212 protein-coding genes, 8 pseudogenes and 2 riboswitches (2 of these 222 running past the window's edge) are annotated in these 228,326 nt (G+C 62.9%); of the genes and pseudogenes, 109 read left to right on the forward strand and 111 right to left on the reverse strand.

Annotated elements, in window-relative coordinates:
- From V1290_RS05860 to V1290_RS05870, 3 genes are all read right to left on the reverse strand, one after another.
- Positions 1-295: the 5' portion of a hypothetical protein gene (locus tag V1290_RS05860; protein WP_334363471.1), read on the reverse strand. It extends 23 nt beyond the left edge of the window; 295 of the gene's 318 nt are visible here — the first part of the coding sequence; its start codon is at positions 293-295; its stop codon lies off the left edge, out of view.
- A gap of 83 nt (positions 296-378) precedes the next feature.
- Positions 379-834: an Hsp20 family protein gene (locus V1290_RS05865; RefSeq protein WP_334363472.1), complete on the reverse strand. Its 456-nt coding sequence runs from the start codon at positions 832-834 to the stop codon at positions 379-381.
- A 361-nt stretch (positions 835-1,195) separates the two neighbouring features.
- Positions 1,196-2,737 carry a phospholipase D-like domain-containing protein gene (locus tag V1290_RS05870; RefSeq protein WP_334363473.1) on the reverse strand — a complete coding sequence of 514 codons (1,542 nt, stop codon included), beginning with the start codon at positions 2,735-2,737 and terminating at the stop codon, positions 1,196-1,198.
- Between the two features lie 444 nt (positions 2,738-3,181).
- Between V1290_RS05870 and V1290_RS05875 the strand changes: the two genes are divergently transcribed.
- Positions 3,182-4,069 carry an alpha/beta hydrolase gene (locus V1290_RS05875; protein WP_334363475.1) on the forward strand — a complete coding sequence of 296 codons (888 nt, stop codon included), beginning with the start codon at positions 3,182-3,184 and terminating at the stop codon, positions 4,067-4,069.
- Between the two features lie 155 nt (positions 4,070-4,224).
- On the forward strand, positions 4,225-4,731 hold the full coding sequence (locus V1290_RS05880) for a hypothetical protein (RefSeq protein WP_334363476.1): 507 nt from the start codon (positions 4,225-4,227) through the stop codon (positions 4,729-4,731).
- Positions 4,732-4,974: 243 nt separating this feature from the next.
- On the opposite strand, the gene V1290_RS05885 is transcribed toward V1290_RS05880, so the two are convergent.
- The 3 genes from V1290_RS05885 to V1290_RS05895 all read right to left on the reverse strand — a co-directional run bounded on the left by V1290_RS05885 (position 4,975) and on the right by V1290_RS05895 (position 12,954).
- Positions 4,975-6,699, reverse strand: coding sequence for a ShlB/FhaC/HecB family hemolysin secretion/activation protein (locus V1290_RS05885; RefSeq protein WP_334363477.1), 1,725 nt, complete (start codon positions 6,697-6,699; stop codon positions 4,975-4,977).
- Positions 6,700-7,033: 334 nt separating this feature from the next.
- Entirely contained in the window at positions 7,034-11,818 is a 4,785-nt protein-coding gene (locus V1290_RS05890; protein ID WP_334363478.1) for a beta strand repeat-containing protein, read from the reverse strand.
- A gap of 716 nt (positions 11,819-12,534) precedes the next feature.
- Positions 12,535-12,954, reverse strand: coding sequence for a hypothetical protein (locus tag V1290_RS05895; protein WP_334363479.1), 420 nt, complete (start codon positions 12,952-12,954; stop codon positions 12,535-12,537).
- A 113-nt stretch (positions 12,955-13,067) separates the two neighbouring features.
- Between V1290_RS05895 and V1290_RS05900 the strand changes: the two genes are divergently transcribed.
- Positions 13,068-13,289 (forward strand): hypothetical protein, encoded by a 222-nt coding sequence (locus V1290_RS05900; protein ID WP_334363480.1) that lies wholly within the window; start codon positions 13,068-13,070, stop codon positions 13,287-13,289.
- The gene (locus V1290_RS05905; protein WP_334363481.1) at positions 13,286-13,456 is read left to right on the forward strand and encodes a hypothetical protein; all 171 of its coding nucleotides are present in this window, start codon (positions 13,286-13,288) and stop codon (positions 13,454-13,456) included. Before V1290_RS05900 ends, V1290_RS05905 begins: the two co-directional genes overlap by 4 nt.
- A gap of 309 nt (positions 13,457-13,765) precedes the next feature.
- Here the strand turns inward: V1290_RS05905 and V1290_RS05910 are convergent, their stop codons facing one another.
- Positions 13,766-14,296 carry a gamma carbonic anhydrase family protein gene (locus V1290_RS05910; RefSeq protein ID WP_334363482.1) on the reverse strand — a complete coding sequence of 177 codons (531 nt, stop codon included), beginning with the start codon at positions 14,294-14,296 and terminating at the stop codon, positions 13,766-13,768.
- A gap of 72 nt (positions 14,297-14,368) precedes the next feature.
- Positions 14,369-14,698, reverse strand: a complete 330-nt coding sequence (locus tag V1290_RS05915) for a DUF6949 family protein (protein ID WP_028349167.1) — start codon at positions 14,696-14,698, stop codon at positions 14,369-14,371.
- 306 nt (positions 14,699-15,004) lie between these two features.
- On the opposite strand from V1290_RS05915, the gene V1290_RS05920 reads away from it, so the two are divergent.
- Positions 15,005-15,652, forward strand: coding sequence for a hypothetical protein (locus tag V1290_RS05920; RefSeq protein ID WP_442894165.1), 648 nt, complete (start codon positions 15,005-15,007; stop codon positions 15,650-15,652).
- A gap of 168 nt (positions 15,653-15,820) precedes the next feature.
- On the opposite strand, the gene V1290_RS05925 is transcribed toward V1290_RS05920, so the two are convergent.
- Together V1290_RS05925 and cysE are read right to left on the reverse strand one after the other, a co-directional pair.
- Entirely contained in the window at positions 15,821-16,039 is a 219-nt protein-coding gene (locus V1290_RS05925) for a DUF3126 family protein (RefSeq protein WP_025590201.1), read from the reverse strand.
- Between the two features lie 107 nt (positions 16,040-16,146).
- Positions 16,147-16,975, reverse strand: a pseudogene (gene cysE / locus V1290_RS05930) (serine O-acetyltransferase).
- A 205-nt stretch (positions 16,976-17,180) separates the two neighbouring features.
- On the opposite strand from cysE, the pseudogene V1290_RS05935 reads away from it, so the two are divergent.
- Positions 17,181-18,548 (forward strand): annotated as a pseudogene (locus V1290_RS05935) (hypothetical protein); the annotation flags it as partial.
- 3 nt (positions 18,549-18,551) lie between these two features.
- Here V1290_RS05935 and V1290_RS05940 read toward each other — a convergent pair.
- Together V1290_RS05940 and V1290_RS05945 are read right to left on the reverse strand one after the other, a co-directional pair.
- The gene (locus V1290_RS05940; protein WP_334363485.1) at positions 18,552-19,304 is read right to left on the reverse strand and encodes an alpha/beta fold hydrolase; all 753 of its coding nucleotides are present in this window, start codon (positions 19,302-19,304) and stop codon (positions 18,552-18,554) included.
- 56 nt (positions 19,305-19,360) lie between these two features.
- A complete protein-coding gene (locus tag V1290_RS05945; RefSeq protein ID WP_334363486.1) occupies positions 19,361-20,521 on the reverse strand; it encodes a hypothetical protein in 1,161 nt (386 codons plus the stop codon).
- A 249-nt stretch (positions 20,522-20,770) separates the two neighbouring features.
- On the opposite strand from V1290_RS05945, the gene V1290_RS05950 reads away from it, so the two are divergent.
- Together V1290_RS05950 and V1290_RS05955 are read left to right on the forward strand one after the other, a co-directional pair.
- Positions 20,771-21,016, forward strand: coding sequence for a zinc-finger domain-containing protein (locus V1290_RS05950; RefSeq protein ID WP_334363487.1), 246 nt, complete (start codon positions 20,771-20,773; stop codon positions 21,014-21,016).
- Between the two features lie 7 nt (positions 21,017-21,023).
- On the forward strand, positions 21,024-22,226 hold the full coding sequence (locus V1290_RS05955; protein WP_334363488.1) for an FAD-dependent monooxygenase: 1,203 nt from the start codon (positions 21,024-21,026) through the stop codon (positions 22,224-22,226).
- A gap of 31 nt (positions 22,227-22,257) precedes the next feature.
- Here the strand turns inward: V1290_RS05955 and V1290_RS05960 are convergent, their stop codons facing one another.
- On the reverse strand, positions 22,258-22,698 hold the full coding sequence (locus tag V1290_RS05960) for a twin-arginine translocation pathway signal (protein WP_334363489.1): 441 nt from the start codon (positions 22,696-22,698) through the stop codon (positions 22,258-22,260).
- Between the two features lie 652 nt (positions 22,699-23,350).
- Here V1290_RS05960 and V1290_RS05965 point away from each other — a divergent pair.
- On the forward strand, positions 23,351-23,938 hold the full coding sequence (locus V1290_RS05965; RefSeq protein ID WP_334368945.1) for a TMEM175 family protein: 588 nt from the start codon (positions 23,351-23,353) through the stop codon (positions 23,936-23,938).
- On the opposite strand, the gene V1290_RS05970 is transcribed toward V1290_RS05965, so the two are convergent.
- A complete protein-coding gene (locus V1290_RS05970; protein WP_334363490.1) occupies positions 23,935-24,669 on the reverse strand; it encodes a lysophospholipid acyltransferase family protein in 735 nt (244 codons plus the stop codon). The genes V1290_RS05965 and V1290_RS05970 overlap by 4 nt on opposite strands.
- Positions 24,670-24,774: 105 nt before the next feature.
- Between V1290_RS05970 and V1290_RS05975 the strand changes: the two genes are divergently transcribed.
- Positions 24,775-25,632: an alpha/beta fold hydrolase gene (locus V1290_RS05975; protein WP_334363491.1), complete on the forward strand. Its 858-nt coding sequence runs from the start codon at positions 24,775-24,777 to the stop codon at positions 25,630-25,632.
- A gap of 270 nt (positions 25,633-25,902) precedes the next feature.
- On the opposite strand, the gene V1290_RS05980 is transcribed toward V1290_RS05975, so the two are convergent.
- A complete protein-coding gene (locus tag V1290_RS05980; protein WP_334363492.1) occupies positions 25,903-27,525 on the reverse strand; it encodes an ABC transporter substrate-binding protein in 1,623 nt (540 codons plus the stop codon).
- A 277-nt stretch (positions 27,526-27,802) separates the two neighbouring features.
- Between V1290_RS05980 and V1290_RS05985 the strand changes: the two genes are divergently transcribed.
- The 10 genes from V1290_RS05985 to V1290_RS06030 all read left to right on the forward strand — a co-directional run bounded on the left by V1290_RS05985 (position 27,803) and on the right by V1290_RS06030 (position 39,456).
- Positions 27,803-28,933: a M20/M25/M40 family metallo-hydrolase gene (locus tag V1290_RS05985; protein ID WP_334363493.1), complete on the forward strand. Its 1,131-nt coding sequence runs from the start codon at positions 27,803-27,805 to the stop codon at positions 28,931-28,933.
- A gap of 248 nt (positions 28,934-29,181) precedes the next feature.
- A complete protein-coding gene (locus V1290_RS05990) occupies positions 29,182-30,123 on the forward strand; it encodes an ABC transporter permease (protein ID WP_065748014.1) in 942 nt (313 codons plus the stop codon).
- A 12-nt stretch (positions 30,124-30,135) separates the two neighbouring features.
- Complete coding sequence (locus V1290_RS05995) at positions 30,136-31,026, forward strand: ABC transporter permease (RefSeq protein WP_334363494.1); 891 nt, start codon at positions 30,136-30,138, stop codon at positions 31,024-31,026.
- Between the two features lie 148 nt (positions 31,027-31,174).
- The gene (locus V1290_RS06000; RefSeq protein WP_334363495.1) at positions 31,175-32,815 is read left to right on the forward strand and encodes an ABC transporter ATP-binding protein; all 1,641 of its coding nucleotides are present in this window, start codon (positions 31,175-31,177) and stop codon (positions 32,813-32,815) included.
- Between the two features lie 226 nt (positions 32,816-33,041).
- Positions 33,042-34,577: a M81 family metallopeptidase gene (locus tag V1290_RS06005; protein WP_334363497.1), complete on the forward strand. Its 1,536-nt coding sequence runs from the start codon at positions 33,042-33,044 to the stop codon at positions 34,575-34,577.
- A gap of 7 nt (positions 34,578-34,584) precedes the next feature.
- A complete protein-coding gene (locus tag V1290_RS06010) occupies positions 34,585-35,748 on the forward strand; it encodes a M20 aminoacylase family protein (protein ID WP_334363498.1) in 1,164 nt (387 codons plus the stop codon).
- A gap of 1 nt (position 35,749) precedes the next feature.
- Positions 35,750-37,174 carry an amidase gene (locus V1290_RS06015; protein WP_334363500.1) on the forward strand — a complete coding sequence of 475 codons (1,425 nt, stop codon included), beginning with the start codon at positions 35,750-35,752 and terminating at the stop codon, positions 37,172-37,174.
- Positions 37,175-37,309: 135 nt separating this feature from the next.
- Positions 37,310-38,200, forward strand: coding sequence for a crotonase/enoyl-CoA hydratase family protein (locus V1290_RS06020; RefSeq protein WP_334363501.1), 891 nt, complete (start codon positions 37,310-37,312; stop codon positions 38,198-38,200).
- The gene (locus V1290_RS06025) at positions 38,197-38,874 is read left to right on the forward strand and encodes an esterase/lipase family protein (RefSeq protein WP_334363502.1); all 678 of its coding nucleotides are present in this window, start codon (positions 38,197-38,199) and stop codon (positions 38,872-38,874) included. Before V1290_RS06020 ends, V1290_RS06025 begins: the two co-directional genes overlap by 4 nt.
- 192 nt (positions 38,875-39,066) lie before the next feature.
- On the forward strand, positions 39,067-39,456 hold the full coding sequence (locus V1290_RS06030; RefSeq protein ID WP_334363503.1) for a hypothetical protein: 390 nt from the start codon (positions 39,067-39,069) through the stop codon (positions 39,454-39,456).
- A gap of 14 nt (positions 39,457-39,470) precedes the next feature.
- Here V1290_RS06030 and V1290_RS06035 read toward each other — a convergent pair whose 3' ends face one another.
- Together V1290_RS06035 and V1290_RS06040 are read right to left on the reverse strand one after the other, a co-directional pair.
- A complete protein-coding gene (locus tag V1290_RS06035; protein WP_334363504.1) occupies positions 39,471-40,445 on the reverse strand; it encodes an NADPH:quinone oxidoreductase family protein in 975 nt (324 codons plus the stop codon).
- On the reverse strand, positions 40,445-41,065 hold the full coding sequence (locus V1290_RS06040; RefSeq protein ID WP_334363505.1) for a 2-hydroxychromene-2-carboxylate isomerase: 621 nt from the start codon (positions 41,063-41,065) through the stop codon (positions 40,445-40,447). The genes V1290_RS06035 and V1290_RS06040 overlap by 1 nt, the downstream gene beginning before the upstream one ends.
- Before the next feature lie 238 nt (positions 41,066-41,303).
- Between V1290_RS06040 and V1290_RS06045 the strand changes: the two genes are divergently transcribed.
- On the forward strand, positions 41,304-42,326 hold the full coding sequence (locus tag V1290_RS06045) for a methionine synthase (RefSeq protein ID WP_334363506.1): 1,023 nt from the start codon (positions 41,304-41,306) through the stop codon (positions 42,324-42,326).
- A 97-nt stretch (positions 42,327-42,423) separates the two neighbouring features.
- On the opposite strand, the gene V1290_RS06050 is transcribed toward V1290_RS06045, so the two are convergent.
- The 3 genes from V1290_RS06050 to V1290_RS06060 all read right to left on the reverse strand — a co-directional run bounded on the left by V1290_RS06050 (position 42,424) and on the right by V1290_RS06060 (position 44,483).
- Complete coding sequence (locus V1290_RS06050; protein WP_334363507.1) at positions 42,424-43,041, reverse strand: hypothetical protein; 618 nt, start codon at positions 43,039-43,041, stop codon at positions 42,424-42,426.
- Between the two features lie 128 nt (positions 43,042-43,169).
- Positions 43,170-43,688, reverse strand: a complete 519-nt coding sequence (gene gpt, locus V1290_RS06055) for a xanthine phosphoribosyltransferase (protein ID WP_334363508.1) — start codon at positions 43,686-43,688, stop codon at positions 43,170-43,172.
- A gap of 54 nt (positions 43,689-43,742) precedes the next feature.
- On the reverse strand, positions 43,743-44,483 hold the full coding sequence (locus tag V1290_RS06060; protein WP_334363509.1) for a competence/damage-inducible protein A: 741 nt from the start codon (positions 44,481-44,483) through the stop codon (positions 43,743-43,745).
- Between the two features lie 219 nt (positions 44,484-44,702).
- Here V1290_RS06060 and V1290_RS06065 point away from each other — a divergent pair, with 219 nt between their 5' ends.
- From V1290_RS06065 to V1290_RS06075, 3 genes are all read left to right on the forward strand, one after another.
- Complete coding sequence (locus V1290_RS06065) at positions 44,703-46,121, forward strand: circularly permuted type 2 ATP-grasp protein (RefSeq protein ID WP_334363510.1); 1,419 nt, start codon at positions 44,703-44,705, stop codon at positions 46,119-46,121.
- A gap of 16 nt (positions 46,122-46,137) precedes the next feature.
- Positions 46,138-47,082 (forward strand): alpha-E domain-containing protein, encoded by a 945-nt coding sequence (locus V1290_RS06070; protein ID WP_028349886.1) that lies wholly within the window; start codon positions 46,138-46,140, stop codon positions 47,080-47,082.
- A gap of 131 nt (positions 47,083-47,213) precedes the next feature.
- Positions 47,214-48,053: a transglutaminase family protein gene (locus V1290_RS06075; protein ID WP_334363513.1), complete on the forward strand. Its 840-nt coding sequence runs from the start codon at positions 47,214-47,216 to the stop codon at positions 48,051-48,053.
- Between the two features lie 115 nt (positions 48,054-48,168).
- Here V1290_RS06075 and V1290_RS06080 read toward each other — a convergent pair whose 3' ends face one another.
- On the reverse strand, positions 48,169-49,779 hold the full coding sequence (locus tag V1290_RS06080) for an ABC transporter substrate-binding protein (protein WP_334363515.1): 1,611 nt from the start codon (positions 49,777-49,779) through the stop codon (positions 48,169-48,171).
- 279 nt (positions 49,780-50,058) lie between these two features.
- On the opposite strand from V1290_RS06080, the gene V1290_RS06085 reads away from it, so the two are divergent.
- The 3 genes from V1290_RS06085 to V1290_RS06095 all read left to right on the forward strand — a co-directional run bounded on the left by V1290_RS06085 (position 50,059) and on the right by V1290_RS06095 (position 52,950).
- Positions 50,059-50,817, forward strand: a complete 759-nt coding sequence (locus V1290_RS06085; RefSeq protein ID WP_028349888.1) for a proteasome-type protease — start codon at positions 50,059-50,061, stop codon at positions 50,815-50,817.
- A 13-nt stretch (positions 50,818-50,830) separates the two neighbouring features.
- Positions 50,831-51,595 carry an SDR family oxidoreductase gene (locus V1290_RS06090; protein ID WP_065747999.1) on the forward strand — a complete coding sequence of 255 codons (765 nt, stop codon included), beginning with the start codon at positions 50,831-50,833 and terminating at the stop codon, positions 51,593-51,595.
- Positions 51,596-51,699: 104 nt separating this feature from the next.
- Positions 51,700-52,950 carry a NupC/NupG family nucleoside CNT transporter gene (locus V1290_RS06095; protein WP_334363516.1) on the forward strand — a complete coding sequence of 417 codons (1,251 nt, stop codon included), beginning with the start codon at positions 51,700-51,702 and terminating at the stop codon, positions 52,948-52,950.
- A gap of 94 nt (positions 52,951-53,044) precedes the next feature.
- Here V1290_RS06095 and V1290_RS06100 read toward each other — a convergent pair whose 3' ends face one another.
- Entirely contained in the window at positions 53,045-53,590 is a 546-nt protein-coding gene (locus V1290_RS06100) for a cupin domain-containing protein (RefSeq protein ID WP_334363517.1), read from the reverse strand.
- Positions 53,591-53,744: 154 nt separating this feature from the next.
- Positions 53,745-54,032 carry an usg protein gene (locus V1290_RS06105; protein WP_212422107.1) on the reverse strand — a complete coding sequence of 96 codons (288 nt, stop codon included), beginning with the start codon at positions 54,030-54,032 and terminating at the stop codon, positions 53,745-53,747.
- A gap of 381 nt (positions 54,033-54,413) precedes the next feature.
- Between V1290_RS06105 and V1290_RS06110 the strand changes: the two genes are divergently transcribed.
- The 5 genes from V1290_RS06110 (at position 54,414) to V1290_RS06130 (ending at position 57,991) form a co-directional block, all read left to right on the forward strand.
- Complete coding sequence (locus V1290_RS06110; protein WP_334363520.1) at positions 54,414-54,728, forward strand: co-chaperone GroES; 315 nt, start codon at positions 54,414-54,416, stop codon at positions 54,726-54,728.
- Positions 54,729-54,818: 90 nt separating this feature from the next.
- Positions 54,819-56,462: a chaperonin GroEL gene (gene groL / locus V1290_RS06115; RefSeq protein WP_334363521.1), complete on the forward strand. Its 1,644-nt coding sequence runs from the start codon at positions 54,819-54,821 to the stop codon at positions 56,460-56,462.
- A 417-nt stretch (positions 56,463-56,879) separates the two neighbouring features.
- A complete protein-coding gene (locus tag V1290_RS06120) occupies positions 56,880-57,332 on the forward strand; it encodes a phasin family protein (RefSeq protein ID WP_334363523.1) in 453 nt (150 codons plus the stop codon).
- Between the two features lie 206 nt (positions 57,333-57,538).
- Positions 57,539-57,751 (forward strand): hypothetical protein, encoded by a 213-nt coding sequence (locus V1290_RS06125; RefSeq protein ID WP_334363524.1) that lies wholly within the window; start codon positions 57,539-57,541, stop codon positions 57,749-57,751.
- Positions 57,752-57,793: 42 nt separating this feature from the next.
- Positions 57,794-57,991 carry a hypothetical protein gene (locus V1290_RS06130; protein ID WP_334363526.1) on the forward strand — a complete coding sequence of 66 codons (198 nt, stop codon included), beginning with the start codon at positions 57,794-57,796 and terminating at the stop codon, positions 57,989-57,991.
- 92 nt (positions 57,992-58,083) lie between these two features.
- Here V1290_RS06130 and V1290_RS06135 read toward each other — a convergent pair whose 3' ends face one another.
- The 4 genes from V1290_RS06135 to V1290_RS06150 all read right to left on the reverse strand — a co-directional run bounded on the left by V1290_RS06135 (position 58,084) and on the right by V1290_RS06150 (position 63,316).
- Positions 58,084-58,845 carry a Crp/Fnr family transcriptional regulator gene (locus V1290_RS06135; RefSeq protein WP_334410925.1) on the reverse strand — a complete coding sequence of 254 codons (762 nt, stop codon included), beginning with the start codon at positions 58,843-58,845 and terminating at the stop codon, positions 58,084-58,086.
- Positions 58,846-59,455: 610 nt separating this feature from the next.
- Positions 59,456-60,613 carry a DUF2778 domain-containing protein gene (locus V1290_RS06140; protein WP_334363528.1) on the reverse strand — a complete coding sequence of 386 codons (1,158 nt, stop codon included), beginning with the start codon at positions 60,611-60,613 and terminating at the stop codon, positions 59,456-59,458.
- Positions 60,614-60,878: 265 nt separating this feature from the next.
- Entirely contained in the window at positions 60,879-62,075 is a 1,197-nt protein-coding gene (locus V1290_RS06145) for an RtcB family protein (RefSeq protein ID WP_334363529.1), read from the reverse strand.
- Positions 62,076-62,620: 545 nt separating this feature from the next.
- Complete coding sequence (locus tag V1290_RS06150; protein WP_334363530.1) at positions 62,621-63,316, reverse strand: DUF899 family protein; 696 nt, start codon at positions 63,314-63,316, stop codon at positions 62,621-62,623.
- A 286-nt stretch (positions 63,317-63,602) separates the two neighbouring features.
- Here V1290_RS06150 and V1290_RS06155 point away from each other — a divergent pair, with 286 nt between their 5' ends.
- Together V1290_RS06155 and V1290_RS06160 are read left to right on the forward strand one after the other, a co-directional pair.
- Positions 63,603-64,124: a FecR domain-containing protein gene (locus V1290_RS06155; RefSeq protein ID WP_334363531.1), complete on the forward strand. Its 522-nt coding sequence runs from the start codon at positions 63,603-63,605 to the stop codon at positions 64,122-64,124.
- A gap of 11 nt (positions 64,125-64,135) precedes the next feature.
- Positions 64,136-66,031, forward strand: coding sequence for a CHASE2 domain-containing protein (locus V1290_RS06160; RefSeq protein ID WP_334363532.1), 1,896 nt, complete (start codon positions 64,136-64,138; stop codon positions 66,029-66,031).
- A gap of 14 nt (positions 66,032-66,045) precedes the next feature.
- On the opposite strand, the gene V1290_RS06165 is transcribed toward V1290_RS06160, so the two are convergent.
- The 3 genes from V1290_RS06165 to V1290_RS06175 all read right to left on the reverse strand — a co-directional run bounded on the left by V1290_RS06165 (position 66,046) and on the right by V1290_RS06175 (position 69,125).
- Positions 66,046-67,545: a glycosyltransferase family 39 protein gene (locus tag V1290_RS06165; RefSeq protein ID WP_334363533.1), complete on the reverse strand. Its 1,500-nt coding sequence runs from the start codon at positions 67,543-67,545 to the stop codon at positions 66,046-66,048.
- Between the two features lie 7 nt (positions 67,546-67,552).
- Positions 67,553-68,683, reverse strand: a complete 1,131-nt coding sequence (locus V1290_RS06170) for a glycosyltransferase family 2 protein (protein ID WP_334363534.1) — start codon at positions 68,681-68,683, stop codon at positions 67,553-67,555.
- 244 nt (positions 68,684-68,927) lie between these two features.
- Positions 68,928-69,125, reverse strand: a complete 198-nt coding sequence (locus V1290_RS06175) for a hypothetical protein (RefSeq protein WP_334363535.1) — start codon at positions 69,123-69,125, stop codon at positions 68,928-68,930.
- 216 nt (positions 69,126-69,341) lie between these two features.
- On the opposite strand from V1290_RS06175, the gene V1290_RS06180 reads away from it, so the two are divergent.
- Positions 69,342-69,965: a phasin family protein gene (locus tag V1290_RS06180; RefSeq protein ID WP_334363536.1), complete on the forward strand. Its 624-nt coding sequence runs from the start codon at positions 69,342-69,344 to the stop codon at positions 69,963-69,965.
- A gap of 204 nt (positions 69,966-70,169) precedes the next feature.
- Positions 70,170-70,994: a DUF72 domain-containing protein gene (locus tag V1290_RS06185; protein ID WP_334363537.1), complete on the forward strand. Its 825-nt coding sequence runs from the start codon at positions 70,170-70,172 to the stop codon at positions 70,992-70,994.
- 8 nt (positions 70,995-71,002) lie between these two features.
- Here the strand turns inward: V1290_RS06185 and V1290_RS06190 are convergent, their stop codons facing one another.
- Positions 71,003-71,968 (reverse strand): Bug family tripartite tricarboxylate transporter substrate binding protein, encoded by a 966-nt coding sequence (locus V1290_RS06190; RefSeq protein ID WP_334363538.1) that lies wholly within the window; start codon positions 71,966-71,968, stop codon positions 71,003-71,005.
- Positions 71,969-72,112: 144 nt separating this feature from the next.
- On the opposite strand from V1290_RS06190, the gene V1290_RS06195 reads away from it, so the two are divergent.
- Positions 72,113-72,577 (forward strand): DUF488 domain-containing protein, encoded by a 465-nt coding sequence (locus tag V1290_RS06195; protein WP_057843701.1) that lies wholly within the window; start codon positions 72,113-72,115, stop codon positions 72,575-72,577.
- A gap of 180 nt (positions 72,578-72,757) precedes the next feature.
- Here V1290_RS06195 and V1290_RS06200 read toward each other — a convergent pair whose 3' ends face one another.
- Genes V1290_RS06200 through V1290_RS06225 form a run of 6 tightly spaced genes read right to left on the reverse strand, consistent with a single transcriptional unit; the run spans position 72,758 to position 78,621 of the window.
- A complete protein-coding gene (locus tag V1290_RS06200; protein WP_334363539.1) occupies positions 72,758-73,672 on the reverse strand; it encodes a PhzF family phenazine biosynthesis protein in 915 nt (304 codons plus the stop codon).
- Positions 73,673-73,683: 11 nt separating this feature from the next.
- The gene (locus V1290_RS06205) at positions 73,684-75,021 is read right to left on the reverse strand and encodes an adenylate/guanylate cyclase domain-containing protein (protein WP_334363541.1); all 1,338 of its coding nucleotides are present in this window, start codon (positions 75,019-75,021) and stop codon (positions 73,684-73,686) included.
- Positions 75,022-75,027: 6 nt separating this feature from the next.
- A complete protein-coding gene (locus V1290_RS06210; RefSeq protein WP_334363543.1) occupies positions 75,028-76,194 on the reverse strand; it encodes an ABC transporter permease in 1,167 nt (388 codons plus the stop codon).
- Complete coding sequence (locus tag V1290_RS06215; protein ID WP_334363544.1) at positions 76,191-77,135, reverse strand: ABC transporter ATP-binding protein; 945 nt, start codon at positions 77,133-77,135, stop codon at positions 76,191-76,193. Before V1290_RS06215 ends, V1290_RS06210 begins: the two co-directional genes overlap by 4 nt.
- A complete protein-coding gene (locus V1290_RS06220) occupies positions 77,132-77,917 on the reverse strand; it encodes an HlyD family secretion protein (RefSeq protein WP_334363545.1) in 786 nt (261 codons plus the stop codon). Before V1290_RS06220 ends, V1290_RS06215 begins: the two co-directional genes overlap by 4 nt.
- Positions 77,914-78,621 (reverse strand): TetR/AcrR family transcriptional regulator, encoded by a 708-nt coding sequence (locus tag V1290_RS06225; RefSeq protein WP_334363547.1) that lies wholly within the window; start codon positions 78,619-78,621, stop codon positions 77,914-77,916. Before V1290_RS06225 ends, V1290_RS06220 begins: the two co-directional genes overlap by 4 nt.
- A gap of 618 nt (positions 78,622-79,239) precedes the next feature.
- Here V1290_RS06225 and V1290_RS06230 point away from each other — a divergent pair.
- The gene (locus V1290_RS06230; RefSeq protein ID WP_334363548.1) at positions 79,240-80,535 is read left to right on the forward strand and encodes a Spy/CpxP family protein refolding chaperone; all 1,296 of its coding nucleotides are present in this window, start codon (positions 79,240-79,242) and stop codon (positions 80,533-80,535) included.
- A 60-nt stretch (positions 80,536-80,595) separates the two neighbouring features.
- On the opposite strand, the gene V1290_RS06235 is transcribed toward V1290_RS06230, so the two are convergent.
- On the reverse strand, positions 80,596-81,684 hold the full coding sequence (locus V1290_RS06235) for a TRAP transporter substrate-binding protein (protein WP_334363549.1): 1,089 nt from the start codon (positions 81,682-81,684) through the stop codon (positions 80,596-80,598).
- A gap of 206 nt (positions 81,685-81,890) precedes the next feature.
- Here V1290_RS06235 and V1290_RS06240 point away from each other — a divergent pair, with 206 nt between their 5' ends.
- The gene (locus V1290_RS06240; RefSeq protein WP_334363550.1) at positions 81,891-82,844 is read left to right on the forward strand and encodes a cyclase family protein; all 954 of its coding nucleotides are present in this window, start codon (positions 81,891-81,893) and stop codon (positions 82,842-82,844) included.
- A 198-nt stretch (positions 82,845-83,042) separates the two neighbouring features.
- Here V1290_RS06240 and V1290_RS06245 read toward each other — a convergent pair whose 3' ends face one another.
- The 3 genes from V1290_RS06245 to V1290_RS06255 form a co-directional block, all read right to left on the reverse strand.
- Positions 83,043-83,255, reverse strand: a complete 213-nt coding sequence (locus V1290_RS06245) for a hypothetical protein (RefSeq protein ID WP_334363551.1) — start codon at positions 83,253-83,255, stop codon at positions 83,043-83,045.
- A 237-nt stretch (positions 83,256-83,492) separates the two neighbouring features.
- Positions 83,493-83,843, reverse strand: a complete 351-nt coding sequence (locus V1290_RS06250; RefSeq protein WP_334363552.1) for a hypothetical protein — start codon at positions 83,841-83,843, stop codon at positions 83,493-83,495.
- A complete protein-coding gene (locus tag V1290_RS06255) occupies positions 83,840-85,156 on the reverse strand; it encodes a sulfite oxidase (protein ID WP_334363553.1) in 1,317 nt (438 codons plus the stop codon). The genes V1290_RS06250 and V1290_RS06255 overlap by 4 nt, the downstream gene beginning before the upstream one ends.
- 387 nt (positions 85,157-85,543) lie before the next feature.
- On the opposite strand from V1290_RS06255, the gene V1290_RS06260 reads away from it, so the two are divergent.
- Positions 85,544-85,861 (forward strand): hypothetical protein, encoded by a 318-nt coding sequence (locus tag V1290_RS06260; RefSeq protein WP_334363554.1) that lies wholly within the window; start codon positions 85,544-85,546, stop codon positions 85,859-85,861.
- Between the two features lie 231 nt (positions 85,862-86,092).
- The gene (locus V1290_RS06265) at positions 86,093-86,281 is read left to right on the forward strand and encodes a hypothetical protein (RefSeq protein WP_334363555.1); all 189 of its coding nucleotides are present in this window, start codon (positions 86,093-86,095) and stop codon (positions 86,279-86,281) included.
- Positions 86,282-86,344: 63 nt separating this feature from the next.
- Here V1290_RS06265 and V1290_RS06270 read toward each other — a convergent pair.
- From V1290_RS06270 to V1290_RS06325, 12 genes and pseudogenes are all read right to left on the reverse strand, one after another.
- Positions 86,345-86,479, reverse strand: a pseudogene (locus V1290_RS06270) (DUF2000 family protein); the annotation flags it as partial.
- A gap of 65 nt (positions 86,480-86,544) precedes the next feature.
- Positions 86,545-87,411 (reverse strand): SMP-30/gluconolactonase/LRE family protein, encoded by an 867-nt coding sequence (locus V1290_RS06275; RefSeq protein ID WP_334363556.1) that lies wholly within the window; start codon positions 87,409-87,411, stop codon positions 86,545-86,547.
- Between the two features lie 221 nt (positions 87,412-87,632).
- Complete coding sequence (locus tag V1290_RS06280; protein WP_334363558.1) at positions 87,633-88,043, reverse strand: DUF2000 family protein; 411 nt, start codon at positions 88,041-88,043, stop codon at positions 87,633-87,635.
- A 114-nt stretch (positions 88,044-88,157) separates the two neighbouring features.
- Entirely contained in the window at positions 88,158-88,547 is a 390-nt protein-coding gene (locus V1290_RS06285) for a DUF4189 domain-containing protein (protein ID WP_334368946.1), read from the reverse strand.
- 238 nt (positions 88,548-88,785) lie between these two features.
- Complete coding sequence (locus V1290_RS06290; protein WP_334363559.1) at positions 88,786-90,390, reverse strand: molybdopterin-binding/glycosyltransferase family 2 protein; 1,605 nt, start codon at positions 90,388-90,390, stop codon at positions 88,786-88,788.
- Positions 90,387-91,091, reverse strand: a complete 705-nt coding sequence (locus V1290_RS06295) for an XdhC family protein (protein ID WP_334363560.1) — start codon at positions 91,089-91,091, stop codon at positions 90,387-90,389. Before V1290_RS06295 ends, V1290_RS06290 begins: the two co-directional genes overlap by 4 nt.
- The gene (locus tag V1290_RS06300; protein ID WP_025589337.1) at positions 91,088-91,417 is read right to left on the reverse strand and encodes an XdhC family protein; all 330 of its coding nucleotides are present in this window, start codon (positions 91,415-91,417) and stop codon (positions 91,088-91,090) included. Before V1290_RS06300 ends, V1290_RS06295 begins: the two co-directional genes overlap by 4 nt.
- 11 nt (positions 91,418-91,428) lie before the next feature.
- Positions 91,429-92,639: pseudogene (locus tag V1290_RS06305) on the reverse strand (vWA domain-containing protein).
- Between the two features lie 62 nt (positions 92,640-92,701).
- Positions 92,702-93,608: pseudogene (locus V1290_RS06310) on the reverse strand (AAA family ATPase).
- A 49-nt stretch (positions 93,609-93,657) separates the two neighbouring features.
- Positions 93,658-94,461 (reverse strand): FAD binding domain-containing protein, encoded by an 804-nt coding sequence (locus V1290_RS06315; RefSeq protein WP_334363561.1) that lies wholly within the window; start codon positions 94,459-94,461, stop codon positions 93,658-93,660.
- A 69-nt stretch (positions 94,462-94,530) separates the two neighbouring features.
- Complete coding sequence (locus tag V1290_RS06320; RefSeq protein WP_028349934.1) at positions 94,531-95,010, reverse strand: (2Fe-2S)-binding protein; 480 nt, start codon at positions 95,008-95,010, stop codon at positions 94,531-94,533.
- Positions 95,011-95,213: 203 nt separating this feature from the next.
- The gene (locus V1290_RS06325) at positions 95,214-95,660 is read right to left on the reverse strand and encodes a CoxG family protein (RefSeq protein ID WP_334363563.1); all 447 of its coding nucleotides are present in this window, start codon (positions 95,658-95,660) and stop codon (positions 95,214-95,216) included.
- A 167-nt stretch (positions 95,661-95,827) separates the two neighbouring features.
- Between V1290_RS06325 and V1290_RS06330 the strand changes: the two genes are divergently transcribed.
- From V1290_RS06330 to V1290_RS06340, 3 genes are all read left to right on the forward strand, one after another.
- A complete protein-coding gene (locus V1290_RS06330) occupies positions 95,828-97,183 on the forward strand; it encodes a 3-carboxy-cis,cis-muconate cycloisomerase (RefSeq protein WP_334363565.1) in 1,356 nt (451 codons plus the stop codon).
- Between the two features lie 17 nt (positions 97,184-97,200).
- On the forward strand, positions 97,201-97,983 hold the full coding sequence (gene pcaD / locus V1290_RS06335; protein ID WP_334363567.1) for a 3-oxoadipate enol-lactonase: 783 nt from the start codon (positions 97,201-97,203) through the stop codon (positions 97,981-97,983).
- Positions 97,984-98,093: 110 nt separating this feature from the next.
- Positions 98,094-98,486, forward strand: coding sequence for a carboxymuconolactone decarboxylase family protein (locus tag V1290_RS06340; RefSeq protein ID WP_334363568.1), 393 nt, complete (start codon positions 98,094-98,096; stop codon positions 98,484-98,486).
- A gap of 202 nt (positions 98,487-98,688) precedes the next feature.
- Here the strand turns inward: V1290_RS06340 and V1290_RS06345 are convergent, their stop codons facing one another.
- A complete protein-coding gene (locus V1290_RS06345; RefSeq protein WP_171578229.1) occupies positions 98,689-98,850 on the reverse strand; it encodes a hypothetical protein in 162 nt (53 codons plus the stop codon).
- A gap of 275 nt (positions 98,851-99,125) precedes the next feature.
- On the opposite strand from V1290_RS06345, the gene V1290_RS06350 reads away from it, so the two are divergent.
- The 7 genes from V1290_RS06350 (at position 99,126) to V1290_RS06380 (ending at position 112,551) form a co-directional block, all read left to right on the forward strand.
- The gene (locus V1290_RS06350; protein WP_028349939.1) at positions 99,126-100,043 is read left to right on the forward strand and encodes an ABC transporter permease subunit; all 918 of its coding nucleotides are present in this window, start codon (positions 99,126-99,128) and stop codon (positions 100,041-100,043) included.
- Positions 100,043-101,374 (forward strand): high-affinity branched-chain amino acid ABC transporter permease LivM, encoded by a 1,332-nt coding sequence (gene livM, locus V1290_RS06355; RefSeq protein ID WP_334363569.1) that lies wholly within the window; start codon positions 100,043-100,045, stop codon positions 101,372-101,374. Before V1290_RS06350 ends, livM begins: the two co-directional genes overlap by 1 nt.
- Complete coding sequence (locus tag V1290_RS06360) at positions 101,371-102,204, forward strand: ABC transporter ATP-binding protein (RefSeq protein WP_334363570.1); 834 nt, start codon at positions 101,371-101,373, stop codon at positions 102,202-102,204. Before livM ends, V1290_RS06360 begins: the two co-directional genes overlap by 4 nt.
- A gap of 148 nt (positions 102,205-102,352) precedes the next feature.
- The gene (locus V1290_RS06365) at positions 102,353-103,087 is read left to right on the forward strand and encodes an ABC transporter ATP-binding protein (RefSeq protein ID WP_334363571.1); all 735 of its coding nucleotides are present in this window, start codon (positions 102,353-102,355) and stop codon (positions 103,085-103,087) included.
- A 281-nt stretch (positions 103,088-103,368) separates the two neighbouring features.
- Positions 103,369-104,487, forward strand: coding sequence for a branched-chain amino acid ABC transporter substrate-binding protein (locus V1290_RS06370; protein WP_334363573.1), 1,119 nt, complete (start codon positions 103,369-103,371; stop codon positions 104,485-104,487).
- Positions 104,488-104,843: 356 nt separating this feature from the next.
- Positions 104,844-111,041, forward strand: coding sequence for a HAMP domain-containing protein (locus V1290_RS06375; protein ID WP_442895048.1), 6,198 nt, complete (start codon positions 104,844-104,846; stop codon positions 111,039-111,041).
- Positions 111,042-111,057: 16 nt separating this feature from the next.
- A complete protein-coding gene (locus tag V1290_RS06380) occupies positions 111,058-112,551 on the forward strand; it encodes an HWE histidine kinase domain-containing protein (RefSeq protein WP_334368947.1) in 1,494 nt (497 codons plus the stop codon).
- 5 nt (positions 112,552-112,556) lie between these two features.
- Here the strand turns inward: V1290_RS06380 and V1290_RS06385 are convergent, their stop codons facing one another.
- The gene (locus V1290_RS06385; protein ID WP_334363575.1) at positions 112,557-112,955 is read right to left on the reverse strand and encodes a response regulator; all 399 of its coding nucleotides are present in this window, start codon (positions 112,953-112,955) and stop codon (positions 112,557-112,559) included.
- Positions 112,956-113,245: 290 nt separating this feature from the next.
- Here V1290_RS06385 and V1290_RS06390 point away from each other — a divergent pair, with 290 nt between their 5' ends.
- Entirely contained in the window at positions 113,246-115,639 is a 2,394-nt protein-coding gene (locus V1290_RS06390) for an MASE4 domain-containing protein (protein WP_334363576.1), read from the forward strand.
- Between the two features lie 69 nt (positions 115,640-115,708).
- Positions 115,709-116,704 carry a P1 family peptidase gene (locus V1290_RS06395; RefSeq protein WP_334363577.1) on the forward strand — a complete coding sequence of 332 codons (996 nt, stop codon included), beginning with the start codon at positions 115,709-115,711 and terminating at the stop codon, positions 116,702-116,704.
- Positions 116,705-116,716: 12 nt separating this feature from the next.
- On the opposite strand, the gene V1290_RS06400 is transcribed toward V1290_RS06395, so the two are convergent.
- Positions 116,717-117,463 carry an EF-hand domain-containing protein gene (locus tag V1290_RS06400; RefSeq protein ID WP_334363578.1) on the reverse strand — a complete coding sequence of 249 codons (747 nt, stop codon included), beginning with the start codon at positions 117,461-117,463 and terminating at the stop codon, positions 116,717-116,719.
- 261 nt (positions 117,464-117,724) lie between these two features.
- Here V1290_RS06400 and rpe point away from each other — a divergent pair, with 261 nt between their 5' ends.
- A complete protein-coding gene (rpe, locus tag V1290_RS06405; protein WP_334363579.1) occupies positions 117,725-118,426 on the forward strand; it encodes a ribulose-phosphate 3-epimerase in 702 nt (233 codons plus the stop codon).
- Between the two features lie 173 nt (positions 118,427-118,599).
- Positions 118,600-118,980: a DNA-directed RNA polymerase subunit N gene (locus V1290_RS06410; RefSeq protein ID WP_334363580.1), complete on the forward strand. Its 381-nt coding sequence runs from the start codon at positions 118,600-118,602 to the stop codon at positions 118,978-118,980.
- 32 nt (positions 118,981-119,012) lie between these two features.
- On the opposite strand, the gene V1290_RS06415 is transcribed toward V1290_RS06410, so the two are convergent.
- A complete protein-coding gene (locus V1290_RS06415; protein ID WP_334363582.1) occupies positions 119,013-120,212 on the reverse strand; it encodes an NAD(P)/FAD-dependent oxidoreductase in 1,200 nt (399 codons plus the stop codon).
- A gap of 230 nt (positions 120,213-120,442) precedes the next feature.
- Here V1290_RS06415 and V1290_RS36440 point away from each other — a divergent pair, with 230 nt between their 5' ends.
- Complete coding sequence (locus V1290_RS36440) at positions 120,443-120,832, forward strand: GFA family protein (protein ID WP_442894104.1); 390 nt, start codon at positions 120,443-120,445, stop codon at positions 120,830-120,832.
- 42 nt (positions 120,833-120,874) lie between these two features.
- Here the strand turns inward: V1290_RS36440 and V1290_RS06420 are convergent, their stop codons facing one another.
- The 5 genes from V1290_RS06420 to V1290_RS06440 all read right to left on the reverse strand — a co-directional run bounded on the left by V1290_RS06420 (position 120,875) and on the right by V1290_RS06440 (position 125,683).
- Positions 120,875-122,545, reverse strand: coding sequence for a LuxR C-terminal-related transcriptional regulator (locus tag V1290_RS06420; protein WP_334363584.1), 1,671 nt, complete (start codon positions 122,543-122,545; stop codon positions 120,875-120,877).
- A 155-nt stretch (positions 122,546-122,700) separates the two neighbouring features.
- Positions 122,701-123,297 (reverse strand): TetR family transcriptional regulator, encoded by a 597-nt coding sequence (locus V1290_RS06425; RefSeq protein WP_334363585.1) that lies wholly within the window; start codon positions 123,295-123,297, stop codon positions 122,701-122,703.
- A gap of 346 nt (positions 123,298-123,643) precedes the next feature.
- A complete protein-coding gene (locus V1290_RS06430; protein ID WP_334363586.1) occupies positions 123,644-124,252 on the reverse strand; it encodes a hypothetical protein in 609 nt (202 codons plus the stop codon).
- Positions 124,245-124,919 carry a hypothetical protein gene (locus V1290_RS06435; protein WP_334363587.1) on the reverse strand — a complete coding sequence of 225 codons (675 nt, stop codon included), beginning with the start codon at positions 124,917-124,919 and terminating at the stop codon, positions 124,245-124,247. The genes V1290_RS06430 and V1290_RS06435 overlap by 8 nt, the downstream gene beginning before the upstream one ends.
- Entirely contained in the window at positions 124,916-125,683 is a 768-nt protein-coding gene (locus tag V1290_RS06440; protein WP_334363588.1) for a MotA/TolQ/ExbB proton channel family protein, read from the reverse strand. The genes V1290_RS06435 and V1290_RS06440 overlap by 4 nt, the downstream gene beginning before the upstream one ends.
- Before the next feature lie 204 nt (positions 125,684-125,887).
- Between V1290_RS06440 and V1290_RS06445 the strand changes: the two genes are divergently transcribed.
- The 3 genes from V1290_RS06445 to purB all read left to right on the forward strand — a co-directional run bounded on the left by V1290_RS06445 (position 125,888) and on the right by purB (position 129,387).
- The gene (locus V1290_RS06445) at positions 125,888-127,258 is read left to right on the forward strand and encodes a histidine kinase (RefSeq protein WP_334363589.1); all 1,371 of its coding nucleotides are present in this window, start codon (positions 125,888-125,890) and stop codon (positions 127,256-127,258) included.
- Positions 127,258-127,911, forward strand: coding sequence for a response regulator transcription factor (locus tag V1290_RS06450; RefSeq protein WP_334363590.1), 654 nt, complete (start codon positions 127,258-127,260; stop codon positions 127,909-127,911). The genes V1290_RS06445 and V1290_RS06450 overlap by 1 nt, the downstream gene beginning before the upstream one ends.
- A gap of 168 nt (positions 127,912-128,079) precedes the next feature.
- Entirely contained in the window at positions 128,080-129,387 is a 1,308-nt protein-coding gene (purB, locus tag V1290_RS06455; RefSeq protein WP_334363591.1) for an adenylosuccinate lyase, read from the forward strand.
- Positions 129,388-129,415: 28 nt separating this feature from the next.
- On the opposite strand, the gene V1290_RS06460 is transcribed toward purB, so the two are convergent.
- On the reverse strand, positions 129,416-130,009 hold the full coding sequence (locus V1290_RS06460; protein ID WP_334363592.1) for a TetR/AcrR family transcriptional regulator: 594 nt from the start codon (positions 130,007-130,009) through the stop codon (positions 129,416-129,418).
- Between the two features lie 152 nt (positions 130,010-130,161).
- Here V1290_RS06460 and V1290_RS06465 point away from each other — a divergent pair, with 152 nt between their 5' ends.
- Positions 130,162-130,560: a RidA family protein gene (locus tag V1290_RS06465; RefSeq protein WP_065728638.1), complete on the forward strand. Its 399-nt coding sequence runs from the start codon at positions 130,162-130,164 to the stop codon at positions 130,558-130,560.
- A gap of 172 nt (positions 130,561-130,732) precedes the next feature.
- Complete coding sequence (murI, locus tag V1290_RS06470; protein ID WP_334363594.1) at positions 130,733-131,521, forward strand: glutamate racemase; 789 nt, start codon at positions 130,733-130,735, stop codon at positions 131,519-131,521.
- A 91-nt stretch (positions 131,522-131,612) separates the two neighbouring features.
- Here murI and V1290_RS06475 read toward each other — a convergent pair whose 3' ends face one another.
- Positions 131,613-134,453, reverse strand: a complete 2,841-nt coding sequence (locus V1290_RS06475) for an ATP-binding protein (protein ID WP_334363596.1) — start codon at positions 134,451-134,453, stop codon at positions 131,613-131,615.
- A gap of 307 nt (positions 134,454-134,760) precedes the next feature.
- Between V1290_RS06475 and V1290_RS06480 the strand changes: the two genes are divergently transcribed.
- From V1290_RS06480 to V1290_RS06490, 3 genes are all read left to right on the forward strand, one after another.
- Positions 134,761-135,180 (forward strand): organic hydroperoxide resistance protein, encoded by a 420-nt coding sequence (locus V1290_RS06480; RefSeq protein ID WP_334363597.1) that lies wholly within the window; start codon positions 134,761-134,763, stop codon positions 135,178-135,180.
- A 70-nt stretch (positions 135,181-135,250) separates the two neighbouring features.
- Complete coding sequence (locus V1290_RS06485) at positions 135,251-136,288, forward strand: alpha/beta fold hydrolase (protein WP_334368949.1); 1,038 nt, start codon at positions 135,251-135,253, stop codon at positions 136,286-136,288.
- 82 nt (positions 136,289-136,370) lie between these two features.
- Positions 136,371-136,931 (forward strand): cytochrome P460 family protein, encoded by a 561-nt coding sequence (locus tag V1290_RS06490; protein WP_334363598.1) that lies wholly within the window; start codon positions 136,371-136,373, stop codon positions 136,929-136,931.
- A 111-nt stretch (positions 136,932-137,042) separates the two neighbouring features.
- On the opposite strand, the gene V1290_RS06495 is transcribed toward V1290_RS06490, so the two are convergent.
- Both V1290_RS06495 and V1290_RS06500 read right to left on the reverse strand, forming a co-directional pair.
- Positions 137,043-137,513, reverse strand: coding sequence for a GlcG/HbpS family heme-binding protein (locus V1290_RS06495; RefSeq protein ID WP_334363599.1), 471 nt, complete (start codon positions 137,511-137,513; stop codon positions 137,043-137,045).
- A 171-nt stretch (positions 137,514-137,684) separates the two neighbouring features.
- Positions 137,685-138,848 (reverse strand): mandelate racemase/muconate lactonizing enzyme family protein, encoded by a 1,164-nt coding sequence (locus tag V1290_RS06500; protein ID WP_334363600.1) that lies wholly within the window; start codon positions 138,846-138,848, stop codon positions 137,685-137,687.
- Positions 138,849-138,947: 99 nt separating this feature from the next.
- Between V1290_RS06500 and V1290_RS06505 the strand changes: the two genes are divergently transcribed.
- On the forward strand, positions 138,948-139,844 hold the full coding sequence (locus V1290_RS06505; RefSeq protein WP_334363602.1) for a LysR family transcriptional regulator: 897 nt from the start codon (positions 138,948-138,950) through the stop codon (positions 139,842-139,844).
- A gap of 35 nt (positions 139,845-139,879) precedes the next feature.
- On the opposite strand, the gene V1290_RS06510 is transcribed toward V1290_RS06505, so the two are convergent.
- Entirely contained in the window at positions 139,880-140,659 is a 780-nt protein-coding gene (locus V1290_RS06510; RefSeq protein ID WP_334363603.1) for a ThuA domain-containing protein, read from the reverse strand.
- Positions 140,660-140,826: 167 nt separating this feature from the next.
- Here V1290_RS06510 and V1290_RS06515 point away from each other — a divergent pair, with 167 nt between their 5' ends.
- From V1290_RS06515 to V1290_RS06535, 5 genes are all read left to right on the forward strand, one after another.
- A complete protein-coding gene (locus V1290_RS06515) occupies positions 140,827-141,606 on the forward strand; it encodes an HpcH/HpaI aldolase family protein (RefSeq protein WP_334363604.1) in 780 nt (259 codons plus the stop codon).
- A 191-nt stretch (positions 141,607-141,797) separates the two neighbouring features.
- A complete protein-coding gene (locus V1290_RS06520; RefSeq protein WP_334363605.1) occupies positions 141,798-142,577 on the forward strand; it encodes an acyltransferase in 780 nt (259 codons plus the stop codon).
- Positions 142,578-142,788: 211 nt separating this feature from the next.
- The gene (gene rpsD, locus V1290_RS06525; RefSeq protein ID WP_334363606.1) at positions 142,789-143,406 is read left to right on the forward strand and encodes a 30S ribosomal protein S4; all 618 of its coding nucleotides are present in this window, start codon (positions 142,789-142,791) and stop codon (positions 143,404-143,406) included.
- A gap of 116 nt (positions 143,407-143,522) precedes the next feature.
- Positions 143,523-144,668, forward strand: a complete 1,146-nt coding sequence (locus V1290_RS06530; protein WP_334363607.1) for an alpha-hydroxy acid oxidase — start codon at positions 143,523-143,525, stop codon at positions 144,666-144,668.
- Positions 144,669-144,709: 41 nt separating this feature from the next.
- Positions 144,710-145,777, forward strand: coding sequence for a threonine aldolase family protein (locus V1290_RS06535; RefSeq protein ID WP_334363608.1), 1,068 nt, complete (start codon positions 144,710-144,712; stop codon positions 145,775-145,777).
- A gap of 25 nt (positions 145,778-145,802) precedes the next feature.
- On the opposite strand, the gene V1290_RS06540 is transcribed toward V1290_RS06535, so the two are convergent.
- Positions 145,803-147,389 carry a glycoside hydrolase family 17 protein gene (locus V1290_RS06540; RefSeq protein ID WP_334363609.1) on the reverse strand — a complete coding sequence of 529 codons (1,587 nt, stop codon included), beginning with the start codon at positions 147,387-147,389 and terminating at the stop codon, positions 145,803-145,805.
- Between the two features lie 268 nt (positions 147,390-147,657).
- Between V1290_RS06540 and V1290_RS06545 the strand changes: the two genes are divergently transcribed.
- Positions 147,658-149,076: a GH1 family beta-glucosidase gene (locus V1290_RS06545; RefSeq protein ID WP_442894969.1), complete on the forward strand. Its 1,419-nt coding sequence runs from the start codon at positions 147,658-147,660 to the stop codon at positions 149,074-149,076.
- Between the two features lie 11 nt (positions 149,077-149,087).
- Here V1290_RS06545 and V1290_RS06550 read toward each other — a convergent pair whose 3' ends face one another.
- From V1290_RS06550 to grxD, 4 genes are read right to left on the reverse strand one after another with little or no spacing between them, the layout of a single operon-like run.
- A complete protein-coding gene (locus tag V1290_RS06550; RefSeq protein ID WP_334363611.1) occupies positions 149,088-150,395 on the reverse strand; it encodes a serine hydrolase domain-containing protein in 1,308 nt (435 codons plus the stop codon).
- On the reverse strand, positions 150,376-151,659 hold the full coding sequence (locus V1290_RS06555; protein WP_334363612.1) for a serine hydrolase domain-containing protein: 1,284 nt from the start codon (positions 151,657-151,659) through the stop codon (positions 150,376-150,378). Before V1290_RS06555 ends, V1290_RS06550 begins: the two co-directional genes overlap by 20 nt.
- 42 nt (positions 151,660-151,701) lie before the next feature.
- Positions 151,702-152,256: an O-acetyl-ADP-ribose deacetylase gene (locus tag V1290_RS06560; protein ID WP_334368950.1), complete on the reverse strand. Its 555-nt coding sequence runs from the start codon at positions 152,254-152,256 to the stop codon at positions 151,702-151,704.
- A complete protein-coding gene (gene grxD, locus V1290_RS06565; protein ID WP_028349976.1) occupies positions 152,253-152,591 on the reverse strand; it encodes a Grx4 family monothiol glutaredoxin in 339 nt (112 codons plus the stop codon). Before grxD ends, V1290_RS06560 begins: the two co-directional genes overlap by 4 nt.
- Before the next feature lie 302 nt (positions 152,592-152,893).
- Between grxD and egtB the strand changes: the two are divergent.
- Positions 152,894-154,161: pseudogene (gene egtB / locus V1290_RS06570) on the forward strand (ergothioneine biosynthesis protein EgtB).
- Between the two features lie 48 nt (positions 154,162-154,209).
- Positions 154,210-155,181, forward strand: coding sequence for an L-histidine N(alpha)-methyltransferase (gene egtD, locus V1290_RS06575; protein ID WP_334363613.1), 972 nt, complete (start codon positions 154,210-154,212; stop codon positions 155,179-155,181).
- 149 nt (positions 155,182-155,330) lie between these two features.
- On the opposite strand, the gene V1290_RS06580 is transcribed toward egtD, so the two are convergent.
- From V1290_RS06580 to V1290_RS06590, 3 genes are all read right to left on the reverse strand, one after another.
- Positions 155,331-155,630 carry a hypothetical protein gene (locus tag V1290_RS06580; protein ID WP_334363614.1) on the reverse strand — a complete coding sequence of 100 codons (300 nt, stop codon included), beginning with the start codon at positions 155,628-155,630 and terminating at the stop codon, positions 155,331-155,333.
- Positions 155,631-156,150: 520 nt separating this feature from the next.
- On the reverse strand, positions 156,151-157,329 hold the full coding sequence (locus V1290_RS06585) for a low temperature requirement protein A (RefSeq protein ID WP_334363615.1): 1,179 nt from the start codon (positions 157,327-157,329) through the stop codon (positions 156,151-156,153).
- Positions 157,330-157,351: 22 nt separating this feature from the next.
- Positions 157,352-157,606 (reverse strand): BolA family protein, encoded by a 255-nt coding sequence (locus V1290_RS06590; RefSeq protein ID WP_025590827.1) that lies wholly within the window; start codon positions 157,604-157,606, stop codon positions 157,352-157,354.
- Positions 157,607-157,791: 185 nt separating this feature from the next.
- On the opposite strand from V1290_RS06590, the gene V1290_RS06595 reads away from it, so the two are divergent.
- Positions 157,792-158,151: a DUF427 domain-containing protein gene (locus V1290_RS06595; protein ID WP_334363616.1), complete on the forward strand. Its 360-nt coding sequence runs from the start codon at positions 157,792-157,794 to the stop codon at positions 158,149-158,151.
- 146 nt (positions 158,152-158,297) lie between these two features.
- Here the strand turns inward: V1290_RS06595 and V1290_RS06600 are convergent, their stop codons facing one another.
- The gene (locus V1290_RS06600; RefSeq protein WP_334363617.1) at positions 158,298-158,471 is read right to left on the reverse strand and encodes a DUF1328 domain-containing protein; all 174 of its coding nucleotides are present in this window, start codon (positions 158,469-158,471) and stop codon (positions 158,298-158,300) included.
- A 186-nt stretch (positions 158,472-158,657) separates the two neighbouring features.
- Here V1290_RS06600 and V1290_RS06605 point away from each other — a divergent pair, with 186 nt between their 5' ends.
- Positions 158,658-159,842: an acyltransferase family protein gene (locus V1290_RS06605; RefSeq protein ID WP_334363618.1), complete on the forward strand. Its 1,185-nt coding sequence runs from the start codon at positions 158,658-158,660 to the stop codon at positions 159,840-159,842.
- Positions 159,843-159,978: 136 nt separating this feature from the next.
- Here V1290_RS06605 and purL read toward each other — a convergent pair whose 3' ends face one another.
- A complete protein-coding gene (gene purL, locus V1290_RS06610; protein WP_334363619.1) occupies positions 159,979-162,186 on the reverse strand; it encodes a phosphoribosylformylglycinamidine synthase subunit PurL in 2,208 nt (735 codons plus the stop codon).
- A 161-nt stretch (positions 162,187-162,347) separates the two neighbouring features.
- Between purL and V1290_RS06615 the strand changes: the two genes are divergently transcribed.
- The 3 genes from V1290_RS06615 (at position 162,348) to V1290_RS06625 (ending at position 164,246) form a co-directional block, all read left to right on the forward strand.
- Entirely contained in the window at positions 162,348-162,836 is a 489-nt protein-coding gene (locus tag V1290_RS06615; protein WP_334363621.1) for a PaaI family thioesterase, read from the forward strand.
- Complete coding sequence (locus tag V1290_RS06620; protein ID WP_334363622.1) at positions 162,826-163,767, forward strand: DMT family transporter; 942 nt, start codon at positions 162,826-162,828, stop codon at positions 163,765-163,767. Before V1290_RS06615 ends, V1290_RS06620 begins: the two co-directional genes overlap by 11 nt.
- A 167-nt stretch (positions 163,768-163,934) precedes the next feature.
- On the forward strand, positions 163,935-164,246 hold the full coding sequence (locus tag V1290_RS06625) for a hypothetical protein (protein WP_334363623.1): 312 nt from the start codon (positions 163,935-163,937) through the stop codon (positions 164,244-164,246).
- A gap of 47 nt (positions 164,247-164,293) precedes the next feature.
- On the opposite strand, the gene V1290_RS06630 is transcribed toward V1290_RS06625, so the two are convergent.
- Together V1290_RS06630 and purQ are read right to left on the reverse strand one after the other, a co-directional pair.
- A complete protein-coding gene (locus V1290_RS06630) occupies positions 164,294-165,247 on the reverse strand; it encodes a tripartite tricarboxylate transporter substrate-binding protein (RefSeq protein WP_334363624.1) in 954 nt (317 codons plus the stop codon).
- 8 nt (positions 165,248-165,255) lie between these two features.
- Positions 165,256-165,957 carry a phosphoribosylformylglycinamidine synthase subunit PurQ gene (gene purQ / locus V1290_RS06635; RefSeq protein ID WP_334363625.1) on the reverse strand — a complete coding sequence of 234 codons (702 nt, stop codon included), beginning with the start codon at positions 165,955-165,957 and terminating at the stop codon, positions 165,256-165,258.
- 150 nt (positions 165,958-166,107) lie between these two features.
- Between purQ and V1290_RS06640 the strand changes: the two genes are divergently transcribed.
- Positions 166,108-167,124: a magnesium and cobalt transport protein CorA gene (locus tag V1290_RS06640; RefSeq protein WP_334363626.1), complete on the forward strand. Its 1,017-nt coding sequence runs from the start codon at positions 166,108-166,110 to the stop codon at positions 167,122-167,124.
- A 24-nt stretch (positions 167,125-167,148) separates the two neighbouring features.
- On the opposite strand, the gene purS is transcribed toward V1290_RS06640, so the two are convergent.
- Positions 167,149-167,391 (reverse strand): phosphoribosylformylglycinamidine synthase subunit PurS, encoded by a 243-nt coding sequence (gene purS, locus V1290_RS06645; protein WP_334363627.1) that lies wholly within the window; start codon positions 167,389-167,391, stop codon positions 167,149-167,151.
- A gap of 21 nt (positions 167,392-167,412) precedes the next feature.
- Positions 167,413-168,180 (reverse strand): phosphoribosylaminoimidazolesuccinocarboxamide synthase, encoded by a 768-nt coding sequence (gene purC / locus V1290_RS06650; protein WP_008974302.1) that lies wholly within the window; start codon positions 168,178-168,180, stop codon positions 167,413-167,415.
- A 318-nt stretch (positions 168,181-168,498) separates the two neighbouring features.
- Here purC and V1290_RS06655 point away from each other — a divergent pair, with 318 nt between their 5' ends.
- A complete protein-coding gene (locus V1290_RS06655; RefSeq protein ID WP_334363628.1) occupies positions 168,499-168,822 on the forward strand; it encodes a DUF1476 domain-containing protein in 324 nt (107 codons plus the stop codon).
- A 41-nt stretch (positions 168,823-168,863) separates the two neighbouring features.
- Here V1290_RS06655 and V1290_RS06660 read toward each other — a convergent pair whose 3' ends face one another.
- On the reverse strand, positions 168,864-169,784 hold the full coding sequence (locus V1290_RS06660; RefSeq protein ID WP_334363629.1) for a LysR family transcriptional regulator: 921 nt from the start codon (positions 169,782-169,784) through the stop codon (positions 168,864-168,866).
- Positions 169,785-169,902: 118 nt separating this feature from the next.
- Here V1290_RS06660 and V1290_RS06665 point away from each other — a divergent pair, with 118 nt between their 5' ends.
- Positions 169,903-170,715, forward strand: coding sequence for an isocitrate lyase/PEP mutase family protein (locus V1290_RS06665; protein WP_334363630.1), 813 nt, complete (start codon positions 169,903-169,905; stop codon positions 170,713-170,715).
- Positions 170,716-170,858: 143 nt separating this feature from the next.
- Here the strand turns inward: V1290_RS06665 and cynS are convergent, their stop codons facing one another.
- From cynS to V1290_RS06685, 4 genes are all read right to left on the reverse strand, one after another.
- Complete coding sequence (gene cynS, locus V1290_RS06670; RefSeq protein ID WP_213285820.1) at positions 170,859-171,347, reverse strand: cyanase; 489 nt, start codon at positions 171,345-171,347, stop codon at positions 170,859-170,861.
- 69 nt (positions 171,348-171,416) lie between these two features.
- Positions 171,417-172,343: an ABC transporter ATP-binding protein gene (locus tag V1290_RS06675; protein WP_334363631.1), complete on the reverse strand. Its 927-nt coding sequence runs from the start codon at positions 172,341-172,343 to the stop codon at positions 171,417-171,419.
- Between the two features lie 5 nt (positions 172,344-172,348).
- Positions 172,349-173,188 (reverse strand): nitrate ABC transporter permease, encoded by an 840-nt coding sequence (ntrB, locus tag V1290_RS06680; protein WP_334363632.1) that lies wholly within the window; start codon positions 173,186-173,188, stop codon positions 172,349-172,351.
- A gap of 166 nt (positions 173,189-173,354) precedes the next feature.
- Positions 173,355-174,737, reverse strand: a complete 1,383-nt coding sequence (locus V1290_RS06685) for a CmpA/NrtA family ABC transporter substrate-binding protein (protein WP_334363634.1) — start codon at positions 174,735-174,737, stop codon at positions 173,355-173,357.
- Positions 174,738-174,904: 167 nt separating this feature from the next.
- On the opposite strand from V1290_RS06685, the gene V1290_RS06690 reads away from it, so the two are divergent.
- Positions 174,905-176,827 carry a sigma 54-interacting transcriptional regulator gene (locus V1290_RS06690; RefSeq protein ID WP_334363635.1) on the forward strand — a complete coding sequence of 641 codons (1,923 nt, stop codon included), beginning with the start codon at positions 174,905-174,907 and terminating at the stop codon, positions 176,825-176,827.
- A gap of 350 nt (positions 176,828-177,177) precedes the next feature.
- The gene (locus V1290_RS06695) at positions 177,178-177,639 is read left to right on the forward strand and encodes a globin family protein (RefSeq protein ID WP_334363636.1); all 462 of its coding nucleotides are present in this window, start codon (positions 177,178-177,180) and stop codon (positions 177,637-177,639) included.
- Between the two features lie 120 nt (positions 177,640-177,759).
- Here V1290_RS06695 and V1290_RS06700 read toward each other — a convergent pair whose 3' ends face one another.
- From V1290_RS06700 to V1290_RS06715, 4 genes and pseudogenes are all read right to left on the reverse strand, one after another.
- A complete protein-coding gene (locus V1290_RS06700; protein WP_334363637.1) occupies positions 177,760-178,371 on the reverse strand; it encodes a hypothetical protein in 612 nt (203 codons plus the stop codon).
- A 141-nt stretch (positions 178,372-178,512) separates the two neighbouring features.
- On the reverse strand, positions 178,513-179,391 hold the full coding sequence (locus V1290_RS06705) for a sulfurtransferase (RefSeq protein ID WP_334363638.1): 879 nt from the start codon (positions 179,389-179,391) through the stop codon (positions 178,513-178,515).
- 50 nt (positions 179,392-179,441) lie between these two features.
- The gene (locus tag V1290_RS06710) at positions 179,442-180,566 is read right to left on the reverse strand and encodes an acyl-CoA dehydrogenase family protein (protein ID WP_334363639.1); all 1,125 of its coding nucleotides are present in this window, start codon (positions 180,564-180,566) and stop codon (positions 179,442-179,444) included.
- Between the two features lie 39 nt (positions 180,567-180,605).
- A pseudogene (locus V1290_RS06715) lies at positions 180,606-181,150 on the reverse strand (OsmC family protein).
- 226 nt (positions 181,151-181,376) lie between these two features.
- Between V1290_RS06715 and V1290_RS06720 the strand changes: the two are divergent.
- Positions 181,377-182,036: a TetR/AcrR family transcriptional regulator gene (locus V1290_RS06720; RefSeq protein WP_334363640.1), complete on the forward strand. Its 660-nt coding sequence runs from the start codon at positions 181,377-181,379 to the stop codon at positions 182,034-182,036.
- A 301-nt stretch (positions 182,037-182,337) separates the two neighbouring features.
- Positions 182,338-182,742 (forward strand): DUF1330 domain-containing protein, encoded by a 405-nt coding sequence (locus V1290_RS06725; protein WP_334363641.1) that lies wholly within the window; start codon positions 182,338-182,340, stop codon positions 182,740-182,742.
- Positions 182,743-182,999: 257 nt separating this feature from the next.
- On the opposite strand, the gene V1290_RS06730 is transcribed toward V1290_RS06725, so the two are convergent.
- The 3 genes from V1290_RS06730 to V1290_RS06740 all read right to left on the reverse strand — a co-directional run bounded on the left by V1290_RS06730 (position 183,000) and on the right by V1290_RS06740 (position 185,909).
- Entirely contained in the window at positions 183,000-183,803 is an 804-nt protein-coding gene (locus V1290_RS06730) for a DUF2182 domain-containing protein (RefSeq protein ID WP_334363642.1), read from the reverse strand.
- A gap of 49 nt (positions 183,804-183,852) precedes the next feature.
- Positions 183,853-184,485, reverse strand: a complete 633-nt coding sequence (locus V1290_RS06735) for a DUF1326 domain-containing protein (protein ID WP_334363644.1) — start codon at positions 184,483-184,485, stop codon at positions 183,853-183,855.
- A gap of 212 nt (positions 184,486-184,697) precedes the next feature.
- Positions 184,698-185,909 (reverse strand): TrmJ/YjtD family RNA methyltransferase, encoded by a 1,212-nt coding sequence (locus V1290_RS06740; RefSeq protein WP_334363645.1) that lies wholly within the window; start codon positions 185,907-185,909, stop codon positions 184,698-184,700.
- A 245-nt stretch (positions 185,910-186,154) separates the two neighbouring features.
- Here V1290_RS06740 and V1290_RS06745 point away from each other — a divergent pair, with 245 nt between their 5' ends.
- From V1290_RS06745 to V1290_RS06755, 3 genes are all read left to right on the forward strand, one after another.
- Complete coding sequence (locus tag V1290_RS06745) at positions 186,155-186,457, forward strand: hypothetical protein (RefSeq protein ID WP_334363646.1); 303 nt, start codon at positions 186,155-186,157, stop codon at positions 186,455-186,457.
- 309 nt (positions 186,458-186,766) lie between these two features.
- Positions 186,767-187,981: an NADP-dependent isocitrate dehydrogenase gene (locus V1290_RS06750; RefSeq protein ID WP_334363647.1), complete on the forward strand. Its 1,215-nt coding sequence runs from the start codon at positions 186,767-186,769 to the stop codon at positions 187,979-187,981.
- A 49-nt stretch (positions 187,982-188,030) separates the two neighbouring features.
- On the forward strand, positions 188,031-188,537 hold the full coding sequence (locus V1290_RS06755) for a DUF3455 domain-containing protein (RefSeq protein WP_334363648.1): 507 nt from the start codon (positions 188,031-188,033) through the stop codon (positions 188,535-188,537).
- A gap of 150 nt (positions 188,538-188,687) precedes the next feature.
- Here the strand turns inward: V1290_RS06755 and V1290_RS06760 are convergent, their stop codons facing one another.
- The 3 genes from V1290_RS06760 to alaS all read right to left on the reverse strand — a co-directional run bounded on the left by V1290_RS06760 (position 188,688) and on the right by alaS (position 193,455).
- Positions 188,688-189,362: a DUF2270 domain-containing protein gene (locus tag V1290_RS06760; RefSeq protein WP_334363649.1), complete on the reverse strand. Its 675-nt coding sequence runs from the start codon at positions 189,360-189,362 to the stop codon at positions 188,688-188,690.
- A gap of 274 nt (positions 189,363-189,636) precedes the next feature.
- On the reverse strand, positions 189,637-189,960 hold the full coding sequence (locus V1290_RS06765) for a septal ring lytic transglycosylase RlpA family protein (RefSeq protein ID WP_334363650.1): 324 nt from the start codon (positions 189,958-189,960) through the stop codon (positions 189,637-189,639).
- Positions 189,961-190,782: 822 nt separating this feature from the next.
- Positions 190,783-193,455: an alanine--tRNA ligase gene (gene alaS / locus V1290_RS06770; RefSeq protein WP_334363651.1), complete on the reverse strand. Its 2,673-nt coding sequence runs from the start codon at positions 193,453-193,455 to the stop codon at positions 190,783-190,785.
- A 212-nt stretch (positions 193,456-193,667) separates the two neighbouring features.
- Positions 193,668-193,758: riboswitch (glycine riboswitch) on the forward strand.
- A 3-nt stretch (positions 193,759-193,761) separates the two neighbouring features.
- Positions 193,762-193,840: riboswitch (glycine riboswitch) on the forward strand.
- 55 nt (positions 193,841-193,895) lie between these two features.
- On the opposite strand from alaS, the gene gcvT reads away from it, so the two are divergent.
- The 3 genes from gcvT to gcvP all read left to right on the forward strand — a co-directional run bounded on the left by gcvT (position 193,896) and on the right by gcvP (position 198,435).
- Entirely contained in the window at positions 193,896-195,041 is a 1,146-nt protein-coding gene (gcvT, locus tag V1290_RS06775; RefSeq protein WP_334368951.1) for a glycine cleavage system aminomethyltransferase GcvT, read from the forward strand.
- A gap of 27 nt (positions 195,042-195,068) precedes the next feature.
- Positions 195,069-195,434, forward strand: a complete 366-nt coding sequence (gcvH, locus tag V1290_RS06780) for a glycine cleavage system protein GcvH (RefSeq protein WP_065728594.1) — start codon at positions 195,069-195,071, stop codon at positions 195,432-195,434.
- A gap of 112 nt (positions 195,435-195,546) precedes the next feature.
- Positions 195,547-198,435 carry an aminomethyl-transferring glycine dehydrogenase gene (gcvP, locus tag V1290_RS06785; protein ID WP_334363652.1) on the forward strand — a complete coding sequence of 963 codons (2,889 nt, stop codon included), beginning with the start codon at positions 195,547-195,549 and terminating at the stop codon, positions 198,433-198,435.
- 239 nt (positions 198,436-198,674) lie between these two features.
- Here the strand turns inward: gcvP and recA are convergent, their stop codons facing one another.
- A complete protein-coding gene (gene recA / locus V1290_RS06790) occupies positions 198,675-199,766 on the reverse strand; it encodes a recombinase RecA (protein WP_334363653.1) in 1,092 nt (363 codons plus the stop codon).
- 225 nt (positions 199,767-199,991) lie between these two features.
- Between recA and V1290_RS06795 the strand changes: the two genes are divergently transcribed.
- Positions 199,992-201,260, forward strand: coding sequence for a hypothetical protein (locus tag V1290_RS06795; protein ID WP_334363654.1), 1,269 nt, complete (start codon positions 199,992-199,994; stop codon positions 201,258-201,260).
- 54 nt (positions 201,261-201,314) lie between these two features.
- Here the strand turns inward: V1290_RS06795 and V1290_RS06800 are convergent, their stop codons facing one another.
- Positions 201,315-202,193 carry an IS1595 family transposase gene (locus tag V1290_RS06800; protein WP_334363655.1) on the reverse strand — a complete coding sequence of 293 codons (879 nt, stop codon included), beginning with the start codon at positions 202,191-202,193 and terminating at the stop codon, positions 201,315-201,317.
- Between the two features lie 1,413 nt (positions 202,194-203,606).
- On the opposite strand from V1290_RS06800, the gene V1290_RS06805 reads away from it, so the two are divergent.
- The 3 genes from V1290_RS06805 to V1290_RS06815 all read left to right on the forward strand — a co-directional run bounded on the left by V1290_RS06805 (position 203,607) and on the right by V1290_RS06815 (position 205,144).
- Positions 203,607-203,786: a hypothetical protein gene (locus V1290_RS06805; RefSeq protein ID WP_156434032.1), complete on the forward strand. Its 180-nt coding sequence runs from the start codon at positions 203,607-203,609 to the stop codon at positions 203,784-203,786.
- Between the two features lie 716 nt (positions 203,787-204,502).
- Entirely contained in the window at positions 204,503-204,682 is a 180-nt protein-coding gene (locus tag V1290_RS06810) for a hypothetical protein (RefSeq protein WP_334363656.1), read from the forward strand.
- Between the two features lie 219 nt (positions 204,683-204,901).
- Complete coding sequence (locus tag V1290_RS06815) at positions 204,902-205,144, forward strand: DUF6894 family protein (RefSeq protein WP_334363657.1); 243 nt, start codon at positions 204,902-204,904, stop codon at positions 205,142-205,144.
- Between the two features lie 11 nt (positions 205,145-205,155).
- Here V1290_RS06815 and V1290_RS06820 read toward each other — a convergent pair whose 3' ends face one another.
- The 3 genes from V1290_RS06820 to V1290_RS06830 form a co-directional block, all read right to left on the reverse strand.
- Positions 205,156-205,491, reverse strand: a complete 336-nt coding sequence (locus V1290_RS06820; RefSeq protein ID WP_334363659.1) for a PilZ domain-containing protein — start codon at positions 205,489-205,491, stop codon at positions 205,156-205,158.
- A 209-nt stretch (positions 205,492-205,700) separates the two neighbouring features.
- Complete coding sequence (locus V1290_RS06825) at positions 205,701-205,931, reverse strand: hypothetical protein (RefSeq protein WP_334363660.1); 231 nt, start codon at positions 205,929-205,931, stop codon at positions 205,701-205,703.
- 82 nt (positions 205,932-206,013) lie between these two features.
- Positions 206,014-206,289 carry a hypothetical protein gene (locus tag V1290_RS06830; RefSeq protein ID WP_334363661.1) on the reverse strand — a complete coding sequence of 92 codons (276 nt, stop codon included), beginning with the start codon at positions 206,287-206,289 and terminating at the stop codon, positions 206,014-206,016.
- A gap of 232 nt (positions 206,290-206,521) precedes the next feature.
- Between V1290_RS06830 and V1290_RS06835 the strand changes: the two genes are divergently transcribed.
- The gene (locus tag V1290_RS06835) at positions 206,522-206,983 is read left to right on the forward strand and encodes a PaaI family thioesterase (RefSeq protein ID WP_334363662.1); all 462 of its coding nucleotides are present in this window, start codon (positions 206,522-206,524) and stop codon (positions 206,981-206,983) included.
- Between the two features lie 358 nt (positions 206,984-207,341).
- Here V1290_RS06835 and V1290_RS06840 read toward each other — a convergent pair.
- A pseudogene (locus V1290_RS06840) lies at positions 207,342-209,380 on the reverse strand (pyrroloquinoline quinone-dependent dehydrogenase).
- Positions 209,381-209,434: 54 nt separating this feature from the next.
- Positions 209,435-210,880 (reverse strand): caspase family protein, encoded by a 1,446-nt coding sequence (locus V1290_RS06845; protein WP_334363663.1) that lies wholly within the window; start codon positions 210,878-210,880, stop codon positions 209,435-209,437.
- Between the two features lie 232 nt (positions 210,881-211,112).
- Between V1290_RS06845 and V1290_RS06850 the strand changes: the two genes are divergently transcribed.
- Entirely contained in the window at positions 211,113-211,508 is a 396-nt protein-coding gene (locus tag V1290_RS06850) for a hypothetical protein (RefSeq protein WP_334363664.1), read from the forward strand.
- A 2-nt stretch (positions 211,509-211,510) separates the two neighbouring features.
- Here V1290_RS06850 and V1290_RS06855 read toward each other — a convergent pair whose 3' ends face one another.
- The gene (locus V1290_RS06855) at positions 211,511-213,214 is read right to left on the reverse strand and encodes a ShlB/FhaC/HecB family hemolysin secretion/activation protein (RefSeq protein WP_334363665.1); all 1,704 of its coding nucleotides are present in this window, start codon (positions 213,212-213,214) and stop codon (positions 211,511-211,513) included.
- A gap of 213 nt (positions 213,215-213,427) precedes the next feature.
- Between V1290_RS06855 and V1290_RS06860 the strand changes: the two genes are divergently transcribed.
- The 4 genes from V1290_RS06860 to V1290_RS06875 all read left to right on the forward strand — a co-directional run bounded on the left by V1290_RS06860 (position 213,428) and on the right by V1290_RS06875 (position 219,629).
- Complete coding sequence (locus V1290_RS06860; protein WP_334363666.1) at positions 213,428-214,528, forward strand: FecR family protein; 1,101 nt, start codon at positions 213,428-213,430, stop codon at positions 214,526-214,528.
- A 65-nt stretch (positions 214,529-214,593) separates the two neighbouring features.
- Positions 214,594-217,320, forward strand: coding sequence for an EAL domain-containing protein (locus V1290_RS06865; RefSeq protein ID WP_334363667.1), 2,727 nt, complete (start codon positions 214,594-214,596; stop codon positions 217,318-217,320).
- 173 nt (positions 217,321-217,493) lie between these two features.
- Positions 217,494-218,684 (forward strand): GNAT family N-acetyltransferase, encoded by a 1,191-nt coding sequence (locus V1290_RS06870; protein ID WP_442894970.1) that lies wholly within the window; start codon positions 217,494-217,496, stop codon positions 218,682-218,684.
- Positions 218,685-219,629 carry a cupin-like domain-containing protein gene (locus tag V1290_RS06875; protein WP_334363668.1) on the forward strand — a complete coding sequence of 315 codons (945 nt, stop codon included), beginning with the start codon at positions 218,685-218,687 and terminating at the stop codon, positions 219,627-219,629.
- Positions 219,630-219,635: 6 nt separating this feature from the next.
- On the opposite strand, the gene V1290_RS06880 is transcribed toward V1290_RS06875, so the two are convergent.
- From V1290_RS06880 to V1290_RS06890, 3 genes are all read right to left on the reverse strand, one after another.
- On the reverse strand, positions 219,636-220,274 hold the full coding sequence (locus V1290_RS06880) for an NIPSNAP family protein (protein ID WP_334363669.1): 639 nt from the start codon (positions 220,272-220,274) through the stop codon (positions 219,636-219,638).
- Between the two features lie 154 nt (positions 220,275-220,428).
- Positions 220,429-221,094: a DsbA family oxidoreductase gene (locus V1290_RS06885; RefSeq protein ID WP_334363670.1), complete on the reverse strand. Its 666-nt coding sequence runs from the start codon at positions 221,092-221,094 to the stop codon at positions 220,429-220,431.
- 256 nt (positions 221,095-221,350) lie between these two features.
- A complete protein-coding gene (locus V1290_RS06890; protein ID WP_334363671.1) occupies positions 221,351-222,172 on the reverse strand; it encodes a helix-turn-helix domain-containing protein in 822 nt (273 codons plus the stop codon).
- 100 nt (positions 222,173-222,272) lie between these two features.
- On the opposite strand from V1290_RS06890, the gene V1290_RS06895 reads away from it, so the two are divergent.
- Together V1290_RS06895 and V1290_RS06900 are read left to right on the forward strand one after the other, a co-directional pair.
- Entirely contained in the window at positions 222,273-222,494 is a 222-nt protein-coding gene (locus tag V1290_RS06895) for a hypothetical protein (protein WP_334363673.1), read from the forward strand.
- 38 nt (positions 222,495-222,532) lie between these two features.
- Complete coding sequence (locus V1290_RS06900; protein WP_334363674.1) at positions 222,533-222,931, forward strand: hypothetical protein; 399 nt, start codon at positions 222,533-222,535, stop codon at positions 222,929-222,931.
- 124 nt (positions 222,932-223,055) lie between these two features.
- Here the strand turns inward: V1290_RS06900 and V1290_RS06905 are convergent, their stop codons facing one another.
- Positions 223,056-223,190, reverse strand: a complete 135-nt coding sequence (locus V1290_RS06905) for a hypothetical protein (protein WP_334363676.1) — start codon at positions 223,188-223,190, stop codon at positions 223,056-223,058.
- Entirely contained in the window at positions 223,190-223,660 is a 471-nt protein-coding gene (locus tag V1290_RS06910) for a group III truncated hemoglobin (protein ID WP_334363677.1), read from the reverse strand. The genes V1290_RS06905 and V1290_RS06910 overlap by 1 nt, the downstream gene beginning before the upstream one ends.
- Before the next feature lie 84 nt (positions 223,661-223,744).
- Between V1290_RS06910 and V1290_RS06915 the strand changes: the two genes are divergently transcribed.
- The 3 genes from V1290_RS06915 to V1290_RS06925 are packed head-to-tail and all read left to right on the forward strand — an operon-like array spanning position 223,745 to position 225,169.
- The gene (locus V1290_RS06915; RefSeq protein WP_334363678.1) at positions 223,745-224,173 is read left to right on the forward strand and encodes an RrF2 family transcriptional regulator; all 429 of its coding nucleotides are present in this window, start codon (positions 223,745-223,747) and stop codon (positions 224,171-224,173) included.
- Between the two features lie 28 nt (positions 224,174-224,201).
- Positions 224,202-224,492, forward strand: a complete 291-nt coding sequence (locus V1290_RS06920; protein ID WP_334363679.1) for a DUF6522 family protein — start codon at positions 224,202-224,204, stop codon at positions 224,490-224,492.
- 35 nt (positions 224,493-224,527) lie between these two features.
- On the forward strand, positions 224,528-225,169 hold the full coding sequence (locus tag V1290_RS06925) for a class I SAM-dependent methyltransferase (protein WP_334363680.1): 642 nt from the start codon (positions 224,528-224,530) through the stop codon (positions 225,167-225,169).
- 79 nt (positions 225,170-225,248) lie between these two features.
- Here V1290_RS06925 and V1290_RS06930 read toward each other — a convergent pair whose 3' ends face one another.
- Positions 225,249-225,956: an SET domain-containing protein gene (locus V1290_RS06930; RefSeq protein ID WP_334363682.1), complete on the reverse strand. Its 708-nt coding sequence runs from the start codon at positions 225,954-225,956 to the stop codon at positions 225,249-225,251.
- A gap of 156 nt (positions 225,957-226,112) precedes the next feature.
- On the opposite strand from V1290_RS06930, the gene V1290_RS06935 reads away from it, so the two are divergent.
- Together V1290_RS06935 and V1290_RS06940 are read left to right on the forward strand one after the other, a co-directional pair.
- Positions 226,113-226,715, forward strand: coding sequence for a hypothetical protein (locus V1290_RS06935; RefSeq protein WP_334363683.1), 603 nt, complete (start codon positions 226,113-226,115; stop codon positions 226,713-226,715).
- 108 nt (positions 226,716-226,823) lie between these two features.
- Positions 226,824-227,171: a hypothetical protein gene (locus V1290_RS06940; protein ID WP_334363684.1), complete on the forward strand. Its 348-nt coding sequence runs from the start codon at positions 226,824-226,826 to the stop codon at positions 227,169-227,171.
- Between the two features lie 70 nt (positions 227,172-227,241).
- Here V1290_RS06940 and V1290_RS06945 read toward each other — a convergent pair whose 3' ends face one another.
- Positions 227,242-227,976 (reverse strand): TetR/AcrR family transcriptional regulator, encoded by a 735-nt coding sequence (locus V1290_RS06945; RefSeq protein WP_334363685.1) that lies wholly within the window; start codon positions 227,974-227,976, stop codon positions 227,242-227,244.
- Between the two features lie 110 nt (positions 227,977-228,086).
- On the opposite strand from V1290_RS06945, the gene V1290_RS06950 reads away from it, so the two are divergent.
- On the forward strand, positions 228,087-228,326 hold the 5' end (the start) of the coding sequence (locus V1290_RS06950; RefSeq protein WP_334363687.1) for a carotenoid oxygenase family protein. It continues 1,164 nt past the right edge of the window; only the first 240 of its 1,404 coding nucleotides appear in the window; its start codon is at positions 228,087-228,089; the stop codon falls past the right edge of the window.

A 228,326-nucleotide genomic window follows, 5' to 3' on the forward strand; every position in this document is an offset into this window, starting at 1 on the left:
AGGTCGATTTTTGCCGCATCGGCTTGCCGTCGGGCGATCCCGGCGGTTTGCGGTCGAGCATCGAAAGCGCTTCGAGTACGTCATCGATGGTCACGAGGCGCCTCGTGCCCGCCAGCTCGCGCAGCGCGGGATTCGAAGTCAGGGCCGCCACATCCGACGCCCACGAGGCGAGGATCGCGCGCTTTTCGCTCAGCGAAAGTGTCGCGTCGGCGACCACATCGCGCGGATGGTCGAACACGGTCGCCGGATGCAGAACGGCATTCAGGTCAAAGACATTGTCCGTCTCATCGATCATCGGTTCATCCTCCCTAAAGGTAGAAGGCGCTTCTCGCCCGCAATGCTCGGCGGAAGCCTTTCCCTTCGCCGGGCGCGACGGCCTTAGGCCGCCTTCGCCTCGATCTGCTGGATGTTGCTCGGCGCCGCGCCGTTGATGGCGATGCGACGTGGCTTCATCGCTTCCGGGACCTCCCGGAACAGCTCAATCCGAAGCAAACCGTCCTCAAACGATGCGCTCTTCACCTGCACATGATCGGCAAGGCTGAACTGGCGCTTGAAGGGACGCGCGGAGATGCCCTGATAGAGATATTCGCGCTGGTCCTTCTCGGCCTTGCGGCCTTCGATCGTCACCGTGTTCTGCTCGGCGGTCACGGAGATCTCGTCGACTGCGAAGCCGGCGACGGCCAGCGAAATCTGATAGCGGTCTTCGCCCAGCCGCTCGATGTTGTAGGGAGGATAATTATCCTCGCTGGCGCGTTGCGCGGTTTCGACGAGATCGAAGAGGCGGTCGAAGCCGATGGTCGAGCGCCAAAGGGGTGAGAAATCGTATGTGCGCATAGCCAAATCCTCCATGGAGCAAGTTGGATACGAGCGGCACCGGACACGACCGGTGCCCGTCTCAAGGCCGGACCCATCAGGCGCCCGGACCGCCGCCCAGCGGCGGCAGCAAAAAAATTAGAAAACCGCCTTTTGGTTTCAATGCCGCCGACAAAAATTTTTAGGCGGCCTAGCTGCCGGGCCTCCCACCCTCAGCGGCCTTTTGCACCGCGCGACCGATGTGCGATGATGGCTCTGGCAGCGGGGAGAACGCACCTTGGCACACAGCGAGATCCACGTCCTCCGCCCCGGCTCAAACCGATTGGCTGGTCGGCGTACGGGAACGACTGACGTCTCACTTGCCCGCGCCCGTTGCACCGGCCTAGCCCTCCGGCATCCAGAACGCGAGCATGCGTTTGGTTTCGCCGGTCTTTCGACGCCGTTGCCAATTTGGGTTGCGCGAGAGAAATTGAAACGGGTCCCTGTGCTCTCTCGCAGCCTCTTCGAGATAGGCCCGCCAGCGATAGTGACTGTAGGTCTGCATCGCGTTGATCGAATAGTGCATCGCGATCTCGCGATGGCCGCGAATGACCAGAAAATTCTCATCGTTCTTGCCGCTCGCAGCCTTCGAGAAATTGTGCGAGCCCGTGACGACGATGGGATCGTCGCCGAACGGGTCGATCACAATCATCTTTGAATGTGTAATGGCGTGGCCGATATTTGCCCGGAACTCTGCCGCCGTGCCCTCCACCGCCCATTCACCAACCGTCTTGCGGACCCCCGCTGCCTGCGCGGAATCGAGGAAGAAATCCTCGGGGTTCTGTTTCAGCAGCTTGAACTCCTCCGCGCCTGCGCCGGTGAATTGCGTCGCCACACCGCGGACGTACAAATTCTTTTCCTCCTGCATCCGAAGCAGCGTACGTACGGGCTCATTGCCCGGCTGGAACATCACGAAGAGCACACCTTGTTTTGCGTTCGTCACGAGGTCGACGAGTTCCTCGATATCGATCTCTCCGCTCAATTTGGTGAACCAGCTATCGACTGTGGCGTCGCCGAGCGGGATTCCTCGTTTCGGCCGGTTGTTTGAGGCGAGCAGTTCGTCGGACACGACATCGCCCGCTTCTGCCAGTAGCTGGAACTGAGCCTCGAATCGCTCCGCCAGTTCTTCGTGAATCAGCATGATTCCGTTGTTGAGCTGAGTGCAGAGACCGGTCGGCGTCCAATTGGTGCTGCCGGTCCAGACCTTTTCCGGCTTGAACCCGCCCGCTGTTCGGCGGCCCAGAACCACGAATTTGTTGTGCGCCAGGGCTTTCGGGGCGAGGAAACGATCGTGAACCACGACGCCAGCGTCGGTCAGCCGGGTTCGGGCCTCTTCATTCTCGTCCTCCCCCTCCACCTCGACGCTGCCGTTGGCCAGCACGACACGCGCGCGCCCGCCTATCGCGACGAGACCATCCACCAGTTCCTCGTCGCTCAGCTCGTATAATGCGGCATGGAGTTCAAGCCCGTCATCATCCGCCACTTCGGCCATCATCTGCAGCATGGTCTCGCGCAGGGTTCCGCCTAGGAAGGCTCGGGCTTCGCGGTCAACCTCCTGGCTGACAATGACGGCCGTCTCTTTCAGCTCCGCAAGGCTGATGCCCTTGCGCTTCATGTAGCGCGCCATGAACTGCGACAGCACGTAACCACGGTTGAAGTGCACGCTCACGCCGTCGCCGCAGTCCGCGCTGAGGGTCAGCGTTCTCGACCATTCACTCGACGGCCCGTCATGCAGCTTGCCATCGGCGCCCACCACCCTGGCAACCACGCGATATGCGATCACATCGCCCAGATCGGCTGCGTGATCGGTCCAATCATAGCGCTGAAACGGCCAGATCTGAGAAGAGCGTGAGGTAAACTGATTGCCGTCGCCATCGACTGCCACATCGTCTTCGAAGCCGACGCGGTTCGACAGATATTTGGGCTCCGCGTCGCCCCGCCGGCATTCGATGGCGAACCCCAGGCATCCCGGAATGTCATCCGCGTGCGTCCAGACAAGGTGCACGTCGTCGGCATTCGAAAACACTTTGAGATGGATCTCCGACATTCCCGCCCCCATTGAAGCAAATTGGCGCTGAAGGAATTCGCCTGACTTGCGATCCAGCTACATGGATTGGCTACTGTCATTCGCCTCCAGTGCACCTGTATCGCATACGGATACAACCGCTGGATGAAGGTTGTTTTGGAATGTACCACATCGTTTGCGTGTGCTATGCATGAAATAGGGATGCCGCCATTTCGGGGCTTCACGGGCGGCAAGTTCGGCTATCGCCTTTTGCGTCGCTGGGCCGGCGTGCGATGATGGCCGGCGCCCCCGGGAGAACGCACCTTGGCTCACAGCGAGATCGACGCCATCCGCGCATTGCTGGGTTCGAAGCCGCGGCCGGTCGGGTGGTCGGAGCGGCGGCAACGGCTCGACGAAGTTGGATCGACCTGGTCGGTGGCATTCGACGTGGAATGCGAGGCGGTCGATTGCGACGACGTTGCCGGCGAGTGGTCGATCGTGCCCGGCAGCGAGAAGTCACGTGTATTGCTGTACTTCCATGGCGGCGGATACTGCTCCGGCTCGATTGTCAGTCACCGCCGCCTGGTGACGGAAGCCGGGCGCGCCGCGGGCATGCGGACGCTCGCGATCGACTACCGGCTTTCCCCTGAACATCCCTACCCTGCCGCCCATGAAGACGCGCTGACGGCGTGGCGTTTCCTGCGCCGGCAAGGCGTTGCGGTGACGAGCATCGCGGTCGGCGGCGACAGCGCCGGCGGCAACCTGACGCTCGGGCTGATCAACCGGCTGCGCGCGGCAGGAGAACCGCTGCCCGCCTGCGCCTGGCTGCTTTCGCCGTGGACTGATCTCACCATGTCCGGCGAAACGCTGGCCACCAAGGACGCCATCGATCCGCTGATTCACAAGGCCTATCTGGCTGAACTTGCGGACGCCTATGCGCCACCACCCATCGACCGCCGCGATCCACTGATCTCGCCGCTATTCGTCGATCTCACCGGCTTTCCGCCGGTCCTGATTCAGGTTGGATCGGCTGAGACGTTGCTGGCGGACGCCACGCGGCTTGCCGAGGCTGCGGGGGCGGCCGATGTCGATGCGACGCTGCAGATCTGGCCACACATGATCCACGCTTGGCCGGTCTGGAATGCCAAACTCGAAGACGGGCGCCGCGCGCTGGCCTGCGCCGGGCAATTCATCAAGTCGCACATCCGATAGCACTTAACATCCAGCTCCCGCTGGTCGACGCCAGAAGAGCCCGATTCTCAAGGGCTTGGCCGGAATTCCTCACCGGCCCGGCAAATCCCGGGTTTGTACGGCAGCGCGGCTGTGCTATTTGGGGACTTTGAAATCACGTCCGGATTTGGAGTCGCATGCTCGAACTCGCCCCCCGGAGTGCCAGCCCCGTCGCGCGTTTCGGCGGTCAGCCGATTGCGATCGCCGCTGCGGCTCTCGTCATTGTCGTGCTTGGAGTAGGCTTTATCGCCCTGTGGCGCGCCTATACGGGCAGCGCCCCCGAGACCGATCGCGCGGCCGCGACCCGCCAATTACAGGCGCGCGCCGCGCAAGCGTCCGAGCAACTGGTCGAGAAGACCAAGGGCTTGGAAGCGACCCAGCAGGAATCGATCGACCAGTTGCAGGTGGTGCAGGACCAACTGCTCACCGTGCGCCGCCTGCTGGCCGCGCAGCAGGCCGATACCAGAAAGCTTTCCGAGCAGGTCGGAACGCTGACGGATGCGATCGACGGCTTGCGGCAATCCTTTGCCAGCGCGCAGGCCTCCGAACCCACCGCCGCTCCGGCGCCGCGTAAGCGATCAGCCAAGGCCAAGCCCCGCTCGAACAGGACGGCGAACCGCAGCCGCGCCAAAGGGCGCGGCTGATAGGACTGGACGACGGTTGGCGATGATGCCCCGCTCAGGGGGCTGATGCCAGCACGCCCTTGCCGGAACTTTTTTCCACCTTTGTGAACTGGTTCACATATCTCCGGGTGAATCCCGGGCATCCTGTAGCTCACCGGATGGCGTGAGCCGATTTCATATCCGGGGCTGGCAAGGTCGTTGACGGTATACTGCGTCGACGGCCTTGTTTTTTGTGCCCCCTTGAGCGGCCGCGGTTGCAAGCCCTCAATAGCTGACCGAGGCCTGCAATGAGACGCGCCAGGATCCGGCCCGGCTGTGCAGCCCGTCGGTCAGCGCCCTCACCGCCAGCAGCTTGGAGCTGAAGTTCGATCCGGCCGCAAAGTCGAATCCGGCCCCGATTGACGACAGTGTGATGTCGCGCCGGAAAAACAGATCGCGCCCCCAGCCGACATCGGCCAGCAGGAACGGCGCCAGCGTGCCCGGCATCCAGGAGGGCATCCTGGGCATCGAGGCGTAGAGCGAATTGCGCAGGATCAGGGCCTGGTCGACAACGCCGTCTTCGGTCACATAACCGCGCACGGCGCTCATCCCGCCGAGTGCGATGCGTTCGGTATCCGGTAGCGGCTTGGACGAAGCGAGCACGGAGACTTCCGATTTCAGCGACAGGCCCTTCCGCAGCGGCGTCACGCGGCCATACTCGAGGGTCACGCGGCTGGTTTGCACATCGGTGACGCGTCCATTGGTGAAGGCGCTCCAGGCGCCCGAATTGTTGCCGGACAGAATGCCGCCGGGATTGAACTTGAAACGGACATCGAGATTGTTGGTGCCGAGATTGTCCGACCAGCGCCCATTCCATCCCACCACCAATTGCGCGACGTCGACGCTGCCCTCGGCGACCGGTGTCCCATCGAAGATGGTGGTGCGTAGCTGATGTTTGAGCTCGACGCCGCCGAGTAGATCGCCGGTCGTCGGCGGCAGCAGATCGGACAGCGCGGTGCGAACGATCGCCGAGGCCTGGCTGGTTTGAGTCTTGATCCGGAACAGGTTGTTGGGCCGCTCATTGGTCAGCACATGGTCGCCGACAACTTCGAGACTCGTGCGCAACCCGAGCGGCGTGAGCAGCCGCCCCGCCTGGCTGACATACTTGGCATCGTCGGGCCGGTTGAACAGCCCATCATTGACCCAGAAATTGCTGCTGCCGGTGAGCTGATAGGAGGCGAAGATATCGGCGGACGGTGCCCCGCTGGCGCCGACATAGTAGCGATTCCGGTCGGTCAGCAGCGTGCCGCTGTTGGCATAGCCGGCGTAAACCTGCCAGGGCTTGCGATCCGTCACCTGGATGTTGACGTCGGTCATGCCGAGGTCCTTGCCGGGACCGAACACCGCTTCGACCTGCCGAAACGGATTGCGGTTGGCCCAGTCGAGATCGGTCTCGAGTTTGCGCGCATCAACTTCCTGTCCGGGCACGAGCCGGATGCGGCTTGGCGGATAGCTCTCGGGTGCGTCTCCTGTCACCTTGATGCTCGCGACCCTGAAGGCGATCACGCGCAACTGAAGTACGCCGGACGAGACTTCCTGCGGCGGCAGCGTGATCGATACGAACGGCCGCCCGGCCTCGCGATAGACCGTAGCCACTGCCGCTTGCACTTCGGCGATCAGCTTGCGGCTGAGCGGTCGATCGAGAAACGGCGTGAGTGGCTCGCGGACCGCGGCAGCGTCGATGCCGCTGACCTGATCGACATCGACACCCTTCGCGCTGGTCCGCGGCTTCACGCTGGCATTTGGGCCAATCAGGACGATGGCACGAACGTCCACGCCGAGCGGCGTTGCATCATCGGTCCTGAGCAGATCGTTGGTATCGAGCTTGATCGCCGGTGCGCGACGCGGCGGCTCCGGCGGCAGATTGCGCTCGACCACCTGCGCCTGCGCGACGCCGCCAGATGCAATTGCAAGAACGCAGACCATCAGCAGCGCGCAATGCCTGCCCACTCTGTGCTCATGACGCGCGGACGTTCGCACTTGTGTCGTGTGCGACCCGAAATGTTCGGGGAGTGCCAGCTTCATGACGACCGGAGCCTGTCAGAGCTTCGGGATACCGATATGTAAGTTCGCATGAGGTTGCACGTTCCGACGTTCTGTCGCACACGGCGAACAATGAATAAGTCAACCAATATGGTTTATGGATTAAGGACGGCTTAAGGTTGAGTTCTACGTGTGGCAGAACTGCAGCGTGTACGATTGAATCGACCGCGCCATCATCAACTTCCGCGTGTATCGACGCCGTCGAAGATGTGCAGCCGCGTCGGGCCCCACGCGATCAACATCAATTGTCGACGAAGGCTGGCAGGCGATCGCGATCTGGCATCGCGCCGACGAATCTGGCGCGTGCGCCAATCCGCCGGTTGTCGGGATGAGGAAGCTCGAGGCATCGCCTGGATTTGCAGATGATGGCGGGAGATGATGGCTCGGCGCTTACGGGCTCACGCATCTGCTCGGGCGGCTGCGGCGCCGGCAAAGATACGCGTGACTTCACATAGGAGCCGAGCTCTGCGGTCGGCACGCGAGCGGGCGCTGGCGTAGCGGCCGCCGGCGTAATCGTGAGGTTCGCGCTGACGAAGGCGAAGGCGTAGTTCGATGAGGCCGCCAGCGTTCCCTGCGTGATGCCGTAGACGCCAGCAGCGCTGGAAGTCGTCGCCGACGTTGCCAACGCGCCCGCCAGCGTGTCGCCATTGACGAGGCCGGAGCCGCCGACCTGATAAGTGAGAACGGGATTGGCGTCGCCATAGACGCGGCTCTTGGCGTCGGCCGTGACCGTGATCGCGCGCGGCGCGACCGTCAACGTGCCGGGTGCATCGATAAAGCGATAGGCCTGGCCGGAGACGCTCGCGGCGCTGCCGCCACTTGCGCTGATCGCGTAGGTGCCGACACTCGAAGTCGCCGTCGCCGCCGTCGATACCGAGAGGCCGTTGACGATCGCGGCCGTATCGCCGGCATGGAAGCCGTAGATCGAATAGGTGAACGCCGGATTGGCTTCACCATAGACCCGCGACGCATTGGCCGGATCGACACGCAGCACATAGTTGACGCCGTAGAGCTGCGGATAATAGCCGGCGCTTGGCGCCGACCAGACGGTGGCGAAATCCCAGCCCGCGTAGGTCGACGCATAGTTCGTCGGATTCTGCATCTGGCTGGTGGTAAGACCCGCAATGCCGGCGCTGGCGCCGCTGCCGACGCCATTCATCGTACCGGATGTGTCGGTATCCCAGTAGGACGACGTGACGGCCCCGGTGCCGGTGGCCGATCCGATCAGGCCGCCCATCACTGCGGTGCCAGAACCCGAGACGGCGCTCGTCGCAGCGCCGATCGCGTAGGTCTGTGTGATGGTGCCCGAGCCGGCGTGATGGCCGATTAGTCCGCCCGCCATTGCGGTCCCGGCAGCGGCGGTGGCGGTGGCCGCGCCGGTTGCGTAGGACTGTCGAACGGTGGCTGCGCCGACGTTCCTGCCGATCAATCCACCCGCCGTTGACGTGCCGGAAACCGAGATCACGCTAACCGCGGCACCGGTTGCGTAGGACTGTGTGACTGTGCCTGTGCTGGAGTTGGTGCCGATCAACCCGCCGGCCGCTACCGTTGTAGCCGCGAGCGCGGACGTGGCGCTGACGGCCCCGGTCGCATGGGACCTAGTGACGGCTCCGGAGTTGCTGCCGATCAGTCCCCCGGCTGTCGATGCGGTGGCGGCCGCCGTGGCTGTGACCGTTCCAGTCGCGTAGGACTTGCTGACGGAAGCTCCCACGGTGTTGATGCCGACCAGTCCGCCTGCGAAAGCTGTGGCGGTCACGGCTCCGGTTGCATAGGACTCGACGATGGTTGCGGCCGGCGAGCCACTGCTGTTGTAGCCGACCAGGCCGCCGACTCCTTGGCTGCCACCGCTGACTGCCCCAGTGGCATAGCTCCTGAGGATGCTGCCGTTGTTGTTACCGGCGAGGCCGCCGGCGCGCGTGCCTGCGGTGCCCGCTGTCACGTTGCCGGTCGCGTAGCTGTCCTGGATGGTGCCGCCCGCGTTGTTCCATCCGATGAGGCCGCCCATCGACGAACTGGTGGTGGTTGTTCCAGCGACCGTAACGGCCGCCCAGCTACCGGCAACGCTACCCGAGGATTCGCCTGCCAGTCCGCCGCCGTAGCCTCTCGCCGTGACGGCACCGGTCGCCCAGGCATTGCTGATGGTCCCCCTCGACATGCCGGCCAGGATGCCGACGCGATCCTGTCCAATGATGGATGCGGCTTGCAAGCTGACATTGCTCAGCGCGGCTTCGGCTCCGGTATATCCGAAAAGTCCGACATAGTTGGTTGTTGGCAGGTTGATCGCGAGGTTCGAGATTACATGGTTCTGACCGTCGAAGCTTCCGGTGAACTGGCTCGACAAATTGCCGATCGGCGAAAAGCCTGCCGATGACCACATGCCGGGATATTTTCCGCCGACCGCCGCAAGCGCGGGACCAAGGTCGATGTCGCGGGCCAGCGTGTAGTTCGCGCTGAGATCCATCGCCATCAACTGGAGCTGATGCGTGTTGGTAATGGTGGTTTGGTATTCCCAACGGCCGAACGGCCGGGTCCGGCCGTCGACCATGAACCAGCCGGTCGTGCCCGTACCCGGAAAGCTGAAGCTGCCGTAGGCGCTCTGCTTGAAGGCGTAATTGGCCGCGGCGGATAGCGCCGGGTCGCTGGTCACGGCCACTACGCTACCCGAACCGCTGCCGATGCCAAGCGTCTGCCCGCTCGTGTAGCTGTCCCAGTAGGACGCCGTGACAGAGCCGCCGTTGAAGCCGACCAGCCCGCCGACATAGCTCGGGCCGCTTACGGCGCCCGTCGCATAGACCTGTGATATCGAGCCTGCGGTGAAGAGGCCGCCGCCGAGACTGGCGATATTGTTCAGCCCAATGGCACCGCCAACGTAGAGTGGTCCGTTCACGGTGCTGTTCGAATATGCATTCGACACGGTCTGAAAGTTGTAGCCGACGAGACCGCCGGCGCCGGCTTCGATGGCGGTGACCGATCCGCTCGAATAGACATTCGTGACCGCCCCGTAGTTCGAACCGACGACCGCGCCGACAGCCGTCCTGCCGGTTACGGTCGCACCGATGATACCGACGTTGCTCACCGTGGCGCCGGTACCGAGATAGCTGATCAGCCCGACGTTTTGGGTTATTCGATTGATGAAGAGGCCGGAGATCGTGTGGCCCTGGCCGTCCAAGTTTCCGGTGAAGGTGTTGCCGCCCCCGATCGGCTCGAACCCGGCGCCGCTGTTCCAGGTGGACGTGATGCCGGCATCGATGTCGCGGCCGAGCGCATACGTGCCGGCCTTGTTGTTGTTCATGTTCTGCAGGTCATAGACGGTGTTGACCAGCATGTACGTCTTGAGCGTGGCGCCGCCGGTGACGTTGCCGCTGAAATTCGTCTGCGTCGGTGCCGAGTATTTGGTGGTATTGACGGTGGAATTGCTGCCGGTCGGATTGTAGAAGATCGAGACGGCTCCCGCCGTCGATATCTGCCCGCCGCCGAACGTCACGGTGCCGGTGCCTGTGCCGGCATTGTCGGCGCGCAGCACCACACCGCCGCCGCCGGTGCTCGCGATATTGGCGTTGACCGCAATGTTGCGATAGGCGCTGAGCGTCAGCGTCGCATCGCTCGCCCAAGCTATGCCGCTTGCCACGGTGATGTCGCCATAGCCGCCGCTGCCGGACGCGTTCGTCTCCTGGGTAACGTTGCTGCCCGCGTTCAAGGTAGTCGCGATGGTGCCGGCAAGCGTCGCATCGATCGTCAGATCGACGGGATCGAGCAGCCAGGTGCCGCCTCGGCCGGCATTGATGCTGCCGCCGTTGAAGTTGAGCGTATGCCCCGAGGTCTCGATGAAGCCGCCGCGCAGGCCCTGGGTGCTGATGGCGCCGGCAAACGACGTCGTGCCGTCCGACCACACCACCACATTGCCGCCGGCGCCCGATATGCCGTCGGCGGTAATCGTCGCACCTGCCTCGATCGTCGTGGTCTGCGCGTTGGCGATCGCCTGCGGCAGAAACTTCAGCGCGGCGTCCGATCCGCCGGCGCGATCGCCGCCGATCAACGCGGTGCCTCCCGACGTTCCGCTGGCGTCGATCCTTGCACCTGACGTCAGCGTGACGTCCTTTCCAGTCGCCACGACGGTGCCGCCTGCACCGCCGCGGCCTTTTGCAGTGATGGCGCCGCCGATCACGACCTTGTCGGCGCTGACGACGACGTCGCCGCCGGTGAACGAGCGACGTGCGGCGACGCCTGCGCGCGCCTGCGCAGCGTCTGCCTGAATGCGCCGCGCTACAACCTTCTGCGTCAGGTTGACCGATCCGCCCTCGGCCGTAAGAAAGATTCGTCCGCCCTTGCTGGCAAAACCCGTTGCCGAGATCGCTCGCCCGGTGTTGCCCGCGAGCGCATAGATGTTGCCGCCATTGGCGCGCAATTCCACTTCCGCGGCGCGGATCGCGCCGCTGTTGCGGATCTCGCCATTCTGCGCCGGACGCCGCACCAGCACCTTGCCATTGCCGAGCGATCCGTCGCTCAGCACCACCTCGCTGCCGGCCGCCATCGCGGCGGTGCCGTTGCGCGCGGTCAGCGAGCCGTCGTTGCGAACCTGGCGCGCGACCAAAACGACGTCGCCGTTCGAAGCGCCGATCTTGCCGAGATTAACGACCGAGGCGTTGCTGTTGCCGCTGAAGGTCAGCGATCCGCCGGCGCGGAAGTCCGCGTCCCTGACATCGAGCGTCGAGGCGACGAAACTTCCGCCGGTCTTGACCACGCCCGTCGGTCCGACCACGATTCCCGACGGATTGACGAGATAGACCGAGCCGGTCGCAGACACCACGCCGTTGATCGACGACGGCACATTACCGGTCACACGGTTGAGTGTCGCGCCGCTACCGTTGTTGAATTGGACCTGGTTGCCCTGCCCGACCGAAAAGCTTGACCAGTTGACGATGCCGGTGCGGCTCGATTGGGTAACCGTCAGATTGGTCGGCGACGTCGAGCCGATCGCAATGTTCCCACTCACCACCGTTCCGCCGGCGGGCAGCGATTCCGCCATCGACGGCTGCGCGCAACCCAGGCCCCACAACAGTGCGATCGAGCAGGCGGAAGTTCGAAACTCTCTAGTGCACGATTTGATCGCCGGCGAGAGACACGACGTGGATGAGACGATCATCGAACCAAACATCCGCTTACGGCCGGCCACATTTCAAAGCTGCTCGTCTCCACAAATTCTTTGTCAGACATGCGCGGGTTCCACGCGCGGAACCGCAACGTGGCAGGGAACCACCTAAGGGTGTATCAAAGAACAAACGCCATTTTTCCGAAAATTGCGCATAATGACGCTGCCGGCAGATTCCGGCTATTGCGCGGAACATGACCGTGCGCGGGTAGCGGGTCGCCTACCCGAACCAATCGCCCCTGCGATGTGGTCTCGGCATCCGACGCGGCCTGGACTTCATCTGTTCGATCTCCCAGAACATCCAGACGAAAGCTGCACCAAGAGCAGTCACGACAATCAAAAACATCAATGTCAACGCAGGTGCTGTGAGCATGTTCAACATCCCCGATGTGACGCGAACGGCATTCCTCCAAACAGCGATCTCGGTAACATCGCGGCGCAGCATTTCCCGCCGTGGCCTTGGCCTCGACGAAGTCGGCGCATTCGCCGCCGGACCCGCGAGGATCCGGCGTCAAGTCTAGATTGATTTCTCGGAGATGGCTTGACTATTTTGGGCTGTTTGCGCTCTTCCGTGAGCGGGCCGGAAAGCGATGTCAGCAGCCGCGGCAGATGCCCTTGAGCTTGCGGTCGACTTGCTTGTTCTCTTCATCGATCTCGGCGTCGCCGGTCGTCGTTCGTGATCTTCCCATGCCGGTCGTTGCGCCGCCGCCTGACGACTGCGCGGTGCCGGCACTGTTGGTGCCCGGCGGAGGCGGCGACGCGAGCCCGGAGGGGTTCGCCGTGCCACCTGGACCTTGACCGGCATTGGGAGCGGCAGGCCCGGGAACGCCGGTGACACCTTGCGTGCCCGCACCGACCGAACCTGCGCTCGGCGAGCCCGCGGCGGCGCCGCCGCTGCTACCGGCTGATGACCCGCCGCCCGTGGATCCGCCCACGCTCTGAGCAAACGACGCGATCGGGGATACCAGGATTGTGATCGCCGCGACAGCGGCGGCTGCAGACGCCAGCTTCATCGGAAATCTCCTTTTTCAGAAGCAACGACGGCGCCCCGGCCTTGTTCCTGCCGGAACGATTCCACTGCCAGATCATTCATTCACATCCGCTCGACGGCCGGAGTGGCCACGCTTTGCGCAAATTGATCGCCTTCGACGATGACACCTTCGACAAGCTCAAACAGCTTGCACGTGACCGGATGGCGACCTTTCAGGAACTGGCTGACGAAGCCTTTGCGGACCTCTTGAAGAAGCACGGCATCCCCATCGACCTCAAGGACGCGCTGCGGAAAAGCGCAGCCGCTTCCAACGAAGCGACGCCAAAAAGATCGAAAACCCGAAAGGCGGCATCATGAATTCCGACCCCGACCCTTTCGAGCAAGGCCAGCGCGCCGCGCGCCAGCACATTCCGGCGGAAGCCAATCCATATCGGGATGGCAGCGAGGAGCATGCGCTCTGGGCCGCCGGCCATGAAAGGGTCGCCGGTCCGCCTCGCGAGGCGAACGAAAATGAAGGCGGCTGAGCCGCCTGCGATCGTTACGCCGCAGCTTCGGTCGGGGCCGCAACATCGGTCTGATCGGTCCGGTCCTCGACCATGCTCACGAACAAATGGGATTTGCGTTCGGGCCCGCCGATCTGAAGCCGCCGCACCGCAATGGTGCGCCGGCCCTTGACCGGGTTATCGACGGTCGACGATCGCTTCGAGCTGCTGCTTGCGCTCCAGCAACTGCCGATCGCGCCGTTCGATCAATTCGGCAGCCGACTCCGGAAACAGCTCGCGGGGTGTTTTCCCCATGATGAGCGCCCGAGACGAAACCAAAGAAGGCTGCCTTCAGCCGATCTTCTTCAGTCCGTTTTTGAATCGCGGCCCGTTGAGCGCGTAGAATTTCGCAGCACTCCCCATCGCCGTCACCTGCTCGGGCGACAAGGTGCGGACCACGCGCGCGGGCGAGCCGATGATCAGGGAATATTCGGGATATTCCTTGCCTTCTGTGATGACCGACCCCGCACCGACGATGCTGCCGCGTCGTATCTTCGCGCCGTTCATGACGATCGAGCCCATGCCGACCAGCGCGTCGTCTTCGAGCGTGCAGCCATGCAGGATGACATTGTGACCGACGGTGCAGCTCTTGCCGATCGTGAGCGGAAAGCCGCGGTCGGTATGGCAGGTGGAATTGTCCTGCACGTTGGAGCCCTCGCCGATCTCGATCCACTCATTGTCGCCGCGCAGCACCGCGCCGAACCATACGCTGGCCGAATTGAGAAGGCGCACCTTGCCGATCACGACGGCAGTGTCTGCGATGAAATAGTTTCCATTTGTGGGGAGTTCAGGCCCCTGTCCGTCGAGTTCGTAGATCGCCATAACAAAAGATCTCCGTTGGCGGAGACCTTGGCACAGCCCCAGGCAGCGGATCAAGCGAACAGGCCGCCAGCCTCAGGCCAGCACGCCCGCGGCTCGCAGCGTCATCAGGAAGAACGTGCCGGACATCATGCTCCAGAAGCCTGAAAGCACGGTCGCCATCATCACGAATTCGAAGCGACGGCGCTCGATCTTCGCGCCGCGTAACGTGTTGCGCATGATGATGAAGGGCGCGGCGAAAACCAGAAACGGCACGGCCGCAAATGTCTTCGGCGCCACGCCTTCCCCAAGCAGCCCGAATCCCGCCGGCCGCGCTGCCATCGCCTGATAGCCGCTGGCGAGCGCGCCTGCTAGCGCAAAGCCGATGCACAGGGAGAACAGGGAATTCAACGCATCGGGCGACATGACAACTTCTCGTACTCGACGAACCGTGCCCTGCTTTCGCAAAATTGGCCGGCCGCCGCCACAGTGTCCTTAAGGAAGGGTTAACAACGAACCGCAGGGACCTCGTTTGCGCATGGCTGCAGGGCCGGAACTCCCGTGAAATCATGCGGAAATCACGCTGCCCATGGCATATTCGCGGGATGATTCGCCTTAGCTCTCGGGATCGTGCCCGAGCCTTGAAACCCGACCGATGCCTCGTTCATGACCCTGCTTTCGACGGCCCAGCACCTCGCCCGCGACACCCGCAGGGATCCGCGGTCGCACATGATGCTCATCATGGTCGCGGTAACCATCACCGCGGGTGCCATTGCCCTCGTCGCTTATTTGCTGTGGCCAACCTGGGTGGCGCGGCCCGCCAGCGCTCCGGGCCGGTTGCCGGTCAGCGTCGGTGCCACGCTCTTCAACGTGCCGACAGCAGCGATCCGCCGCAAGATCCAGCGCCACTCCGGGCCGCAGGAACGGGTCGATCTCAGTTTCGTCTTCCCGTCGCTTGAACCACCGGATGCGCCGAAGCACGTCAGCGCCGATACGATCGAGGAGAAGGTGCAGCCGATCGACCGGATATTCCTGTCGATATCGGCCCACCACGACTCGCTGCCGCCGGACACGCGGGTGCGTACGATCTATCCGCGCTACCTCGAACAGAAGGCAACACCGATCGACGACGGATTGACGATGCGCGCGTTCCGCGACGGCTCGCCCTACGCCAACGAGGACCTGCTCTCCGCCGGCGCACCGAGCCTCAACGCGCGCTGCACCCGCGACGGCCTGACTCCCGGCATGTGCCTGAGCGAGCGTCGCGTCGACGGCGCCGACCTGACGTTCCGCTTTCCGCGGAGCTGGCTGTCGCAATGGCGCGACGTTGCGAATGCGATGGATAGCCTGACGGCGCAAATGCGCGGACCGAAGACCTAGCGACCGGCACGTAGCCGTCTAGAGTGGGCAAAGCCACCGGGTCGCACGAATGCGCGCCCGATGACAGGCTCCGCGTGCCCACCAATTATCTTTCTTGTATTGTGAGTAGCAATGGTGGGCACGGCGCAATTGCGCCTTTGCCCGCCCTACGACGTCGTGGCACGCGCCTCACCCGACGTCGGCCAGATCTTCCTCGAGGATCGCCATTTGAAACTGGAACGAGCGATCGTCGTCCTCGTCATCGACGAACAGCACACCGATGAACTCCTCGCCGATATAGACTTCGGCGGAGTCGTCTTTTTTCGGCCGCGGCACGACGCGGATCTTTGGATTGCCGAATACGCGCTTGAGATAGGCGTCGAGCTTCCTGACTTCCTGAACGTCCACGGCGGTCTCCAATCGGATTCTTTGAATTTCCGGGAGGTTTTTAGGACGAGACGGCGCAGACTACCAGCCGTAACTTCACAAATGCGGCTGCCAGAAAGTGTGGAAAATCAAAGCCCGATCGCGCCGAGCATCTGATCCATGGTGCGCGATGGCTCCGCGCAGCCCGCCTCGCCGACGATCTTCGCGGGAACGCCGGCGACCGTGACATTGTGCGGCACCGGCTTGACCACCACCGAGCCCGCGGCAATGCGCGCGCAATGGCCGATTTCGATATTGCCGAGAATTTTGGCGCCTGCCCCGATCAGCACGCCGCGCCTGATCTTCGGATGACGATCCTCGTTCTCCTTGCCGGTGCCTCCCAGCGTGACGCCGTGCAGGATCGAAACGTCGTCATCGATCACTGCGGTCTCGCCGCAGACGAAGCCGGTCGCGTGATCGAGGAAAATGCCGCGGCCGATTTTGGCGGCGGGGTTGATATCGGTCTGAAACACCGCCGACGAGCGGCTCTGCAGATAATAGGCAAAATCCTTGCGGCCCTTTTGATAGAGCCAGTGCGCCAGGCGATGGGTTTGCAGCGCGTGAAAACCCTTGAAGTAGAGCAACGGATCAATGAAGCGCGAGGTTGCGGGATCGCGGTCGTAGACCGCGACCAGATCGGCGCGGAACGCATTGCCGAGATCGGGCTCGTCACGCAGCGCCTCGTCATAGGTCTGCCGGATCAAGTCGCCCGATAGCGCCGAGTGATCGAGCCGCTCCGCGAGACGATGCACCACCGATTCCTCCAGGCGCTCGTGATGCAGCACGGTCGAGTAGAGGAAGGAAGCAAGCTCCGCGCTCGCGGCGGACGATGTCCTCCGCCTCGCCCCGGATGCGGTCCCAGATCGGATCGAGTGCGGCGAGCTTCGACGCTTGCGGATTGACCTGATGCACTGCCATGATTGCTCTCGCAAATTCCCTGATTACGTTGCTACTATAGCACGGCGGGCGGACTTCTGTCCCGGGCAGGCGCAGGCTAGCGTAAACCGCCTCCGAATGCCGTGGGGTCAGTTCAAGGTGGTCAGCGAAATCAGGAAATCAAGCCGGCGGGCCTGCGACTATTGGTGAATTTCGGCGGACCTGCCATTCGGCGGATGCTGCCCGGATGGGGGGAAGCCACATAAGCACGCAGATATTGCGGGCGCGTACCGCTGCGAATTCGCGCTCGGCCTGGATCGCCGCCATCGCCATCCCATTGATGTTGCTGGCCCCCGCCCTGTGGAATGGCTATCCCCTGCTCCAGTGGGACACCGGCGGCTATCTGGCCCGGTGGTACGAGGGCTATCTGGTCCCCAGCCGCTCCACCACGTTCGGCCTCTATCTTCATTTCGGCGAGGATTCGAGCTTCTGGATCAACCTCGGGATCAACGCGCTGGCGACGCTGTGGATCCTGCAGCTAACGCTGCGCGTGCTCGGTATCTCCGAGCCGTTGCGGCTCCTGGCCATGAGCTTCGTGCTGGCCCTGACCACCTCGTTGCCTTTTCTTGCCAGCACGCTCCTGACCGACATTTTCGCCGGGTTGTCGGTGCTTTCGCTGTTCATCCTGGTCGTGCTTGGCGAGCGGACTTCGATCCCGGAAAAATGCCTGCTGTTCGGCCTCACCGCTTTCGCCGCGGCGACCCACAGCGCGACGCTCGCGGTGCTGCTCGGACTGTGCTGCATAGGCTGGATCGCGCGTCCCTTTCTGCGCGGGCGGATTTCCATTTCCGGACTGACGCAGGGCAGCCTGACCATCGTCGCGGGAGCTGCGCTGTTGCTGTCGACCAATTTCGCCTTATCCGGGAAGTTGGCGTGGACGCCGGGCGGTTACGGCGTGGCATTCGCACGGATGCTGCAGGACGGCATCGTCGCGCAGTATTTGCGCGATCATTGCCCGAAGCAGAATTTCAAGCTCTGCCCCTATCGAGACAATCTGCCGGCCACTGCCGACCAGTTTCTGTGGAGCAACAGCATGTTCAACACGCTTGGCCGCTTTCAGGGACTGAACGACGAGATGGGCTTTATCGTGTTGCATTCGCTGGCCGAGTATCCGGCCTGGCAGGCCAAGGCGGCGGCCATCGCCACTGCGCAGCAATTCGTCTACGTCGGGACCGGCGAAGGCACCGACGGCTGGCTCGGCCATACCTACGGCATCATCGAGCACTTTCTTCCCGCACAGGTGAAGCCGATGCGTGCGGCGCAACAGCAGCTCTGGCACTTCGACTTCACCGCGATCAACCGGATTCACATTCCCGTTGCGCTGGCGTCGATGCTGCTGGCCGTCATCCTGTTCGGCCGCGGCGTGCTGCGCCGACCGTTCGACGATCTCACCTTGCTCGCCGGCACGGTCTCGTTCGCGCTGCTCGGCAATGCTTTCGTCTGCGCCGTGATATCCGGTCCGCACGATCGCTACGGCGCGCGGCTGGCGTGGCTTGCGACCACGGTGGTGCTGATCGCGGCTATCAGGCAATTCGCCGGTGAAGAAGCGCGCGACCGCTCATTGCCGTCGCGACAGGAAATCGATGACACCGACTTTGTAGACCTTGTCGCCGACCGCGCGCATATGATCGCGGTTCGGAATGTCGAGCACCTCGGCGCCCGGAATGATCCTTCCGAGTGCCGCGGCTGAGCCGGCGATTTCATCCCTGGTGCCGACCGCAATCAGGACCGGCACGCGGATCTCGGCGGCTTCATCCGATGTCATCAGCCGCCGCGAGCCGCGCAGGCAGGCGGCAAGAGCGCGGTGGTCGGATCGGGTCTGATCGGCGAAGGCGCGAAAGGTGCGGCCGACCGGATCGGTGACGTCCTCCAGCGACGGCGCTTCCAGCGCGATCGCCACGTTCTCGCCGGGACCGCCGCCCTCGATCAGTCCGATCCCGATGCCGCCGAGAATCGCCGAGCGCAGCCGCTGCGGCTGCTCGCGCGCCAGGATCGCCGTCATGCGCGATCCCAGCGAATAGCCCATGATGTCGGCGCGCTCGATTCCCAGATGATCCAGCAGCGCAATGACGTCGCTTGCCATGATCGCAATATCGTAAGCAGCGGAATCGTAGAGCTTTTCGGAATCGCCATGGCCGCGATTGTCGAGCGCGATCACGCGGCGGCCGTCTTTCCTCAAATCGGAAACCCAGGTCGGATAAACCCAGTTCACGTTCTTGCTGGAGGCAAAGCCATGCACGAGGACGATCGGATCGCCCTCGCCTTCGTCGAGATAGGCAATTTCGACAGCGCCGTTGTGAAAACTCGGCATCATCAGTTCCATTTTTCGGGGGATCGGAAATGGACGGCCTTGCAAGGACTGCAAGTCTAACCGTGTGCGGCAGCGCCCGCCAGCACCGGGGCGGCCGGCAAGCATGCTGCCGCCGCCTCCTTTCTCAAGCGCCGCGCTTTCTTGCGGCGAAGCCACGCTTCGGTCGCCCGCTCGGTGGTCGCCTTGATCGACGACAGAAATCCGAACAGCGCCAATAGCGCACCGAACACCCACATCGTCAGATTGAAAGCGCCGGTTGCCAGCAGGAGCGCGCCGCGGCCGAGCACCTTCAGGATCGCGCGGGTCTGGCCGCCCTTGGATTCGGCAAGCCGCGCGGCGCGGGCGATGTCCTTCGGGCCTTGTGCGATGCGCAGTGCGTCGAGCGCGCCACGCGTGCCGGCCTTTTCGCCGACGCGTCCGACGTCTTTCGCCAGCCGCACCAGCGCACCGGCTTTCTCGGCGCGGAACGCTGCCTTGATTGCGCTGATGGTCTGGCCGGGCCGCAGCACCGAGCCTTTCGCGACCGCCTGCTGCAGGACCGGTGCATCGACGACCTCGCGCGCCGAGCGGCCTGCCCATTGCGTCAGCCCCTCGCCGAGACGTCCGACCTTGCGGGCACTCTTGACCATGGAAAGACCGGCACGCAGCGGAGCAACACCGCCGACCGAGGCGTAGGTCGCGGCGGTCACCGCGAGCCCGACCGTCGCCAGGCCCAGCACCAGCCGGTCCACGTCCTCGCCCGTCGCGAGGTGCTTGCCTTCGCGAACAACGTCCCTGATATCGCCGTAGACGAAGAGATCGCCGGCAACCGTACCCGACAGGCTTGCGACATCGTCGGCATTGCCGACCACGAAACCCGTGGCAAAGCGCTTGGCAAAATGCGACGCCGAACCTGCGTCGGCAACGGCATCGCTGACGCGCTTCGATAGTTCGTCGCTGACGGCAATGCCTTTGTCGCGGGCGAGTTCGACGAAGCTGTTGGCGAGATCGGAATCGCCCTCCGCGAGCGCTGCCTCGATATGGCTGGCGACCAGCGCCTGGTTGGCCCGCAACGCGGAGTTGATCTGGATGTCGGACAGTGTCGCGGGATCGTCCTGCGCGGCCAGAATGGCGCCGGCCTCGCGGGCGTGCGGCCACAACGCCGCGAACACCGCCGCGCTGAGCGCCAAGCATCCTAGCGCCCCTGCCAGAGCCGAACCGAACCGCAATCGCCTCATCCAAAAAAGTCCAATGTTTTCGTCTTTCTCAAGATGGTATGCCGTTTTTAAGACACAACTGCCCCGACGAAAGAAGGGCTTTTCTCCGACGACAGAATTGTGTCGAATTTGCATGAGCAAATGTGCGGCGGGGACATCCCGAATCGGCTCTAGGAATCATCGGCACCCCCCACTATGGTGCGCGGCATTTCGAAGCTGCCGCGTCGCGTTGATTGCGTGCGCTCATCGTTGAAATCCAAGGTGAAGCTGATGTCCGACCATGTCGTCCCGCATTTCCATAACGACGCCGGAGTCTCGGTAATCGAGATCGGCTCGCAGGAATTCATGTGCGTGGGCGCCAGGCCGCCGTTCGATCATCCCCACGTGTTTCTCGACCTTGGCAACGACAACGAGATCATCTGCCCCTATTGCTCGACGCTGTACCGCTTTGCCCCCGACCTCGCCGCAGGCGAAGCCCGCCCGCCCGAATGCGTCCTGAGGGACAAGGTCGCCTGACCTTTCGGTGGCCGCCGCGCGCACCATCATCGTTGCTGGTGCCGGGATCGGGGGACTGACGGCAGCGCTTTCGCTCGCAGCCAAAGGCTTTCGCGTCATCATTCTGGAAAAGGCCGAGCGGCTGGAGGAAGCCGGCGCCGGCCTGCAGCTTTCGCCCAACGCCAGCCGGATCTTGGTCGACCTCGGCCTGCGGTCACGGCTTGCGCCACGCGCCGTGACACCTGAAGCCATTAGTATCGTGAGCGCGCGTGCGGGCGGCGAGATCGCCCGCCTGCCGCTCGGCGAGGCCGCCGGCCTTCGCGCCGGCGCGCCCTATTGGGTGATGCACCGCGCCGACCTGCAAGGCGCCCTGCAGGCGGCGGTCAACGACCATCCGGACATCGACCTGCGGCTTGGTTGCCAGTTCGAAGACGTGACCTCGCACGCCAAGGGGCTGACTGTCGTGCAGCGCCGCGGCAATGCACGCCAACAGGAGTTGGCGGTGGCGCTGGTCGGCGCCGACGGCATCTGGTCCGCGGTGCGGAACCATTTGTTCCCGGACGTGCAACCGCAATTTTCCGGCCTGATCGCCTGGCGCGGGACCCTCGATGCGACCACGCTCCCGCGCGAATATACCGCTGCCCGGGTGCAGCTCTGGATGGGGCCTGACGCACATCTGGTCGCCTACCCGATCTCGGCCGCGCGGCAGATCAACGTGGTCGCTATCGTGCCGGGAACCTGGAACAGGCCGGGCTGGAGCGCGCCCGGCGATGCCAATGAACTGAAAAACGCATTCGCCTCGCAGCGCTGGCCCGCGACTGCGCGGATGCTGATTGGGGCCGTCGACGAGTGGCGGCGCTGGGCGCTGTTCACCCTACCCGATGTCGGCGAATGGACCGACGGCGCAATCGCGCTGCTCGGCGACGCCGCGCATGCGATGCTGCCGTTTGCCGCCCAAGGTGCAGGGATGGCGATCGAGGACGCCGCCGTGCTCGGCAAATGCTTGAGCGAAAACCCGGGCGATTCTATCGCGGGCATCCCGGCGGCACTGAAGCGCTATGGCCGGCAGCGGCGCGCCCGCGTGCTGCGGGTGCAGCGTGCGGCCCGACAACAGGGACGCATCTATCATCTCACCGGACCGCTGGCGCTGGCGCGCGACCTCGCGATCAAAGCCATGGGCCCGGAGCGGATGCTGGCGCGGCAGGATTGGATTTATAATTGGCGTCTGTAGAGCGAAGTTCGAGGCCGCACCCGACAACGTTCTAATTTGCCGGCCGGCTTGCCTTCGTACGACCCTTGGCAACGGGAGCTGGCGCGATCGATGGCGGGACCGGCGCCGGCCTGGCTTCCGGTTTCGGTTCCTGACACCTGTTCTTCTGCCAGGCTTCATCGGCCAGCTTCGACTGTCCGCGCAACGCGATGTAGTCGTTGCGATAGGCTAGCTCCGCCACCACGGGACCGGCGACGCCAGTTTCGGCCTTGGTCATCAGCCCCTGCAACTCCGCGGTGCGCGTCGCGAGGCTCTTGCGCTCGGTCTCGAGCTGCTTGCAATCGTAGAGATCGTATTTGGCGGGATCGGCAAAGGCCGGCGAAATGGTGTCGCTCATGCCGGCACATCCGGACAGGCCCGCACCGAGCGCAACCAGCGCCAACGCCGCGAGGCTGCGCGAGAGTAACCGGCGATGGGACAGCAAGTTGGGCATCGGACCTTCGTTACGTGGATTATCTTGAGATTGCCTAAAGCTCGCCGCAGGTAAACACCCCAAGTGTCCGCATTGAGGCTTTGCTTCTGCGCCGCGCTCACTTAAAGGTGGGGAGCGTTTGGGCCGGAGATTTATCCCAATTCCACTTCTCCGGAAAACACGCTAAGTATCTGATCTTCTGGTGAAAGCGGGCGTGGCGAAATGGTAGACGCAAGGGACTTAAACGCTTGAGTGCTCTTGGGGAAACCCAAGCTGTAGAACTGCTCAAATTCGGGGAAACCTTTCATATGGCAATCCCGAGCCAAGCGCCCGAACCTAACGGTTAGTGCGAAGGTGTAGAGACTAGACGGGCAGCACCTAAAGGCACGAACGCGCCAATGGTGAAGGTATAGTCCAGACCACAAACGAGCCAGCGCGGATGCCCACGCTGGCGAGGCGGCGAAAGCCGTAGCTGGTAAGAAAATCCCTCGGTTCGAAAGGACTGTGCCGGTTCGAGTCCGGCCGCCCGCACCAGCCTTCGCTCGCGAAGCGAGTGAGGGCTGCCACGCCGAAGCCGACAGGCGAAGGCGGGCTTTGTGTCCGCGAGCTACGGCTTGGCAAGCCACCCTGGCGAGCGAAGCGAAAGCGTGGACCGATCAGGGGAGACTGGGGGATCACATTGCCGCAAATCCATCTGTTCGAAATGCGCCGGCTGGAGATGCTGAGCAACACCATCTTCGGCGTTGCGATGACGCTGCTCGCCTATGATTTGCCGAAGGCCTCCAGTTTCACGCAAGCGCCCGACTGGCACGACGTGCTTCGTGTTTATGCCCAGCCCGTCATTGCGCTGACGATCAGTTTTGTGGTCGCCGGCCTGTTCTGGTTCAGCCATCACCGGCGGCTGGCGGTGGCACCGGAAGCCGGGCGCGGCGTGGTGTTCCTCAATCTGTTCTTTCTGCTGTCGATCATCATCCTGCCGGTGACCAACGGCCTCTACGGCGTCTACCGGCTCGATGGCGTCGTCGCGGTGATCTACGGCTTTCACCTGCTGGTGATCGCGGCACTGAACGCGGTATTGTGGGTTCTGGCGCTGCGGGGCCGCCACGATCCGCAATTGCTGGCGACGGCGCTGTTTCCGGTTTTCGTTTTCGCGCTTGGGATCGTTGCGGCGTTCGCCGCGCCGCGGGTTGCGCAGTTTGTCTGGTGCCTGGCGTTTCTGGCGCCACTCGCGGGCTGGGTTGCCGCGCGTCGCTCCGCCTAGCGCACCTTCGCCTCGCTCAGCGTAAGCAGCCGGCTCGCCTCCTCCGCAATCATCCGCTCCATCTTTTCCTGAAATTCCTTGCGCGGCAGGCCCGGCGCGATCGGCGGCAGGAAGGACAGCGTGACGGTGCCGGAGTGCATGATCAGCGTCTTCTTGCCCCAGAACAGTCCGGAATTGCACGCCGCGGGAACGACTGATACTTCGAGGTTGGTGTAGAGCGCCGAGATGCCAGCGGACTGGAATCTCATCGGTTCATCGATCGCCTGGCGGGTGCCTTGCGGAAACAGCAACACCTGACGGCCCTCGCCGGTCGCGCGCCTGGCTTCATCGACCATCTGGCGCAGCGCATGGCGGCCCGCCGAGCGATCGACCAAAATCATCGGATAGCGCTCCAGGAACCAGCCGACGAACGGCACCTTGCGTAGCTCTTTCTTGGCGACGATGCTGGCGTCCGGGAAAAGCGCGCAGAGCGCCGCGGTTTCCCACAACGACTGATGATTGCAGGCGATGATGCAGGGACCATCGGGCACGTTCTCGCGCCCCTGCACCGTGTAATCGAGGCCTACGACATGCTTCATCAGAAACATGATGCCGTTGACCCAGACCTGCGAAACCGCACGCACCGTCGCGCCGCTGGCATTGAACAGCCACATCAGCGGCACCGTCAGCGACACGGCAAGCGTCAGGATTACCACCGCCGTATCGAAAATGATCGATCTCAAATAGTGCAACGATTGTCCCCTTGGGCATCCGGTCGCGCCTCCCAATACAGCACTTTTCAGCCGTTGCACAATTCCGTCATCGGCCGGCCGGAATTGGCTCGTTAGGTTCGCCGCATGCCGGCGTCAGAGCAAATCACCATCGCCCCGCATCTCATCTTCGACACCATCAGCGCCGGCACGCCCGGCGCGCCGCTGGTGCTGCTGCTGCACGGCTTTGCGGAATCGATGCATTGCTGGCGTGCGCAGGTGACGGCCCTCGGCGACATGGGCTATCGCGCGGTGGCGCCGAGCCAGCGCGGCTACTCGCCGGGCGCACGGCCCGATCCGCGGGAATTTTCGCACTACCTGATCGACCGCCTGATGGACGACGCCATGGCGATTGTGGCGGCTGCCGGCTATGGCAACGCGCGGTTTCATCTGGTCGGCCATGACTGGGGCGGCAGCATCGCCTGGGGCATCGCCGAGCGCCATCCCGAGCGGCTGGCGTCGCTCACCATTCTCTCGCGGCCGCACCCGAACGCGTTCAACCGCGCGCTGGCAACCGACGGCGAGCAGGCGCAGCGCTCAAAGCATCACAAGGCGTTTTTGGAGCCGGATGCCGCCGATATCGTGCTCGCGAACGATGCGAAATGGCTGCGCGAGCGTCTCGCCGCCAATGGCGTTCCCCCTGATGGGATCGAGAGGCATCTTGCCGTGCTTGGCAACAAGGACGCGATGGAAGCGGCGCTCGCCTGGTATCGCGCACGCGGCGCGATCCGCGGCCCGCTCGGTCCGATCCGCGTGCCGACACTCTATATCTGGGGCGACGCTGACGACACCGTCGGTCGCGCCGCCGCCGAAGGCACGGTGGATTTCATCGCTGCGCCCTATCGTTTCGAGGTGCTGTCCGGCGTCGGGCATTTTGCGGCGGATCAGGCGCCGGAACGGGTGGGCGAATTGCTGCTGGAACATCTGGCCGCGCATCCTGCGTGAGGAACGCAACGCCCGCAAAAATGTTGTCGTGCACAAAATGGAGTACGACAATATGACCAGTGAAAAAGATCGGGAAAAGGCTGCAGCCGAGCGCAAGCAAGCGCGGGATCAGCGCTCTCCGTCGCCGCCACCGCCGCAAGTCTCTCCGCCGCTTGAGAATGACGGCCCGGAACTGGTACGCGATACCCACTGCTGACGATGAAAACAAAAACGCGACGGAGGAACAGTCCTCCGTCGCGATTGCTTGATGTTCGACTTAAAGCGAACCGCCTACTCGCTCTTGTCAATATTCCAGAAGACCGGCGTCGCCGGGCCGTCGAGCACACCGTTGAGCGATTTGCGCCAGCCGCTCGCGATCAGATACTGGCCGAGCGGGATGTAGATCACCTGCTCATAGGCCTGCTTCTGGATTTCCGCAGCGATCTTCTTCTGCTCGTCCGGAGAGGCGGAGCGCGCAAACTTGTCGCGGAGCTCTTCGATCTTGGCGTCTTCGGCCCAACCGAACCAGCCGCCATTCTTGCCGCGGCCGCCGACCGAAGCATTGACCACGGGATTGGAGACATCGGCGGCGACCCAGTTGGTGAAGAACATGTTCCAGCCACCTTCCTTCGGCGGCTTCTGGCTGGCGCGGCGGGTCACCACGGTCTGCCAGTCGGTGGCCTGCACATCGACCTTGAATCCGGCTTCACGTAGCAACTGCGCCGCGACGATCGGCTGCGCCTTCAGCGTCACGACATCGCCGGGAGCCATGATCACGACAGGCGTGCCATCATAACCGGACTCGGCGAGCAGCTTCTTCGCCTCCGCCATGCCGTTGCCCTTCACCAAGGTCTCGGCGCCGACATCAGTCTCCAGCGGCGTGTTGCACACAAAGAGCGCGCCACAGATCTTTTGGTACTTGGGATTGCCGACCAGGGCATCGAGCACGTCCTTCTGCTTCATCGCCAGGAAGGCGGCTCGGCGAACCTTAACGTTATCAAATGGCGGATAGAGGAAGTTCATCCGCCCCAGCGTCTGGAAACCGAACTTGTTGAGGACGTCGACCTTGAGTTCCTTGTTCGCCTCCAGCACCGGCAGCAAGTCGAACGGCAGATTTTCCATGAAGTCGATATCGCCCGACTGCAGCGCGTTCACCGCGGTCTGCGCATCCGGCATCGTGATCCATTCGACGCGATCGACCTTCACCACCTTACCGCCTGCGGTCCAGCTCGGCGGCTCCTTGCGCGGCACATAGTCGGCGTTCTTTTCATAGACCGCCTTCACGCCCGGCTGGAATTCAGCTTGCACGAACTTGAAGGGACCGGATCCCACCTGCTCCTTGATCTGCTGGCCAGCGGGCGTTTCCGCGAGCCGCTTCGGCATCATGAACGGCGTGTAGGACGACGGCTTGCCGATCGATTCCAGCACCAGGCCGTAGGGCTCCTTTAGTTTCAGCGCAAAGCTCTTGGCGTCGATCGGCTCGATGCTGGCGGTAAAGTCCATCAGCTTCTGGCCCATATTGTCGTTCTTGCCCCAGCGCTTCAGCGAGGCGACGCAATCCTCCGCCGTCACCGGCGTGCCGTCATGCCACTTCAGGCCGTCGCGCAAGGTGAAGGTGTAAGTCAGCTTGTCGTCTGAGACTTTCCAGTCCGCCATCTGCGGCTGGACCTTGAAATTGGAATCGGTCGCCAGCAGCGTGTCGTAGACCATGTAGCCATGATCGCGCGTGATGTAGGCGGTGGTGAAGCCGGGATCGATGACGCGCAGGTCCGAATGCATCACGGCGGTGATGGTCTTCTTGCTGGCGGCAGCGGCCTGCGAGGTCGGGCCTAGCGACGTCAGCGCCGCCGACAGCGCAAGCACCGACAAAGCAGTCGCTATCGTGGGACGTTTCCAACGCATGATGTGGAACATTCGATCTCTCCTGACGTGAAACTGTTCAATGTCCGCTGATTCATTATGCATGCGGTTCGTTATTTGGGCGAACTAACACGCTGTAAATCCTGACTATTTGAAGACTTGCATCAAGCGCGTGGCACGTCAATCCGCTTTGAGGCGGCTACCGCGCTGCGGATACCGCAGGACGCGCGTTCATGTTTCGCTTTACAAATCCGCGCGAGATCATTCTCGTACGCGGCGGGCCGGTACCCTATCGGTCGAAACCCAAAATTAAGAAAACCAAGAGAAGCCCATGAACCCAGCCAATCTTCCCTTTGATTCCGAGGCCATGCTGCAGGGGTTGCGCGGCTGGGTGGAGTGCGAAAGCCCGACCTGGGACAAGGCTGCGGTGGAACGCATGCTCGACCTCGCCGCGCGCGACATGGCCATTATGGGTGCGACCATCGAGCGCATCGCCGGCCGCCAGGGATTTGCCGGCTGTGTCCGCGCCCGCTTTCCGCATCCGAGGCAAGGCGAGCCCGGCATCCTGATCGCCGGCCACTTGGATACCGTCCATCCCGTCGGCACCATCGAAAAGCTGCGATGGCGGCGCGAAGGCAACAAATGCTTCGGTCCCGGCATCTTCGACATGAAGGGCGGCAATTACCTCTCGCTGGAAGCGATCCGGCAACTGGCCCGCGCCGCGTTCACGACGCCGCTGCCGATTACGGTGCTGTTCACCCCCGACGAGGAAGTCGGTACGCCCTCGACCCGCGACATCATCGAGGCAGAAGCCGCGCGCAACAAATACGTGCTGGTGCCGGAGCCCGGACGGCCCAACAATGGCGTCGTCACCGGACGCTATGCGATTGCGCGCTTCTATCTGGAGGCCGTCGGCAAGCCGAGCCATGCCGGCGCCACGCTTTCTTCCGGCCGTTCCGCGATCCGCGAAATGGCACGCCAGATTATCGCGATCGACGGCATGACGACCGAAGATTGTACGTTCTCGGTCGGCATCGTGCATGGCGGCCAGTGGGTCAATTGCGTCGCCACCACCTGCACCGGCGAAGCGCTGAGCATGGCCAAGCGCCAGGCCGATCTCGACCGCGGCGTCGAGCGCATGCTGGCGCTGTCAGGCACCAGCAACGACGTCACGTTCACGGTAACCCGCGGCGTCACCCGCCCGGTGTGGGAACCAGATGCCGGCACCATGGCGTTATACGAAAAGGCGCGCGGGATTGCCGCGCAGCTGGGCCTCGAACTGCCCCATGGCAGCGCCGGTGGCGGATCCGACGGCAACTTTACCGGCGCCATGGGCATCCCGACGCTGGACGGGCTAGGCGTCCGCGGCGCCGATGCGCATACGCTGAACGAGCATATCGAGGTCGACAGCCTCGCCGAACGCGGCCGCCTGATGGCGGGATTGCTGGCGACGCTGGAGTGATGGCGGCGGTCTCTCCGCCGTCATTGCGAGGAGCGAAGCGACGAAGCAATCCATACTTCCTCGCGGCCCGATGGATTGCTTCGCTTCGCTCGCAATGACGACCACGGCTGCGGCTTTCCGAACCGATTAGCTGCATCGCAAAAAACGCAGGCGCAATGGCACGGGACTTGCTGAAATGCTACGCTGGTGGCGCGGAAACCAAGTCTAAGGGCGACGCTGCCCAGTTCACCTACAACTAACGGATCAAGATGCTCGGATATCTGCTTCGTCGCATTCTCGCCGCCATTCCCGTCATGGGCGTGGTGGCGCTGTTTGTGTTTCTTCTGCTGCGGCTGACGCCCGGCGATCCCGCCGCGATTCTCGCCGGCGACAATGCAACGCCCGAACAACTCGAGCGCATCCGCACGTCGCTCGGCCTCAACGAGCCGCTCTACACCCAATTCTTCACCTGGATCGGCAAGCTGCTGCAAGGCGACCTCGGCGTCTCCTTGATCTCGAACGTGCCCGTCTTGAAGATGATCAGTCAGCGCGTCGAGCCGTCGATCTCGATTGCCCTTTCCACGATCATTCTGGCTATTGTCGTTGCGGTGCCGCTCGGCGTGATTGCGGCGTGGAAGCACGGCACCTGGATCGATCGCTTCGTAATGGGATTGTCGGTGGTCGGCTTCTCCGTGCCGGTATTCGTGATCGGCTACGTCCTGATCCAGATCTTTGCGATCGACCTGCGCTGGGTGCCGGTGCAGGGTTTCCGCAGCATCACGGCCGGCTTCGGTCCGTTCTTCGAGCGCATCATCCTGCCGACCTGCACGCTATCCTTTATCTATGTCGCGCTGATCGCGCGCATGACGCGGGCCGCAATGCTCGATGTGCTCGGCGAGGATTACGTCCGTACCGCGCGCGCCAAAGGCATCAGCGAGACCGGCGTGCTGCTGCGCCATGCCCTGCGCAACGCCGCCGTGCCCGTCATCACCGTGATAGGTACGGGATTCGCGCTGCTGATTTCCGGCGTCGTGGTCACCGAGAGCGTGTTCAACCTGCCCGGCATCGGCCGCCTCACGGTCGATGCGGTGCTGGCGCGCGATTATCCCGTCATCCAGGCGATGATCCTGCTGACGTCGCTGATCTATGTCACCGTCAATCTCCTGATCGACGTCGCCTACACCCTGCTTGATCCCAGAATTCGTTATTGAGGCTGGCTACTGATGGCGATCGAAACCCTTCCCGGACCGTCAATCCCTGTCACCACGCCGTTCCGGCCGCGACTTGGATTCCTCACGGCGACGCCGATCATCGCGACCGCGACCGTCTGCCTCGCACTCGTCATCGCGATGGCGATCGCAGCCCCCCTGCTCGCGCCCCACGATCCGCAATTGCTGGCGCCGGCACAGCGGCTGAAACCATCAAGCGCGCAGTTCCTGCTCGGCACCGACGCGTACGGCCGCGACGTGCTCTCGCGCATCATCTATGGCGGGCGGATTTCGCTCCTGATCGGCCTGGGTGCTGCGGTCTTCTCGATCGGCATCGGCCTCGTGATCGGCCTCGTCTCCGGCTTCTTCAAATGGGTCGACGCCGTGATGATGCGGGTGATGGACGGCTTGATGGCGATCCCTTCCATCCTGCTCGCGATTGCCGTGGTGTCGCTGTCGGGCGCCAGCCTGATGACCGTGCTGGTCGCGATCACGATTCCCGAAATTCCGCGCGTGGCGCGGCTGGTGCGCTCGGTCGTGCTGTCGGCGCGCGAAGAGCCTTATGTGGAGGCCGCGATCTCGGTCGGCACCAGCCTGCCCAAGATCATGTGGCGGCATTTGATGCCGAACACCATTGCACCGCTGATCGTGCAAGGCACCTACGTCTGCGCCTCCGCCATTCTCACCGAGGCGATCCTGTCGTTCCTCGGCGCCGGCATCAGCCCGGAAACGCCGACCTGGGGCAACATCATGGCCGAGGGCCGCGCCTACTTCCAGGTCAAGCCGTCGCTGATCTTCTGGCCGGGGCTATTGCTGTCGATCGCGATCCTCAGCGTCAACCTGATCGGCGACGCCGCCCGCGACGCGCTCGATCCGCGCATGAAACAACGGGAGGCGGGGAAGTGACGAAGACCTCACCCCGTCATTGCGAGCGAAGCGAAGCAATCCATCTCGCCGCGCAAAGAAGGAATGGATTGCTTCGTCGCGGAGCCTGTCATCGGGCGCGCATTCGCGCGGCCCGTTGGCTCCTCGCAATGACGGCTGAAAGACCTGCATGACCAACATCATCCTCGATATCGACAACCTTGTCGTCGGCCTCGGCAAAAATCCTTCCGGCCAGCGCATCATTGACGGCGTCTCGCTGCAGGTGCACGAAGGCGAAACCCTCTGCGTTGTCGGCGAAAGCGGCTCCGGCAAATCGGTGACGTCGCTGACCGTGATGGGGCTGTTGCAGAAAGGCGCGCTGGTGCCCTCCGGCGGCAGCGTCAAGCTGGTCGGCGAGGAACTGCTCACCGCCACCGACAAGCGCCTGCGACAGTTGCGCGCCACGAGGATGGCGATGATCTTTCAGGAGCCGATGACGGCGCTCAATCCGGTGGTGCCGGTCGGCCGCCAGATCGACGAAGTCTTGCGCGCCCACACCGATCTCGACGCCCGCGCCCGCCGCCAGAAGATTTTGGCAATGATGGAGCATGTCCGGTTGCCCGACGTGGAGCGCATCTTTGCCTCCTACCCGCACCGGCTGTCGGGCGGACAGCGCCAGCGCATCATGATCGCGATGGCGCTGGTACTGGAACCGAAACTTCTGATCGCGGATGAGCCGACGACGGCGCTCGATGTCACCACGCAGAAGCAGATCCTCACCCTCATCCGCGACCTGCAGCGCGATCACGGCACCGCCGTGCTGTTCATCACCCATGACATGGGCGTGGTCGCCGAGATCGCTGATCGCGTCGCGGTGATGCGTTACGGCCGGCTCGTCGAGACTGGCACGCTCGACAGCATTTTGCGCACGCCGACCATGGAGTACACCCGCAACCTGCTCTCCTCGGTGCCGAGCCTGGTGCCGCGGGCGCCCCGCGTGGAGACCGACGAACCGGTGGTGCTGGAAGCCAATGAGCTGGGCAAGGTCTATCGCGAGCGTTCCTTCCTCGGAAAGGCGCGCGAAGTCGCCGCCGCCAAGGACGTCACCCTCACTTTGCGCAAGGGCCGCACGCTCGGCATCGTCGGCGAAAGCGGCTCCGGGAAGTCGACGGTGGCGCGCTGCATCGTCCGCCTGATCGATCCGACTTCCGGCGGCGTGCGGCTCGCGGGCCGCGAAATCTCCGAGCTGTCGCGCCGGCTCTTGCAGCCGCACCGCAAGAAGATCCAGATCATCTTCCAGGACCCCTACCGCTCGCTCAATCCGCGCGTGACCGTCGGCGAAACCATTGCCGAGGGCCCGATCAACTACGGCATGCCGCGTGCAGAAGCGCTGGCAAAGGCGCGCGATCTGCTCGAACTGGTCGATCTGCCGGCCGATGCAGTGTCGCGCTATCCGCATCAATTCTCCGGCGGACAGCGTCAGCGCATCGCGATTGCGCGCGCGCTCGCGCTCGACCCCGACGTGCTGGTTGCGGACGAAGCGGTCTCGGCGCTCGACGTCTCCGTACAGGCGCAGGTGCTCGAACTGCTCGACGAAATCCAGAAGCGGCTGGGCATTGCGTTGTTGTTCATCACCCACGATCTTCGCGTCGCGGCGCAAATTTGCGACGACGTCGCTGTGATGCAGCATGGCCGGATCGTGGAACAGGGCCCGGCCGCGCAGGTGCTGACCCACCCGCAGCAGGCCTATACAAGGGCATTGCTCGATGCCGCCCCCGGCCGCGGCTGGGATTTTGCCAATTTCCGGCCTGTCGAAGTGGCGGCGGAGTAGCACGGAGGCCTCTCCCCGTCATTGCGAGGAACAAGCGACGACTTGTCCGCCGTAGCTCGAAGAGCGAAGGCGGAAGCAATCCATGTCTCCGCAAGCGGCAGCATGGATTGCTTCGCCTTGCTCGCAATGACGGTGGGGCGGCATGCAAAACGGAATTGCTTCACTCCTTGCGCTTGCCACGACGTCCCGCTTAACGTCCCCCAACCAAAAACACTGGCGAGGCACTATGACCCGTATCGCCGTCGGCGGCTTCCTGCACGAGACCAACACTTTCGCGCCGACCAAGGCGACCTATGCTGATTTTGTTCATGGCGGCGGTTGGCCGGCGATGGCGCATGGGCCTGATGTCCTCAAGGTCATGCGCAAGATCAATGTCGGCCTTGCCGGCTTCGTCGAGGTGGCCGAAGCCAATGGCTGGGAGCTGGTCCCGACCATCTCCGCAGCCGCCAGCCCGTCGGCGCATGTCACGACCGATGCCTTCGAACGCGTCATGAAGGAGATGGTCGACGGCATCGCCAATGCCGGGCCGATCGATGCCGTCTATCTCGATCTGCACGGCGCCATGGTGACCGAACATTACGACGATGGCGAAGGTGAAATCCTGGCGCGCGTGCGCAAGGCGGTAGGTCCCCGTCTGCCGCTGGTGGCAAGCCTAGATCTCCATGCCAACGTCTCGCCCGAGATGATCGCGCATGCGGATGCGCTGATCGCCTACCGCACCTATCCCCACATCGACATGGCCGACACCGGCCGCGCCTGTGCCAAACACCTCGCGCTGCTGCTGAAGACCGGGCAGCGCCTTGCAAAAGCGTTCCGGCAACTGCCGTTCCTGATCCCGATCTCCTGGCAATGCACCACCGACCAGCCGACCAGAAGCATTTACGAGCAGCTCGCAGCGCTCCAAAGCGACGCGGTGCCGACGCTATCCTTTGCGCCGGGCTTCCCGGCGGCGGATTTTCCCCATTGCGGGCCGAGCGTGTTCGCCTATGGCAGGACGCAGGCCGACGCGGACGCCGCCGCCGACAAGATCGTCGCGCTCGTCGTGGGCCACGAAGACGATTTCGACGGCCGCATCTATTCACCCGATGATGGCGTGCGCCTCGCCATCGAGCTTGCGAAAACGGCGAAGAAGCCGATCATTATCGCCGACACCCAGGACAATCCCGGCGCCGGCGGCGATTCCGACACCACCGGCATGCTGCGCGCCCTGGTGCGCAACAACGCATCCCGCGCCGCCACCGGCGTGATCTACGATCCGGAGTCGGCCAAGGCGGCGCATGCGGCGGGCGTCGGCGCCACCGTGACGCTGGCGCTCGGCGGCAAATCGGGCATCCCGGGCGATGCGCCATACAAGGAAACGTTCGTCATCGAAAAATTGTCGGACGGCAAATTCGTGGCGCCAGGCCCCTATTACGGCGGCCGCGACATGGACATGGGCCCTTCGGCCTGCCTGCGCATCGGTGATGTCAGGGTCGTCGTGGGCTCCTACAAGGCGCAGCTCGCCGATCAAGCGATGTATCGCTATGTCGGCATCGAGCCGACCGAACAGAAAATCCTCGTCAACAAGAGCTCGGTGCATTTCCGCGCCGATTTCGAACCGATCGCCGAAAAGCTTTTGATCTGCGCCGCCCCAGGCGCGATGCCGGCCGATACCGCAGCGCTGCCCTGGACGCGGCTGCGTCCGGGCATCCGCCTCAAGCCGAACGGCCCGGCCTTTGCCCCATTCGCTCCCTCACGCTCAAAATCCTCAGTCACGGGATAATAAAGACATGCCCATCATCGAACGCATCGGCGGCTATGCCGAGGAACTCACCGCCATCCGCCGCGATCTGCATGCCCATCCCGAGATCGGCTTCGAAGAGGTGCGCACTTCCGGCATCGTCGCCGAGAAGCTGAAGGGTTGGGGCATCGAGGTCCATCGCGGCCTCGGCGGCACCGGCGTGATCGGCGTGCTCAAGGGCAAGGGCGATGGCGGCAAGCGCATCGGCCTGCGCGCTGATATGGATGCGCTGCCGATGGAAGAGAATACCAACCTGAAATGGCGCTCGACCATTCCGGGGCGTTTCCACGGCTGCGGTCATGACGGTCATACCACGATACTGCTCGGCACCGCGCGCTATCTGGCCGAGACGAAGAATTTTGACGGCACCGTGCATTTCATCTTCCAGCCCGCCGAGGAAGGCCTCGGCGGCGCGCGCGCCATGATCAAGGATGGGCTGTTCGAAAAGTTTCCCTGCGACGAGGTCTATGGCCTGCACAACGCGCCGGACCTCAATCACGGCGAGATCGCGATCCTGCCCGGACCGGCGATGGCAGGCGCCGATTTCTTCGACATCACGATCCAGGGCTATGGCGCGCATGGCGCGATGCCGGAGCGCTCCAAGGATGCGGTAGTGATCGCGACCACGCTGGCCCAGGCCCTGCAGACCATCGTCAGCCGCAACGTCGATCCCTTGAAGTCTGCGGTGCTGTCGGTCACGCAGATCCATGCCGGCTCCGCCAACAACGTGATCCCCGGCGAGGCGAAGCTCGGCGGCACGGTGCGCGCCTTCGACGACGGCGTGCGCACGCTGATCCGCGATCGCATGCGCAAGATCTGCGCCGGCGTTGCCGCCACGTTCGAGTGCGAGATCACGGTCGACATCCGCGACACGTTCAGCGTCCTCGTCAACGAGGAAGAACAGTCCAGGGTGGTCGAAGCGGTGGCGAAGACCGTGGTCGATCCGTCCAAAGTGCTCACGCGCTCGCAGCCGAAGATGGGGAGCGAGGATTTCGCCGACATGATGCAGGTGGTGCCCGGCGCCTATTTCTGGATCGGCCACGACGGCTCGGTGCCCGTGCACAATTCCGGCTTCGTCCTCGACGACAAGATCCTGCCGATCGGCGCCAGCATGTTCGCCCGCATCATCGAAACCCGGCTCCCGGTAGGTTAGCATGCATAAACCACCCCCCGAGGAACAGGTCACCTCGCTGCATGACCTCTCCGCCACCGACCTGATCGCCGGCTATCGCGCCAAGCAGTTCTCGCCCTCGGAAGTGCTGGAGGAAGTGATCGAGCACGTCGCGGCCTGGGAGCCGCACATCAAGGCGCTCTATCTGTTCGATCCCGATGGCGCACGCGCGGTCGCGAAGGCGTCGACTGACCGCTGGCAGAGGGGCGAGCCTGTGAGCACGCTCGACGGCGTGCCGGTGACGATCAAGGACAATATCGCCACCAAAGGCCAGCCGATACCGCTGGGCGCGGCCAGCGTGAAGCTGGCACCAGCAGAGAAAGACGCGCCGCCCGCCGCACGGCTGCGCGAAGCCGGCGCGATCATCTTCTCCAAGACGACGATGCCGGACTACGGCATGCTGTCATCGGGCCTCTCCAGCTTCCACCCGCTCACGCGCAACCCCTGGGACCTAGCCAAGAACCCCGGCGGCTCTTCTTCCGGCGCAGGCGCGGCGGGCGCGGCCGGCTACGGCCCGCTGCATCTGGGCACCGACATCGGCGGCTCGGTGCGGCTGCCGGCCTGTTGGTGCGGTCTCGTCGCGCTGAAGCCGAGCCTCGGGCGCGTTCCGATCGATCCACCCTATGTCGGCCGGGTCGCAGGTCCCATCACCCGCACTGTCGATGACGCCGCGCTGATGATGTGCGTGTTGTCGAAGCCGGATCGCCGTGACGGCATGAGTCTGCCGGCTGACAGCAGCATCCACTGGAAGACGCTCGACAAGTCGCCGCGCAAGCTGCGCATCGGCCTGATGCTCGATCCCGGCGCCGGCCAGCCGCTTGAGCAGGAGGTGCGTGACGTAGCCGTCAACGCCGCCAAGGCGTTCGAATCCGCCGGCGCGATCGTCACCGAAGTCAACGGCATCCTGACGCGCGAGATGCTCGACGGGCTCGATAATTTCTGGCGGGCCCGGTTGTGGGACGATCTCTCAAAGCTTTCGCCCGAGGATCGCGGCAAGACGCTGCCTTACATCCACAAATGGGCAGAAGCCGGCGCAAAGCTTTCCGGCGTCGACGTCGTCAGGGGTTTTAACGCCACCATGGCGATCCGCGCCGCGGCAGCTAAGCTATTCCACGAACTCGACTACGTGATCTCCCCGGTGTCGCCGGTGGTGAACTTCCCGGCCGAGTTCGCAGCACCGATCAACGACCCCGACAGACCGTTCGAGCACATCTGCTTTACCGTGCCGTGGAATATGGCGGAAAACCCGGCGCTCTCGATCAATGGCGGATATGACGCCAAGGGCTTCCCGATCGGCGTGCAGATCATCGGCCGCCGCTTCGACGATCTCGGCGTGCTCGGCCTGGCCAAGGCATTCGAGGGCCTGCGCGGTGCGCAGCGGCCGTGGCCGTCGCCGCCGGGCAAGTAACTTGCCGCCGCGCGCCGATCGTCATGCGCGGGCCTGACCCGCGCATCCATCTTCTTCAAGAGGATGGATTGCCGGGTCAAGCCCGGCAATGACGAGATGGAATTCAAGAACAAGCATTGCAGGAAGGAACACCCAATGGCGTATGAGACCATCAAGTACGAGGTCGACGATCAGATTCTCACCATCACGCTGAACCGGCCCGACAAGCTCAACGCCTTCAACGGCACCATGCAGCAGGAGCTGGTCGACGCCTTCGACGCCGCCGACAAGGACGACAATGTCCGCGCTATCATCGTCACCGGCGCAGGCCGGGGCTTCTGCGCCGGTGCCGATCTTTCTTCCGGCGCCAACACGTTCGACCGCGACGCGCGGCGTGGCCCGGTGAAGCGGATTGCGAGCGGCGCGGTCGATTACAGCGATCCCATGGTGCGCGATGGTGGCGGCCAGGTGACGCTGCGCATCTTCAAGTGCTTAAAACCGGTGATCGCGGCGGTGAACGGGCCCGCGGTCGGCATCGGCGTCACCATGCAGCTCGCGATGGACATTCGCATCGCGTCGGAGGCCGCGCGCTTCGGCTTTGTGTTCTCCCAACGCGGCATCGTGCCGGAGGCGGCCTCAAGCTGGTTCCTGCCGCGCATCGTCGGCATCTCGCAGGCGCTGGAATGGTGCTACTCGGGACGCGTGTTCCCAGCACAGGAAGCGCTCGCCGGCCGTCTCGTCAGCAAGGTGGTGCCGCCGGACGATCTGCTGCCGACCGCACGCGCGCTCGCCAAGGAGTTCGCCACCAAGACCGCGCCGGTCTCGGTGGCGCTGATCCGGCAGATGATGTGGCGCATGCTGGGCGCCGACGATCCGATGGAAGCCCACAAGGTCGACAGCCGCGGCATCTACGCCCGCGGCCGCTCGGAAGACGTCAAGGAAGGCGTCGTGTCATTCTTGGAAAAGCGCCCAGCGCAATTCAAGAACAAGGTATCGAGCGACATGCCCGACTATTTCCCGTGGTGGCAGGAGCGCGAATATAAGTGAGCGACCGGCCGGCTTCGGTCGACGCGACGCGAGACGGCGTCATCCTGCTGCATGGCATCAGCAGGACGGCGCGATCGTTTCGAAGAATGCAGACGGCAATCGAGGCTGCCGGGCTGACGGCGCTTAACCTGAATTATGCGAGCCGCCGAAGGGCGCTGGACGCGCTGGCGGAGGACATCCATCCTTCCATCCAGCGCTTTGCCGATTGCGTCGCCGGTTCCGTCCATTTCGTCTGCCATTCCATGGGTGGACTGCTGGCACGCGTCTACATCGCCCGTCACCGGCCGCAACGTCTGGGCCGCGTTGTAATGATCGGCACGCCGAACAGCGGCAGCGAGATCGCCGACCGCCTGAAGAATTTCGGACCCTACCGCGCCTTCTTCGGACCGGCAGGACAGCAACTCCGCACCCAGCGCGACGCCGCCATCGAAGCGCTGTTTCCGCCGGTCGATTATCCCGTCGGCATCATTGCCGGAAACCGCTCGATCTATCCGATCGCCTCGGCATTCTTGCCGAAGCCGCATGACGGACGGGTGTCGGTGGCGAATACCAGGCTCGACGGCATGACAGGTCACATCGTGATCGGTGCGCCGCATCCCTGGCTGGTGCGCAATCGCGTTGCGATCGAGCAGACGATTGCGTTTGTTCGAACCGGCAGCTTTCGCGAAATTTAGCTGAGGCGCTCTACGCTAAGTCGGTCGATCGGCGGCGGGCAAACTAACGTCGCACGTCGCTTTTTGATCCATGTTCATTGAGCATGGAGCCGCGCTCCCGTCCCGCTGCAATTGCGACATCGCGCCGCGATATTGTCATCCAATCCAACTACCGGACCGATATCGATGCGCCTTCGCCTGCGGATGCTCATTTTGGCACCCCTCGTCCTCGCCGGCTGTGCCGATCGCGAAGCCGAATGGGCGCGGCGAGGCCGGGAAAGCCTCGTTGGTCTCGACCAATCGGCGATCCGCATGTGTGCCGGTCTGCCCACGGGCACGACAAAGGATGGCCGTGGCGAAATCTGGATGTATGAGCACGCGACCAGTCCTCCCGGCGGGGTACTGCCTCCCACTGTCACAATCCCGCCCGGGCTGAACATCGGCGGCCAGCCTCCAGCAGGCTACTGTCGCGTTCAGCTCCGCTTCGTCGCTGGCAAGGTCGCGCAAGTACAGTATGCCGGTGCGACCGATATCGGCAACGCACAGGATGCAGCCTGCGGTCAGATCGTACGGACGTGCTTACGATATGCCGAAGCGCGGTGAGAAAACCTCCGTTGTCATCCCATGGTGAGCGCCACCCTGCCGATCGCCTTGCGGTCGATCAACAGCCGCATCGCTTTCGCGTACTCCTCCAGCGGCAGCCGATGCGAGACGTTGGGGCGGATTTTTCCGGCCTCCGCCCATTCCGTCAGCGCCTTGATCCTGATCTCGCCAAGCGCAGGATTTCGCCGCACTGCTTCGCCGGCACGGATGCCGAGCACACTCGCGCCCTTGATCATCAACAGATTGGTCTTGGCAAGCCCGATGCCGCCGGTAAAGCCGATGACCAACAGCCGCGCGCCCCAGTTGATGCAGCGCATCGAGTTCTCGAACACCTCGCCGCCGACGGGATCGAACACCACGTCGGCGCCCTGCCCGTCGGTGATGCGCTTGACGGCATCGCGGAACGGCTCCTGGTCGTAGCGCACGAGATGATCGGCGCCCCTCGCTTTGGCGATCGCGAGTTTCTCGTCGCTTGACGCGGTCGCAATCACGGTGGCACCGAGCATCTTGCCGATTTCGACTGCGGCAAGGCCAACGCCGCCGCCGGCGCCGTGCACCAGCAGTACCTCACCCGGTTGAAGCCGGCCGCGATCGATCAGCGCGTGATAGGCAGTACCATGGCCGGCCAGGAACGTCGCGCCTTCGGCGTAGTCGAACGTCGATGGCAGCGGCACGAGCTGCGAGGGTGTGGCGATCGCTTCATCGGAATAAGCACCGTGCCGCATCTTCACGATCACCCGGTCGCCCACCGCAACTCCCGTAGCGCCGTTGATCTCGACGATATCGCCGGCGGCTTCGACGCCCGGCGTGAACGGCAGTGGCGGCTTGAGCTGATATTCGCCCGCCGCCATCAAAATATCCGGGAAATTGATCCCGGCGGCACGAATAGCGACGCGTATCTGTCCCGGCGCCAGCGGTGCGGAGGCAAAGGTTTCCAGGCGCAGCTTCTCGGGCGAGCCGAGTTCGCGGCAGACGACGGCTCTCGGCATCAGGCCGCGCGCGCTTTCAGGCGCTCCAGCGCCTCGCGGATCAGCGGCATCCGGTCGTTGCCGAAATACATGTCGGTCTTGCCGACGAAGATCGTCGGTGAACCGAATCCGCCGCGCGCCATCACCTCGTCCGTGTTGGCCTTGAGCTGTTCCTTGATCGCCTGCTGGCCGATACACTCGAAGAATCTGACGGGATCGACGCCGACGCTCTCGCAGATATCCGTCAGCACCGAATCCTTTGAGATGTCCCTGTCATCGCCCCAATAGGCCTCGAACACGGCGCGCGCGAACGGCACCATGCGTTCGCCAGATTCCTGTGCAACCCAGATACAGCCGCGCATCGCCTTGACGCTGTTCACCGGAAACACCGTCGGCGGCATCTTGATCGCAAGGCCTGCGGAGCGCGCCCAGTCGGCGAGATCCTTCTTCATATAGCGCGCCTTCAACGGCACCGGCGTTTCGCGCTGCGCATAGACGCTCGGATTGACGGTGTTGAAGATGCCGCCGACCAGGATCGGCCGCCAGGTGATCTCGACGCCGAGTTCCTTGGCGAGCGGCTGGATGTTATGAAAGGCGAGATAGGTCCAGGGGCTGGAGCAATCGAAGAAGAATTCGAGCATGGGGTTTCCTTTTGTTGATTCTCGAGCCTCATCCTGAGGAGCGCGGAACGCGCGTCTCGAAGGATGAGGGCGCTGGAGGGGCCTCTACTCAGCGGCGGCTGCCTCGCGGCCGACCGGAAGCCCCAGTTCCTCTCAGTATGATCGAGATTTTCCAGGCAATGGCGACTTTTGTTGTTCTGTACCTCGACCATAAGTCATGGCAGACAGGCGCTCAATCAGAACCCATCGGGAGGCTCCCATGCTGTTTCCAACCACGATCGCAGGCTCCTTGCCGAAGCCGGAATGGCTGGCCGAGCCCAACACACTGTGGGCCCCCTGGAAATCGAGGGGTGACGAGCTCGCCCGCGCCAAGCGCGATGCCACCATGCTGGCGGTGAAGCTGCAGGAGGATGCTGGCGTTGATATCGTCACCGAGGGCGAGCAGGCCCGCCAACACTTCGTCCACGGCTTTTTGGAGAAGGTCGAGGGCATTGATTTCGCCCACAAGGTCGAAATGGGCATCCGCAAGGACCGCTACAAGGCGATGGTGCCGCAGGTGACAGCACCGCTGACGCTCAAGGGGCGTGTCCATGCGGACGAGGCCCGAGTCGCCCGCACCCATACCACGCGCAAGCTGAAATTCACCCTGCCCGGTCCGATGACCATCGCCGACACCGTCGCCGACCGGTATTACGGCGACAAGGTCAAGATGGCGTTCGCCTTTGCCGAGCTGCTCAACAGCGAGGCCAAGGCGTTGCAGGCGGATGGCGTCGACGTGATCCAGTTTGACGAGCCCGCCTTCAACGTCTTCATGGACGAGGTCTCCGACTGGGGCATCAAGGCATTGGAGCGGGCGGCCGAAGGGCTGACCTGCACCACCGCCGTTCACATCTGCTACGGCTATGGCATCAAGGCCAACACCGACTGGAAGCAGACGCTGGGCAGCGAGTGGCGGCAGTACGAGGATATTTTCCCGGCGATCGCCAAGAGCCCGATCCAGCAGGTCGCGATCGAGTGCCGCAACTCGAAAGTGCCGCTGGATCTGCTGGCGCTGCTGCCCGGCAAGGTCATCCAGGCCGGCGTGATCGACGTCGCCAGCGACACGGTGGAGACCGCGGAAGACGTCGTTCAGGTGATCGAGGCGGTGTCGAAATTCGTGCCGCTCAGCAACATCGTCGCTACCACCAATTGCGGCATGGCGCCGATGCGGAGAGATATCGCGGAGGCGAAGCTCGCGGCGCTCGGCGCGGGCGCAAGGCTGGCGCGGGAACGGTTGGGCTAACCCCGTCATTGCGAGCGAAGCGAAGCAATCCACCTCTCTACACGGGGATAGATGGATTGCTTCGTCGCTTCGCTCCTCGCAATGACGGGGATAGTCTTTATCCCATCGCGCTCGGATGCAGCACCGGTCGATATCCGGCGCCGAATGCACGCAACGTCGACGGCGGCGTCAATAGCATCGCGACGTCGAGCGCATCGACCGCCTCGCGATATCCCGCCATCGACCATTGCAGCGCCCTGCCCTGCACGATCAATAAAGACTCTTCGCCCCGCTGCACCATCGCGCCGTCAGGCAACTGCGCCACCGGCACTGGCGGCGGATGCAGCCGCTTTTTGCCGCGCTCCAGCCGCTCACCATGCAGCGCGGCATCGATCTCCCGCGCACGAATGTCCTTCGCACCATTGCCCACTTCCCACGCCGCGCGAAAGCGGTTGGCGTCGTCGCGGCGGCAGAAGAAGCATGGGCGGTGCCCGGCGGCGAAGGCGGTCGCCTCGTCGAGAAAGAACAACTCGGTCCAGCTCCGCCGGCCCATCACGGGCCGCCGCCACCCTCTGAACTCGCAGACGCAGGTGATCCAGGCCGGGCTCGACCAGCGCTTCTTCAATAAAGTTTTGGTCGCGGGATCGTGGATGATGCCGCGGTTACCGGTGAACATGCCGCGATACGGGGTCGCGATGATGTCGCCTGTGGGCGTGACGCGGTTTTGAAGGGGCATGTGACGCTCAAAAGCCTATCACCGTCATTGCGAGCGCAGCGAAGCAATCCATCTCTCCTCGCGCGCGGAAGCATGGATTGCTTCGTCGCTATCGCTCCTCGCAATGACGGCCAGACCACGGCATGCCATCACGGACGGATCGGCGGCTGGAACGACAGCGCAGTGTCCCAGGGAAAATGGATCCAGGTATCCTGCGATACTTCAGTGATGAAAGTATCGACCAGCGGCTTGCCTTTCGGCTTGGCGTAGACGGTGGCGAAATGTGCATCGGGGAGCATCTGGCGCACCAGCCGTCCGGTGGTACCGGTATCGACGAGGTCGTCGACGATCAACAGCCCCTTGCCGGTGCCGCCGCCAAGTTTGGCGACATCGGGCGAGACGCCCTTCAGCACCTGCAGATCGCCCTGCTTGTCGTGGTCGTAGCTCGCGACACAGACCGTATCGATCACCCGCAAGCCCAGCTCGCGGGCCACGATCGCAGCCGGCACCAGGCCGCCGCGGGTGATCGCGATCACGGCGTGAAACGGCCCGACCTCGTTGAGCCGCCAGGTCAGCGCCCGGCAATCCCGGTGAAACTGGTCCCAGGACACCGGAAAGGGCCGGCCGGCCTTCGCCTCGGCGCTCGGTTCGTAATTGTTGTCTGCCACGCTGCTTCGCCTTGTCGCTTCGTCTTGTCGCTTCGTCTTGTCCTGGCCTGTCTGCTACCGGGTGGTGACGTTCAATGCCGCCAGCATCTCCTTCACCGCGGCCATCGCGGCGTTGAGCTTGTCGGGATCGCGCGAGCGAACGACGAGGTTGGTGTTCGGCTTCTTGTCCTCGTCCATGAACGGATAGCTGCCGATGATGGTGTCGGGATGGGCGTTGGCGATCTCCCGCAACGGCCCGCCGATGTCGCCTTCGCGCGCATTGGCGCGTACCGAGTCCGACAGCATCCGCACGCCCGATTTCAGCTTGGGCGCGACGATGTCCATCATCGCCTGCATGATCGAGGGGATGCCGGCCATGACTATTACATTGCCGAGCTTGAAACCGGGCGCCAGGATGGTCGCGCTCTGGATCAGTTCGGCGCCGTCGGGCACACGCGCCATGCGCAGCCGCGCCTCGTTCAGATCCTGCTCGCTCCAGCGCTCGCGAAAGCGCGCCACCACCTCCGGATGATGACCGATCCCGACACTGAAGGCCTTGGCGACGCTGTCAGCGGTGATGTCGTCATGGGTCGGTCCGATGCCGCCGGTGGTGAAGACGTAGGTGTAGCGATTCCGCAGTGCATTAAGGGCGTCGACAATGTCGGTCTCGTCGTCGGCGACGATGCGGACCTCCTTGAGGTCGATCCCGATATTGGTCAGGTATTCGGCGATGAACCCGATATTCTTGTCCTTGGTACGGCCGGACAAGATCTCGTCGCCGATGACCAGAATACCCGCCGTGACGATCTCGCTCATGACTTCTCCCCACCTGCCCCGTACTTTGCGCAAGCAACGCATTGAAGTCACGGGGGTTTGCTGCCGAAATAAGCACCCGGCAGCCTTTTTTTAGGGCAGCGCGGCCGGCTACCCACACGAAATGCCGCAAGCCAATGCATATCGCGCTGGCCCGAGCCTTGCTACCATCCTGTGAACTCATGCACCGTGCCGCATGGCTTCGAGAGATAGTCAGGATTTATGGCAGTTGCCTTCGATGAAATGAACGGGCCCGGCGGCGACCTCCGCCCGGCCTACCAGGAGCTCTCCCGCTGGCTGAAGGAGACGCCTCCGGATGCCCTGGAATATCGCCGTCAGGAGGCGGAACTGTTGTTCCGCCGGATCGGCATCACCTTCGCCGTCTATGGCGACGCCGAGGCGCAGGAGCGGCTGATCCCCTTCGACGTGATCCCGCGAATCATGTCGGCGAAGGAATGGGCCGTTCTGGAGAAGGGCCTGAAGCAGCGGGTTCGCGCGCTCAACATGTTCCTGCGCGATATCTATCACGGCCGCGACATCCTGCGCGCCAACATCATTCCCGACGACCTGATCTTCCAAAACCCGGTCTTCCGCCCCGAGATGAACGGCCAGAGCGTGCCGCATGACGTCTACGTGCACATCGCAGGGATCGATATCGTCCGGGTCGACGCCGACAATTTCATCGTGCTGGAGGATAACGCGCGGACGCCCTCGGGCGTCTCCTACATGCTCGAAAACCGCGAAATCATGATGCGGCTGTTTCCCGACCTGTTCGCCCGCCACCGCGTTGCACCTGTAGAGCGATACCCGGACGAATTGTTGTCGGCGCTGCGCTCGGTGGCGCCGCTCTCCGCCTCGGCCGAGCCGACGGTCGCGCTGATGACGCCGGGCGTCTACAATTCCGCCTATTACGAACACTCTTTCCTCGCCGACAAGCTCGGCATCGAGCTGGTCGAGGGCCGCGACCTCATCGTCAAGAACGACGAGGTGTTCATGCGCACCACCGAGGGGCTGAAACGCGTCGACGTGATCTACCGCCGCGTCGACGACGATTTCCTCGACCCCCTCACCTTCCGGCCGGATTCGGCGCTCGGCGTGCCCGGGCTGATGTCGGCCTATGCGGCCGGCAATATCACGCTGGCGAACGCGGTCGGCACCGGGATTGCCGACGACAAGGCGATCTATTCCTACATGCCGGAGGTGGTAAAGTTCTATCTCGGCGAAGAGCCGATTCTGAAGAACGTGCCGACCTGGCGCTGCCGCGAGCCAAAAGACCTGTCCTATGTGCTCGACAATTTGAGCGAGCTGGTGGTGAAGGAAGTGCACGGCTCCGGCGGCTACGGCATGCTGATCGGCCCGGCCGCGACGAAGGCGACGATCGAGGCGTTCCGCGACAAGCTCAAGCGCGAGCCGGAGGGTTTTATCGCCCAGCCGACGCTGGCGCTCTCGACCTGCCCGACCTGCACCGCCTCCGGCCTCGCCCCGCGCCATGTCGATTTGCGCCCGTTCGTGCTGACCGGCAGCAAGCACGTCACCATCGTGCCGGGCGGACTGACTCGCGTGGCGCTGAAGGAAGGCTCCCTGGTGGTCAATTCCAGCCAGGGCGGCGGCACCAAGGACACCTGGATACTGGACGAATAGAGAGCGAAATCTTCGTATGCTGTCGCGCACTGCCGAAAACCTGTACTGGCTGGCCCGCTATGTCGAGCGCGCCGAATATATCGCGCGCACCATCGATGCGACCTTGCGAGTCACCGCGCTTCCCGCCGCCTATATCGGCAAGACCAATGAGTGGGAATCGGCGCTGCTGACGGCCGGGGTCAGCGCAAGCTTCTACGAGGCCTATCCGGAAGCCACCGAGCAGAACGTCGTCGAATATCTGGCATTCTCGCCTTCCAATCCTTCCTCGATCAAGAACTGCATCGAGGCCGCGCGGCTCAATTCGCGCTCGGTGCGCACCGCGCTGACATCGGAGATGTGGGACACCATCAACTCGGCGTGGATCGAATTGCAGGAAGTCTGGGGCAAGGGCACCTCCAGCCGCGAGGAACTGGCGCGATTCCTCCGCTTCGTGCAGGAGACCTCGCTGCGGTTCGACGGCTCGGCCTACCGGACCATGCTGCGCAACGACGCCTATTGGTTCTCGCGGCTCGGGCTGCACCTGGAGCGCGCCGACAACACCGCGCGCATTCTCGACGTGAAATATCACGTGCTGCTGCCCGAGGAAGAGCACGTCGGTGGTCCCCTGGACTACTACCAGTGGACCTCGATCCTGCGCTCGGTCTCCGCGCTGACCGCCTATCACTGGGTCTACCGCGAGACGCTAAAGCCGTGGCTGATCGCCGACCTCCTGATCCTCAACGACACGCTGCCACGCTCGCTGGCGAGCTGCTACAGCAATCTGGTGCGCAATCTCGACCAGATCGGCGTCGCCTACGGTCGCCAGGGCGCCGCCCAGCGCCACGCCCGCGGCGTCCGCAACCGGCTTGAACACAGCCATATGGACGATATCTTCCAGCACGGCGTCCATGAGTTCATCCAGGAGTTCATCGCGGATAATGCGCGGCTCGGTGAGATCATCACCAAGCAGTATTTGATTTGAGATTTCGGACGAACAAAACCAACCGCCGTCATGGCCGGGCTTGTCCCGGCCATCCACGTCTTGCTATGCCAACCAAAGAACGTGGATGCCCGGGACAAGCCCGGGCATGACGATCCGAACCTGGTCAAGCCATGCGCCTGCGAATTGCCCACTCCACCAGCTATCGCTACGAGCCGCCGGCCACGGGCGTGATCCAGATCCTGCGGATGACGCCCGGCAGCCATGACGGGCAGTATGTCGCCGAATGGCAGATCGATGTCTCGACCGACTCTCGCCTCGACATGCACCAGGATGCATTCGGCAACATCACGCATGTGCTCACCCAGGGGCCGATCGCCGACCTCACGATCCATGTCGAGGGCCTGATCGAGACCCATGACACCGGCGGCGTGCTGCGCGGTACCGACGAGCGCTTTCCGCCGAGCCTGTTCCTGCGCCAGACCGCGCTGACCGAAGTCAATCCGGCGATGGCGATCTTTGCCCGCGAGCTGCGGTCGGAGTCCGATGGCGACGTGCTCGGTTTCCTGCATGCGCTGATGGTGCAGATCAACGAGCACATGACATTCGACGAAGACCCCACCCACTCGGGCACCTCGGCGGCGGAGGCGTTCGCGCTCAGGCGCGGCGTCTGCCAGGACTATGCGCACATCTTCATCGCCTGCGCCCGATCCGGCGGCGTGCCGGCGCGCTTCGTCTCCGGCCATTTCCTGCGCTCCGACGGAATGGTGCACCAGCAGGCGGGCCACGCCTGGGCGGAAGCCTACGTGGCCGATCTCGGCTGGGTCGGCTTCGATGCCGCCAACGGCATCTGCACCACCGACGCCCACGCCCGCGTCGCGATCGGGCTCGACTATCTCGGCGCCGCCCCGGTACGCGGCACCCGCTATGGCGGCGGCACGGAAACGCTAACGGTTGCGGTCAAGGTCGAACAGGCCGCCCGGCCGGGGCAATGGCAAAGCCAATCGCAGTGACGGCCCGGACCTTCCCCACCGTCATTGCGAGCGCAGCGAAGCAATCCATCTCGCCGCTTGCTGAAGCGTGGATTGCTTCGGTCGCTTCGCTCCTCGCAATGACGGTGGAGGGATGTCACTTATCCAACCACACATCCTCGAACCGCAGGTTGTTGTACTGGCTATTATCATGCGGCCGGAAATTCTTCACGTAAGGCTGCCAGCAATTGCCGGCCGAGGAGTGCAGGATGATCGGCCGCGCGGCGTCCTCGACCAGTAGCCGCTCGATATCCCAGACGAGCTTCCTGCGCTTTTCCTTGTCGAGCTCGCGCGATTGCGCCGCCAGCAATCTGTCGACCTCGGCATTGCAGTATTGGGTATAGTTGCGCTCCGATTTGCAGGAATAGTTCTCGACGATATTGCCATCGGGATCGTCGACGCTGACGCCGGTCAAGTTCAGCCCGATCGTGTAGTCCTTCTTCGCCAGCCGCGCGTACCAGCGCGGCGTATCGAGGATGTCGAGCTCGCCCGTGATGTAGATCTTCTTCAACTGGTCGATCAGGATCACGGCGGGATCGCGATAGGTCGGCAGGTTCCTGGTCTGGATCTTGATCTGCAGCGGTTTGGCGTCGCTATAGCCGAGCTTCTGCATGATCGCTTGCGCCTCGGCGATGTCCATCTCGGTATCGGGACCGTAGCCGGTCAGCGACGACACCATGTCCGGCGGCATGCCCCACTCGCCCGCGGGCTTGGCCAGCATTGCCCCGCCCATCCGCGCCAGTCCTTCCATCAGGATCGTGTTGAAGAGTTTTCGGTCCAGCGCCAGCGACATCGCTTTGCGGATCTCCGGATTGTCGAACGGCGCATTGACGCGGTTGACCATCAGGTTGATCTGCACTCCCGTTGTCGTCATCTCGCAGATTGCGTGCGGCGCGCGTGCCTTCACATCCTTCATCAGGGGAATGCTGACGTCGGACGGAAAGGTGATGTCGTAATCGCCGGTGGCAAAGGCCAGCATCCGCGTTGCGCGGCTGTCGATCATCCGGAACGTGATCTCGTCGAGGTATGGACGATCCTTCTTCCAGTAGTCGGGATTGCGTACCAGGCGAATCGACTCACCGCGCCTGAACTCAACGAATTTGAACGGCCCGGTGCCGACCGGCTTGGTGCGCATCACCTGCTGCGATACATGGCAGGGATAGACCGGCGAGAACGCGCTCACCAGCAGCACCGGCAAGCTCGGCTGCGGCTCGCTCAACTCGAAGGTCGCCTCATGATCGCCGTTGATCGAGACGTCCTGCAGCTTCGTGTACCAGACCTTGCGCGGGTTGCGCTTGAAGTCCTGGGTCTCGGCCTTGCCGATCAGCATCCGCCAGGTGCACTGCACGTCCTTGGCCGTAAACGGCTGGCCGTCGTGCCATTTCACGCCCTGCCGTAGCTTGAACGTCAATTTCGTATTGGTGGAATCCCACGACCAGGTTTCGGCGAGTTCCGGAATGACCGTATCGATGCTTTCGTGGACCTTGGCGGGATCAAACACCACGAGGTTGTTGAAGATGGCGGCGAACGGCGTCACCGAGGCGATGGTCGCTTCCTCGTGCAGCGAGGTCGAGGGCGGATTGTCGTTGTGATAGAGCCTGAGCGTGCCGCCCTTTTTCTGCGCTGAGGCGGGAACCGCCGTGAGCAATGCGATGCAAAGCATCGCCACAGAGATGGTGAGTTCGCCCGACAGCCGGCTGGCGCGCATGATGGCCTCCCAATGCTTTTTGTTCTTGTGGGAGAGCCAGCGTGCCGGAGGCCGCGGACATAATCAATATTCGCAGGCTCGATAGTTGGAGGCGGCGCAGGCCTCAGCCAAGCCTCAGTCATGGCTTAGGCCTGCGACATCGTCCCGATCTGGGTTTGCGCCTTCGGATTGCCCGCTTCCGCCAGCGGGCGGATCAGCCGGATCGAATTGGGGTTGGATGGCCCCTCGAAATTGGCTACTAGTTGGCGCCGAAAAATGAGGCGCGTTCGGGGATCTGGAATGACCTATTGCTGCGGAATTCTGGTGCGGGACGGTCTCGTCATGATCGCGGATACGCGCACCAATGCCGGCCTCGACAACGTCTCGACCTTCCGCAAACTCCATATTTTCTCAAAACCCGGCGAGCGCATCATGGCGGTCGCCAGCGCCGGCAATCTGGCGATCAGCCAGTCGGTGCTGTCGACGCTCACCGAGGGCATGGAAGATCCGCACACCGGCGAGCTCGAAACGCTGATCAACGCGCCGACCATGTTCCAGGCCGCGCAACGCATCGGCCGCGCCATCCGCGCCGTGCACGCCACCGAAGGCGAGGCGCTGCGATCCGAAGACGTCTCCTTCGATGTCTCCTTCCTGTTCGGCGGCCAGATCAAGGGCTCGCGGATGCGGCTGTTCATGGTCTACACCGCCGGCAATTTCATCGAATGCACCACCGACACGCCTTACCTGCAGATCGGCGAGCACAAATACGGCAAGCCGGTGCTGGATCGCGCGATGCATTACGACGTCGAACTGTATGAGGCGCTGAAGACCGGCCTGATCTCGATGGATTCAACCATGCGCTCCAATCTCGGCGTCGGCTTGCCGATCGACGTGCTGGTGGTGCGCGCAGATGCTTGCGAGGCCGACCTCAACCACCGCATCGAGGCCGGCGAGCCATATTTCCACGACCTGCGTTCGCGCTGGTCGGCGGCCTTGCGGGCTGCACACCAGAATATTCCGAGACCACCCTACAAATCCGAAACAGAAACCAAGAACTGAAGGCGAGGAAACAATGGCCGAAGCAACCAACAAGATCGCGCTCGTGACCGGTGCCGGCACCGGCGTCGGACGCGCGGCATCGCTGGCGCTGATGAATGCCGGCTTCACCGTGGTGCTCGCCGGGCGTCGCATGGAGATGCTGGAAGAAACCAAGAAGCTCGGCGACAATGTCGGCAAGAGCCTGTGCGTTTCTGCTGACATGACCAAGCCCGAGTCGATTGCGGCCCTGTTTCAAAAGGTCAAGGACACCTACGGCCGGCTCGATGTTCTCTTCAACAACGCCGGCATGGGCGCGCCGCCGGTCAATTTCGAGGATCTCAGCCTCGAGCAGTGGCAGGCGGTGGTGAACACCAACCTCACCGGCCCGTTCCTGTGCACCCAGCATGCCTTCCGCATCATGAAGGACCAGACCCCGCGCGGCGGCCGCATCATCAATAACGGCTCGATCTCGGCGCACGCGCCGCGGCCCTTCTCTGCGGCCTATACGTCGACCAAGCACGCGATCACCGGCCTCACCAAGGCTTCCAACCTCGACGGCCGCATGTACGACATCGCAGTCGGCCAAGTCGACATCGGCAATGCCGCAACCCCAATGACCGACCGCATGGTCGCCGGCCCCGGTGTGATGCAGCCCGATGGCACGATGAAACACGAGCCGCGCATGGACGCGAAGGCGGTCGGCGATGCGGTGGCCTATATGGCGGGCCTGCCGTTAGATGCCAACGTGCTGTTCATGACCGTCATGGCGACCAAGATGCCGTTCGTGGGACGGGGCTGACTTTCGGTGCCCCGGGCGCGGCACACCGCGTCCGGGATACGAGTTGGGCTTTCACAAATCGACAAGGTTGGCATAATCGCTCCCCAGGGGTTCCGGGGGGATTCATGCTGCAACTGCAATCGGCGTTTGGCGTGCTGGCGTTGCTGGCGATCGCATGGGCGTGCGGCGAGAACCGCCGCGCCGTGTCGCTCCGTCAGGTGGCGATCGGGCTGGCCGTCACCATCGTTACCGCGCTGGTGCTGCTCAAGCTGCCGCCGGTGGCAAAAGCCTTTGGCGCCATCAACGACGCCGTCGGCACGATCGCGGCGGCGACGCGCGCCGGCACTTCCTTCGTGTTCGGCTATCTCGGCGGCGGCGCGCTGCCGTTCGATCTCAAGGCGCCGGGCGCGGATTTCATCCTGGCATTTCAGGCGCTGCCGATCGTGCTGGTCATGAGCGTTCTGACCACGCTGCTGTTCTACTGGCGCGTACTGCCCCCGATCGTGCGCGGCATGGCGTGGCTGTTGGAGCGCACGCTCGGCGTCGGCGGCGCGGTCGGGCTATCGGCCGCGGCCAATATCTTTCTCGGCATGGTCGAGGCACCGCTGTTCATCCGCCCCTATTTGGCGCAACTCACGCGCAGCGAGTTGTTCCTGGTGATGACCGGCGGCATGGCCGGCATCGCCGGCACCGTGCTGGTGCTCTACGCCACATTCCTGGCGCCGCTGATCCCGGACGCGGCGGCACATTTTGTCATTGCGTCCGTGTTGGGCGCGCCGGCCGCGATACTGATCAGCCTGATCATGGTGCCGGAGACTTCCGACAAGCGCACTGGCGGTTCGCTCAGTGATCCCGACACGCATGCGTCCTCGACCATGGATGCAATCACCAAGGGCACTGCGGCCGGGCTCGAACTGCTGCTCAACATCGTCGCGATGCTCTTGGTGCTGGTGGCGCTGGTTTATCTCGTCAATGCGATCCTCGGGCTGTTGCCCGAGATCGGCGGCGCCAAAATTTCGCTGCAGCGGCTGCTGGGGCTCGTGATGGCTCCGGTGTGCTGGCTGATGGGCCTGCCCTGGCCGCAAGCCGTCACGGCCGGAAGCCTGATGGGCACCAAGACCGTGCTCAACGAGCTGATCGCCTATCTCGACCTCTCGAAACTCGGCACGGACGCGCTCGATCCGCGCTCGCGGCTGATCATGCTCTACGCGATGTGCGGCTTTGCCAACTTCGCCAGCCTCGGCATCATGATCGGCGGCCTCGGCACCATGGCACCGGATCGGCGCGAGGAGATCAATGCGCTGGGATTGAAGTCGATCGTGTCGGGTACGCTGGCGACGTGTTTGATGGGGGCAGTGGTGGGGGTGATGACCTAGCGGTCATTTCGGGGCGATGCGAAGCATCGAGCCATGATGTGCAATTGCACATCATAGCTCGCGCTACGCGCGCCCGGAATGACGACCGCGAGAGTCAACTCGCTAATTCCACCGTCTTGAACTCCGCCGGTAGGATCACCTCCAGCAACTCGACATCATCGGAATAATCCATGATCAGATGCTTGATGCGCGGCGGCTGGGTCCAGGCGCTGCCTTCCTTCATCAGCGTCTCGCCCTGCCCTTCCATATAGGTCTTCACCCAGCCCTTGAGCACATAGACCATCTGGAACTCGACGTCGTGGTAATGCAGTTTTGAAACTTCCGCCGGGTTGCACGGGCCGACCAAGCGGATGACATGCGCCTGCGCCAGGCCGTGGGTCGCGTCGGCAATCCCGAGGTCGCGGTACTTTGCATAAGTGCGCAGGCCGTCGGCCTTGAAATCTTCTTCGCGGTGATGGCTGATGGCGATGCGCTGCTTCGGCCGGGCTTTGGTCGTCGTGTTTTTCGCAGCGGAAATGCGTCCCTTGGACTTGATGGTCTTGCGCGCGGAGGACTTGGCAGCGCCTTTGTACCCCGCCCATTTCTTCCTGACGGCGGTTTTGGCTGCGGCTCTTGAAGTCGCCTTCTTCGGCTTGGACATTGCCTACCTCCCTCATTCGTTTGATGTCGGAGGCTAACACAAAACTTTTTTGTAGGGTGGGCAAAGCGCAAGCGTGCCCACCATCGCGAGCGGAGTCAGATGGTGGGCACGGCGCAAGCGCGCCTTTGCCCACCCTACGGCGCCGACCACAAAATCAATGCAGCCTGAATACCCCGTCGACTGCACGCAGCTCGGCCGGCTTGATCAGCCTGGAATGCGCCACCGTCACGGAATACAGCGGGCCATCAAGCTTTTCCTGCCAGAACGCGAGGAAGTCCTTCAGCGCCGGGAATTTCGGAAACAGATCGTAGTTCTGCCAGACATAGGTCTGCAGCAATGAAGGATGATCCGGCATCCGATACAGAATTTGCGCCGTCGTCAGCCCGTAACCCAGCACCTGCTTCCGGAAGTCGTCGGAAGCAACTCCAACCCGCGAGACCATGCCAAACCTCCATTGCTGGAAGCGCATTTCACGTGGTGGCCACACACCGAGCCACCCCGGCGGAGATGCGCTCACATGAGAGAAATGTGACGCACGATACCAACCCATCACAAGCCTAAATGTTTAATGAATTGTTGAAAATTCACGCGTTAGCAGCAGCTTACCGCACGTGCTAATACGGGTCCGGAGGCTTCCGCCGCTGCGTTAATCATGCCGAACAAAATTGGCAGACGACATATTTGAGTGCCAATTTTTCTGCTAGAAGCCCTTGTCCCCCGAAGAATACTGGCCTAAATCAGCCGCAGCCGGGTTGGCACTCGCTGGCCCGGACTGCCAAAATTCCAGAATTCTACAACATTCCCAGACGTTTAGGAGGACTGCATGAACTTCCGTCCGCTTCACGACCGCGTCGTCGTCAAACGCATCGACGCCGAAGAGAAGACCGCTGGCGGCATCATCATTCCGGACAGTGCCAAGGAAAAGCCCTCCCAGGGCGAAGTCATCGCCGTCGGCCCGGGTGGCCGTGACGAAGCCGGCAAGCTGATCCCGATCGACCTCAAGGTCGGCGACCGCGTGCTGTTCGGCAAGTGGTCGGGCACCGAGGTCAAGATCGACGGCCAGGAACTCCTGATCATGAAGGAGTCCGACATCATGGGCGTGCTCGACGCCACCTCGGCCAAGAAGAAGGCCGCCTAAGACATCGCCTGCCACGCTCACCCTGAGGAGCGCCCGCAAGGCGCCTCCCCGACAGGGTGAGAAACAAAGACTAACTCAGGGAAACCAAATATGTCAGCCAAAGAAGTCAAATTCGGCGTCGACGCCCGCGACCGCATGCTGCGCGGCGTCGATATTCTCGCCAACGCCGTGAAGGTCACGCTCGGCCCGAAGGGCCGCAACGTCGTGCTCGACAAGTCGTTCGGCGCTCCCCGTATCACCAAGGACGGCGTCACCGTCGCCAAGGAGATCGAGCTCGACGACAAGTTCGAGAACATGGGCGCGCAGATGGTGCGCGAAGTCGCCTCCAAGTCCGCTGACGCGGCCGGCGACGGCACCACCACCGCGACCGTGCTCGCGGCTGCAATCGTCCGTGAAGGCGCCAAGTCGGTTGCCGCCGGCATGAACCCGATGGACCTGAAGCGCGGTATCGACCTGGCGGTGGAAGCCGTGGTCGCCGACCTCGTCAAGAACTCCAAGAAGGTCACCTCGAACGAGGAAATCGCCCAGGTCGGCACCATCTCCGCCAACGGCGACGCCGAAATCGGCAAGTTCCTGGCTGACGCCATGAAGAAGGTCGGCAACGAGGGCGTGATCACGGTTGAGGAAGCCAAGTCGCTCGAAACCGAACTCGACGTCGTCGAAGGCATGCAGTTCGACCGCGGCTACATCTCGCCCTACTTCGTCACCAACGCCGACAAGATGCGCGTTGAAATGGACGACGCCTACATCCTGATCAACGAGAAGAAGCTCTCCTCGCTGAACGAGCTGCTGCCGCTGCTCGAAGCCGTGGTGCAGACCGGCAAGCCGCTGGTCATCGTCGCCGAAGACGTCGAAGGCGAAGCCCTCGCCACCCTCGTCGTCAACCGCCTGCGTGGTGGTCTGAAGGTCGCGGCCGTCAAGGCTCCGGGCTTCGGCGATCGCCGCAAGGCCATGCTGCAGGACATCGCGGTGCTGACCGGAGGTCAGGCGATCTCGGAAGATCTCGGTATCAAGCTCGAGAACGTCACGCTGCAGATGCTCGGCCGCGCCAAGAAGGTGATGATCGACAAGGAAAACACCACGATCGTCAACGGCGCCGGCAAGAAGGCCGACATCGAGGCGCGCGTGCAGCAGATCAAGGCGCAGATCGAGGAAACCACCTCGGACTACGACCGTGAGAAGCTGCAGGAGCGTCTGGCCAAGCTCGCGGGCGGCGTCGCCGTGATCCGCGTCGGCGGCGCGACCGAAGTCGAGGTGAAGGAGCGCAAGGATCGCGTGGATGACGCGATGCATGCGACCCGCGCGGCGGTTGAAGAAGGCATCGTGCCGGGCGGCGGCGTCGCCCTGCTCCGTGCCACCGAGCAGCTCAAGCGCCTCAAGACCCAGAACGACGACCAGAAGACCGGCGTCGAGATCGTGCGCAAGGCGCTCTCCGCGCCGGCCCGCCAGATCGCGATCAACGCCGGCGAAGACGGCTCCGTCATCGTCGGCAAGATCCTCGAGAAGGAGCAGTACAATTACGGCTTCGACTCGCAGACCGGCGAATACGGCAATCTGGTCTCCAAGGGCATCATCGACCCGACCAAGGTGGTCCGTGCGGCGATCCAGAACGCAGCTTCCGTCGCGGCTCTCTTGATCACCACCGAAGCCATGATCGCCGAACTGCCGAAGAAGAACGCCGGCGCCGGCGCCGGCATGCCCCCGGGCGGCGGCATGGGCGGCATGGACTTCTAAGCGACGAAGTCGTCCCGGACGCGGTGCACCGCAGAGCCGGGATCTCGCTCCACAAATGCAAAACCCCGGCAGAAATGCCGGGGTTTTTCGTTTGCGCGGATCCGGACCGCAACGGCGCGGTGTTTCTGCAACGTCACGCTGAAGCAAAACCTTCCCGCCGCTTGAGATATCCCGGTTATGCACAGTGCGGGGTAAAATATACCAGCGTATGCGTTGACAATTTCAAAAAAACTTATCGCGAGAGTCGCAAACCGAACCGACAGTCCCGATACTCCTGGGCAAAGTAAGATCGAGGGCTGGGCAAAATCCTCATCCACAATCTGATCGAACGCGGAGCGCGAGCTCTCGTGACGAAAGCAAACGTCGCGAGGAATGCTTTCGCTTGGGAAAGGTAATGCTGCCGTGAGTGAAAGCGAAATGAAAGTCACCGTGAACGGAACGAATATTCTCGGAATGCCGTGGTTGGACTTCTCCAAGATCGCCGCGCCTGGCGTGGTTAGCGAGCTTACCGAGCAGGGCTTCGCCCGCGCACGTGAAGGCTGCGAGAAAATCAAGGCCGCGTCAGAGGAAATGACGGAAGCGCTACGCGAGAGCTATTCGAGCAATGCGAGGGGCGCGACCGATTACGGGCTCAAGCTGTTCGAAATCTCAAACGCCAATGCCGCCTCCACGCTTGAATACTTAGTCCGTCTGTTCGGCAGCAAGTCAGCCACTGACGTTCTTAGCGTATCCGCGGCGCAAGCGCGCAAGGCGTTCGACACCGCTTCTGACCAGAACAGGGAATTGTGGGTGCTTGCCCAGAAACTTGCGACGGAAACGGGTGAGCCGATCAGGAAGCACTTCACCAAGGTTCTCCACCAGGCCGGCTAAAGACCGGCGTTCAATTCACACCCGAGACTACGTCAAGGAGGAATCCGGCCGGTTGGAACGAGTCCAGGCGATGAGCATGCGGCCCACTACCGATGCTCCATCAGACGCGGTGCGCGATGCCCCCCAAGTAACCCGCACCGACAAGTGACGCACTCCAACCGGCCGGTGCTTTTTCAAGCAAGAAACCAATCTCTAGGGAGGGCGATATGGGAATGGTCATGGTCAAATGTCCGCGAACCGGACATGCGATTCCCACCGGCATCAAGACTGATCGCGAGAGCTTCAGCCGCAGCGCAGTGTTTTTCTCACGGACCCGCTGCGTGATCTGCCACGCCGATCACGCCTGGTTTGCCCGTGAAGCCTGGGTCGACGAGCCGAGCATCCGTGTGCGGAATCGCGGCGCCGGCTCCCCGGCGTAAGCATCGACACAGATCAAGTGATGATCGCGATGGAGGGGCGCCATGCCGCGCATGCAAATCTCAACCGACACATCTACCTGGCTGCTGCAGGCAAAGGAATTTCTTGACGAGGCACGACGGCTGAAGCCGGGCCCTGAGCGCGATGAGCTGCGCCAGACAGCGAAGGTGCTGCGCGAGATTGCGAAGCTCGAGGCGACATCCGAGTCAGCGCTCGAACGTGATCGGCGGCAGAGAACCTGATCTGGCGGAGAAAATCCGCCCTTCGATGTGCGTTCCGGAATGCCGCAGCAGCAAGTCGCGACGCGGAAGGTCGAGCGGTCGCGGAAACGCGCTCAGATGGCTTCGCGCGATTTAATTCCCGGAATCCGCCGATCGTCGGGCAGAACCGCCGCGCGAGATCGGGCCGAATGGAGCGCGAACATCTCCTCGACTCCGAGATGCATGACGTTGTGGCATTCGCACGCGACCGTCGCGAGCCGCGCCGGATCGATCTCGATCAGGCCTCGTCGATCGGACTTGATCGCTCCGCACGCGCGCAACTTGCGCATCAGGAGCGTCACAGTCGTGCGTCGCACACCGACTATTTGTGATAGCGCCTGCTGGGTGAGCGGGAGCACATCATGGTCGACGCGGTCGCGAAGCTGGAGCAACCAGCGAGCCATGCGCGCCTCGACCGGGTGAAGCGCATTGCAGGCTGAACCGAGTTGAAGCTGCATCAGCATAGCCCTGACGTGAATCTGGACCGCGTGCCGGATCGCGGGGCTCCGGTTGAACGCGGCGTGAAATCGCGATGCGGGGATCCGAAAGGCGGTGCCCGCCGCACGAACGATCGCCGTCATATCTGAAGGTGACGGCCCGAGCACCGAAAGCATGCCTACTGCCCCCTCACGCCCGACTGCGGCGGAGGCGACCGTGTGTCCGTCCGCCATGTCGATCATCAGCGAGATGGCGCCGCTATGAGGGAAGTAGACGTACTCGATTGCGTCACCCGCTCGCGAAAGGACCGCGTCCTGATTGAGCGCGATCGTCTCAAGCTCGGGCTCCAGCAGATCGAAGTCCGATGCCGGCAATGCTGCAAGAAGGCGATTTCCCATTCCTCGGCGAGACGTCACCGCGGGGAACCCATGGTGAGGCGTCCGCGACCATCTCCGTCTGGCGCGTCGTGGAACGGGAGCTTTAACATAAGTTTGAAAATGCCTTCCTTACGCATACTCACTCAAACGTGCTCTCAATCTCTAACAACAAATTCCAAACGCTCGGGCGCGAGGCAGGCCGCTCGCGGCATCTCAAGAAGTTAGATGCAAATGGGCTACCGGACGCAACCGTAAAATGCGCATGGGTAACACCGTAAGCTTACGGGGATAGTATGGTTCCATTCCGGCCCACGGCAAGTCGCGGTCAAAAAGACTGTTCCATTTTTGAAACTGCCGATCCGTGCGCTCAGTGAGATCAAACCTCGGGCGCAATGCGTCGCGAGATCGCGAACTCATATTCAGTGTGTCGCCCCTGCGAACGCAGGGACCCATAATCACAAATGCGAATTGGGAAATGAAGCTGGAGCCCGCGATCGCATCAACAACCACGAGCAGTGGTTATGGGTGCCCTGAGTTCGCAGGGACGACACCCGATGTTAGGCTCTTGGGTAATGACGTCAATCCGTCCTCGTCATTGCGAGTAGCAGAGCGACGACTTGTTCGCATCCGCCTATTGGACCTTCACCAGCACGGCGAGCCGGCGGATGCCCTTGTTGCGATAGGCGTCGAGGAAGGCATAGTAGTCCTTGAACGAGACGCAGCCGTTGGACTGGCCGCTCGGCCCGAGCATGTAGCTGTGCGCGAGCAGTCCGTCGCGGCCGTAGATTTTTTCCTCGCCGCCGATCGGCGTCAGCCGCAGCGCCGGCACGCCGTGAAACAGCGCCTCGCGCGGCTTCAGTTCGTAAATGTGCGGCGGCGTCACGCCCTGCATCCGCACATGCGAATATTTGGGATCGTCCATCTTCGAGCCCAGTCCCGAATGCGCCTCGAGCTGGGTACCGTCGGGCAGATAGACCTTGCGCGCGGTGATGTCATAGACGGCAGTCTGGCGATCATAGGGCGGCGAGCCGCCCATCATCGGGTTCTGGCTTCGCGTATCGATGATGCTGCCGGTGACGTTGGCGTCGGCGGATGCGAAAGCGAGCAGCGAGTTCTGCGAAGGCTGCTTGCCCCACAGTTTTTCAACCATGGTCTGCTTGTCGTTGGAAGCAATCGACATCACGGCGGCCTTGGCGCGCTGTGCCATGTCGCGAACGGTGGAGCCGGATGCCTTCGCGGTCTTGGCTTCAGTCTCTGCCGGCGCCGGCGCAGGTGCGTTCAAGGCGAGCTTGGTGGCAGGGGCAGAAATCTTCGGCTTCGCCGCTTCCACGAGCTTCGGAGCTTGAACGGCTTTCGGCGCTTCGGCCGGCGGCGAAGCTTCCGCCAGTTTCGTCGGTTCGACGGGCTTAAATTCGACCGCTCTCGAGGGCTCGCCTTGCGCGGCGGCGGCTGCGAACCTTTCGTTGAACATCAGCGAACTCGCGACGTTCTCCGGGGCGGGCATCACCAGCGACTGTTGCGGCAGCGAGGCGAAAATCTCATTGAAGGCCGGCCGCACGGCATGCACCGCGACGGTGCTCGGGTTGTTGACGGCGGGCGCCTCGAAGCCGGCGTTGTTCACGGATGGATAGATGCTGGCGCCGAGCACGTTGGTGTAGACGGTCCAGGCGCAGCCCAGCACGAGGCCTGCGACCGCGATGCCGCCGACAAAATATTGGGGAATGCCTTTGCGGGAGGATTTCCCGCGGCTGCGGGCCGCAGGACCGAACGCACGCGTACGCTTACTCATTCACACAACGCCCAGAACAACAATTCCACCAAGTCCCCTTTGATGCTGCGTCCGGAGACGTTGCCTGCAGCATCTCGCAGAGGCACAGAGCGTCATTAAGGCGACTTTTAGTTAAATCCGGCTTAAACGCGGGCGGATGTAAGGCGGGCTCAAATCCATGGAACTATTGGAGAAATTTCCCCGCAATGATGCGGGCGCTGGTCCCCATCAGGGACACCCGGCGTGACGTAAACGCCGGATGTCCCATAACGGGCCAAGTTCGGCCTCAATCCTTGAATGGATCGAACTCGTTCTCGCCCGCCATCGCCACGGCGAACGGACGCAGCGTGTGCTGCACCCTGATCGAGCCGGCGTGCTCCGCGATCACCTCCGGCAATCGGCGATAGGCCATCGGGCTTTCATCGAGGTCCGCGCCGATCAACGCCACGCCACGCGATTGCAACCATGCGTCCATCTCGGCCCGCGTGAACCGGCGCTTGGCCTCCCTGCGGCCAAACAAACGGCCCGCGCCGTGCACGGTCGAGTAGAGCGAAGCCTTCGCCTCGTCGCTGTCGACACCTTCGACGATGACAGCGTCGTCGCCCATCGATCCGCCGATGAAGCCACGCTGTCCCGGAAATGCCGGGGTCGCGCCCTTGCGAACCACCCACAAATCCTTGCCGCCATGGTTCTCCCGCCACGCGTAATTGTGGTGGTTGTGAACCATGTCGGTGATCGCGCCGCCGATGATCCGACGCACGCGCTCGACCACCCATTCGCGGCCGGCATAGGAGTAGCGCCCGGCGAGTTGCATCGCCGCGATGTAGCGCCGCCCGATCTCGCTGTCCTCGTCGATGACGGCGGGCGGCACGTTCATGCCGTCCTTACCGCCGGCGGCCTCGAGATAGCGGGTCGCGCTGGTATGGCCGAGGCCACGGCTGCCGAAATGCACGCCGATCCAGACAAAGCCCTCCTCGTCGCGCATCAGGTCGACGTAGTGGTTGCCCGATCCGACGGTGCCGAGTTGCGACACTGCCTTCTGCCGATAGGCGCCCATGTCGGATTCACGCCACGCGTCATCATCGTCGAACAGTTCATGCTCGACCCGCTCGTCGTTGGTGCGACCGACGCCGAACGAAATCACGCTGTGCACGTCCCTGATGATCGTGCCGACATTGCTTTCGATCTGGCTGAACGGCGTATCGAGGCGCACGGCCATGTTGCCGCAGCCGATGTCGAAGCCGACGCCGGAGATGCTGATCTGCTTCTCATAGGCAATCACGCCGCCGACTGGCTGCGCATAACCGAGATGGCCGTCCGCGCAAATGACGCCGGCGACGGCGTTGCCGACTGACATGCAATTGCGCATCTGCGCGATCGTTGCGTCCTCGTGCTTGCCGAAGATCTTGAGCGGGCTGTTCTGGTATTGCGCCGCCTGCGGCTTGCTGGCGATGTCAGTGGCAACAGCCTCCGCATCGCGCACGAGCTTTTCCTTGCGCGCGGCGTCGCGAAACAGGCACTAGGTCGGCATCGGCCGCTGACCGGGCCGGTCGATCTTGGCGTCGGGCTCGAGCCCCGCTTCAATGGCCAAAGCCCTCGCGCGCTCCTGGTAGGGATCGGATCGCATCTCATCCTCCTTCACAACAATACTTCAATCCGAAGGCCGTTCCGGACTCCGGTGCGTCCCGTGTCAGTCGCGACACGGGTCGGTTGGGACAGGGAGGAATTATGAGGTCTAGCTTGCCACGAATGGCACACCGCGGATCGTTCCCTGCCTCGACGGCAGGGGGACACCCGCTGCCGTTTTATGCTGGTAGTTTGCTTTGGTGGTACGATTCACCAATCGAATGCACACCAATTGCGCACGTCAAAGCACGACCGCGCCGGACGACCGGCTGGCCTGCACAACGTGACGGATTGGTGTCTATGCGAAGCATCGTCTTTCCAATGATCGGCGGAAGCGCGCGATCACATACATCAATTTCCGGGTTTGTAAATAGCGCCTACAACGTCCGCGCGTCGCGGGCGCTAGTAGCTCAGCCGCGGATACCAGTCCTTGCCACGCCCTTCGGGCGTGGTGTCGAGAATGGTCCACAGCGGATCGAAGTCGGGCGCGCCGCGGGGGTCCTGTCCGGGATCGGCGGTCGACGGTCCCATTTCAGCGGACCAGAAATGGCAGATGCTGCCGTCACGCCGGGTGAACACGGTGTAGCCGGGCGCATCGGCATCCGCCGCGCTGACATAGTCGCGCGTGTAATCGCCCGACGCATCGGAATAGATCCTGTGCCGTGTCCAGCCGCGCGCCTTCTTCGCCTCGATCAATCGCGCGATCGGCGAGCGCGCCACGAACACGAAGGCGATGCGCTGTTCGACGTCGGGCAGCTTGCCTTCCCAGGTGCTCATGAACGAGGTGCACATCGGGCACAGTTGTTCGCGCTGGGGGCCGAACATGTAGCTGTAGATCACGAGCGTCTGCTTGTCGCCGAACAGGTCCGACAAGGTGGCCTTGCCGCCCTCGCCTTCGAATTGATAGTTTTTCGTCACCGCGCCGCCCGGCGGCAACGCCCGGCGCAATTCGGCGACCCGTTCGATGTGACGGCGCAGTTCAATCTCCTCGGCCAGCAATTGCTCGCGGGCGCGGCGATATTCGGCGCTCTCGTTGGGAAAGCGCACGCTGTTTCCGCGGGCGAGGTCGGCAGCGGGTTTCAGGGCGGAACTGGACATGGCAACACCTCGGTTGTGGTCGAGTGGTTACAAGACGTTTCGCGCCTCTTCGATCCGACACCTGCGCAACGGAAATTTCGCTGTTCCTGCCGCAGTTTCGGTCCATTTTCGAGCCGTTTCTGTGCTGTTTTACCGGATCTTTTTGCCGAACCGCCGGATCGGAAGACTTCGCCGAACCTTACCCGCCGAAGGCCGACATACTATTGGCTTTGCATTGGATCGCGGCTCGATACGGTGCCGTATCATCCTACTCCTCTGTTTCGCCGCACCCCAAAAGGGAGCCGCCATGACAATGCTGGCACGCGCCGGATCGATCGCCTTCGCAGGCATGCTGCTGTTCGCCGGAGCGGCGGCGGCGCAGCCGGCAAAATCAGGCTGCACGTCCGCGTCGACGGCCCAGGGAACGCAAACACTGCAATGCCAGAACGCGATCACGATCGTGGCCGAAAGCGGCGCGAAGTTCGAACTCAGGGATCGCAACCGTGATGGCCAGGTCGATTCCGTCGAACTCAGTAACAAGGCCCTGCTGCTCGAAGTGCCGAAGAAGCCGGGCCGCGTCAGGCTCGAGGTGATGACGCCACAGGCGATTGCCGCGGTGCGCGGTACCAAATGGACGGTGGACGCCGAAGGTGCAAAGACATCGGTCTTCGTCGTCAACGGCCGTGTGCGCGTGGCGCGCCCCGCCGGCCGCGGCAGCGTCGTACTCGGCGCCGGTGATGGCGTCGATGTCGAGCCGTCGGGCGAGTTGATCATCAAGCGCTGGCCGCCTGCGCGCGTCGCGGCCCTGATGGCAAGATTAGGACAATAGAAGCCGAGCGGATGAGCCGTCGACGCCTTCATATTCTGGTTGTGTTGCTTTGCACGGGATTATGGGCAGGCGCGATATGGCTCGGCCATTCGGCCGGCCATTTGCGGTTTCTCGACCGGCTCGAGTCGGCATTGACCGACGTGCGCTCGCTGGTGCGCGGCGTGAAGGCGCCGCCGGACCTCGTCACGATCGTTGCGATCGACGACACCGTCGTCAAACTCGTCGGCACCTATCCCCTGCCGCGCGCAGAGATAGCCAAAATCGTCGAGGCGATCGCGCGGCTGGAGCCCAAAGTCATCGCGATCGACCTCCTGCTGATCGACAAGGGACCGGCCGAGGGCGATGCGGCGCTCGCGAAATCGCTCGCGGCGGGTCCGACGGTGCTTGCAGCGGCTGCGGTATTTTCGAACACCGTTCAGCCTTCCGCGGAGAACGATGGCCCACTGGCCGGCCTGCCGAAGGCCAGCCGCTTCCTGCCGCCGCTGCCGGCATTCGCCGACCGCGCGGAAGTCGGTATCGCCAATGTTGCGACAGGCCAGACCGGCACGCCGCTCTCGGTCCCGATGCTGTTCCGGACACGCGACAAGATCGAGCTGTCGTTTCCGCTCCGTGTCGCATCGATCGCGATCGACCAACCGCTGACGATCGAGCCCGACCGCCTCAGGTTCGGCGATCGGCTGATCCCAACCGCCTCCCACTATGCGCTGCCGATTTCCTATTACGGGCCACGCCAGACCATTCGCACGATCAGTGCCGCCAATCTGGTCGACGGCCAGATCGACAAGGAAGCGATTCAGGGCCGCATCGTCGTGCTCGGCGCGACAGCAACCGGCGCCGGCGACTTCTTTCCGACGCCGTTCGATTCACTGATGCCTGGGGTGGAAATCATTTCCACTGCGATTACGCATCTGGTCGCAGGAGACGGCCTCGTGCGCAACCAAGCGGTTCGTATCGCCGGCGCGATCACGGCGATCCTGCTGCCGATGTTGCTGGTCGGTTTGCTGGTGTGGCGGCGAAACCCGATCGGTCTCGTGGCGGTCAGCGCGGTCGTGCTGGCATGGGCGACCGCTAACACGATTGCTTTCGCGCACGGCATCTGGCTCGACGCCGCGACGACCATTGCGGCAGCAGCGCCGCCGCTCATGCTGTTCGGCGCGGTCCAGCTATGGTCGGGCCGGCGCAGCGCCCAGCATCTCGCCGTGCAAAACAGGCTGCTCGAACAATTCCAGACGCCGGGCCTGCAGGAATGGCTAACACGCGATCCTGACTTCCTGCTGGCGCCGGTCCGGCAGAATGCCGCAGTCGTGTTCGTCGATCTCTCTGGATTTACCTCGCTCAGCGAAACGCTCGATCCGGATGCCACGCGGGGGCTATTGAAGGAATTTCACGCGCTGGTCGACAAGGAAGTGACGCGATGCGGCGGCATGATCACGAGTTTTCTCGGCGACGGCGCCATGATCCTGTTCGGCCTGCCGAAGCCGGCTGAGGATGACGCTACGCGCGCGGCACAATGTTCGATTGCGCTCTGCGTCAAGACCGAACGCTGGATCGAAGCGTTGCCGCCGCCGATCGCCGTGCGGATCGGCTTCAAGATCGGCGCGCATTTCGGGCCGATCGTTGCCTCCCGGCTCGGCGGCCGCAACCATCAGCACATCACCGCGACCGGTGACACCGTCAACGTCGCAAGCCGGTTGATGGAAGTGGCGGCCCGCCACGATGTCCGGCTGGCGCTCAGCGACACGTTGCGCATCGCAGCCAAACGCACCGGCGCGCGGCTGAAAACCGGAAGCCTTGCCGGTCCCGTCGAAGCGCAGATTCGCGGCCGATCAGGCTCGCTCGCGGTCTGGCTGTGGCGGAGCGAACGCCCCACGCTGGACCAACGCACGCATCGCGACGCCGCCGAGTGACTGGCCCACGCGTCCTATCGCAGTTCCGGCGGCGGCGTGCGGTCAAACACGTCGCCCTTCGGGCCATGCATGAGATGAAGCGCATAGGTCTCGATCACGAGCGGGCCGCGCTTACGTTCGACTTCACCGATCTTCTCGACGCGGACGAACTTGTCCTTCAACGGAGCATCGTCTCGGAGGACCTCGCGGACGTAGAGCAACGGACCTGCGAGCTGCGCCGCATCTGGCACGGGCATGTTGACCCAGCGGAAGCGCTGGCTGTGCTGCGTCACGCAGGTGCCCTTCGGCAGGTAGAAAGCGAGCCAGCCGGTGGTGCCATAGTCAGAGGCCAGCACGCATGTGGCTCCCATTCGCGCCCGCGCCGCCTCAATCGCATCGGCCGTCTGGTGCCAGCCGATGCCGATGCTGCGCACGGTGGCATCGCGGCGATAGCCCGACAGCATGCCGGTGTCGGCCTGCACGACCAGCAGCACAAACATAAGGACGCCACTCGGCACCGCCCAACGCCGGCAGAAATCGACCAGGCGCTGCCAGCGCGGCTGCCATTGGACCAGATGCGCGGCGACGGCTGCGGCGACAGCGAATGCAGGATAGACCGGCGCAAACCAGTTGGCCTCGACGCGGGCATGCAGCGAATGCCAGACGAAATAGGCGACGATGATCCAGAACATCGCATTGACGAGTGCGCGCGCCGGCGGCGCACCGGCGCGGCTGCGGAACAGCGCGTAAAGCCCCATCGCGCCGAGGACCCACACCAGGGGCGTCGCAAACGCGATCTGCGTCGGAAGCAGCTCGGCGATGTAGACCGGGCGGAAATCCTCGATGCGCGCCCGCCCCATCTGCTTGATGAAGGACACCCAGTGGTGGTCGGCGTTCCACAGAATGACCGGCGCGAAGAGCGCTAGCGCAACGAGCCCGCCGAGATAAAGCCAGGGCGAGACCAGCCAGTGCCGCAGTTTGGGAACCGCGATCAGCCAGATCAGGATGGCAGGTCCGAAGAACAGTGCGGTGTATTTCGACAGCAGCGCGCAGCCGGCCGCTGCGCCGACCGCCAGCCACCACACGCCGCGGCCGGTCTGCAGCACCTTGGCGAGCGCAAACAGCAGGAGACTGGACGCCACCAGGAGCGGCGCGTCCGGCGTCACGATCATGGTGCCGACGGCGGCCATCAGCGTGATGTTCAAAAGGACCGCAGACGAGGCTGCCACGCGCCGGCTGCCAAACAGGATGGCGCCAGCCTGGTAGATCGCCCAGCTCATCGGCAGCGCCAGCAGGATCGAGACCAGCCGCACGCCGAATTCGGTATCGCCTGCGATCAGGGTGCCGAGCCGGATCACCACGGCGACCATCGGCGGATGATCGTAATAGCCGCCGGCCAGATGCTTCGACCACATCCAGTAATAGGCTTCGTCGAAGGTGATCGGCGTGAACGCGGCAGCGATCAGGCGTAGCGCGATCAGCGCCAGGATCGCCAGACCCGTGTTGAGGGCAACCCGCGCCTCGTTCGAGGTCATCTTCCGATTATCGCCTGCGCCAGACGAACAGACCGGACATGGCGTAATTCCAGACCACGCCCATCAGCGCGCCGGCAAGCCCCGCGAGCCACCAGATCGGTTCCTGCTCGAAGATCGAGAACGCCACCCCGACGTTGGCAAGCAGGCCGACGCCGCACACCAGATAGAACAGCAGCAGGCCGCGCAGGATCGCAAATCCCTTCAGCCGCTGGTCGCGATAGGTGAGGAAATTGTTCAGAATGAAATTGCTGGTCATCGCGACCAGCGCACCAATGGCCTGCGCCTCAGCAAACCGGGCATTGAAGATTTCGTGCGCGATGAACAGCGCCACGAGATGTACGACAAGGCCGGTGCCCCCGACCATCGCGAACAACAGGAAACGCAGTGACACCACGTCATGCGTCAGCTTGGCCAGCACCAGCCCGAGGAAATCCAACGCCACCATGGAGTCGAGTTTGCTCTCGCCATGCTGGCGCGAGCCGAAGGTATAGGGAATTTCGACGGCGCGCAGCTTGCCCTGCGCCGAGGCGACGATATCGAGCAGGATCTTGAAGCCCTGGGTCGAGAGTTGCGGCGCCAGTTGCTCGAAACGATCGCGGCGAATCATGAAGAAGCCGCTCATGGGATCGGCGATCTCGACCTTCAGCGTGCGCTTGGCGACCTCGGTCGCAAGCTGACTGGCGCCTGCCCGCTGCTTGTTGAAGCTGTCGGCGCTGCCGCCCTCGATGTAGCGGCTGCCGACCACCAGTTCCGCCTCGCCGCTCCGCAGCAGCGCGACCATCTTCGGCAGTTGTGCTTCGTCGTGCTGCAGGTCTGCGTCGATCACCGCGGCATAGGGCGCACTCGATGCCAGGATACCCTCGATGCAGGCACCCGACAGTCCGCGTCGCCCGATCCGGCGGATGCAGCGGACGCGGGAGTCCTTCCGCGCGAGCCCGCGCACCACTTCCCAGGTTCCGTCGGGGGAATTGTCGTCGACAAAGACGACTTCCCAGGCGATGCCCGCCAGCGTCGCCTCCAGCCGCCGGTACAGCACCGTCACGTTGTCGCGTTCGTTGAATGTAGGGACGACGACCGAAAGCTCAGGCAAACCGGCCTGCGACGGGGTTTCGGGGCCCGGTTTGATGGCGTCATTCATGGCCGCCAGCGTATATCCGCAGCCGCCTCACATGCCAAGGGTTCCGGAACAGCCACTCAATCGGGGAAAACGGCCTTAAAGAGGAGCCTTAAATGCCAACGACCACGAACAGAGGGCGCGCGTACATCCGGCGCAGCCAAACTATTCATGGTCGTTCCAGCGTCGGAGCCTTGAAGCTTCAACGTCGCCGTTGAATATAACATGGGAACACCGCCCGCGTTCCGCAAGGGGGGATCCGTCTCTCCTAATTCGGCACTTCCCGAATCACCGGGCCGCGCGGCGCTGGCGCAACAGGCGCCGGCTGCACCGGCGCCGGTTGCTGGATGCTGGCCGGTTTGGCGGGCTTTCCATACTGGCCGATCGGCCCGTAGGCGACAGCGACCACCATCACGATCGAGGCGACGATGGCTCCCAAAAGACCGGCGAATGACTGCGAATTCATACTCTACGTTCCCCTACGCCTGACCGGGAACTGATATCATGGAAAAAGCGCGTGGAGGAATAGTCCCTGCGTCGACCGTTGAGAAAACCGGCCATCGAGTCCACCTTTCAAAATCTGACCACGCGAGTGCCGCGCGACCGACAAGCAAGAACCGCGATTAGATCGCAAACATGGCGGAGTCTCGACCTTTGATTTGACAGGGAATAGGGGAAGCAGATGTCGAATACAGATCAGGGCAAGCCGACCGGGAAATCCGGACGGCGCAACCGGAAGGGAGAGCGGGGCAAAAAGGCCGCTCCCCAAGAGAACCCGACGGTGAGCCCAACGGCGAACCCGGCGCCGGTTGAATTGCAAAGCCCGGATCAGGATCCGCCGCTGCAGCCGGAGCCGGCTCACGCGGAAAGCCCGAAGGTCGATCAGCCGGCCGTCGACGAACCAGCCGTCGCCGCATCGCCGGAACCGCAGCCGACCGCGGCGCCCTCGCCGGCCGAGCCCGCGCCGGCTGAGGCCGCGCCAGCCGAGGCCGCATCGATCCAGTCCGCGCCCGCCGAGCCCGCTACGGAGCCTGCGCCGGTCAGCCTGCAGACCATCGCGAACGCCTATCGCGACTACACAAGGAAATCGCTCGAGGATTTCGGGTCCTTTGTCGAACAGCTCAGCGGCGTTCGCTCGCTCGACAAGGCGATGACGGTTCAAAGCGAATTTGTGAAGCGGGCTTATGAGACGTCAGTGGCCGAGTCGCAGAGGATCTGCGAACTCCACACCAAACTCGCCAAGCAATCGCTGCAGCCGTTTCAGGGCCTAGTCGGCAAGGCGCCGGAGAGACATAACAAGCCATAACAAGCCCTGGGCGCGTTGAAACTACGGCTCTTGCGTAGAGCGAAAGAGAGAGGCTCCGGTTATCCGGAGCTTCTTTTTTTGAAAAGCGCTCCACGAGACCGCGCGCTTGTATTCCGAAAGCCTTGCCGTCGCGGCGACAACTGGTCAATCGGAGCCGATTTGGCTAACATCCGTCAGCCCTCCCCCTGTCCGAAGAGTCTTCCAGTGAGCAAGCCCTCGAAGTCGACCGCAACCAGCAGCGGCAGCATCTATATCGGTATCGGCGGCTGGACCTTCGAGCCGTGGCGCGGCGTGTTCTATCCCGAGAAGCTGGCACAGGCAAAGGAGCTGTCCTACGCCGCCTCGAAGCTGACCTCTATCGAGATCAACGGCACCTATTACGGTTCGCAGAAGCCGGAGAGTTTTCGCAAATGGGCGCGTGAGGTGCCCGACGGCTTCGTGTTCTCGTTGAAGGGACCGCGCTTCGCGACCAATCGTCGTGTGCTGGCGGAGGCCGGCGACTCCATAAAGCGCTTCTACGATTCCGGCGTGATGGAGCTTGGCGACCGGCTCGGCCCGGTGCTCTGGCAATTCGCGCCGACCAAAAAATTCGACGAGGCCGATTTCGGCAAATTCCTCGAACTGTTGCCGCGCAAACTCGACGGTCGCGCGCTACGTCACGTCGTCGAGGTGCGGCACGACAGTTTCTGCATGCCGGAGTTCATCGCATTGCTGCGACAATTCGAGACGCCGGTTGTATTCGCCGAGCACGGCAAATATCCCGCCATCGCCGACATCGTCAGCGATTTCGTCTATGCGCGCCTGCAGAAGGGCAATGACGAACTGAAGACCTGCTATCCGCCGAAGCAGCTCGATGCCTGGGCGAAGCGCTTTCAGGCCTGGGCCGCCGGCGGCGAGCCCGACGACCTGCCGCGCGTCGAAAAGGCCAAGCCGAACAAGATGCCGCGCGACGTGTTCGCGTATGTGATCCACGAAGGCAAGGTGCGTGCGCCTGCGGGTGCGATGGAGCTGATCGAGCGCGTCAAATAATCAAACGCTCAGTCGAGCTTGATGCCGGCCTCGCGGATCAGTTTCGTCCAGTTTTCGTATTCGGACGCGACGAACGCATCGAGCTTGTCGTCAGGCAAATCCCACGGCTCGCCGCCGCTCTTCTCGAAGCGCTCCTTGAGTTCGGGCAGCGCGGCACGGATTTCCCGGCGCAGTTTGGCGGTGACGTCCGGCGGCGTCTTTGCCGGCGCGAAAATGCCGAGCCAGGAATCGACGTCGAGGCCGGGCACGCCAGCCTCAGACATGGTCGGCACATCAGGCGCAAGCGGGCTGCGCTTCGACGACAGCACCGCAATGCCCCGCGCCTGCCCGGACTGCACGTAGGGCAGCCCGGCGGCCATCGAATCGAAGAACAGGTCGATGCGGCCCGCGAGCAGGTCGGTGAAGGCTGGCGGAGACCCCTTGTAGGGCACTTCCAGGAATTTGACGCCCGCAGCCTTCATGAAGGCAGCCGCTACCAGTTGCTGACCGGTGCCGACGCCTGCCGTCGCGACCGAGATCGAGCCGGGATTGGCCTTTGCGGCGGCGACGATGTCCGCGAGCTTGCTGTGCGGTAAATCCTTGCGGCCGACCATGACGTAGCCGAATCTGTAGACCAGCGCGACCGGCACGAAATCCTTGCGCGGATCATAGCCGAGCTTGGAATAGAGCGCCGAATTGAATGCCATGTTGGAGAGCCCGCCGACCACCAGCGTGTAGCCGTCCGGCTCGCTCTGGCTTGCGGCCTGCGTGCCGACGACGGTGCCGGCACCGGGCTTGTTCTCGACCACGAAGGCCTGCCCCATCCGCTTCGACAGCGCATCCGCCACATGCCGCCCGACCAGATCGTAACTGCCGCCGGGCCCGATCGGGACGATGATCTTCACCGGGCGATCGGGATAGCTTGTCTGGGCGTGCGCCGTGCCGCTAACGAGAAGCGCGAGCAGCCCTGCCAGCGTCCGGCAAAATCGGTTCATCGTGTCCCCCCGTGCATGCGGCCTTCGACAGGCTCTTTGCAGGGACTATGCGACATGCCGCGCCCGGCGGCAACGCGTCATATGGAAATCATCCGCGCACGACCCTAGCTTTCCCGATGACAGATCAACGCACCGGACATCGACATGGCCCGCAAGACCAAACGCCTCTTCACCATCGGCTATGAGCAAACGCCGGCGAAGGCTGTGCTCGACGAGCTGGAAGCGTCGGGCGTCAAGCTCCTGGTGGACGTGCGCGCCGTTGCTTCCTCGCGGCGGCCGGGCTTCTCCAAAACTCAGCTCGCGGCCGGCCTCGACGAGCGCGGCATCTCCTATCTGCACCTGAAGGGGCTGGGAACGCCGAAGGAGGGCCGCGAGGCGGCGCGCAGCGGCAAGTTCGATCTCCTTCACAGGATCTATTCCAAGCACCTGAAGACCGCTCAGGCCAAGGAGGAGCTCGACGAGCTTTCGGCGCTGGTGAAGCAATCGGGACCCGTCTGCATTCTCTGCTATGAGCGCGACCATTCTCATTGTCACCGCCAATGGATTGCCGAGATCATCGAGGATCGCGACGGCGTGAAGGTGGAAAATCTGGTCGCGCCGCAGGTGTAGTCGAACCGTCATTGCGAGCGAAGCGACGCTTCTATGCTTGCTACGCAAGCTTCGCAGGGCTCAAGTCCGCCGAAGCGCTTCTGCGCGAAGGCGGAAGCAATCCACTTCTCCGCACGGGGATAGATGGATTGCTTCGTCGCTTGCGCTCCTCGCAATGACGGCGCAACCCGCAATCGCACCTTACCCTCGTCCATCCAGCCGGAACGTGCCCTCCATCATCTTCACGCAGCTGCCGCCGACGTGAATGGACGAAATCACGCCATTCTCTTTGCGGACGCGCGTCAGCAACAGGCTCGGCCGGCCCATGTCGATGCCCTGCCCGATCCGCAATTTCAGTTCGCCGTCCTTGGTGGGGTCGAGATCGGCAAGCAGCGCCGCGCAGGCGGCCGTCGCGCTGCCGGTGGCCGGGTCTTCCGACAATCCACTGGCGCCCGGATGAAACATCCGCGCCTGCAAGTCGCACGGCCTTTCACCGGCCGGCACGTCGCGCGTATAGAAATAGACGGCGTCGCTGCCGTCGCACGGGAAGGTTTTTGCGAACGCCGCAGCGTCCGGCCTGGCACGTCGCAGCGCTTCGCGGGAGGCAACTTCCACCGCGAGGAAGGCCAGGCCGACCGAGATGACCTGCGGCGGATGACGGTCGGTCTTGACGTCGCCGGCCGACAGCGAGAGGCAGGCCGCCGCTTGTTCGACACTGACATGGGACATCCGCTTGAGCGGCTGCGGCGCCGTGAATTCGGTGCTGACGACCTTGCCCTGCTCGGTCACGATATCGACCGGCACGAGGCCAGCCTTTTCCTCGAACCACAGCCGCGCCTGCGGCTTTTCTGCCAATGTCGCCAGCACAAAGGCGGTTCCGACATTGGGGTGGCCCGCGAAGGGTATTTCGCGGTTTACGGTGAAGATGCGAACCTGCGCGTCGTTCGCGTTCTCGCGCGGCGGCAGCACGAAGGTCGTCTCCGAATAGTTGAACTCGGTGGTGATCGCCTGCATCTGTTCGGTCGACAGCCCGCCGGCATCGAGCACGACAGCCAGCGGATTACCGCCGAAGGCGCGATCGGTGAAAACGTCCACAGTGATATAACGCCTCTGCATTCTTTCTCTCCCTATGCCAACCGCCACACGGCCATCGGCCGCTCATAGCCCCTGACCTCCACCTCGCCGAGCGAGACCGCATCGCGGCACGCTTCGCCGAGCGCATCGCGAACCGCTTCGGAGATCAGGAATTGCGAGTTGAAGTCCTTGTTGAGCGCTTCGGGCCGCGAGGCGAAGTTCACGGTGTCGCCGATCACGGTGTATTCCTTGCGCCGGGGCGAGCCGATATTGCCGGCGACCACCTCGCCGAGATGAATGCCGATGCCGATGCGCAGCGGCCAGCTAGTCACTTCGTTGAGCCGCTCATTGGCTTCCAGCATCTCGCGCGCCGCGGCGACCGCCCGGTGCGCCGGGTCCGGCGCTTGCAGCGGCGCTCCGAACAACGCCAGGAATCCGTCACCCAAGAACTTGTTCACGATGCCGCCGTGGCGATCGAGAATGTCGACCAGCACGGCAAAGGCGCCGTCGAGCCGGTCCACCACTTCCTGCGGCGTACGTGTGCGCGCGCCAGCGGTGAAGCTGCGGAAATCGACGAACATGACCGCGACGCGGCGGGTGTCGCTGTCGGTCTTGGTGCCCTCGGCCATCAGGCGTTCGACCACCTGTGGCGAGACGTGCTGGCCGAACAAATTGGTGATGCGGTCGCGCGCGGTCGCCGCCTTGATGCTCGCCTCGAACTGCCGCCGCAACTGGTGCCCGACCGCGCCGGCGAGCACGCCGCAGATCAGGATGATCAGGCTGCGCGCAGCGTGATAGTAGATACTGGGCTCGGCCTCTACGCCGGTCGGCGAGTGGTAGAACATCGCCATGCAAAACAATTGAACGGCGGCGACCGCGCCGGTGAAGGTGGAGAGCCAGAAGTCCAGCCGCAGCGTCGAGAGGATGATGAAGATGAAATAGGTCATCGGCACCACGAAGCCCAGCGCCGCGACCGACCCCATGCTGTTGATGTGCAGCGCCAGCGCGACCGTCGGCATCGAGGTCTCGATCAACGCGCCCAGATAGCGCCGGAATATCGGCAGGTCGCGCCCCTGACGCATGTGGCGGGCGATCGCCCCATGCACCCATAACTCGAATAGGATGAACGGCACGATGATCGAATAAAGATAATGCGGCTTGAGATTGCCGTGCCACACGCGGCTCACCGCCTCGGGCGCAACCAGGTAGACGGTCCAGAGAATGAGCGCCAAGAGCGCTGTGGTTGCGATCAGTGCCTTGATGCGCAGCAGCTCGGTCGCCATCACTTCCTGCGTCAGCGCGCGCTGGAAGTCGGCCGACACCGCCGGCTCTTGATCGCTCTTCCCCTTGCCCCAGAACTTCACTGTCTTCTCCGGAATGACGATGCGCATATAATCTCAATCGAGCGTGCGACGGAAGCGTGTCACGGCGATGGTCATCGCCACCAGCATCAGTGCAATGAGTGCAATCGTGTCGTATTGCAGGTTGGAAGGAGCCGCACCCTTCAGCATGATGGCGCGGACGATGCGGATGTAATGGGTCAGTGGCAGTCCCTCGCCGAGATACTGCGCCCAGACCGGCATGCCCGCGAACGGAAACATGAAGCCGGACAACAGAATGCTGGGCAGGAAAAACATCATCGACATCTGCATCGCCTGCAACTGGTTCTGCACGATGGTGGAGAAGGTATAGCCGATCGAGAGGTTGGTGGTGATGAACAGCGTCGTCAGCGCCGCCAGCAGCGCCACGCTGCCGAGAATCGGTACCCCAAACAGCAAGGTCCCGATGCCGACGATGAGCGAGGCCTGGATGAAGCCGACGATCACGTAGGGAATGATCTTTCCGAACATCACCTCCACCGGCCTGATCGGCATCGACAACAGGCTCTCCATGGTGCCGCGCTCGATCTCGCGCGTCACCGACAGCGCGGTGAAGATCAGCATGGTCATGGTCAAGATGGTACCGACAAGGCCCGGCACGATGTTGAGCCGCGATTCCGCGGCCGGATTGTAACGGGCATGCGCCCTGATCTCGAACGGGAGCTGCGGCGGATCGCCGATGTGGAGGTCGTGCGCGAGCGCGCTCTGCACCACTGCACCGAGCGTGCCCAGCGCGGAGCCGGCCGCGACCGGATCGGTCGCATCAGCCGCGACAAGGAGCGCCGGACGGTCGCCGCGCCGCACCGCGCGCTCGAAGCCGCGCGGGATCTCTACCCCAAACAGCACCTTGCCGGACTGCAGCAGATCGTCGAATTCGGCGACGCTGTGTACTTCGCGGGTGAAGCGGAAATATTTGGTATTCTCCAGCGCCTTCAGCACCGAGCGCGCCAGATCGCTGTCCTCCTGGATCAGCACTGCCGTCGGCAGATGGCGCGGCGTGGTGTTGATGGCATAGCCGAACAGCAATAGCTGCATGACCGGGATCATCACGATCATCGCGAACGAGACCCGGTCGCGACGGAGCTGGATGAATTCCTTGACCAGCATCGCAAAGCTGCGCCGCCAGAAGCCGAAAGCAGGCTCCGGCACGCCGCGATTTTGGCTGGCAGCATCGGTTGCACTCATTGGAAATTGTCCTTTGAGCGGTTCATGAGATCGATGAATACGTCTTCCAGCGACGGCTCGCTGTCCTCCCAGCGCCATCCCCTCTTATCGCGATAAGGCGCGATGGTTGTCTGCAACGCGGACTTGTCGCGCCCCGAGACGTGCAGGCTGGTACCGAACGGCGCCACCATGTCGATGCCGGGCTTGCCGGCAAGCTCGGCCGCAAGCCCGTTGAGGTCGTCGCCGGAAACCGTGTAGGTCGACAACGCCGATTTCGCGATCACTTCGTCCACCGTGCCGTGCGCCAAGAGGTGGCCGTAGGCGATGTAGGCGATCTCGTGACAGCGCTCGGCCTCGTCCATGTAATGGGTCGAGACCAGCACCGTCAGCCCTTCGGCGGCGAGCGCATGGATCTCGTTCCAGAAATCGCGCCGCGCCTTGGGGTCGACGCCGGCCGTCGGCTCGTCCAATAGCAGCAGTTGCGGATTGGGCAGCGTGCAGGCGCCGAGCGCCAGGCGTTGCTTCCAGCCGCCGGAAAGTTCGCCGGCAAGCTGCTCCTCGCGGCCGCTCAGGCCGATCCGCCGGATCATGTCACGTGCAGCGCCCCGCGCGTCGCGCATGCCGTAAAGCCGCGCGACGAATTCGAGATTCTCGCGGACCGAGAGATCCTGATACAGGCTGAAGCGCTGCGTCATGTAGCCGACCAGACGCTTGATCTTGTCGGCGTCGCGGCGGATATCATAGCCGAGGCAGGTGCCCTCGCCGGCATCCGGCGTCAATAGCCCGCACAGCATGCGGATGGTGGTAGTCTTGCCGGAGCCGTTCGGCCCGAGGAAGCCGTAGATCGAGCCGCGCCTCACCTGCATCGAGAGGTCATGCACGACCTCGCGGCCGCCGAACGATTTTGATAGGCCCTCGACGTTGATGGCGATGTCGGGGCCTGATGCAGGCACTGTATTCATCGCTTGTCCGCCACCGGCGTCCGGGGATTAAGGAACACGCTGATCGGCTGGCCGACACGCAAGACGTCGGGCCGGCTCGGCCGCGCCTGGATCAGGTAGACCAGCTTGTTGCGCTCATCGAGGCTGTAGATCACCGGCGGGGTGTATTCCGCCGTCGTAGCGATGAAGTAGATTTTTGCGGTGAGATCGGGCGCGCAATTGTCGCAGGTCACCCTCACCTCGTCGCCGATCGCAAGCTTCGGCAGCTCCGTCTCCGGCACGAAGAAGCGAATCTTCATGTTGCCGGGCGGCATGATCGACAGCACGGGCCGTTGCGCCTGCACCATCTCGCCTTCGCGGAAATAGATCTGCTGGATGGTGCCGGCGACCGGCGCAAAGCCGCTCCGCCGCGCGAGGCGAGTCTGCGAAGTATTGACGCGGGCTTCCGCGACGCGCAACGCCGAGGTTGCCGAATCGAGGTTGGCCTGCGTGCCGGAGCCGGTCTTGCTCAGCGACGCCGCGCGATCATAGGTCTGCTGCGCATTGGCGAGCGTCGCCTTGTTCTGATTGAGGTCGGCCTGCTGCAAATCGTCGTCGACGGTGTAGAGCTGCATGCCGGGCTTCACCTCGTCGCCCTCGCGCACGTTGAGTTTTGTCACACGGCCGCTTTCGTCGGGGCTGACAAAGATCATGTCGGCCTCGACCCAACCCTGAAAACCCGGGTCCCTGCGCTCGTTGCAGCCCGAGAGCACGGCGGCGAGCGCCAGCGCGGCCAGGATCGTTATCGTTCGCGACGAAGTCATGCCGTTCTCCGTTCGCCAAAAATCAGATCGAGATGCACCCGAAACATTTCGAGGGCATCCAGTGGCGCATGTCTGCTGAAAAGGCTCTGCCAGATCACGGCAATGAGCGCGGGCGCCACCATGATTTGCGGAAACCGCGCCAGGTTCTTGTGTTGAATCTCGCCGCGCGCGATGCCGAGTTCGATCAGCGCGCGCATGCCCGCAAGGCCTCGCGACACCACTTCGCGGTAATAGAAGTCGGCGACCTCGGGAAATCGCGGGCCTTCGGCAACGATCAGCCGCACAAGGTCGCCGCGTCGCGTGGCGGCCACCTCCTCGATGAAGGTTTTGGCAAAGCCCTCCACCATGTCGCGCACCGATGCTCCGGGCTGCGGCGGCGTCGCCCAGAGGCGGGTGACCAGCGGCACGATCGCGGTCCGGATCAATTCCTCGAACATCGATTCCTTGTCCTTGAAGTGCAGGTAGATCGTGCCCTTGGCGACGCCAGCGCGTTTGGCGATGTCGTCGAGCCGTGTCGCCGCAAAGCCGCGCGCGATGAATTCGTCCATCGCCGCCGCGATGATGGCCCCGCGCCGCTCGGCAGCGCGCTCGGCGCGGTTGGAGGCCGGCTTGGGTTTCGAGGAGGCCGGTGCCCTCGCCGCGGCCCGGCGCTCGGCCGGCTTCGGGGCGGATTTCCTGGCGCTTTTGGTGGCTTCATTTGTCATGCCCTATTTATGACTGACTGGTCAGTCATTGTCAATTTCGAACGGAGCCAAGGCTTTCACATGGACGTGACCCGGGCTGGAGATTCCTCGATCGCGCTGCCTCTTGGAGGATCTTGCGCCTAGCGGAAGGAGCGTCACATCCCATGCATGCGGGATGGGTCCTTGCGAGCGCCACAACGGGTCGTCATGCCCCGCGAATGCGGAGCATCCAGTACGCCGCGGCCTCTCGGTTCAATCATTGGCGTCTCTGGAATACTCGATCGTCCGCCGGAGCCTGTCATCGGGCGCGCATTCGCGCGACCCGTTGGCGGACAATGACAGTGAATGTGCGTCAGCGCTCTCGCGACGCATCGCATCTCTTTGCGCTTATTGCACACGAGACCGCGGGTGCAGCAAGCACCCGGCATTCCCTGCTCCCTCGTTCTCGAGGAGGGACGCCAAATTGGCAAGGCAGCGATCTACGCGACAAGGGGGCAGCCACGCGCTCAGTTCGGGTCGATCGAAGAGCCGCTGCCGTTTTTTAGCACGATGCCTTGGTTTGCATGATTGCTTACAAGGAACTTTCGGTCCTGTGCGGCGTCATAAGTGATGCGGCCAAGGCCTGGCACGGGAGGTGCCATGTCGAAGTTCAGCGTTACAGTGATCGCTGTCGTACTGGTGACCGCGCTATCGAGTGCCGCCACTGCGAAAGGGCGCGGACATTTTGGTCTCGGCCCACTGAGCAGCGTGAAATCCGCATTCGCCCGCGTGCTTGCGCCAGGGCTGCTTCTTGGCCGCCCCAAGCATCATCGCCGGGTACATGTCCGTAGGATCAAAAACGCTCCCGTCGCTTTAAAAAACGCACCGGTCGCTTTACAAAACATCCCGTCCGCGACGAACCAGCCCTCCGGCGAGGAGGGGTTGGTTGTTGGCAGGCTATTCACCGACCCTGCGGCACGAAAGCAGATTGCCGCGACTGCCGCGCTTGCTCACTGGCATGGTGACCGTGACACTACAGACGGGTGGTGGTCGCATGGCCATGGCGGATATGGCTGGGTTGGGCCGCTGTTCTGGCCGTTCGCCTACAATGATATTTATGGTTATGCCATCTTCGGCGATGGCATGGGCTTCTGGGACTACGGCTACCCCGACATTTACGCCGGAATCTTTGGGCCTTACGGCAGTGACGAACTAGCTGCTTACATGACTCCGGATTCTTCCGGCCGAAGAGAACGAAGGATCCCGCCGCTGCAGCAGCTCTGCGGTGATGCCGGCCACGAAATTGCCGGTCTCGCCATTGATCAGATTCAGCGGGCGATTCAACCGACCGAGGCGCAACGGGCCGCTCTGGATCGTCTTGCCGACACATCTAACTCGGCCGCTCAGATCATTCAGGCATCTTGCCCGATGCAGCCCGCATCAACCGCGCCAGCCCGATTGGCCCTGATGCAGCAGCGCACAGCGGCTATTCTCACTGCAGTAATATCCCTGGAGCCGCTGCTAGGGGAGCTTTATGATCTGCTGAATGATGAGCAGAAAACACGGCTCAACGCGCTCGCTGACGATCAGCTCAAGACGGCGTCCGCAAACGGGGCCATGAAAGCGTCGGCCCAAGGCTGCGAAGCGTCCCTGCCGGCCGCGTTGCAATGGCCCGCTGGCGAGATCGAGGCCACGCTACACCCGAACGAAGCCCAACGCGATGCGCTTGAACGGCTGCGGCGTGCCAGCGCCAGAGCTGTCGAGATGCTGAGCTATGAATGTCATCCGAAAGATGCGATCACCCCACGCGCTCGCCTCGCCGCGATGGATGGTCGGCTCAGTACCATGCAACAAGCCATCAATCTGGTGAGCGACGCTCTGGAAGACTTCTATGCCACACTGAGTGATGAGCAGAAGTCTCAATTCGAGCTGATCGGACCAAAACGAGCGCCGTAATCAGACGGCTTCCTGGCGCCAAACCGACCAGCAATTCCAGTTCCCGACCGATCGGCGCGCTCACCCCTTGCGCATTTTTCCGAGCAGGTAGTTGTCGTAATAGTTCTCCGCGATCTGCGTATAGAACAGCACTTCCTTCATGTACGCGTCGTGGCTCTCCTTGGTCTTCTTGAACAGCGGGCTCTTCTCGGCGATCTCGTTCAGATGGTCCTGCGTGGCCTTGTAGCAGGCTTCCAAGACCGGCTGCGGAAATGCGCGCAGCTCCGCTCCATTGGCGACAAGCCGCTTCAGCGACGCAGGATTGACGCTGTCGTATTTTTCGATCATCCACGCGCCGGCTGCTGAAGCGGCCTGGTTGAGGATCGCCTGGTATGGCTTGGGAAGCGCATTCCACTTCTCCTCGTTCACGGCCATGTGCAGCATGGCCCCGCCTTCCCACCAGCCGGGGAAATAGTAATACTTCGCCACCTTATAGAAGCCGAGCTTCTCGTCGTCATAGGGACCGACGAACTCCGCGGCATCGATCGTTCCTCGCTCGAGCGCCGGATATACGTCACCGCCCGCGATCTGCTGCGGCACGACGCCAAGCCTTGCAAGCACATGGCCGCCCATGCCTGCGATGCGGAATTTCAGGCCTTTGAGATCGTCGACCGTCTTGATCTCCTTGCGGAACCAGCCGCCCATTTGCGTACCGGAATTGCCGCACAGAATCGCGTGCGCCTTGAAAGGCTTCAGCGCCTCGTTGCAGAGATCAGCGCCGCCGCCGAACGTCCACCAGGAATGCTGATGGCGATGGTTCATGCCGAAGGGCGCGCCGGTCGCGTAAGTCAGCGCCGGCTCCTTGCCTATGTAGAAATAGAGCGGCGTCTGCGCGATCTCGACGGTCGAGGAGCTCACCGCATCAAGCGCCTGCAAGCCGGGCACGATCTCGCCGGCCGCAAAGGTTTGAATCTGAAACTTGTTGTCGGTGGCATCAGCCACGTATTTCGCGAAAGTCTGCGCCGTGCCGAAGATGGTTTCGAGCGACTTCGGAAAGCTCGAGGTCAAACGCCACTTGATCTCGGGCGCTGCTTGCGCGATCGCAGGTGCCGCAACCAGCGTCGTCGCGCCGACCACGGCGCTGCCTTTGAGGAACGTACGGCGTTTCATGATGTGCTTACTCCCTTAAGGGAAAGCCGATTGGCGTGGGGCAAAGCGCCTTCCGGGTCCGTTTGATCTCATCATAACGGACTTCGAGGCATGCGTGAAAGCACAACCTCGTCAGGCGAATTGTCGCTTGAACCGCCTCAATCGGACCAGCATTATTTGTCCCAGGGGGTGCCGTCTCCAGAGCGCCCTCTCCTGGGAGGTTACTGATGAAAGCATTCACATTGGGTGCGGCGATCTCGTTTGCGTTCTCCGCCGCTGCCTACGCGCAAGCGCCAACCTGGACCGTTCCGTCCGAAAGCCAACGCTGTCCGTCGAAATGGGGCGCGGCCGACGAGCGCGGTTCGGCCAACCACCAGAAGCCCGCGGCCGTGATGAACGCGGCGAAGCTGATCAGGAACGGCGAGGTGATCGAGCTGGCGCACGTGCTCGGTCCCAGCATGGCGTTCTTCGGAACGCGACGCTTCGACATGCATACCAAGCGCACGTTCATGAACCAGTTCTCCAACATGCGCGGCTCGAACGAAGAGATCATCATTACCGAACTCGGCCAGGTCGGCACGCAGTTCGACGGCTTTGCGCACCAGACCCATCTCAATAGCTGGTACAATTGCCAGAAGGTCGACGAGAATAGCGATCGCACCGGATTCAAGAAGTTCGGAATCCATAATGTGGGCACGCTGTTCACGCGCGGCGTGCTGATTGACGTCGCGGGCTTCAAGGGCGTCGACATGCTGGGCGACAATTACGAAATCACTGTGGAAGATCTCGAAGGCGCCCTGAAGAAGCAGAACCTGACGCTGCAGCCCGGCGACGCGGTGATCATTCATACCGGCTGGGGCAAGCTCTACGGCAAGGACAACCCGCGCTACGTGAAATCCTGCCCGGGCATCGGCGTGCCAGCCGCGCTCTGGCTAGCCGCAAAGGACCCGATGCTGCTCGGCGCCGACAACTGGCCGGTCGAAGTGGCGCCCAACCCCGACAAGCAATTGTCGCTTCCGGTGCACCAGATCGCGCTCGTGGTGAACGGCATCCATCTGTTGGAGAATCTCAAGCTCGACGAGCTCGCGCAAAAGGGCGTCGGAGAGTTCGCCTTTGTGATGCAGCCGCTCAAAATTCAGGGCGGGTCCGGCTCCACGGTGTCGCCGATCGCGGTGAGGTAACGAGTAGTGAACAAGTAGCCCGCACGCGCGAACGGGCCGCGCATTCGCGCGACCCGTTGGCTCATGCGGGCTACGCTTGCTACTCCTCGGTCGGGCCCGGAAGGAGGCGGCGAAGGCGCTGAGCTTCGCGCCACGTCGCAAGACCCTCCTTCCCAAGTCGAGCGAGCCTGGTTGCCAACTGCACGAGGATGAGTGTGATCATGGCTGCCGGCCCGCTTTAGCAAGCAGACGCCCGGCCTGATGCTCGGCGTCGTCGGTCGGTTTGAACCCGCGGGCGGCAAGGTACTGCGCAACGACACGGTCAGCCCGCCGCTGACGCGCTTCGATTTGAACGCGCAACAATCGGGTGAAGAACGAGGGCTTTCCGGTCGGGGCAGAAAACCAGGCCCCAGTGGTGAGTACGTTCGCCATGGATGGCTCCTTTATCGGAGTTGTCCCTGGGCGAATTTCCTTCCCTGATGCGAGACATAGGTATTGGTGCCAACAAATGCGAGGCCAAATACCTCGCACCCATGCATCAATTTTGCACCTTGCCGTGCAAAATGCCCGGCGCAATCACATGGCTGTAATATCAAATACGCATGTCCGCCGACCCAGGCGAATCATCTGATCTGCGAAATCACTGGGCGGAGTGCGAGTCGCGAGCGCTCACTTCGCGAACGGGTTCACCCAGCCTCCCCGGCCCGTGGGCGCGCGCGGCGGATAGGCGGTCTCGAGATAGCTCAGGACCTTTTCGCGATCCCCATCGTCGAGTGGCGGCATGTTGTGGCGGCGGATCATCAGGTTGATCGAATCCTCCCACTGCGCGCGCGTCATGCCCTGCTGCGCCACCAGGCGGAAACCGTGGCAGGCGGTGCAGGCGTAGAAGGTCTCGTCGCGGCCGGGACCTGCGGGAAACTGCTCCGGACTTTCCTCGCGTGGCGCAAAGCTTGTCTGCGCCATGGCCGGCACGATCCAGAGCGCGCCGGCCATCGCGAGCCACACCAAGCGCTGCATCATCCGACCAGCACGGCGATTCGGTGCATGGCGTTGCCGCCATAGCCTTGCGGATTCCAGAAGCCGGCCTGATGCGGCTGCATCGCGCCCTTGGAATCGGTGGCGCGCGCCCAGATCTCGAAATAGCCGTCACTCGGCAGTTTCAAGGTCGCGGTCCAGCGCTGCCAGTCATACTTGTTCTTCGGTTTCTCAAGCTTGGCCCGCTGCCAGCTCGCGCCGAAATCGGTCGAGATATCTACCTGCTTGACGGTGAGATCGCCGGCCCAGGACGCGCCGCGCAGCTTCAGCTCCTTGGTGCCGGCCGCGAACTTCGCTCCGTTCGCAGGATTGGTGATGATCGAGCGCACCGGCATCGATTCCAGAATGCGGAAGTTTGCCGGATCGGCCTTGTCGCCGGGCACCATCGGCTTGATGGGGGTGCGGTAGGAAAACTCCGTCATGCCGGGGCCGTCATGCTCGCGGTCGCGGATGGTGATGCGCGTCAGCCATTTCTGCGAGGCCGAGCCTGACCAGCCCGGGACGATCAGGCGTACCGGCCCGCCATGGATGTTCGGCAGCGGCTTGCCGTTCATGGCCCAGACGATCATCGTGTTGGGGTCCATCGCCTTCTCCAGCCGCACGCCGCGCGAGATGGTCGGCTTGCTGGCATCGCCGGACAGATGAAGATCGGCCGCATAATGTGCGGTGTATTTTGCTGATGGCTTCAGGCCCGCCTTCTTGAGCAGATCGGCGAGCGGCACGCCGGTCCATTCCGCGCAGCCGGCGCCGCCATTGGTCCACTGGTTGCCACGCGCCGGCGGTGAGAACTGTGAGCGGCCGTTGCCGCCGCATTCCAGCACCATGCGCCGCGTCACGGCCTTGTATTTCGACTTCAACTCGCCGAGCGTGATCTCTATCCTGTTGTTGACCTCGCCATCGATGGTGATCTTCCAGGCGTCGGGATCCTTCGCCGGCTCGGGGATCTGCCCGTTGTTGCGTATGTAGAATTTCTCTATCGGCGTGGTGTCGTCGTCGAGCAGGCTTTCGGGCGTCTCGGCGACCAGCGGCCGCTCGCCGAGCACGACCAGCCCCTCGCTCTTGCCAGGATATTTCAGGTGTTGCGGTCCCTTGGCCGGCGCGGGCGTGGCGGCCGACGGGGGCGCGGCCGGAGCGGCCTGCGCATGGGCCTGAGGGATTCCGCCGCCGTTGCGCGAGAGCGGCATCGCGCCTCCGATGACGGTGCCGATCGCAGCCAGTCCTGAGCTGCCCAAAAATCTGCGCCGGCTGGTATCGAAATTGTTGCCATTGGGCGCATCGCGCCCGGACTCCCGCGCCATGATATCCTCCCTCGTTGCCCTATGCCGGGCTTTTTGGCCGCAGTTCCCTTCCGGAAACCCGGCTGGCGGGAGTATTCGCGGTTTGCGGCCCTGCCGCAAGATGGCCTGGAGGAGCCGCCGCGCAGGATCGTGGGCTTCGAGGCGTCCGGCATTGGCGTCAATTTGTCGCTCGACAGGGCCCACAAACCTTGCGAGATTCGCAAAATGCGACCGCCGCACGAGGAAGGCGGGACATGCTTGTCGTCAGACTCTTGTCGTCAGACTTGCATTGCTCGCAACTTTTGTACTGGCAGCAATCATCATCACCGGTCGCTGAGGGGCAGTATCGTCGTCTATCGAGGCATCGCCCGATAGCCAAGTCAAAGTTGGAAACAGCGGAGACCTGCCATGACTAGTATCGAAGAAGCTCCGAGCAAGCTCGTTCTGAAAGCGGGCTCGACCACGGTTACGTTCGACAAGGATGCCGGCAAGGCGATACTGCAGAAAAAAATGCTGCTATGGAACAAGAAGCCTGTCGAGTTCCCGCTCTCCGAAATCGACGATATCGCGGTGAAGTCCGAGGTGGACGGTCTTTCAGGCGCACCAATCCACCACAGCGTTATGCACAGGCGTAATGGCGAGATCACCGTCCTGACAACCGAGGAAGCCAAGGACGCCGCCGAGACGGTCAAGAAGCTGCGTGGATTTGTCGGACTGCAGAGTTGAGGCGCAGCAGGACGGTTGCCGCTCGGTATCCGCTCTTGTGCGGACACGACGGCACGCTGTCTGACGGCACCATTTCGGCCATTGGAACAAGCTGACATTGTCACCGCTCCCGATGGGTGTCCGCTGGCGAAGGAACGTGAGTCGGAACGATGTCCGTTCGTCGGGGCTTGTAGCGGCGTGACCGATTGCCCGCCTCTTAGGCTCACACGGTCACATCCAAGGAGCAACAACATGACCCCACACATCTCCGAGGAACCTTCTGCCAGGTTGATCGACTGGAATTCCTTCGTCATCGTGGGCAACACAATGCCGCCTCGAGATCCTGAAGACGAAGACGACGAAGAGGAAGAGGAAGAGGACGAAGAGGAGGAGGAGGGCGCAGACGAAGCGCCGGTCATACGCGAGCCGGACGAAGACTAAGCGAGATGCCTGCGCATCAAAACGAACGCCCGCCGACCGCTCTGAGCTTGTCGGTCGACTGCTCTAGGTATGAAACTTCAGCCCGTCGACTATCTTGTCGATCACCTTGCGCTCGGCACGAACAGCGAACGCCGACCAGGTTGAGTTCGGCGCGGATCACGCCCTTAACCACCCGCGGTTGGCAGCGTCATGCGTCGACCATCGTGGCCGAAGCGCACTTCATCAGAAGCCACGCCCGGCTCAGCCTAGTCGCACGCCTGTTCTCAGCGTGTATCGACCCTGTAAGCCACAACAGTGCCCTCCATCATCATCGGGATCATGACGATGCCATCCGGCCCCATCCCGAGATCGGCGCTTCCCTTCGCAAGCGGAAGGAGGCGCGTCGCTGTGCCATTGCTCGCGATGCGGAACAGCCCGCCGGTCATCCAATCGGTGACAAGAAAGCCGCCCTTGCCATCGGGTTCGACGCCGTCGAGATTGCCGACTGGTGCCGAGCTTCCTAGATCAGACACTTTCTTCGTCGCGAGATCGACCGTCTTCATGTGGCCGGGCACCTTCGTCGAGAAGTCGGGAGCCATCTTGCCCCACGACGCGACCACAAGCCGGCCCTCCTCGACGAGGAGGCCGTTCGGATTTTCGAGCGCGTCATCCTGCATCAGGAGAGACAGCTTGCCGCCGTCGAGCACCCAAATGCTGTTTGACACCATATCGGAAGCGTAAATCCGTCCACTCTTGTCCGCGGCGAGGTCGTTCAAAAACTTGGATCCGGGTGCCTCGAATCGGTTCGTGACTTCGCCCTTGGCGAGGTCGATTTCCGCAATCCGGTCCACATCTGCGACGTAGAGCTTGCCATTGGCAAGCGCGAGCCCGGTCGGACTATCGAGTCCCTTGACCCACTCGATTGTTACGACCTTTCCATCGGGCCCGAGCTTTGAAACGAAGCCGTTGCCATCCTTTTTCATCGGATCGCCGTTGACGTTCGACACATAGATGGCCCCCGCAGTTCGGTCGAAGACCGCCGATTCGGGGTTCTTGAAGCCACTCGCCTCCCACAGTTTCTGAGGTTCCGCGGCGCCGGCGCTGAAGGTAAGAACAGCTAACATTAGTGCGGAGAGCTGAGGTGTCCTCATGGTAGCCTCCTCGTGCTGCCCCGACGAACGAACAAGCCTGTTACGGCAGATGTTCCTCGGCTCTTCTTTGAAATTGCGCAGCCAGGTTAGTCGGGCAGATGCAGCCTGACTTGGTAGGTCAATCGCAGTGGCTGCCCTGAGGTCACTCGTTATTCTATTACCTCTTCAACGAGGCCAGCCTGGCGCAACGCTGGGCCAATAGCTCAGGCTTTCGAAAACGCCTAGCTGTGAAACTTCAGCCCGTCGACGATCTTGTCGATCACCTTGCGCTCGGCGCGCATCGCGAGGCCGACGAGGTTGAGCTCTGCGCGGATCACGTCCTTAACCACCTCGCGGTTGGCGGCATCATGCGTGGTCTTGAACATGTCCTCGGTATAGACCGCGGGCGTGACGTTGCGGGCGAGCGCCCGTTCGAGCGCGCGGGACAGCGCCGGACGATCGGCACCGTAGATCAGGACCGGCTGGCCGATCAGCGACAGATATTTGGTGCCTGAGCCGTCGCCATAGGGCTCACCGATACATTCGGGGAAAGCGGCGGCGATGCCGCCGGCCAGAAAGGACGCGACATTGAGCTTCTGCCAGGCTTCGAGATCGGTCCGGATCACGACCGCGATCTTGGTGTCGAATTGCATTGCTTTCCTCAAATCGTCATTCCGGGCTGCGCCGACAGGCGCAGATCCGGAATCTCGCACTAATTATATCGAGATTCCGGGTTCGATGCTTCGCATCGCCCCGGAATGACGAGATCACCCCTTGGCGTCGCAGGCCCAAGCGCGGATGACGCATTCCTTGCCGCCGAATTCGTAGCACTTCTTTGTCGCGGCGTTGAGCGAGCTCGAAATTTTGGGCTTCACCGCATAGCCGTGGGGACCGCAGGGATTGGTCATGTCGACGGCGAACGCAGCGCAGGCGCGTTTCATGGTGACCGCGGTGCAGGTGCCCTCGCACTGCTTCAGCGCCGCGGTGCGCGCGTCGGCCTCGGCGGCATAATCATAGGCCTTGCCGTAAGCGCCGCACTTGCCGATCGCAACCGCGCCGGCCGCCCATGTCTTGGTGATGTAGCTCGAGACGGCCAGTATCAGTGTCAATGCAACGACAAACAGCGCGCGGCGCTGTGCCGCGACAGTCGAAACAATCAAAATCCCCTCCCCCGAGGTAACGGGTAGAATCTAAGCCGGAGGGAGTTTCCACTTGGTGAACGGTTGATTGAGAATGGAAGCGTCAGTCTATCCACGTCGTCGTCCCGGCGAACGCTGAGGATCCATAACCACAGGATGACGTGTTGGGGCTAGGCTGTGGCCCCAGCTCGTCGCAACAATCGGCAGCGGTGGTTATGGATCCCGGCTCGAAGCCGGGACGACAGCGGTGGTTGCTTTACGACCGCCGCGCCGCCTCCAGCGCCTGCGGCGTGTCGATGTCGAGAAACGCGCTTTGACCCTCGACCGGCACTTCGGCGACGGCCTCCGTGTGCTTGGCGATCAGGTGACGGGCGCCGACGTCGCCGTCCAGCGTCATCAGTTCCTTGAAGAAGCGGCGCGACCACAGCACGGGATTGCCGCGGCGGCCGTCGCTGACGGGGACGGCGATCAGGTGCCCGCGGTCCGGCGCAAACGTCTCGATCAACTGGTCGATCAGTTTTGCCGAGATCAGCGGCATGTCGCCGAGGCAGACGATGGCGCCGTCGGCGCTGTCGGGCACCGCGGCGATGCCGGCCTTCACCGATGAGGCCAGCCCACCGGCGAAATCCGGGTTGCGGACGAACTTTACATTGAGGCCTGCCAAGGCCTGCTCGACCAATTCGGCCTGGTGGCCGGTAACGACGATCACATCCGTTGCCTTCGAGGCCAGCGCCTGCTCGGCGACGATGCGCACCAGCTTCTTGCCGTCGATTTCAGCCAAGAGCTTGTTGGGGCCGCCCATGCGGGTCGAGCGGCCGGCGGCAAGCACGATCGCGGTCACATTGCGGTTGGCTTCGGAATCGGCAACCGTGCGCGGCTGCGGCCTTGTCACGATTTCCATCAACAGGCCGCCGACGCCGAGGCCGGTGATTTCAGCGCGCGTGACCTTCAGCCCGGCGAGAAGCCGCATCAGCACCCAGTCAAAGCCGTTTTCGACCGGCGAACGTGCGCAGCCCGGCGCGCCCAGCACCGGCACGCTGCCGGCGCTGCCGATCAGCAGCAGATTGCCGGGATCGACCGGCATGCCGAAATGCTCGATCGCGCCGCCGATTTCGCTGATCGCGGCCGGAATCACGTCGCGGCGGTCGGCGATGGCGGACGCGCCGAACACGATGACGAGCTCGGCGCCGAGGCCGAGCAATTCCTTGATCGAGGAAGCCAGCGCCGCCTCGTCATGCGGCACGCGCCGTTCGGCAATGATGCTGGCACCGGCCGGCGCCAGCCGCTCCGCCGTCACCCGCAGGGTCTTGTCGATGACTTTTGGCGAGAGCCCTGGCAGTAGCGTCGAGACCACGCCGACCCGCTTGACGACGTAGGGCGCAATCCGCAGCACATCGCGGCCTGCGGCGGCCACGGCCGCATCGCGCAGCTTTGCCTCGACCCCGAACGGAATCAGTTTTACCGTCGCGATCATCTCGCCTTCGACCACCGGCTTGAAGGCCGACAGCGTGGCGAAGGTGATGGCTTCGTCGACGCCGTTGATGCGGTCGACCGCGGCGCGGTCGACCACCAAGACGCCGGCCTGTGCTGCGAACAGATTGGCGCGGCCGGTAAAGGCGCGCTCGACATTGACGCCCTCGCCCGCGACGGCCTGCGCGATGCTGGCGGCGGCTTCGTCTTCGGAGACGTCGCCCTCCTCCAGCCGCACCACGACGATTTCCTTGACACCTGCCTTGTCGAGCGCCTCGACTTCGGCAGGCCCGATCGTGGTGCCTTTCTTCAGCACCAGCGGCCCCTGCCGCAGCGTATGCACGGTGACGCCGCCAATCGCATCGGCCGGACTGGCGGGACCGAACTTCATGCCGCCTGCACCTTCGCGGTTTCTTTCGGCAGCCGCAGCTCGGCGGTGACCTCGGCCATGATCGCGACCGCGATCTCCGAGGGCGACACCGCGCCGATCGAAAGGCCGATCGGCGCATGGATGCGCGCAATGTCAGCGTCGGATGCGCCCTGCGCCTTCAGCCGATCGGCGCGCTTGGCGTGGGTCTTTCGCGAGCCGAGCGCGCCGATATAGAAGCAGTCGCGCTCGAACGCGTGCAGCAGCGCCGGGTCGTCGATCTTCGGATCATGGGTCAGCGCGACGAACGCGGTGTAGTGATCGATGTTGAGCGGCGGCAGCGCCACATCGGGCCATTCCGCGATCAGCGGCACATCGGGAAAGCGCTCGGGGCTTGCAAACGCGGTGCGCGGATCCACCACCGTCACGTCGTAGTCAAGCGAGCGGGCGAGCGGCGCCAGCGCCTGGCTGATATGGACTGCGCCGACAATGACAAGTCGGGCGGTCGGCGCATAAACGTTGAGGAACAGCTTCTTGCCGCCGGTCTCGACCATACCGCTCTTGCCCATGCGGAGCTGTTTTGAAAGCTCGGCGCTCAGCGGATCGGTCGCGATGTCCTTGGCCTTCACGAGCCGCTGATCGCCATTGGCGACATCGGTGACCACGATGACCGGGCGGCGCGCGGCGCGCTCGGCATTGACCTGAGTGAGGGTTTCCAGCTTCACGACTGCCCCACCTTTTCAACGAACACACGGATGGTGCCGCCGCAGGACAACCCGACATTCCAGGCGGTCTCGTCGGCAACGCCGAATTCGAGCATTTTGGGCTTGCCGCTGGCGATCACGTCGAGCGCCTCGGTGACGACGGCGCCTTCGACGCAGCCGCCGGAAACCGAGCCCAAGAACGTGCCATCGTCGTTGATGACGAGGCTGGAGCCGGCCGGCCTCGGGGCCGAGCCCCAGGTCTCGACCACGGTCGCCAGTGCAACACCGTGTCCCGCCTTCTGCCAGTTTTCGGCGGCCTGCAGAATGTCTTCGTCGCGATTGAGCATGGGATGCCCTTTCAAGCTGCTGAGCGGATGCGGCTCATGTGGTGCGGCGGGGGCGGCGCCGAAAGCGCCTCGATCAGCCCTTCCATCGAGGTCAAGTTATGCACCGGGCGGAATTCGTCAACGTGCGGCAGCATCATTTTGATGCCCTGCGCCTTGGCCTCGAATCCGCTGTAGCGCAGCAACGGGTTGAGCCAGATCAGGCGGCGGCAGGACCGGTGCAGCCGGTCCATCTCGAAGGCGAGCTTGGCATCCGCCTCGCGCTCCAGCCCGTCGGAGATCAAGAGCACGATGGCGCCCTGCCCGAGCACGCGGCGACCCCACAATTTGTTGAAGGAGTGCAGCGAGGTAGCGATGCGGGTGCCGCCGGCCCAGTCTTCCACCGAAGACGAACAGCTCGCCAAGGCTTCGTCGGGATCACGCGCCCGCAGCGCCCGCGTCACGTTGGTGAGTCGCGTGCCGAACAGAAACACCGAGACACGCTTGCGCGCGTCGGTGATGGCATGGAGGAAATGCAGAAACAGGCGGGTATATTCGCTCATGGAGCCGGATATATCGAGCAGCGCCACGATCGGCGCCGGCTTCTCGATCCGGCCGAGCTTTCGGATATCGATGATCTCGCCGCCGGTGCGGAGACTGCTGCGCAAGGTTCGGCGCATGTCGAGCCGCAGGCCTTTTGTATCGGGCTGATAGCGGCGGGTGCGAAGCTCGGCCTGCGGCAGCTTCATGTTGGCAATGGCGCGGGTCACTTCCGCGATCTCGGCCGCGCTCATCTGGGCAAAGTCCTTCTTCTGCAGGATCTCCTTGTCGGAGACCGACAGCCGCAGTTCCTGCTCCTGGACCTGCGGTACGTCATCGCGCGCCGACGGCTGCGCCAACGCCTCCTGCACGCGGCGCGAGGCCGGCGGCGGCTTCTTTTTGGCGTGATCGGGCAACGGCACCGAATCCAGCATGTGCTTTACTTCCAGTCCTCGGCGGCGCGGAAGAACAGGTCGAAGGCCTGCGCGAAGATCAGCATATGCTCGTGGCGCTTGACGAAGATCGCTTCCAGCGTGGCGTAGACATCGGCACGGTTGCCGATCTCGATCGCCTGCAGCGCGTCGAGGGCGTCGATCACGGCGCCGGGACCCACGGGAATCCCGGCAGCGCGTAGCGCGCGGCCGAAGCCGACGACGTTGTCGGCCATGTGGCCGGTCGGGGGATTGAGGTGGTCGATGGTGGTCATGGTGCAACTAACCTCTGCCGTCATTCCGGGCTCGCGCCAAGAGGCGCGCCCCGGAATGACTGCTAATCGCTCGTCGCGTCCTTCAAAACCTTTTGCAGCGTATCGCCCTGCATGCGCGCGATGTCGTCCTGGTATTTCAGCAGCGCGCCGAGCGTGTCGCCGACCAGTTGCGGCGTCAGCGAGCGGGCGTCGAGCTCGGTCAGCGCGGTGGCCCAGTCGATGGTCTCGGCAACACCACGGCGACTTGTAAAAATCCTGCTCGCGCAGCGCCTGCACGAAGTGAACGACCTGCTGCGACAGCTTTGCGGAAATGCCCGGCACGCGCGACTTGACGATCGCAAGCTCGCGCTCGGCCTCGGGGTAATCCACCCAGTGATAGAGGCAGCGGCGTTTCAGCGCGTCGTGGATCTCGCGGGTGCGGTTCGAGGTGATGATGACGATCGGCGGATGCGGCGCCCTGATGGTGCCAAACTCGGGGATCGTGACCTGGAAGTCGCTGAGAATTTCGAGGAGATACGCCTCGAACGCCTCGTCGGCGCGGTCGAGTTCGTCGATCAGCAGCACCGGAGCGCCTGCAACGTCAGGTTCCAACGCCTGCAGCAGCGGACGCTTGATCAGGAAACGTTCAGCGAAAATATCCGACGACAATTGCTCGCGATCGGTATCGCCGGCAGCCTCCGCCAGGCGGATTGCGATCATCTGCGCCGCGCTGCTCCACTCGTAGACCGCGGAGGCGACGTCGAGCCCCTCATAGCACTGCAGGCGGATCAGCTTGCGCCCGAGCGCCGCCGACAGGACCTTTGCGATTTCGGTCTTGCCGACGCCGGCTTCGCCTTCGAGAAACAGGGGCCGACCCATGCGCAGCGACAGATAGGCGACCGTCGCCAGCGACCGCTCCGCGAGATAGCCGCGCGAAGTCAATAGCTCCAGCATCCCATCGACGGATTTGGGTAGCGTCGATGCACTCATGCGATGGCCAATCTTGATGCGCCGGAAATCGGCAAAATAACCGGCAAGCCTACTTCGCCGTCGCGGCTTCGACGGCGCGGCGCGTCAGCACGCCGATCAGATGCGCGCGATATTCAGCGCTGCCGTGTAGATCGCTGTTCAGGCCTTCGGGCGATGCCGAAATACCGTCGAGTACCTTGTGCGAGAAACGCTTCTTCAGCGCTTCCTCGAACTGGGTGGCGCGGAATACGCCTTCCGAGCCGGCGCCGGTGACGGCGACGCGCACGTCGGACGGGCGCCTGGCGACGAACACGCCGACCAGCGCATAACGCGAGGCCTGGTTGCGGAATTTGACGTAAGCCGCCTTCTTCGGCAGCGGGAACATTACCTTGGTGATGATCTCGTCGCTTTCCAGCGCCGTCGTGAACAGGCCCTGGAAGAATTCCTCCGCCTTCAGCCGGCGCTTGTTGGTGACGATGGTGGCGCCGAGCGCGAGAACTGCGGCGGGATAATCCGCCGTCGGGTCGTTATTGGCGAGCGAGCCGCCGAGCGTGCCCTTGTGACGCACTGCGGGGTCGCCGATTCCGCCGGCGAGTTCGGCGAGCGCCGGAATGGCTTCGCCGACGATCGGCGACGTCGCGACATCGGCATGCTTGGCGGTCGCGCCGATCACCAGCGAACGGCCCTTCATCTCGATCGCATCGAGCCCTTCGATGTGCGAGAGATCGACCAGATGCGGCGGGCTGGCAAGCCGCTGCTTCATGACCGGCACCAGCGTGTGGCCGCCGGCGATCACCTTGGCGTCTTCGTTCTTCACCAGGAGATTGGCGGCCTGCCGTACGGTCGCCGGCCGATGATATTTGAATTCGTACATGAGAACTTCCTGATCGCTACTCGCGAAGAAATCGATTAGGCGGACTTGTCGATTAAGCGGGCATGTCGGTTAAGCGGATTTGGCCATGGCCTTGGCGCCGGCGGCGATCGAGGTCACGATATTCTGATAGCCGGTGCAGCGGCACAGATTGCCTTCGAGCTCCTCGCGGATGACATGGTCCGAAAGGTCGTGGCCCTTGCGGTTGACCAGATCGACCGCGGTCATGATCATGCCAGGCGTGCAAAAGCCGCACTGCAATCCGTGATGCTCGCGAAAAGCTTCCTGCATCGGGTGCAGCGGCGCGCCGTCGGGCGCCAGGCCCTCGATGGTCTTGACCTCATGGCCGTCAGCCATCACCGCGAGCGTGGTGCAGGACTTGACCGCCTTGCCGTCGAGATGCACGACGCAGGCGCCGCACTGCGAAGTATCGCAGCCGACATGGGTGCCCGTCAGCCGGAGATTTTCCCGCAGAAACTGGACCAGAAGGGTACGGGGATCGACGTTGGCGTTTACGGGATTACCGTTCACGATCAGGGAAATCTTGGCCATCACCACTCTCTTGGGCCGCACTGCCGGAGCGGGCAACGCAGACGTTTATAGTCATTCCAAGGCCCATAATATGGGCCATCCCGATAATGAGCAACCTCAGGAGCCCCAACGAGCCCCTCTTCTGGGGCATGGCCTGAGTGACTTGACGGGGCTATCGGACGGGGCTTGCGGGATTGGACTCGCCAGAATCAGCCTCGTCAGAATCAGCCTTGTACGGCCTTGCCGAAATTGGCGAAGAATTCGTCGGCCAGCTTCTTGGCCGCGCCGTTGATCAGGCGCTGTCCGAGCTGGGCCAGCTTGCCGCCGATCTGCGCTTCGACGTTGTAGCTCAAGAGTGTGCCGCCGTCCTTTTCGGTCAGCGCCACCGTGGCGCCGCCCTTGGCGAAGCCGGCAACGCCGCCCTCGCCTTCGCCGGAGATCTTGTAGCCGTTGGGCGGGTCGAGGTCGCTCAGCATAACCTTGCCCTTGAAGCGGGCGGAGACCGGCCCGACCTTCATTTTGGCGATGGCGCGGAAGCTGGTTTCATCAGTCTTTTCCAGCTCCTCGCAACCGGGAATGCAGGCCTTCAGCACTTCCGGGTCGTTCAGTTTGGCCCACACGGCCTCGCGCGACGCCGCAAGCTGGACTTCGCCGTTCATCGTCATGGCCATGGGGGTGCCCTCCTGGATCGCGTCAATCTGATAGTCCCCAAGTAAAGCACGCCCGGGCCAAAAGGAAGGCCGCCGACGCAATGGGCGATGCATATTCGCAACCGCAGCAGGCGCGAACCCGACAAGGGGCATTGGCATTGACTGGCCGGAATGGTTAGGTCGCGTCAATGAGCACGTCCCTCTCCCCCTTGCTTGCCCCGATGCTGTCGAGCGCGGCGATGCGCGCCGTCTGCGACGACACGGCAAGCCTGCAGAACATGCTGGATTTCGAGGCGGCGCTGGCGCGCGCCGAGGCTGCAGCCGGGGTGATTCCGGCAAGCGCGGCCGACCCGATTACCAGCACGTGCCGTGCCGAATCATTTGACATCGCCGCATTGGCCGACGCGGCGACCAAGGCTGGCAACCTCGCCATCCCCCTCGTCAAGGCGCTGACCGCAAATGTCGCCAAATCGGACGCGGCGGCCGCGCGCTATGTGCACTGGGGCGCGACCAGCCAGGACGTCATCGACACCGCCGCCATGCTCGGTCTTCGTGCCGGCATCGATGCGCTGCTCGCCGACATCGATGGCGCGATCGCAGGCTTTGCCGGACTGGCGCGACGGCACCGCCACACGCCGGTCGTCGCCCGCACCTGGCTGCAGCATGCGCTGCCGATGCCGTTCGGACTGAAGCTCGCCGAATATGCCGCTGCATTGCATCGCTCGAAGCTGCGCCTGCAGCGCGTGCGTAGCGAGGGGCTGGCCCTGCAATTCGGCGGCGCCGCCGGCACACTCGCAGCCCTTGGAGACAAGGGATTAGCAGTCGCGGAAAAGCTGGCCAAGGAACTGAACCTGCCGCTGCCGGACGCGCCCTGGCACACCCACCGCGACCGCATCGCCGAAGCGGCTTCTGTATTGGCCATCGTCGCCGGCACTTGCGGCAAGATCGCGCGCGACGTGTCGCTGATGATGCAGACCGATGTCGGCGAAGCGTTCGAGCCCTCGGGCGAAGGCCGCGGCGGCTCTTCCACCATGCCGCACAAGCGCAATCCGGTGGCGGCAGCCAGCGCGCTCGCGGCCGCCACCGTGGCGCCCAATCTCGCGGCGACCATCCTTGCAGCGCAGGTGCAGGATCACGAGCGCAGCGCCGGCCCCTGGCACGCGGAATGGCCGACGCTGCCGACGCTATTGCTCGTCACATCAGGTGCGCTTGCAGCCATCGTGGACATCGCGGAAGGGCTCGAAGTCGATGCCGCGCGCATGCGCGCCAATCTCGACGCGACCGACGGGCTGATCATGGCCGAAGCGGTGGCCATGGCATTGGCCGAAAAGATCGGCAAGAGCGACGCGCATCACTTGATCGAGACGGCGAGCAAGAAGGCGGTCAACGAGAAGAAGCATCTGCGCGACGTGCTGACGGCGGATTCCAAGATCACCGCACAGCTCGGCGCCGACAGTATTGCAAAACTGTTCGAGCCGATGGCCTATCAGGGCGCTTCGCAAGCCCTGATCGACCGCCTGCTCGCTTCGCTGGACGACAAATAAGAAGCCGGAGAACTGCCATGCCGATGATCAACGCCGACGGTTGCCTGCTCAACGTATCCGTCGAAGGCCGCGACGGCGGACCGACGCTGATGCTGTCGAACTCGCTGGGCTCGACCATGCAGATGTGGGAGCCGCAGATGAAGGCACTCACCCAGGTGTTCCGCGTCATCCGCTACGACCGGCGCGGCCATGGCAAGTCGACCGTGCCGCCCGGGCCCTACTCGCTGGAACGTTTCGGCCGCGACGTGCTGGCGATCCTCGACGATCTCAACATCGCGCGAACGCATTGGTGCGGCTTGTCGATGGGCGGCATGGTCGGGCAATGGCTGGGCGCCAACGCGCCCGACAGGTTCGGCAAGATCATCCTGTCCAATACCACCTGCTATTACCCGGACCCGGCGCGCTGGCACGAACGCATCAAGGCGGTGAAGGAAGGCGGCATCGCCGCGGTGGCCGATACCGTTATTGCCGGCTGGCTGACCGCGGACTTTCGTGAGCGCGAGCCGCAGATCGCCGCCAACATGAAGGCGATGATGCTGACCACGCCGGTCGAGGGCTACATCGCCTGCTGCGAGGCGCTGTCGACGCTAGACCAGCGCGAACTGCTGCCCAAGATCAAGAGCCCGACGCTGGTGATCGCCGGCCGCCACGACATGTCGACGACGGTCGCCGACGCCGAATTCATGCGCAGCCGGATTCCCGGCGCGAGCATGACCATCCTCGATGCCGCGCACATTTCGAATGTCGAGCAACCGCACGCCTTCACCGATGCGGTGATCGGTTTTCTGACGCAACGGTAGCTAACCAGAGACGTCATTGCGAGCGAAGCGAAGCAATCCATTTCACCGCTTGCGGATACGTGGATTGCTTCGTCGCTTCGCTCCTCGCAATGACGGAGAGAGGTCTTACCATGGACGACAACCAACGCCGCGACGACGGCATGGCGCAGCGCCGCAAGGTGCTCGGCGATGAATGGGTCGACAAGTCGATCAAGAACCGCAACGCGTTCAATACCGATTTTCAGGACCTGATCACCCGCTATGCCTGGGGCGACATCTGGACCCGGCCGCATTTCGACCACCGCACCCGCCGCGTGCTCGTGATCGGCACCATGGTGGCGCTGGGACAGTGGGATGAATTCCGCCTGCATGTGCGCGCGGCGCTCACTGAGGGCGGCTTCACGCCGGACGACATCAAGGAAATCCTGCTCCAGCAGGCAATCTATTGCGGCGTGCCGGCAGCCAACCACGCCGTCAAGGAGGCGAACGCGATCATCGCCGAACTCGGTTTGCTGAAGAGCTAGCCCGGCACTATCCCGTGTCCCGGACGCGGCGCGACATGAAGTGGCGCGACGCAGAGCCGGGACCCAAGGCGGCTGCATCTGGGTCCCGGCTCTGCGGCGCACCGCCAAGGGCGCTGCGTCGCGTCCGGGACACGGAAACGCCACGCACAAAAAGAAAAGCCCCACCTCTTCGGTGGGGCCTTTTCTGTCTGCATGTGCCCTTCTACTCTGGCATCTGCCGTGGATCCTGACTGGGTTTCTGGCCCTGACGGCCCGGATCCTGCTGCTGCTGGCCCGGCTTCTGGCCGCCGCCCTGCTGCTGCTGACCGGGCTTCTGACCCGGGTTCTGGTTCTGCTGGCCCGGGTTCTGGTTCATCTTGCTCATCGAGGGATCTCCGTTGTTGAGGCGTAGCCCGAACCAACGGAGAGCCACGGCGTCGGTTGCAGCGGAACAGCGGTTCCGGTGGGATCATCGGACGGCAATGCCGTGTCCGGAGTGTGGCGCCGGAACCGCCTGCGCAAAAACTAGCGCTGTACAAGCCAAATAAGCCGCAGCCGGCGCTGTTGCCGCCCCCAGTTCCCACTGTTAGAAAATGCCACGACGCGTCGTCATGGGCTGCCGGAGCTCTCGCCGCGTCCTCATGCAACAAACGGCAGCGCATGGATTATTTCGCCCAGCAACTAATCAACGGCCTTGTGCTCGGCTCGATCTACGGCCTGATCGCCATCGGCTACACCATGGTCTACGGCATCGTCGGCATGATCAATTTCGCCCACGGCGATATTTTCATGATCGGCGGCTTCATCGCCTTGATCACCTTCCTGATCCTGGTCTCGTTCGGGCTTACCGCCATCCCGCTCATCCTCCTGGTCGTGCTGCTGGTGTCGATGGCGATCACGGCGCTCTATGGCTGGACGGTGGAGCGCATCGCCTACCGGCCGCTGCGGCACTCGTTCCGCCTGGCGCCGATGCTCTCGGCTATCGGCATGTCATTCGTGCTGACCAATTATTCGCAGGTCGCCCAGGGCGCACGCGTCAAACCGGTGCCGCCGATCATCACCGGCGGCTATACCCTGCATGAGGGTTCTGAAGGCTTTGTTGTGCAGCTTTCCAACATCCAGATCATCGTCGTCGTCACCACGATCGTGCTGCTCGCGCTGTTCACCTGGCTGGTGTCGAGCACCCGGCTCGGCCGCGACATGCGCGCCTGCGAACAGGACCAGACCATGGCCTCCCTGCTCGGCGTCGACGTCGACCGCACCATTTCCATGACGTTCGTGATTGGCGCTGCGCTCGCTGCGGTCGCCGGCATGATGTACCTGCTCTATTACGGGCTCGTCGATTTCTTCATGGGCTTCGTCGCCGGCATCAAGGCCTTCACCGCGGCCGTGCTCGGCGGCATCGGCTCGCTGCCCGGGGCGATGCTCGGTGGTCTCCTGATCGGCCTGATCGAGACGCTGTGGTCGGCCTATTTCTCGGTCGAATACAAGGACGTCGCCGCGTTCTCGATCCTGATCGTGGTCCTGATCTTCCTTCCGACCGGCCTGCTCGGCCGGCCTGAAGTCGAAAAAGTCTGATGGGCCGCAGCGTGAGCGCACCCCCCGCCGCCCAAACCTCGCGCACCCCTGGCGCCGCCTTCATCCTCAAGAAAGCGCTGATCAGCGCGTTCGTGGCGCTGGTGCTGTTTTCGCTGATGATCGGCGTGCGCACCGAGGCCGGCCCGCAGGGGCAGTTGGTCTACTGGACGCGCTTCGACGACCTCGCCGTTATGGTCGCAGCCGTGTTCGGCGGCAGCATCCTCGTCGAGCTGCTGCGGCGATGGTGGGGACCGGTCGACGCCGTCAGGGTGGTGCCACCTTCGGTGCAAAGCGCGCTGTCGCTTGCAGGACGCCTGGTCGCGCCGGCGCTGCTGGTGTTCACGTTCCTGGTGCCGGTCCTCTTCTACGATGAGCGCTACATTCTCGACCTCGCCATCCTCGTGCTGACCTATGTGATGCTCGGCTGGGGGCTGAACGTGGTGGTCGGCCTCGCCGGCCTGCTCGACCTGGGCTATGTCGCGTTCTACGCGGTCGGCGCCTATTCCTACGCGCTGCTCGCCACCAATTTCGGGCTGTCGTTCTGGATCTGCCTGCCGCTCGCCGGCATCCTGGCGGCCTTCTGGGGCGTGCTGCTGGGCTTTCCTGTGCTGCGGCTGCGTGGCGATTACCTTGCCATCGTGACGCTGGCCTTCGGCGAGATCATCCGCCTCGTCCTGATCAACTGGCAGACCCTGACCGGCGGGCCGAACGGCGTCACCGGCATTCCCCGCCCGACCCTGTTCGGCATTCCGCTGACGCCGGCCGATGACGGGCTGGCGGCCCTGCTCGGCATCGAATTCTCGCCGACGCACCGCATCGTATTTCTGTTCTACATTATCCTGGCGCTGGCGCTGCTCACCAACTGGGTCACGATCCGCCTGCGCCGCCTGCCCCTCGGCCGCGCTTGGGAAGCGTTGCGCGAAGACGAAGTCGCCTGCCGCGCGCTCGGCATCAACACCACCACGACCAAGCTGACCGCATTTGCAACGGGCGCGTTGTTCGGCGGTCTTGCCGGCGCGTTCTTCGCCACAAGACAAGGCTTCATCAGCCCGGAATCCTTCACCTTCCACGAATCGGCATTGGTGCTGGCGATCGTGGTGCTGGGCGGCATGGGCTCGCAACTCGGCGTGGCACTGGCGGCGCTCACCATGATCGGCGGCTTCGAGCTGTTCCGCGGGCTCGACCAATACCGCATGCTGGTGTTCGGCATGGCGATGGTGCTCTTGATGATCTGGCGGCCGCGTGGCCTGGTCGGCCATCGCGCGCCGACCGTATTCCTCAAGCATAGCCAGGCGATCTCGTCCGACCTCGTCAAGGAGGGACACGGATGAGCGGCGATCCGATTCTCTGCGTTGATCGCCTGTCGATGCGCTTCGGCGGCATCGTCGCCGTCAACGACCTCTCCTTCGACGCCGAGCGGCGCAAGATCACCGCGCTGATCGGGCCGAACGGCGCCGGCAAGACCACCGTCTTCAACTGCATCACCGGCTTCTACAAGCCGACCTCGGGCGCCATCGGCCTTACCCATGATGACGGCCGCGCCATCCGGCTCGAGCGGCTGAACGATTTCCGGATTGCCAAACTGGCCAAGGTCGCGCGCACCTTTCAGAACATCCGCCTGTTTCCCGGGATGACGGCGCTGGAAAACCTGATGGTCGCACAGCACAACGCGTTGATGCGCGCTTCCGGGTTGACGTTCCTCGGCCTGATCGGCGCGCCGTCCTGGCACCACGCCGAACAGGCCGCGATCGATCTGGCGCGGACCTGGCTCGACCGCATCGGTCTTCTGGATCGTGCCGACGATGCCGCCGGCAACCTGCCCTATGGCGACCAGCGGCGCCTGGAGATCGCGCGCGCAATGTGCACCCAGCCTGCGCTACTCTGCCTCGACGAGCCGGCTGCGGGATTGAATGCGCGCGAAAGCGCTGCTTTAAGCGAATTGCTGCTCTCGATCCGCGCCGACCAGGGCGCCTCGATCCTTTTGATCGAGCACGACATGAGCGTGGTGATGCAAATCTCCGACCACGTCGTGGTGATGGACCACGGCATCAAGATCGCCGAAGGCACGCCGCGCCAGATCCGCGACGATCCCAAGGTGATCGCGGCCTATCTCGGCGCCGACGAGGAGGAAGCCATCGCGGTGATGGAGAGCGGAACGTGAGCGAGGCGCTGCACGTTTCCCGGATGCGGTGCAGCGTGCAACGCTGCTCCGCTGTTCCGGGATCCACCTTTGTGCGCGGGAGCATGGGTCCCGGTTCTGCGTCGCACCGCTCCGCGGTGCGACGCGCCCGGGACACGGAGAGCATCGCATGACGACGCCCCTGCTCGCGATCCGCTCGCTGCGGGCGGCCTACGGCAAGATCGAGGCGCTGAAGGGCGTCGATCTCGACATCAGCGCCGGCGAGATCGTCGCCCTGATCGGCGCCAACGGCGCCGGCAAGTCGACGTTGATGATGACGATCTTCGGCCGGCCCCGTGCCCGCGCCGGCCGCATCGAATTCGACGGCCGGGACATTACCGGCGTGCCGACGCATGAGATTGCGCGGCTGCGGATTGCCCAGTCGCCCGAGGGCCGCCGGATTTTTCCGCGCATGAGCGTGGCGGAAAACCTGCAGATGGGCGCCGACGCCACCGACTCAAGCGAGGCCGATCGGGCGAGCGGCCTGGAACGTGTCTTCGCGCTGTTCCCGCGACTCAAGGAACGCATGACCCAGCGCGGCGGCACGTTGTCCGGCGGCGAGCAGCAGATGCTGGCGATCGGCCGGGCCCTGATGAGCCGGCCGCGCCTGTTGATGCTGGACGAGCCGTCGCTGGGGCTGGCCCCACTGATCGCGCGGCAAATTTTCGATGCGATCCGGACCCTGAACCGCCAGGACGGCCTGACCGTGTTGATCGTGGAGCAGAACGCCAACCACGCGCTTAAACTGGCCCATCGCGGCTATGTCATGGTCAACGGCCTGATCACGCTGTCCGGAACCGGCAGCGAATTGCTGCAGCGCCCGGAAATCCGCGCCGCCTATCTGGAGGGCGGCCGCCGGGAGTAGCGAAGTGGGATATCTCCCCGGGTCGTCCCCGCGAACGCGGGGACCCATACGCCGCGGCCCACCCTTTAGGGGGACGGGGTAGCTACCTTCTGCCGCAGTCAGCGCCGGTGGTTATGGGTCCCTGCTTTCGCAGGGACGCTGCGGCAAGATGTTGCGAACCGAACGTCGATTGCCCGAAAATTGCCGATGACTTCGCCGTAAAATCAGCCGACAATAGGCGTGGTTTTGGTACCCGGCCTGCCGGGTGCTTCCTGAAATCGACTGACCTGCGAGGACACCTCATGAAATCACTGAAACTTATCGGCCTGGCATTGGGCGCATCGCTGGCGCTGTCGACAACGGCGCTGGCGCAGGACATCTCCATCGCAGTGGCGGGCCCGATGACGGGCGGCGAATCCGCATTCGGCCGCCAGATGAAGAACGGTGCTGAACAATTCGTGGCCGACATCAACGCCGCCGGCGGCGTGCTCGGCAAGAAGCTGGCGCTGCAGGTCGGCGACGATGCCTGCGACCCGAAGCAGGCGCGCTCGATCGCGGAAAAATTCGCCAGCGCGAAAATCCCGTTCGTCGCCGGTCACTTCTGCTCGTCGTCGTCGATCCCGGCATCGGAAGCCTATGCCGACGGCAACGTGCTGCAGATTACGCCGGCGTCGACCAACCCGCTATTCACCGAGCGCAAGCTCTGGAACGTGGCGCGCGTCTGCGGCCGTGACGATCAGCAGGGCCTGGTTGCCGCCGACTACATCGTCAAGAACTACAAGGGCAAGAACATCGCCATCCTCAACGACAAGACCACTTACGGCAAGGGTCTCGCCGACGAAACCAAGAAGGCGCTCAACAAGGCCGGCGTCACCGAAAAGTTGTTCGAGTCCTACAACAAGGGCGACAAGGACTTTAACGCGATCGTGTCGCGCCTGAAGCGCGACAATATCGATCTGGTCTTTGTCGGCGGCTATCATCAAGAATCCGGCCTCATTCTGCGCCAGATGCGCGACCAGGGCCTCAAGACGGTGTTGATGGCGGGCGACGCGCTGAACGACAAGGAGTTCGCCTCGATCGCCGGTCCGGCCGCGGAGGGCACGCTGTTCACCTTCGGTCCCGATCCGCGCAACAAGGCGACCGCGAAGGCGATCGTCGAGAAGTTCAAGGGCAAGAACATCGATCCCGAAGGCTACACCCTCTACACCTACGCCGCGATGCAGGTGTGGTCGCAGGCGGCGGCGAAGGCCAAGACCACCGATCCGAAGAAGGTCATGGAAACCATCAAGGCCGGCGAATGGGACACCGTGCTCGGCAAGCTGGGCTTCGACGCCAAGGGTGACATCAAGGTGATCGACTACGTCGTCTACAAGTGGGACGCCAAAGGCAACTACGCCGAGATCCATCCGAAGGCCTCCTGATCCCTTCGACGATCAGCGCCGATCACAACATCAAACGCCCCGGCCTACCGGGGCGTTTTTATTTTCGGTTCCGAATAATTTTTAACCGGGCGGAACAATTGGGTTCCCACGGCATTGTGGAGGGTTGGGGCTGAGTTCCATGTCATTGATTTCACGACCTTAACCGTTATTCCAGCTTGATCTGCCGCGGGGCAGCGGGTCTATTTCGTGAAATTGCATCTCAGCCAATGAGATTTTGAGATTTTGCGCGAACTGGCCGAGGAGACACCATGAGTGATCTTTCCCCTGGAGCATCTCCCTCCGCTCGCCGGGTCGCCAAACCCAAACCACCCCACACCAACGGCACGACCGATCCGATGCAGGACCTGCTGCACGCGTTGCAGGCAATGCGCGCCGGCGATTTCTCGGTACGCATGACAGGCGATCATCTCGGCATCGAGGGCAAGATTGCCGACACCTTCAACGAAATCGTCGCCTCCAACCAGCGAATGGCGCAGCAACTGGAGCACGTCGGCCAGGTCGTCGGCCGCGAAGGCAAGACGCGCCAGCGCGTCAAGTTCGACCTCTCGAGCGGCTCGTGGGCGGACATGGAAGGCTCCGTCAACACGCTGATCGACGATCTGCTGTGGCCGACCCGCGAAGTCACGCGCGCGGTCGCCGCGGTGGCACAGGGCGATCTGCTGCAGACCGTGCAACTCAACGTCGACGGCCGCCCGCTGGGCGGCGAATTTCTCCAGTCTGCCACCATCGTCAACACGATGATCAAGCAGCTCGGCGTGTTCACCTCGGAAGTGACGCGCGTGGCGCGCGAAGTCGGCACCGAGGGCAAGCTCGGCGGCCAGGCCCAGGTGCCGGAAGTGACCGGTGTCTGGAAAGACTTGACCGAGAGCGTCAACTCGATGGCCAACAACCTCACCGGCCAGGTCCGCAACATTGCCGAAGTTACCATTGCGGTCGCCAATGGCGACCTGTCGAAGAAGATCACGGTCGACGTCCGCGGCGAGATCCTGCAGCTCAAGGAAGCCATCAACACGATGGTCGACCAGCTCCGCTCCTTCGCTTCCGAAGTGACGCGCGTGGCGCGCGAAGTCGGCACCGACGGCAAGCTCGGCGGTCAGGCGATCGTTCCCGGCGTTGCCGGCACCTGGAAGGACCTGACCGACTCCGTCAACGCAATGTGCGGCAACCTCACCGCACAGGTCCGCAACATCGCCAACGTTACTACCGCTGTCGCCCGTGGCGACCTCTCGCGCAAGATCACGGTCGACGTCCGCGGCGAAATACTCGAGCTCAAGGACACCATCAACACGATGGTCGACCAGCTCAACTCGTTCGCCTCGGAAGTGACGCGCGTGGCGCGCGAGGTCGGCACCGAAGGCAAGCTCGGCGGTCAGGCCCAGGTGCCTGGTGTGGCCGGTACCTGGAAGGACCTCACCGACAACGTCAACTTCATGGCTTCCAACCTGACGGCGCAGGTTCGCAACATCGCCGATGTCGCGACCGCCATTGCCGGCGGCGACCTTTCCAAGAAGATCACGGTGAACGTCTCGGGCGAAATCCTTCAGTTGAAGGAAACGCTCAACACCATGGTCGACCAGCTCAATGCCTTTGCCGGCGAAGTGACGCGCGTGGCCCGCGAAGTCGGCACCGAAGGACGGCTCGGCGGTCAGGCCAACGTGCTCGGCGTCGCCGGCACCTGGAAGGACCTCACCGAGAGCGTCAACTCGATGGCCTCCAACCTGACGGCGCAGGTCCGCAACATCGCCGAGGTGACGACCGCGGTCGCCAATGGCGACCTGTCGAAAAAGATCACGGTGGACGTCCGCGGCGAAATTCTGGAGTTGAAAGACACCATCAACACGATGGTCGACCAGCTTAACGCCTTTGCCGGCGAAGTGACGCGCGTGGCGCGCGAAGTCGGCACCGAAGGCAAGCTCGGCGGCCAGGCCAACGTGCGCGGCGTCGCCGGCACCTGGAAGGACCTCACCGACAACGTCAATTCGATGGCCGGCAACCTCACCGCTCAGGTTCGCAACATCGCCGAAGTCGCGACCGCGGTGGCGAAGGGCGACCTGTCGAAGAAGATCACGGTCAACGTCTCGGGCGAAATCCTTCAGTTGAAGGAAACGCTGAACACGATGGTCGATCAGCTCAACGCCTTTGCATCAGAAGTGACGCGCGTCGCACGCGAGGTCGGCACCGACGGCAAGCTCGGCGGCCAGGCCCAGGTGACCGGCGTCGCCGGCACCTGGAAGGACCTGACCGACTCCGTGAACTCGATGGCCGGCAATCTGACCGCCCAGGTGCGCAACATCGCGGAAGTGGCGACCGCGATTGCCGGCGGCGACCTCTCGCGAAAAATCACCGTCGACGTGCGCGGCGAAATTCTGCAGCTCAAGGAAACGCTGAACACGATGGTCGACCAGCTCAACCGCTTTGCGGGCGAAGTGACCCGCGTGGCGCGCGAGGTCGGCACCGAGGGACGGCTCGGCGGCCAAGCCAACGTGCCCGGCGTCGCCGGCACCTGGAAGGACCTCACCGACAACGTCAACTCGATGGCGGGCAACCTGACCGGCCAGGTCCGCAACATCGCCGAAGTGACCACGGCGGTGGCGAAGGGCGACCTGTCGAAGAAGATCACGGTCGACGTCAAGGGCGAGATTCTCGAACTGAAGAACACCGTCAACACGATGGTGGACCAGCTCAACGCCTTCGCCTCGGAAGTGACGCGCGTGGCGCGCGAGGTCGGCACCGAAGGCAAGCTCGGCGGCCAAGCCCAGGTGCCTGAAGTCGCCGGCACCTGGAAGGACCTGACCGACAACGTCAACTTCATGGCCTCGAACCTGACGGCACAGGTCCGCAACATCGCCGAGGTCGCAACCGCGATCGCCGGCGGCGACCTTTCCAAGAAGATCACGGTGGACGTCCGCGGCGAGATCCTGCTGCTGAAGGACACCCTCAATACGATGGTCGAGCAGCTACGCTCCTTCGCCGCCGAAGTGACGCGCGTGGCGCGCGAGGTCGGTACCGAGGGACGGCTCGGCGGCCAGGCCGTGGTGCCCGGCGTCGGCGGCACCTGGAAGGATCTGACCGACAACGTCAACCTGCTGGCGGCCAACCTCACCACGCAGGTGCGCAACATCGCGGAAGTCACGACCGCCGTGGCGCGCGGCGACCTGTCGCGCAAGATCACCGTGGACGTGAAGGGCGAAATCCTCGAACTGAAGAACACCATCAACACGATGGTCGACCAGCTCAACGCCTTTGCCGGCGAAGTGACCCGCGTGGCGCGCGAGGTCGGCACCGAGGGCAAGCTCGGCGGTCAGGCGCAGGTCCCGGGCGTCGCCGGCACCTGGAAGGACCTCACCGACACCGTCAACTTCATGGCGGCGAATTTGACCGAACAGGTCCGCGGCATCGTCAAGGTGGTGACGGCGGTCGCCAACGGCGACCTGAAGCAGAACCTGACGGTGAAATCGAAGGGCGAAGTCGCAGCCCTTGCCGACACCATCAACAACATGACCGAGACGCTCGCGACCTTTGCCGATCAGGTCACCAGCGTGGCGCGCGAAGTCGGCGTCGAGGGGCGGCTCGGCGGCCAGGCCAACGTGCCCGGCGCGGCCGGCACCTGGAAGGACCTCACCGGCAACGTCAACCTGCTCGCCGCCAACCTGACCTCGCAGGTGCGCTCGATCGCCGAGGTGGCGACCGCCGTGACCAAAGGCGACCTGACCCGCTCGATCCAGGTCGACGCCCGCGGCGAAGTGGCCGAACTCAAAGACAACATCAACACGATGATTGGCAACCTGCGGCTCACCACCCAGGTGAACACCGAGCAGGACTGGCTGAAGACAAACCTCGCAAGATTCACCAACATGTTGCAGGGCCAGCGCGAGCTGTCCACCGTCGGCCGGCTGCTGCTGACCGAACTGGCGCCGCTCGTCAACGCGCATATGGGCGTGATCTACCAGGTCGAGAACGCCGAGAGCCCGCAATTGCACCTGCTCTCGTCCTACGCCGGCGACGGCGCCCATCCGCATCCGCAAGTCGTTCAGTTCGGCGAAGGATTGATCGGCCAATGCGCCATGGACAAGCGCCAGCGGCTGGTGTCGGACATCCCTCGCGATACGGCGCCGGTGAATTCGGCACTGCTACGCGCAATCCCGAAAAACATCGTCGTGCTTCCGGTACTGTTCGAAAACCAGGTGAAGGCCGTGATCGAGCTTTCCTCGATCTCGTCGTTCACGACGTCACAGATGACCTTCCTGGAACAGCTCACCGACAGCATCGGCATCGTGCTCAACTCGATCGAGGCCACGATGCAGACCGAGGGCCTGTTGAAGCAATCCCAGCAGCTCGCCGGTGAACTCCAGACGCAGCAGAAGGAATTGCAGCAGACCAACGAACAGCTCGAACAGAAGGCCCAGCAGCTCGCCGAACGCAACGTCGAGGTGGAACGAAAGAACCAGGAAATCGAACAAGCGCGGCGCGCGCTTGAGGAAAAGGCAACGGAACTTGCGTTGACATCGAAGTACAAGTCCGAATTCCTCGCCAACATGTCGCACGAGCTGCGCACGCCGCTCAACAGCATCCTGATCCTCGGCCAGCAGCTTACCGAAAACCCCGACGGCAATCTGTCGCTGAAGCAGGTCGAGTTCGCCCGCACCATCCACGGCGCCGGCACCGATCTTCTCAACCTGATCAGCGACATCCTCGACCTGTCGAAGATCGAATCCGGCACGGTGACGGTCGATGCCGAGGAAATCCTGACGTCGAGCCTGCTGGAGACCGTCGGACGGCCGTTCAAGCACGAGGCCGAAAATCGCCACCTCTCGTTCAACATCAATGTCGACGAGACCCTTCCCCGCAGCATGGTGACCGACTCCAAGCGCCTCCAGCAGGTGCTGAAGAACCTGCTGTCGAACGCATTCAAGTTCACCGCGGAGGGCGGCGTGAAGTTGAACGTATCGGCCGCCCTTGGCGGCTGGAGCGCCGAGCACCCGATCCTCAATCACGCACCCGCTGTCGTCGCCTTCGACGTGACGGACACTGGCATCGGCATTCCCCTGGAAAAGCAGAAGCTGATCTTCGAGGCGTTCCAGCAGGCGGACGCCGGCACCAGCCGCAAATACGGCGGTACCGGCCTCGGCCTTGCCATCAGCCGCGAACTCGCGAGCCTGCTCGGCGGCGAAATTCATCTTCGCAGCGCGCCCGGCAAGGGCAGCACTTTCGTGCTTTACCTGCCGTTGCATTATTCCGGCCCCACCGTTGCGCCGCGCTCCCCTGCCTCGTCGGCATTCACACCCGCGCCCGCGCTGCAGGCGACACAGGAGCGCGCCGTCGAGCAATTGCCGGACGACCGCCTCGATCTCGCGCCGGGAGACAACATCCTCCTGATCGTCGAGGACGATCCGCATTATGCGCGGGTCCTGATCGATCTGGCCCGCGACAAGGGCTTCAAGGTACTGGTCGCCAGCCGCGGCGCCGAAGCGCTCGAGCTCGCCAAGCAGTTCCAGCCGACAGCGGTTTCGCTCGATGTGTTCCTGCCTGACATGCTGGGCTGGACCGTGCTGAGCCAACTCAAGCACAGTCCGCTGACGCGGCACATTCCGGTGCAGATCATCACGCTTGACGAAGACCGCCAGCATGCGCTGGCGCGCGGCGCGTTTTCCTTCGTCAACAAGCCGACGACGACCGAGGGCGTCAGCGCGGCGCTGTCACAGATCAAGGAATACGCCAAGCCCCGCCGCAAGCGCCTGCTGATCGTGGAGGACAATGCCGCCGAGCAAATGAGCATCACCGAGTTGCTCGGCCATGACGACATCGAGATCCTCACCGCCGACACTGGCGCCGATGCCTTGTCGACGTTGCGGAACCAGCCCTGCGACTGTGTCGTGCTCGATCTGCGATTGCCTGACATGAGCGGCTTCGAGGTGCTTGACCGGCTTCGCAACGACGAAACTCTATCGAACGTACCGGTCGTGGTGTTCACGGGGCGGGAACTTTCGGCCGAGGAAGATGCGGAACTTCACACCATGGCGAGGAGCATCGTGGTGAAAGGCGTCGAGTCGCCGGAACGCCTGCTCGACGAAACGTCGCTGTTTTTGCACCGTGTGATCACGGAATTGCCCGTCGAGAAGCAGAGAATGCTCGAAAAGCTCAATAGCTCCGATGAGGATCTTGTTGGCAAGACCGCGCTTCTGGTTGACGACGACGCCCGCAACATTTTCGCGCTATCAAGCGTTCTCGAACGGCGCGGGATGAAGGTGCTGACCGCGACGACGGGCCATGAGGCCATCGCTCTGGTCGAATCAAATCCAAATATCGCAATCGTGCTGATGGATATCATGATGCCGCAGATGGACGGATATCAGACCATCGGTGTCATCCGCGAAAATCCGTCCTTCAGCCGCCTGCCGATCATTGCGCTGACCGCCAAGGCGATGAAGGGCGACCGCGAGAAATGCCTCGAAGCCGGCGCTTCGGACTATCTCGCCAAACCCGTCAATACCGAGCAGTTGCTGCTCGCCATCCGAATGTGGTTGCACCGCTGACGGGCGTAAGCAGATGATGGATCAAGAGAAGGTAAACATTCTTCTAGTTGACGATCAGCCGGCGAAGCTGCTCGCCTATGAGGTCATCCTGAAAGAACTCGGCGAGAACCTGGTCAAGGCCTCGTCTGGGCGCGAAGCGCTCGAATTCCTGCTCAAGAACGATGTTGCCATCATACTGGTCGATGTCTGCATGCCGGAACTCGACGGGTTCGAGCTCGCCGCCATGATCCGCGAACATCCCCGCTTCCAGAAGACGGCGATGATCTTCATCTCCGCGATCCAGGTCAGCGACATCGACCGGCTGCGCGGCTATGAGATGGGCGCGGTCGACTACGTTCCCGTGCCTGTGGTGCCCGAAGTGTTGCGCGCCAAGATCAAGGTGTTCGCGGAGCTCTATCGCAAAACGCGCCAGCTCGAACGGCTCAACGTCGAACTCGAGGACCGGGTTCGCGCGCGCACCGCCGAACTCGAGGAATCGCACGCCAGGCTTCTGGAAAGCGAACAGCGCCGCAGTCTGGCGATCGCGGCCGGAAAGATGGGCTCCTGGGACTGGGACTGGGTCAATGGCGACTTTATGTGGGACGAAGGCCAGTATCAGATCCTCGGCGTCGATCCCGGCAAGTTCGAACTGACGCCGGCCAATATCCAGGCGCTGCTTCACCCTGACGACGTTCATGAATTGCACGAGGCGTGGGCCAGCTTCGCCCGGGGCGCGAAATCATACGAAGCGGAATTCCGCATCATCCGGCCGAATGGCGAGGTGCGCTGGTGCGCGGGAACGGCGGCGGCAAGCACCGACAAGGGCGGCCGCGTCATCCGCGTCAGCGGCGTCACCGTCGACATCACTGAACGCAAGCAGGCCGAAGAGCGGCAAAGCCTGCTGGCGCGGGAGGTCGACCACCGCGCCAAGAACGCGCTGGCGCTCGCGCAATCCATCGTCCGATTGACGCGCGGCGACAATGTGAAAAGCTACGTCCGTTCCGTCGAAGGACGGATCAATGCGCTTGCGCGCGTGCACACCGTGCTCTCGCTCTCGAGCTGGCAAGGCGCCGAAATACGCAAACTGATCGATGAGGAGCTGGCGCCCTATTCCACCGGCGACCAGATCGACTTGTCCGGGCCGGAGATCCATCTCGAGCCGGCGACGGCCCAGACGGTTGCGCTGGCACTGCACGAGCTCGTAACCAATTCGGCGAAGTACGGCGCGCTGTCTGCGTTGTCGGGCCGGCTGTCGGTGTGTTGGGAAGACCAGGCGGGCCTTCTCAAGATCATATGGTCGGAGACTGGCGGGCCACATGTCGAGAAGCCTGTGTCGCGAGGGTTCGGAACCAGAAGCGTCATCGCCAGCATCGAGTCGCAGCTTGGTGGCCGGGCGGAATTCGACTGGCGCCCGGAAGGCCTCGTGTGCCGCCTGTCGGTTCCGTTATCGCAACGGCAGTTTGGCGTCGATCCGGTTTCGATCCTTGAGGCTGCTGTCGATGGCAATGGTCTGCGACGCGCTGAGCGGTAAGACTGCTAACGTGCTGCTCCCGCAACGGCAGCGCCCGGCGGCCGGGCCGGTCCCATCGCCGATTCGATCGCACGCTTCAAATCCAGCGGACGAAACGGCTTCTGCAGACAGATGACGTCGGAAAGTTCTGGCGTTTCGAACAGAAAGTCCAGCGCGGTCATTCCCGAAATCGCAATGACAGGCAGGTCCGGCACGCGGGCGCGCACCGCTGCAATCAGATCGGAGCCGTTAGTGCCCTGCAAAAAGATGTCGACGATCGCAAGGTCGAAGCTCGCATCTTCGAACAGCTTCAATGCGGATGCGGCGCTGTCTGCCTCGACGATTTCAAAACGATGGATACGCAGCACGATAGAAATCATCGTGCGGACGTCGGCCTGATCGTCAACAACAAGCACGCGGGGCATCGAAGCCTCCCGGGTCGATCGCACGAGCTTACGACGCGAATCCGTGGTTTCGGCGGTTCCGCAGTCTTTATTCGGCCGGTCGGTAAAGAGGTGGTTACCTCAATCGGCTTCCCTGCTGTTTCCTTCAGGTGATACGTGACCTTGGGTTGATTCCCGCCGCGGCGTCGCTAGCGTAGCTTGGCGGTGCGGTTCCTACTGGTATCATGTCCGGCCGCATCGGATGCATTGTTGTTGCGGGTCTTATAGCTTCTGTGATGGCGCGTTCGCTGCCAGTTTGGCCGGAAGACGATATGGGTAACGAGCGCAACATCTTTCTTTCCACGATGAAGGCGACGCGCGGCGATCGCACGGCTGCGCTGGCCGTGGTCGGCTTCTCGGCGGTGCTGTTCGCCTGCGCCGTGCCATTTGCCGGCGTGCCGCTTGCCCCGGTGCCCGCGTTCGTCGCCAGCTACCAGTCCGCATTGGCGATCAACGACCTGATCACCGCTGTCCTGCTGTTTTCGCAGTTCGCGATGACCCGCTCACGGGGGCTGCTGTTGCTGGCGAGCGGATATTTGTTCACGGCGATGGCGGCCATCGTCCATGCCCTCACCTTTCCCGGCCTGTTCGCGCCCGGTGGGCTGCTCGGTGCGGGACCGCAGACCACCGTTTGGCTCTACATGGTCTGGCACGGCGTATTCCCGCTACTGGTGCTGGGTTATGCGCTGCTGAAGGCGACGGACAACGAGGAGATGCGAGGCTCGGCCGGCACGGCCGTCGTTACGAGCATCGTTGCGGTCAGTGTCGCGATGGCCGCATTCACCTGGCTCGTCACCGCCCAGCACGATCGTCTGCCGATCCTTCTGAGCGGCGGTCACTACACGCCCATCATGCTAGGCGTGGTCTCGACCGTATGGTGCCTGAGCTTCGCTGCATTGACGGTGCTGTGGCTTCGCAGGCCGCATTTCGTTCTCGACGTCTGGCTGATGGTCGTGATGAGCGCCTGGTTGTTCGACATCGCCCTGTCGGCGATCCTGAACGTGGCGCGGTTCGATGTCGGCTTCTATCTCGGCCGCATCTACGGCCTCTGCGCCGCGAGTTTCGTGCTCGCCGTGCTGCTCGTCGACAACGTCGGCCTGCAAGCCAAGCTCGCGCGTCTGCTCGGAACATCGCGTACGGAAAGCAAGCGAACGGAGCAGGCGCTCGACCAGGAGATGGAGGAACGGCGGCGCATATTCGAATCTTCGAACGACCTCATCCTGGTAAGCGATTCTGTGGGGAATTTGATCCAGGTCAGCCCGAGCGTCAGCGACATCCTTGGCTATCAGCCCTCGGAAATGGTCGGGCACAACGCGATCAAGTTCATCCACCCCGACGACCTCGAACACACCCGCAGGGAGATGCGGGCGGGGCGACGGGGACAAAGCAAGCGCAACTTCGAGACGCGCTATATCAGCAAGGAGGGGAAGACCGTCGCGCTGAACTGGACCGGCACGTGGTCGGAGCCGGTCCGCCGCCATTTCTTCATCGGCCGCGACCTGACCGAAAAGCAGGCTGCGGAAGCCCAATTGCGGCATGCGCAGAAGATGGATGCGGTCGGCCAGCTCACAGGCGGCGTGGCGCACGACTTCAACAACATCCTGACCGTGATCACCGGCACCATCGGCATTCTAGAAGAAGCGGTCGCCGATCAGCCCCAGCTCGCTGCGGTCACCAAGCTGATCGATGAAGCCGCCGAACGCGGGGCCAATTTGACCAAGCATCTGCTCGCCTTTGCACGCAAGCAGCCGCTGCAGCCCGTCGAAGTCGACGTCAATGCGCTGGTGCTGGAGGCGGCCAAGCTGCTGCACCCCACGCTCGGCGAACACATCGAAATCACGCCGCTACTGGCCGAGGATGCGTGGACCGCGCTGGCCGATCCGAACCAGCTCACCACGGCCGTCCTCAATCTGGCCATCAACGCGCGTGACGCCATGCCCAATGGCGGCAAGCTTGCGCTCGAGACCGGCAATGTCTTTCTCGACGAAACCTATGCGAGCATGCAGAGCGAGGTCACATCAGGCAATTACGTGATGATCGCAGTCAGCGACACTGGCTCCGGAATCCCGCCCGCGCTGCTCGAACGGGTATTCGAACCCTTTTTCACGACCAAGGAAGTCGGCAGGGGCACCGGCCTCGGGCTGAGCATGGTGTTCGGCTTCGTCAAGCAGTCGGGCGGCCACGTCAAGATCTACAGCGAGGAAGGCCACGGCACCTCCGTCAAGATCTATTTGCCGCGGGCAACGGGATTGCAGCAGACCGCGGCGGAAGCTCTGGTCTCGGGAAATATCGAGGGCGGTAACGAAACTGTCCTCGTCGTGGAGGACGATGCGCTGGTGCGGCGCTATGTGATCACCCAGATCGAGAGCCTGGGCTACACCACCCTGGAGGCAGCCAACGCTTCCGATGCGTTGCGCATCATCGACGATGTCCCGAACGTCGACCTGCTGTTTACCGACGTAATCATGCCCGGCATCATGAACGGCCGCCAGCTCGTCGACGAAGCGCTGAAGCGCCGACCTGACCTCAAGACGCTCTACACCTCGGGATATACCGAAAACGCCATCGTCCATCACGGCCGCCTGGATTCCGGCGTGTTGCTGCTGGCAAAGCCCTATCGCAAATCCGAGCTTGCCCGGATGATCCGGCTGGCGCTTGCCAGTTGAAGCAAGCCCGGCGGCTGATATATCCGTGGATGGCACGCCAAAACGGATGCAGCCCCACGGACCGGCGCTTTGAAAAACCTGCTCACCGATATTTCCGGCGTTCGCGTCGGCCACGCCCATGACGCTAGCGTCGCCTCGGGCGTCACCGCGATCCTGTTCGACTCGCCCGCGGTGACCTCGATCGACGTGCGCGGCGGCGGCCCCGGCACCCGCGAGGAAGCGCTGCTCAGCCCTGAGAGCACCGTCGAGGCAATCGACGGCATCGCGCTTGCCGGCGGCTCAGCGCTCGGACTGGATGCCGCCGGCGGCGTGCAGGCCTGGCTTGCCGAACAGGGGCGCGGTTTTCGCATCCGTGACGCGGTCATCCCGATCGTTCCGGGCGCGATCTGCTTCGATCTGCTCAACGGCGGCAACAAAGCATGGGGACGCTTTCCCCCCTATCGCGATCTCGGCTACGCCGCGGCCAATGCAGCGGCTGCCGATTTCGCGCTCGGCAGCGTCGGCGCCGGCCTTGGCGCGACCACTGCCAATTTCAAGGGCGGCCTCGGCTCCGCTTCGGCACAGACCGACGGCGGCGTGACCGTCGGCGCGCTTGCGGTGGTCAATGCGGTGGGCAGCGTGACGATCGGCGACGGCCCGTGGTTCTGGGCGGCGCCGTTCGAGAAGGACAACGAGTTTGGCGGGCGAGGACTGCCGCCCTCGTTCACGCCCGATATGCTGAGAGCCCGCCTCAAGGGCGCGCCGTTAGCTACTCCGTCGCAGAACACCACGCTGGTGGTCGTCGTCACCGATGCGGTGCTGACCAAACCGCAGGCCAGGCGGCTCGCAATGATCGCGCAAACCGGCATGGCGCGCGCCATCTATCCCGTGCATGCGCCGCTGGACGGCGACGTGGTGTTTGCCGCCGCGACCGGCAAGAAGCCGATCGATCCACTGTTCGGCCTCACCGAACTCGGCATGGTGGCTGCCAATACGGTCGCGCGCGCAATCGCGCGCGGCGTCCATGCTGCGACGGCGCTACCCTTTCCGGGTGCGCTCCCGGCATGGAGCGATCGGTTCGGTTAGAGCATGGTCCGCTCAGGCGCTGACCGAGAGCGAGGCGGTGGCCGCGGACGAAATCGCCTTGGCTTCGCGCTGGATCATCTGCTCGATGAAATTGTAGGACGATGTCGCTGATGCGGACGAGCTTCCGGAAGCCGGCGACGTCATCGCCACTTTCGAGCCATCCGCATAGGTCAGCGACGTCGTTACCGAACCGTCGCTGTTGGTGACGGTCGTGGTGGTGGCACCTTGCCGTGTCTGGGAGACTGGATCGGAGCCTGATCCATCACTACCGCCCGCCTCATCGCGATCGCGATGATGGCCCTTGTCGGGCCGGAGCGCCGATGCCAGCTCCTTGATGCTGACCGAGCCGTCGCCGTCCTGATCGAGTTTTCCGAACACGCTATCGGCCTGCCCAATGTTGGTGCCGCCCGCGCCAAGCGCCTCTTCGAATTCCGTCTTGCTGATCTTGCCGTCACCGTCGCCGTCGATCTGCCCGAACAGGTCCTTCAGCGCGGCGTGGCGGGTCTTTAAGGCCGTCCCCGATCCTCCCGAGGACTGGCTTTGCGCGTCAAGCAGCGCGCTCATGGTTTCCGGCGATATCGTCGAAAAGCCGTTGCTTGAGCCTGCCTCTGGACCGATCGAAGCCGGCGCAGTCGGGGACGACTGGCCGAAGCTTGCGAAGTTCTGGCTGAGGCCGGTGGTTGGCGCAGACGATTTCGACGACGTCAGCGCCTTGAGGGCATCGATGGCCGATGACGCGGCGCCCAGAGCAAAGAACATGGCGGAACTCCAACAATGCCGCGCGTAAAGCGGCCCACAGCTCGTGTTCCGTTTTCCTCAGCAAGCGCCATGCCATGAAGAAAAAGCCAATAAAATCGGGCTTTCCTTCACCCCTTTCGGTCCAGCGAAGTCGGCAATAGCTGCCCGCCGCGGCAGATTTTTCCGCCCACAGGAGACGGCGGCGCCGCGCATTGCCCCGGGCCCTCCTGCATGTTACGCGGGGCCGTTCCTCCTTCTCGCAAGCCTTTCGGGAAAACGCACATGTCCCAGCAGTTTGTGTCGCGTCCCCTGGTCATCGCACCGTCGATCCTGGCGGCGGATTTCGCCAAGCTCGGCGAGGAAGTCCGCGCTGTGGACGCGGCGGGCGCTGACTGGATCCATCTCGACGTGATGGACGGACATTTCGTGCCGAACATTTCCTACGGCCCCGATGTCATCAAGGCGATGCGCCCGCATACCAAGAAGATTTTCGACGCGCATCTGATGATCTCGCCCTGCGACCCCTACCTCGAAGCGTTTGCCAAGGCCGGCTGCGATCACATCACCGTCCACGCCGAGGCCGGCCCGCATCTGCACCGCTCGCTGCAGGCAATCCGCGCGCTCGGCAAGAAGGCCGGCGTCTCGCTCAATCCGGGCACGCCGGCGAGCGCGATCGAATATGTTATCGACCTGATCGATCTGGTGCTTGTGATGTCGGTCAATCCCGGCTTCGGCGGCCAGGCCTTCATCAAATCCGCGCTTAGCAAGGTCAGCGACGTCAGGGCTATGGCCGCGGGACGTCCGATCGACATCGAGGTCGATGGCGGCGTCGGTCCTGATGTCGCCGGCCAGTTGGCCGCAGCCGGCGCCAATGCGCTGGTCGCGGGCTCGGCGGTGTTCAAGGGCGGCACTGTGGACAGCTACAAAGCCAACATATCCGCGATCCGCAACGCGGCGGCGCTGGCGCGCGGCGAAGCGGTCTAGCGCCGCAATGTCGTCCCTGCGAACGCAGGGCGACGGCAATAGCCGGCAGGAAAGCCACACTCGGGCGCGCAGTGAGCCATGGAACCCGAAAGTCCACGCTCCGGCCACAAAGCTTCACGCATCTCGCCATAAACGCGGACCAGCATCCCGCCTTCCACGGACGGGACAGAAATATGATCAAGGCGTTCATCACAGCCGCAATGCTCCTGGTACTCGCGCCCTCTGCCGCGCTCGCGCAGCGCGCAGGCGACGCGGCCCTCGGCGCCGTGGCCGGCGCCGTCGTGCTGGGGCCGATCGGGGCTGTCGCCGGCGCCTTCGTCGGCTATACGGCCGGGCCTTCGATATCGCGCTCGTGGGGACTGGAAGCCTCGCGCTCGTCGCGGCACCGCAGACAGGCTTCAAGGGACAGCGTGCGAGGCGCCAGGGCGGAAGCGGTAGGCCCCGCATCCAATTCCGCCGGTCAGGCCGAACGGAGCAGCCGCGTCACCAGCTATCCCGTGCCGAACCCGCCGCGCTCCGGCACAACGCTGCCTCCGGTCCAGACACTCGACTGAACGCACGCGCCGTCTGATCGCGGCGTTACGTCCTAAGCGGCCGTAATCGCATTGACGTTTTCCGGCGCGAAGAACTCAGCGGGCGATATTGTTCCGGCATTCATCCGCGCGAACGCATCCATAGCTTTCTGATTGCCGTGAATCGCGCCAAGGAGGTGCTGCATATCCGGTGGCGGTGGTTCCAGCGTCGCCAGCATGCAGGTGAATTCATACATTGCCGCCACCCGTGTATCGCGCGCGCGATGGTACTCGCTCATCGCCGCGTCGAACGGCTGCGCTCCCGAGAAGGCCCTGTCGAGCGCGACCGCGCAGAGCTCGGCGTCATGGAAGGCGTCCATGATTCCTTGTCCGGTGATGAAGTCCCGGTTGTAGCCCGCGTCGCCCACGAGCACCCAGCCGGGGCCGTAGGGCTTGCGAAAGTAGTTCGGCACCGCCGCACCGACGAAGCGCGCTTCCCGCTTGGCTTCGTGCAGGCGATCGGCGAACGCCGGCGCCAACGCGATGGTCTTCAGGTAATTCCCTTCGATGTCCTTCTTGCAATCGTCGAACCTTGCGTATGGCCAACCGACGATCACCATCGTCAGCCCGTCATGGGTTGGAGCGGCGGCAAATCCGGTCCCGTCACGGATATATTGCTCAAACTTGCCGAACATCGGTAGTCCGCTCCAGTAGGTGTAATACGCGACGAGCAGAATGGGTTTCTCGTCATAGTGCTCTGGCCGGACCGCCTCGGCCACGAACGAGTGTCTGCCGTCGGCGCCGACGACGATTTCAGCGCGCTCGGCGATAGGGCCGCCATGCTTCGAGCGGCCCTTGATGCCGACCGCCCGTCCGTCCTCGATCAAGATTTCATCCACGGCGAAGCCTTCGCGAACTTCCGCGCCGGACTGAGCCGCAGCATCGACGAGCAGCTTGTCGAGTATCGTGCGGCGCGGACAGTACGCAACCGGAGCTTCACTCGTGCCTGGCGCGCCCACAATCGTGAAAGGACCAAAGTCGAAAGCATAGCTGTCGATCGGCGGGCACCCGGTCGCAGTCAGACGATCGAGAAGGCCCCAACTGGACAGGGCACTTACGCCAAGGGGATGCAAGATGTGCGTAGAGACCGTGTCGCTCGGAAAAGTTGCGCGGTCGACCACGAGAACCCGATATCCTTTCCGGACCAGCAGCATTGCGGTCGGCGATCCCGCGCAGCGGGCGCCCACTACGATTGCGTCGAATGCTTTGGTCATCGCGGCTCTCTCCTTGTGCTGACAAATCAGACGCGGGCTCGGCGCATCGCGGATCCGCGGCGTACCATTGCTGTGGTGCTAGAGAGAAACGGGAGCAGGCGCTTCGGGAGAACGCCCCAATCAGGCCCTTGCAATCGTATGGGTGATCTTCCCCATTCGCGGGCGCCGTAGGTATGGCACGATCGCGACGTGTTAAAGCCGGCGGCAAGCCGCCGGGAAGGAGAAACGATATGAGCGATACATTCGAGGGGCGTTGTCTCTGCGGTGCCGTACGCTTCCGTGCGGCTGGGCGCCCGAAATGGGTCCTGTGGTGCCACTGCGAGAGTTGCCGGCGCCATACCGGGGCGCCGGCATCCGTCTTCGTTGCCTTCGACGACTCCGCCGTCACGGTAACAAGCGGAGCGATCAGTAAATACAATTCATCGCCGGGCGTGGAGCGCGGGTTCTGCGCAAGGTGCGGCTCGACCCTGACCTGCGCGAACCAGCGACGGCCCAATGAGACACACTTTCATCTCGGCGCGTTCGAAGAACCCGAGAAGCTCAAGCCCACGGGAGAGGCGTTTGCAGGCGAAAGGCTCCCGTGGTTGCGCCCGGAAGCCGCGTCCGGCTCGCCCGTTTGACCGTGCGAAGCTGATCGAAACCTTCGACCTTAATCTCAGTGTTCAGATCAGCTTGTGTCGGCACGCAAAGGCCGCCGCCGCGGCTCGCGAGGGGACATCAAGCTTGGCGAGGATGTTGCTGACGTGCCGGTCGACGGTCTTCTCGCTTCGGGAGAGCCTGCCAGCAATCGCCTTGTTGGTTTCGCCGGCGGCGACCAGGCGGAGAACATCAAGCTCACGCGGGGTCAGGCGATGCACATTGCTGGAAGCGACGCCCTTCTTCAGCGAGCCGATCTGCGTGAGATCGGGGCCGGCACCTAAACGCTCGAAAATGGTCCGGGCCGCATCGAACTCCAGATCGGCAGCGTCCTCGTCTCCGAGGGCGCGGCAGGCCTGTCCGATCAGCACGCGCACGCGCGCAGCCGCGTAGGGCGCCGGGATCCCCTGCCACACTTCGAAGGCACGGCGCAGCGAACCGAGTGCGGCCCGCGCGTCCCCTTCGGCGAGGTCCACCGCTCCGCAGGCCTGCGCGGCAATTGCATCCGGCACGCTCGTATCGAAGCTGCGCGCAATGTCCTCGAGTTCTCGGCAGGCGTTGCGTGCGTCTTGAACGTCACCGGCGGCCAAGTTGATCTCGATATAGGCGGGCAGCAAATCCATGCGTTTCAGGCGGCTCACCGTCGTGCCTGCGACGCGGCGAATGGCGGTGGCGGCCGCATCGGTGCGTCCCTGCACAAGGCGCAGCAACGCTAAGCCCGGCTGGGGCTCCAGGCCAAGCTGGCTCGCGCCTCGATACGCCTCTTCAGCCGCTGCAAACTCCCCTTTCAGACGATGGACCTCTGCCTGCTGGTAGAGCGCTCCGGCGGCAGCCCGCCGGTCGAAGCCCTGCGACCGCGCGCAGGCGCGCCGCGCTTCCTCGATCGCCTCAGGCCAGGCGCCCTGCAACTGCAGGATCTCCGCGCGATGCACTTGGCAAACCCCGGCGAAGGCGACCATATCGGGCTGGCCCTCGCACCACCGCGCCAGGGCGCCTGTCCATTCGCGGGCTCGGTCGAGTGCGTATACCTGCTGACAGGCCGCGATCACGCTGCAATACATCAAGCCAGTCACCAGCGGCGATAGCTCTCCAGCAGTGACCATGACCATGGTCTCATCCAAGAGCGCGAGTCCGGCTCCGAGCTGCGCCTGCTGCAGTCGTATGCGGCCCTGCTGGTGGCGGGCACAGGCGACGAGGTCCGGGTCGCCACAGCGCTCGCCGACTGCGGCGGCCTCGGCTGCAGCGGCGAACGCGGCCTCGTACTCACCAGATCCGAGGCGTTGCTCGACGACCGGCAGCAGCAAATAGCCCCGCTCGGCGCATTCGCGCGTGTCACGCTCCAGCAAACGTTGAGCACGGGAAAACCAGCCGCTCGCACGGCCCATCTCGCCGCGCATTAGCAGGCGAAAGCCGAGCCAGAACGCGCAACGGACGGCGCGAAGACGCCGGGGAGTATCCCGGTGCGCATTGTAGGCCCGTTCGAGCGCCTTGAGATAATCCTCGTCCCGGCCGACCAAGTATGCGGCCATCGCCAGCAGTTCGAGAGCTTCGGCAGTTAACGAGGTTTGCTGGTCGGCGCGCAAGAACGCCTGGTAAGCGTCGGCCCAGGCGCGCTGTCGATAATATTCACGGGCCAGATCGAGGTCGCCGGATTTACTCGCACCTCCGCGCTTCTGCTGGCCCGGACACTGCTTCATGCGCTTGCTCCAGTCCCCCAAGAGATAAGCGGACCCATGAGATTTGCCAAAGCATCATATGCGGAACAGTCGACAGGCAGGATGCCTTTCGCGCGAGTGGATTTCCGATGGCGGGAAAACGGACTTTGTCTTGCAAGTCGGTTTCAGAAGGATCGTCAGTGCTTGCGCGGTGCTTCCAGCCCCTTGAGCACGAGCGCCAGCAGCGCATCGATCCGTGCCGGGGCACCCGGCTCGTTCCATTCCTCGGCATGGGCGGGATGGTGGAAGCGGCTGGTGGCGTCGAAAATGGCGCGCGCCGAAACCATGATGTCGGCGACCTCGAACTCACCCTGCTTCACGCCGTCGGAGAGGATCCGGGCAATCTGATCGACCAGGCAGTCCTTGTGGCAGCTCACGGATCTGCAGGCCTCCCGCGCCAACGCCAGGTAAGTCGCAAACATCTCGGGATCGTCGCTGAGCCGCTTGTGCTTGATCGAGAACATCGTGCGCAGCCACTTCTCCAGCCGGGCGGGCGCCGGGCCGGAAGCTTCTGCGATCTTCAGGAGCGGCGCGCTGAGACGGTCGAGCCATCGCTTGGCCACCGCCTCGCGCAGCGAAGCCTTGCTGGGAAAATGGCGATAGACGCTGCCGTGGCTGACATCGAGCGCCCGGGCAACGTCCACCACCGTTGCTTTGGCCAGCCCGTAGCGGCGCAGAACGTCCTCGGTAACCTCCAGAATCCGTTCGGGGGTCAGAACCACGACTTCGTTCATGCGCGCACCTGCGAAACGATGTGACGGGTGGTCATTCTAATCCCCTTGCAATCCGCGTTGTAAATCCTTTGGCGGATTAATGTTTCACCGGTTCCAATCGCTCGGCCTGGGCGGCCAGATGGCGGGCGACGCTCTGATTGAGCCAGCGCTGGAGTTGGGCGGTGAGATGAATGAGATGGGCAGTCATGGCGTAGTCCTTTGCAAGTCCCCGGGCTCCGGGCCAACGAGCCGGGTGACGCCCAGTACCGGCGTCGGCAATGGATATAGCATCTCTCGCTGACAGATTTCAATATCTGTCAGTCAATAATCCGTGATTGACTGGCTTCCGGAGACCCCCGCCCCAAGCCTACTGCTCGTCCTTGGGCGGCATCCGCGGCGGGAGCAGCGGCGTAAACGACACTCCGTCGCCGTCGCGGGGAGCCGCGGCCAATCCGCCGCCCGTGGAGGGGTCGCCTCCCGACGTATCTATGATCGCCGTGGGCATGATGTACTCCCGGGCGGCTTCGAGCAGGCGGCCCCCGCCATCGCCAAAATCGGCGGCGCGGCCGCCTTGCGGCCGGCCAGCGGCGATCTCACTGGCCGCCTTGTCGGTCTTCTGCGCGAGTTTGTCGCTATAGGGAATGCGAAAGGCCCTTGGCACACCGCTCGGCCGGTTGCCGTCGTCGAGCGTTTCGACCCAGAGATAGATCGAGCCCGGATCGCCTTCCAGCGAGTGCGGCTCCACGATCCGGGCCTGCAACAGCTTGAAGCTTGCGGGCAGCCTGTCGACGCTGGCCCACCCCAACAGGCCGCGCACGCCCATGAAGCTTGCAATGTAGAACGCGCTCGTCACCACGACGGCTACCGCCTTGGCCGACCAGGGCAAGCGCGCATAGACCAGGACAATCAGCAACAGCGCGCCGATCAGCGCATAGCTGAGAGAGAGCGTGAGGACGACCTCCTGCAGGCTATTCACGTCGCGGCATCCTGACGCCGGTTTTCGGATCGAGATCCGCGCCATTGGCGCGGACGTTGCGGAACGTCTCCATCAGCGACTTATGCCGCTGCTGGACGTCGAGCACCTTGCCTTCGGCATCGAGCCAGAACCGTAGCGCGGTCTTTTCCTCGCCGGTGTGGTCGAGCGTCAGCTTGTTGTCGAAGATCACCTGCGCGGTCGGATTGAGTTTTTGGACTTTCACGCTCACCGTGACGGGCTGCCCGGTCGTCGCCTGGAAGTGCGAGACGTTGACGGTGTATTCGCCGGCGACGATGCCGCGCACGGTGACGATCTCTTCCCTGATCGGCGACGCAATCTTCTTGCCGTTGACGATGATGAAATTGTTGGCGCCGCCGCGGTCGTCGCGATCGAGCGTGAGGAAACCGGCTTCGCGGTGGCGATACCAGGCGATGTTGCCGGCGGGGTCCTGCACGAACAGATCAAGATCGTCGGGATGATTGTCCGGCCAGTCCATCGTGATGATGAACTCGGCCTTGGAATCGATCTTGCCGTCCTTCGCGTCCGGCGAGACCGCAAGCAGCGCCAGGAAGAACAGGAACGCAATCACCTGAAGCGCCTTGAACAGCATGACGCCCAGCGGATCGAAGGCCTCCTCGCGCGGATAGAGACCGAAATCATCCATCATGCCGGCGTTCCAAGATGGCGTTCCAGGGCCGGGGTGACGTGCGTCTCGGTCAGCATGACGGCATCGGAAAATACCCGCTGGGTCGCGGCATCCAGCATGTAGTACTGGATCTTCACGAGGATGGAGCCGATCAGGCCGGCTAGCGTCGTGTACATGGCCACCGCCATGCCGTCGCTCATCAGGCCCATCGATGATTTCATCGCGACCTTGTCGGCCGCATCGAGGGTGGCGATCGGCGCCAGCATGATGATGAAGCCGATGATGGTGCCGAGCAGCCCGAGCTTCATTAGCGTGTCGGACACGAACGCGCCAAATCCGTTGGAGCCACGCAGCCGGTCGGCGAGCGAGCGGAGCAGCAGCGTCTGGTCGATGCGCCCGGCAGCCTGTGCGCTGGCCTTCTGCACCAGGCTGCGGATGTGATCCGTCACCAGCCCGCCCGGCAAGGCGCGTGCATCCTCGTCCAACCCCCTTGCGCCGCCCGGGACCGACAGCATCGCGCGGCAGCGTCGCGTGATCTCGCCTTCGCGCGCGATCGCGCGCGTCCGCCAGAAGCAATGGAAGCAAGTGACGATATAAAGGACGGCAATGACGCTCGAAATGTAGGTGCGGTCTGAAATGATCATCAGATGGAGCAACCCGTATCGCCATAAGACGACCACGGCGAAAACAGAGAGCCCGGTGAAAATCATCCACAACAGGAGAACGCTGCGTTCCGACGTATCCGCGCCGGACGATGCTGTCTCGGCGCCAGCCGTTGCACTCATGCTGCGTCAGCTCCCTGGAATGGCGCGCCGCGGCCGGAAGGCCGCCTGCAAGCACGTCCCTTGGCTTTGATAGACCAGCGGTCACGACCGCGTCCAAAGACATATGCCCACGGTTGGTTGGGAAATTTTCCCGAATTGGAACGCACTGCATTGGCACGGGTTGGCGGTGCTGTTACGCTTATCCGCACCTTCGGGAGTGATCGCATGCGCCTCGTGCTTCAGCTCGTTGCCCGCTTGTTTCTCGTGGTCATCCTGTGCCTGGGAGCGGCGACTATCTGGGCGACGATCGACGCGCATCGCAGCGTCGATCGTGCCACGGCCGCTTCCGCCGAGCGTGTCTCGGTGGCGCTGGAAGCGCTCTACTGGCGCGAATTGACGTTGCGCAGCAACAGGATGCGCGAGCAACTGCTGCCGGTGCCGGAATGGCGCACCATCGAAACGATGGGGCTGATCTCGCCGGGTATCTGCGTCCGGCTCGAGCCGGCGGGCGCGTTCGAGAAGCCGCTTTGCGGACAGAGCAAGGGAATCGGCCAAGCTCCGCCGCGCTGGTTCGCGGCCACCGTGCAGACACTGCTTGGGGATCACGCCGCGTTCGTCCGGCCGATCAGCGCCCGCGCGGCCAACGCAGGCAGCGTCTCGGCCGCTGCCGATCCAAATGCCGCCATAGCACTCGCCTGGCAGCACATCCTCGACAACATCCACGTCGCCCTGCTGATGGCGGTGGCGATCGCGCTGCTTGCCTCGCTGGCAATTGCGCACACGCTTGCGCCGGCGCAGCAGATCGTCGCGGCGCTGCAACGGATGGCGCGCGGACAATACAGCACGTCACTGCCCCGCTTCCGATCGATGGAACTTGCCATGATCGGACAGGCCGTCGGCGATCTCGGCGATCGACTCGCGCAGTCCATGGAGGAACGCGCCGCGCTGACCCGGCGCCTGCTCGAAATCCGCAGCGACGAGCGGCGGGCGCTTGCCCGTGAACTGCATGACGAATTCGGACAGAACCTGACGGCGATCCTCGCTTTCGCCAACACGATCGAAGCAACCAGCGCGCGGGAAAAGGCGAGAAGCGAGGTCGCGCAGGACGCGCGGATGATCTCGCAAGCCACCCATCGCATCGTGGCGTGCCTGCGCGATACGTTGAACCGCTTGCGCCATCCGCCCGCCGAGGAACTCGGGCTTGAGGCCTGCCTTGTCGATCTCGTCGATAGCTGGCGCTCGCGGAATGCGACGCAGCCGATGATCCAGCTCGATCTCAAGGGCGATCTCGCCGACGTCCGCGGCGCCGTCGCTGCGACCGCCTATCGGGTTGCCCAGGAGTGCCTGACCAATTCCTTGCGGCACAGTTCGGCGCGGGTGATCGTGCTGCGGATCGAGCGGCGCACCGGCGCGGAAAACGCGCTGCTGGTCCACGTCGAGGACGACGGTGGCGGCGATGCGGCCAAACTGGCCCGCTCTCCCGGCTTTGGCCTGACCGGCATTCGCGAGAGGGTCGCCGCGCTCGGCGGCTCGCTGTCGATCGCGGATGCGAACCGCGGGGTAAGCGTGGCCGCCACGATCCCGCTTGCAGCCTGATGACCGCGTCGCAGACCAAAGGCATTTCGATCCTGCTCGTAGACGACCATCCCGTGGTCCGGCAAGGCTACCGGCGCGTGCTGGAGCACCAGGACGATTTCCAGGTGGTGGCCGAGGCCGAAAACGCTGCCGACGCCTATCGCGCATTCAAGGCGCATGCGCCTGACGTCGTGGTCATGGACATATCGATGCCGGGCGCCAGCGGGCTCGAGGCGATCAGGAATATTCGCGCCCGCTCCTCCGACACCCGCATTCTCGTCTTCAGCATGCACTGCGAGGCGGCGCAGGTGAAGGCCGCCTTCAATGCCGGCGCGAACGGCTACGTCACGAAGGGCTCCGACCCATCAGCGCTGATCCGGGCGATCCGTTCGCTAGTCCGCGGCGAACAGGCGATGAGCGACGACATCGCCCGCGTGCTGGCGCTGGAAAGCCTCTCCCCCTCGGGATCGCTGCTCGATCAGCTAGGCGAGCGGGAAATCGAGATCCTCAGGCAATTGGCCGCCGGCGCGACCACCGAGCAGATCGCCTCAAATCTCAATCTCAGCATCAAGACCGTGCAGAACTACCATTATTTGATCAAGACCAAGACCGGCATGCGGACGGATGCGCAGCTTGTCCGCCTGGCTGTGGAATGCGGACTGGCCAGCCTGTAGCGGCGGGCCCGGTTTTCGTCCGGCCAGGCCCTTGCAAAGGCCCGGTTTTCCCCGCTCGCGGCCGCCGTACGGGTGGCCTCCCCCGGAACGATTTGCTAAAGCACGGCGTAAAAACAAATCGGCCGGGAGCCGCCTCGCGCGCCTCGCCTGCCCGCCTTGGAGTTGTCGATGATCCCCCGCTATACCCGCCCGGAAATGGCTTCCATCTGGGAGCCGCAGACGCGTTTCAAGATCTGGTTCGAGATCGAGGCGCATGCGGCTGATGCGCTGGCGGAACTCGGCGTGATCCCCAAGGAGGCGGCGAAGACGATCTGGGCCAAGGCCAAGCATGCGACGTTCGACGTGGCACGGATCGACGAGATCGAGCGCGAGACCAAGCACGACGTCATCGCCTTCCTGACCCATCTGGCCGAAATCGTCGGCCCCGAGGCGCGTTTCGTCCACCAGGGCATGACCTCCTCCGACGTGCTCGACACCTGCCTCAACGTGCAGCTCACCCGCGCCGCGGACCTCTTGATATCGGACCTCAACAAGGTGCTGGCCGCGCTGAAGAAGCGCGCCTTCGAGCACAAGATGACGCCGACCATCGGCCGCTCCCATGGCATCCATGCCGAGCCTGTGACGTTCGGGCTCAAGCTCGCTTATGCCCATGCGGAATTCTCCCGCGCCCGCGAGCGGCTGGTCGCCGCCCGCAAGGAAGTTGCGACCTGCGCGATTTCGGGCGCCGTCGGCACTTTTGCGCAGATCGATCCGCGCGTGGAAGAGCATGTCGCCAAGGCGATGGGGCTGGAGCCGGAGCCGATCTCCACGCAAGTGATCCCGCGCGACCGGCATGCGATGTATTTTGCGACGCTTGGCGTGATTGCCTCTTCGGTCGAGCGGCTCGCCATCGAAATCCGGCACCTGCAGCGCACCGAGGTGCTGGAGGCCGAAGAATTCTTCTCCGAGGGCCAGAAGGGCTCGTCGGCCATGCCGCACAAGCGCAACCCGGTGCTGTCGGAAAATCTGACCGGCCTGTCGCGCATGGTGCGCGCCTATGCGATGCCGGCGATGGAAAACGTCGCCCTCTGGCACGAACGCGACATCTCGCATTCTTCCGCCGAACGCATGATCGGACCGGACGCCACCGTGACGCTGGACTTCGCGCTAATGCGGCTTGCCGGCCTGATCGAGAAGCTCCTGATCTATCCCGCCAACATGCAGAAGAACCTCGACCGCCTCGGCGGTCTCGTGCATTCGCAGAGGCTTCTGATCGCGCTGACGCAGAAGGGCGCCAGCCGCGAGGACGCCTACAAATACGTCCAGCGCAACGCCATGCCGGTCTGGCGCGGCGAAGGCGACTTCCAGACGCTGCTGAAAAAGGACCCCGACGTGAAGAAGCACCTGAGCGATGCCGAAATCGAGGAGCAGTTCGACCTCGGCTATCACTTCAAGCACGTCGACACGATCTTCAAGCGCGTGTTCGGCGAGAGCTGACAACGCACGCCGTCCGAACGCTTGACGGTCATCTCTCGGTCTGCAGCAAACCGACCGCGAGATATCGGAAAGCCTCGACAGCCTTTGCAAAGACGGCATGCGGATCGTTGGCTGCGGCAATCCAGAGCGAGGCGTTGAGCGCCGCTCCATTGATCAGCCGCGCGGCAGCTTCCGCATCCATCGGCCTCACCGTTCCTTCGTCGATAAGCGCCTGGATCGTTTGCGTCGTCGAGCGAAGACACGCAGTCTGGTTGGGCCATAGCGATGGATCGCCGAGCACGGCCGGCCCGTCTAGCAGCATGATGCGCTGGATCTCCGGCTCCAGCGCCATTTCGATATAGGCGACGCCCTCGGCGAGAAAGCCGAGCCACCGGGTCTCCGCCTGATTTTGTGCAGCGCGCATTCGCGCCACCATTTCCGCGTCGATCTGCTCGATCACGGCCTGCAGCAGACCCTTCTTGTCGCCGAAGTTGTGATAGAGCGCACCGCGCGTCAGGCCGGCCTCGGCGGTCAAATCGTCCATCGACGCCGCATAGCCTTTGGTCGCGAAAGCCTTACGGGCGGCCTGGATGAGCTTGGCCCGGGTTTCTTCCACCATCTGTGCGCGTCGCCTCGCGGCCACCGCTATCTCCGCAAATTACATACGCCCCGTATGCTAGTTGACATACGCCGCGTATGTAACTTATAGAAAACATACGGAGCGTATGTCAATTTAGGGTGCAAAAACAGCCGGACCCGTGGAGGTCTGGCTTGCCTTTGAACAGGAGTGACGTCATGGCCAAACGCGATGCAATCTTCCCTGCCGGCCGGCAGGCGCTCTACGAGATCAACCGTTATTCGGCGGCGATCCGCTCGGGCGACCTTCTGTTCGTCTCAGGCCAAGTCGGCAGCCGCGATGACGGGTCGCCCGAGCCGGTCTTCGAAAAGCAGGTCCAGCTTGCCTTCGACAATCTCTCGGCCGTGCTGAAGTCTGCCGGTTGCACATTTGACGACGTCGTTGACGTAACCACGTTCCACACCGATCCGGCCACGCAGTGGGAGGCGGTCAATGCAGTTCGCTTGAAGGAGATCGGTGAGCCGCCCTATCCGAACTGGACCGCGGTGGGCGTGAACTGGCTGGCGGGCTTCGATTTTGAAATCAAGGTCATCGCGCGCCTTCCTCAGTCCACCTGACCCAATTGGCGGCGAGTGTCCCCGCTTACAGGAGGTCCTGGGTAGCCACCCCAGCAGTTTTCCGGCCTTGCCAAGCCGATTTAGGTGGTTCCAAGTTGTCACAACCGCCGTGACTCCCGCCGGCACCCTCGAAGCAACCTAACGGTAACCGCAAATCGGCTAAGGTCGCAGCGTGTCATCACCGCCGAAAATCCTCATCTTCGACTCCGGCCTTGGCGGCCTCACGGTCCTGCGCGAGATCGTCCGTGCCCGGCCCGATGCGCACTACGTCTATGTCGCCGACGACGCGTTCTTTCCCTATGGCCATCACGGCGAGGAAGAGATCATCGCCCGCGTGGTGCCGCTGGTCGGCGAGTTGATCACACGCCACGCCCCTGCCCTGGTGGCGATTGCCTGCAACACCGCTTCCACGCTCGTGATGTCGCACCTGCGCAACGCCTATAGCGTGCCGTTCGTCGGCACCGTGCCTGCGATCAAGCCGGCCTGTGCCAGCTCGAAGACCAAGCGCATCTCGGTGCTCGGCACCAAGGGCACCGTCAAGCGCGAATATACCAGGCGCCTGATCGACGACTTCGCGCAGGGCTGCGAAGTGACGCTGGTGGGATCGGCAGAGCTGGCTTCCCTTGCCGAAGCCGCACTCAGCGGCAACGACGTGCGCGACGAGGATATTGCGGCGGAGCTTGCCCCCTGCTTTGTCGGCAGTGGCGAGCATCGCACCGACACCGTCGTGCTGGCCTGCACCCACTTTCCGCTGTTGCTCGACCGGTTGACCAAGCTTGCGCCGTGGCCGGTCGACTGGATCGACCCAGCACCCGCGATCGCCCGGCGCGTGTCCGAACTGCTGGGGTCGCCAGGCCGGCAAAGCGATGACGTCGGAGCTGAGATGATCTTCACGTCCAACCGACCGCACACGCTGAGCCGGGCGCTGATGCCGTTCTTCGGCGGCCGCGTGCCGGCGTAGCGTCACCCGTTGGCGCATATTTTCAAAATCAGTTGAACGAAACCTGGCGCCCGCGGACAATAGCATCCGGGTAAGTGGAGCGTTGCGGCCTTCACAATATCTCCAGCAGTTGCTTGGCGGCTCTGATATCCGCAGTATCCGAGCCCTCCACGAATTTCTCGAGCACGGGTAGCAGCAATAGTCTTGCTTCTTTGCGTCGGTCGCGCGCAGCGAAAAGCTCCGCAAGATCGATCGCGGTCCGCAACTCCCAAGCTACCGCACCCTGACGACGGCTAAGTTCGAGCGATTCCATGAAACAGCTCTCTGCGTCATCGCTTTTCGGCTGCGGCAGGGAAAGCAAGGCCTTCCCTTTCATTCGCAGCAGTTCGGGCATGTAGAAGCGATCTCCGTTTTGGTTGACCAGGTTTATCGCGTCATCGATCAAAACTGCGCTTTGCTCGAATTGGCCGAGTGACAGAAGACCTTGAACCAGCGCAATGTTAAAAGTCGTGGTGAGCAGTTCATAGCCTGCTTCGCGCAGCTCTTGAAGGCAGCCCATTATCGTCTGCACACCGTCCTTGGCATTACCCCGCAGGACAGCCAGTTCGCCTTTCACGCCTTTCCCTACCGCAAGGTAAGGCCCAAGGGATCTCGACCGGGCGAGAGCGATGAATCGATCGATACTCTCTTCCGCGGTTTCGAGATCTCCGGTCCAAAGAAAAATGGAGACCGCCCAGATCAGCGCAATGCATAGCGTTATGGGGTGATCCATCTGTGCGGCCTCGGCGACAGTCTGCCGCGCCAGTTGCAGTGCGTTCGAGGGGTGGCCCTGCAACCAGAGTTCCCTCGCGAGGGTTATGTTGGCACGATTTCCATGATCGAAGCCATAAACCGTGCTGATCCGTTCCGTACCGGGCCCCTCCGACACGACTTCAAGCATCTTCAGCGCTTCGCGATGATGACCAGCCAGATGGAGCGAGACCCCCAACAAGGAATGCGCCAGAGCGACAGCGGCAGGTTCTCTGAGGACTTTGGCCACCACCAGGCTCCGCTGCGCATATCGCAGGGCGGCATCGAACTGGCCCATGCGCTCGTGGAAGATGTGCATCCGGCCGAGCAGTTGGAGTTGGTTCAGGTCGTCACCACGCTCCTCGGCAATCTCGAGGCTCCTGCTCAACGCCGCGCGCGCGGCCTCGCTACTTCCGAGCGTAAACATCAGGGTCAGTCCTAAGGCCGCCTGGATGTGCATTTCGTCGACACTGCCACGTGGGAGATAATCTATCGACAGGAGAGCCCGCTCCGACCAGCGGCGACATTCGACAAGGAGCGACATCGCCAGAAAGATGGGTGCCGCCGCAGCCGTAAGCCCGATGCCAATCTGGATGTCGCCGTCGGCGCCGAAGCACCATTCCAACGCAGCGCGCACATTGTGAAGGGCTGAAAAGTGAATCGCTCGTTCGTCTGGGCTCGGCAATGTCTCCCATTTTTCACCGGCATGCTCCATCCAGCGTCGGTAGTAAGTGGCATGGCGGGCGGCGAGCGTGGCGTCGTTGATCTGCACCTCAAGCAAGTAAGCTCTCGTGGTATCCAGGAGGCGATAGCGCATCATGGCGCCGATGGGACGTGGTGCGACCATCGATTTTGCGACAAGGCTGTCGATGGCGTCAAACAGAACGGATCGGTCAACGCATTCGTCCGGCACAACCTCAAGCGCCGCATCGATCGTGAAATGCCCGGCGAAGATCGCGAGCCTGCGGAGCACGAGGCGCTCAAGATCGGACAAAAGTTCGTAGCTCCAATCCAGCGTGGCTCGCAATGTCCTCTGCCGCGGCAGAGCGGTCCGCTGACCCTGCCATAGCAGGCTCAGGCGCTCATCCAGAAGCTCCGCGGTTTGCTGCAAGCCGTAGGCTTCGACCCTGCCTGCGGCCAACTCGATCGCCAGCGCCATGCCGTCTAGCTTCCTGCAAATGTTAGCGACAATCGCAGCATTGGAATCGTTGAGCTCGATGCGTGCACCACCGGCTGTTGCGCGCTCCAGGAACAGTTGAACCGCGGGATAGTTACGGGTAACAGCGGCAGTCAGGCCGGGGACATCCGGCGGAACGGCAAGAGGCGCCAATCGATAGACCTGCTCGCCCTCAACCCTTAGAGATTCCCGGCTTGTAGCCAGAATGTGAACCAGCGGCGCGGCTTGAAATATTCTCGCAGCCAAGGGCGCGACAGCAGCGATGACGTGCTCGCAATTGTCCAGAACCAGCAGCATCTTTTTGTCGTGCAAATGGGCAAGCAGGGCCGGCACCGGATCGTCGGCCTGAACTGGCAATCCAAGCATGAGCAGGAGCGAGGTGGTCACGAGATCGGGATTGCTGAGAGCGCCAAGATCCACGAAGTGGATGGCATGGGAAAAATTCTCAAGCAAATCGTGAGCGACGGTCACCGCAACGGCGGTCTTCCCCACGCCGCCCGGACCGACGATCGTGACAAAGCGTGAAGCGATGAGCTTCTCTGAAAGCGCGACGACCGCATCTGCCCGCCCAACCATCCGTTGGAGCCGATTTGGCAGCTTGGCGGATGACGTTTCCACTTTCGGCGCCGAGCGCCCAGGCGCCGGGAGCGCCGTTTGCGAGACCGGCGCCACAAAGCAATAGCCTCGTCCCGACAAGGTGGTGATGTAACGCGCGCCGTTCTTGCCATCACCCAATGCCTTTCGGAGCGCAGCGATATGAAAGCGCAGGTTCGCTTCCTCTACGGTGGCGCCAGGCCAAATGCAGGCCATCAGATCCCATTTGCTCACGACTTCATTGGGACGCGACACAAGGGCGATCAGGGCATCGAAAGTTCTGGCCCCCAACGTCAGTGCGACGCCGTCACGTGTCAGAAGTCTCTCATGAGGCCTCACGGTAAATGGCCCGAACGATAGCGCCCCCGGCGCGGGCTCGGTCAACTTGGTCATTGCGCAATCTCTTCGATTTCAACGCATCGGATAGCCAGCGGACCGCGATCGAGCAAGATCGCCTTTGCATCGAGATCAGAACGCACATGCAGACCTACCGCAAGCCGGGTTCCAGCAAGGGGATCGGGTGGTGGATTCTCACGCAGCGCTAATGCTTGTGTGCGTCAGTTCGTCCCGCCGCGAGAAATTTCGTAGCAGCAACGGGTCTCACAACTTCTCACAAACGTAAACGGGCGTCCTGCCGGGACGGCTGCTAGGGCAATTGGGCGCCTCGCCGAAGGTTGCTGTTGTTGTGAAGGAGACCGTCATGCCCCCATCCGGAAAAGTGCTCTACACAGCTCGGACCCATACCACCGGGGGACGGGAGGACGGCGTGTCCCGTAGTTGCGATGGCCGTCTGGATGTGAGGCTCTCGCCTCCCGGTGGCGCAGGTGTCGGCACGAATCCGGAGCAGTTGTTCGCCGCCGGCTGGTCGGCCTGCTTCGAAGGCGCCATGGAAATCGCGGCCCGAAAGAGGAAAATCCCTCTTCCCAAGAAGTGCGCGATCGATGCGGAGATCGACTTGATCCTGGCCGCTGGCGCCTACTCCCTCAGAGCACGTCTCAATGTCAGCCTGCCGGGGCTCGATCGCGACGTTGCACGCGATCTCATCAACGAAGCACACGAGACCTGTCCTTACTCCAAAGCTGTCCGCGGCAATCTCAACGTCACCATCGACCTCCTCTGACAAGTTCTTCACCGATCCGGCCGATGTCGTCAGTCGGACCACCACCAACCATCCAAAAGGCAGAAGCAGCATGAATCATACTACCGACCATCATCGGCGCCAATTTTTGGGCGTCGCAGCAGCAACCGTCGCTGCCGGCCTCGGCGTTATCGGGGCCAGTGCCGAAGCGGATTTTTCACGATCGTCCGGATTGAAGACGGACACGAACACGTCGTTTGGTACGCTCAAGCAGATCAACGCCGGCGTCTTGAATGTCGGTTATGCAGAAATGGGCTCGACTACCGGCCCCGTGGCAATCCTCCTCCACGGCTGGCCTTACGACATTCATAGCTTCGTGAACGTCGCACCCCTGCTCGCCGAGGCGGGCTATCGCGTGATCATTCCCTATTTGCGTGGCTATGGTACGACGCGGTTTCTTTCCGCGGAAACAATGCGCAACGGCGAGCCTGCAGCATTGGCCATCGACGTCATCGACTTGATGGATGCACTCGGCATCAAGCAGGCGGTCATCGCCGGTTTCGACTGGGGCGCGCGAACGGCCGACATCCTCGCGGCGCTGTGGCCTGAGCGCTGCAGGGCGCTGATTTCCGTCAGCGGCTATTTGATCTCAGGCCAGGCTGCTGGAAACGTTCCGTTGTCGCCCAAGGCTGAATTGCAATGGTGGTATCAGTTCTACTTCGCGACCGAGCGCGGCCGTGTCGGATATGACAAGTATCGGCATGATTTCGCAAAACTGATTTGGAGGCTCGCGTCCCCGCAATGGAATTTCGATGATGCTACATTCGATCGAAGCGCCGTGGCCTTTGACAACAGGGACCATGTGGCGATCGTGGTCCACAATTATCGCTGGCGCCTCGGGCTCGCCCGAGGCGAAGGAAAGTATGAGCACATCGAGAACCGGCTAGCGACGGCTCCGATTATTACTGTACCGACGATCACGCTCGAAGGTGATGCCAACGGCGCACCTCACCCCGAGGCAAGTGCTTATGCCGGCAAATTCTCGGGCAGATATGAACATCGCCTCATAAAGGGAGGCATCGGGCACAACCTGCCTCAAGAAGCGCCGAAGGCGTTTGCCAAAGCCGTCATCGATGCAGATGGAGCCTGAAGGTCTTTGAGCGCCTCGGTTCAGCTTGGCTGAACCGAGAATACCCCCTTTTCAGCTTGATGGGACATGATGGAAGTCGACGATGCCCGAAAGAAGAATATTTCCTTCATACCGAACCGTGGTCGTGCTTGCAGTGGCTCTCATCGCCGTTCTGCTCACATGCGTGCCATTCCTTGTGGCAATCGTTGCCGCGGAGGAACCAGTGAAAGAACCGAGTGGTACCGCAGATGCGTCACCGATCTTCGGCGTCACCGTTCCCTCGGGATACAGGCGCTGGGAACTGGTGGCTCCGGCCGAAGAGGCGGCCCCCCTGGATGAACTTCGAGCCGTCGTTGGCAACAAGACCGCAATCGATGCCTATGGTGACGGAAAGCTGCCGTTCCCTGACGGCACCGTTCTCGTCAAGCTGGCTTGGAAGCGTGTTCAGTCCCCCGAGTTTGCATCGGCGTCGATTCCCGGAAGCGCCACGACGGTCCAGATCATGGTGAAAGATTCGCACAAATATGCAGCCACCGGTGGATGGGGATTTGGCCGATTTGTAGACGGCAAGCCGGTGGACGAGGCTCAACACCGCACATGTTTTGCCTGCCATGAAGCCCGCGCGAAGGGCCACGACTTTGTCTTTACGAGGCTTGCTCGCTGATTTGCAGCATGCCGTTCGTCGCCGCTGTTTGGAGCGATGCGTCTACCGGCCGGCACGGGGTACAACAGAACCGTGCCGGCGCTTGTACGCCGGGGTGCAGGATGCAATTCCTTATGTAGTCCCGAGTCCGGCCTTCGCACATTGCTCGTCCTGGTCGCCGGTGACGCCGCTCACTCCCACGCCGCCAGTGACTTTGCCATCGACCATGATCGGCAATCCGCCCGGCGAGGCGAAGACACCGGGAAGCGTGGCCGTGGCCGGCCCGCCCTTGTTGATCGCCTCCATGAAAACGCGTGTCGGGCGCCGATAGGTCGCCGCGGACCTCGCCTTACCGACGGCGATGTCCATGCTGCCCGTCTGCGTGTTGTCCATTCGTTCGAAATACACGAGGAATCCGTGATTATCGACCACAGCGACAGCCACGTTCCACCCGTTCTTCTGGCATTCGGCGAGGACGCCGGCTGCGATCTTCTTCGCACCCGCGGCATTGACCGCTGTGCCGTAGTCAGGGCGCTTGTCCTGAGCGGATGCACCGGTGGCAAGGGCGACGAGTGCAGCGGCGACCAGAATTGTCCTCATCATTGTCTCCTCCCTTAGGTTTATTGTGCAGGGGACTATACCCGGGCGGATGAAAACGTCGATGTGACCTTATGGTCCCTCGCCGAATGATAATTGCGGACATCGCTGCGGAGCTTGCACCCTGCCTCGTCGGAGATGGCGAGGATCGCAACGACACCGCAGATCGCGTTACGCTCACTCAGCCAGATCGCGCATGACCTTGATAAGGTCCGACTTGCCCTCGAACCCGATTCCGGGAAGCTCGGGCATGACGATGTGACCGTTCTCGACTTTCACCCCATCCGGAAAGCCGCCGTACGGCTGGAAGAGGTCAGGATAGCTCTCATTGCCGCCCAACCCCAGTCCTGCTGCGATGTTAAGCGACATCTGATGGCCGCCGTGCGGAATGCAGCGGGACGGCGACCAACCGAATTGATGCAGCACGTCGAGCGTGCGCAGATATTCGACCAAGCCATAAGACAGGGCGCAGTCGAATTGCAGCCAATCGCGGTCCGGGCGCATTCCACCGTAGCGCAGAAGATTGCGCGCATCCTGGTGCGAGAACAAGTTCTCGCCGGTAGCCATCGGGCCGGGATAGAATTCCGAGAGCGCTGCCTGAAGGGCATAGTCGAGGGGGTCACCGACCTCCTCATACCAGAACAGCGGATACTGGCGGAGCATTTTGGCATAAGCGATGCCGGTCTGAAGGTCGAAACGGCCGTTGGCGTCGACAGCCAGTTGAGCCTCGGAGCCGATCTCGGTCAGAACCGCTTCGATGCGGCGCTGATCCTCGTCAATGGATGCGCCACCGATCTTCATCTTCACGATGTTGTAGCCGCGATTGAGATATCCGCGCATTTCTGCCCGCAGCGCCGCATTGTCCTTGCCGGGGTAGTAGTAGCCGCCGGCGGCGTAGACGAAGACGCGAGGGTTGGCCTCGCGCCCCTTTTGCTCAGCGAGCAACCGGAACAGCGGTTTTCCCGCGATTTTGGCCGTCGCGTCCCAGACCGCCATGTCGAGCGTTCCGACCGCAACTGAACGCTCGCCGTGACCGCCGGGCTTCTCGTTGCTCATCATTACCGCCCAGAGCTTGTGCGGATCGAGGTTATCACCGGATGGGTTGAGGACGCTTTTGGGGTCTGCTTCCAGAATGCGGTTGCGAAAGCGCTCGCGGATGAGACCGCCCTGGCCGTACCGGCCGTTCGAGTTGAAGCCGTAGCCAATGACCCTGCGACCATCGCGTTCGACATCAGTCACGACAGCGACGAGGCTCGCGGTCATCTTCGAAAAGTCGATATAGGCGTTGCGGATGGGCGACGAGATCGGCTTGGTGATCTCACAGACGTCGATGATGCGCATGATGTTCTCCTTGGGGCGATCTGCTTCGATGGGTACTTCTGGACAGGGCGGATTGGCCAATGCCATGATCGGTTCGCGTTATGCGCAAACGGCATCGACATGGATCTCGACTGGCTCAAAGACTTCCTGGCGCTGGCAGAACTGAAGAGCTTCTCGCGCGCAGCCGACGCGCGGAACGTAACACAGCCGGCTTTCAGCCGGCGCATACGCGCGCTTGAGGACTGGATCGGCACCCCGCTTTTCGTGCGGGGCGCTCAAGGCGCCAGCTTGACGCCAGCCGGCCAGCACTTTCAGCCGCTGGCTGCCGACATGATCCGTGGTTTGGAAAGGGCGCGACGCGATACCCGATCGGTGGGCGAGCGAAATACGATCGCACTGTCCATCGCAGCAACGCACGCGCTTTCCTTCACGTTTTTCCCCGAATGGATTCGGAACCACCTGCGCTTTGAGGCCCTCGGCGCCCTCAACCTGGTTTCGGACAGCATGGAAGCTTGCGAAGAGATCATGCTCGGCGGAGAGGTGCATTTCCTGCTGTGTCACTATCATCCAGAGGCGCCGACGCGTTTCGAACCCGACCGCTTCCAGAGCGTGCGGGTCGGCGATGATTGTCTGGTCCCGCTCTGCGCGCCCTATTCCGACGGGCGGCCTGCATGGCCGCTCTCCGGCACATCGCCTCGACCGATACGCCTCCTCGCGTATAGCCATGCCTCCGGACTTGGCCGGATCCTCTCCGCCCATCAGATGAGCCGGGATGCGATCGCGCAAATGGAGACCGGCTTTACCTCACATCTCGCCGCGACGCTGATGACGATGGCGCGCGAAGGCCATGGGGTCGCGTGGCTTCCGCGAACATTGGCAAAACACGATCTGGAACAGGGACGGCTCGTTGGCGCGGGGCCACCGCAGTTCGACATACCGATAGAGATCAGATTATTCAGATCGCCCGACTGTCGCAATCACGCAGCAGACGAATTGTGGCATGCGTTGGCCCAATAGAAGCAATGAGCGGCGGTCGTGTCGATACTCGCTCGTTACTTTCGCATCGACCAGAGGATAGCGTTGGTGAGGAGCCGCCGGTAGCGGAAGTCCTGCCAGACTGACGGCTCGTGGCCCAGCGCCGCATAGAATACGCGCCCCTCGCCGTAGAGGCGGGTCCATGCGAGAGGCCAACCATAGAAACGCTGATGCACGCCGCTCTTGCCGAGGTCCACCGAGTTTGGGTCAAGGCGCAGAAGCACACTTGATCCACGATAGTCGAAGTCGCTGATCTGGTAGATCTCGTCCTCGATCTGGAATGAACTCCCGAGAAACGCCACCAGAGGGTCGCTGGGATCAACCACCTTGATGGTCACGGCCTGATGCCAGGGATGACCATTGAAGTAGCCGCCGACCAGATCGAGATAGTCCGGCCACGTGTAGAATGTGTCCGTCGCCGAATGAACACCGATGAACCCACCGCCCGAACTCACAAAGTTGAGAAGAGCCATCCTTTGTGCGTCGCTCATCGGAAGTTCTCCGGATGTGAAGAACATCACCGCGGCGTAGCGCGCGAGGTTTTCGGTCGAAAATTCAGACGGGTCTTCCGTTGCAGTGACCTCAAAGGTACCCGAATTGCTTCCGAGCTGAGTCAGGATTGCCTTGGAAAGCGGCAGGACCTGATGCCGGTAGCCGGCAGAGTGAGTGAAATAGAGGACGCGCGCTTTCGGGCGCTGCGCATGCGCGCCGAGTGGTCGCGCTGCCGCCGCGCCGCCAAGGAGCGCGATGAACTCACGTCGCCTCACAATCCACTCCGCAAAACCATAGGCAATCATGTGCTGAAAAAAGATTAGCACAAATAGGACCAGCGCTGGCGTTGCTCACCTCTGGCGTCTGAAATGATGGCAAGGCGCAGAAACAATGTGGCTCGATAAGCGGTGAATTTGACCTTATGGTCCCTTCGCCCAATGATCAGTCGGTCATTTCAGCAGGGAGTTTCCGCTTGACCACCGCAAAGCCTGCGCCGCTCAACCGCCTCCGCCAGGCGTGGCGGGAGGGGCGTCCGACCTTCGGCACGATTGCGACCATCCCCTCGATCCAGACCGTGCAGATCATGGCGCGTTCGGGGATCGACTTTATCATCGTCGACCTGGAACACGGCCCGATCGATCTCGGATCGGCGCATGCGATGATCACGGCGACTTCTGGCACGCCCTGCGTACCGATGGTGCGGATAGCCGCCAACGAGCCCTGGCTGGCGAAAGCGCCGATGGACCTTGGCGCGCTCGGCATCAACTTTCCGATGATCTGCAGCCGCACTGAGGCCGAAAAAGCCGTGCGCAGCGTGCGCTATCCGCCGAACGGCGACCGGCTGTGGGGCCCGTTCCATGCGCCGTTCCGCTGGGGCGTGTCGATGGCGGATTACATGGCGACCGCGGACGACGACATGATCTGCATGGTCACCATCGAGCATGTCGAAGCGGTCGAGCGCATTGACGAGATCATGGCGACGCCTGGCATCGATGTCGCCGTGATCGGCCCCGGCGATCTCGCCACCTCCATCAATAAGCGCGGCCTGCCCGATGATCCCGAGGTCGTGGCGCTGATGAAGCGGGCCGAGGAAGGCATCCTCAGAAGTCGCGTACCAATCGGCGGCGTCGCGCGCACGGCCGAGCAAGCCAACAAGATGATCGACCGCGGCTACGTCGCGCTGGCGCTCGGCTTCGACTGGTCGCTGTTCCAGCGCGGCATCGCGGCAAGCTTTGAAGGGATCAAGCGATAGGTGCCGAGACGGCGGCAAGCCCTTCAAAGTTCTCGGGGTTCCTCGGGGGCACGGCGCCGCCAACAGGGGCGATCCGGATTCGAACCTTCTGGCGTCAAAACGCCTTGTTCGTGCTAGATGAGGTGCTGGCAGGTTGCGGGGGCGGCCTGCCGGCTTTTTGATTGATCTATTGCGGAAACGCGGGCGGAGCGATGCGCGGAACGGTTCGAAAAATCACACTACCGCGCCGTCTGGTCGCCGACCTCATGCACGCCTCGAACCGCGTGCCCTTTGTTTCGCTCTCGCGGCCCCTCAATATTCGAGCCCTGCAGGAAGCCCGCGCGCAGGCCGCTCAGCGGCCGGGCTGGGCCGCGATTTTCGTCAAGGCCTTCGCGCTGGTGGCCAAGGAACAGCCGATCCTGCGCACCCTCTACGTCAAATGGCCTATGCCGGCCTTCTACGAACTGCCCCGCAGCGTCGCGATGGTGGCGATCGCCCGGGTCGAGAACGGCCAGGATTGCGTACTGCCACAAAAGGTCGCCGCGCCCGACGAAATGCCGCTTGCCGAAGTGGACGCCCTGATCCGGCACGCCAAGGTGGCGCAGATCGACGAGGTGCCGGCGTTCCGGAAGATCCTGCGAACCACGCGGCTGCCGCTGCCGCTGCGGCGGCTGTTCTGGGCGGTCGGGCTGAATTTCGGCCGCCAGCGGGCCAATTATTTCGGTAGTTTTGGGGTCACCTCCGTGGCCGCCTATGGCGCGGGCCAGCTCCATGCCATCAGCCCCGGACCCTTTGTCCTGAGCTATGGGGTGGAAAAGCCCGACCAGACCATCGATATCGTCTTGCGCTGGGATCACCGGATTACCGATGCGGCCCCGATGGCCAAAGCGTTGAACCGGCTGGAACTGGTACTGAACGGCGAAATATCAGCCGAATTGCGGGCCAATCGGCAGCAAACCGAACCCAAACCGGTCCGCGCGGTCGCGACTTGACGGCCCCCGGTCTCCGTGAGGTCCCTTTTCGTTGACAGAACAGCGGTTTCTCCCTAAGAACCCGCTTGCTCGCGGGCCGGTTTCGGCCCGCGATGCGTTTCGCGACCCGTGGTCCTCCCCGAGCTTTCGAGGCGGACCTGTCGGCCCCGGCAACCCCGGTGCACAGGAGGGCGCGTTTCCTCAACACTCAAACTCTTAAGCAGAGGACGCGATGACAAAGCGCAGTGAGGCGAAATACAAGATCGATCGCCGTATGGGCCAGAACATCTGGGGCCGCCCGAAGAGCCCCGTGAACCGCCGGGAATACGGCCCCGGCCAGCACGGCCAGCGCCGCAAGGGCAAGCTGTCCGACTTCGGCGTCCAGCTCCGCGCCAAGCAGAAGCTCAAAGGCTACTACGCCAACATTTCAGAGCGTCAGTTCCACGGCGTCTATGTCGAGGCCGGCCGGATGAAGGGCGACACCGGTGAGAACCTGATCGGCCTCTTGGAGCGCCGTCTCGACACCGTGGTCTATCGCGCCAAGTTCGTCGCGACCATGTTCGCCGCGCGCCAGTTCATCAACCACGGCCACATCAAGGTGAACGGCCGCCGCGTCAACATTCCGAGCTACAAGCTCCGGCCCGGCGACGTCGTCGAGGTCAAGGAATCCTCCAAGCAGCTTACTCCCGTTCTGGAAGCAAGCCAGCTCGGCGAGCGCGATGTGCCCGACTTCATCGAAGCCGATCACTCCAAGATGACGGCGAAGTTCACCCGCATCCCCGCGCTGTCGGACGTGCCGTTCGCAGTTCAGATGGAGCCGCATCTGATCGTCGAATTCTATTCGCGCTGATCGGTTTTCAGTTACGAGATACCAAGGGCCCCGGTTTTGCCGGGGCCTTTTTGTATGCGAGTATGGCGTCGTCTCAACGCGAGCCTCGCCGTGGGCTTGAACCAAGCGGGATCAACATGCGCTTGCGCGACTGCCACAACTTTCATGATTTCCGCAGGCTGGCCCGGCGACGGCTGCCCGGCCCTATCTTCGATTACATCGACGGCGCGGCTGACGACGAGGTGACCCATCGCCGGAACACCGCAAGTTTCGAGCGTTGTGACCTGGTACCCAATGTCCTGCGCGGCGTCGAAAACATCGATATGTCGGTGACGGTGCTGGGCCAGAAGCTCGCGATGCCGATCTATTGCTCTCCGACCGCACTGCAACGGCTGTTCCACCATAGCGGCGAACGCGCCGTCGCCGCTGCTGCGGCGAAGTACGGCACGATGTTCGGCGTATCCTCGCTCGGCACGGTAAGCCTCGAGGAACTGCGTCAGGCGCACGACACGCCGCAGGTCTATCAATTCTATTATCACCGGGATCGCGGTCTCAACCGCGCGATGATGCAACGTGCGAAAGAAGCCGGCGTCCAGGTGATGATGCTCACCGTGGACAGCATCACGGGCGGCAACCGCGAGCGCGACAAGCGCACCGGCTTTTCGATTCCATTTCGGCTGACGCTTGCCGGGATGTATCAGTTCGGGATCAAGCCGGCCTGGGGCATCAATTATCTCACGCATGAGCGGTTCAAGCTTCCGCAACTGGACCAGCACGTCGACATGGGCAGCGACGCGCTGTCGATCTCTAAATATTTCACCGAGATGCTGGATCCTTCGATGAACTGGGACGATGTGGCTGAAATGGTCCGGCTATGGAGCGGGCAATTCTGCCTGAAGGGCGTCATGTCGGTGGCGGACGCCAGGCGCGCCGTCGAGATTGGTTGCACCGGCATCGTGCTGTCCAATCATGGCGGCCGGCAGTTGGACGGTTCCCGCGCGCCATTCGACCAGTTGGCCGAAATCGTGGACGCGGTCGGCGATCGAATTGACGTGATCATGGACGGCGGAATTCAGCGGGGCACCCATGTCTTGAAGGCATTGTCGGTTGGAGCCAAGGCCGTAGGCGTTGGACGCTATTATCTCTATCCTCTCGCGGCGGCCGGCCAGGCCGGCGTCGAGCGGGCTCTCGACCTGATGCGGTCGGAACTCGAGCGGGGAATGAAGCTGATGGGATGCACAGCGATCAATCAGCTCTCTCGCGAAAATCTGCGGTTCAGATAATTTCTGTCCCGCCATCAAGTCAAAAGAGACGAGAAACTGCCATGCACTACACCCCTGCCCCGCGCGATCCCAAGGCCGATCCCATCCGCATCAACCTGCTGTCGGACACCCAGACGCGGCCGACGCCCGCGATGCGCGAGGCTATGGCGCGGGCGGAAGTCGGCGACGAGCAGATCGGCGACGATCCGACGGTGAATTTGCTTTGCGAGCGCGTGGCTGACCTGCTCGGCAAGGAAGCCGCCGTGTTCATGCCGTCAGGTACCATGTGCAACGTCTCGGCCACTCTCGCCCATTGCCGGCCGGGCGATGAAATCCTCGCCCATTCCACCGCGCATATCATTGCCCGCGAAGGCGGCGCGCATGCAGCGCTCGGCGGATTCCAGATCATGCCGCTGCCGGGCGATGACGGGCAATTCACGCCCGAAACGTTCCGCGCCGCGCTGCACCCGCGCTCGCGCTACCAGCCGCCGCAGACCGTCGTCAGCGTCGAGCAAACCGCCAATATCGGCGGTGGCACGATCTGGAAGAAGGCGGCGCTGGATGAAATCGTCGAGATCGCCAAGGCGCATGGGCTGATCACCCATATGGATGGCGCGCGGATGTTGAACGCTTGCGTCGCCACGAAAATATCGGCGCGCGACATGGCCGCGGGATGGGATTCAGCGTGGATCGATTTCTCCAAGGGCCTCGGCGCGCCGATCGGCGGCGTGATTGCGGGGTCGCGCGCCTTCATCGACGACGTCTGGCGCTGGAAGCAGCGCCTTGGCGGCTCGATGCGGCAGGCCGGCATTTGTGCCGCGGCCTGCGTCTACGCGCTCGACCATCACGTCGACCGCCTCGCCGACGATCATGCCAATGCGCGCGCGCTGGCGCGGGGGCTGTCGCAGATCGACGGCATCGAGGTGCAAGAGCCTGAGACCAACCTGGTGTTCTTCAAGCCTGACAGAGCCGGCATCGCCGGCGACAAGATGGTCGAAGCCTTGCGCAAGCGCGGCGTGCTGCTCGCGATGATGGACGGCCGCATTCGCGCCTGTACGCATCTCGACGTCAGTGCTGCGATGATCGAGGAGACTGTCGGGCTGGTCCGCGAGATCGTACGCAGCGCGTAAGAAGCATCAGCCCGAGGGCGTGAACTTAGGCAACGGCTGATGTGCGCGCCCGCCACAATGCGCTGCCAAGCAGCAGATACACCGCGCCCGTCCACATGGCCTGCCAGTTCTGGAAGCCTTCGTTGAGGACGATATAGATCGCCGCCAAAGCGAAGAGTCCGGCAAACACGGCCTCAGAGAGCGGCCGCTCGCCGGATTTCGATCCGTTGAGAAACGCCAATGTCCAGAACGGCACCACGGCCATGGTCAGGGCGGCGAATGGGAAATCGCGCCAGCGCGCGTCGAATATCAGGCTGAGCGCGGTCTGCGCGGCAATCAGCGTCGTCACGATCAGCGTCACGCCCAGTATGTTGCTCATGAACAATGGAGTCAGGCCTTTGCGCGGCCCCAACACTTCAAGAAACGCCGGAAGCCCCCGCCCCGACATCAGCGCATAGGTGGCCAGCAGCGGCGCTGTCACGGCCGCCGTCAGCAGAAAACCCTGAACCAGCCAACCGCCGAGCCCGTAGCTTTCCTGGAGCATCTTGTCGATGCTGATGCCCAGCAAGATCCCGCCAGCGGTCGCGGATGCGGCGACCGCGGCCCACGATGTCAACGGCGCCGCGGCCTGCTGGCGCTTCTGCGTGAACCCGGCAACTGCGAATACACAGAGGCAAAGCAGCAGCCCGCCTGCCATCTGCAGCTTCCAGAACGGGTAATTGCTGATGGCCACGCCGGCCGGATATTTCAGCTTGCGTTCGGCCCCGTCGAACAGTCCCCAATAGCCCCCCACCGTTCCTTCCCAGCGGCGCTTCCACGGCTCGTCATACGCCTCGAACAAATTGACGCGGAAGTTATCGCGCCTTGCCCGTTCGAGAATCTCGGAGATGAAACGCGCCTGGTTGACGCGGGAAGCCAGCGCGCCATCGCGCATCCGCCCGTGGCTTGGCCAACCGGTTTCGCCGATCAAAATCTCCTTGCCGGGAAAGGCTGCCGCCACTTGCTTGCGTATCTCATCTATATGCGCGGCCGCATCCTCGGCGCGCGGGGGAACGTCTTCCCAATAGGGCAGGAAATGGGCGGTAACGAAATCGACATCGGCGCCTACCTCGCGGTAGCGCAGCCAGAATTCCCAGACATCGGCATAGGTCACCGGAATGTCCACGCGCGGCTTGACCGACTGGATCGTTTGGCGAAGGTCGCCGACGGTCATGTCGCCGCGCAGCAGCACTTCGCTGCCGACGATGAGCGCTGCGACCGTACCGGGATGATCCTTCACCAGCGAGACCGCAATGTCGGCGAGTTGCGCGTTCTTCGCGCGATCACGTCCGATCCACAGGCCGAGCAGAACCTTCAATCCGACCCTGGACGCAAGCTCGGGCACCTTGTCCAGCCCGTTGTCGATGGAGTAGGTGCGGATGCATTTGGAGACCTTGGCAAGCTCCTGCAGATCCTCCGCGATCTGCTCCGGCTTGACGATGAGCGTCGGATCGTGCGGCGTCTGATCGTTGCGGAACGGCGCGTAGGAAACGCATTCCAGCTTCGATGCATCATCAATCGGCGCGCGCGTCAGCGCTACCGGCGTGGCCAGCCACCACCACACCGCGACAACGATGCCGAGCGATAGAAACAAAAGCGCCAGCGGCGTGCGAAAGCCGATTGGTCCTGCTCCCCTAATAGGACGAATGGATGTGCCTGTTTAGCCCTGCGCGGCAGGCATGTCGACCCGCTGGTCGCGCCATGTGTACAATTGCGCGAGAGCACGGAAGCGGCGATATTGAGCCCTTCAAGAGTGAGCTTTGTTTGCGCAAAATTGATCGCGCCTGACGAATGAAATGATGGCATTCAACAGATTTTCCCGGCGACAATTTGGCAGACTTGCGGGCTGGTCGGCTCTTGGCATGTCGATACTGTCAGCCAAATCCAGCACTGCGCAATCGGATCGAGCGACCGGAACACAGAATCAGCGCCCCTCGTCGGATTTCCCGAGCGGCTTCCTGTGGGGCACGGCGACCTCGGCCTATCAGGTCGAGGGCGCGGTCAACGAAGACGGCCGCGGGCCGTCGATCTGGGACCGCTTTGCCCACACGCCCGGCACCATTTCCGATCGCAGCAATGGCGACACCGCGACCGACCATTATCGTCTCTACAAGCAAGACATCGAGATCATGAAGTCGCTGGGCGCAAAAGCCTATCGATTCTCGATCGCATGGCCGCGCGTCTTCCCGGATGGGACCGGATCGGCAAATCCAAAGGGCCTCGATTTTTATCACCGCCTTGTCGACGAATTGTTGGCCAACGGCATCGAGCCGTTTGCGACGCTGTACCATTGGGACCTGCCGCAGGCGCTGCAGGATCGCTTCGGCGGCTGGACTTCGCGCGACACCTCGAAGGCATTTGCGGATTATGCCGCCCATGTCACTGCCCGCTTGAGTGATCGCGTGAGGCATTTCTTCACGATCAACGAATGCTCCAGGCTCGTTCATCTCGGCCACGGCCTCGGCGCCGACGCGCCCGGCCTCAAACTGCCTCAATCAGGATTGAACCAGGTCCGTCACCATGTTGCGCTGGGACATGGTCTCGCCGTTCAGGCCATCCGCGCCCATGGCCGAGCCGGAACGAAGGTCGGTCCGGCGGAGAATGCCGTGAGCTGCATCCCTGCCATCGAAACGCCAGCCAACATCCGCGCCGCCGAGATCGCGACGCGCGAGCTCAACGCCGGCTACCTGACCGCGATGCTCGAAGGAAAATATACCGAGGCGTATCTGGCGCGGTCCGGCCAAGACGCGCCGAAATTCACCGCCGAGGATCTCAGCGTCATTTCATCCCCGATCGATTTCGTCGGGCTGAACGTCTATATGCCGGACCACTATGTCGTTGCCGCCGACAACGAGCGCGGCTTCACGCTGGCGCCGTTTCCCGCCTCGTTTCCGCACATGAAAGCGAGCTGGCTCAGGCCCGGCCCCGAAGCCATCTATTGGGTGCCGCGTCATGTCGCAAAACTTTGGAACGTGAAGTCGATCTATATCACCGAGAACGGAACGTCGGGGAGCGACCAGCCGGCGCCGGACGGAACCATCTACGACGTCGACCGCATCATGTATCTGCGCAATTATCTCACGCAGTTGCAGCGCGCGACATCCGCGGGCGTGCCCGTGCTCGGATACTTCCTGTGGAGCCTGATGGACAATTTCGAATGGTCTGATGGCTATGAGCAGCGCTTCGGCATCTACCACGTCGACTTCGATTCCAAGCGTCGTACGCCCAAGCTGAGCGCGTCGTTCTATCGCGAGACGATCGCGAAAAACGCCGTGGCGTAATCAGGCGATTGTCAATCCTTGCGCAGACCTTTCCCAAGCGCCTCGTACATGATCGTCTTCAGCGCCAGTTGAATTCGCCCGCCCTGCGTCGGAGCCTGTACCATGAAGACAACGAGCAAGTCGTCCTGCGGATCGACAAAATAGAAACTTCCGCCTGCGCCATCCCACCGGTATTCGCCGAGCGGCCATGTCGTGTTTGGCGGCGGTGAGGTGCGCACGGCAAAGCCAAGACCGAAGCCGCTGGATGGGCCCGGAAAGTAAAAGGGATCATGAATGATCCTGGTTTCAGGACCGATCTGATCCGAGGTCATCTGCGCGACTGTCTCGGGCTTGAGGTACCGCTTGCCGTCCAGCGTACCTCCATTCAGCAGCATTTGCAGGAATCGGGCATAGTCGGCGGCCGTCGAGACCAGACCCGCGCCACCAGATTCCCACCGCCGCGGCACTGTCGGGTCTCCGATTCCGGCCACCCGAAAACGATCAACGGGAAATGGCTGGGCGATGCGCGGCCACTTCGCGTCATCTGCGACATAGTATGCGGTCTCGGACATGCCTAGCGGATCGAACAGTCTCTGCTTCTCGAATTGAAACAGCGTCTGCCCCGAGATCACCTCGACGACGCGGCCGAGCACGTCGGTCGAGTGGCTGTAGTTCCAACGCGTTGCCGGTTGATCGGCGAGCGGCAGTACCGCAATGCGGTCAGCGAATTCAGCGTTGTCGAAGTCGCCGGCGTATAATCTTGGATTGGCATAGAGTTTCTGCACCGCGGTTTCGCCGAAGAAGCCGTAAGTGATGCCGGACGTATGCCGCAGCAGATCCCTGATCGTGATCGGGCGCTTCAGCGGCTCGAGCTTGAGCGGGTACTGTCCTGCTTCATCGGAAAGATCGACACCGACTTTCGCATCCGCAAAGGCACGAATGTATTTGGACACGGGATCGTCGAGGGCCAGCTTCCCGTCGTCGATCAGCATCATCGCGGCGACCGAGGTGACGGCCTTCGACATCGAATAGATCTGGAAAATGGTGTCCGGCGTCATCGGCTGGCTGGACGCAGGGTCCCGCACGCCGAAACATTCAAGATAGACTGGTTTGCCGTGCTGCTGGATCAGAAGCACCGCACCGGGAATCTTGCCGGCCGTGACCTCGCTGCGAACGTAGTCACCAATCCGGTCAAGGGCCGCTCGCGAAAAAGTTGGCGCGGCTGCCATTTTCGGCTCGGCCCGCGCCTCCTGCGGCTGGCCGCCGACCAGGGAAACCACAAGCACCGCCGCAGCAAGGCAACGCCCTGCCGTGGTGCCATCAGTTCTCCAGCGCTTCATAGACCAACTGCTTCAGCGTCCGCTGGATGCGCTGGCGTTCCGTCGGCGTCTGCTCGAGCAGCACGAAGAACATGTCCTGCTTGCGGTCGATCACGAAATAGCAGCCGCTGGCGCCATCCCATTTCAATTCGCCAAGCGATCCCGGCGGCGGCGGCTTGGCATTGCCCGGATCGGTGCGCACCGCAAGGCCAAGGCCCATTCCGAAGCCGTCCCCGGGGAAATAGAAATAGTCCCGCTCGACCCCAGACCCGGGGCCGACATAGTCGGTCGTCATCAGCCTGAACGTTTCGGGTTTCAGATAGGTCTTACCCTCGAACGTGCCGCCATTGAGCAGCATCTGCGTAAAGCGGCGGTAGTCCGCCATCGTCGAGTACATGCCGCCGCTGGCGAATTCGATCTTCTTGACATTGGTCGGGTTGGTGTCGCGGCCGACGCGAAAGTTGCTGTCGTTGGGTACCGGCAGCGCCATCCGCTTCTGCTTCTCCGGATCGGTGATATAGAAGCCGGTGTCGACCATGCCAAGCGGATCGAGCAGCCTTTCGCGCATGATCGTGAACAGGGATTTTCCCGACGCGACTTCCATCACCCGCGCCAGGATGTCGGTGGAATGTCCGTATTGCCACAGCGCGCCCGGCTGATTGTGCAGCGGCAGTTTGGCGATCCGCTCGGCGAACCCGGCCAGATCGAAATCTCCGTCATAGATATTGGCGGCCGCATAGGCCTTGCGGACCAGGGTGTCGCCGTAGAAGCCGTAGGTGATCCCGGACGTATGCACCATCAGGTCGCGGACGGTCATCGGCCGGCTCACTGGCACCAGCTCGAGCGTCTTGGTGCCGTCCTCGGCCTTCTTCTCGACACCGACCTTCACATTCGCGAAGGACGGAATGTACTTTGAGACGGGATCGTCGAGCTTGATCGTGCCGTCTTCGATCAATTGCATGGCCACGACCGACGTGATCGCTTTCGTCATCGAGAACAGGCGGAAGATGGTCTTGTCAGTGATTGGCTTCTTGGACTCCACGTCCTGAACGCCGAAGGTTTCGTGATAGACCGGCTTGCCATGCTGCTGGATCAGGACGTTCGCACCCGCGATCTTGCCGGTCGCCACCTCGTTCTTGAAGAATTCGGTGATCTTCGTAAGCTTGTCCTTGTTGAAGCGCGCGCCGGCGGGAATGTCGAAGGTGCCTTCGGCGCGGACTTGCGGCGTAACGGCCAGCATCAGCGCGCCGCAGGCAAGCGCGCGCAGCATTTGACGCAAGTTCATTGGAACCCCCTCCAGAATTCGGAGAGGAGTGTAGCTGCGGCGTCAGTCGGCGCAAGGGCTGCCAAAGGCTGCCAGCGCCTCTTCATGCAACCGAGCGCTGTCGCGGGAGAAGCAGCAGAAGATAACCCTTGTCACGGCAAGCGCCGCGGCCAGTCCATCGACGACGGTTGCAACTGCGATGCCCGCCGCACGGTCGGCAGGGAAGCGATAGACGCCCGTAGAGATCGCGGGAAATGCCAGAGAGGAGAGCCCGTTGGCCTGACAGAGCTCGAGGGAGCGCCGATAGCAGGAAGCGAGCAACCCGTCCTCTCCAACATTGCCGCCGTGCCAAACCGGCCCGACGGCGTGGATCACATGCCTGGCCGGCAACCGGTATCCCCGGGTGATCTTGGCGTCGCCGGTCGCGCAGCCGTTTAGCGTGCGGCACTCGGCAAGCAGTTCAGGTCCGGCCGCCCGATGGATCGCGCCATCGACGCCGCCCCCGCCGAGCAGGGACGAGTTCGCGGCGTTGACGATGGCGTCAACGCGGAGCGTGGTGATGTCGGCAACAATGACTTCCAGCCGCGCTTGGCCGACCTGGCGCGCCAGCCCGCTCAGGCGGAAGCCGCCGCGTTGACGGTGACGCCCTTGTCGACAAAGAGCTGCTGCAATTCACCGGCCTGGAACATCTCGCGGATGATATCGCAGCCGCCGACGAATTCGCCCTTGACGTAGAGCTGCGGGATGGTCGGCCAGTTCGAATATTCCTTTATGCCGTTGCGAAGCTCGGCGGATTCCAGGACGTTCAGGCCCTTGTAGCCGACGCCGATGTGATCGAGGATCTGGACCACCTGGCCTGAGAAACCGCACTGCGGAAACTGCGGCGTGCCCTTCATGAACAGCACGACGTCGTTCGACTTCACTTCGTTGTCGATGAATTGTTCGATGCTCATATTTGCTTCCTTTTGGGGCTCAGCCCCCTGCGGCGTCGCGTAACGGGCCGGCTCGTCCATGTAACCCGGATACTTGTCATAAATGTAGCCCAAACCGTTGTTCATCCAAAGTAAAATGGCGAAGAGCTGGCATGCGCGGGGTCGCCTCAGGGCGCCCGGGCAACCGCAGCCCATAGAATGACAGCATTAATGTCATAGCGCGGGCAGGCTTTTTTCCCGCAACGGAACCCCTATCTAGGACGGACTGCCCGTCAGGAACCAGTTTGCCAGCCTAACGTTCTCTCCTTTCACTGGAGATACCTGTGACGAAACCAGTATCCGCCGCCGCGTTCGCCGCTCCTGCCCCGTCACTTTTCTCGGATTCCGGCGCCCTCGCCCAGAATTTGGTGGAAGCTTATCTGGCCGTCCGCGGCGAGACCGAGCGGCGGGCCGCTCCGTTGAGCCCCGAGGACCAGCTCATCCAGTCGATGCCGGACGCCAGCCCGGCCAAATGGCACCGCGCTCATACCACCTGGTTCTTCGAGCAATTTCTGCTCGGCGAGCACTGCGAGGGTTACCAGCCCTTCCACCCTGATTATGCGTTTCTATTCAATTCCTATTATGTCAGCGCCGGACCACGGCACGCCCGTCACCAGCGCGGCCATTTGACCCGCCCGAGCGCCGACGAGATCACCGCCTATCGCCGGCATGTCGATGCCGCCGTGGTCAAATTCTTCCAGACCGCCGGCGAGGAGCGCCTCACAAAACTGGTCCCGCTGGTCGAGGTCGGCCTCAATCACGAGCAGCAGCATCAGGAGTTGATGCTGACCGACATCCTGCACGCCTTTGCCCAGAACCCGATCCCGCCGGCCTACGATCCATCCTGGCGTCTCCCGACAGCGCGCCGTTCGGCAGAGGAGTGGACCCCCCTCAACGAGGGCATCCACACCGTGGGCCACGCCGACGACAGCTTCCATTTCGACAATGAAAAGCCCGCGCACCGCGCCCTGGTCGGCCCGGTGAGGCTCGCCCGCAACCTCGTGACCAATGCGGAATGGCTCGCCTTCATGCAGGACGGCGGCTACGGCACGGCCACGCTGTGGCTGATGGACGGCTTTGCCACGGCGACCAACGAGGGCTGGCAGGCGCCCGGCCACTGGCGCCAGGTCGACGGCGAGTGGCGGATCATGACGCTCGGCGGTTTGCAGCCGATCGATCCGGCTGCCCCGGTCTGCCATGTCAGCTATTACGAGGCGGATGCGTTCGCCCGCTGGGCGGGCTGCCATCTGCCGACCGAAATGGAGTGGGAGGGGGGGGGGGGGGGGAGGTCGCCGCCCGCGCCGGCCAGCTCAACGATGCCTTTGGCATCGTCTGGCAGTGGACTCGCAGTTCCTACTCCCCCTACCCCGGCTACCGCGCCATCGAGGGGGCGCTCGGGGAATACAACGGCAAGTTCATGGTCAACCAGCTCGTGCTGCGCGGCTCCTCGCTTGCAACTCCGGCCGGCCATAGCCGTATCACCTACCGCAACTTCTTCTACCCGCACCACCGCTGGCAATTCACGGGGTTACGCCTCGCCGATTACGCCTGACATTTTCGATCATCGAAGCGCGCCGGAAAGCGCGTTCAGGAGAGTATCATGAATGTGCATGCCGCCGCTTTGGCCCAAACGCACCCGTTCGACGAACAGACCTCCGCCTTTGCCGGCGACGTGATCGGCGACCTCTCGCAGTTCCCTAAGCGGCTGTCGCCGAAATATTTTTACGACGCCACGGGCTCCGAGCTGTTCGAGCAGATCACGGTGCTGCCGGAATACTACCCGACCCGCACCGAACTCGGCATCCTGCGTAGCCGCGGCGATGAAATCGCCGCACTCATTCCGAAAGGTGCGGCCCTGGTCGAATTCGGCGCCGGCGCGACCACCAAGGTCCGCCTGCTGTTGGAGCGCTGCGATTTTTCCGCCTATGTCCCGGTCGATATTTCCGGCGATTTCCTGAATGCGCAGGCCAGCGGCTTGCGCAAGGATTTCCCCGATCTCGGCGTTTATCCGGTTGCCGCCGATTTCACCGCGCCGTTCGAGCTGCCGGCGGAAATCGCAGACCAGCCCAAGGTCGGCTTCTTTCCGGGATCGACACTCGGCAATTTCGAGCCGCACGAGGCGCGCGCCTTCCTGCGCAGCGCACGCGACATTCTGGGCAAAGGCGCACAGATGATCATCGGCGTCGACCTCGAGAAGAACGAGCGGGTGCTTTACGACGCCTATAACGACGCCGCCGGCGTCACCGCGCGGTTCAATCTCAATGTACTGGTCCGCATCAACCGCGAGCTCGGCGGCAATTTCGACGTCTCCGCCTTCATGCACCGCTCGGTCTATAATCGCGAGCGCCATCGCATCGAGATGCACTTGATTTCCAAGAAGGCGCAGAGCGTGCGCATCCTGGGACGGAATTTTTCATTCCGTCCCGGCGAGAGCATCCACACCGAGTCGAGCTACAAATACAGCTTCGACCGCTTCACCGCGTTGGCGCGCGAGTCCGGCTGGTCGGTGCGGGAATCCTGGAACGATCGCGACCAGATGTTCTCCGTTCACGCGCTGGCGGCGTCGGACTGAGGATTAGAGCGTTTTCAAGCGAAAGCCTGCCCCGGACTTGATCCGGGGTGGACACCGGTTCGCGTCAAGAAAGCGCGTCAAAACAGGAATCTAGAGCCCGGTTCTGATTCAATCAGAACCGAAAGGGCTCTAGCCGCGGGTTTTGCAGCTCACGTCTTGCAGACGGACCGCCTGCGGTCCGGTCGCGGCCTGCGTGTCGGCGCAATGCGGGGAGCGACAGATATCCAATCATCGGACAATCGGTCTGCACCCAACAGCCACGCGTGAATGATCCGCCACTTGTCTTGCCCGCGGGACTGGAAATCCAGAAGCGGAGATCCTGCGTCCTGCAGTTCGTGGAAAAATTTCAAAGAATCTTTTCCAGTCGGTCCGTCCGGCTCGATCATCTGCGTCAAGATCCAGCGGTCCCACTCTTCAATAATGCGTACTCTTGCTTCACTCTGTTTCATAGGCGCGTATTCCCAGCCACGGCTCCCCCGTGGGCACTGACTGATCGCGCTGGTCAAGTTTGATGGAAGGTGCCTACGCCGCCGCGCGTCCCCGCACCTTGCCGGGCGCAGTATAACCAAACTTCTTAACAAGTATTCATCTTTATTACCCCGCCCGCAAAACGGTCCATCTGCGCTGTCGTTTCCCCTTCGAAATGTCCAACTTTTGACGCGGACTCAGCCGAGCCTTCGCGGCAGCATGGCTTGGGGTGAGTTCGTGCCAGGGGATTTCAGTCATGGGCAACGCATTTCCAGCGTCAAGCAACCACGGGCAACGTTCGGCATCTTCGTCTGTTCACAGTGATACGGACACGGGCTGGGATGAGGGAGCAGACACCGAGCGGGCAGCGCTTCGCGAGGAAAATGCGAGGCTCCGCGCTCTCGTCGTCCAACTGTCGGATCTCGTCCTCAGAAATGTCGTCGATCATCACAACTCGCCGCAACTGGTGCCGATGAGGCGGCCCAGGCTGGATTAAAGGCACTATTCTGCCGGGTCGGATCGCAGCGAGACCGTTTCCCACACCGCGACCGCGATCATGATCGCGGTGGTCAGGATCGACAGCATCAACGGCGACAGCTCGCTTGCGAACCAGGCGAGCGCGCAAAGCGCGATGATGCCCGCCCCGTGGGAGAGCTGAAGGAAGCCGCGAAAGCTCAGCTTGAACAGGATGGTCCCGAACAGAAACAGCAAGGGGCCGCCGATCGCGCTCGTTACGGTCTTGAGATCGGAATGTCCGCCGGGGTGTTTCAGCACCAGTTCGTCCGCCACTGCCGCGACGATGATGCCGGCCACGATCGGCATGTGCAGATAGGTATAGGCGAGCCGCGCCAGCCTTCCCGGCTCGCTCGATTTTGAAAGCTGTTCGGAGCCGGCTTCGGCGCCGATGTGGAAATAGATCCACCACATCGCGATGCTGCCGAGGAAGGCCGAGATGAACGCCAGAACGTTTTCGGTGGTCCAGGTGAGTTCGGCAAAGGTTGCGCCGATCACCACGACGGATTCGCCGAGCGCGATGATGATGAACAGCGCGCAGCGCTCGGCCATGTGGCCGCCTTCGATCATCCAGTCCGCGACCGAGGACGCGCCGTGGCGGGGAATCCAGAACCGCACCGCCGGCGAGATATATTCGATGACGAGCGCAATGGCCCACAGCATCAAGCGCGGCTGCCCTTCCGCTATCCCTCCGGCGATCCAGAAGACGGCCGACACCGAAAGCCAGGCGGCGATCCGGACGGCATTCATGCGTGCCCGCGGCCGCGACGGCGGCGTCGACAACCACAGAAATATCGTCTTGCCGACCTGCATCGTCGCATAGGCGATGGCAAACCATAAGCCGCGCTCGTCAAATGCCTTTGGGATGGACGTCGATAGCACCAGCCCGCCCAGCATCATCGCGAACAGCAGCAGCCGGACCGGGGTCTTTTCGGGATTGAGCCAGTTGGTGATCCAGGTAGTGAATACCCATACCCACCAGACCGCGAGAAACAGCAGCGTGACCTGCAATGCGCCCAGCGGCGTAAAGTGAGCCAGCAGCGTGTGCGAAATTTGCGTGACCGCAAAGACGAAAACGAGGTCGAAGAACAGCTCCGCGTACGTGACGCGGCTATGCTGGTGCGGCACGATCCGGCGAAACAGCGCGCCGTGTGCGTTGTCTGTCATCGATGCCCCCGCCGTCTGGGGACTACCTCTCCGGTACCCCGGGTCCGCCAGGTACCCCGGTCTGCAGCGCCAGCGCATGCAGCAAGCCGCCCATCTGCCCCTTGAGCGACTGGTAGACGATCTGGTGCTGCTGCACCCGCGACTTGCCACGGAACGACTCCGAGATCACGGTCGCGGCGTAGTGGTCGCCATCGCCTGCGAGATCGCGGATCGTCACCTCGGCATCGGGGATAGCTGCCTTGATCATCGACTCGATATCGTGGGCATCCATCGGCATTCCAGCATGTCTCCGTCAGGTGTTTCGAATCACGGCCGGCTCGCGCGACCGTGACGGCCAAACCTAGCGCGTACGCTCTTCTAGGTCACGCCTGGCGGCACTATATTCCGGGTCGAAGCGTTTGACACCGCGAGATCGCGTCGCGCCCGATCATTTCGGGCTGACCGAAAAAGAGGCTCAAAATCATGAAATTGCCCGGTCCCGACCATCCGATCACGATTACGGCAAACCCCAAGCGCGTCCGGGTCTCGGTGGGCGGCGTGGTCATTGCCGATACCACCCGCGCGCTGACCTTGAAGGAAGCCAGCTATCCGGCGGTGCAATATGTGCCGCGCGAGGACGCCAATATAGCGTTGTTGTCCCGCACCGAGCGGACCACGCACTGCCCCTACAAGGGGGACGCGAACTATTTCAGCATCAACGCCAACGGCAAGAGCCTCGAAAATTCGATCTGGACCTACGAGACGCCCTTCCCGGCCATGGCCGAGATCGCCGGCCGTCTGGCGTTCTATCCGGACAAGGTGACGATCGAGGAAGTGGCGTAGTCAGACGTACTAAGAAGTCATTCCGGGGCGATGCGTAGCATCGAACTATGGTGCGCAATTGCGCCCCTGAGAATCCTATTCCCCGGGGTGCAATTGCACCCCTCGGGTCGGGCGTTTTCGCGCCATCCCGGAACGACGGCGTGGAGCTACACCCTGAATATCGTGAGCCCAAGGATCAGAAGCACCAGGAAGATCACGACGAAGACATAGAACAGGAAGCGGGCGATGTCGGCGGAGGCCTCCGAAATGCCGGTGAAGCCAAGGATGCCGGCGACAACAGACACCAGAAAGAAGATCAGCGCCCATTTGAGAATTGTCATTGCGTGCTCCGCGACCTCTGAGGCCGTACCAGAGGTGGCCCCTCAATTTCACCTGACCTAACGGCCGGTTGCACCGCCGGTTCCGATCAGCCCGGAGATGCGGGTTCGCCAGCGCCGCGATTGGGCCTTGCTGAATCAGGTTCCGGGCGGCAACATTTGGCCACACAGCCTGGCTGGGAGGCGCGCATGACATCGATTTCCACCATGGGGCATGCCGACGTGGGCGCAGTGCCCAGGGCCAAATCGCGAAACCTTTCGCTTGATCGCGCGCGGACCTTCCTGACGCTGGTAGTGCTGCTCCACCACGCCGTCATCCCCTATACCTATTTCGGTCATACCGATCCGACGTCATTCTTCGGCTTCGACATGATCGTGCTCGCCACTGACAGTTTCTTCATGGCGATGTTCTTTTTCCTGTCGGGGCTGTTCGCCTGGTCTGGTATCGCCCGGAAGGGACCGCTGAGCTATTTGGCAGATCGCCTGCTTCGGCTTGGCTTACCTTTCGTGATCTGCGCCTTCACGGTCATTCCGCTCGCCTATTACGCCATCTCCCTGCGGCACCATCCCGAGATCGGCTTTCCGGAATACTGGTGGAATATGATCACGAAGGGCCCGTGGCCGAGCGGGCCGATCTGGTTCCTTTGGGTCCTGCTCAGTTTCGACGTGGTGGCCTGCATCCTGTATCGGCTGTCACCCAACCTGCTCGATCCGATCAACCGCCTCTCGCTGCACGGTCGTCGCCGCCCCGCAGTGTTCTTCGCGGTCATGCTTGCCGTCACCGCTGCGTTCTACATTCCCGGGCTGGTTCACTATGGACATAGCAGTTGGTTCGAGTTCGGGCCGTTCTCGGTCCAGCACGGGCGCGTGATGCTCTATGCGAGCTACTTCTTTTTCGGCGCCGGCATCGGCGCTGCGCAAATGGATCGCGGGCTGCTCGCGGCAGACGGCCGAATGGCGAAGGTGAGCTGGGACTGGATGGTGCTGGCGATCGTTCCGTATTGCCTCTTGTGGGTGCTGATCTTCATCAAGCGCGAAATACTGGGCAACCCGTCGCCGTTGCCGGACTGGTATGAAGCGCTCTACGCCATCTGCTTCACCGTCTTCAGCGTGGCCATCATGTTTCTGATACTGGCCTTTTTCCAGAGGTTCAGGCAATCGGGCTCAGCCAAGCTACTCGATCCGATGCAGGCGGACGCCTACGGCATGTTCCTGGTGCACTACCCGATCGCACTGTGGCTGCAATACTGGCTGTTCGATTATGAGCTGCCGGCGATCGTCAAGGCCACGATCGGGTTCGTACTGACGGTACTGTTGAGCTGGGGGATCACGCGCGCGCTGCGGCAGATCCCGGGCGCGACGAAGGTGCTTTGAGGCGTCATTGCGAGCCACCCGGTCGGCGCGAAGCGCCACCGGATGACAGGCTCCGCGAAGTAATCCATCTCGCAGCAAGCGGCGACATGGATTGCTTCGTCGCTTCGCTCCTCGCAATGACGGGGAGAGAACGCGCCTACGCCGCCTTGCCGCTCATGTAGGCCGGCAGCCAGTGCTCGAACGCCGTTTTCAGCGCATCCACAGCGACCGGCGCTTCACCGGCAACCGCGATCGCATCGCCACCCGTGGTGCCGATCCGCGCACTGGGCACGCCGGCGCCCTTCATCTTCGCCAGCACCAGGCCGGCGTCGGCTGCCGGCACCGTCACGACATAGCGCGCCTGATCCTCGCCGAACCAGTAAGCGTGCGGCACGATCGCGTTCGGCGCCGCCAATAGCTGCGCGCCGATGCCACTGGCAATCGCCATCTCGGCCAGCGCGATCAGCAGGCCACCGTCGGAGACGTCATGCACCGCGGTTGCCGTGCCGGCGTGGATCATGCCGCGGACCACGTCGCCGTTGCGCTTTTCGGCGGCCAGATCGACCGGCGGCGGCGCGCCTTCTTCGCGGCCGCAGATGTCGCGCAGGTAGACGGACTGTCCGAGCCAGCCTTGCGTATCGCCGATCAGGAGGATCGCTTCGCCGGCCGCCTTGAAAGCCAGCGTCGCCGACTTGGTGAAATCGTCGAGCAGACCGACACCGCCGATCGAGGGCGTCGGCAGGATGCCGCGGCCGTTGGTTTCGTTGTAGAGCGAGACGTTGCCCGACACGACAGGGAAATCGAGCGTGCGGCAGGCTTCGGAAATGCCCTTCAGGCAGCCGACGAACTGGCCCATGATTTCGGGCCGTTCGGGATTGCCGAAATTGAGATTGTCGGTGATCGCGAGCGGCCGGCCGCCGACCGCAGTGATGTTGCGCCAGGCTTCGGCGACGGCCTGCTTGCCGCCTTCGAACGGATCGGCCTCGCAATAGCGCGGCGTGACATCGACGGTGAGCGCGAGCCCCTTGGGCCCGTCCTCGACGCGCACCACCGCGGCATCGCCGCCCGGACGCTGCACGGTATTGCCCAGAATGACGTGGTCGTATTGCTCCCAGACCCAGCGCTTCGAACATAGCTCCGACGTGCCGATCAGCTTCTCCAGCGCCGCCGAAATGCCTACTGGGGGCTCCACTTCGCGTGCCTGCACCATCGGCAAGACCGCGGACGGGACGTGCGGGCGGTCATACACCGGCGCCTCGTCGCCCAATTCCTTGATCGGCAGATCGGCCATCACGTCGCCGCCATGCTTGACCACGAAGCGCTTGGTCGGCGTCGTGTAGCCGACCACGGCGAAATCGAGGCCCCACTTCTTGAAGATCGCCTCGGCCTCTTTTTCCTTCTCGGGCTTGAGCACCATGAGCATGCGCTCCTGGCTTTCCGACAGCATCATCTCGTAGGCGCTCATGCCGGTTTCACGGGTCGGCACCGCGTTGAGATCGAGTTCGACGCCGAGATCGCCCTTGGCGCCCATCTCGACCGCTGAGCATGTCAGGCCCGCCGCGCCCATGTCCTGGATCGCGATGACGCAGCCTTTTTCCATGATCTCGAGGCAGGCTTCCAGCAAGAGCTTTTCCGCAAAGGGATCGCCGACCTGCACCGTCGGCCGCTTCTCGGCGGAGTCATCGTCGAATTCGGCCGACGCCATCGAGGCGCCGTGAATGCCGTCGCGGCCGGTCTTGGAGCCGAGATAGACGATCGGCATGTTCACGCCGGAGGCTGCCGCATAGAAAATCTTGTCGGTCTCGGCGAGGCCGACCGCCATCGCGTTGACCAGGATGTTGCCGTCGTAGCGGGTGTGGAAGCGCACTTGGCCACCGACCGTGGGCACGCCGAAGGAATTGCCGTAGCCGCCGACGCCGGCCACCACGCCCGACACCAGATGGCGCGTCTTCGGATGCTCCGGCGCGCCAAAGGAAAGCGCATTGAGGCAGGCAATAGGCCGCGCACCCATCGTGAACACATCGCGCAAAATGCCGCCGACGCCGGTGGTCGCGCCCTGATAGGGCTCGATGTAGCTCGGGTGGTTGTGGCTCTCCATCTTGAAGACCACCGCCTGCCCGTCCCCGATGTCGATCACGCCCGCATTCTCGCCCGGGCCCTGGATCACCCAGGGCGCCTTGGTCGGCAGGCCGCGCAGATGGATGCGCGAGGATTTGTACGAGCAGTGCTCGTTCCACATCGCCGAGAAAATCCCGAGCTCGGTGAACGTCGGCACCCGCCCGATCAGCTTGAGGATGCGCTCATACTCGTCGGGCTTCAGACCATGGCTGGCGACGAGTTCGGGGGTGATCTGGGGCTCGTTCATGGGTGCCTTAATAGGAAGATCGAGGGGGTGCGAAAAGGCCTTTTATGGCGCATTTCCGCCCTGTCCAGAGCTTTGCGCGGGCGCGCTTTCGGGATTGGCGTTTGCACATCGTTCCCGGATCGGATTTAAGGACGGAAACATCCAATTGAAGGCCATTTTTAGTGAACGAGCTGCCCCAAAACGCATTCCGCAACCGCCCAGACCTTTACGTCGAAACCGAGGGCGAATTCGCCGGCTGGCGGACCTGGACCCGCGACAGTTTCGAGACCCATAACGGCCCGTTCTGGCACCGGATGGACGAAAACGGCCGCGTGCAATGCGCGTTCCGGGTCGAGAAGAAGCACCTCAACGGGCAGCGCAACGTCCATGGCGGCTGCTTCATGTCGTTCGCCGATTACTGCTTGTTTGCGATCGCCTCCTCCGTGCTGGAGGGGCCGGGCGTCACGGTTTCGTTCGCGTGCGAGTTTCTCGACGCGGCGAGCGAGGGCGAACTGGTCGAATGCGAGGGCGAAATCACCCGCGCCGGCGGCTCGCTGATTTTCCTGCGCGGCGTGCTGAAATCCGGCGAACGGTCGCTGTTCACCTTCTCCGGCACCATCAAGCGGGTGAAGTGGAAGAAGCCGACTGGCGCCGCCGCCGTTGCCACCTGACGCGCCACAGGCACGTCGCGGCTGGCGCGACTATGCATTACTACTCGCGCTGGCGTGCTGCTGGAGCTCGACCTATCCGCTGACCAAGATTGGCCTCGTCTCGATCCCGCCGGTCACCTTCATCGCGGTGCGGTCGCTGATCGCGGCGGGCTTCCTGCTGGTGATCCTGCGTGCCCGCGGCTTGCGGCTGCCGACGAACGGCAAGGCCTGGAGGCTGTTTGCATTCCAGCAGACCATCAACTCGACCATTCCTTTCCTGATGATCACCTGGGCGCAGCAATATGTGGCGGCGGCGCCGACCGTGGTGCTGGCCTCGACCACGCCGATCTTCGCTTTCCTCATCACTTGGGCCATCACAAGGCATGAGCCGGCGACGCTGCTGAAGCTGATCGGCGCCATTCTGGGGCTGGCCGGAACGGCCGTGACCATCGGCCTCGATACGCTCGGCGGGCTCTCCAGCAACCTCTTTGCCGAAATGGTCATCTTGATCGCCACCATCTCGTTCGCCTGCGCCACGATCTTCGGGCTCAAGCTGACCGATTACGACCCGATGGTGGTCGCAGCGGGCTCGCTGTTGTTCGGCGGCACGGTATTGTTGCCGCTCGCGCTGATCGTCGACCATCCCTGGACCTTGCGGCCGACGCGCGAGGCGCTGATTGCCACCGCCGCGATGGGAATATTCTCCAGCGCCTTCGGGCTGATGCTGTTCTACATGTGCCTGACGCGGCTCGGCACGCTGACCACCAATTCACAGGGATACTTGCGCATCCCGATCGGGGTCGGCCTGTCGGTCCTGCTGCTCGGCGAACCCGTGCCGCCGAACCTGGCGCTCGGCCTCGTGTTGGTGATGGCCGGCGTCGCTGCGATGACCATCCCACGCGACCATTATCGCAAGTGGATCGAGCGCCTGCGCGGGAAGCCGAAAGGTTGATGAGGGCGGTTGGCGGAATATAGCCGATGTTGCTTTTGGGCGATCGAAAGCCACTCCGGCTGAGCCTGCGGAAACGGTAGTGGAACAGCAATCAACCATGATTGACACACCGGAACGCATGCGAGTGCACCGTGTTGCGCCGTTACGCAGCAAGAAAAGGAGCAATCATGAAACTCGCAACAATCGGATTGGCCATGGCACTGGCATTCACGAACACCCTCGCCCTGGCGCAAGCCGGCGGCAGCGGCGCCGGCGGAAGTTCGGGCACGGGTGGCACAGCGGCAGGATCCTCCACCGGCGGAACGACCGCCGGAAGTGGAACGGGCGGTAATGCCACCACCGGCATGAGCAACGATGCAGGCAGTGCAGCAGCCGGCCGAAACAGTACAGTGAACCCGTCAGGGAACACCCACATCAATCCCTCGCCGAGCGGCTCGACGCTGTCGCCGACGGGTCCGGGTTCGACTACCGGTCGATAACAAAAAGCCCCGCTCGGCGGGGCTTTTTTATCACATGATCGCCGGTGCTATTTCTTCTCTTCCGGCAGCTTTTTGTATTTCTCGACGTCGCGTGTCACCAACTGGCCGAGCACTTCGCTCGCGTGCTCGTTGGCGTCGGGCGCAACGGTGGAAAGATCGTGAAAACGCTTCTTCACCGCCTCGCTCTCGACGGCGGTTCTGGCGGCGGCGTTCAGCTTCGCAATGATCGCAGGCGGCGTGCCTTTTGGAGCGAACAGGCCGTTCCAACCCTGCGCCTCGAATTCGGGAAGGCCGGCCTCGGAGGAAGTCGGCAGGCCGGGCAAGGTTGCAAGCCGCACCGTTGAGCCGACGACGAGGCCCCTTACCAGCTTGTCATCGATCGCCTGCGACACTGACGCGGCCGCGTCGCAGACGCCGTCGATCTGGCCGCCGATCGCATCCGTCAGCGCCGGCGCCGCGCCGCGATAGCCGACCAGCGTCACGTCGATGCCGGCCGCCTGCACAAAGCTCTTGCAGATCAGGAAATTCGAGGAGCCGACGCCGGCATGGCCGAGATTGACCTTGCCGGGATTTTTCTTCGCATAGGCGATGAAATCCTGCAGGTTCTTGGCGGGGAAATCCTTGCGCAACGCGACGATACCGAACGTTTTCGCAACGACCGCGATCGGCACGAAGGATTCCGGCGTGAACGGCAGTTTTGGATAGATCGTATAGGTCGCGGCGCTGGTGCCGGCATTGCCGATCGCGATGGTATAGCCGTCTGCTTCCGCCCGCGCGGCACGCGCCAACGCAGTCGAGCCGCCGGCGCCTGCAACATTCTCGATCACGATCGGCTGCCCGAGCGACTTGGCCATCTCCTCGGCAACCACACGCGCGATCACGTCGGAGGTGCCGCCGGCCGCGAACGGCACGATCATGGTGATGGGACGCTTGGGATAATCCTGCGCGTGGGCTGCGACGGCGCATAGTAGCGCCACAACGACAATCGTCAGGCGCGACACCAAGAACCTCACGCGGGTTTTTGCAGATGCGCGGCTAGCCCTGCGAACAGGCCGCGGCCGTCGGTGCAGCCCATGATGTCTTCGACGTGGTTTTCCGGGTGCGGCATCATGCCGAGCACGTTGCCGCGCTCGTTGACGATGCCGGCGATCGACTGCGCCGCGCCGTTGATGTTGGATTCCTCGTCGACCACGCCCTCAGGGGAGCAGTAGCGGTAGAGCACCCGCCCCTCGCCCTCCAGCCGCTTCACCGTCTCCTCGTCGGCCTCGTAATTGCCCTCGCCATGCGCGACCGGCACGCGAATGACCTGGCCGGCATTGTAGCCGCGCGTGAACGGGCTATCGGAGCGCTCGACCCGCAGATGCACATCCTTGCAGATGAACTTCAGCTTCGAATTGCGCATCAACACGCCGGGCAACAGCCCCGCTTCGCACAGGATCTGGAAGCCATTGCAGACGCCGAGCACGAGCCCGCCACCGGCGGCATATTTGCGCACCGCGTCCATGACAGGCGCCCGCGCGGCAATGGCGCCACAGCGCAGATAGTCGCCATAGGAAAACCCGCCGGGCACTACGACCAGATCGGTCCCCTTCGGCAGCGCAGTGTCGGCATGCCACACCATCGCAGCCTCCTGCCCCGAGGCGAGCTTGAGCGCGCGCGCCATGTCGCGCTCGCGATTGATTCCGGGGAAGACGAGGACGGCGGATTTCATGGAGGTTCCCGGTTGGAAACGAGAATCGTCGGCAGAACCGCCGACCCGGCAGAGACATAACCATTTGACGCCGGTTTTTCCAGTGCTAGCGTCGCCAAAACGGCCCGCGCGGCAGCCGTGCTCAACAACAATCGCTCAGGGATGGAAGCCATGAATGTCCCGTCGCTGGCGGCCGCAGAGACCGAACCGATGGCGTCCGAAGGTGTCGTCGCGGCCGGTGTTTACGTCGATGGCCGCCGCGTCGCCAATATCGCCATCGAGGAGGCTTCGAGCTGGCGCAGCAAGCCCGGCCACGTCGTCTGGATCGGCCTGTATGAGCCGGATCTGGCGCTACTGAAAAGTGTGCAGCAGCAGTTCGACCTGCACGACCTCGCGATCGAGGACGCCAACCACGCCCATCAGCGGCCCAAGATCGAGCAATATGGCGACGGCCTGTTCATCGTGGCGCGAACGGCGCAACTGATCCAGGGCAGGATCGCGTTCGGCGAAACTCATTTGTTCGTTGGCGAAGGCTATCTCGTCTCGGTCCGCCACGGCGCATCGACCTCGTATGCAGCAGTGCGCGAACGCTGCGAGAGCTGCCCCCGCGCGCTGGCGCGTGGCGAGGACTATATTCTCTACGCCATCCTCGATTTCATCGTCGACAACTATTCCCCTGTCCTGGAAACCATCCACGACGAGGTCGAGAAGATTGAAGACGACGTCCTCGCCAGCACCATCACGCGGGCCCAGGTCGAACGGCTCTACATGCTGCGCCGGGATCTATTGCGACTGCGCAATGCGATTGGCCCCCTGGTGGAAGTCTGCCGCCGGCTCGAACACGACAACCTTCCGATGGTGCGTTCGACCATGCAGGCGCTGTTTCGCGATGTCACTGACCACGTCAGGACCATACAGGAGCGCACCGATTCAATGCGCGAGGTGCTGGCGTTCGCCTTCGAGGCAAGCCTTCTGGTCGGCCAGGCCCACGAGACGGCGGTCTCCAAGAAGCTGGCCTCGTGGCTCGCCATCATCGCCGTGCCGACGGCGTTGGCCGGAGTCTACGGGATGAATTTCAAGCACATGCCCGAACTGGAATGGGACTACGGATATTTCTTGGTGCTGGGGCTGATGCTCACCGCCTGCACCGGGCTGTACTGGCGTTTCCGCAGCGTGGGATGGCTGTGAGCGGCAAGCCCGCCGCTCACACCCTCATCCCAAAAGCTCGACCCGGTAGTTCTCAATCACCGTGTTCGCCAACAGCTTGTCAGCGGCATCCTTCAATGCCGCCTCTGCCTTGGTCTTGTCCGAGCCTGATAGTTCGATGTCGAACACCTTGCCCTGGCGGACGCTGGCGACGCCATCGACGCCGAGCGATTTCAGCGCGCCTTCGATAGCCTTGCCCTGCGGATCGAGGATGCCGGACTTCAACGTAACGGTAACGCGTGCCTTCACGAGATTTGCCCCAGTTCTTCTTTAGCTCTTCACCAGCACCGGACCCGAACCGGCCGGGCGCTCGTTCTCCATCAGAATGCCCAGGCGTTTCGCCACCTCGGTATAGGCTTCAAGCAAGCCGCCGAGATCGCGGCGGAAACGGTCCTTGTCGAGCTTCTCGTTCGACTTGATATCCCACAGCCGGCATGAGTCGGGCGAGATTTCGTCGGCGACGATGATCCGCATCATTTCGTTCTCAAACAGCCGGCCGCATTCCATCTTGAAATCGACCAGACGGATGCCGATGCCCAGGAAGAGACCGGTGAGGAAGTCGTTGACGCGGATGGCGAGCGCCATGATGTCGTCGATTTCCTGCGGCGTCGCCCAGCCGAACGCCGTGATGTGCTCTTCCGACACCATGGGGTCGTTGAGCTGGTCATTCTTGTAGTAAAATTCGATGATCGAGCGCGGCAGTTGGGTGCCCTCCTCGATACCGAGGCGCTGCGACAGCGAACCGGCGGCGACGTTCCGCACCACCACCTCCAGCGGCACGATCTCGACCTCGCGAATCAACTGCTCGCGCATGTTGAGGCGGCGGATGAAATGGGTCGGCACCCCAATGTCGTTGAGGTGCTGAAACAGGTACTCCGAAATCCGGTTGTTGAGGACGCCCTTGCCCTCGATCACCTGGTGTTTCTTGGCATTGAACGCGGTCGCATCATCCTTGAAGTGCTGGATCAGGGTTCCCGGCTCCGGACCTTCATACAGGACCTTGGCCTTGCCTTCATAAATACGGCGTCGACGGCTCATTGGGATGTACCGTGTTTTGTTGAAATCCATGAAATTGGTGTGCTCCGGATGACAAGGGTTTGCGACCACGACGGAGCTGCCGTGAAGGCCAGGTCCTGAACTTAAGCGACCGGAAACAGAACAAGAACCTCGCCTGATGGCAACCTAACCGATTGGCCCATCCAGCACAATCGACCCGGCCCGATTGGGCCCAACTTATCCCGATTGCCTGCGGCTTAACGGACTGTTGTTTTACCGATTCGCCCCCTCTATCTAGGTAGTCCATCGGGCGGCGACAACGCGGCCTTATTTACCGTTTGCGGGGATTGGAACCGAAGAATGACCACTTTCGACAAGCGCGAGGAAGGTTTTGAGAAGAAATTCGCCCTCGATGAGGAGCAGAAGTTCAAGGCCGAGGTGCGCCGGAACAAGCTGCTCGGTCTTTGGGCAGCGGAGAAGCTCGGGCTGTCGGGCGATGCCGCCACCGCCTATTCCAAGGAAGTGGTCGCGGCCGATTTCGAGCAAGCCGGCGACAAGGACGTCCAGGACAAGGTGGTGAAGGATCTTACCGCCAAGGGCGTCGCCGTCACCGCGCAGGAAGTTCGCGTCAAGATGGACGAACTGATTGCGGTTGCCGCCGCCCAGGTGAAGGCAGGGAACTAAGCGCAGCGAATAGGAAGTGGCGAATGGCGAATAGGAAAATACTATTCGCCACTCGCCATTCGCGCCTTTCTGTATTCTGCACGCACGATCTCCAGCAACCGCCGCGCCGCCGCGCTCAAAAATCCGCCGCGGCGGGTCACTGTGACGACGTCATGGCTTGCCTTGAGATCGCGCACGGCCATCGTCGAAATCGTCTTGTGTCGCAGTTCCTCTGCAGCGTTGCTCTCCGATAATAGCGCGATGCCGAGCCCCGCTTCGACCAGGCGCTTCTGCGCAGTCAGGCTGTCGACTGGCGTCCAGTCGATTTCGCCGAGGCCGTGGGTCTGGAACAGCGCAAAGACATGCGCGGCCGTGATCTCGCGCCGTCCCGGTACGACCGGAAATGCGATCCAGCGCTCGCCGCGCAGATCGGCGAGCTTTGCGATCCGGCGGCCGGCGCGCGGATGATCCAGCGCGCATACCACCTGCAGCCGCTCGGAGAACAGCAATTCGCAGTCGAGGTCGCGCGAGCGATCGCGATCATAACGCAGGCCGATGGTCACCTCGCCGCGGCGGACCATGTCGCTGACCTCCACGCTGGTCGCGGTACGCAGGCTCAATTCGACCTCGGGACGCTCGGCCGCGAAGCGCCTGAGAACCGCCGACAGCCGCCCGCCCGCAAGCGTGCCGACGACGGCGAGCGCGACCGGTCCTAAATCCGGCCGCGCCAGTGCGCGCACCGCATTCTCCGCATCCTGGGCCGCAGCCACCGCGCGCTCGGCATGAGGCACCAGCACTTTTCCGGCGTCACTCAGCGTCGTGCGCCCCGCGATCCGCTCGAACAGCGGCACGCCGAGTTCCTGCTCCAGCAGCGCAATGCGCCGCGAAATCGCCGGCTGCGAGCGGTGCAGCGCTTTTGCGGCATTCGAAATGCCGCCGCGGCGATGGATGGTCAAGAAGGTGAGAAGCGCATCGCTGTCCATGCTTCATCCATGCAAAAAGCTGATGATGCGTAGAGAAATAACAAATTTGGCTGATGGTAGATAGCCCGCTAGTTTCGTCGTCAACCAGACCGGCCAACAAACGAGGCGGAGATTGCCGATGCGAAGTCAGACGGAAAAAGCCGAGGCGTTTCGCGCGCTGCATGCGCGCCCGGGCGCCTTCATCATTCCCAATCCCTGGGACGCCGGCACCGCCAAGCTTCTCGCCGCGATGGGCTTTGAGGCGCTTGCGACCACGAGTCTCGGCCTTGCCAACACGCTCGGCAGCGTAACGGTCAGCCTCGACGCCATCCTCGAGAATTGCCGAGCGATCGCGGAAGCCACCGACCTTCCCGTCAACGCTGACCTTGAAAACTGCGGCGCGGACGATCCGAAGACCGCGGCGAAGGCGATCGCGCGCGCGGCCGAAGCCGGCGCCGTCGGCGGCTCGATCGAAGATTCGACCGGCGATCCGCAGAACCCGATCTACGACTTTTCGCTCGCGGTCGAGCGCGTGCAGGCCGCGGTCGAGGCGGCGCGCGCACTGCCCTTCCCGTTCACGCTGACCGCGCGGGCGGAGAATTTCCTGCACGGCCGCAAGGAACTCGACGATACGATCAAGCGGCTACAGGCGTTCGAGGCCGTTGGCGCTGATGTCCTATATTCACCTGGGCTCTACGACATCGGCACCATTCGCACTGTGGTGTCCTCGATCAGCAAGCCGTTCAACCTGGTGATGGGATTTGCCGATCCGACGCTGACCGTTCCGCAACTCGCCGAGGCAGGCGTCAAGCGCATCAGCGTCGGCGGCGCGATGGAACGCTACGCACTGGCGGCATTCTTGAAGTGCGCGCGTGAGATGAAGGAGCGTGGCGCCTTCACGTTTGTGCGCGACATGGCGCCGATCAAGGAGGTGCGGGCGGCGTTTGTCTGACGGTCTCTCCCGTCATTGCGAGCGCAGCGAAGCAATCCATTTCCTCAACGCGGGGATAGATGGATTGCTTCGTCGCGGAGCCTGTCATCGGGCGCGCATTCGCGCGACCCGTTGGCTCCTCGCAATGACGGTGGAGGCAGACGTCACTCCTCCTTAAATCCATACTCCGGCACATTCCCGCTGGCGCCGTAATATTTATACGGCAGGAATTTGCCGGACATCGTGATCTTGACCCGGTCGCCCTTGGGGTTGGCGACGCGCTCCAATGCCATGTCGAAATCGATCGCCGACATGATGCCGTCGCCGAATTCCTCTTCGATCAGCGCTTTCCAGGCCGGTCCGTTGACCATCACCATTTCGTAGAAGCGGTAGATCAAGGGATCGGTCGGCGGCATCGGCGTGCCGGTGCCGCGCATCGGCACCTCGTTGAGCATCGCAGTTTCCGCTTTCGACAGCCCGAACAATTCGCCGGCATTGGCGGCTTGCGGTTTCGTCAGCTTCATCTGGCCCATGATGGCGCCGACGATCAGCACTTCCGAATAGCCGCCGATCTTTTCGCAGATGTGTTTCCAACTCCAGCCCTTTTCGCGCTTGATGTCGAGCAGCTTCTCTGTGAGGTCTTCGCGCTTCATGCCTTATCTCCTTATGTACTCGTCATGCCCGGGCTTGTCCTGGGCATCCATGTTTTTGCTTCGTATTGCCTAGGCAGACGTGGATGGCCGGGCCACGCTCGGCCATGATGCCTCAATCGAATCCTCCGCCTCCGCAGCCAGCACCAATTCCGGCTTGCCCGGCCGCACGACCGGCACGTTGCGCGGATCATGATCGGTCACGGTGGCGGCAAACGTCTTGCTGCGGCTGACCAGGAAATCGACGATGTGATTGCGCACCGCGTAATAGAGCGGATGGCGGTGCAGATCGATGCGGCCGCGATCCTTCGGCAGCGGATTTTCCACGATCTCGGCCAACACGGCGCCCGGACCATTGGTCATCAGAAAAATCTTGTCGGCGAGATAGATCGCCTCATCGACATCATGGGTAATCATGAACGCGGTCTGCCCGGTCTCGAGGCAAATGCGCCGCACCTCGTCCTGCAGCGTACCCCGCGTCAGCGCATCCAGCGCCGAGAACGGTTCGTCCATCAGCATGATCTTCGGCGTGATCGAGAGCGCCCGCGCAATGCCGACGCGCTGCTTCATGCCGCCCGACAGTTCCGACGGCCGCTTGTGCTCGGAGCCGGTCAGCCCGACCAGATCGATGAACTTCTGCGCATGCGCCTTCACCTTTGCGCGGTCCCAGTTGCGCCACTTCGAGGTCACGGCATAGGCGACGTTGCCGAGCACTGTGCGCCATGGCAGCAGCGCATGGCTCTGGAAGATCACGGCGCGATCGAGGCTCGTCCCCTCGATCGCCTGCCCGTCGACGATAACCGCGCCCCCGCTCGGCTCGTCGAGGCCGGCGAGGATGTTCAAGACCGTGGTCTTGCCGCAGCCGGAATGGCCGATCACGCAGCCGAATTCGCCGCGCTTCATCGACAGCCAGAGATCCTCGAAAATCGTGGTCTCACCGCCACCCGCGCCCGGATAACGCCGCGCGATGCCCTCGATGGAAATGAATTTGTCGGTCATCGCCATCACTCCGGGAAAGTGACCATGCGCGTAAACCGCGCCAGGATCTGGTCGAGCAGCATGCCGACGATGCCGATCATGAGGATGGCGATGATGACGTTGGTGATCGAGAGATTGTTCCACTCGTTCCAGACGAAGTAGCCGATGCCGGTCCCGCCCACCAGCATCTCGGCCGCGACAATCACGAGCCAGGCGATGCCGATCGAAATCCGCATGCCTGTCAGAATCGTCGGTGCCGCCGCGGGCAGGATCACCGTGAAGGCACGCCTGACGGTGCCGACTTCCAGCGTGCGCGCGACGTTGATCCATTCCTTGCGTACCGCGGCGACGCCGAACGCGGTGTTCAAGAGCATCGGCCACACCGAGCAGATGAAGATGACGAAGATCGCCGAGATCGAGGAATCCTTGATGGTGTAGAGCGCAAGCGGCATCCAGGCCAGCGGCGAAATCGGCTTCAGAATTTGGATGAACGGGTCGATCGCCCTACTGATCAAGGGCGACATCCCGATCAAAAATCCGAGCGGAATGGCGGCGATCACCGCGAGCAGATAGCCGAGGCCGACGCGCGCGATGGAATAGCCGAGCTGGATGCCGAGCCCCTTGTCGTTCGGCCCGTTATCGTAGAACGGTTGCCTGAGGTGCTCCCACAATTTCGCGCCGACATCTGATGGACCCGGCATCGCCGATTTGCCCTGGGTCGCCGTCAGCCCCATCAGCTTGGCGTATTCGGGCGACATGGTGGTGGTCGCAGCCGTCGGCCGCGTGGCGAGATGCCAGATGCCGAGGAACGCCGCGAACAGCACGATCGAGACGACGGCGGCACGGAAACGAAGGGATGAGGTCATTGGGGATAGTCCCTCAGCATGTCGTCCCGGCGAACGCCGGGACCCATACGCTGCGCCGACTCTTTTAGGCACGATGTCGGAAACCTTCCTTCATTACTAACGCCGCGGAGTATGGGTCCCGGCGTTCGCCGGGACGACAGCGGCAAATGTGGTTGCGGCCCCTTCATCACGACGCCTTCCTGATCTTGAAGCTGGCGAGATAGTCCTCGGGCTTCGCAGGATCGAACGTCTTGCCCATCACCGAAAAGCTCTTGGTGGTGGCGGCGGGCGGCGTCAGTCCTGCTTCCTTCATCAGCTTGGCTGCGTCGGTGGCGAGATAGACCTGCGCGGCGATACCGGCATAGTCGATGTCGCCCTTGATCTGCCCCCAGCGCTTCATCTGGGTCATGATCCAGACCGCGAACGACTGCCACGGGAACGGATCGAAATCGACGCGGTTCGGCTGCTGGACGATGTTGCCGAGCCCGTCGGCGAAGGTGCCGGTCAAAATCTGCTCCAGCACGATCGGCGGCTGGTTAAGATAGTTCGCCGGCGCGATTGCCGCCGCGATTTCCTTGCGGTTCTCCGCCTTGTGCGCGTACGCAGTGGCTTCAATGATCGATTTGAGCAGCGCGCCATAGGTATTCGGCATCGTGGTGACGAATTCCTTCGACGCGGCGAAGGCGCAGCACGGGTGGCCTTCCCAGATATCCTTGGTCAGGATGTGGATGAAGCCGGCGCCGTCAAACACCGCGCGCTGGTTCATCGGGTCGGGCCCGAGAAAGCCGTCGATGTTGTCTGCCCGCAGATTGGCGACCATTTCCGGCGGCGGCACCGCGCGGATCTGCACGTCGGTATCGGGATCGATGCCGTGCTCGGCGAGGTAATAGCGCAGCAGGTAATTGTGCATCGAATAGTCGAAGGGTACGGCGAACTTGAAGCCCTTCCAGTCCTTCGGATTGCGCTTGTCCTTGTGCTTGATCGACAGCGTGATCGCCTGGCCGTTGATGTTTTCCACGGCCGGCATGGTGTAGGGAATTGGATTAGAGCCGGCGCCCATGGTGATGGCGAGCGGCATCGGCGACAGCATGTGGGCGGCGTCGTATTCCTTGTTGATGGTCTTGTCGCGAATGACCGCCCAGCCGGCGGTCTTGATCACTTCGACGTTCAGGCCGTTCTTGGCATAGAACCCCATCGGCGCGGCCATGATGATCGGCGTGGCGCAGGTGATCGGGATGAAGCCGACCTTAAGGTCTTTCTTTTCCAGCGGCCCGCCTTGCGCGAACGCTTCCGTCGCCGTCTTGAGCGGGAAGAACTGCGATAATGCCGCCGCTGCGGTTGCCGCGCCCACCGACTTCAAAAACGCGCGGCGCGCGACGTCCTGCGGGAAGATCGCGCGCATCACGGCGGAGGCGACCACGCCTTCGTAGCGTTTCTGCTCGCTCTCGATGGCGGACTGGACCTGCAATTGGGCGGCCTGGTGCTCGGCTTCGCTGACATGCTGACCGCAGCTACAGCCACCGGCATGAAGACGGCGGTTGGGATCGAATGGATTGTCGAAGGTAGACATCAGCCCTCCTGCGCGACGTTGCACCCTAATTAAGCAAGGCACATGCCAGCCCCGTTCTGCGGCGATGGCTCTGAGATCACAGGAATTCTGCTGACATTGGCGATTACGAAAATTCGTGATACACGAAATGTCGTAGTTGAATTACGAGATTTCGGAGTATCGACTGGATGGATCTGGCCCTCGGCTCAACCGCCCCGCCGCAGGACGTCGAACTGCGCACCGCCGCGTTCGAGTTCGCGATCGAGCCCGCGCTACTGCTCGATCCCCATGCCGACCAGATCCTCGACGCCAATCCGGCGGCCTGCACCCTGCTCGGCTATGACCGCGCCTTGCTGCGCCAGACCAAGGCCAGCACGCTGCATGCCGGACAATTGCCGGCGCTGATCGTGTTCACGCAGGCCGTGCTCGACAAGGGCGCGTACTGGAGCAACGCGCTCACCCCGCGCCACGCGACGGGGCAAAGCCTGCGCCTGGAATATGCCGGCTCACTGGTGCCGGGCGAAGGCCGCTCGCTGGTACTGCTCACCATGAGCGATCTCGACGCCCGCCGCCGACGCTATGTCGACGCGGCGGCCGAAGACCACATGCGCGGCGGGATCGCGACCTGGCAGCGGGTCGAACGGGTGTTCCAGGATATCGAGCGCGAAAACCAATTGATCCTGCGCGCCGCCGGCGAAGGCATTTACGGCGTGAACGCGGAAGGAAAGACCACCTTCGTCAATCCGGCCGCCGAGCGCATGCTGGGCTGGGCTGCGGAAGAACTGGTCGGCAAGGAAATCCACCCGATCGTTCATCACACCCATCATGACGGGCGGCACTATCCCGATCACGACTGCCCGATTTACGCGGCGTTTCGCGACGGTGCCGTGCACCAGGTTGAGGGCGAGGTGTTCTGGCGCAAGGATGGCACGCCGGTCTGGGTCGAATATACCTCGACGCCGATCCGCGACCGCGGCGTCGTGGTCGGCGCCGTCATCGTGTTTCGCGACGTCAGCCAGCGCCGCGAGGCCGACGAGAAGCTGCATGCGGCGCTTGCCGAAGTCGATCGCCTGCGCGAGCGGCTGGAGCTGGAAAACGCTTACCTCCAGGAAGAAATCCGCATCGAGACCAACCCGCGCGGCATCATCGGCCAGAGCGAGGCGATCCAGAAGACGCTGCGCCAGGTCAAGCTGGTGGCGCCGACCACCGCCGCCGTCATGATCACCGGCGAGTCCGGCACCGGCAAGGAACTGATCGCGCGCGCCATTCATGAAGCGAGTAGCCGCCGCGACCGGCCGCTGATCCGCGTCAACTGCGCGGCGATCCCGCGCGAACTTTTTGAGAGCGAGTTCTTCGGCCATATCAGAGGCGCCTTCACCGGCGCGATGCGCGACCGCATCGGACGGTTCGAGCTCGCCGACGGCGGCACGCTGTTTCTCGACGAGGTCGGCGAAATCCCGCTGGAGCTGCAGGGCAAGCTCTTGCGCGTGCTGCAGGAGGGCAATTTCGAACGCGTCGGCGAGGAGCGCACCCGCGCGGTCGACGTGCGCGTGATCGCCGCCACCAACCGCGACCTCAAGCAGGAAGTGCAGCGCGGCCGCTTTCGCGAGGACCTCTATTTCCGCCTCAACGTATTCCCGGTGGAATCGGTGCCGCTGCGCGAGCGGCGCGAGGACATTCCGCTGCTGGCGCAGCATTTTTTGACGCGCGAGAGCAAGGCGCTGAAATCCGACCTGCGCCTGTCGGAAGGCGATGCCCGCCGGCTTGCGCGCTACGACTGGCCCGGCAATGTCCGCGAACTGCAGAACGTGATCGAGCGCGCGGCGATCCTCGCCCAGAACGGTCGGCTGCGCATCGACCTGCCCGATGTATCGGGCACATCGCCCTCCTCCGGCGCGGCGCGCGAGAAAGCCGACGCCCGTCCTGTGGTGATGACCTCATCGGAAATGCGCGCCCACGAACGCGCCAACATCCTCGCGGCACTTGAAGCCTGCTCCGGAAAAGTGTTCGGCCCCGGCGGCGCGGCCGAGATGCTCGACATCAAGCCCACCACGCTGGCCTCGCGTATCAAGGCGCTGGGAATTGCAAACGGGCGCGGCTTGGCTGGCTGATTAGGGCGTGTACTCATAAACCACGGGCTTCCCACGGCAAGCGGAAGGCACCCGGCTTGACGGTGATCGGCGGCTTGTGACCCTAGGCAGACATTCGCGTCCAATTTTACGCGAGGTAACCGAAGCACCGTCACAAGAATTTCAACGCCGTTACGACCAGGAATACGCAGCAGGCCGGCGCTGGTCAGTCTGACCGCTGCTGCGACCCTCTGCTCCTTTGGGGCCGTTCGCAATATGAGAACGTACTGATCTCAACAAATCATTGTGCCGGTATCGAACCTTGCGCGTTAGCCCAGCACATATTTGCAGTGTTCCGACCAGATTATTCAAACGGATAGGAAAATGCTGCCATGCCTTCTGAAACCAAAGACATGTCTCCTGAAACCAAGGAACTTCTCAAGTCGACCTGGGCAAAGGTGATTCCGATCAGCGATATCGCGGCTGGTTTGTTCTATGAGAGACTGTTCACGCTCGATCCATCGCTGCAGCGATTGTTCAAGGATGCAGATATGAAAGAGCAGCGCCGGAAGCTGGTCCAGGCATTGAGTGCCGTGATCAACAGTGTCGATGACTTGCCGTCGTTGGTACCGACGCTAGAGATCCTCGGGCGAAACCATATTCGGTATGGCGTAGAGGATCGGCATTACGACACGGTTGGTGCAGCCTTGCTATGGACCCTAGAGCGGGGTTTGAAAGAGGCTTGGACGCCAGCGGCGAAGTCGGCCTGGGTGGTGGCATACAGCACCGTGTCCGGCGTCATGCGTGATGCGGCAGCCGCATCGCGAGAGAACGCGACCGCACAGGCAATTTGAATCTGGCATGTCGCCTCTTGGCCCAAAGGCGACATGCATCAATGTTGGTTTGATAATCAATGTTGGTTTGATAATCGCCTTCCGAGAGCAAGCGGACCTGACTGAATTACGAGTACATGCCTAGTAGCGGCGGCCGCCGACGGCGAATGGTGAAGCGCCGGGCAGCGAATTGAATTCGCTGTCGAGGCGGCCCGACTGCTGGACGTAGCCGACGCCGAGCGACAGGCTGAGATTCGAGGTCGCCTGAAATTCGATGCCGGCATTCACGCTGGAGATCGGCAGCGTGCCCGACTTGGAGTCGAACGGCGCGAACGGGCCGCCGATGCCGGTATTGTATTTCAGCGTGTCGAATCCGGCATAGAAGGTGACAGGCAAGCCGCTGTTCTTGAGGCTGTAGCCGAACTGAACGCCTTCGCTATAGAGCGAGCCGAAACCGCCGAACGCACTCTGGCTGAGACCGCTGAGGCCCATGCTGCTGCGCTGGCTGCCGACAAAAAAGCCGTTTGAAAAGTTGTAGCGCGCATAGGACGAGCCGTTTCCGACGTCGCGGAAATCGAAGCTCGGAAAGCTGCCGTATGCGTTCGGGCTCTCGCCCGCTTCCCCGCTGAAACCCATCGGCCAGCCCGGGATCCAGTAATTCACCGGCGAGGCCTGGGCGTGAGCGGCGCGCGCGCCAAGGCACAGCGTCGCCGCGACCAGTACGAGACCGAATTTGCGTGAAAACATCGACATCCGCGACCACCCGACTGCGCCGCGACTATACGCAGCGGATATCGGGAACGCCAGAGCGGCGCGGTGGCGGTTCCATCAGGTCGCAGGCCGCGATGTTGCAGTCCGATTCGTAGACTCAGACTGCAACGTCGAATACCGTCCTCACGCCGCCTTGGTGGTGAGCTTGGCCTCCGTCGGCAGCCCTTCCTCGATCGGCAGCGACGGATCGCGCGACCACTCGTTCCAGGAGCCGAAATACATCCGCACATCCTTCACGCCGGCGTTCTTCAAGGCGAGGAACGTGTTCGAGGCGCGCGCGCCCTTGAAGCAGTAGAGATAGACCGGCGTATTCTGCGTGATGCCGACGGTGGCGCATTCCGCCAAAATCTCGTTCTTGGACTTGAAGCGCGGCCCTTCCGCGGTCGGCTTCATCATGCGGTACCATTCGAGCCAGACGGCGCCGGGGATGCGTCCCTTGCGCGGGCAGAAATCCTTCCCATACGGAGAAGAGCTTTCGCCGATCCATTCGTCGATGTCGCGCACATCGAGCAAGGCGATACCGGGCTTGCCGACGGCGGCCAGCATGGTCTTGGCATCGATCAGGATGTCGCCCGCTTCAGGCAGAACCGAGAACGATGCCTTCACCGGCGACGGCACGTCCGTGGTCACCGGCAGGCCCGCCGCCGCCCAGGCATCAAAGCCGCCATGCAGCACCTTGACCTTGGGATAGCCGAGCATGGTCAGCAGATAGTAGCCGCGGCAGGACTGCCCGAAGCCGGAATTCATCGACTGCTCGTAGATGACCGCGGTCTCTTTGCCCGAAAGCCCGGCGGCGCCGAACGCATCGGCGAATTTCGTCTTCAGTTCGTGAATACCTTCCGGCGTCGAGGTCGCGAGATAGGTGAAGATTTCATGGACGTTGACGGCGTTCGGGACATGCCCCGCGCCGTAAGTTTCGGGATTGCGGGTGTCGATGACGACACACGGCTCTTGCTTGAGGAATTCCGCGAGTTCGCCGGCAGTAATCAGAACGTCCGTCATGGCAGGCCTCTCCTGTTTCGTGGTTGCGGTTGGAGTCGATCGGAAATCCCTTAGTGCTCGTCGCCGGCCAGCATCTTGCGCAACTGCTTGGTGGCGGGCGTGACGATGGCGACGAAATAGGCTTCGCGCAGCCGCCGCTGGGCGCGGTGGCTCTTCAAATAACCGCGCGCGCCGCAATGAAGCATCGCCGCATGCGCAGCCGCGACGCTGGCGTCGCCGGCGCGCAGCCGCAGCGCGATGACGCGGCGCCAGTAGCTATCGTCGGAATTGTAGGGGTCGCGCGCCAGCGCCATCGTCTCCTTCTCGAACTCGGCATGGAGTTCACGGAATTGAGCAGGCTGTTGCGGCAGATAGCGGTTGACATGGCTCAAGGGCGCGTCGACCTCGTCCATGATCTGGATGCAATCCTTGATCAGGCCGAGCGCCATGCCGGCCTGCAGCAGGATGAAACCGGCGCGGATTTTCTTCACGAACGGTCCCGCCGGTTCGGCAAGGATCAGTTCATCCGGCACGAAGACGTCGCGGAACTGCACGGCATAGGTGCCGGTGCCATCCATCGCCAGGAACGGCTTGCACGGCTGCAGCGTGATCGCCGGGTTGGCGCAATCGGCAAGGAACATCACGATGCCGCCGCCCTTGTCCTCGCGCTCGAAGATGGTGCCGAAGAAATGATCGGGACCGAGGTTCGACACCCAGGGCAGCGCGCCGCGCACGATATAGCCGCCCTCGACTCTCCGTCCCTTCAGCTTCAGCTTCTCGATGCCGAAAAAACTCTTCATCGGGTTGGAGAGCCCGGTGCCGCCGAGAATCTCGCCGCTGGCACACTTGCCGGCGAATTTGGCAACGAGTTCTGGATTGTTTGAATTCGAGGCGTACCAGACCAGCGTGTTCTGGCACCACGCCATGAAGGCGGTGGCGCCGCAGACCTCTCCAAGTGCCGCGATCGATTGAATGGCGCAGCGCAGGTCCGCCACGCCATCCGCTGGCCGGTGGCTGCCCCACGCGCCGACGTGCCCGAGACGCCGCAGCAACGCATCCGGATAGACGGTGCCCTCGTCGATGGCCGCGGCCTGGGGTGCGAGTTCTCTACGCGCAATCGCCGCGACCTGATCCACGATCGATGCCGCGGGAAGATTTTCGGCAACTGCGAGCCGCGATACCGCCACCGAACCCATGAGAACCTCCGCACCCCAGTGCTTGCTTGTTGCGACTGCTTATGCGCTGACGTCGAGATTGACCGGCCGCGTAAAGGTGTTGGCGACCGGCGACCATTTCTTGACATGGGCGACCAGCGCATCGATCTCGCTCTTCGGAATGCCCTCGCATTCCATGTCGACCTTGACGCGCACATCGGTGAAGCCGACCGGCTTTTCGCTGACGTCGCCGGTGCCCCACACCGCCGTGATATTGAGGTCGCCTTCGAGCTCGAGTTCGAGCTTGTTGACGATCCAGCCACGATGCACGGCGTTGGCGTGCAGGCCGACCGCAAGGCACGAGCCGAGCGCGCGGCGAGCGAGGCTTCGGAAGGATTCGGCGCGGTGTCGTCGCCGAGCAAGCCCGGCGGTTCGTCGACGATGTAGGGCGCGAGGTTGCGGATGTAGTTGGCGTGACGGAACTTGCCCTCCGCCACCGTCTTGCACTTCAAGGTCTTGATGACCTTCGGATTGGCCTTGCCGTTGGCGATGAGCTGCTCGAGCCCGTTTTTGTCGATCGGGGCCAGGCAGCCCGTGAGCACCGTTTTTTGAGCGACCGCGGTCATCATTTCTCTCCCTAGGGTAGGATACCGAACGTTCTGTTTCCTGCATGAAGCGTGCCAGATCAGGCCGAAATCAAAAGCCGAACGTCTCTCGTCGCTTAGTGTGCCTGCCCGGAAATTGGTCAGCGCTGTGCTGCACAGGCGCGAAGCAATTGCCGCGTGCTTGCGATTATTTTCGCCGCAAAGATGCTGCTTGATGATTGCGCCGCGCTCCGATTAACTGCGGCGCATGGGCAAATCAGTTTCCAAGCGGAAAGCTGTCGCGGCGTCGGCCGCAGGCGACGAGGAGTCCGCGCGCGGCCGCCTGCTCAATGCGGCGACGCATCTGTTCTGCAAGAACGGCATCAACGCCACCGGCATCGACGCGATCATCGACGAGGCCGGCACGGCGAAAACCACGCTCTACAAATTGTTCGGATCGAAGACCAACCTCGTCAACGCCGTGCTGGAAAGCGAAGGCAAGGCCTGGCGTGAATGGTTCATCGGCGCGATGGAGGATGGCGGCGGCGATGCGCAGGCGAAACTGAAGCGGATTTTTCCGGCGCTGAAGCGCTGGTTTGCCGAGGAGCGCTTCTACGGCTGCCCCTTCATCAATGCGGTCGCCGAGCACGACAAGGAAGCCAAACAGTTCCGCAACATCGCGCTGCGCCACAAGAAGGTGGTGCTGGCGCACATCGAAAAGCTCGCCAGTGAGATGGGCGCCGCCGAGCCGCAGATGCTGGCCCATCAACTCGCGCTGTTAATAGACGGCGCCATCGTCGCCGCCATGGTCACGCGCGATCCCGCCGTCGCGGATACCGCGGGGCTTGCGGCGGGCTCGCTGTTTGGGCCGTCGAAGGTGAAGAAGCCGAAGCGCGCGGGTAACCCTGCGGAGCTTGTCGCCGTCTGAGGCAGGCTAGGGCGCTAATCATAGTCCGCTCTTGGAGCTAAAGCACATATGCGTTGGTCATGCCAGAATTGCGCCTTTTGACCCTGAGCAGACCTAGGCCAGATTGAAATCCCGCACCGCAGCGGGCCCTTCTCCCTTTTACCCGCCAATGAAGTGGTCTAGGCTTCTCGGCGAGCTGCCTTGAAGCGGGAGGTGCCGAGTTCTTCGCAGGTAAACGGGCAGCGATAGTGCCGTTCGGCCGGCATATTTCTGCGTGAGCCGGGCTTTTTTAGGGCTCAATCGAACAGCGCGGAGATCACTCATGAATACGAGATACAAGATGGGGTTGGCCATGGTGGCCGGCCTTGCACTCGGTGCCGCGGCGGTCCAGGGGCTGCACGCGCAAGGGAAGCCGCCCGTGTACTTCGTCGCGGAAGTCGACGTGATGGATCAGGAGGCCTATGGCAAGGAATATGCCCCGAAAGCGCAGGCCCTGATCAAGTCACACGGCGGTAAATTTCTTGCCATTGGAGGAATCGGTGGCGCAAACGCGAAACAAATAACTGGATTTGATGGCCAAACACCAAAGCGCGCCGTCGTCCAGGTCTGGGACAGCATGGAAAAACTCCAAGCCTGGCGCAATGATCCGGAGTACAAGAAGCTACGAGAGGTCGGCGACAAATACGCGAAATTCCGCTCCTTCGCCATCGAGGGCACGCCACAATAGCGGACGCCTCATCACCGGAGTCGAGGGGCCGCCAGGCATCGGCGGCCTCTTCGTCATTGGAGAACCCAGGACCGCAAAACGCGGGGCTTGATGTCCCACTGCATATTCAGCAACTCGCCGAGGTGCTGGATCGAGTGAGGATCTTTGCTGCTGTGCAGGAGTTCCGTAGTTGGCACAAAGCAGACTGCTGAAGGCCAGTCTTGGCTGTCCCCTTACCGATGGCAAAGCGACATCGCCAAATCCATTGGCGTCCTGGTTTATGAGTACACGAGCGACGCGGGCGCCGTGACGATCAGGCTGCGCGCCCAAACAATCCCGCCGGCCAGGATCAGGCCCACGCCTGCGGCGCGGCTGAGCCATGGGCTGCGTGCGACCAGTTTCTCGAAGGCGACATAGATCGCCACCGCCGCGATCCACACCAGGTTCATCACGCCCGCAACGAACAGCAGCGCCATCAAAAACCAGCAGCAGCCGACACAGTAGCTGCCGTGCCGAAAGCCCATGCGCAGCGCGCCCATGGCGCCCGGTTGCCAATAGCGGCTGAGGAAGAACACCGGGCTCTGGCAGTAGCGCAGGCACGCGCGCTTGACCGGCGTGAGCTGATAGAGTCCGGCGGCAACCAGGATGATCCCGGCGAGCATGCTGCTGGTGCTCGCCATCATGCCGGACAGCAGCCCGGCCTGGTCGAGTGCCCACTGCACCGCGACCGCGGCCAGGCTAAAGCCGGCCCATATCAGGAGATAGCCGGCGAGAAAGAGCCAGCTTGTGACGACAGGACTATCCGCCGCCTGCCTGCGCTTGATTGCCGTAAACAGCAGCACCATCGGCGCGGCGCTCGGCACCATCATCGCGATCATCATCACCCACCACATCGCGAACATCAGCGCGGCCTGCGAGGGCGACCATGGCTCGGGGTCCATCGGCATGTCGGCCATGCTCATGTCGATGCCGGCGCCGGCGACCAGGTAGCCCCAGGCGAAGGCAACCACGGCAGCCATGCCGAAAGCCACGATCAGGCGATCGTGGCGCAAGGTCTGTTCAAGCGCAGAGGTCCCGGACATGGACTTAACCTCCGCCACGGAAACGGCACGTCGAAAGGTGCCTACAGCGCTAGGCCGCGACACCTTCCGGCGTCTGGACCACGTTGGCCAGCGAGCTGTGTGTGCCTTCGGTGTCGAACCTGATGGCGCCGGTCGAGCGGATGTTGGACGAGGCGACCTCCGCAGCCCTGTGTTCGAAGCCCTCGGGCATTACGACCTGGATGCGGTGGGGTTCTCCGGTCACCGGATTCTTGATCGGCTCGACCTCGGTCTCAAGCACGCCCTTGGCCACCATGCGCGCGACGCGTCCATCCTTGTCGAATGAAAACTCGATCGGCACAAACAACGGCTCATGCATTTTGGTCACGATCAGGCTGAGAATCTGGAACAGCGTGCCTTCGGCGGAGTTCTGGCCCGACATGATCTTGAAAAGCGCGTCGCGTTGTTCGGGTGTGGCGCGCTCGTCGATGATCGGCTGTAGCTGGCCGTTGCCCTCATGCAGCGCACCCGGAAAATGAACGGTCGCCGCGAAAACCAGGCCGTCGAGTTTCGTCTTTTCGAAATGCCCCTTGGTGATCCTCATGCCGACCAGGCCCTTGCAATAGCCGTGGGTCGGCCGCGCGTTGAAATCGCACGGACAGCCAAACGCGCAATTGCAGTTCTTGATCCATTCGCCTTCGAGACGCCAGTCAGATGTAGCCATCGCACACCTCCGATTTGCGTTGTCGATTGGACTGCAGTCGCTTAAGTGCGAGCTTACCTCGTTTGTGCCGCAAGGGACAGTGACCGGGCGGGCAAAGCCACCGGGTCGCGCGAATGTGCGCCCAGCGACGAGGCAAGGGTGCTCGCGGAGTGATGACAGGCTCTGTGCCCACCATTCAGGACAACGGTGCGGGACGGATGGTGGGCACGGCGCTAGCGCGCCTTCGCCCACCCTACCATTTTTTCCAGCCGCTCCAGCTCGGTCGCCAGATCCCGCTCGACATCGGCAACCCGCATCTCGATCACGCGGTAATCCCGTGCCTCCAGCCACGCCTTCCGCCCGGCGCGGTCGGCGACAATTGTTTCCGTCTCGTTCGGGTTGACCAGTTCGATCGCGAGGCGATGCACGAAGGAAACGAAGTCCGGAATGTGGCGCCCGACCGGGGTCTGGCGCTTGAACTGGCCGGCGAAGCGGCGGTCGCGGGTCAAGGCCTGCCATAAGATCCGCTCGGCATCGGTCGGGTTGCGCCGAAGCAGCCGTGCCAGGCCGCGCACGGTAGAGCTGTCGCCAGGCACCGCCGGCCCCTGCCCGTGCTCGGCCAACAGCGCCCGCAGCCGTGTCGCCTGTTCGCCGTCCAGCACGCCGCCCTTGGCCGGTCCCTTGCGTCCCTCCGCGATCGCCATCACCACCCCGTGCAAAGTGTGCATGTCCTGCTTGGTCGGATCCATCCGGGTGAAAATGTTGCGCAGGTTGACCAGCATGGTTTCGCGCTTCTCGCGCGGGCGGAGGAATTCAACCTTGTCGAGTTCCCGAACCAGATTGTCGAAGAAGGCCTGCATCTGGTGCTGCGAGGCCGGCTCGGAGCGTTCCGGCATCGCGAACGGCAGGGTGCCGCCGGTCGACAGCTTGAACCACTCGTAGCCGATCAGCAGCACCGCCTGCGCCAGATTGAGCGAAGCAAAGCCGGGATTGACCGGAAAGGTGATGATCCGGTTGGCGAGCGCGACCTCCTCGTTCTGCAGGCCGTACCGCTCGCGGCCGAACAGGATGCCGGCCCCGCCGCCACTTCCGACATGAGCCACGATCTCGGCCGCCGCTTGCGCCGGCGCGACCACCGGCTTGGCCTGGTCATGCGCGCGGGCGGTGGTCGCGAACAGCAGTGTGAGATCGGCGACCGCCTCCTCCACGGTGTCGAACAACTGCGCCTGTTCCAAAATCTGGTCCGCGCCGGCCGCCGCCCGTTGCGCCGCGATGTTCGGCCAGCCGTCGCGCGGATTGACGATCCGCAGGCGCGACAGCGCAAAATTGCCCATCGCCCGCGCGGCCATGCCGATATTCTCGCCGAGTTGCGGCTCGACGAGGATCACAATGGGTCCAGCTAAGTCCAACCCAGACTTGGTTTTATCGGTGCCCGAACCGGACATTTTGACTTCACTTTCTGATTCAACTTCTGAAGATTTCGGATCGGCGTGCAGAGCGCCTGATCAAAACCTCATGGTTGGCCGCTTTTCACCAAAGCGGCCAGAATTCTCAAGCAAAATAACGAGGTTAGTACGATCGTTTGGCACTCGGTCAAAGCTTCAAAACTCGGTCAAAGCTTCAAAAGCGACTCCTTGCGGTGGAGTACGCTCAAGTTGCCAAATCAGGACGTACCTCTTAATTTTCTTAAATGTCGAGCGAGTACAACAAGGACCAGTCGCTGGAGAACTGGCAGCGCGTTCGCGCGGTGTTGAACGAGCATTGGGATCCCCTCGGCGTCGCGGACCAAGTGGATGATGAATACGACCATTATGTCGGCGCGATTTGCCTCATGCTAGCTAACCAGCAGGTGTCTGAGGATACGGTCAACCACCACCTTTACGTAATCGCGACGGATCAAATGAGCCTAAGGCCCCATCCGAAGTTGGTGGAAGCGTGCGAAAAAGCTGGTGCTATTCTTGTCCGGTTACCACCTCAGTTCCCAACGCATTGACCTCATCCCCGAGGTGCTGGATTTCACGCCTGGACCTCAGATGGCGGACTAGAGGACGGTCAGGACACATAGATGGGGTACTTGGCGGCGGACTGGGTCCAGCCTGCCCGGCTCCCTGATCTGCGGCCTGTTCGTGACCTGGTACGTGGTGGCCGGGACGGCGACGCAGGCGGCGTTCTGATCTAAAGGATGGGCTGAAAGTGCATAACGGCTCGGCTTCCGCCGGCCGATTTGCGGTGCTATAGCCCCGCCTATAATCACCCAACCCGCCCCAAATGCGCGGTTTTCCGAGAAAAGGCCCCCTCCATCATGGCAAAAATCAAGGTGACCAACCCCGTCGTCGAACTCGATGGCGACGAGATGACCCGGATCATCTGGCAGTACATCAAGGACAAGCTGATCACCCCGTTCCTCGATGTCGAACTGCTCTATTTTGACCTCGGAATGGAGTACCGCGACCAGACCAACGACCAAGTCACGATCGACGCCGCCAACGCCATCAAGAAGGTCGGCGTCGGCGTCAAATGCGCCACCATCACCCCTGATGAAGCCCGGGTGAAGGAATTCGGCCTGAAGGAGATGTGGAAGTCGCCGAACGGCACCATCCGCAACATCCTGGGCGGCGTGATCTTCCGCGAGCCGATCATCTGCAAGAACGTGCCGCGCCTGGTTCCCGGCTGGACCAAGCCGATCATCATCGGCCGCCACGCCTATGGCGACCAGTACCGCGCCACCGACATCAAGTTCCCGGGCAAGGGCACGCTGTCGATGAAATTCGTCGGCGAGGACGGCACCGTCATCGAGAAGGAAGTGTTCAAGACCCCGGGCGCCGGCGTCGCGATGGAAATGTACAATCTCGACGATTCTATCATCGATTTCGCCCGCGCCTCCTTCAACTACGGCCTGCTGCGCGGCTACCCGGTCTACCTCTCGACCAAGAACACGATTCTCAAGGTCTATGACGGCCGCTTCAAGGACATCTTCCAGGACATCTACGACCGCGAGTTCAAGAAGGAATTCGAGGCCAAGCGCCTCACCTACGAACACCGCCTGATCGACGACATGGTCGCCTCCGCGCTGAAATGGTCCGGCGGCTACGTCTGGGCCTGCAAGAACTACGATGGCGACGTGCAGTCGGATACGGTCGCGCAGGGCTACGGCTCGCTCGGCCTGATGACCTCGGTGCTGCTGACGCCCGACGGCAAGACGGTGGAAGCCGAAGCCGCGCACGGCACGGTGACCCGGCACTACCGCGAGCATCAGAAGGGCAAGGAGACCTCGACCAATTCGATCGCGTCTATCTTCGCCTGGACCCGTGGCCTCGCCCACCGCGCCAAGCTCGACAACAACCCGCAGCTCGCAAAATTCGCCGACACGCTGGAAAAGGTCTGCGTTGCGACCGTCGAGGAAGGCTACATGACCAAGGACCTCGCGCTGCTGGTCGGCGCCGACCAGCGCTGGCTGTCCACGACCGGTTTCCTCGACAAGGTTGCTGCGAATCTCGAGAAGGCGATGGCGGCATAATCGGCTGACGATGGTGTTGGTCCTTCGGGGCCAACACCATGGATTTGCGATGCCGATTGTCCGAAACACCGCTCTCGCTCTGCTTTTGTCATCGGCGACGCTTTTGAGCGTGCATGCCCAGACACCTCTTCCCGACGCCGTCGCGGCGTCGGGAGAAAAAACCGTGCTCACCCTCCACGCCGAGGGCGCGCAGGTCTACGAATGCAAGGCCGCCGCCGACGGCAAGCTCGCCTGGGCATTCCGAGAGCCGATCGCGACGCTGCTGCTCGACGGCAAGACCGTCGGCCGGCACTACGCCGGTCCGAACTGGGAGCACATCGATTCCAGCGCCGTCGTCGGCAAGGCCGCGGGCAACGCCCCCGGCGCGACGCCGGACGATATTCCCTGGCTGAAGCTGGAAGTGACGTCCGGCCGCGGCACCGGCATTCTCTCCGGCGTCACCACGGTGCAGCGGATCAACACCTCGGGCGGCAAGCTCGAAGGCGCCTGCGACAAGGCCGGCAGCTATCGCAACGTGCCCTACTCCGCGGACTACGTGTTTCTGCGGAAAGGCTGAACGATTCTCCGCCGTAGCCCGCGTAGACCTTTCCACGTCATTGCGAGCGAAGCGAAGCAATCCATTTCGCCACAAGCGGAGACATGGATTGCTTCGTCGCTAGCGCTCCTCGCGATGACGGGGCACGACCAAGCCCGCGGCCATTGCCTGCTAGCCCATCGCCACCTTGTCGCCGCGGTGCTCGCGTTGGTCGAGCCACATCGTGCCGAGCGCGAACGCCAGCCAGCCGAAATTGTAGACAAGGCCAATTATCAGAACGACCCAGCCGGGAATTGGTCCGACTGCGGCGCGATCGACAAATTCCGCCAAGGTTGACGCGGGCGCCGGATGGATTGCGATCTTGCCGTAATAGGCAATCACCTGGACGGCGAGAATCCAGACGTAGTTGCGACGCAGCCGCCGCCCCGCCGCGCGGACAAATGAAATGTGGTGGCGGGGCGCGGTGTAGTCGTGGCCGAGTATCACCTGCCAGCTATCGTCGCGGGCTTCACCGGTGAATATCGGCGCGTAGAAATTCGTCTCCATCCATCGAGCTCGGGCGCGCCAGACATTGAAGTAGCGATAACGTCGCGCCTCCATGCCGAGAAACACGGCAATGAGCAGGCCTACGAGCAGGAGCGGCAGGGGTGAAGCTTCCGGGCTCGAAAAGGTCGTCGACAGGGCGATACCCATTGTGACAATCGCCCAGTTGGTCGTGTTGTCGAGCCGCGTTCTCCAGATTGTCGAACGGTAGACTTCGCCCCGGTAGAGATGAGCGATGGCGCCCATTTCGGCAGAATTGAAGCTGTGTTGGCGCTGTGTTTCGCTGGAAGCCGTAACAGACATGGCGGGACTCCGGTTGTCCGAACCGCGGATCACCGGCGTTGACCGGGAGCGTCCACATCATCAACGCCGATGAACCTATCCGGAATTGTGACGTCGCAACTATGCTCGCCCCGAGGCCGAATTGCCAGCAACAGGTCGAGCAATAGAACGGTGCACCGCAGTATCGCGACCTAGCGTCCGCATTGGGTTGCGTGCGTGACTACAATGACGACGACATCGCGCAACCCGACAGGGCGCTGCTCACGGCGCAACTTCCCACTTGTGCTCGTCTACCTCAGCGGAGAGAAACTATCGTAGTCCCGGCCATGCCAAGTACACGCGCGGCCCCGGTGGACAGGTCTATGCATCGTCCCTTCACGAACGGACCACGGTCATTTATCCGGACGGTGACGCTTCGTCCGGTGGAATGTGAGGTGACTGTGACGTTAGAGCCGAATGGTCTGGCGCGATGCGCTGCGGTCATCGCATTTGGATTCATCCGCTCTCCCGATGCGGTTCGGCCGCCGCCGTAGCCATAGCGCGAAGCAATGCAGGTTTCGGCAAATACAGGCGCAGACAGACAGCTAAGCGCCAAGGCGGCGCATACCGGGCGGATCATCGTCAGCCTTCCAGGACCGAAGCTCAATGGGCCAACTGCCAACTTTTCGCGGGCCTCTGAGTTCCAGCAAGCGCGTCAGAATGACGAAAGCGGCACAGCATCGTTGCGGTAACAGGATCGTCTAAGCGCGTGATGCGCCCGGACAATCGGCGCCCTACCGCTTGGCCCCGAGATACGTCGTCCAGACGGCGCTGGCTAAGGTCTGTGATGTTTTGCGAGCGCATGCCTTTTCGACTTCGGCAACGATCGAAGACACACTGATTCTCGGCTGTGTTTGGCCACTCGCCGCAGCAACGTAATTGAGTCCCGTCCAGAAACCGTGAATCCAGACCGTCCCCTCCAACAGATGCTCTTCCGTAGACCGCCAGTGAGCGCAACTCATGCTCCCTGCTCCGATCATGTCGACTGAAACCTTGGCATCCTGCGCTGACGCTGTGCAGACCGACGCGCCGAGGACGATCGACGCAAATAGAGATGGCCTTATCATCCACCAGGTCATGCTGGCACCTCTCGCTCGAACGCCCAAAGTCGGCTGTCGCGTAAGTCCAGCGATCGGGTTGGCTACCGGAATGCCGCTACCAACGATGCCCGCAAGGTCCCGGCACCATCGAGGGTTCGATCAACGTGGATTCCTGCAGCATCACCAGGAATTAGGCTGCAGCGTGACAAATGCAGATGGCGTTAGCCCATTCTGCTGTTCCGCTTGTAGGCGGGATGGCTGGCGCCTGCTCAGCAAGTTGATCCATCATCAGCCATTGCATCGCAGCGACTGCGTTGGCGATCGCGGCCAAGGCGCCTATGATTGCACGCCTCGGCTTGCCCCTAAGCTCCCGCCATCGCCTGCTCGATCGCCGAGAGCGCCGCATTAGCCTTGGCGCCATCGGGCCCGCCGGCCTGCGCCATGTCGGGCCGGCCGCCGCCGCCCTTGCCGCCGAGCGCTTCCGAGCCCTTGCGCACCAGTTCGACCGCATTGAATCGCGCGGTGAGATCGGCGGTGACGCCAACGACGATGCCGGCTTTGCCGTCCTCGGTGACGCCGACGATCGCGACGACGCCGGAGCCGATCTGCTTCTTGCCGTCGTCGACCAGGCTCTTCAGATCCTTGGTCTCGACGCCCTCGACCGCGCGCGCCAGCAGCTTGACGCCGCCGGCTTCGCGCACGCCGCCCGCTGCCGCGCCGTTGCCGGCGCCGCCGCCCATCGCGAGCTTCTTGCGCGCATCCGAAAGATCGCGCTCGAGCTTCTTGCGCTCTTCCATCAGCGCCGCGATGCGCGAGGGCATGTCGTCGACACTGGTGCGCAGCTCGAACGCCGCCGTCTTCGCAATCGCCATCGTATCGTTGGCGTGCTTGCGCGCATGACGCCCGGTCAACGCCTCGATGCGCCGTACCCCTGAGGCCACCGCGCTTTCGCCGGTCACCGAGATCAGGCCGATGTCGCCGGTACGGCGCACATGGGTGCCGCCGCATAGTTCGACCGACCAGCCGAGCGTGTTCTGGCCGTGGGCGCGGGCCTGCTTGCCCATCGACACCACGCGGACCTCGTCGCCGTATTTCTCGCCGAACAGGGCGCGCGCGCCGGCCTCGCGAGCGTCATCCACCGCCATGATGCGGGTGGTGACCTCGTCATTCTCCAGCACAACCTCGTTGGCGATGTCCTCGACGCGGGCAAGTTCTTCCGCCGTGATCGGCTTTGGATGCACGAAGTCGAAGCGCAGACGATCGGGCGCCACCAGCGAGCCGCGCTGGGCGATGTGATCGCCGAGCACCTGGCGCAGCGCCTCGTGCAGCAGGTGCGTCGCCGAATGATGGGCGCGGATTGACGACCGGCGCGCATGATCGACCTCGAGCTGCAGCGCGGTGCCTACCTTCAGCGTGCCCTCCTCCACCGTGCCCAGATGCACGAACAGATCGCCCGCCTTCTTCTGCGTGTCGGTAACGTGGAACTTGACGCCCTCGCCTGTCAGCAGGCCGATGTCGCCGACCTGGCCGCCGGACTCCGCATAGAACGGCGTCTGGTTCAGCACGATCGCGCCGGTCTCGCCCGGCTTCAGGCTGTCGGCATCCTTGCCGTCCTTGACCAGCGCGGTCACCACGCCCTCGGCGCTTTCAGTGTCGTAGCCGAGGAATTCGGTGGCGCCGAGCTTTTCGCGCAAGGGGAACCAGATGGCCTCGCTGGCAGTATCGCCCGAGCCGGCCCACGATGCGCGCGCCTTCTCGCGCTGCCGCTCCATGGCGTCAGAAAACGCCGCCTGATCGACGCTGATGCCGCGCGACTTCAGCGCGTCCTGCGTCAGGTCGAGCGGGAAGCCGTAGGTGTCGTACAGCGTGAACGCGGTGTCGCCGTCGAACATGTCGCCCTTCTTCAGGCCGGCGCTCTTCTCGTCGAGGATCGCAAGGCCCCGCTCCAGCGTCTTGCGGAAGCGGGTCTCTTCCAGCCGCAGCGTTTCCTCGATCAGCGTTTCGGCGCGCACCAGATCCGGATAGGCCTGGCCCATCTCGCGCACCAGCGCCCACACCAGACGATGCATCAGCGGCTCGCGCGCGCCGAGGAGCTGCGCGTGGCGCATCGCGCGGCGCATGATCCGGCGCAGCACATAGCCGCGGCCCTCATTCGACGGTAGCACGCCGTCGGCCACGAGGAAGGCTGAAGAGCGCAGGTGATCCGCGATGACCCGGAACGACGCGACGTTCTTCTCATCCGGTCCATGCCCGAGCGCCGAAGCGGCGGCGTCGATCAAGTGACGGAAAAGATCGGTCTCGAAGACGCTGTCGACGCCCTGCAGGATGCAGGCCATGCGCTCCAGCCCCATGCCGGTGTCGATCGAGGGGCGCGGCAGCGCGACCCGCTCGTCCTTCGTCACCTGCTCGAATTGCATGAAAACCAGGTTCCAGAATTCAAGGAAGCGATCGCCGTCCTCTTCCGGGCTGCCCGGAGGCCCGCCCCAGATATGCTCGCCGCGGTCGATGAATATCTCGGAGCACGGACCGCACGGGCCGGTATCTCCCATCGCCCAGAAATTGTCCGAAGTCGCGATCCGGATGATGCGGTCGTCCGAGAAGCCGGCGATGTTCTTCCAGTGGCGCGCCGCCTCCTCGTCGTCGTGGTAGACGGTGACGAGCAGCTTGTCCTTCTTCAGCCCGAACTCCTTTGTGATCAGGTTCCAGGCGAGCTCGATCGCACGCTCCTTGAAATAGTCGCCGAACGAGAAATTGCCGAGCATCTCAAAGAATGTGAGATGCCGCGCGGTGTAACCGACATTGTCGAGGTCGTTGTGCTTGCCGCCGGCGCGCACGCATTTTTGCGAGGTGGTAGCGCACTGGTAGCCACGCTTCTCGACGCCGGTGAAGACGTTCTTGAACTGCACCATGCCGGCATTGGTGAACATCAAGGTCGGGTCGTTACGTGGCACGAGCGGCGACGACGGCACGATCTCGTGGCCGTTCTCCGCAAAGAAGTCCAAAAATTTCGACCTGATCTCGTTGACGCCGCTCATGTTCATCCAATCGGAAAAAAGGCCGGGTCAGGCTACAACCAGCCTTTAACCTTCCGGCGGAACGCTTTTAGACAAGGCGGCCTGCGGTGTCCAGAAACTGTGCAAGCGGATCATAGGCTTGCCGCAGCACACAAGATGGCGCGCAAGTCCCGTTGATAATGCTGCGGCTGCGTTGACAGGCTTGGCAGGGCTGTGTTTCCCTCTTATCTGTAAGACGTCACGTCGGGAGAGATCGGCTTAAGCGCCGGCGCCGAAGGAGCAACCGCCCCGGAAACTCTCAGGCAAACGGACCGCGTGACGAAATAGCATCTGGAAAGAGACGCCGGGCGGCATGCGCCCAGGGCGTCCGCCGACGGGATAATACTCTCAGGCACAGCGACAGATGGGGCTTTCTTTGGGTTTTTGGAGACTGGTCTCCGGAACCCATGAGGGCCTTGATGATGCTGGCAAGCGACAAATCCCCCCTCAGACGCACCCCGTTGCACGGGCTCCATGTGGCGCGCGGCGGCAAGATGGTTCCGTTCGCAGGCTATGAGATGCCGGTGCAATTCCCGGCCGGGGTCCTGAAGGAACATCTGCATACGCGAAGCGCCGCCGGCCTGTTCGACGTCTCGCATATGGGCCAGCTCGCGCTGCGGGCGAAATCCGGCAAGGTGGAGGACGCGGCGCTGGCGCTGGAGCGGCTGGTGCCGCAGGACATCTTGGCTGTTGCGCCGGGTCGGCAGCGCTACGCCCAGTTCACCAATAGCGACGGCGGCATTCTCGACGACCTGATGGTGGCGAATTTCGGCGACCACCTGTTTCTGGTCGTCAACGCCGCCTGCAAGGCCGAGGACGAAGCGCATCTGCGCGCGCATCTCTCCGATACCTGCGTCATCGATTCGCTGCCGGACCGCGCGCTGATCGCGCTGCAGGGACCGAAGGCGGAATCAGCGCTGGCGAAACTTTGTGCAGACGTGACTGCAATGCGGTTCATGGATACCGGGCCGCGCAAGGTGGCGGGCTTCGACTGCTTCGTCTCCCGCTCCGGCTATACCGGCGAGGACGGTTTTGAGATTTCGGTGCCGGCCGAACAGGCCGAGGCGCTGGTGACGCTACTCCTGGACAATCCGGACGTGCAGCCGATCGGATTGGGCGCGCGCGACAGCCTGCGGCTGGAAGCCGGGCTTTGCCTCTACGGCCACGACCTCGACACCACGACGACGCCGGTCGAAGGCGCGCTGGAATGGTCGGTGCAGAAAAGCCGTCGCAGCGGCGGCGCCCGCGCCGGCGGCTTTCCGGGCGCAGAAAAAATCCTCTCACAGTTTGAAAAAGGCGCATCGCGTCGCCGCGTTGGCTTGCGCGCGCAAGGCCGCGCGCCGGTGCGCGAAGGCGCGCTGCTTTTCGCAGATAGCGCTTCCAGCGAGCAAGTCGGCAAGGTCACCTCGGGCGGCTTCGGCCCGAGCCTCAATGCGCCGGTTGCGATGGGCTATCTGCCGACATCGCTCTCCGCCAACGGGACGTTAGTTTTCGCCGAAGTGCGCGGCCAGCGCCTGCCGCTGCAGGTCGCAGCCATGCCATTCGTTCCCAACACCTACAAACGCTGAACCTGCAAACGCCAAAGGGAAGTTTTCATGACGACGCTGTTCACATCCGACCACGAATGGCTCCGCATCGAGGGCGATGTCGCCACCATCGGCGTCACCGATTATGCGCAATCGCAGCTCGGCGACGTCGTGTTCGTCGAATTGCCGAAAGTCGGCCGCGCCCTGAAGAAAGCCGAAGCCGCCGCCGTCGTGGAGTCGGTGAAAGCCGCTTCCGATGTCTACGCGCCGATCTCGGGCGAAGTGATCGAGGTCAACGAGGCGCTCGCCGCCGAACCCGCGCTGGTGAATTCCGACGCCGGCGGCAAGGCCTGGTTCTTCAAGCTGAAGATCGCAGACAAGAGCGAACTCGGCGGCCTGATGGATGAGGCGGCTTATAAGGCACACACGGCGTGAGGATGATGAAAACGCTGGGCCACCACACACTCCCCGTCATCGCCCGGCCTTGTGCGCAATTGCGCACAGGGCGGACGATGACACCGAATTTGCAAATTCTAGCGAGGCACCCATGAACGCGCCGCTCAAGACCACCGCCGCAGCCGCCACCGATTTCGTGCGCCGGCATATCGGCCCCTCGCCCCGCGACATCAGTGCAATGCTGGAGAGCGTCGGCGCGAACAGCCTCGCCGAGCTGATGAGCCAGACGCTGCCCTCCTCGATCCGGCAGAAGAAGCCGCTCGATCTCGGCCCCGCGTTGAGCGAGACTGAGGCGCTTTCGCATATGCGCGAGCTCGCCGCGCAGAACCAGGTGTTCACCTCGCTGATCGGGCAAGGCTATTCCGGCACCATTTTGCCCACGGTGATCCAGCGCAATGTTTTGGAGAACCCGGCCTGGTACACGGCCTATACGCCGTATCAGCCGGAAATCAGCCAGGGGCGGTTGGAAGCGCTGTTCAACTTCCAGACCATGATCTGCGACCTCACCGGCCTCGATGTGGCCAACGCTTCGCTGCTCGATGAAGGTACTGCCGCAGCCGAAGCGATGGCGCTCGCCGAGCGCGCCTCGCAAGTGAAGACAAAATCGTTCTTCGTCGATGCGGAAGTGCATCCGCAGACGCTTGCGGTGCTGCGCACCCGCGCCGAGCCGCTGGGCTGGAATCTGGTCGTTGGCGATCCTCTCACCGATCTCGAAGGCGCCGATGTGTTCGGTGGCCTGCTGCAATATCCGGGAACGACGGGCGCGGTGCGCGACCTCCGGCCGGCGATCTCGGCGTTGCGTGCGAAGGGCGCGCTCGCCGTCGTCGCGGCCGATCTTCTGGCGCTGACGCTGATCGCCTCGCCCGGCGAGCTTGGCGCTGACATCGCGATTGGATCGGCGCAGCGGTTCGGCGTGCCGATGGGCTATGGCGGCCCGCACGCGGCCTACATGGCGGTGCGCGACGCGCTAAAACGTTCGCTGCCCGGCCGCATCGTCGGGCTGTCGGTGGATTCGCGGGGGCAGCCCGCCTATCGACTGGCGCTGCAGACCCGCGAGCAGCACATCCGCCGCGAAAAGGCCACCTCCAACATCTGCACCGCGCAGGTGCTTCTGGCGGTGATCGCTTCGATGTACGCGGTCTATCACGGTCCCGAAGGGCTGACGCATATCGCGCGCACCGTGCACCGCCGCGCGGCGGCGCTGGCAGCGGGGCTGACAAAACTCGGCTATGCGCCGGCGTCACCGGCGTTCTTCGATACGATCACCGTCGCCGCGGGCGCGAAGCAGAGTGAAATCGTTGCGCGCGCGCTCGCCGAGAAGATCAATCTGCGCATCGGTGACGGCACGCTCGGCATCGCCGTGGACGAAACGACCACGCCTGCGACTGTGGAAGCGGTGTGGCGCGCCTTCGGCGGCAAGCTGTCCTACGCGGATGTCGAGTTGGGCGCGCGCGAAACGCTGCCCGCCGAATTGAAGCGCGACAGCGCCTTCCTTGTCCATCCCGTGTTCCACACCCACCGCTCCGAGACGGAGCTGCTGCGCTACATGCGCAAGCTCTCAGATCGCGACCTCGCGCTCGACCGCGCCATGATCCCGCTCGGCTCCTGCACCATGAAGCTGAACGCGACCACGGAAATGATCCCGCTGACCTGGCCCGAGTTCGGCTCGCTCCATCCGTTCGCCCCGCGCGAACAGGCGGCCGGCTATCACGCGCTGTTTGCGCGGCTGGAAAAATGGCTGTGCGACATCACCGGCTATGACGCGATCTCGCTGCAGCCGAATTCCGGCGCGCAGGGCGAATATGCCGGGCTGCTCGCGATCCGCGCCTATCATGCCGCGCGCGGCGAGCCGCACCGCAAGGTCTGCCTGATCCCCTCTTCCGCGCACGGCACCAATCCGGCGTCTGCCCACATGGCCGGCATGGAAGTGGTGGTGACGGCCTGCGACGCGCGCGGCGATGTCGATGTCGAGGACCTCCGCGCCAAGGCGGAGAAGCATTCGAAGAATCTTGCCGCCGTGATGATCACCTATCCCTCGACGCATGGCGTGTTCGAGGAGCACATCACCGAGATCTGCGACATCGTGCACAGCCATGGCGGCCAGGTCTATCTCGACGGCGCCAACATGAACGCGCAGGTCGGTCTCTCCCGCCCCGGCGATTACGGCGCCGACGTCTCGCATCTCAATCTGCACAAGACCTTCTGCATTCCCCATGGCGGCGGCGGGCCGGGCATGGGCCCGATCGGTGTCAAGGCTCATCTTGCGCCCTATCTGCCAAGTCATCCTTCAAATTGCCACCCCGCAACCGATGGCGCGGTGCCGCATCCCATCGGCCCCGTGTCGGCGGCGCCGTTCGGCTCGGCATCGATCCTGACCATCTCCTACATCTATATCCTGATGATGGGAGGCGAAGGCCTGACGCGCGCCACCGAAATGGCGATCCTCAACGCCAACTACATCGCCAGCCGGCTCGACCCGCATTTCCCGGTGCTCTACAAGAACGCCAAGGGACGCGTCGCGCATGAATGCATCGTCGATCCCCGCCCGCTGAAGACGACGAGCGGCGTCACCGTCGATGACATAGCAAAGCGCCTGATCGACTACGGCTTCCACGCGCCGACCATGAGTTTTCCGGTGCCGGGCACGCTGATGATCGAGCCGACCGAATCGGAATCGAAGGCGGAGCTGGACCGGTTCTGCGACGCGATGATTGCGATCCGAAGCGAGATCACGGAGATCGAGATCGGCCGCTGGAAGGTCGAAGCCTCGCCCTTGCGCCACGCCCCGCACACCGTGCACGACATTGTCGATGATGCATGGAACCGCCCCTACAGCCGCGCCACGGGTTGTTTCCCCGATGGCATCTCGCGCACCGACAAATATTGGAGCCCGGTCGGTCGCGTCGACAACGTCTATGGCGACCGCAATCTGGTGTGCTCATGCCCGCCGGTTGAGGATTACGCGCAAGCGGCGGAGTGAGGCTCATGTCCCGGACGCGGTGCAGCGCGCTAGCGCTGCTCCGCAGAGCCGGGACCCACACACGCGCAAAACGGATAGACCCGGATCAGCAGCGCACTGCGCCGCTCGAGAAGCGTCGCGCTGCGCAGCATCCGGGGAACGCAAAAAACAAAACGGGCACTGAGGACGTCGGCAACTCAACGTCCGCAGCACCCGTCCGTCACGTTTCAGGCCTTAACCCCTGAAGCGTTTCTCAAAACTTATTCGTCGTCCGCCGGCTCCTCGCCGTCGGCGTCGCGCTTGGCGGGACCTGCCAGAATCTGCTCGGCGATCAGGCCGGAGTTCTGGCGGATCGCCGTCTCGATCTTGGCGACCATGTCGGGATTAGCCTTGAGGAAGGCTTTTGCGTTCTCGCGACCCTGGCCCAGCCGCTGGCTGTCATAGGAGAACCAGGCGCCGGATTTTTCGACGATGCCGGCCTTGACGCCAAGGTCGAGGATCTCGCCCATCTTGGAGACGCCCTCGCCATACATGATGTCGAATTCGACCTGCTTGAAAGGCGGCGCCAGCTTGTTCTTCACCACCTTGACGCGGGTGGTGTTGCCGACGACTTCGTCGCGCTCCTTGATGGCGCCGATGCGGCGGATGTCGAGACGGACGGAGGCGTAAAATTTCAGCGCGTTGCCGCCGGTGGTTGTTTCCGGCGAGCCGTACATCACACCGATCTTCATGCGGATCTGGTTGATGAAGATCACCATGGTGTTGGACTTGTTGATCGAGGCGGTGAGCTTGCGCAGCGCCTGGCTCATCAGCCGCGCCTGCAAGCCGGGCAGCGCATCGCCCATCTCACCTTCGAGTTCGGCCTTCGGCACCAGGGCCGCCACCGAATCGACCACCAGCACGTCGATCGCGCCGGAGCGCACCAGCGTGTCGCAGATTTCCAGCGCCTGCTCGCCGGTATCGGGCTGCGAGATCAGGAGTTCGTCGATGTTGACGCCGAGCTTGCGCGCATAGACCGGATCGAGCGCGTGTTCGGCGTCAATGAAGGCGCAGATGCCGCCCTTCTTCTGTCCTTCCGCCACCGTGTGCAGCGCCAGCGTGGTCTTGCCCGACGATTCCGGCCCGTAGATTTCCACCACCCGCCCCTTCGGCAACCCGCCGACGCCAAGCGCAATGTCGAGGCCGAGCGAGCCCGAGGACACCGTCTCGACGTCCATCGAACGGTCGTTCTTGCCCAGCTTCATCACCGAGCCCTTGCCGAACTGGCGCTCGATCTGGGAGAGCGCGGCAGACAGGGCCTTGGTCTTATCCATGGAGGATCCTTCAACGATACGCAGGGCAGTGGCGGACATAATACGTGCTCCTTATGGCGGGGATTCGCGAGCGGGACAAACGGCGGTGAGCAGCTTTTGGGATTCGATTTCGTCTAGGAACCCTTGTACCACCTTTGTTCTATGTTCGCAATATGTTCTTTTCACCGCGCCGGCAGATATATACCCTTAGGACATGTAATATGACTTGTGGTATGGACTGCCCCTTAGCTACCGGTAGTAGTATGCCGGTTCCGGGATTCGCTCATGGTCAAGCAGACTGCGGTTAAGGCTTTGTTGGGGTTCGCGGGGCTTGGTGTCCTCCTATGGGAATTGCCGCTGGCGCGAAAATTCTTGGCAACCATCACAACATTCGATTTTTTCTACGAGCGCTCTAAAGACCCAAGCTGGGTTGGAGAGGTCATCAACAAGATGATCAACCCTCCCCCAGGTACAGCCCTGTTAGTTGTGCTCGTCGGCCTGGTTCTGATCTATTGGAGCACCAAGCCGCGAGACGTCAAAATGTCCCTACCGATGATCGGAATGCTGGTCAGCGCCATATGCTTCGCAGGCTTTGGCGTCTGGCATTTGGTGAAATCACAATCTACACAGGCAGGCACCCCACAAGCAGACGTGACGCCCGCAAGTGACATTGACACCCACCTCAGCTTGAAATTTGGCGGCGGCCCCCCTCTAGCCAATCATCTATCAAATATTTGGCGCTGGTATGCTCTTGCGAACGTTGTCGTTATAGTTTCCCCCGAAGGGCGAAAAGAAATAAAAACTTGGAACGTTTTTCTCACCTTCGAAAAGCCTGTGAACGCAAGCCAGATTGTTGTTTCGTCTCAATCAGCGCTCCCCGAATTCGAAGTTAAGGACAGAGAATCAAGGAGCGCAATCATCGCTTTCATGGGCGATCTGAAGAACCTTGATCTTGAAATAAAGGTCCTGAACGCCACTCCGGCTAAACCGCAAAAAGAAACCGCGCCGGAGGTTTTAACTACAACTACCCCTGCTGTTGTTCCCCCCGCACCGCCGCCGCCTCCCGCACCCCGACCGCTATCAACCTATGAAGCGGAATTGAAGGTCAGAGCAATCGACAAGTTTCTTAAGGTGTTGTCGGATGACATGCAGCCGGTCATCGACAAATTTCCATTGCAACAAAATTGGTGGAACGCCCTCAAAGACCCAAAGGACAATCCCACATTTCGACCTGATCTGCTGGCCTTCCGTGACGAGTTTAAGGCCGCGTGCCTTAAACTTGATAGTTTGCGCAACAACACGCCAGAATACAAAGATCTTACTGGAATGGTCGAGCAGCCGCAGTTCACCAAGACGCTAAAGGCTATTGAAAAATATCTGGTTCAGTTCATGTACGTTCAAGATACGGTCAAGCAAAACGCCTCCAAGGAGGCGCTGCTGGCATTCATGGACGATTCAATGACGGAATATCACGAAGCAATGAATCTATTCGTGCAATGGAGAAACGAAGCGCGGGCTAAAGTACTTGAGTTGAGAGGAAAGATTTCCCCATGAACAAGAAACAGCCAAACACCACGAGACGCTTCGACCAACTCTTGCAGGCGATGGTTACTCAACCCGTACCCGGGGAAACGCCTGCAACAAAAGCTCGAACATCAAAGCAGGCTGGCGGCGCAGGTTATGGCGATACTCGAACTCGCGCAGGTAAAGCTGCAAGTGCTTCTTCGAAACCCAAACGTAAGTCCCGTTGATACCGCGCTTAACCTGCGACCAGAACGATTCGATTGAGTTGGTGTGAACGTCGTCGCGAACGTGTTCCTTGGCTGAGTGATCGACCATTTCGTGGTCATAGCCGTAACGCTCTTTAAGCAGCTTGAAGTTTGACGCTTCGTCCGTGTGAAGGCGCGAGCCGTCTTTCACGAACCGCACGATATGCGGAATGATGTGATGCTTGGTGCGCGCCTGCACGACGCGAGTGACGACATCGCCGCCACGCTCGATCACGCCAAACACGATTGCCTTATCGTCCTTGCCAAGTTCGTCCTTGCCGCCGATGAAGGTCTCATCAGCCTCCACCGTCTTGCCGAGACCGCCCATCGGATAGTCGCCGTCAACGTAGCCCATATAGAGTCGGATCAGGTGGCACATTCGCCAAGCGGTTTTGTAGGTCACGCCTAGCTGGCGCTGGACCTCTTTCGCGGCCACGCCGTTCCGGGTCTCGCAAAACAGGAACATCACGTAGAACCAGTCCCGCAGGCTGGTACGGGTCTTCTCAAAGGGCGTCCCGGCGGTCGGGTAGACCTGATAGCCGCAATGCTCGCACTCGAACGAGCGGCGCGCCTTGACCCGGTAATAGGTCGCCTCTTTCTGGCACTTGAAGCAGGTGAAACGCTCGCCGAACCGGGTCCGCATCAGGTGCGTCAGGCAGCTATCTTCGTCGGGGAACCGCTTCTGAAACTCGCGAATTTTGCTCGGTTTCTGGGCCATGTCGAACGCCTCCCCTGAGAATATATGTACTGTATCGGGGTTTGTTCTACATGTCTAGAGGGTATATATCCGCGCGCCGGTACTGTCCGTAAGGACAGTACCACCGCGCCGCGCAGGTACTGGCCTATTTCCGGCCAGTACTCAGGCCCTTGATCACGAAAACAGAAAGACCCCGATCAGCAAACCTGCTGCAAATGCCCAGAGGCCTAACGTGCAAGCCGAGACAAGGCGGACGAGATTACGGAGGTCCTGCGGGACCTCATGGGATTGGTCCGTCATTGCAGCCGTCCACCTGAGCAGCAATTGGCTGGGGTCGTCCTTTTTTATGGACGGGCGGCATCCCGGCCGCCTAGGCACGCATTAAACCCCAACTCCGGTGTCGTCTGTCTGGCTTCCGACATTGGTGGTTTTCGGTGACCTGATTTGAATTGGCGAGTGGCCTAATTCGGCCAGTACCGCCGCAGGATCCTGTCCGTATTTGACCCTCACGCCTAAGTTGATTTTGGGAGTGTCCTCGTTTGCCGTAACATCTCCAGCGCGAGCGGCTCATGAGCGCACTCACCACACTTGCCATCTACCTCGGACCCTTCGTCGCGCTTGGCATCGTCACAAGGCTTCTAATGAAGCGAAGGGCGGTTGACCTCACTGACGTTCAATCGCAGGCAGGGCCGAACCGGAGACCGCGCAAGGTGTTCCTCCTCGGAGGATGGCGGACTGAAGATTGAGGCCGCCTCTGTTCTGCAGGCCCAAGTCCCTCCGCCTCGCGCAAATTGAAAGGGCCGCCTTTCGGCGGCCCCCAGCCGGTACAAATTGGTTCGGGATGAAAAGCAGCCCCGGCGACATCAAGCATAGAATTTTCCACACGCACTTTTGGAGTCCGTAACACCACGGTGTTTCCGATTCCGAAACTCAGGAATATCCGACCCAGCTCCCGGTGCGCCCTGACGAAGATAGCCGCTCCCCGCGCCTCGCTTTCGCTGCCCGGACGGTCCCCCCAACTACGCAAACATACGGAGGTGACCCGGCGCCCAGCCTCTGCCTATCTCTCGCCAATGACGGGCCGACACATTCTTTTCACATGCCCACGGCTGGGCACGAAGGTGCAGCATTGGCTTCCGGCGACCGCGCCGGAGGACGAGCCCAATTCGTATGTGTCCGTCGTTTGCCTCGCCTGCACCCGGCTTCACTTCATCCATAAGGAAACCGGGAAGCTTTTGGGCGAGGACACCGCGCCCACTGCCTCGTGAGGTTGCCGCCTTCGGCGCCCAGCCCAACCCAGTCCGAACACACGATCCGGGTGAGCCATCCGACTTAAGTATAGTTTTGCACTTTTCCCCGGAACGGATTTCGCCGCAGTGCGTAATTGCAGCGGGTGCGGCAGGTAGTGACGGGTAGTAACGGGGAACCAGTATTGTGCCGGGCAAGAAATACCTCACGGAACAAGCGGCAACCTTTCTCAAATTTGCAATGGCCACCACGGATCCGGAGATCGCCGCGGGCTTTCTCGATAAGGCCGCCGACCTTCGGGCCAGAAGTGAAGAGGCGCCGGACGCCAGCCCCCGGGCGCCTGATGTAGAGCAGCCGGAAGGCTAGCTCTCGCGATGAGGCCGCCGAACCGGCGGCCTCATCGTTATCCGACCTTGCAAATCGGGACGCGGTGACGTCGCCTACAATTTTAAGCGTGCTTGCGGCTCCATCTGAACCGTCCTTCAAGGCGCTGTACGCTATGCCAGCGGCATGCAGATACGAACGACCGCCCCTGTGACCGTCCTTGACCACGACCCCATCCTGCCGACGCTTCAACACCATGGCGCTCATCTCCTCACGTGGCCGTTGAACCTCAGCCGCACGCCGGAGCCCTCAAGGGTGCCGCAGCCGGTCCGGCCGGACGCGCCATCGAGAACCCATATTCCGCCGCGACAGCCTTATCCATCGCGGCAGAAATAGGGAGCCCGCCCGCCGGGCGGCCGCGCCCTATGCGCGCAAATCGCCCGGCAAATTTGCCGTCGGGCGCGTTGAACCTTTTTCATATCGTCCCCGACAAAATTCTTGCCTGGGACATTGCATCACTCGGGGAATAGGCCTGCGCCGCCAAGCGACCATACTCCGCTTGCGCGGCGCAGTGCTTTTTGCGCGCCGCGGAAATTAGGCTGAGCAAGGGAATTCGGTCACACCGATGGGGTTGAAGCCCCCGGTAGCGGATTTCGGCCGTGCGCGTCGCGGCAAAGGCATTGCCCGCGGCAGGAACAATTACAATTTTAAGTCAGAGGTCCGGTTTGAAGCGGTCGGGAGCCGCAGCGGGATTCTATATGATCCACAAGGGCGTCGAATACAGCGTGACGGCGGTCGCTCCGGGCATCTGGAAATGGCAATTCCGTATCGGCGACAGGGTCGTCACGGGCAAGACCGAAGCCAGACTCAATCTGCTTGCCATCCGGCGGGTCCAGCTTCGGATCGATCGGGAGCTGAAAAAAGCAGAACGGGAGTAACCCGCTCGGCTGCCGCTTCCGCAGGCCTTCCAGCCGGGGAAGTTTCTCTGCAACTGCATCAGATTAGACCCAAGCGATAACCCGGTTTATATGCCCGGCAGCGCGCCTGGACCCGTAAAAACCCGGAGTTGATCTTTCGATATGCGAGGAATCCACTCCCCGCCGGATGGGGGATCTCAGGGCCAACGGCGGCCCCATTTTACATTTGGTCAGCTTGCCATGCCGATCTTTTTCTTCAGCGTTCGACATGGCGAGGATGCATGCGTCTGCAATGACGGTGCGGAATTTGCCGACCACAACGCCGCGTGGAAGGAAATGACCGGGGTCTGCGGCGACATGATCGCGGACGTTTCCCGCAAGCTGCCCGAGAACACTGCGTGGCAGATGGAATTGCTGGATGAATCCAAAAAGCCGGTATTCCGGATTCGCCTGGTGGCCGAGACGTTGCAGGATCCTGACTAAACGAACGGCAATTAGGCGTGGGCCTTCCGGGAAGCGGCATCGGGTTCACCTGGCGGCGCCACGCCGTTGCGCAGCTCCCGGGCCGAGACGAAGCGGACGCCGACCAATTCGCCCCTGCGCCAGATCAGCGTGCATACCCTGCGCACCTCGCCGCCCGCGGTTAGAGAAAGGCCGAACACCTTGGGAACCGCGAGGTCGCCCACATCCAAGCAGGCGCCGTTCTCGGAAATGTCGAGGATGTAGCACTCGATCCATGGCGCATCCGGCGCCGGAATCAGGAATCCCGGCTTGCGCAAGTCGACCCGAACGAACTTGCGGGCACCAAGGTCTTTGCGGTCTCTCGCCATAATTTCTCCTGTCGGGTCGTCCTGTCGCAGTCTGCATCATTCCGGCTGGTGCTCCGCACGCCCGGAATGACGGTAGCAACGGCCGTCCGCCATTCTGGCCCGCTTCTGTCCGGGAACTACTAGGCGGAATACCTCAATACCGGGTTATCGGAATCCGGCAAAAATCGGAGAGTCGATGTTAAATTCCGGCGCCAGTGGAACCGCGTCACCTAATCGGCGCTGGCAAGCCGGCGCATGGTGAATTCGATGTCGCCACTGGGCAGCTCGCGCCAGCTTTCGACCGAGCTCATATAGGCCGCCTTGGGATAGCGGTTGAGGAAGTCGCGCGCCCTCGCCCTCGCCTCGTCACGCGGCAGCGTAAACGTCTCGCGCAGGTAGCCGTCGCCCAGCTTGCGCCGGCCGGCCATCCGGCTCGCGAGATCGCGCGGACGAAAGACCATGTCGTAACTCCAGACACGATAACGACAGGTCAAATATAGGGGTAGCGGCGAGCGAATCCTACCCGCCGCTTTGGCGGGGAAGCTACTGACTGCTGCTGCCGGTCTTGTTCTTCTTGGCGGGCGCCGCGGCCTTGGGCGCCTCGGTGCTGCGCACCGTGCCCCAGGGGTCGGAAGAGGTCTTGGCATCGGGAATCTTCCGCAAGGAATCCTTGTAAGCCTTCTCCTTGATCGCGTCCTGCTCCCTTTCCTCCGGCGATTTAGACTGGAGTTCCGGCATCAGGTTGATATTGGGAGTCATCTGTGCGTGGGCCGGCACCATCAACAACACCACCATTACGGCCGCGCTCAGCATTCTCATGACGCTCTCCTTTGCGATGCTTTCAGCGTTTCGGCAAAGATACCACCGACGTAACCGCCAAGCCAAGCACGCGCGGACAAGCCTTTGGTTCGACGCCTGCAGGGTTTCAGGCGCTTGCGTCCAATCGCTTTGCCGATCGCGCCGGACTGTGGCAGCCCACGCCGCTGTTCCCTTCGCCGCAATGACCACTACAATGCGCCGACAACAAGATCGGACGAGGAAACGGACGTTCATGCAACAACAGCCACAAGCGGGCGAATTCGGCATCGCGGAAGCAGCGCGCGTGCTCGGCGAGGTCTTTGCGCCATGGGTGATGGATCTCAACCTGTCGATCGAGCGCTTTGACTCTGCTCCGCCCGGCGATGCCGCCGACTGGCAGCCGGGCGCGATCCTGCGCCTGCCGTTCTCGGAGCGGCTGTGCCGCAATGGCGGCACGGTCTCGGGCCAGGCGCTGATGGCATTCGCCGATACCGCGATGGTGATCGCCAACCTCGCCGCCAACCGCGGCTACCGCGCGATGACAACGGTCGACCAGACCACGCATTTCATGCGCGCGGTCTCTGCCTCCGACGTGTTGGCCGATGCGCGCGTGGTCCGCCTCGGGCGCACCATGAGCTTCGGCCGGGTCACGCTGCTTTCTGCGACCGATAACAAGCCGGTGGCGATGGTCTCGAGCGCGTTCGCGTTGCTTTAGAAAATTGTAGGAAATTGTAGGAAATTGTAGGGTGGGCAAAGGCGCCCTTGCGCCGTGCCGACCATCAAGCACCCGGTCTTCCCTGCGCCCTCTGATTGGAGAGGGCCAAACGAAGATGCAAAGCTCGGGCGGAACGCGCCGCGAGAACGCGAAACTATATCCACCGTCATTGCGAGCGAGTTGTTTGACGGTCGAATCCAAAATCCATCCTCACGTCGTCCCTGCGAACGCAGGGACCCATAGCCACCGGCCGAAATTGTTTTGTGAGGTCGTAGTTAGCTTGTCGTTTCTAACAAGAACTGCCGCGGAGTATGGGTCCCTGCGTTCGCAGGGACGACGATGGAGTTGTTGCGGAAATCTACACCTTGACCACTCTGCTCCGCCGCCAGCGCCAAAGCACGATCGCCATCACCACGATCGCCAACCCGACCGCAATCGCCCCGCTCATAAATCGCCCACCGGGCCGGTCGATGGTGCGCGACCACAGCGAGGGCGTTTCGCCCGGCCGCGCCAGGCGGAACGCCACCACGCTGTCGCCGATCGTGGTGCCGGACTCGGAATGACCGCCGGCGCCGATCGCGACATATTGCTCGCCCTTCCACATGTAGGTCATGGGATTGGCGACGCCCGGCACCGGCAACCGGCCCTGCCACAGCTCCCGCCCCGACCGGGCGTCGAAGGCGCGCAAATAAGCATCCATCGCGCCGGTGAAGACGAGGCCGCCGGCGGTGATCGCGACGCCGCTGACGAGCGGCGTGCCGAAGGGAAAAGCGATGCCGAGCGGCGCACGATCTTCCGTAGTGCCTACCCTCGATCGCCAGAGAATCTTGCCGGCCTTCAGATCGACCGCGACCATCTCGCCCCAGGGCGGCTTGTTGCACAACAGCCCGAGCGGCGACAGTGCAACCGCCCGCGTCATCGCAAACGGCGTGCCCTGTTGCCGTCCGAAGTCGTGACCGGGCGGCGGCTTGAAGCCATCGGCCATAGCGGCACGTGGAAGCAATTTGATAATGTGAATCGCCCGCGTCGTATTGGCGTAAAGGATCTGGCTGACCGGATCGAATGCGACGCCGCCCCAGTTCACGCCGCCGCCGGTCATTGGAAACACCACGGTGCCCTGCGTGGACGGCGGCGTGTAGAGGCCTTCGTTGCGGGCAGAGGCGACCTGCGCGCGGCAGGCTCCGCTGTCCCAGAACGGAATCAGGCCGAACACGTCGTCGGCCGAGATCTGTTGCGGCAGCAGCGCCGGGACGTGGGTCGGAAACGGCTGCGTCGGCGAGAGCTGCTCGCCTTCGGCACCGCCCTGCGGCACCGCGCGTTCCTCCACCGGCCACACCGGCTCGCCGGTATCGCGGTCGAGCACGAACACGAAACCTTGTTTGGTGGGCTGGATCACGACGTCGCGCAGGCCTTCACCGGTGTCGATGCGCGCCAACGTCGGCTGCGCCGGCAGGTCGAAATCCCAGACGTCGTGATGCACTGTCTGAAACGACCACACCCGCTCGCCGGTCTCCGCGCGCAGCGCCACCACCGAATTGGCGTAGTCGTTGTTGCCGGGCCGCTTGCCGCCCCAGAAATCCGGGCTCGGCGAGGACGTGGGCAAGAATACCAGGCCGCGCTCCTCGTCCACCGACATCGGCGCCCAGACATTGGCGTGGCCGGCAATGATGCCATCATGCACCAGCGGATCGAAGCTCCAGCGCGGCTGCCCGGTTCGCGCATCGAAAGCGTGCACCGTGCCCGGCGGCGCTTCGACGCGGCGATTATCTGCAATTGCGGAGCCGACGATGACGGTGTCGCTGATAATGACGGGCGCCGACGTGATCTGGAATTCGCCGGGCCACTCCAATGGACCGAGTGCGAACTTGATCTCGCCATTGTTGCCGAAATCGGCGCAGGGAACGCCGGTCCTGTGGCGTCGAGCGCGATCAGGCGCACGTCGTTGGTGCCCATGAATATCCGTGCGCGGCAGGCGGCAGTCTCAGCGGCGCGCTCGTCGAGCCAATAGGCAACGCCACGGCAAGTGTAGCGGTTGGCCGGGCGTTGAGCTGTCGAGATACCAGGATCATATCGCCACTTCGGCGCACCACTGCCGGGGTCGAGCGCGATGACCTCGTTGAAAGGCGAGCAGAAGATCAGGCTGTCCTCGACAAGCAGCGGCGTGGCCTGAAACTTGGTCCGCTTCATCGCCTCGACCGGCCGGCGATCGAGGTCGCCGGTGCGAAACTCCCAGGCGCGAACGAGACTGCCGACATTGTCGGGCGTGATCTGCTTGAGCGGCGAAAACCGCGATCCGCCGCGATCGCCGCCCCAATGCTCCCAGGCGCAAGCAGGAAGCGGATTACCCGCGCAGAAGATAGCAACGATCAAAGCGAACAGACAAACCGGATTTCGCATCCTGCCCCCGCAAGCGCAACCCACGCTTGCGGGATCGATTACCCTATTGGCACTTCAGTATCTACCCCGGCCGCCGTGGTCGCCATAGTTGCCGCCGCGTCCGCCGCCGAATCCACCGAGACCGATCCCGATGCCGATGCTGACCGGCGGCGGCGGTGGCGGCTGCTCGTAGACCACGCGCGGGGGCGGACGGCGAACGACCACAACGTCGTCATCCGGCTCACGCACACGCCGCGGCGGCTTGCGATCGACCCGCTTCGGCGGATCGGGCTCGATGCGTTTGACCGGTGCATTGACCTTGATCGGCTGCTGCGGTGGCTGGACGTTGCAGGGGCACATCGGCGCGGCGAGCGCGACGTTCTGCGGCACGGCTGCGTTGGCGGCCGCAACGGCCGGGGTGAAGTCGGGCCGGTTGCGCAGCCGCTCCTCCAGCTTGCGCGCGGTCGCGGCCAGATCGCTGTCGGGGAATCGCGTCAGGAACGAACGATATCCGGACGCGGTGTTGATCAGCACGGCGTTGTTCCACGCCACCATGCGCCGGTGCCGGACCAGCCAGTCCCGCGCCAGCCGTCCGAGCGACGTTTGCGGGTAGAGGCTGGCGAAGGCCTCATAGGCTTCGTCGGTGCCGTCGGCCACCATCAACTCGTTTGCCGCCTCGACCGGCTTGCCCTTCAGATCGCGCGTCCACTCGGCAACCGTCTTCTTCGGAGCTGCGGCAGGTTTGGATCCTGCGACCGACGCGCCAGAAAAGCGGAAATCCTCGGTCAGCGAAGAGCTGTCCCACGGGGTCTGCCGCCCATCGGTGACCTTGTTCACCGCAAGCCGCACCCGCTTGAAGGTCTCCTCGATCGGAATCCCCTGCTCCTTGCCCGCCACCAGCAGCGCGGTCGTATACGGGCTGTTGGAGCCCGAGCCGTCTTCCGCGACCGCGCCGGGCGAGGTCGAGAACGACAGGAACGTGCCGGGCGCACCAACCTTGGCATCGACCAGCGCAAGGCCGCTGCCGGCGGTCTTGAGATCGGGGAACGGATTGTTGCGGCAGGCATCGAGCATCAGGATGCGCATCCTGCTCGGCACCGATGTCAGCGTGTTCAGGATGTCGTTGAGGCGCACCGCCTGGATCGGAATGTCGGCTTCCCGCTTCGGATCGATATCGACCGGGACCAGAAAATTCTCGCCGTCGATCTGCAGCCCATGGCCGGCGTAAAACACCAGGGCGACCGTATCGGCGCCTTTCGCGGCCACCTTGCCGGCGAATTCGCTGACCACCTCCCGCATTTGATTCTGCGAAAGATCGGCCGCGGTCGAAACCTCAAAGCCGGAATCGGTCAGCAATTGCGTGACCGCCTTGGCGTCATTGGCCGGATTGGGCAGCGCGGGCACCGAGCGATAGGCGGATTGGCCGATCACCAGTGCGAGGCGACTTTCGGCGGAGGCCGAATGGGCGCCCAGCAGAACCGCCGCGGGAATCATCAGCTTGAGCAGCGCGTGACGGAACATGATGCCACCTCCCGACAATGCAGGCCTCGGATTGGTCACGGCCTCGAAGCCAAAGGTTCAAGCCGGCCGCGCGATGTGAGGCGCGACGGCGGCCCGATTCAACGGCGATCTTGTCGCCGGCCCGGAATCCCGCGCAGTGATCCAAATCACAGTCGCGAGATCGTTATGTGCACGGCAATCCCCTGTCCGAAATGGCGCCGCCGGGGTAAAACAACCTCCGATGCGGCGGATCGTGGTTCACATAGCGCTGGTAGCGGGCGCAGCGCTGACGCTTGCGGGTTGCGGTTTTGCCGATGTCCGCGCGCCGCTGCCCGACTTCATGCGCGGCAAGGCGCCGGACCCGCCAGCGCTGGGGACACCGCCCGACGTCAAGCTGCTGCTGCGGCAGAAGCTGGATTCGGTGTTCGTGGCGGCGTCGCAACCGACCCAGGTCCGCGTCTCCGAGCCACGCCCCAACCTCCGCGGCCCGGGCTGGACCGCCTGCGTCAAGGCCGAAGTGATTTCGGTGACCGGCAAGCCGCTGGGCACGCAGACCTATCGGATCGAAATTTCCGACGGCGCGATCGCCGATCGCCAAAAGGTCGAAGCCGAGGATACCTGTGCGACCGAGAGCTACGAGCCGGTGTAGCGCTACAGACACCGGGTCGTCGCCCGGACCGGGCAGAGCTTCAGCGCGCTGGTCAGCGAGAACAGCACGCGCGCGCCGCGGGTGGGATTATCAGGCGCGCGATAGCTGAGCGGCGCGGCGGCGCCGATATCGGCCTGCAGGCCTTCGGCGAGGAAGAAGCGAACGCCGACGCCGGCGGAGGTCAGCGAAAGGCCGTCGCTAAGCTGGTAGCCGTCATTCCAGGCGACACCGCTGTCGACGAAGCCGTAGAGCTGGTAGCCGCTCAGATATTGCAGGTTCGTCTTCTGGTCGAAGCGCAGTTCGAGCGAGCCCGCGAAACCGTTGTCGCCGCTGATCTCGGCGCTGCCATAGCCGCGGCCGAACGCAATGCCGCCGAGATAGAATTGCTGCGAAGTGAAGAGCGGGCCGGACGCCGCCTGGCCGGCGGCAGCGAGCTTCACCGACCATGCACCCGTCAGCGTCTGATAGCGCGTGAACCAGAAATTCAGCGCCGAGAATGTGCCGGACGCGCCGACGCGCGACAGGTAGTCGTCGTCGCGGTGCGAGGCGCCGAGAATGTCGAGGCCCTGGCGATAGTTCACCGTCAGATAATTGGTGCCGCCGAAATGGTCCTGCAGGCGGTAGTCCGACGTGAGGCTCGCGGTGCGGATGCGGTCGGCATAGATCGGGCCGAACACATCGTTTTCAGTGGCATTGGTGAATCCGGCAGCCGCGGTCAGCGTCAGGCTGGACTTCTGCGACTGCAACGGAGCGATGCCGCCGCGAATTTCGAACGAATAGGTCTTGATGTTGTCGCTGTAGAAACGGCGGTAATCACCGGGCCAGACTTCGCTGTAATAGCCGGATGTACCGATACGCGCACCGTCAGTGCCGACGGGCACTTCGTAGGACAGACGGCCGAATGCGAGCTGCCTGGGATCGCCCGGCGTGGTCGAAAGGTTGAACACCAGCGAATCGCCGGGCGCCAGATAGGAATTGAACGCGGCCGTCCCATAGCTTTGCCATGGCCCCACCGACGACGATCCGAGATTGTCGATACCGAACGAAGTGAAGACGTGCCAGGTTTTCACGGACAGGATCAGGCGGAAATGGCCGCTTGTCGTGCCGATCTCATCGATCGCCGTGTCAATGATGCGCACGCCTGGGCGGCCATTGATCAACAACAATTGCCGTTCGAGCGTTGCAAGCCGCGAGGGCCGCTCGGCCAATACGGCATCGAGCATAGGCCGGACGCCGAATTCGTCGGCGCCATCCCCCTTCAGCGTCAGCTCCGCGATGCTGCCTTCGACGACCTGAATGCGAAGCTCGCCGCTCTGGACATCCTGCGGCGGGATGATCGCCCGGCTGAGGTGAAAGCCGGCGGCGCGATAGATTTCGCTGACCGCGCTCGCCATCGCCGCCAAATCGGCCTGCGACACCTTTTTCCCAATGTAAGGTTGATACGTCGTGACCAGCCGGTTCTGCGGTATCGCGACGGCGCCGCTGATCGAGACGTGCCGAAGCACGAACAGCGGCTTGGTATCTCCCTGCCCCTCCGTCCCGGCGAATGGCGGCGACGGCAATCGAGGTCGCCCGTTCGCGCCCTGGCTCGATTGCTGGTCCTCGAAACGCTTTTCAGTCTGCCGCGGATCGTAACCGGGCTGATGCGCTTGCTGCGCTTGCGCCGGCAAACAGACGAGCGAAGTCCACAGCCCGAGGCCAATCATCACCGCGCGGGATAAAGCTGAATAGGCCGGTTTCCGTAATTGTACTGATAAGGAACCGGGATCGTGGGTGGATTCTCTAGCCATTTGATTTTTAATAGAAAATTATGGTCAACGAATGGTTAATGGGTCACTCGCAGATGGCGGCTTCCGCTCACTCAATCTTGAAACATTTCCAATATCGTCCGGGACAAAGCGGCAATCGGAGAGAGCTTCATGCGTGCGATCGCTCACGCCTCGAGAACACTCGCGGCGATGTTCTTCCTGGCGACGGCTCCCGCCGCTTACGCGGCCGATGGCGGCGAGTGGACGGTCAGCAAATCCTCCGGTGAGGTCTGGCTCACCGGCAGCGGCGTGCAGCAGGCATCGATCAAGCAGGAAGACGCGGTGAAGCTGGGCGATACGGTTCGCACCGGCCGCACCGGTCGCGTTCTGTTGAAGCGCGGCGAGGAAATGATCATGGTTGGGCCGAATTCCGTGGTCGGCGTTCCCGCCCAGAAGAAGGAAGGGCTGTCGACAACGATCGTGCAGCGGGCCGGCTCGATCCTGCTCGACGTCGAAAAACGCAACGTCAAGCATTTCGAGGTCGAAACGCCTTACCTCGCCGCCGTGGTGAAGGGCACGCAATTCCGCGTCACCGTCAACGCCGGCAAGACCACCGTCGATGTGATCCGCGGTCAGGTCGAAGTCGCCGACTTCAAGTCGGGCCAGATCGCGCAGGTGATGGCCGGGCAGCACGCGACCGCGTTCGCGAACGGCAAGACTGGCCTATCGCTGGGCGGAGCCGGCGCCCTCGCTCCGATCGAGCACGGCAAGCCGCGTGCGCCTTCGATCGAGCGCGTGCCGGTGCCGCGCGGCGGTCTCTCCGCGCCACGCCATGCGGCCAACGGACAAAACAAGCATGCGAACGCCCATCCCGCCAAACATGGCGTCACTCGCATCTCCTCGTCGATCGGCGAAGTTCGGGTGAACTTCCATCGCGTTACCAACGGTCTCGCCCACGGCGGTTCGGCTTCGGTCGGCGCGGCGCGGGGCGCCTCCGAACCCAATACGGTCTGGGGTTCATCAACTCCCGGCACGGACACGGCCGCCGCCAACAATGGTCAGGGAGATAATGGCAACGGATCCGTCGCCAGTGCGGCCGGTCGAGCAAATGCAAGCGCGGTAGCGGCTGTCGCCGGGGGCAACAGCAATAGCGGCAATGGCAACAGCGGCAATGGTAACGGCAATGGCGGCAGCGAAAATGCCGCCAACGGGAATGGCAACGGAGCCAATGGCAGTGGCCGTGGCAACAGTGGACACGGAAGAGGCCGCTAACCGCACAATCAACTGCAAGAGAGCTGAACGACCAGTCAAACCCGAAACACCAGAATGGTGATCAAGTGAAACGATATCGGCCGCATATTTTCGTGACGATTGCGCTGGCAATCGTCCTGGCGGGCGGCTGGCACAGCTCGCTTCGCAACGCCCTGGCCGACCTGCGGTTCGCCTGGCAGTCGCGACAGGTCAGCGGCGACATCGTGGTGATCGCGATCGACGCATCGTCGATCGACAGGATCGGCGTCTGGCCGTGGCCGCGCCTGCTCCACGCCGAACTGATCCGGCAGCTTCAGAAGGCGGACGTCCAGGACATCGCACTCGATGTCGACTTCTCGACACCTTCGGATGCGTCGTCAGACCGAAACTTTGCCGAAGCCCTCGAGGGCGCGGGCGGATCGGTGGTGCTGCCCTCCTTCCAGCAGCCCCGCACCGACAGGACGACGCTTCATATCAATCGCCCGCTGCAGCAATTCGCCGAACATTCGTGGTCGGCGATCGTCAATGTCGAGGTCGGGCCCGATGGCCTCGTCCGGCGTTATCCGTTCGGTGAGAAGCTGGACGGCAAGTTCGTGCCGTCGATGGCTGCCGTGCTCGCCGGCCAGTACGCCGAAAAGCGCACACCCTTTTTGATCGACTTCGGCATCCGAACGGCCGGAATCACCAAAGTGTCCTTTGCCGACGTTCTGAGCGGTGACCCGGCGACACTGCAAAAACTCAGGGGCAAGAAGGTCGTCATCGGCGGCACGGCGCTCGAACTTGGCGACCGCTTCAGCGTGCCGAACGGTGTGATCCTGTCGGGCCCGGTGCTGCAGACGCTGGCTGCGGAATCGCTGCTGCAGAACCGCGCGCTGCAATGGACCTCGGGCGTCGTCACGGCGACCGGCCTGGCGTTGCTCGCCGTGCTGATGCTGTTCTCGTGGCGCCGCCTCACCGCCGGCAAGCGAATCGCGCTGCTCGGCGCAACGGCGTTCACACTCGAGGCAGGCGCGTTCGCCCTGCAGGCGGCGTTCCCGCTCATTCCGGATACGTCGCTGTTTCACACCGCCATCATCGTCTACGTCGCGGCCATCGCCCTCGACGAAATCGACATCAGGGATCTGCTCGGCCGGGTCGCCGAGAGCCGCTTTCAGCGCGTGGCGATGTCGCTCGGCGACGGCCTGATCTGTACCGACTCCAACTATTTGATCACGGTGTGGAATCCGGGCGCGACCGCGATCTTCGGCTATCTGCCCGAAGAGATGATCGGTCGGCCGTTCGACGAGATTTGCGCACGTGACCAAGCCCTGGCCACATCCGCCTTCTCCATCAAGAACGTGGCACATCGGGCTGCCGGATCGGTGGTCGAGTTCGACGGACGCCGCAGCAATGGCGCGGTGTTTCCGGTCGAGGCCTCGTTCTCCGGCTGGCAAGGCACCGACGGATTTCAATTCGGCGCGATCCTCCGCGATATCTCGGTACGCAAGCGCGAAGCCGAGAGAGTCAGATATCTTGCGGAACACGACACCCTGACGGGGCTCATCAACCGCAACACGCTTCACGTCCAGCTCGAGGCCAAAATTTCCGCGGCCGAGACGGACGGCCACAAGGTGGCACTGCTGGTGATCGGCATCGACGGCTTCCAGCAGATCAACGACATGCTCGGCCACACCTGTGGCGATCTTGTGCTTCGCGCCATTTCGCAGCGACTGACGGCGGCCATTCCGACGGCGGGTCTGGTCGCCCGCTTGAGCGGAGACGAATTCGCCATCGCCGTTCCGACCAGCGACATCCGAGAAAACCTCAGCCGCTTCGCCGAACAGATCGGCGACGGCTTCGACGCGCCGCTGCTGGCCGGAAACCGCCACCTCCGCGTCAAGGTCAGCATTGGAGCCGCCGTTTGCCCAGGCGATGGGCGAACGGCGGACGAACTCCTCAGCAACGCCCATCTGGCGCTGAGCCGCGCCAAGGCGACCAACCGCGGCGGCCACGTGCTGTTCGAAGACTCGATCCGCCGCGAACTCGAGGCGCGCCTGACGCTGGAAGCGGAGCTGGCGCTGGCCGCGGAGCGCAATCAATTCGAATTGTTCTACCAACCACAATTTCATCTGGCCGACGGCCGATTGATCGGCGCCGAAGCCCTGATCCGCTGGCGTCATCCCGTGCGGGGCCTGGTTTCGCCGGGCGAATTCATGCCGGTCGTCAACACCTCTCCGATTTCCGAGCGCATCGCCGAATGGGTTCTCCGAACCGCCTGCACCCAGGGAGCCGCCTGGGAACGCGCGGGACACAAGCTCCGCATCGGCGTCAACCTTTCGCCGTCGCAGTTGGAGTCCGGTGACCTCGCGGTCTCGGTTGCGCAGGTTCTGGCCAGCACCGGCTTATGTCCAACCAGCCTTGAGCTCGAGGTCACCGAAGACATCCTGCTCCACGACGAGCAGGGCGCGCTGAATACGTTCCTCGAGATTCAGGAGCTTGGCGTTCGCCTCGTCTTCGACGATTTCGGAACCGGCTTTGCCAGTTTGAGCTATCTGAAGAAATTCCCGCTCGACGGGCTGAAGATCGACCGCTCTTTCGTATTGGGCTTGCTGACCAATCCCGACGACGCGGCGATCGTTAGCTCGACCATTGGACTGAGCAAGCAACTCGGCCTGTCTGTCATCGCCGAAGGCGTCGAGGACCGCGCCACGGCCGACTTCCTGGTCAGGATGGGCTGCGAAGAGGGACAGGGTTACTTCTTCGGCAAGCCGATGCCAACTCGGGATTTTGAGGCCAAATTCCTGACCGCTCCCGCAGCCGCCGAGGTGGCGTGACGCCGAGCGGTTTGATCAGGCTGAACGATCGGTTAACGCGACACCTCAAATCCGAGCGTCGCAGCAACGCTATTTTCCACCTCTTTCCACTAGCGTCGCCCCGTGAACGCGATGAGCCGCCGGCGCCCTCAAGGTGTCGCCGGCATAAAAATCGCGAACGGGGATTCGGGGAAGTGGCCGATATTACCGATACATCGACGGTGCGCCGTGCATCGAGCAAGGACGCGAATGCGCCAGCCATCGGCGAGGCGCTGACGCCGCTTGCCGGCATCTGCGCGCCCCAATGGCGCGCGCTCACCGAACGCACCGCCGAGCCGAACGGCTATTACTTGCCCGAATGGGAATTGGCGGTGAATACTTCGGCGCGGGACCGCTCGAATGCCGTCGCGCTCGGCGCGTGGCGCGATGCATCCACCTTGATCGGCCTTATGCCCGTGATCTCGATGTGGCGCGCCTACAAGATCCCGCTGCCCGCTCTGGTCAGCGCCGATCCCTATGGCACGCTTTGCACGCCGCTGCTCGATCGTGAGATGGCGGAGGAAGCCGTCACAAGCATCCTGCGCCGGGCCAGGCGTGCCGGTGCGCATGCGCTGATTTTCCGTGCCACCCCGCTCGATGGCGCAGCCATGAAGGCCTTCACCAATGTGCTGCATCGCGGCGGCATGCAGCCGCTGGTGCTGCAGTCGCATGTCCGCGCCTGCCTCGATGCCACGGCTGACGCCGATACCGTGCTGCGCGACGCGCTCGGCGCAAAGAAACTGAAAGAACTCCGCCGCCAGCGCAATCGCCTCGCCGAGCACGGCGCCGTCCATTTCGACGTGGCGCGGACGCCCGGCGAGATCGCTGCCGCCGTCGAAACCTTCCTGGTGCTGGAGGCCAGCGGCTGGAAGGGCCAGCGTGGCACGGCCCTCGGCCAGCACGAGGGCGATGCGGCGTTCGTCCGCCGCGCCACTTCGGCGCTGGCAGAGACCGGCCAATGCGAAATCGTGATCTTGCGCGCCGGCGAAACACCGGTGGCGGCAGCGATCGTGCTGCGCCATCAGGATCGCGCCTTCTATTTCAAGCTCGGCGTCGACGAGCGCTTTGCGAAGTTTTCGCCGGGCGTGCAACTGACGCTGGAGCTGACGCAGCATCTTTGCGCCGATCCAGCCATTGCCATGGTGGATTCCACCGCAAATCCCGACCATCCCATGATCAACCCGATCTGGCGCGGACGCCTTGCGATTGGCGACGTGTTGATTCCGCTGCGGCGGAACGATCCGGTAGTGGCGCTGATTCGCGCCGCGCTCCCCTTGCGGTCGGCAATCCGCGAGCCGGCGCGGCGTCTCGTCCATTTCGTCAGAAAGAGCCGGGAGAAATCCTAAATGAATACGCTCACCGCCATAGCGCCCGTCATTGCGGCCGACCATGACGCGCTCCGCCGCGATTTTCCGCTAAAGCCGTTCGCGATCCGCCACAAGCTCGCCGGCCATCCGCTGCTGACGCTGCCACGCATCGCGCAATTGGCTTCCGAGCTGCCACGCGACCTGATCGAGTATAATTCCGGCAAGGTCGCGATCAGCCAGGATCCGGATGCGATTCCCTCCGTCGACCTCGACCCCGTCGAAGTCGTGAAGAGCATTGAGACCGCCGGCGCCTGGATGGTGCTCAAGCGCATCGAGAATTCGCTGGAATATCGCGCGTTGCTGGAGGACACACTGCTGTCCGTCGCCCGCGCCCGCGGCTTCAACAGCTTGGCTGACGCCGGCTTCGAGCAGGTCGAAGGTTTCCTGTTCGTGTCCTCGCCGAACTCGACCACGCCATTTCATCTCGACAGCGAAGACAATTTCTTCGTGCACATCCACGGCGAAAAATTCTTCACGATCTTCGACAATACCGACGGTTCGATCGTCTCCGACGACGAGATCGAGCGCTCGATGACCAAGCATCGCAACCTGAAATACGACGATAGCCTTGCGCCGTTGGGCAAGGAATTCCACCTGTTCGCAGGCGATGGCTGCTATGTGCCGTATCAATGGCCGCACTGGGTGCGCACCGCAGGCTCGTTCTCGATCTCGATGGCGATCACCTGGAAGACGCGCGAGGTGCGGCGGATGAACGATCTGCACTTCTTCAATTCGATGCTGCGCAGCATCGGCCTGCCGCAGCAGCCGCCGGGCAAACAGCCGCTGCTCGACGCGCTCAAGCTGGCGTTCTATCGCACCGTGACGACCGCGATAAAGCCGCTGCGCGCCTCGATGGCGATGCGCCGCGTGCTGCGGCGGATCGCGCTCGGGAAACGCGCTAACTATTATTTGAAGGGGGTGTAACCAGCCTCACTGCAGCGGCGAATGCGGCGCCGGCAGCATGATGGTCGAGTGCATCTCGTCGAGAAATCCGGGACCCTTCCCGAGAAATTCCTGCCAGGCCGGATCCTTCATCGCGTTCCCGCGCGCTTCGGCGCGGGCGTTCAGGCTGGGATAGGCCCAGATGTGGCAGGCTTCGTTCGGCTGCCCCGCTTCGGTGATCCAGAGGCCGACGATCTTTGAATATTTTTCCCGCTCCGGCAGCACGGCGGTGAACGCATCGAGCCATTGCTTGAGGCCGCCCGCCGGCTTGGCGCGGTAGTTGCGCAGTTCGTAGACATTGCCCGTCGATGCCGGGGCCACCGGAGGCCTCACCGCGTTCATCACGCGAACGTCCTGGCGGACCAACAACGGGCGGATCAGCGGAACGTACTCGCCGGTCCAGCGCGGGTTTTTCGCAAGCTCGGCGCGCAACCGGGCGCGCTCGTCAAAACTATTGTAGCTCCACATGTGCAGAACCTGATTGAGCGGGCCGATCTCGGTCGACCAGTAGCCTTCGAGCTTGCCGTAATCGTCCTTGCGGATGTCGCGCGATATCGTACTCGCGGCCTTGATCATGTCGCCGAGCGTGCCGGGTCTTAAGGTGTAGGTGCGCAGTTCGTAGATCATGATTGCCTCCCCAAGCCTATTCTAGTTTCATCGCCGCGTTCCCCGGATGCTGCGCAGCGCGAAGCGGTCTGCTGCTCCGGGGACTTCCCTGCAACCTGGGTCCCGGCTCTGCGGCGCAGCGCTGTGCGCCGCACCGCGTCCGGGACACGCAAGGCTACTCCGCGGCCTGCGCGTTAATTTCGCTGGAAACTTGCCGAATCGCGCGGGCGAGTTGCTCGGCCGGCTGGGCGCCGGACACTGCATATTTCTGCGCGAAGACGAAGGTGGGAACGCCCGAGATGCCTTTGTCGGACGCTTCCTGCGCCTGGCCGGAGATCAGCGCGACGTCCTCATCGGTGGCAAGCCGCTTGCGCACATCGTCGGCGTCGAGGCCGACATCGGCCGCGGCCTGCACCAGCACGTTGACATCGGTCAGATCGCCGCCATCGCGAAAGTACAATTCCATCAGGCGCTGCTTCATTTCGGCTGATTTGCCCTGGGCCTCAGCCCAGTGGATCAGGCGGTGGCAGTCGATGGTATTGGGCTGGCGCTTCACGAGTTCGGGCCGATAGGTCAGCCCTTCCTCGCCCGCAGCCGCCACGACGCGACCGGCGATGCCCTTGTAGGCCTCGACCGAACCGAATTTTGCGGTGAGATATTCGTCGCGGCTGATGCCCTCGCGCGGCACCCAGGAATTGAGGAAGAACGGCCGCCAGCGCACTTCGACGGGAACATCCGGCACCAGCGCCAAGGCGTTCTCGATCCGGCGTTTGCCGATGTAGCACCACGGGCAGACCACGTCGGAGACGATGTCGATCTTGAGGGGTTTTAAGGTGCTCATCGGAACGTCCTCGCTGATTGATGTCCCGGAAGGTAGTCCGATCGGACAAGGAGACAAGGGCGCGGCCTGCATGTCTCGTATCACTTCACCGGCGGGCCGTGGTCACCGATATGCTGCAGGGCAGCGCGACCACGGCCCTGTCGCTAGTGGCGACTCCCCGGCGACCGCACAATGTAGGATGGGTAGAGCAGAGCGAAACCCATCAACACCGTTCATGACATTGATGGGTATCGCTCCGCTCCACCCATCCTACAAGTTACGTCAGACCGGCCGCTATCTGCCGCATCCGATCGGCCGTCAGATCATCAGCGGGAAAGAACGTTTCCAGCGCAAGCTCCTGCAACGTGATGTCGACGGGCGTGCCGAACACCATGGTGGTGGAGATGAAACTCAGCACGTCGCCATTGTGGCGCAGCTTGAACGGGATAGCGACATTGTCGGCCGAGATCGGCCCCGAGCGCGCCGGCATCCGATAGGCCTTCAGCTCCTGATACAGTTTGAGCAGTTCGGGATCGGCCGTCGCCTCGCATTGCCGGTGCAGCCGCTCAAGGAGATGCGCGCTCCATTCGGCAAGGTTGACCGTGCGCGGCGCGAGCCCCTCGGGATGAAAGGCGAGCCGCATAATGTTGATGGGGTGCCCGAGCAAATGCGGCGGCAAACCTTCGAGCAACGGCGCCACCATGCGATTGGCCGTCACCAGATTCCAGTGCCGGTCATAGGCCAGCGCCGGATTGGGCTCATGCGCCTTCAGCACCAGATCGATCGCCTGCCGGGCTGACTTCAGCGCCGGATCATCCAGCGAGCGTTTCGGAAAGGCCGGGGCAAAACCCGCCGCGACCAGGAGCACGTTGCGTTCACGCAAGGGGACCTCCAATCGCTCGGCAAGCTTGAGCACCATTTCCCGCGATGGCGCGGCGCGGCCGGTTTCGACAAAACTGAGGTGACGCGCGGATATTTCGGCATCGCTCGCCAGATCGAGCTGGCTCAGATGGCGGCGCTGGCGCCATTCGCGCAAGTGATCGCCAATGTGTAGGGGTTGGGTTCGTTCGGCTCGCGCCGTGGCAGCATGTGCGTTCATGGTGGAAAACCTACCATGCGAATTTCATCCATTCCATTACGTCCGAGGTAATCGAAACGGGTCGCAGGTCGGGTCATCTTGGCGGCACAGGAGATGACCCATGCTGATGCTTTCGCTGTTCCGCTTCGTCGCCGCCATGATCCCCTGGGTTTGCAATCTGGTCACCTGGCTCGTGGCACGCTCCCTGAACATGCCCGAGCCCCTGGTGCAGGACACCGGTGTGTTCGTGTTCGTGCAGGTGCAGACGATCGAGAACAGGGTCGCCAAGGCGCTCTGCCCGGTGCGGCTGATGCGTCAGCTCCGGTCGCTGCTGCAGCGCTGATTCTGCCCCCCAGTCATTCCCAAGCAAAGGAGAACGTCATGATCCATCCGTCCACCTTCCTGAGCCGCGCCTTGCTCGCCGACGCGATCTTCAGCGGCGTCGCCGCCGTGGCGCTAACGCTCGGCGCCGGCACGCTCGCGCCGTTCCTCAATTTGCCGGAAGCCCTGCTGCGCGAAACCGGCCTGTTCCTGATCGCCTATACGGCGCTGGTCGGCTGGCTGGCGACGAGGTCGACAGTGGCAAAGGCGCTGGTGTTAATCGTGATCGTGGGTAATGCGGCCTGGACGCTTGGCAGCATCGCGCTGCTGTTCTCGGGCACGGTGTCGCCGAACCTGCTCGGTCACGTCTTCATCGTGGCGCAGGCGATTGCAACCGGCGTGTTTGCCGAGCTGCAGTATATCGGGCTGCGGAAGAGTGGTGAGACGGTGGCGGGTTAGGCCGTAGCCGTCATTCCGGGATGGTGCGTAAGCACCAGACCCGGAATCTCGAGATTCTCTGATACGCAATTGCGCACCAGAGTTCGATGCTTCGCATCGCCCCGGAATGACGCGCGTGAGCGCGTCAGCTCAATACCACCGCCGCAATCATTCCGGCAAAAGTCAGCACCAGCCCGATGACCAGCATCGGCAGCAGGCTGCTGCCCGAATACGGATCGGCCTGCTCCTTGTTCGTCACGATATGTGCACGATAAGCCATCACACTGCTCCTGCCTGATTGCGTCGAAATCTTTCGCCGTTTGCGAGCATGACGCCGTTGGCGCCGGCGATACCAAGCTCGAGGCTCGCCGCAATCCGCCGCGCCCGTTCCACGAAATGCGCTTCCGCCTCCAGTGGGCAGACCTCGCGCGCGGTGGCCTCGAACAGCGCGAGCCAGCGATCGAAATGCGCGGCATCGACCGGCAGCGGGAGGTGTTTGGCCATTGGCGTGCCGTGATAGCGGCCGGTCATCAGCGCGACGGACGACCAGAATGCGCACATCTGCTTCAGATGCGGCTCCCAATCCTTGATGCGCGCCTCGAAGATCTGCCCCAGCACCGCGTCGTCGCGGACCTTGGCGTAGAAGCCGCGCACCAGGCGCTCGATCATCGCCTCGTCGATGCCCGTCCGCTCCATGATTTCGCCCGTGAGCCGTTCGCGCCGCTCCGGCCCTGCCACGATTGCTTCCATTTCGCCTGCCCTTAAATAGGTATTTCAAATACCTAATTAGACGGCTATAGTTGATTTGCAAGCAGATCTTTTGAGAGGGGCCCCATGCGCCTGACGTCGTTCACGGATTTTGCGTTGCGCGCCCTGATGCGGTTGGCGGGCGAACCCGGCCGCTCCTTCGCCACCAATGAAATCGCGGCCGAGTTCGGCATTTCCCGCAACCATCTGGCCAAGGTGGTGCGCGACCTCGCCGATAGCGGCTTCATTTCGACCCAGCGCGGTGTCGGCGGCGGCTTCATGCTGGCCCGCCCGGCCCACTCGATCACCATCGGCGAGGTGGTGCGCGCGCTGGAAGGGCCGCCGCTGGTCGAATGTTTTCGTGAGGATGGCGGCAGTTGCGTGCTGAAGCCGCGCTGCCGGCTAAAGGCTAGGCTCGCCGCCGCGCGCGAGGCCTTCATGCGCGAGCTCGATGCCACGACGCTGGCGGAATGCGCCTACCCCGCGCCGGCCAGACGCAGTCCGGTGACCGCGTGAGGCCCGCACCGAAGCTCAGGACTTGAACATGAAACCGATCGAGTTCGAAAATGGCGTCGTGCAGATCGATGCCGCGATCGTCGCCGAAGGCCTCGGCCTTGCGCTGCCGCTCCTTCAGAAGGAGATGCGGGCGGGCAAGATCACGAGCTTTGCCGAGCGCGGCGTCGATGCCGATTTTGGCCGGCATCGACTGACCTTCCTGTCCGCACATCGGCGGTTTCGCGTGGTTGTCGACGAAACAGGTACTATCGTTCAACGGTCGGCGGTCGACTTCGGCGATTCGTCGTTGCCGAAATCGGTGCGCAAGCCCGGCGGATAAACCGCCGCACGCTCAGAAAGCTGTGCAGGAAACAGATGACATCAGCGCAAGTCAGCGGCACGGAAGGATATGCCAGCGAAGCGGAACAGTTGTTCCAGCGCTACGAAAGCATCGGGGCAGCTGAAAATCACCGCCACGTCTTGCATCTGATACCCAAAGCCCCGGCCCGCGTGCTCGATATCAGTTCAGGAACTGGACGGGACGCAGGCTGGTTCGCAAGCTTCGGGCATCGTGTTATCGCCGTCGAGCCTGCCGACGCCCTGCGCATCCCCGCCATGGCGCTGCATCCCTCTCCGCTGATCGAATGGCTCGACGACAGCCTGCCCGATCTGGTCCGCCTGCGGGCACGCGGCGAGACATTTGATCTCGTGATGCTGACTGCGGTGTGGATGCATCTCGACCAAACCCAGCGTCAATATGCGATGCCGAATCTGGCCACGCTGATCGGGTCAGGCGGCACTATCACTATGACGATCCGGCATGGGCCCGTGCCGCCCGCGCGGCGGATGTTTGAAATCCCCGCCGAGGAGACTATCGCGCTCGCGCAGGCGCACGGCTTGCGCTGTGTCTTGAATGTGGCTTCTGAATCCCACCAGAAGAGAAATCGCGCCGCCGGCGTCACTTGGACAAACTTGGCGTTCGTGAAGGCAGACGCTTCGGGCTCATTTTCGCGCTAGCTAAGTGAGCCCCAGCCCTCCTGACGAAGCGCGTCCAAACAAAGGGCGAGAGCCTTGCTCCGATTCAATCAGGGCGAAGCTATGCTTGCAGGGTCGGCGCCGGCGCGGAAACCGGCTGTGTCCTGGCAGCCAATTTCTTGCCGGACGCTCTGACACGGCTGCTGCCGTTCAGTGATGTCCCATTCAGCGACATGCCATTGGCCGAATGGCCGTTCAGCTTGAGCTTCTTCTTCGACGTGCGCTCGGCCTCTGCCTTCAATTTATCCTTCAGCTTCGCGTCGGCCTTGGCCAGTTTTTCCGCCTGCTTCAGCGCCTTCCGCTCGGCCTTCGCCTTCAGCCGCGCCTTCTCCGCCCGCGCTTCGGCACGCTTCTTCTTGCGCTTCTTCTCGCAGGCTGCGCATTTGCAGCCGATCGGCTTCAGATAGGCTTTGAAATAATCGGTACCGTAATCGTAGTTGATCTCCTCGCCCGGCTCGATGTTCTTGATGGCGCGGATGAACACCTTGCGTTTACGGGGCTTGACATCGGATTCGGCGTTCGGCCGGCAGGAATGGTTGATATAGCGGGCGATGTTCTTGCGCACCGAGCCGTCGATGGTCCAGCGGTCGTTCAGTTCGAACAAATATTTGTTCTCGATCGCGTCTTCTTCTTTCTTCTTCGAATCAAGAAGCGGCCCGAAATAGCGGATAATCTTGGTGCCCTTCTTGATCGGCTTGGTGGCGAAAAGGCCAAGTCCGGTGCGGGAGCGGCCGACGCGATAGGGTTTATTTGAAGGAATGGATGGCATGACGATTGGATAACTGCGCGCTCGAAAAACGAGGAATTGAAGCCGCCCTTCTAGGACGATTCCGCGGCGATGTCAGGTGTTTCGCGGCGTTTCCGTGAACCTTCCCCAGATTGCGCATGTCTGATCTTCGAGGTTCCAGAGCAAATGAGTGGCAGGATGAAACGTTCCCCACAATTGATCGCATTGGCCGCAGCTCTGTTGTCCAGTCTGATGTCACCGGCGAACGCCCAAACTTTCAGCAGCAGCTATACATCGACCGCTCCAAAGGACTGCCACACGGTCGGCAAGCCCGAGTCCGACGGCAGCACGACGCAGGTCTGCCCCGGCAAATCGGGGCTGGTGGTACTGATCAGCGAGGGCGATCTGCGTGAAACCGTCTCGGTGGGACGAAACCGCGAGGCCGCCGCCAAGGAGCCGGCCGCGGAGGCCTGGTTCGGCCCCTTCAATTCGACCGGCCACACCGTCGAATGGCGGGCGGTCGACAGCAGGCCGTTCGCGATCATTCAGCGCTGGCTGATCGCCGATAACAACGTCCTGGACAAGACCGGCAACCCGATCACGAAACCGATGCTCGCGGTGACACGGCTGCCGCCCGGACCGGTCTGCCACGTCGCCCATATCGACGGCCAGGCCAACCGCAATGCCAACGAGCTCGCGCGCCAGGCCGCGGACGAATTTGCGCGTGATTTCAAGTGCGGCAAGGACGAAGTGAAGGTGATTGGCGAGCGCGGCCGCGCGGTGGAATTGGCAAAGCGGTGATGGTAGACGCAGTCCGGCGCTTTCTTGCCGCATTAACGTCAAAGCTTCGGGCTTGAGTGCTTGAACCTTGTCAAACCTTATTATTTCACCGCATTACCCGGGGCAGCGATGCACATAAAACTCTTGGCACTCCTCATCGCCGGCATCGCCCTCTCCGGCTGCTGCGCCTCCGGAACTGGCTGCTCGACGCAGACCGCGGGCGCGCCGATTGCCTGGGACGGGTTGGGTGAACCGCCGACCGCAGATGGCGAACAAGCCGGGGTGGCCAAGCCAAAGCGGAGGACGGCGCGCAACCGCGAGATCATTCTGGGCCCGCTGAACGAAGCGTCTTCCAGGGACAGGTCAGCCGGATCGGGCGTCAAAGCGGCATACGAAGACTGGACGCGGCAGCCCAACGAAGACGCGGAAGCCGACGCAAGGCTCGCGCGGCAAACCAAGATTTGCAGGGGCTGCTGAGCGGCACGCCAACCGCAACCCGCCGCGCAGCTCCATCCCGCCTGCGAACTCCCGCAGAGCGGCCACCGTCTTACGCCCCCGGCGGTCGTGGCACTGTCGAGCGCAACATTGCATCCAGAAGCCGGTCGACGCCGGTCCCCTCGGGCAGCCGGTGCAGGATGTCCTTGAGCCTTCCATCAAGCAGCAGCGTGGTGAAGCCGTGCACTAGCGACCACGCGCGGGCAATCGCGGCGGCCTGGTCGAGCGACAAAGCCTCCAGCGCTTCGCCGGTGAGTTTTTCGTTGCGGCTGAGGCTCACCGCGGTGGCCAGTCCTTCGAAGGAGGCGGTCGCCGCCTCGTGCAGCGAGGGCCGTGTCATGTCGAGCCGCTCGGTACGGAACATCAGCCCGTACATGCCGGGGCGCGCCTGTGCATAGGCGACATAAGCCTTGGCGCGCGCCAGCGACTTCATGAGTGGGAGCGTTTCGGTGTTGTCCGCCGCGATCATCGCCGCGTTGAAGCGCCGGAATCCGATGGCGGCAAGCTCGCTCAGGAGTCCGGTGAGATCGCCGAAATGATGGGTCGGTGCCGCATGCGACACGCCGGCCTCGCGCGCAACCGCCCGCAGCGTCAGGCCAGACAGCCCGTCGCGTTCCAGCACCCGCTCCGCCGCGGCGAGCAAGGCGTCGTGCAGATCGCCGTGATGATAGGGCGTCTCGCCGGACGGACGGCGACGCCGGCTGGCCGGCCTTTCGGCTACAGTCTTCGCGGGCCTGCGCTTCGCGGCCGGGCGGTTCGTTTTGGTTGCTCTCGATAATCTTGCCATGCGACTTCTTATAACCGCAATTTTTACACTGTAAAGATTTTGCTTGACGGCGGCTCGCAGTATTCCTACTGATATCTTTACGATGTAAAGATAAAGCCGGAGGAAACGCGATGCTCGACCAGGTAACGACCGAGATGGCCCGGACCAATCTGGCGCCGATCCCGATGGAATGCGACGCGGCACACCTCAAGGTGACCGGCGAATTACCGCGCGAGCTTAACGGCACGCTTTATCGCAACGGCCCCAACCCACAATTCGACGCGCCCGGCGCCCACTGGTTCGTGGGCGACGGCATGCTGCACGCCTTTCATCTCGAGAACGGCCGCGCCAGCTATCGCAATCGCTGGATC

Origin of the sequence: Bradyrhizobium sp. AZCC 1578 (genome assembly GCF_036924675.1) — a bacterium.
Lineage (GTDB): Bacteria > Pseudomonadota > Alphaproteobacteria > Rhizobiales > Xanthobacteraceae > Bradyrhizobium.

Bases quoted from the DNA above. Each gene is read 5' to 3' on its own strand.
- V1290_RS06535 (WP_334363608.1), top strand. From the start codon at position 144,710: ATGCACTACACCCCTGCCCCGCGCGATCCCAAGGCCGATCCCATCCGC.
- V1290_RS06230 (WP_334363548.1), top strand. From the start codon at position 79,240: ATGTCGAAGTTCAGCGTTACAGTGATCGCTGTCGTACTGGTGACCGCG.
- purL (WP_334363619.1), bottom strand. From the start codon at position 162,186: ATGAACGAGCCCCAGATCACCCCCGAACTCGTCGCCAGCCATGGTCTG.
- V1290_RS06595 (WP_334363616.1), top strand. From the start codon at position 157,792: ATGAAATTGCCCGGTCCCGACCATCCGATCACGATTACGGCAAACCCC.
- V1290_RS06710 (WP_334363639.1), bottom strand. From the start codon at position 180,566: ATGGGTTCGGTGGCGGTATCGCGGCTCGCAGTTGCCGAAAATCTTCCC.
- V1290_RS06510 (WP_334363603.1), bottom strand. From the start codon at position 140,659: ATGATTGCCTATGGTTTTGCGGAGTGGATTGTGAGGCGACGTGAGTTC.
- livM (WP_334363569.1), top strand. From the start codon at position 100,043: ATGGGCCGCAGCGTGAGCGCACCCCCCGCCGCCCAAACCTCGCGCACC.
- recA (WP_334363653.1), bottom strand. From the start codon at position 199,766: ATGTCCGCCACTGCCCTGCGTATCGTTGAAGGATCCTCCATGGATAAG.
- V1290_RS06235 (WP_334363549.1), bottom strand. From the start codon at position 81,684: ATGAAACGCCGTACGTTCCTCAAAGGCAGCGCCGTGGTCGGCGCGACG.
- V1290_RS06300 (WP_025589337.1), bottom strand. From the start codon at position 91,417: ATGCTCAATCGCGACGAAGACATTCTGCAGGCCGCCGAAAACTGGCAG.
- purC (WP_008974302.1), bottom strand. From the start codon at position 168,180: ATGAGCCGTCGACGCCGTATTTATGAAGGCAAGGCCAAGGTCCTGTAT.
- V1290_RS06860 (WP_334363666.1), top strand. From the start codon at position 213,428: ATGCGTGCGATCGCTCACGCCTCGAGAACACTCGCGGCGATGTTCTTC.
- V1290_RS06835 (WP_334363662.1), top strand. From the start codon at position 206,522: ATGCAACAACAGCCACAAGCGGGCGAATTCGGCATCGCGGAAGCAGCG.
- V1290_RS06035 (WP_334363504.1), bottom strand. From the start codon at position 40,445: ATGCCGAGAGCCGTCGTCTGCCGCGAACTCGGCTCGCCCGAGAAGCTG.
- V1290_RS06050 (WP_334363507.1), bottom strand. From the start codon at position 43,041: ATGCCCCTTCAAAACCGCGTCACGCCCACAGGCGACATCATCGCGACC.
- V1290_RS06825 (WP_334363660.1), bottom strand. From the start codon at position 205,931: ATGGTCTTTCGTCCGCGCGATCTCGCGAGCCGGATGGCCGGCCGGCGC.
- V1290_RS06265 (WP_334363555.1), top strand. From the start codon at position 86,093: ATGACCCCACACATCTCCGAGGAACCTTCTGCCAGGTTGATCGACTGG.
- rpsD (WP_334363606.1), top strand. From the start codon at position 142,789: ATGACAAAGCGCAGTGAGGCGAAATACAAGATCGATCGCCGTATGGGC.
- V1290_RS06735 (WP_334363644.1), bottom strand. From the start codon at position 184,485: ATGGCTACATCTGACTGGCGTCTCGAAGGCGAATGGATCAAGAACTGC.
- V1290_RS06065 (WP_334363510.1), top strand. From the start codon at position 44,703: ATGGCAGTTGCCTTCGATGAAATGAACGGGCCCGGCGGCGACCTCCGC.
- V1290_RS06155 (WP_334363531.1), top strand. From the start codon at position 63,603: ATGACAATGCTGGCACGCGCCGGATCGATCGCCTTCGCAGGCATGCTG.
- V1290_RS06210 (WP_334363543.1), bottom strand. From the start codon at position 76,194: ATGAGTGCAACCGATGCTGCCAGCCAAAATCGCGGCGTGCCGGAGCCT.
- V1290_RS06875 (WP_334363668.1), top strand. From the start codon at position 218,685: ATGAATACGCTCACCGCCATAGCGCCCGTCATTGCGGCCGACCATGAC.
- V1290_RS06750 (WP_334363647.1), top strand. From the start codon at position 186,767: ATGGCAAAAATCAAGGTGACCAACCCCGTCGTCGAACTCGATGGCGAC.
- V1290_RS06425 (WP_334363585.1), bottom strand. From the start codon at position 123,297: ATGAACGAAGTCGTGGTTCTGACCCCCGAACGGATTCTGGAGGTTACC.
- V1290_RS06290 (WP_334363559.1), bottom strand. From the start codon at position 90,390: ATGAAGTTCGGTCCCGCCAGTCCGGCCGATGCGATTGGCGGCGTCACC.
- V1290_RS06830 (WP_334363661.1), bottom strand. From the start codon at position 206,289: ATGAGAATGCTGAGCGCGGCCGTAATGGTGGTGTTGTTGATGGTGCCG.
- V1290_RS06125 (WP_334363524.1), top strand. From the start codon at position 57,539: ATGGGAATGGTCATGGTCAAATGTCCGCGAACCGGACATGCGATTCCC.
- V1290_RS06100 (WP_334363517.1), bottom strand. From the start codon at position 53,590: ATGTCCAAGCCGAAGAAGGCGACTTCAAGAGCCGCAGCCAAAACCGCC.
- V1290_RS05940 (WP_334363485.1), bottom strand. From the start codon at position 19,304: ATGCCGAGTTTTCACAACGGCGCTGTCGAAATTGCCTATCTCGACGAA.
- V1290_RS06225 (WP_334363547.1), bottom strand. From the start codon at position 78,621: ATGACAAATGAAGCCACCAAAAGCGCCAGGAAATCCGCCCCGAAGCCG.
- V1290_RS06745 (WP_334363646.1), top strand. From the start codon at position 186,155: ATGTCGAGCGAGTACAACAAGGACCAGTCGCTGGAGAACTGGCAGCGC.
- V1290_RS06315 (WP_334363561.1), bottom strand. From the start codon at position 94,461: ATGTACGAATTCAAATATCATCGGCCGGCGACCGTACGGCAGGCCGCC.
- V1290_RS06040 (WP_334363505.1), bottom strand. From the start codon at position 41,065: ATGCTCGAATTCTTCTTCGATTGCTCCAGCCCCTGGACCTATCTCGCC.
- V1290_RS06700 (WP_334363637.1), bottom strand. From the start codon at position 178,371: ATGTCGATGTTTTCACGCAAATTCGGTCTCGTACTGGTCGCGGCGACG.
- V1290_RS06435 (WP_334363587.1), bottom strand. From the start codon at position 124,919: ATGATGGATGATTTCGGTCTCTATCCGCGCGAGGAGGCCTTCGATCCG.
- V1290_RS05960 (WP_334363489.1), bottom strand. From the start codon at position 22,698: ATGCCCAACTTGCTGTCCCATCGCCGGTTACTCTCGCGCAGCCTCGCG.
- V1290_RS06685 (WP_334363634.1), bottom strand. From the start codon at position 174,737: ATGTCTACCTTCGACAATCCATTCGATCCCAACCGCCGTCTTCATGCC.
- V1290_RS06330 (WP_334363565.1), top strand. From the start codon at position 95,828: ATGAGCACGTCCCTCTCCCCCTTGCTTGCCCCGATGCTGTCGAGCGCG.
- pcaD (WP_334363567.1), top strand. From the start codon at position 97,201: ATGCCGATGATCAACGCCGACGGTTGCCTGCTCAACGTATCCGTCGAA.
- V1290_RS06505 (WP_334363602.1), top strand. From the start codon at position 138,948: ATGGATCTCGACTGGCTCAAAGACTTCCTGGCGCTGGCAGAACTGAAG.
- V1290_RS06135 (WP_334410925.1), bottom strand. From the start codon at position 58,845: ATGGGAAATCGCCTTCTTGCAGCATTGCCGGCATCGGACTTCGATCTG.
- V1290_RS06755 (WP_334363648.1), top strand. From the start codon at position 188,031: ATGCCGATTGTCCGAAACACCGCTCTCGCTCTGCTTTTGTCATCGGCG.
- V1290_RS06475 (WP_334363596.1), bottom strand. From the start codon at position 134,453: ATGACCAAGTTGACCGAGCCCGCGCCGGGGGCGCTATCGTTCGGGCCA.
- V1290_RS05905 (WP_334363481.1), top strand. From the start codon at position 13,286: ATGAATTCCGACCCCGACCCTTTCGAGCAAGGCCAGCGCGCCGCGCGC.
- V1290_RS06190 (WP_334363538.1), bottom strand. From the start codon at position 71,968: ATGAACCGATTTTGCCGGACGCTGGCAGGGCTGCTCGCGCTTCTCGTT.
- V1290_RS06195 (WP_057843701.1), top strand. From the start codon at position 72,113: ATGGCCCGCAAGACCAAACGCCTCTTCACCATCGGCTATGAGCAAACG.
- V1290_RS06140 (WP_334363528.1), bottom strand. From the start codon at position 60,613: ATGAGTAAGCGTACGCGTGCGTTCGGTCCTGCGGCCCGCAGCCGCGGG.
- gcvH (WP_065728594.1), top strand. From the start codon at position 195,069: ATGACGACGCTGTTCACATCCGACCACGAATGGCTCCGCATCGAGGGC.
- V1290_RS06060 (WP_334363509.1), bottom strand. From the start codon at position 44,483: ATGAGCGAGATCGTCACGGCGGGTATTCTGGTCATCGGCGACGAGATC.
- V1290_RS06105 (WP_212422107.1), bottom strand. From the start codon at position 54,032: ATGGTCTCGCGGGTTGGAGTTGCTTCCGACGACTTCCGGAAGCAGGTG.
- grxD (WP_028349976.1), bottom strand. From the start codon at position 152,591: ATGAGCATCGAACAATTCATCGACAACGAAGTGAAGTCGAACGACGTC.
- V1290_RS06490 (WP_334363598.1), top strand. From the start codon at position 136,371: ATGCCCGAAAGAAGAATATTTCCTTCATACCGAACCGTGGTCGTGCTT.
- V1290_RS06205 (WP_334363541.1), bottom strand. From the start codon at position 75,021: ATGCGCATCGTCATTCCGGAGAAGACAGTGAAGTTCTGGGGCAAGGGG.
- V1290_RS06655 (WP_334363628.1), top strand. From the start codon at position 168,499: ATGACCACTTTCGACAAGCGCGAGGAAGGTTTTGAGAAGAAATTCGCC.
- V1290_RS06420 (WP_334363584.1), bottom strand. From the start codon at position 122,545: ATGAAGCAGTGTCCGGGCCAGCAGAAGCGCGGAGGTGCGAGTAAATCC.
- V1290_RS05980 (WP_334363492.1), bottom strand. From the start codon at position 27,525: ATGTTCCACATCATGCGTTGGAAACGTCCCACGATAGCGACTGCTTTG.
- V1290_RS06880 (WP_334363669.1), bottom strand. From the start codon at position 220,274: ATGATCTACGAACTGCGCACCTACACCTTAAGACCCGGCACGCTCGGC.
- V1290_RS05950 (WP_334363487.1), top strand. From the start codon at position 20,771: ATGTCCGACCATGTCGTCCCGCATTTCCATAACGACGCCGGAGTCTCG.
- V1290_RS06415 (WP_334363582.1), bottom strand. From the start codon at position 120,212: ATGACCAAAGCATTCGACGCAATCGTAGTGGGCGCCCGCTGCGCGGGA.
- V1290_RS06075 (WP_334363513.1), top strand. From the start codon at position 47,214: ATGCGCCTGCGAATTGCCCACTCCACCAGCTATCGCTACGAGCCGCCG.
- cynS (WP_213285820.1), bottom strand. From the start codon at position 171,347: ATGAAGCGCGAAGACCTCACAGAGAAGCTGCTCGACATCAAGCGCGAA.
- V1290_RS06215 (WP_334363544.1), bottom strand. From the start codon at position 77,135: ATGAATACAGTGCCTGCATCAGGCCCCGACATCGCCATCAACGTCGAG.
- V1290_RS05985 (WP_334363493.1), top strand. From the start codon at position 27,803: ATGAACCCAGCCAATCTTCCCTTTGATTCCGAGGCCATGCTGCAGGGG.
- V1290_RS06260 (WP_334363554.1), top strand. From the start codon at position 85,544: ATGACTAGTATCGAAGAAGCTCCGAGCAAGCTCGTTCTGAAAGCGGGC.
- V1290_RS06740 (WP_334363645.1), bottom strand. From the start codon at position 185,909: ATGTCCGGTTCGGGCACCGATAAAACCAAGTCTGGGTTGGACTTAGCT.
- V1290_RS06410 (WP_334363580.1), top strand. From the start codon at position 118,600: ATGATCAAGGCGTTCATCACAGCCGCAATGCTCCTGGTACTCGCGCCC.
- V1290_RS06070 (WP_028349886.1), top strand. From the start codon at position 46,138: ATGCTGTCGCGCACTGCCGAAAACCTGTACTGGCTGGCCCGCTATGTC.
- V1290_RS06555 (WP_334363612.1), bottom strand. From the start codon at position 151,659: ATGAACTTGCGTCAAATGCTGCGCGCGCTTGCCTGCGGCGCGCTGATG.
- V1290_RS06250 (WP_334363552.1), bottom strand. From the start codon at position 83,843: ATGATGCAGCGCTTGGTGTGGCTCGCGATGGCCGGCGCGCTCTGGATC.
- V1290_RS06385 (WP_334363575.1), bottom strand. From the start codon at position 112,955: ATGCCCCGCGTGCTTGTTGTTGACGATCAGGCCGACGTCCGCACGATG.
- V1290_RS06480 (WP_334363597.1), top strand. From the start codon at position 134,761: ATGCCCCCATCCGGAAAAGTGCTCTACACAGCTCGGACCCATACCACC.
- V1290_RS06465 (WP_065728638.1), top strand. From the start codon at position 130,162: ATGGCCAAACGCGATGCAATCTTCCCTGCCGGCCGGCAGGCGCTCTAC.
- rpe (WP_334363579.1), top strand. From the start codon at position 117,725: ATGTCCCAGCAGTTTGTGTCGCGTCCCCTGGTCATCGCACCGTCGATC.
- V1290_RS06925 (WP_334363680.1), top strand. From the start codon at position 224,528: ATGACATCAGCGCAAGTCAGCGGCACGGAAGGATATGCCAGCGAAGCG.
- V1290_RS06765 (WP_334363650.1), bottom strand. From the start codon at position 189,960: ATGATCCGCCCGGTATGCGCCGCCTTGGCGCTTAGCTGTCTGTCTGCG.
- V1290_RS06485 (WP_334368949.1), top strand. From the start codon at position 135,251: ATGAATCATACTACCGACCATCATCGGCGCCAATTTTTGGGCGTCGCA.
- V1290_RS06665 (WP_334363630.1), top strand. From the start codon at position 169,903: ATGCGAAGTCAGACGGAAAAAGCCGAGGCGTTTCGCGCGCTGCATGCG.
- V1290_RS06110 (WP_334363520.1), top strand. From the start codon at position 54,414: ATGAACTTCCGTCCGCTTCACGACCGCGTCGTCGTCAAACGCATCGAC.
- V1290_RS06165 (WP_334363533.1), bottom strand. From the start codon at position 67,545: ATGACCTCGAACGAGGCGCGGGTTGCCCTCAACACGGGTCTGGCGATC.
- V1290_RS06390 (WP_334363576.1), top strand. From the start codon at position 113,246: ATGGGTAACGAGCGCAACATCTTTCTTTCCACGATGAAGGCGACGCGC.
- V1290_RS05990 (WP_065748014.1), top strand. From the start codon at position 29,182: ATGCTCGGATATCTGCTTCGTCGCATTCTCGCCGCCATTCCCGTCATG.
- V1290_RS05975 (WP_334363491.1), top strand. From the start codon at position 24,775: ATGCCGGCGTCAGAGCAAATCACCATCGCCCCGCATCTCATCTTCGAC.
- V1290_RS06725 (WP_334363641.1), top strand. From the start codon at position 182,338: ATGAATACGAGATACAAGATGGGGTTGGCCATGGTGGCCGGCCTTGCA.
- V1290_RS06820 (WP_334363659.1), bottom strand. From the start codon at position 205,491: ATGGCGAGAGACCGCAAAGACCTTGGTGCCCGCAAGTTCGTTCGGGTC.
- V1290_RS06400 (WP_334363578.1), bottom strand. From the start codon at position 117,463: ATGTTCTTTGCTCTGGGCGCCGCGTCATCGGCCATCGATGCCCTCAAG.
- V1290_RS06900 (WP_334363674.1), top strand. From the start codon at position 222,533: ATGATCCATCCGTCCACCTTCCTGAGCCGCGCCTTGCTCGCCGACGCG.
- V1290_RS06175 (WP_334363535.1), bottom strand. From the start codon at position 69,125: ATGAATTCGCAGTCATTCGCCGGTCTTTTGGGAGCCATCGTCGCCTCG.
- V1290_RS36440 (WP_442894104.1), top strand. From the start codon at position 120,443: ATGAGCGATACATTCGAGGGGCGTTGTCTCTGCGGTGCCGTACGCTTC.
- V1290_RS06520 (WP_334363605.1), top strand. From the start codon at position 141,798: ATGCGCGGAACGGTTCGAAAAATCACACTACCGCGCCGTCTGGTCGCC.
- V1290_RS05920 (WP_442894165.1), top strand. From the start codon at position 15,005: ATGCTCATCATGGTCGCGGTAACCATCACCGCGGGTGCCATTGCCCTC.
- V1290_RS06885 (WP_334363670.1), bottom strand. From the start codon at position 221,094: ATGAGCACCTTAAAACCCCTCAAGATCGACATCGTCTCCGACGTGGTC.
- V1290_RS06640 (WP_334363626.1), top strand. From the start codon at position 166,108: ATGAATGTCCCGTCGCTGGCGGCCGCAGAGACCGAACCGATGGCGTCC.
- V1290_RS06550 (WP_334363611.1), bottom strand. From the start codon at position 150,395: ATGAAGCGCTGGAGAACTGATGGCACCACGGCAGGGCGTTGCCTTGCT.
- egtD (WP_334363613.1), top strand. From the start codon at position 154,210: ATGAATGTGCATGCCGCCGCTTTGGCCCAAACGCACCCGTTCGACGAA.
- V1290_RS06580 (WP_334363614.1), bottom strand. From the start codon at position 155,630: ATGAAACAGAGTGAAGCAAGAGTACGCATTATTGAAGAGTGGGACCGC.
- V1290_RS06625 (WP_334363623.1), top strand. From the start codon at position 163,935: ATGAAACTCGCAACAATCGGATTGGCCATGGCACTGGCATTCACGAAC.
- V1290_RS06000 (WP_334363495.1), top strand. From the start codon at position 31,175: ATGACCAACATCATCCTCGATATCGACAACCTTGTCGTCGGCCTCGGC.
- V1290_RS06120 (WP_334363523.1), top strand. From the start codon at position 56,880: ATGAAAGTCACCGTGAACGGAACGAATATTCTCGGAATGCCGTGGTTG.
- V1290_RS06605 (WP_334363618.1), top strand. From the start codon at position 158,658: ATGACATCGATTTCCACCATGGGGCATGCCGACGTGGGCGCAGTGCCC.
- V1290_RS06905 (WP_334363676.1), bottom strand. From the start codon at position 223,190: ATGGCTTATCGTGCACATATCGTGACGAACAAGGAGCAGGCCGATCCG.
- V1290_RS06280 (WP_334363558.1), bottom strand. From the start codon at position 88,043: ATGCAATTCGACACCAAGATCGCGGTCGTGATCCGGACCGATCTCGAA.
- V1290_RS06090 (WP_065747999.1), top strand. From the start codon at position 50,831: ATGGCCGAAGCAACCAACAAGATCGCGCTCGTGACCGGTGCCGGCACC.
- purQ (WP_334363625.1), bottom strand. From the start codon at position 165,957: ATGAAATCCGCCGTCCTCGTCTTCCCCGGAATCAATCGCGAGCGCGAC.
- V1290_RS06365 (WP_334363571.1), top strand. From the start codon at position 102,353: ATGACGACGCCCCTGCTCGCGATCCGCTCGCTGCGGGCGGCCTACGGC.
- V1290_RS06320 (WP_028349934.1), bottom strand. From the start codon at position 95,010: ATGGCCAAGATTTCCCTGATCGTGAACGGTAATCCCGTAAACGCCAAC.
- V1290_RS06010 (WP_334363498.1), top strand. From the start codon at position 34,585: ATGCCCATCATCGAACGCATCGGCGGCTATGCCGAGGAACTCACCGCC.
- V1290_RS06170 (WP_334363534.1), bottom strand. From the start codon at position 68,683: ATGAATGACGCCATCAAACCGGGCCCCGAAACCCCGTCGCAGGCCGGT.
- V1290_RS06015 (WP_334363500.1), top strand. From the start codon at position 35,750: ATGCATAAACCACCCCCCGAGGAACAGGTCACCTCGCTGCATGACCTC.
- V1290_RS06275 (WP_334363556.1), bottom strand. From the start codon at position 87,411: ATGAGGACACCTCAGCTCTCCGCACTAATGTTAGCTGTTCTTACCTTC.
- V1290_RS06085 (WP_028349888.1), top strand. From the start codon at position 50,059: ATGACCTATTGCTGCGGAATTCTGGTGCGGGACGGTCTCGTCATGATC.
- V1290_RS06940 (WP_334363684.1), top strand. From the start codon at position 226,824: ATGCACATAAAACTCTTGGCACTCCTCATCGCCGGCATCGCCCTCTCC.
- V1290_RS06675 (WP_334363631.1), bottom strand. From the start codon at position 172,343: ATGACCGACAAATTCATTTCCATCGAGGGCATCGCGCGGCGTTATCCG.
- V1290_RS06920 (WP_334363679.1), top strand. From the start codon at position 224,202: ATGAAACCGATCGAGTTCGAAAATGGCGTCGTGCAGATCGATGCCGCG.
- V1290_RS06360 (WP_334363570.1), top strand. From the start codon at position 101,371: ATGAGCGGCGATCCGATTCTCTGCGTTGATCGCCTGTCGATGCGCTTC.
- V1290_RS06760 (WP_334363649.1), bottom strand. From the start codon at position 189,362: ATGTCTGTTACGGCTTCCAGCGAAACACAGCGCCAACACAGCTTCAAT.
- V1290_RS06730 (WP_334363642.1), bottom strand. From the start codon at position 183,803: ATGTCCGGGACCTCTGCGCTTGAACAGACCTTGCGCCACGATCGCCTG.
- V1290_RS06440 (WP_334363588.1), bottom strand. From the start codon at position 125,683: ATGAGTGCAACGGCTGGCGCCGAGACAGCATCGTCCGGCGCGGATACG.
- V1290_RS06045 (WP_334363506.1), top strand. From the start codon at position 41,304: ATGCTGTTTCCAACCACGATCGCAGGCTCCTTGCCGAAGCCGGAATGG.
- V1290_RS06585 (WP_334363615.1), bottom strand. From the start codon at position 157,329: ATGACAGACAACGCACACGGCGCGCTGTTTCGCCGGATCGTGCCGCAC.
- V1290_RS05945 (WP_334363486.1), bottom strand. From the start codon at position 20,521: ATGAGGCGATTGCGGTTCGGTTCGGCTCTGGCAGGGGCGCTAGGATGC.
- V1290_RS06245 (WP_334363551.1), bottom strand. From the start codon at position 83,255: ATGGCGAACGTACTCACCACTGGGGCCTGGTTTTCTGCCCCGACCGGA.
- V1290_RS06255 (WP_334363553.1), bottom strand. From the start codon at position 85,156: ATGGCGCGGGAGTCCGGGCGCGATGCGCCCAATGGCAACAATTTCGAT.
- V1290_RS06345 (WP_171578229.1), bottom strand. From the start codon at position 98,850: ATGAGCAAGATGAACCAGAACCCGGGCCAGCAGAACCAGAACCCGGGT.
- V1290_RS06930 (WP_334363682.1), bottom strand. From the start codon at position 225,956: ATGCCATCCATTCCTTCAAATAAACCCTATCGCGTCGGCCGCTCCCGC.
- V1290_RS06500 (WP_334363600.1), bottom strand. From the start codon at position 138,848: ATGCGCATCATCGACGTCTGTGAGATCACCAAGCCGATCTCGTCGCCC.
- V1290_RS06020 (WP_334363501.1), top strand. From the start codon at position 37,310: ATGGCGTATGAGACCATCAAGTACGAGGTCGACGATCAGATTCTCACC.
- V1290_RS06945 (WP_334363685.1), bottom strand. From the start codon at position 227,976: ATGGCAAGATTATCGAGAGCAACCAAAACGAACCGCCCGGCCGCGAAG.
- purB (WP_334363591.1), top strand. From the start codon at position 128,080: ATGATCCCCCGCTATACCCGCCCGGAAATGGCTTCCATCTGGGAGCCG.
- V1290_RS06375 (WP_442895048.1), top strand. From the start codon at position 104,844: ATGCAGGACCTGCTGCACGCGTTGCAGGCAATGCGCGCCGGCGATTTC.
- V1290_RS06590 (WP_025590827.1), bottom strand. From the start codon at position 157,606: ATGCCGATGGATGCCCACGATATCGAGTCGATGATCAAGGCAGCTATC.
- V1290_RS06180 (WP_334363536.1), top strand. From the start codon at position 69,342: ATGTCGAATACAGATCAGGGCAAGCCGACCGGGAAATCCGGACGGCGC.
- V1290_RS06815 (WP_334363657.1), top strand. From the start codon at position 204,902: ATGCCGATCTTTTTCTTCAGCGTTCGACATGGCGAGGATGCATGCGTC.
- V1290_RS06845 (WP_334363663.1), bottom strand. From the start codon at position 210,880: ATGTTCCGTCACGCGCTGCTCAAGCTGATGATTCCCGCGGCGGTTCTG.
- ntrB (WP_334363632.1), bottom strand. From the start codon at position 173,188: ATGACCTCATCCCTTCGTTTCCGTGCCGCCGTCGTCTCGATCGTGCTG.
- V1290_RS06600 (WP_334363617.1), bottom strand. From the start codon at position 158,471: ATGACAATTCTCAAATGGGCGCTGATCTTCTTTCTGGTGTCTGTTGTC.
- V1290_RS06720 (WP_334363640.1), top strand. From the start codon at position 181,377: ATGGGCAAATCAGTTTCCAAGCGGAAAGCTGTCGCGGCGTCGGCCGCA.
- gcvT (WP_334368951.1), top strand. From the start codon at position 193,896: ATGCTGGCAAGCGACAAATCCCCCCTCAGACGCACCCCGTTGCACGGG.
- V1290_RS06200 (WP_334363539.1), bottom strand. From the start codon at position 73,672: ATGCAGAGGCGTTATATCACTGTGGACGTTTTCACCGATCGCGCCTTC.
- V1290_RS06935 (WP_334363683.1), top strand. From the start codon at position 226,113: ATGAAACGTTCCCCACAATTGATCGCATTGGCCGCAGCTCTGTTGTCC.
- V1290_RS06495 (WP_334363599.1), bottom strand. From the start codon at position 137,513: ATGATGAGGACAATTCTGGTCGCCGCTGCACTCGTCGCCCTTGCCACC.
- V1290_RS06450 (WP_334363590.1), top strand. From the start codon at position 127,258: ATGACCGCGTCGCAGACCAAAGGCATTTCGATCCTGCTCGTAGACGAC.
- V1290_RS06005 (WP_334363497.1), top strand. From the start codon at position 33,042: ATGACCCGTATCGCCGTCGGCGGCTTCCTGCACGAGACCAACACTTTC.
- V1290_RS05995 (WP_334363494.1), top strand. From the start codon at position 30,136: ATGGCGATCGAAACCCTTCCCGGACCGTCAATCCCTGTCACCACGCCG.
- V1290_RS06220 (WP_334363545.1), bottom strand. From the start codon at position 77,917: ATGACTTCGTCGCGAACGATAACGATCCTGGCCGCGCTGGCGCTCGCC.
- V1290_RS06130 (WP_334363526.1), top strand. From the start codon at position 57,794: ATGCCGCGCATGCAAATCTCAACCGACACATCTACCTGGCTGCTGCAG.
- V1290_RS06695 (WP_334363636.1), top strand. From the start codon at position 177,178: ATGCCTTCTGAAACCAAAGACATGTCTCCTGAAACCAAGGAACTTCTC.
- V1290_RS05910 (WP_334363482.1), bottom strand. From the start codon at position 14,296: ATGGCGATCTACGAACTCGACGGACAGGGGCCTGAACTCCCCACAAAT.
- groL (WP_334363521.1), top strand. From the start codon at position 54,819: ATGTCAGCCAAAGAAGTCAAATTCGGCGTCGACGCCCGCGACCGCATG.
- V1290_RS06705 (WP_334363638.1), bottom strand. From the start codon at position 179,391: ATGACGGACGTTCTGATTACTGCCGGCGAACTCGCGGAATTCCTCAAG.
- V1290_RS06445 (WP_334363589.1), top strand. From the start codon at position 125,888: ATGCGCCTCGTGCTTCAGCTCGTTGCCCGCTTGTTTCTCGTGGTCATC.
- V1290_RS06795 (WP_334363654.1), top strand. From the start codon at position 199,992: ATGGTCAAGCAGACTGCGGTTAAGGCTTTGTTGGGGTTCGCGGGGCTT.
- V1290_RS06810 (WP_334363656.1), top strand. From the start codon at position 204,503: ATGATCCACAAGGGCGTCGAATACAGCGTGACGGCGGTCGCTCCGGGC.
- alaS (WP_334363651.1), bottom strand. From the start codon at position 193,455: ATGAGCGGCGTCAACGAGATCAGGTCGAAATTTTTGGACTTCTTTGCG.
- V1290_RS06080 (WP_334363515.1), bottom strand. From the start codon at position 49,779: ATGCGCGCCAGCCGGCTGTCGGGCGAACTCACCATCTCTGTGGCGATG.
- V1290_RS05890 (WP_334363478.1), bottom strand. From the start codon at position 11,818: ATGGCGGAATCGCTGCCCGCCGGCGGAACGGTGGTGAGTGGGAACATT.
- V1290_RS05880 (WP_334363476.1), top strand. From the start codon at position 4,225: ATGCTCGAACTCGCCCCCCGGAGTGCCAGCCCCGTCGCGCGTTTCGGC.
- V1290_RS06370 (WP_334363573.1), top strand. From the start codon at position 103,369: ATGAAATCACTGAAACTTATCGGCCTGGCATTGGGCGCATCGCTGGCG.
- V1290_RS06915 (WP_334363678.1), top strand. From the start codon at position 223,745: ATGCGCCTGACGTCGTTCACGGATTTTGCGTTGCGCGCCCTGATGCGG.
- V1290_RS05915 (WP_028349167.1), bottom strand. From the start codon at position 14,698: ATGTCGCCCGATGCGTTGAATTCCCTGTTCTCCCTGTGCATCGGCTTT.
- V1290_RS05895 (WP_334363479.1), bottom strand. From the start codon at position 12,954: ATGAAGCTGGCGTCTGCAGCCGCCGCTGTCGCGGCGATCACAATCCTG.
- V1290_RS06690 (WP_334363635.1), top strand. From the start codon at position 174,905: ATGGATCTGGCCCTCGGCTCAACCGCCCCGCCGCAGGACGTCGAACTG.
- V1290_RS06855 (WP_334363665.1), bottom strand. From the start codon at position 213,214: ATGATTGGCCTCGGGCTGTGGACTTCGCTCGTCTGTTTGCCGGCGCAA.
- V1290_RS06895 (WP_334363673.1), top strand. From the start codon at position 222,273: ATGCTGATGCTTTCGCTGTTCCGCTTCGTCGCCGCCATGATCCCCTGG.
- V1290_RS06800 (WP_334363655.1), bottom strand. From the start codon at position 202,193: ATGGCCCAGAAACCGAGCAAAATTCGCGAGTTTCAGAAGCGGTTCCCC.
- gcvP (WP_334363652.1), top strand. From the start codon at position 195,547: ATGAACGCGCCGCTCAAGACCACCGCCGCAGCCGCCACCGATTTCGTG.
- V1290_RS06160 (WP_334363532.1), top strand. From the start codon at position 64,136: ATGAGCCGTCGACGCCTTCATATTCTGGTTGTGTTGCTTTGCACGGGA.
- V1290_RS06240 (WP_334363550.1), top strand. From the start codon at position 81,891: ATGAAAGCATTCACATTGGGTGCGGCGATCTCGTTTGCGTTCTCCGCC.
- V1290_RS06340 (WP_334363568.1), top strand. From the start codon at position 98,094: ATGGACGACAACCAACGCCGCGACGACGGCATGGCGCAGCGCCGCAAG.
- V1290_RS06350 (WP_028349939.1), top strand. From the start codon at position 99,126: ATGGATTATTTCGCCCAGCAACTAATCAACGGCCTTGTGCTCGGCTCG.
- V1290_RS06910 (WP_334363677.1), bottom strand. From the start codon at position 223,660: ATGGAAGCAATCGTGGCAGGGCCGGAGCGGCGCGAACGGCTCACGGGC.
- V1290_RS05865 (WP_334363472.1), bottom strand. From the start codon at position 834: ATGCGCACATACGATTTCTCACCCCTTTGGCGCTCGACCATCGGCTTC.
- V1290_RS06660 (WP_334363629.1), bottom strand. From the start codon at position 169,784: ATGGACAGCGATGCGCTTCTCACCTTCTTGACCATCCATCGCCGCGGC.
- V1290_RS06095 (WP_334363516.1), top strand. From the start codon at position 51,700: ATGCTGCAACTGCAATCGGCGTTTGGCGTGCTGGCGTTGCTGGCGATC.
- V1290_RS06545 (WP_442894969.1), top strand. From the start codon at position 147,658: ATGTCGATACTGTCAGCCAAATCCAGCACTGCGCAATCGGATCGAGCG.
- V1290_RS06325 (WP_334363563.1), bottom strand. From the start codon at position 95,660: ATGGCCATGACGATGAACGGCGAAGTCCAGCTTGCGGCGTCGCGCGAG.
- V1290_RS06150 (WP_334363530.1), bottom strand. From the start codon at position 63,316: ATGTCCAGTTCCGCCCTGAAACCCGCTGCCGACCTCGCCCGCGGAAAC.
- V1290_RS06890 (WP_334363671.1), bottom strand. From the start codon at position 222,172: ATGAACGCACATGCTGCCACGGCGCGAGCCGAACGAACCCAACCCCTA.
- V1290_RS06530 (WP_334363607.1), top strand. From the start codon at position 143,523: ATGCGCTTGCGCGACTGCCACAACTTTCATGATTTCCGCAGGCTGGCC.
- V1290_RS06380 (WP_334368947.1), top strand. From the start codon at position 111,058: ATGGATCAAGAGAAGGTAAACATTCTTCTAGTTGACGATCAGCCGGCG.